Origin of the sequence: Pseudomonas sp. P116, from assembly GCF_020149425.1 — a bacterium.
Lineage (GTDB): Bacteria > Pseudomonadota > Gammaproteobacteria > Pseudomonadales > Pseudomonadaceae > Aquipseudomonas > Aquipseudomonas anatoliensis.
The window spans coordinates 230,687-461,372 of the sequence record NZ_JACVHB010000005.1 but is presented as its reverse complement, the minus strand read 5'-3'; the positions used below and the strand labels follow the sequence as shown (position 1 = coordinate 461,372).

Annotated in this window: 193 protein-coding genes, 2 tRNA genes, 7 pseudogenes and 1 riboswitch (2 of these 203 cut by a window edge); of the genes and pseudogenes, 100 read left to right on the top strand and 102 right to left on the bottom strand. The window is 59.7% G+C overall.

What is annotated here, in order from left to right:
* Positions 1–1,242, bottom strand: partial view of a TonB-dependent receptor gene (locus ICA15_RS19435; protein WP_210554363.1) — the 5' portion only. 852 nt of this gene lie to the left of the window's left edge; the window shows 1,242 of its 2,094 coding nt (coding positions 1–1,242); it begins with the start codon at positions 1,240–1,242; its stop codon lies off the left edge, out of view.
* 254 nt (positions 1,243–1,496) lie between these two features.
* Here ICA15_RS19435 and ICA15_RS19430 point away from each other — a divergent pair, with 254 nt between their 5' ends.
* The 6 genes from ICA15_RS19430 (at position 1,497) to ICA15_RS19405 (ending at position 6,194) form a co-directional block, all read left to right on the top strand.
* The gene (locus tag ICA15_RS19430; RefSeq protein ID WP_210554362.1) at positions 1,497–2,165 is read left to right on the top strand and encodes a DsbA family protein; all 669 of its coding nucleotides are present in this window, start codon (positions 1,497–1,499) and stop codon (positions 2,163–2,165) included.
* 297 nt (positions 2,166–2,462) lie between these two features.
* Positions 2,463–3,749 carry an OprD family porin gene (locus ICA15_RS19425; protein ID WP_150604055.1) on the top strand — a complete coding sequence of 429 codons (1,287 nt, stop codon included), beginning with the start codon at positions 2,463–2,465 and terminating at the stop codon, positions 3,747–3,749.
* 232 nt (positions 3,750–3,981) lie between these two features.
* Positions 3,982–4,728: a 2OG-Fe dioxygenase family protein gene (locus ICA15_RS19420; protein ID WP_150604054.1), complete on the top strand. Its 747-nt coding sequence runs from the start codon at positions 3,982–3,984 to the stop codon at positions 4,726–4,728.
* A 79-nt stretch (positions 4,729–4,807) separates the two neighbouring features.
* Complete coding sequence (locus ICA15_RS19415) at positions 4,808–5,185, top strand: GNAT family N-acetyltransferase (protein ID WP_210554452.1); 378 nt, start codon at positions 4,808–4,810, stop codon at positions 5,183–5,185.
* Positions 5,182–5,898 carry an AzlC family ABC transporter permease gene (locus tag ICA15_RS19410; RefSeq protein ID WP_150604053.1) on the top strand — a complete coding sequence of 239 codons (717 nt, stop codon included), beginning with the start codon at positions 5,182–5,184 and terminating at the stop codon, positions 5,896–5,898. The genes ICA15_RS19415 and ICA15_RS19410 overlap by 4 nt, the downstream gene beginning before the upstream one ends.
* Positions 5,877–6,194 carry an AzlD domain-containing protein gene (locus ICA15_RS19405; protein WP_150596790.1) on the top strand — a complete coding sequence of 106 codons (318 nt, stop codon included), beginning with the start codon at positions 5,877–5,879 and terminating at the stop codon, positions 6,192–6,194. Before ICA15_RS19410 ends, ICA15_RS19405 begins: the two co-directional genes overlap by 22 nt.
* Here the strand turns inward: ICA15_RS19405 and ICA15_RS19400 are convergent.
* Positions 6,111–7,037 carry a LysR family transcriptional regulator gene (locus ICA15_RS19400; RefSeq protein WP_115146028.1) on the bottom strand — a complete coding sequence of 309 codons (927 nt, stop codon included), beginning with the start codon at positions 7,035–7,037 and terminating at the stop codon, positions 6,111–6,113. The two genes, ICA15_RS19405 and ICA15_RS19400, sit on opposite strands and share 84 nt — an antisense overlap.
* 332 nt (positions 7,038–7,369) lie before the next feature.
* Here ICA15_RS19400 and ICA15_RS19395 point away from each other — a divergent pair, with 332 nt between their 5' ends.
* Together ICA15_RS19395 and ICA15_RS19390 are read left to right on the top strand one after the other, a co-directional pair.
* Positions 7,370–7,780, top strand: a complete 411-nt coding sequence (locus tag ICA15_RS19395) for an MbcA/ParS/Xre antitoxin family protein (RefSeq protein ID WP_150617438.1) — start codon at positions 7,370–7,372, stop codon at positions 7,778–7,780.
* A complete protein-coding gene (locus ICA15_RS19390; RefSeq protein ID WP_210554361.1) occupies positions 7,777–8,457 on the top strand; it encodes an RES family NAD+ phosphorylase in 681 nt (226 codons plus the stop codon). The genes ICA15_RS19395 and ICA15_RS19390 overlap by 4 nt, the downstream gene beginning before the upstream one ends.
* Positions 8,458–8,501: 44 nt before the next feature.
* Here ICA15_RS19390 and ICA15_RS19385 read toward each other — a convergent pair.
* The 7 genes and pseudogenes from ICA15_RS19385 to ICA15_RS19355 form a co-directional block, all read right to left on the bottom strand.
* A pseudogene (locus tag ICA15_RS19385) lies at positions 8,502–8,627 on the bottom strand (DUF3077 domain-containing protein); the annotation flags it as partial.
* A 102-nt stretch (positions 8,628–8,729) separates the two neighbouring features.
* A tRNA-Thr gene (locus ICA15_RS19380) sits at positions 8,730–8,805 on the bottom strand.
* Between the two features lie 417 nt (positions 8,806–9,222).
* Positions 9,223–10,458: a methyltransferase gene (locus ICA15_RS19375; protein WP_210554360.1), complete on the bottom strand. Its 1,236-nt coding sequence runs from the start codon at positions 10,456–10,458 to the stop codon at positions 9,223–9,225.
* Positions 10,439–11,128, bottom strand: a complete 690-nt coding sequence (locus ICA15_RS19370) for an ABC transporter permease (protein ID WP_047299330.1) — start codon at positions 11,126–11,128, stop codon at positions 10,439–10,441. The genes ICA15_RS19375 and ICA15_RS19370 overlap by 20 nt, the downstream gene beginning before the upstream one ends.
* Positions 11,125–11,820 carry an ABC transporter permease gene (locus tag ICA15_RS19365; RefSeq protein ID WP_047299331.1) on the bottom strand — a complete coding sequence of 232 codons (696 nt, stop codon included), beginning with the start codon at positions 11,818–11,820 and terminating at the stop codon, positions 11,125–11,127. The genes ICA15_RS19370 and ICA15_RS19365 overlap by 4 nt, the downstream gene beginning before the upstream one ends.
* Before the next feature lie 78 nt (positions 11,821–11,898).
* The gene (locus ICA15_RS19360; RefSeq protein WP_150593870.1) at positions 11,899–12,648 is read right to left on the bottom strand and encodes an ABC transporter substrate-binding protein; all 750 of its coding nucleotides are present in this window, start codon (positions 12,646–12,648) and stop codon (positions 11,899–11,901) included.
* A 13-nt stretch (positions 12,649–12,661) separates the two neighbouring features.
* Positions 12,662–13,435 (bottom strand): ABC transporter ATP-binding protein, encoded by a 774-nt coding sequence (locus tag ICA15_RS19355; protein ID WP_042557182.1) that lies wholly within the window; start codon positions 13,433–13,435, stop codon positions 12,662–12,664.
* Positions 13,436–13,989: 554 nt separating this feature from the next.
* Between ICA15_RS19355 and gabP the strand changes: the two genes are divergently transcribed.
* Complete coding sequence (gene gabP, locus ICA15_RS19350; protein WP_210554359.1) at positions 13,990–15,381, top strand: GABA permease; 1,392 nt, start codon at positions 13,990–13,992, stop codon at positions 15,379–15,381.
* A gap of 71 nt (positions 15,382–15,452) precedes the next feature.
* On the opposite strand, the gene ICA15_RS19345 is transcribed toward gabP, so the two are convergent.
* The 11 genes from ICA15_RS19345 to ICA15_RS19295 all read right to left on the bottom strand — a co-directional run bounded on the left by ICA15_RS19345 (position 15,453) and on the right by ICA15_RS19295 (position 26,012).
* The gene (locus tag ICA15_RS19345; RefSeq protein ID WP_210554358.1) at positions 15,453–15,905 is read right to left on the bottom strand and encodes a hypothetical protein; all 453 of its coding nucleotides are present in this window, start codon (positions 15,903–15,905) and stop codon (positions 15,453–15,455) included.
* A gap of 6 nt (positions 15,906–15,911) precedes the next feature.
* Positions 15,912–16,325, bottom strand: a complete 414-nt coding sequence (locus ICA15_RS19340) for a hypothetical protein (RefSeq protein WP_042557187.1) — start codon at positions 16,323–16,325, stop codon at positions 15,912–15,914.
* 29 nt (positions 16,326–16,354) lie between these two features.
* A complete protein-coding gene (locus ICA15_RS19335) occupies positions 16,355–17,329 on the bottom strand; it encodes an alpha/beta fold hydrolase (protein ID WP_210554357.1) in 975 nt (324 codons plus the stop codon).
* Between the two features lie 67 nt (positions 17,330–17,396).
* Complete coding sequence (locus ICA15_RS19330) at positions 17,397–18,455, bottom strand: YhcG family protein (protein ID WP_150617448.1); 1,059 nt, start codon at positions 18,453–18,455, stop codon at positions 17,397–17,399.
* A 244-nt stretch (positions 18,456–18,699) separates the two neighbouring features.
* Entirely contained in the window at positions 18,700–19,047 is a 348-nt protein-coding gene (locus tag ICA15_RS19325; RefSeq protein WP_210554356.1) for a hypothetical protein, read from the bottom strand.
* A 30-nt stretch (positions 19,048–19,077) separates the two neighbouring features.
* The gene (locus ICA15_RS19320; RefSeq protein ID WP_210554355.1) at positions 19,078–20,556 is read right to left on the bottom strand and encodes a PLP-dependent aminotransferase family protein; all 1,479 of its coding nucleotides are present in this window, start codon (positions 20,554–20,556) and stop codon (positions 19,078–19,080) included.
* A 27-nt stretch (positions 20,557–20,583) separates the two neighbouring features.
* Complete coding sequence (locus ICA15_RS19315; protein ID WP_210554354.1) at positions 20,584–22,008, bottom strand: L-lactate permease; 1,425 nt, start codon at positions 22,006–22,008, stop codon at positions 20,584–20,586.
* A gap of 266 nt (positions 22,009–22,274) precedes the next feature.
* Positions 22,275–22,350, bottom strand: a tRNA-Phe gene (locus ICA15_RS19310).
* A gap of 103 nt (positions 22,351–22,453) precedes the next feature.
* Positions 22,454–22,726 carry an oxidative damage protection protein gene (locus ICA15_RS19305; RefSeq protein ID WP_095190072.1) on the bottom strand — a complete coding sequence of 91 codons (273 nt, stop codon included), beginning with the start codon at positions 22,724–22,726 and terminating at the stop codon, positions 22,454–22,456.
* The gene (mutY, locus tag ICA15_RS19300) at positions 22,723–23,790 is read right to left on the bottom strand and encodes an A/G-specific adenine glycosylase (RefSeq protein ID WP_210554353.1); all 1,068 of its coding nucleotides are present in this window, start codon (positions 23,788–23,790) and stop codon (positions 22,723–22,725) included. The genes ICA15_RS19305 and mutY overlap by 4 nt, the downstream gene beginning before the upstream one ends.
* Complete coding sequence (locus ICA15_RS19295; protein WP_210554352.1) at positions 23,787–26,012, bottom strand: AsmA family protein; 2,226 nt, start codon at positions 26,010–26,012, stop codon at positions 23,787–23,789. The genes mutY and ICA15_RS19295 overlap by 4 nt, the downstream gene beginning before the upstream one ends.
* Positions 26,013–26,365: 353 nt before the next feature.
* On the opposite strand from ICA15_RS19295, the gene ICA15_RS19290 reads away from it, so the two are divergent.
* The 7 genes from ICA15_RS19290 to ICA15_RS19260 all read left to right on the top strand — a co-directional run bounded on the left by ICA15_RS19290 (position 26,366) and on the right by ICA15_RS19260 (position 32,174).
* On the top strand, positions 26,366–28,030 hold the full coding sequence (locus tag ICA15_RS19290; RefSeq protein ID WP_150604031.1) for an OFA family MFS transporter: 1,665 nt from the start codon (positions 26,366–26,368) through the stop codon (positions 28,028–28,030).
* Between the two features lie 262 nt (positions 28,031–28,292).
* Positions 28,293–28,886, top strand: coding sequence for an imidazoleglycerol-phosphate dehydratase HisB (gene hisB, locus ICA15_RS19285; RefSeq protein WP_042557195.1), 594 nt, complete (start codon positions 28,293–28,295; stop codon positions 28,884–28,886).
* Positions 28,886–29,524, top strand: coding sequence for an imidazole glycerol phosphate synthase subunit HisH (gene hisH / locus ICA15_RS19280; RefSeq protein ID WP_150604030.1), 639 nt, complete (start codon positions 28,886–28,888; stop codon positions 29,522–29,524). The genes hisB and hisH overlap by 1 nt, the downstream gene beginning before the upstream one ends.
* Positions 29,525–29,785, top strand: coding sequence for a DUF2164 domain-containing protein (locus ICA15_RS19275; protein ID WP_150593884.1), 261 nt, complete (start codon positions 29,525–29,527; stop codon positions 29,783–29,785).
* 42 nt (positions 29,786–29,827) lie between these two features.
* Positions 29,828–30,565, top strand: coding sequence for a 1-(5-phosphoribosyl)-5-[(5-phosphoribosylamino)methylideneamino]imidazole-4-carboxamide isomerase (gene hisA / locus ICA15_RS19270; RefSeq protein ID WP_014336098.1), 738 nt, complete (start codon positions 29,828–29,830; stop codon positions 30,563–30,565).
* Positions 30,566–30,574: 9 nt separating this feature from the next.
* Positions 30,575–31,345 (top strand): imidazole glycerol phosphate synthase subunit HisF, encoded by a 771-nt coding sequence (hisF, locus tag ICA15_RS19265; protein ID WP_084318197.1) that lies wholly within the window; start codon positions 30,575–30,577, stop codon positions 31,343–31,345.
* 73 nt (positions 31,346–31,418) lie between these two features.
* Positions 31,419–32,174, top strand: coding sequence for a substrate-binding periplasmic protein (locus ICA15_RS19260; protein WP_210554351.1), 756 nt, complete (start codon positions 31,419–31,421; stop codon positions 32,172–32,174).
* Here the strand turns inward: ICA15_RS19260 and ICA15_RS19255 are convergent.
* The 5 genes from ICA15_RS19255 to gpmI form a co-directional block, all read right to left on the bottom strand.
* Positions 32,155–33,579, bottom strand: a complete 1,425-nt coding sequence (locus tag ICA15_RS19255) for a Vps62-related protein (protein ID WP_210554350.1) — start codon at positions 33,577–33,579, stop codon at positions 32,155–32,157. The genes ICA15_RS19260 and ICA15_RS19255 overlap by 20 nt on opposite strands.
* Positions 33,580–33,698: 119 nt before the next feature.
* Positions 33,699–34,475: a divergent polysaccharide deacetylase family protein gene (locus ICA15_RS19250; RefSeq protein ID WP_210554349.1), complete on the bottom strand. Its 777-nt coding sequence runs from the start codon at positions 34,473–34,475 to the stop codon at positions 33,699–33,701.
* A gap of 2 nt (positions 34,476–34,477) precedes the next feature.
* Positions 34,478–35,797: a S41 family peptidase gene (locus ICA15_RS19245; RefSeq protein WP_150604025.1), complete on the bottom strand. Its 1,320-nt coding sequence runs from the start codon at positions 35,795–35,797 to the stop codon at positions 34,478–34,480.
* A gap of 34 nt (positions 35,798–35,831) precedes the next feature.
* A complete protein-coding gene (locus ICA15_RS19240) occupies positions 35,832–37,136 on the bottom strand; it encodes a murein hydrolase activator EnvC family protein (RefSeq protein WP_150604024.1) in 1,305 nt (434 codons plus the stop codon).
* A gap of 253 nt (positions 37,137–37,389) precedes the next feature.
* The gene (gene gpmI, locus ICA15_RS19235) at positions 37,390–38,919 is read right to left on the bottom strand and encodes a 2,3-bisphosphoglycerate-independent phosphoglycerate mutase (protein WP_150604023.1); all 1,530 of its coding nucleotides are present in this window, start codon (positions 38,917–38,919) and stop codon (positions 37,390–37,392) included.
* Positions 38,920–39,072: 153 nt separating this feature from the next.
* Between gpmI and ICA15_RS19230 the strand changes: the two genes are divergently transcribed.
* Genes ICA15_RS19230 through secB form a run of 3 tightly spaced genes read left to right on the top strand, consistent with a single transcriptional unit; the run spans position 39,073 to position 40,285 of the window.
* Positions 39,073–39,486: a rhodanese-like domain-containing protein gene (locus ICA15_RS19230; RefSeq protein ID WP_042557204.1), complete on the top strand. Its 414-nt coding sequence runs from the start codon at positions 39,073–39,075 to the stop codon at positions 39,484–39,486.
* Between the two features lies 1 nt (position 39,487).
* Complete coding sequence (grxC, locus tag ICA15_RS19225) at positions 39,488–39,742, top strand: glutaredoxin 3 (protein ID WP_007909231.1); 255 nt, start codon at positions 39,488–39,490, stop codon at positions 39,740–39,742.
* A gap of 57 nt (positions 39,743–39,799) precedes the next feature.
* On the top strand, positions 39,800–40,285 hold the full coding sequence (secB, locus tag ICA15_RS19220; RefSeq protein ID WP_042557206.1) for a protein-export chaperone SecB: 486 nt from the start codon (positions 39,800–39,802) through the stop codon (positions 40,283–40,285).
* Positions 40,286–40,467: 182 nt separating this feature from the next.
* On the opposite strand, the gene ICA15_RS19215 is transcribed toward secB, so the two are convergent.
* Positions 40,468–40,923, bottom strand: a complete 456-nt coding sequence (locus ICA15_RS19215; RefSeq protein ID WP_003220777.1) for a tRNA (cytidine(34)-2'-O)-methyltransferase — start codon at positions 40,921–40,923, stop codon at positions 40,468–40,470.
* Between ICA15_RS19215 and ICA15_RS19210 the strand changes: the two genes are divergently transcribed.
* On the top strand, positions 40,922–41,359 hold the full coding sequence (locus ICA15_RS19210; RefSeq protein ID WP_150604022.1) for a hypothetical protein: 438 nt from the start codon (positions 40,922–40,924) through the stop codon (positions 41,357–41,359). The two genes, ICA15_RS19215 and ICA15_RS19210, sit on opposite strands and share 2 nt — an antisense overlap.
* 548 nt (positions 41,360–41,907) lie before the next feature.
* On the opposite strand, the gene ntrC is transcribed toward ICA15_RS19210, so the two are convergent.
* The 6 genes from ntrC to glnA all read right to left on the bottom strand — a co-directional run bounded on the left by ntrC (position 41,908) and on the right by glnA (position 49,496).
* Entirely contained in the window at positions 41,908–43,344 is a 1,437-nt protein-coding gene (gene ntrC, locus ICA15_RS19205; RefSeq protein WP_150604021.1) for a nitrogen regulation protein NR(I), read from the bottom strand.
* On the bottom strand, positions 43,341–44,426 hold the full coding sequence (gene glnL, locus ICA15_RS19200) for a nitrogen regulation protein NR(II) (RefSeq protein WP_150604020.1): 1,086 nt from the start codon (positions 44,424–44,426) through the stop codon (positions 43,341–43,343). The genes ntrC and glnL overlap by 4 nt, the downstream gene beginning before the upstream one ends.
* 231 nt (positions 44,427–44,657) lie before the next feature.
* Positions 44,658–45,281 carry a DUF4124 domain-containing protein gene (locus ICA15_RS19195; protein ID WP_210554348.1) on the bottom strand — a complete coding sequence of 208 codons (624 nt, stop codon included), beginning with the start codon at positions 45,279–45,281 and terminating at the stop codon, positions 44,658–44,660.
* The gene (locus ICA15_RS19190; RefSeq protein ID WP_210554347.1) at positions 45,278–45,790 is read right to left on the bottom strand and encodes a DUF4124 domain-containing protein; all 513 of its coding nucleotides are present in this window, start codon (positions 45,788–45,790) and stop codon (positions 45,278–45,280) included. Before ICA15_RS19190 ends, ICA15_RS19195 begins: the two co-directional genes overlap by 4 nt.
* A gap of 110 nt (positions 45,791–45,900) precedes the next feature.
* On the bottom strand, positions 45,901–47,961 hold the full coding sequence (locus tag ICA15_RS19185) for a toxin-antitoxin system YwqK family antitoxin (protein ID WP_210554346.1): 2,061 nt from the start codon (positions 47,959–47,961) through the stop codon (positions 45,901–45,903).
* A 128-nt stretch (positions 47,962–48,089) separates the two neighbouring features.
* Positions 48,090–49,496 (bottom strand): glutamate--ammonia ligase, encoded by a 1,407-nt coding sequence (glnA, locus tag ICA15_RS19180; RefSeq protein WP_150604017.1) that lies wholly within the window; start codon positions 49,494–49,496, stop codon positions 48,090–48,092.
* Between the two features lie 327 nt (positions 49,497–49,823).
* Here glnA and thiI point away from each other — a divergent pair, with 327 nt between their 5' ends.
* Together thiI and typA are read left to right on the top strand one after the other, a co-directional pair.
* Positions 49,824–51,278, top strand: a complete 1,455-nt coding sequence (gene thiI, locus ICA15_RS19175) for a tRNA uracil 4-sulfurtransferase ThiI (RefSeq protein WP_150617461.1) — start codon at positions 49,824–49,826, stop codon at positions 51,276–51,278.
* A 139-nt stretch (positions 51,279–51,417) separates the two neighbouring features.
* Positions 51,418–53,238: a translational GTPase TypA gene (gene typA / locus ICA15_RS19170; protein WP_042557214.1), complete on the top strand. Its 1,821-nt coding sequence runs from the start codon at positions 51,418–51,420 to the stop codon at positions 53,236–53,238.
* A 161-nt stretch (positions 53,239–53,399) separates the two neighbouring features.
* Here typA and ICA15_RS19165 read toward each other — a convergent pair whose 3' ends face one another.
* Complete coding sequence (locus tag ICA15_RS19165; RefSeq protein WP_042557215.1) at positions 53,400–53,837, bottom strand: YkgJ family cysteine cluster protein; 438 nt, start codon at positions 53,835–53,837, stop codon at positions 53,400–53,402.
* Between the two features lie 258 nt (positions 53,838–54,095).
* Between ICA15_RS19165 and ICA15_RS19160 the strand changes: the two genes are divergently transcribed.
* The 5 genes from ICA15_RS19160 (at position 54,096) to ICA15_RS19140 (ending at position 63,590) form a co-directional block, all read left to right on the top strand.
* Complete coding sequence (locus ICA15_RS19160) at positions 54,096–56,546, top strand: glycogen/starch/alpha-glucan phosphorylase (RefSeq protein ID WP_210554345.1); 2,451 nt, start codon at positions 54,096–54,098, stop codon at positions 56,544–56,546.
* Positions 56,547–56,708: 162 nt separating this feature from the next.
* Positions 56,709–60,281 carry a DUF2339 domain-containing protein gene (locus tag ICA15_RS19155; RefSeq protein ID WP_210554344.1) on the top strand — a complete coding sequence of 1,191 codons (3,573 nt, stop codon included), beginning with the start codon at positions 56,709–56,711 and terminating at the stop codon, positions 60,279–60,281.
* Entirely contained in the window at positions 60,278–61,642 is a 1,365-nt protein-coding gene (locus ICA15_RS19150; protein ID WP_150617464.1) for a DUF3999 domain-containing protein, read from the top strand. The genes ICA15_RS19155 and ICA15_RS19150 overlap by 4 nt, the downstream gene beginning before the upstream one ends.
* Before the next feature lie 331 nt (positions 61,643–61,973).
* The gene (locus tag ICA15_RS19145) at positions 61,974–62,984 is read left to right on the top strand and encodes a class 1 fructose-bisphosphatase (protein ID WP_150617465.1); all 1,011 of its coding nucleotides are present in this window, start codon (positions 61,974–61,976) and stop codon (positions 62,982–62,984) included.
* Between the two features lie 3 nt (positions 62,985–62,987).
* Positions 62,988–63,590 (top strand): DUF924 family protein, encoded by a 603-nt coding sequence (locus tag ICA15_RS19140; RefSeq protein ID WP_210554343.1) that lies wholly within the window; start codon positions 62,988–62,990, stop codon positions 63,588–63,590.
* Between the two features lie 134 nt (positions 63,591–63,724).
* On the opposite strand, the gene ICA15_RS28705 is transcribed toward ICA15_RS19140, so the two are convergent.
* Both ICA15_RS28705 and ICA15_RS28700 read right to left on the bottom strand, forming a co-directional pair.
* Positions 63,725–64,489 (bottom strand): methyl-accepting chemotaxis protein, encoded by a 765-nt coding sequence (locus ICA15_RS28705; protein ID WP_411959663.1) that lies wholly within the window; start codon positions 64,487–64,489, stop codon positions 63,725–63,727.
* Between the two features lie 93 nt (positions 64,490–64,582).
* A pseudogene (locus ICA15_RS28700) lies at positions 64,583–65,605 on the bottom strand (sensor histidine kinase); the annotation flags it as partial.
* A 294-nt stretch (positions 65,606–65,899) separates the two neighbouring features.
* Between ICA15_RS28700 and ICA15_RS19130 the strand changes: the two are divergent.
* Both ICA15_RS19130 and ICA15_RS19125 read left to right on the top strand, forming a co-directional pair.
* Positions 65,900–66,154, top strand: coding sequence for an outer membrane protein assembly factor BamE (locus ICA15_RS19130; protein WP_150604007.1), 255 nt, complete (start codon positions 65,900–65,902; stop codon positions 66,152–66,154).
* Positions 66,155–66,184: 30 nt separating this feature from the next.
* Positions 66,185–66,754, top strand: a complete 570-nt coding sequence (locus ICA15_RS19125) for a lipocalin family protein (RefSeq protein WP_150604006.1) — start codon at positions 66,185–66,187, stop codon at positions 66,752–66,754.
* 90 nt (positions 66,755–66,844) lie between these two features.
* On the opposite strand, the gene ICA15_RS19120 is transcribed toward ICA15_RS19125, so the two are convergent.
* A complete protein-coding gene (locus tag ICA15_RS19120; protein ID WP_210554341.1) occupies positions 66,845–68,209 on the bottom strand; it encodes a formimidoylglutamate deiminase in 1,365 nt (454 codons plus the stop codon).
* Between the two features lie 145 nt (positions 68,210–68,354).
* Here ICA15_RS19120 and hutC point away from each other — a divergent pair, with 145 nt between their 5' ends.
* From hutC to ICA15_RS19030, 18 genes are all read left to right on the top strand, one after another.
* The gene (gene hutC, locus ICA15_RS19115; protein WP_181818442.1) at positions 68,355–69,065 is read left to right on the top strand and encodes a histidine utilization repressor; all 711 of its coding nucleotides are present in this window, start codon (positions 68,355–68,357) and stop codon (positions 69,063–69,065) included.
* Positions 69,062–69,634 (top strand): HutD family protein, encoded by a 573-nt coding sequence (locus tag ICA15_RS19110; RefSeq protein WP_210554340.1) that lies wholly within the window; start codon positions 69,062–69,064, stop codon positions 69,632–69,634. The genes hutC and ICA15_RS19110 overlap by 4 nt, the downstream gene beginning before the upstream one ends.
* 449 nt (positions 69,635–70,083) lie before the next feature.
* Positions 70,084–71,772, top strand: a complete 1,689-nt coding sequence (gene hutU / locus ICA15_RS19105; protein WP_150604003.1) for a urocanate hydratase — start codon at positions 70,084–70,086, stop codon at positions 71,770–71,772.
* 121 nt (positions 71,773–71,893) lie between these two features.
* The gene (locus ICA15_RS19100) at positions 71,894–73,366 is read left to right on the top strand and encodes a purine-cytosine permease family protein (protein ID WP_210554339.1); all 1,473 of its coding nucleotides are present in this window, start codon (positions 71,894–71,896) and stop codon (positions 73,364–73,366) included.
* Between the two features lie 70 nt (positions 73,367–73,436).
* The gene (locus tag ICA15_RS19095; protein ID WP_150604001.1) at positions 73,437–74,405 is read left to right on the top strand and encodes an ABC transporter substrate-binding protein; all 969 of its coding nucleotides are present in this window, start codon (positions 73,437–73,439) and stop codon (positions 74,403–74,405) included.
* A gap of 83 nt (positions 74,406–74,488) precedes the next feature.
* Positions 74,489–75,340, top strand: a complete 852-nt coding sequence (locus ICA15_RS19090; protein WP_210554338.1) for an ABC transporter permease — start codon at positions 74,489–74,491, stop codon at positions 75,338–75,340.
* A complete protein-coding gene (locus tag ICA15_RS19085) occupies positions 75,337–76,167 on the top strand; it encodes a glycine betaine/L-proline ABC transporter ATP-binding protein (RefSeq protein WP_150604000.1) in 831 nt (276 codons plus the stop codon). The genes ICA15_RS19090 and ICA15_RS19085 overlap by 4 nt, the downstream gene beginning before the upstream one ends.
* Before the next feature lie 185 nt (positions 76,168–76,352).
* Positions 76,353–77,876, top strand: a complete 1,524-nt coding sequence (gene hutH / locus ICA15_RS19080) for a histidine ammonia-lyase (protein WP_210554337.1) — start codon at positions 76,353–76,355, stop codon at positions 77,874–77,876.
* A gap of 117 nt (positions 77,877–77,993) precedes the next feature.
* Positions 77,994–79,526: a histidine ammonia-lyase gene (hutH, locus tag ICA15_RS19075; protein WP_150617473.1), complete on the top strand. Its 1,533-nt coding sequence runs from the start codon at positions 77,994–77,996 to the stop codon at positions 79,524–79,526.
* A gap of 101 nt (positions 79,527–79,627) precedes the next feature.
* On the top strand, positions 79,628–80,833 hold the full coding sequence (gene hutI / locus ICA15_RS19070) for an imidazolonepropionase (protein WP_210554336.1): 1,206 nt from the start codon (positions 79,628–79,630) through the stop codon (positions 80,831–80,833).
* Positions 80,834–80,843: 10 nt separating this feature from the next.
* Positions 80,844–81,644: an N-formylglutamate deformylase gene (hutG, locus tag ICA15_RS19065; RefSeq protein WP_210554335.1), complete on the top strand. Its 801-nt coding sequence runs from the start codon at positions 80,844–80,846 to the stop codon at positions 81,642–81,644.
* Positions 81,645–81,914: 270 nt separating this feature from the next.
* Positions 81,915–82,886, top strand: a complete 972-nt coding sequence (gene pip, locus ICA15_RS19060; protein WP_150603995.1) for a prolyl aminopeptidase — start codon at positions 81,915–81,917, stop codon at positions 82,884–82,886.
* Positions 82,883–83,320, top strand: a complete 438-nt coding sequence (gene dtd, locus ICA15_RS19055; protein WP_210554334.1) for a D-aminoacyl-tRNA deacylase — start codon at positions 82,883–82,885, stop codon at positions 83,318–83,320. The genes pip and dtd overlap by 4 nt, the downstream gene beginning before the upstream one ends.
* Before the next feature lie 304 nt (positions 83,321–83,624).
* Positions 83,625–85,409: a glucan biosynthesis protein G gene (locus tag ICA15_RS19050; RefSeq protein ID WP_215731436.1), complete on the top strand. Its 1,785-nt coding sequence runs from the start codon at positions 83,625–83,627 to the stop codon at positions 85,407–85,409.
* Positions 85,402–87,972, top strand: coding sequence for a glucans biosynthesis glucosyltransferase MdoH (gene mdoH / locus ICA15_RS19045; protein ID WP_210554332.1), 2,571 nt, complete (start codon positions 85,402–85,404; stop codon positions 87,970–87,972). The genes ICA15_RS19050 and mdoH overlap by 8 nt, the downstream gene beginning before the upstream one ends.
* A 188-nt stretch (positions 87,973–88,160) precedes the next feature.
* Complete coding sequence (locus tag ICA15_RS19040; protein ID WP_042561939.1) at positions 88,161–88,958, top strand: transporter substrate-binding domain-containing protein; 798 nt, start codon at positions 88,161–88,163, stop codon at positions 88,956–88,958.
* Positions 88,959–89,119: 161 nt separating this feature from the next.
* Complete coding sequence (locus tag ICA15_RS19035; protein ID WP_210554331.1) at positions 89,120–90,079, top strand: amino acid ABC transporter permease; 960 nt, start codon at positions 89,120–89,122, stop codon at positions 90,077–90,079.
* Positions 90,072–90,806, top strand: coding sequence for an amino acid ABC transporter ATP-binding protein (locus ICA15_RS19030; protein WP_150603990.1), 735 nt, complete (start codon positions 90,072–90,074; stop codon positions 90,804–90,806). Before ICA15_RS19035 ends, ICA15_RS19030 begins: the two co-directional genes overlap by 8 nt.
* A 159-nt stretch (positions 90,807–90,965) precedes the next feature.
* On the opposite strand, the gene ICA15_RS28695 is transcribed toward ICA15_RS19030, so the two are convergent.
* From ICA15_RS28695 to ubiE, 11 genes and pseudogenes are all read right to left on the bottom strand, one after another.
* Entirely contained in the window at positions 90,966–91,679 is a 714-nt protein-coding gene (locus ICA15_RS28695) for a methyl-accepting chemotaxis protein (RefSeq protein ID WP_371850961.1), read from the bottom strand.
* 141 nt (positions 91,680–91,820) lie between these two features.
* Positions 91,821–92,765: pseudogene (locus ICA15_RS28690) on the bottom strand (methyl-accepting chemotaxis protein); the annotation flags it as partial.
* A gap of 319 nt (positions 92,766–93,084) precedes the next feature.
* Positions 93,085–93,792, bottom strand: a complete 708-nt coding sequence (locus ICA15_RS19020) for a 16S rRNA (uracil(1498)-N(3))-methyltransferase (RefSeq protein WP_210554330.1) — start codon at positions 93,790–93,792, stop codon at positions 93,085–93,087.
* Positions 93,789–94,580, bottom strand: coding sequence for a twin-arginine translocase subunit TatC (gene tatC, locus ICA15_RS19015; RefSeq protein ID WP_150604819.1), 792 nt, complete (start codon positions 94,578–94,580; stop codon positions 93,789–93,791). The genes ICA15_RS19020 and tatC overlap by 4 nt, the downstream gene beginning before the upstream one ends.
* Positions 94,577–95,014 (bottom strand): Sec-independent protein translocase protein TatB, encoded by a 438-nt coding sequence (tatB, locus tag ICA15_RS19010; protein WP_210554329.1) that lies wholly within the window; start codon positions 95,012–95,014, stop codon positions 94,577–94,579. Before tatB ends, tatC begins: the two co-directional genes overlap by 4 nt.
* A 10-nt stretch (positions 95,015–95,024) precedes the next feature.
* The gene (locus ICA15_RS19005; RefSeq protein WP_042557245.1) at positions 95,025–95,306 is read right to left on the bottom strand and encodes a twin-arginine translocase TatA/TatE family subunit; all 282 of its coding nucleotides are present in this window, start codon (positions 95,304–95,306) and stop codon (positions 95,025–95,027) included.
* A gap of 25 nt (positions 95,307–95,331) precedes the next feature.
* The gene (locus tag ICA15_RS19000; RefSeq protein ID WP_003220849.1) at positions 95,332–95,664 is read right to left on the bottom strand and encodes a phosphoribosyl-ATP diphosphatase; all 333 of its coding nucleotides are present in this window, start codon (positions 95,662–95,664) and stop codon (positions 95,332–95,334) included.
* Positions 95,657–96,058: a phosphoribosyl-AMP cyclohydrolase gene (gene hisI, locus ICA15_RS18995; RefSeq protein WP_064117075.1), complete on the bottom strand. Its 402-nt coding sequence runs from the start codon at positions 96,056–96,058 to the stop codon at positions 95,657–95,659. The genes ICA15_RS19000 and hisI overlap by 8 nt, the downstream gene beginning before the upstream one ends.
* An 81-nt stretch (positions 96,059–96,139) precedes the next feature.
* On the bottom strand, positions 96,140–97,744 hold the full coding sequence (ubiB, locus tag ICA15_RS18990; protein WP_210554328.1) for a ubiquinone biosynthesis regulatory protein kinase UbiB: 1,605 nt from the start codon (positions 97,742–97,744) through the stop codon (positions 96,140–96,142).
* Entirely contained in the window at positions 97,741–98,364 is a 624-nt protein-coding gene (locus tag ICA15_RS18985; protein ID WP_150604822.1) for an SCP2 domain-containing protein, read from the bottom strand. Before ICA15_RS18985 ends, ubiB begins: the two co-directional genes overlap by 4 nt.
* Positions 98,364–99,134, bottom strand: coding sequence for a bifunctional demethylmenaquinone methyltransferase/2-methoxy-6-polyprenyl-1,4-benzoquinol methylase UbiE (gene ubiE / locus ICA15_RS18980; RefSeq protein WP_008080626.1), 771 nt, complete (start codon positions 99,132–99,134; stop codon positions 98,364–98,366). The genes ICA15_RS18985 and ubiE overlap by 1 nt, the downstream gene beginning before the upstream one ends.
* A gap of 166 nt (positions 99,135–99,300) precedes the next feature.
* Here ubiE and ICA15_RS18975 point away from each other — a divergent pair, with 166 nt between their 5' ends.
* From ICA15_RS18975 to ICA15_RS18965, 3 genes are all read left to right on the top strand, one after another.
* Positions 99,301–99,576, top strand: coding sequence for a polyhydroxyalkanoic acid system family protein (locus ICA15_RS18975; protein ID WP_042557248.1), 276 nt, complete (start codon positions 99,301–99,303; stop codon positions 99,574–99,576).
* Positions 99,577–99,780: 204 nt separating this feature from the next.
* A complete protein-coding gene (locus ICA15_RS18970; protein ID WP_042557249.1) occupies positions 99,781–100,203 on the top strand; it encodes a phasin family protein in 423 nt (140 codons plus the stop codon).
* Between the two features lie 10 nt (positions 100,204–100,213).
* On the top strand, positions 100,214–101,131 hold the full coding sequence (locus tag ICA15_RS18965) for a phasin family protein (RefSeq protein WP_210554327.1): 918 nt from the start codon (positions 100,214–100,216) through the stop codon (positions 101,129–101,131).
* A 145-nt stretch (positions 101,132–101,276) separates the two neighbouring features.
* On the opposite strand, the gene ICA15_RS18960 is transcribed toward ICA15_RS18965, so the two are convergent.
* From ICA15_RS18960 to ICA15_RS18915, 10 genes are all read right to left on the bottom strand, one after another.
* Entirely contained in the window at positions 101,277–101,897 is a 621-nt protein-coding gene (locus ICA15_RS18960; RefSeq protein WP_150604825.1) for a TetR/AcrR family transcriptional regulator, read from the bottom strand.
* Positions 101,898–101,927: 30 nt separating this feature from the next.
* The gene (gene phaC, locus ICA15_RS18955; protein WP_150617484.1) at positions 101,928–103,610 is read right to left on the bottom strand and encodes a class II poly(R)-hydroxyalkanoic acid synthase; all 1,683 of its coding nucleotides are present in this window, start codon (positions 103,608–103,610) and stop codon (positions 101,928–101,930) included.
* A 138-nt stretch (positions 103,611–103,748) separates the two neighbouring features.
* On the bottom strand, positions 103,749–104,603 hold the full coding sequence (phaZ, locus tag ICA15_RS18950) for a poly(3-hydroxyalkanoate) depolymerase (protein ID WP_150604827.1): 855 nt from the start codon (positions 104,601–104,603) through the stop codon (positions 103,749–103,751).
* 140 nt (positions 104,604–104,743) lie between these two features.
* Positions 104,744–106,423, bottom strand: a complete 1,680-nt coding sequence (gene phaC / locus ICA15_RS18945) for a class II poly(R)-hydroxyalkanoic acid synthase (protein ID WP_150604828.1) — start codon at positions 106,421–106,423, stop codon at positions 104,744–104,746.
* A gap of 258 nt (positions 106,424–106,681) precedes the next feature.
* A complete protein-coding gene (locus ICA15_RS18940) occupies positions 106,682–107,059 on the bottom strand; it encodes a gamma-butyrobetaine hydroxylase-like domain-containing protein (RefSeq protein WP_210554326.1) in 378 nt (125 codons plus the stop codon).
* Positions 107,060–107,185: 126 nt separating this feature from the next.
* The gene (gene hslU, locus ICA15_RS18935) at positions 107,186–108,523 is read right to left on the bottom strand and encodes an ATP-dependent protease ATPase subunit HslU (RefSeq protein WP_150604830.1); all 1,338 of its coding nucleotides are present in this window, start codon (positions 108,521–108,523) and stop codon (positions 107,186–107,188) included.
* 48 nt (positions 108,524–108,571) lie between these two features.
* On the bottom strand, positions 108,572–109,108 hold the full coding sequence (hslV, locus tag ICA15_RS18930; protein ID WP_003220875.1) for an ATP-dependent protease subunit HslV: 537 nt from the start codon (positions 109,106–109,108) through the stop codon (positions 108,572–108,574).
* 218 nt (positions 109,109–109,326) lie between these two features.
* Entirely contained in the window at positions 109,327–110,022 is a 696-nt protein-coding gene (locus tag ICA15_RS18925) for an SPOR domain-containing protein (protein ID WP_150593934.1), read from the bottom strand.
* A gap of 1 nt (position 110,023) precedes the next feature.
* On the bottom strand, positions 110,024–111,760 hold the full coding sequence (gene argS, locus ICA15_RS18920) for an arginine--tRNA ligase (protein WP_210554325.1): 1,737 nt from the start codon (positions 111,758–111,760) through the stop codon (positions 110,024–110,026).
* 213 nt (positions 111,761–111,973) lie between these two features.
* Positions 111,974–114,193 carry a primosomal protein N' gene (locus tag ICA15_RS18915; protein WP_210554324.1) on the bottom strand — a complete coding sequence of 740 codons (2,220 nt, stop codon included), beginning with the start codon at positions 114,191–114,193 and terminating at the stop codon, positions 111,974–111,976.
* A gap of 292 nt (positions 114,194–114,485) precedes the next feature.
* Between ICA15_RS18915 and rpmE the strand changes: the two genes are divergently transcribed.
* The 3 genes from rpmE to ICA15_RS18900 all read left to right on the top strand — a co-directional run bounded on the left by rpmE (position 114,486) and on the right by ICA15_RS18900 (position 116,981).
* Complete coding sequence (rpmE, locus tag ICA15_RS18910; protein ID WP_016984589.1) at positions 114,486–114,713, top strand: 50S ribosomal protein L31; 228 nt, start codon at positions 114,486–114,488, stop codon at positions 114,711–114,713.
* Positions 114,714–114,778: 65 nt separating this feature from the next.
* Positions 114,779–115,528, top strand: coding sequence for a thermonuclease family protein (locus ICA15_RS18905; protein WP_215731434.1), 750 nt, complete (start codon positions 114,779–114,781; stop codon positions 115,526–115,528).
* Positions 115,529–115,712: 184 nt separating this feature from the next.
* Positions 115,713–116,981, top strand: coding sequence for a malic enzyme-like NAD(P)-binding protein (locus ICA15_RS18900; protein WP_210554323.1), 1,269 nt, complete (start codon positions 115,713–115,715; stop codon positions 116,979–116,981).
* Between the two features lie 267 nt (positions 116,982–117,248).
* Here the strand turns inward: ICA15_RS18900 and ICA15_RS18895 are convergent, their stop codons facing one another.
* Positions 117,249–119,693, bottom strand: coding sequence for a penicillin-binding protein 1A (locus tag ICA15_RS18895; protein WP_411959662.1), 2,445 nt, complete (start codon positions 119,691–119,693; stop codon positions 117,249–117,251).
* A 219-nt stretch (positions 119,694–119,912) separates the two neighbouring features.
* On the opposite strand from ICA15_RS18895, the gene ICA15_RS18890 reads away from it, so the two are divergent.
* The 10 genes from ICA15_RS18890 to ICA15_RS18845 all read left to right on the top strand — a co-directional run bounded on the left by ICA15_RS18890 (position 119,913) and on the right by ICA15_RS18845 (position 134,410).
* Positions 119,913–120,977 carry a pilus assembly protein PilM gene (locus ICA15_RS18890; protein ID WP_210554321.1) on the top strand — a complete coding sequence of 355 codons (1,065 nt, stop codon included), beginning with the start codon at positions 119,913–119,915 and terminating at the stop codon, positions 120,975–120,977.
* Positions 120,977–121,543: a PilN domain-containing protein gene (locus tag ICA15_RS18885; RefSeq protein WP_210554320.1), complete on the top strand. Its 567-nt coding sequence runs from the start codon at positions 120,977–120,979 to the stop codon at positions 121,541–121,543. Before ICA15_RS18890 ends, ICA15_RS18885 begins: the two co-directional genes overlap by 1 nt.
* Positions 121,540–122,163: a type 4a pilus biogenesis protein PilO gene (gene pilO, locus ICA15_RS18880; RefSeq protein WP_150604838.1), complete on the top strand. Its 624-nt coding sequence runs from the start codon at positions 121,540–121,542 to the stop codon at positions 122,161–122,163. Before ICA15_RS18885 ends, pilO begins: the two co-directional genes overlap by 4 nt.
* Positions 122,160–122,687 carry a pilus assembly protein PilP gene (locus tag ICA15_RS18875; RefSeq protein WP_210554319.1) on the top strand — a complete coding sequence of 176 codons (528 nt, stop codon included), beginning with the start codon at positions 122,160–122,162 and terminating at the stop codon, positions 122,685–122,687. Before pilO ends, ICA15_RS18875 begins: the two co-directional genes overlap by 4 nt.
* A gap of 13 nt (positions 122,688–122,700) precedes the next feature.
* On the top strand, positions 122,701–124,779 hold the full coding sequence (gene pilQ, locus ICA15_RS18870; RefSeq protein ID WP_210554318.1) for a type IV pilus secretin PilQ: 2,079 nt from the start codon (positions 122,701–122,703) through the stop codon (positions 124,777–124,779).
* A 4-nt stretch (positions 124,780–124,783) separates the two neighbouring features.
* On the top strand, positions 124,784–125,302 hold the full coding sequence (gene aroK / locus ICA15_RS18865; RefSeq protein WP_210554317.1) for a shikimate kinase AroK: 519 nt from the start codon (positions 124,784–124,786) through the stop codon (positions 125,300–125,302).
* A gap of 151 nt (positions 125,303–125,453) precedes the next feature.
* Positions 125,454–126,554: a 3-dehydroquinate synthase gene (gene aroB, locus ICA15_RS18860; RefSeq protein ID WP_150604841.1), complete on the top strand. Its 1,101-nt coding sequence runs from the start codon at positions 125,454–125,456 to the stop codon at positions 126,552–126,554.
* A 10-nt stretch (positions 126,555–126,564) separates the two neighbouring features.
* Complete coding sequence (locus ICA15_RS18855; RefSeq protein WP_210554316.1) at positions 126,565–128,163, top strand: AAA family ATPase; 1,599 nt, start codon at positions 126,565–126,567, stop codon at positions 128,161–128,163.
* Between the two features lie 349 nt (positions 128,164–128,512).
* Positions 128,513–132,958 (top strand): glutamate synthase large subunit, encoded by a 4,446-nt coding sequence (gene gltB, locus ICA15_RS18850; protein ID WP_150617495.1) that lies wholly within the window; start codon positions 128,513–128,515, stop codon positions 132,956–132,958.
* 33 nt (positions 132,959–132,991) lie between these two features.
* Positions 132,992–134,410, top strand: a complete 1,419-nt coding sequence (locus tag ICA15_RS18845) for an FAD-dependent oxidoreductase (protein WP_150617496.1) — start codon at positions 132,992–132,994, stop codon at positions 134,408–134,410.
* 182 nt (positions 134,411–134,592) lie between these two features.
* On the opposite strand, the gene ICA15_RS18840 is transcribed toward ICA15_RS18845, so the two are convergent.
* Entirely contained in the window at positions 134,593–135,489 is an 897-nt protein-coding gene (locus ICA15_RS18840; RefSeq protein WP_210554315.1) for a trypsin-like serine peptidase, read from the bottom strand.
* Between the two features lie 199 nt (positions 135,490–135,688).
* Between ICA15_RS18840 and ICA15_RS18835 the strand changes: the two are divergent.
* Together ICA15_RS18835 and hemE are read left to right on the top strand one after the other, a co-directional pair.
* Positions 135,689–135,854 (top strand): annotated as a pseudogene (locus ICA15_RS18835) (glutamate synthase small subunit); the annotation flags it as partial.
* 151 nt (positions 135,855–136,005) lie between these two features.
* Positions 136,006–137,073, top strand: a complete 1,068-nt coding sequence (gene hemE / locus ICA15_RS18830) for a uroporphyrinogen decarboxylase (RefSeq protein ID WP_007909440.1) — start codon at positions 136,006–136,008, stop codon at positions 137,071–137,073.
* Between the two features lie 129 nt (positions 137,074–137,202).
* Here hemE and ICA15_RS18825 read toward each other — a convergent pair whose 3' ends face one another.
* On the bottom strand, positions 137,203–138,477 hold the full coding sequence (locus ICA15_RS18825; RefSeq protein WP_210554314.1) for an MFS transporter: 1,275 nt from the start codon (positions 138,475–138,477) through the stop codon (positions 137,203–137,205).
* 118 nt (positions 138,478–138,595) lie between these two features.
* On the opposite strand from ICA15_RS18825, the gene ICA15_RS18820 reads away from it, so the two are divergent.
* The gene (locus ICA15_RS18820; RefSeq protein WP_150604847.1) at positions 138,596–139,498 is read left to right on the top strand and encodes a LysR family transcriptional regulator; all 903 of its coding nucleotides are present in this window, start codon (positions 138,596–138,598) and stop codon (positions 139,496–139,498) included.
* 93 nt (positions 139,499–139,591) lie between these two features.
* Here ICA15_RS18820 and ICA15_RS18815 read toward each other — a convergent pair whose 3' ends face one another.
* The 23 genes from ICA15_RS18815 to ICA15_RS18705 form a co-directional block, all read right to left on the bottom strand.
* Positions 139,592–140,029 (bottom strand): excinuclease, encoded by a 438-nt coding sequence (locus ICA15_RS18815; protein ID WP_210554313.1) that lies wholly within the window; start codon positions 140,027–140,029, stop codon positions 139,592–139,594.
* A 313-nt stretch (positions 140,030–140,342) separates the two neighbouring features.
* On the bottom strand, positions 140,343–141,932 hold the full coding sequence (locus ICA15_RS18810; protein ID WP_210554312.1) for a hypothetical protein: 1,590 nt from the start codon (positions 141,930–141,932) through the stop codon (positions 140,343–140,345).
* Between the two features lie 224 nt (positions 141,933–142,156).
* Positions 142,157–142,600, bottom strand: coding sequence for an excinuclease (locus ICA15_RS18805; RefSeq protein WP_150604850.1), 444 nt, complete (start codon positions 142,598–142,600; stop codon positions 142,157–142,159).
* Between the two features lie 20 nt (positions 142,601–142,620).
* Positions 142,621–143,856: a beta-ketoacyl-ACP synthase gene (locus tag ICA15_RS18800; RefSeq protein ID WP_150617501.1), complete on the bottom strand. Its 1,236-nt coding sequence runs from the start codon at positions 143,854–143,856 to the stop codon at positions 142,621–142,623.
* On the bottom strand, positions 143,856–144,584 hold the full coding sequence (gene fabG / locus ICA15_RS18795; RefSeq protein WP_150604852.1) for a 3-oxoacyl-ACP reductase FabG: 729 nt from the start codon (positions 144,582–144,584) through the stop codon (positions 143,856–143,858). Before fabG ends, ICA15_RS18800 begins: the two co-directional genes overlap by 1 nt.
* Entirely contained in the window at positions 144,577–145,041 is a 465-nt protein-coding gene (locus ICA15_RS18790; protein WP_210554311.1) for a hotdog family protein, read from the bottom strand. The genes fabG and ICA15_RS18790 overlap by 8 nt, the downstream gene beginning before the upstream one ends.
* Positions 145,038–146,234, bottom strand: a complete 1,197-nt coding sequence (locus ICA15_RS18785; protein WP_210554310.1) for a beta-ketoacyl-[acyl-carrier-protein] synthase family protein — start codon at positions 146,232–146,234, stop codon at positions 145,038–145,040. Before ICA15_RS18785 ends, ICA15_RS18790 begins: the two co-directional genes overlap by 4 nt.
* Entirely contained in the window at positions 146,231–146,821 is a 591-nt protein-coding gene (locus tag ICA15_RS18780; protein ID WP_210554309.1) for a hypothetical protein, read from the bottom strand. Before ICA15_RS18780 ends, ICA15_RS18785 begins: the two co-directional genes overlap by 4 nt.
* The gene (locus tag ICA15_RS18775) at positions 146,821–147,546 is read right to left on the bottom strand and encodes a class I SAM-dependent methyltransferase (RefSeq protein ID WP_150617504.1); all 726 of its coding nucleotides are present in this window, start codon (positions 147,544–147,546) and stop codon (positions 146,821–146,823) included. The genes ICA15_RS18780 and ICA15_RS18775 overlap by 1 nt, the downstream gene beginning before the upstream one ends.
* The gene (locus tag ICA15_RS18770) at positions 147,543–148,790 is read right to left on the bottom strand and encodes an NAD(P)/FAD-dependent oxidoreductase (RefSeq protein ID WP_150604857.1); all 1,248 of its coding nucleotides are present in this window, start codon (positions 148,788–148,790) and stop codon (positions 147,543–147,545) included. Before ICA15_RS18770 ends, ICA15_RS18775 begins: the two co-directional genes overlap by 4 nt.
* Positions 148,777–149,940, bottom strand: coding sequence for a sodium:proton antiporter (locus ICA15_RS18765; protein WP_210554308.1), 1,164 nt, complete (start codon positions 149,938–149,940; stop codon positions 148,777–148,779). Before ICA15_RS18765 ends, ICA15_RS18770 begins: the two co-directional genes overlap by 14 nt.
* Positions 149,937–152,276: an MMPL family transporter gene (locus tag ICA15_RS18760; protein ID WP_210554307.1), complete on the bottom strand. Its 2,340-nt coding sequence runs from the start codon at positions 152,274–152,276 to the stop codon at positions 149,937–149,939. Before ICA15_RS18760 ends, ICA15_RS18765 begins: the two co-directional genes overlap by 4 nt.
* The gene (locus ICA15_RS18755; protein ID WP_210554306.1) at positions 152,260–152,862 is read right to left on the bottom strand and encodes an outer membrane lipoprotein carrier protein LolA; all 603 of its coding nucleotides are present in this window, start codon (positions 152,860–152,862) and stop codon (positions 152,260–152,262) included. The genes ICA15_RS18760 and ICA15_RS18755 overlap by 17 nt, the downstream gene beginning before the upstream one ends.
* Positions 152,859–153,284 (bottom strand): acyl-CoA thioesterase, encoded by a 426-nt coding sequence (locus ICA15_RS18750; RefSeq protein ID WP_210554305.1) that lies wholly within the window; start codon positions 153,282–153,284, stop codon positions 152,859–152,861. Before ICA15_RS18750 ends, ICA15_RS18755 begins: the two co-directional genes overlap by 4 nt.
* Complete coding sequence (hutH, locus tag ICA15_RS18745) at positions 153,277–154,821, bottom strand: histidine ammonia-lyase (protein ID WP_210554304.1); 1,545 nt, start codon at positions 154,819–154,821, stop codon at positions 153,277–153,279. Before hutH (ICA15_RS18745) ends, ICA15_RS18750 begins: the two co-directional genes overlap by 8 nt.
* Positions 154,802–155,749: a glycosyl transferase gene (locus ICA15_RS18740; RefSeq protein ID WP_210554303.1), complete on the bottom strand. Its 948-nt coding sequence runs from the start codon at positions 155,747–155,749 to the stop codon at positions 154,802–154,804. The genes hutH (ICA15_RS18745) and ICA15_RS18740 overlap by 20 nt, the downstream gene beginning before the upstream one ends.
* Positions 155,746–156,480: a glycosyltransferase family 2 protein gene (locus ICA15_RS18735; protein WP_210554302.1), complete on the bottom strand. Its 735-nt coding sequence runs from the start codon at positions 156,478–156,480 to the stop codon at positions 155,746–155,748. The genes ICA15_RS18740 and ICA15_RS18735 overlap by 4 nt, the downstream gene beginning before the upstream one ends.
* 77 nt (positions 156,481–156,557) lie before the next feature.
* A complete protein-coding gene (locus ICA15_RS18730; RefSeq protein WP_210554301.1) occupies positions 156,558–158,237 on the bottom strand; it encodes an acyl-CoA synthetase family protein in 1,680 nt (559 codons plus the stop codon).
* Positions 158,234–158,779 (bottom strand): hypothetical protein, encoded by a 546-nt coding sequence (locus ICA15_RS18725; RefSeq protein WP_150617512.1) that lies wholly within the window; start codon positions 158,777–158,779, stop codon positions 158,234–158,236. Before ICA15_RS18725 ends, ICA15_RS18730 begins: the two co-directional genes overlap by 4 nt.
* Positions 158,776–159,030, bottom strand: coding sequence for an acyl carrier protein (locus ICA15_RS18720; protein ID WP_150604867.1), 255 nt, complete (start codon positions 159,028–159,030; stop codon positions 158,776–158,778). Before ICA15_RS18720 ends, ICA15_RS18725 begins: the two co-directional genes overlap by 4 nt.
* Positions 159,031–159,039: 9 nt before the next feature.
* Positions 159,040–159,300 (bottom strand): phosphopantetheine-binding protein, encoded by a 261-nt coding sequence (locus ICA15_RS18715; protein ID WP_047299425.1) that lies wholly within the window; start codon positions 159,298–159,300, stop codon positions 159,040–159,042.
* Positions 159,281–160,090, bottom strand: coding sequence for a lysophospholipid acyltransferase family protein (locus ICA15_RS18710; protein ID WP_150617513.1), 810 nt, complete (start codon positions 160,088–160,090; stop codon positions 159,281–159,283). The genes ICA15_RS18715 and ICA15_RS18710 overlap by 20 nt, the downstream gene beginning before the upstream one ends.
* The gene (locus tag ICA15_RS18705; RefSeq protein WP_210554300.1) at positions 160,066–160,791 is read right to left on the bottom strand and encodes a beta-ketoacyl synthase chain length factor; all 726 of its coding nucleotides are present in this window, start codon (positions 160,789–160,791) and stop codon (positions 160,066–160,068) included. Before ICA15_RS18705 ends, ICA15_RS18710 begins: the two co-directional genes overlap by 25 nt.
* A 356-nt stretch (positions 160,792–161,147) precedes the next feature.
* On the opposite strand from ICA15_RS18705, the gene ICA15_RS18700 reads away from it, so the two are divergent.
* Positions 161,148–161,918: a ParA family protein gene (locus ICA15_RS18700; protein WP_150604870.1), complete on the top strand. Its 771-nt coding sequence runs from the start codon at positions 161,148–161,150 to the stop codon at positions 161,916–161,918.
* A 128-nt stretch (positions 161,919–162,046) separates the two neighbouring features.
* Here the strand turns inward: ICA15_RS18700 and trxC are convergent, their stop codons facing one another.
* Positions 162,047–162,481, bottom strand: a complete 435-nt coding sequence (trxC, locus tag ICA15_RS18695) for a thioredoxin TrxC (RefSeq protein WP_210554299.1) — start codon at positions 162,479–162,481, stop codon at positions 162,047–162,049.
* A gap of 235 nt (positions 162,482–162,716) precedes the next feature.
* Between trxC and ICA15_RS18690 the strand changes: the two genes are divergently transcribed.
* Both ICA15_RS18690 and ICA15_RS18685 read left to right on the top strand, forming a co-directional pair.
* Positions 162,717–162,986, top strand: coding sequence for an AbrB/MazE/SpoVT family DNA-binding domain-containing protein (locus ICA15_RS18690; protein ID WP_150617515.1), 270 nt, complete (start codon positions 162,717–162,719; stop codon positions 162,984–162,986).
* Complete coding sequence (locus ICA15_RS18685; protein ID WP_150617516.1) at positions 162,986–163,348, top strand: type II toxin-antitoxin system PemK/MazF family toxin; 363 nt, start codon at positions 162,986–162,988, stop codon at positions 163,346–163,348. The genes ICA15_RS18690 and ICA15_RS18685 overlap by 1 nt, the downstream gene beginning before the upstream one ends.
* A gap of 6 nt (positions 163,349–163,354) precedes the next feature.
* On the opposite strand, the gene selO is transcribed toward ICA15_RS18685, so the two are convergent.
* The 5 genes and pseudogenes from selO to ICA15_RS28680 form a co-directional block, all read right to left on the bottom strand.
* Positions 163,355–164,818, bottom strand: coding sequence for a protein adenylyltransferase SelO (gene selO, locus ICA15_RS18680; protein ID WP_210554298.1), 1,464 nt, complete (start codon positions 164,816–164,818; stop codon positions 163,355–163,357).
* Positions 164,819–164,866: 48 nt separating this feature from the next.
* Positions 164,867–168,244, bottom strand: coding sequence for a mechanosensitive channel MscK (gene mscK / locus ICA15_RS18675; protein ID WP_150617518.1), 3,378 nt, complete (start codon positions 168,242–168,244; stop codon positions 164,867–164,869).
* 34 nt (positions 168,245–168,278) lie between these two features.
* Positions 168,279–170,021 carry a potassium/proton antiporter gene (locus ICA15_RS18670; RefSeq protein WP_150604876.1) on the bottom strand — a complete coding sequence of 581 codons (1,743 nt, stop codon included), beginning with the start codon at positions 170,019–170,021 and terminating at the stop codon, positions 168,279–168,281.
* Positions 170,022–170,219: 198 nt separating this feature from the next.
* A pseudogene (locus ICA15_RS28685) lies at positions 170,220–170,819 on the bottom strand (methyl-accepting chemotaxis protein); the annotation flags it as partial.
* Positions 170,820–171,122: 303 nt separating this feature from the next.
* Positions 171,123–171,779, bottom strand: a pseudogene (locus ICA15_RS28680) (MCP four helix bundle domain-containing protein); the annotation flags it as partial.
* Positions 171,780–172,121: 342 nt separating this feature from the next.
* Between ICA15_RS28680 and ICA15_RS18660 the strand changes: the two are divergent.
* From ICA15_RS18660 to ICA15_RS28670, 4 genes and pseudogenes are all read left to right on the top strand, one after another.
* Positions 172,122–172,352, top strand: coding sequence for a hypothetical protein (locus ICA15_RS18660; RefSeq protein ID WP_042557307.1), 231 nt, complete (start codon positions 172,122–172,124; stop codon positions 172,350–172,352).
* Complete coding sequence (locus ICA15_RS18655; protein WP_150604878.1) at positions 172,349–172,651, top strand: cell division protein ZapA; 303 nt, start codon at positions 172,349–172,351, stop codon at positions 172,649–172,651. Before ICA15_RS18660 ends, ICA15_RS18655 begins: the two co-directional genes overlap by 4 nt.
* A 99-nt stretch (positions 172,652–172,750) precedes the next feature.
* Positions 172,751–173,824 (top strand): annotated as a pseudogene (locus tag ICA15_RS28675) (cache domain-containing protein); the annotation flags it as partial.
* Positions 173,825–173,842: 18 nt separating this feature from the next.
* Positions 173,843–174,688, top strand: a complete 846-nt coding sequence (locus ICA15_RS28670; RefSeq protein WP_411959661.1) for a methyl-accepting chemotaxis protein — start codon at positions 173,843–173,845, stop codon at positions 174,686–174,688.
* Between the two features lie 142 nt (positions 174,689–174,830).
* On the opposite strand, the gene ICA15_RS18645 is transcribed toward ICA15_RS28670, so the two are convergent.
* Positions 174,831–176,633, bottom strand: coding sequence for an acyl-CoA dehydrogenase (locus tag ICA15_RS18645; protein WP_210554296.1), 1,803 nt, complete (start codon positions 176,631–176,633; stop codon positions 174,831–174,833).
* Positions 176,634–176,881: 248 nt separating this feature from the next.
* Entirely contained in the window at positions 176,882–180,835 is a 3,954-nt protein-coding gene (putA, locus tag ICA15_RS18640; protein WP_210554295.1) for a trifunctional transcriptional regulator/proline dehydrogenase/L-glutamate gamma-semialdehyde dehydrogenase, read from the bottom strand.
* Between the two features lie 457 nt (positions 180,836–181,292).
* On the opposite strand from putA, the gene putP reads away from it, so the two are divergent.
* From putP to ICA15_RS18615, 5 genes are all read left to right on the top strand, one after another.
* Positions 181,293–182,777 (top strand): sodium/proline symporter PutP, encoded by a 1,485-nt coding sequence (gene putP / locus ICA15_RS18635; protein ID WP_150617522.1) that lies wholly within the window; start codon positions 181,293–181,295, stop codon positions 182,775–182,777.
* Positions 182,778–183,130: 353 nt separating this feature from the next.
* Entirely contained in the window at positions 183,131–185,146 is a 2,016-nt protein-coding gene (locus ICA15_RS18630) for a type VI secretion system tip protein VgrG (protein WP_224450892.1), read from the top strand.
* Positions 185,136–185,843, top strand: a complete 708-nt coding sequence (locus ICA15_RS18625) for a DUF4123 domain-containing protein (RefSeq protein WP_210554292.1) — start codon at positions 185,136–185,138, stop codon at positions 185,841–185,843. The genes ICA15_RS18630 and ICA15_RS18625 overlap by 11 nt, the downstream gene beginning before the upstream one ends.
* A gap of 13 nt (positions 185,844–185,856) precedes the next feature.
* On the top strand, positions 185,857–186,021 hold the full coding sequence (locus tag ICA15_RS18620) for a hypothetical protein (RefSeq protein ID WP_210554456.1): 165 nt from the start codon (positions 185,857–185,859) through the stop codon (positions 186,019–186,021).
* Between the two features lie 203 nt (positions 186,022–186,224).
* A complete protein-coding gene (locus ICA15_RS18615; RefSeq protein ID WP_047299449.1) occupies positions 186,225–187,064 on the top strand; it encodes a 23S rRNA (adenine(2030)-N(6))-methyltransferase RlmJ in 840 nt (279 codons plus the stop codon).
* Between the two features lie 127 nt (positions 187,065–187,191).
* Here ICA15_RS18615 and msrA read toward each other — a convergent pair whose 3' ends face one another.
* From msrA to aceE, 5 genes are all read right to left on the bottom strand, one after another.
* Entirely contained in the window at positions 187,192–187,857 is a 666-nt protein-coding gene (gene msrA, locus ICA15_RS18610) for a peptide-methionine (S)-S-oxide reductase MsrA (protein ID WP_150604885.1), read from the bottom strand.
* Positions 187,858–188,040: 183 nt separating this feature from the next.
* Positions 188,041–190,737 carry a putative bifunctional diguanylate cyclase/phosphodiesterase gene (locus tag ICA15_RS18605; RefSeq protein WP_150617528.1) on the bottom strand — a complete coding sequence of 899 codons (2,697 nt, stop codon included), beginning with the start codon at positions 190,735–190,737 and terminating at the stop codon, positions 188,041–188,043.
* Between the two features lie 254 nt (positions 190,738–190,991).
* On the bottom strand, positions 190,992–192,386 hold the full coding sequence (locus ICA15_RS18600; RefSeq protein ID WP_210554291.1) for an alkaline phosphatase D family protein: 1,395 nt from the start codon (positions 192,384–192,386) through the stop codon (positions 190,992–190,994).
* A gap of 275 nt (positions 192,387–192,661) precedes the next feature.
* Positions 192,662–194,626 carry a dihydrolipoyllysine-residue acetyltransferase gene (gene aceF / locus ICA15_RS18595; protein WP_042557321.1) on the bottom strand — a complete coding sequence of 655 codons (1,965 nt, stop codon included), beginning with the start codon at positions 194,624–194,626 and terminating at the stop codon, positions 192,662–192,664.
* Positions 194,627–194,637: 11 nt separating this feature from the next.
* Positions 194,638–197,283: a pyruvate dehydrogenase (acetyl-transferring), homodimeric type gene (gene aceE / locus ICA15_RS18590; RefSeq protein ID WP_150602689.1), complete on the bottom strand. Its 2,646-nt coding sequence runs from the start codon at positions 197,281–197,283 to the stop codon at positions 194,638–194,640.
* Positions 197,284–197,473: 190 nt separating this feature from the next.
* Between aceE and ICA15_RS18585 the strand changes: the two genes are divergently transcribed.
* From ICA15_RS18585 to ICA15_RS18530, 12 genes are all read left to right on the top strand, one after another.
* Positions 197,474–197,671 (top strand): hypothetical protein, encoded by a 198-nt coding sequence (locus ICA15_RS18585; RefSeq protein WP_191627707.1) that lies wholly within the window; start codon positions 197,474–197,476, stop codon positions 197,669–197,671.
* Positions 197,668–200,607 carry a bifunctional [glutamate--ammonia ligase]-adenylyl-L-tyrosine phosphorylase/[glutamate--ammonia-ligase] adenylyltransferase gene (gene glnE / locus ICA15_RS18580; RefSeq protein ID WP_210554290.1) on the top strand — a complete coding sequence of 980 codons (2,940 nt, stop codon included), beginning with the start codon at positions 197,668–197,670 and terminating at the stop codon, positions 200,605–200,607. The genes ICA15_RS18585 and glnE overlap by 4 nt, the downstream gene beginning before the upstream one ends.
* 464 nt (positions 200,608–201,071) lie before the next feature.
* Positions 201,072–202,106, top strand: a complete 1,035-nt coding sequence (waaF, locus tag ICA15_RS18575; RefSeq protein ID WP_210554289.1) for a lipopolysaccharide heptosyltransferase II — start codon at positions 201,072–201,074, stop codon at positions 202,104–202,106.
* 1 nt (position 202,107) lies between these two features.
* The gene (waaC, locus tag ICA15_RS18570) at positions 202,108–203,169 is read left to right on the top strand and encodes a lipopolysaccharide heptosyltransferase I (RefSeq protein ID WP_047299457.1); all 1,062 of its coding nucleotides are present in this window, start codon (positions 202,108–202,110) and stop codon (positions 203,167–203,169) included.
* Positions 203,169–204,290, top strand: coding sequence for a glycosyltransferase family 4 protein (locus ICA15_RS18565; protein WP_210554288.1), 1,122 nt, complete (start codon positions 203,169–203,171; stop codon positions 204,288–204,290). Before waaC ends, ICA15_RS18565 begins: the two co-directional genes overlap by 1 nt.
* Complete coding sequence (gene rfaP / locus ICA15_RS18560; RefSeq protein ID WP_150617535.1) at positions 204,291–205,097, top strand: lipopolysaccharide core heptose(I) kinase RfaP; 807 nt, start codon at positions 204,291–204,293, stop codon at positions 205,095–205,097.
* Positions 205,097–205,831, top strand: coding sequence for a lipopolysaccharide kinase InaA family protein (locus ICA15_RS18555; protein WP_150617536.1), 735 nt, complete (start codon positions 205,097–205,099; stop codon positions 205,829–205,831). The genes rfaP and ICA15_RS18555 overlap by 1 nt, the downstream gene beginning before the upstream one ends.
* Positions 205,828–206,580, top strand: a complete 753-nt coding sequence (locus tag ICA15_RS18550) for a lipopolysaccharide kinase InaA family protein (RefSeq protein ID WP_150617537.1) — start codon at positions 205,828–205,830, stop codon at positions 206,578–206,580. Before ICA15_RS18555 ends, ICA15_RS18550 begins: the two co-directional genes overlap by 4 nt.
* Complete coding sequence (locus ICA15_RS18545) at positions 206,580–208,031, top strand: lipopolysaccharide kinase InaA family protein (protein WP_210554287.1); 1,452 nt, start codon at positions 206,580–206,582, stop codon at positions 208,029–208,031. The genes ICA15_RS18550 and ICA15_RS18545 overlap by 1 nt, the downstream gene beginning before the upstream one ends.
* Before the next feature lie 349 nt (positions 208,032–208,380).
* A complete protein-coding gene (locus ICA15_RS18540; protein WP_047299460.1) occupies positions 208,381–210,135 on the top strand; it encodes a carbamoyltransferase in 1,755 nt (584 codons plus the stop codon).
* Entirely contained in the window at positions 210,128–211,036 is a 909-nt protein-coding gene (locus tag ICA15_RS18535; protein ID WP_210554286.1) for a glycosyltransferase family 2 protein, read from the top strand. Before ICA15_RS18540 ends, ICA15_RS18535 begins: the two co-directional genes overlap by 8 nt.
* Before the next feature lie 137 nt (positions 211,037–211,173).
* On the top strand, positions 211,174–212,550 hold the full coding sequence (locus tag ICA15_RS18530) for a hypothetical protein (RefSeq protein ID WP_224450891.1): 1,377 nt from the start codon (positions 211,174–211,176) through the stop codon (positions 212,548–212,550).
* Positions 212,551–212,553: 3 nt separating this feature from the next.
* Here ICA15_RS18530 and ICA15_RS18525 read toward each other — a convergent pair whose 3' ends face one another.
* Positions 212,554–213,207, bottom strand: coding sequence for a lipopolysaccharide kinase InaA family protein (locus ICA15_RS18525; protein ID WP_210554284.1), 654 nt, complete (start codon positions 213,205–213,207; stop codon positions 212,554–212,556).
* A 124-nt stretch (positions 213,208–213,331) separates the two neighbouring features.
* Here ICA15_RS18525 and msbA point away from each other — a divergent pair, with 124 nt between their 5' ends.
* The 7 genes from msbA to ICA15_RS18490 all read left to right on the top strand — a co-directional run bounded on the left by msbA (position 213,332) and on the right by ICA15_RS18490 (position 221,578).
* The gene (msbA, locus tag ICA15_RS18520) at positions 213,332–215,152 is read left to right on the top strand and encodes a lipid A export permease/ATP-binding protein MsbA (protein ID WP_150602677.1); all 1,821 of its coding nucleotides are present in this window, start codon (positions 213,332–213,334) and stop codon (positions 215,150–215,152) included.
* Positions 215,146–216,042: a GNAT family N-acetyltransferase gene (locus ICA15_RS18515; RefSeq protein ID WP_210554283.1), complete on the top strand. Its 897-nt coding sequence runs from the start codon at positions 215,146–215,148 to the stop codon at positions 216,040–216,042. The genes msbA and ICA15_RS18515 overlap by 7 nt, the downstream gene beginning before the upstream one ends.
* A 4-nt stretch (positions 216,043–216,046) precedes the next feature.
* Positions 216,047–217,447: a PIG-L deacetylase family protein gene (locus ICA15_RS18510; protein WP_210554282.1), complete on the top strand. Its 1,401-nt coding sequence runs from the start codon at positions 216,047–216,049 to the stop codon at positions 217,445–217,447.
* A gap of 64 nt (positions 217,448–217,511) precedes the next feature.
* Complete coding sequence (gene hldE / locus ICA15_RS18505; protein WP_210554281.1) at positions 217,512–218,933, top strand: bifunctional D-glycero-beta-D-manno-heptose-7-phosphate kinase/D-glycero-beta-D-manno-heptose 1-phosphate adenylyltransferase HldE; 1,422 nt, start codon at positions 217,512–217,514, stop codon at positions 218,931–218,933.
* A 130-nt stretch (positions 218,934–219,063) separates the two neighbouring features.
* Positions 219,064–220,038 (top strand): glycosyltransferase, encoded by a 975-nt coding sequence (locus ICA15_RS18500; RefSeq protein ID WP_150617545.1) that lies wholly within the window; start codon positions 219,064–219,066, stop codon positions 220,036–220,038.
* Positions 220,039–220,725 (top strand): hypothetical protein, encoded by a 687-nt coding sequence (locus ICA15_RS18495; protein ID WP_210554280.1) that lies wholly within the window; start codon positions 220,039–220,041, stop codon positions 220,723–220,725.
* A 52-nt stretch (positions 220,726–220,777) separates the two neighbouring features.
* Positions 220,778–221,578 carry a hypothetical protein gene (locus ICA15_RS18490; protein WP_210554279.1) on the top strand — a complete coding sequence of 267 codons (801 nt, stop codon included), beginning with the start codon at positions 220,778–220,780 and terminating at the stop codon, positions 221,576–221,578.
* 7 nt (positions 221,579–221,585) lie between these two features.
* Here the strand turns inward: ICA15_RS18490 and ICA15_RS18485 are convergent, their stop codons facing one another.
* The 4 genes from ICA15_RS18485 to ICA15_RS18470 all read right to left on the bottom strand — a co-directional run bounded on the left by ICA15_RS18485 (position 221,586) and on the right by ICA15_RS18470 (position 225,022).
* Positions 221,586–222,548, bottom strand: a complete 963-nt coding sequence (locus ICA15_RS18485; RefSeq protein WP_150602671.1) for a metal ABC transporter ATPase — start codon at positions 222,546–222,548, stop codon at positions 221,586–221,588.
* Positions 222,549–222,579: 31 nt separating this feature from the next.
* Positions 222,580–223,392, bottom strand: coding sequence for an aldo/keto reductase (locus ICA15_RS18480; protein ID WP_210554278.1), 813 nt, complete (start codon positions 223,390–223,392; stop codon positions 222,580–222,582).
* Entirely contained in the window at positions 223,389–224,564 is a 1,176-nt protein-coding gene (locus tag ICA15_RS18475) for an NAD(P)/FAD-dependent oxidoreductase (RefSeq protein ID WP_210554277.1), read from the bottom strand. Before ICA15_RS18475 ends, ICA15_RS18480 begins: the two co-directional genes overlap by 4 nt.
* A 125-nt stretch (positions 224,565–224,689) precedes the next feature.
* Positions 224,690–225,022 carry a DMT family transporter gene (locus ICA15_RS18470; RefSeq protein WP_150602668.1) on the bottom strand — a complete coding sequence of 111 codons (333 nt, stop codon included), beginning with the start codon at positions 225,020–225,022 and terminating at the stop codon, positions 224,690–224,692.
* Positions 225,023–225,124: 102 nt separating this feature from the next.
* Here ICA15_RS18470 and ICA15_RS18465 point away from each other — a divergent pair, with 102 nt between their 5' ends.
* On the top strand, positions 225,125–226,027 hold the full coding sequence (locus ICA15_RS18465; RefSeq protein ID WP_210554276.1) for a LysR family transcriptional regulator: 903 nt from the start codon (positions 225,125–225,127) through the stop codon (positions 226,025–226,027).
* A gap of 11 nt (positions 226,028–226,038) precedes the next feature.
* Positions 226,039–227,313, top strand: a complete 1,275-nt coding sequence (gene waaA / locus ICA15_RS18460; protein ID WP_210554275.1) for a lipid IV(A) 3-deoxy-D-manno-octulosonic acid transferase — start codon at positions 226,039–226,041, stop codon at positions 227,311–227,313.
* 186 nt (positions 227,314–227,499) lie between these two features.
* On the opposite strand, the gene ICA15_RS18455 is transcribed toward waaA, so the two are convergent.
* Positions 227,500–228,933, bottom strand: coding sequence for a TolC family outer membrane protein (locus ICA15_RS18455; RefSeq protein WP_150602665.1), 1,434 nt, complete (start codon positions 228,931–228,933; stop codon positions 227,500–227,502).
* A gap of 196 nt (positions 228,934–229,129) precedes the next feature.
* Positions 229,130–229,235, top strand: a riboswitch (TPP riboswitch).
* Between the two features lie 168 nt (positions 229,236–229,403).
* Here ICA15_RS18455 and thiC point away from each other — a divergent pair.
* Positions 229,404–230,686 carry the 5' portion of a phosphomethylpyrimidine synthase ThiC gene (thiC, locus tag ICA15_RS18450; protein WP_210554274.1) on the top strand. 607 nt of this gene lie beyond the right edge of the window, so the window shows 1,283 of its 1,890 coding nt (coding positions 1–1,283); the start codon lies at positions 229,404–229,406; its stop codon lies off the right edge, out of view.

Below are 230,686 nucleotides of genomic sequence, written 5' to 3'. Positions count from 1 at the left end.
GCGGCTTTCGACTTCGGTGTGGCTGCTACTGGAGACCTGCATGGCGCCGGTGTGACGCAGATCGCGATTCGGGTTGAACAGGTCAAGCGACGGTACCGGCTGCGCGCCTGGCGTTCTGCCGGTGGCGGCGTTGTACAAGGTCGGGTCGCGGCGCTGGCTGCCGATTTCGATACCGGTGAGCAAACGATGCTCAAGGCCAAACGTATCGAAACCACCTTCGAGTTCGACGTTGTTGTAGACGTTGCGAGTGGTCAGATCCTGCTGCCAGTGCTGGCGCGTAACCTTGTTGGTCGCGGGCGTGTAACCGGTGAGGTAGGTGTTGTCGAAATCGCTGTCGAGCTTGAATACGCCGAGGGTCTGGCGAAGTTGCCAGTTGTCGTTGATTTCGTAAGTGAGTCTGGAGCGTAGCGATTGCGACTTGTCGTCGATGAAGTCGTGATCGTTGCCGTAGGTGGTCTCGCGACCGACATCGGCCGGCCGCCCATTCACGCCCGGAATCCCGCGATCAGGGGTGCGGTTGTAGCGGCTGTATTCGTATTGCACCAGCCAGTTCAGGTCGGGCGTCAGTTGCCAGCTCATCGACGGTGCGAACAGTTGGCGGTTACCGCTGACGCCATCGCGAAAGCTGTTTTCATCCATGTTGCCCATGTTCAGGCGCAGGCTGATGTTGTCACTCGGGTCGGTGCTGAGGTCGGCGTACAGGCTGCGCAGATCTTCGCTGCCGCCCTGGGCTTCAATGGTCGAGCGGCGGCCGGCCTCTGGCGCTTTGCTCACGCGGTTGACGATCCCGCCCTGACTGCCGCGGCCGTACAACACGGCCGCCGGGCCTTTGAGCACTTCGACGCGTTCGATGTTGTGCAAGTCGCGCTTGTATTGGCTGTCGTCGCGAATGCCGTCCAGATAGAAGTCGTTGCTGGCGTCGAAGCCGCGGATCCGCAAACTGTCGAAGCGGGTGTCGGCGCTGCTGCTGACGTTGGGCATGCCGCTCAGGGCATCGCCGATATCGTTGGTGCCGTAATTGGCAACGTTCGACGTTTTGATCGAATCAATGGCCTGCGGCACATAACGCACCGGAGTCGAGGTACGGGTCGCGGTGTTGCTGACTTTTACCCGCGGATCATCGGCTTGCGCTTCAGCGCTGATGGCGGTGGCGGGTAATTCGGTCGCGGAGTAGGCAAAACCGCTGGACAGAAAAGCAGAAAGCCCAAGGGTGACGGGCGTAAGACGGAACGGGGCAGGCATTGAAAAGCGCATCCGAAAGGTTGGAAGAATCAAGCGCGCGAATGGTAATGCTTTGCATTTGCTTCCGTTAATTATTCCTGAGAAGTTCCCTTATGTGATTGTTTCAATTTGTGTCGAACTCGATACAACCTGACCGTTCGGACAATTCGCCCGATTCACGAAACAGTCTGAGAGCCATTCCGGCGTTTTTCCGCATTGGCTTGAGGACTAGTCTGCCTGCATCAACTTTCCCACGTTTATGCCGGAGTTTTCTGATGATCCTTCACTACATTTACGACCCATTGTGCGGTTGGTGCTATGGCGCCAAACCGTTGGTGGAAGCGGCGCAGTCAGTGCTGCCGGTGAGCGCTCATGCGGGCGGGATGATGAGCGGCGCCAACCGCCAAAGCGTTTCGCCGCAGTTGCGCAATTACGTCATGCCCCACGATCGGCGCATTGCCGAATACACCGGCCAGCCTTTTGGCGAAGCGTATTTCGACGGCTTGCTGCGCGATCACACGGCCGTCTTTGACTCGACACCACCGATCGCTGCCGTTTTGGCAGCAGAGGCAATCGACGGCCGTGGTCTGGAGGTGCTCGGGCGTTTGCAGGCTGCGCATTACGTGGAAGGGCGGCGGATTGCCGATGAATCTGTACTTCTGGAGCTCGCAATTGACCTGGGCTACGTCGAGGAAATCTTTCAGGCCGCGTTTAAATCCGTGGATACCGAGCAACACATAAAAGCCAGTCGCGCACTGCTTGCTCAGTTGGGCGGGCAGGGATTCCCGACGCTCGCGTTGGAACAAGACGGCCAATACACGCTTATCGATATCAGCCCTTGGCTGGGCAAGCCGCAAGCCTTTGCCGATTGGTTAGGGCAGGCGATTGGCAGCGACGATACTGGCGAGTCTTCCGCGTTTTGTGGTCTTGACGGTTGTGCTTGATAGGCGCTGGATTCACTGGCTTAACGCATTTCCGTGCAAGGAGTGAGCGTTAAATTTACGTTTCTTAGACGATTTTCGCCTATTTAAAGACGATTCTTGAAATTGACACAATGTTAAGGGCGCGGCTACGATTCGGCCCAACGCCTGTGGCCAACCGCCATGACTCAAAAATAATAAGAAGGCCCGCCACGACTTTGTCGTGGGCGGGCCTTTTTGTTTCGGGGTGAAAAAAGAGCGCAATAGCGCCGTTTCAGCCGTTCGACACAGCGCGTTTCAACCCGAAATAAGGAAAATAAAATGTTGAACAAGCGAATCAGCCTGATCGCTCTGGGGATGTTGAGCGCTACACAGGCCATGGCTAACGACCAGGCCGAGTCCAAGGGTTTTCAAGAAGACAGCAGCCTCAAAGTGCTGCTGCGCAACGCCTACATCAATCGTGATTACAAAGACGGTAACGACGACAAAGCCGAGTGGGGCCAAGCGGCCATCGGCACGTTCTCGTCCGGTTTCACTCAAGGCACCATCGGTGTCGGTGTGGACGCCTTCGGTCTGTACGCACTGCGTCTGGATGGCGGCAAAGGCCGTAGCGGCGCCGGTGGTATCGATTTCTTCAAGCAAGAAAATGACGGTCGCGCGAACCATGACATCGCGAAGGGCGGTGCAGCGGTCAAGTTCCGCTTCTCCAACACCGTGCTGACCTACGGCGATCAGATGCCGGCCCTGCCGGTGCTGAACTACGACAACTCGCGCCTGCTGCCGGAAAGCTACACCGGCACCTTGATCACTTCCAGAGAGATCAAAGGCCTGGAACTGAACGCCGGTCGTTTCACCGCCGAATCGCGCAAGAGCGATGAAGGCCGTGACAGCGGTGGTCTGAAGTCGATCAACGTACTGGGCGGTAGCTACCAGTTCACTGAACGTTTCAAAGGTGCGCTTTACGCCTCCGACGTTGAAGACGTATTGAAGAAACAATACGTGAACGCCAACTACGTCTTGCCGTTCAACAAGGATCAGTCGCTGACCCTGGACTTCAATGGCTATCGCACCAAACTGGACAACTCCTATGTCCGCGAAAACGGTGTAACTGGCGACGACAACAAGATCTGGAGCCTGGCAGCAACTTTCGCTACTGGTCCGCACTCGTTCACCGTGGCGCACCAGCGCTCCACCGGCGACAGCAACCTGGGCTACGCCTACGGCGGCTATCAGAAAGATCAAAATCGTGTCGGCGACGGTGGCAACACCATCTACCTGGCCAACTCTTACTGGTCCGACTTCAACGCTGAAGACGAACGCAGCTGGCAGTTGGGCTATGGCCTGGACTTCGGCGCATTCGGTGTACCGGGTCTGAGCTACAACTTCGCTTACGTGCGTGGCGACAACATCACCACGTCCACCAGCGAAGGCGGCACCGAGCGCGAAATCTTCAACCAGTTCAAGTACGTCGTGCAAAGTGGCCCGGCCAAAGACCTGAGCGTGAAACTGCGCAGCTCGATCCTGCGTGTTTCGCAGAAATCCAGCGAGTACAACGTCAGCGGCAACGAGCTGCGTGTATTTGTGGACTACCCGATCAACATCTTCTGATGAACGATCAGGTGTAACAAGTTTGAGAAAAACCCCGACTGTTTCGGGGTTTTTTTTCGACGTATTTTTATAAAAAACCGGAAAAAACCCGTGTTTTTGTCATGTAAAAGTTGTTTTTCAGTCGCTTCAAACCCCGTTTCAAACAGCGCTTTAAATGCCTGAAATTCTTTCTCATGGACGCAAATTCTGCACCTAATAGATTAGGCCGCTCAATGCAGCGGAGAATTTGGTAATGATCGTTTTGAACAGAGAAGTGGGCGAATCGCTACGGCGCGACAAATACGTCAACGTCCAGGGTGGTGACTTCAATCTCTACGGTCATTTCGCCGACTTCGTCAGACTGACCAAAAGTTGGGAAAACATGGAACCTGACAGTTACTACGGTCAGGCCGAAGCCGGCATGCGTTTCCGTCGTTACAGCGATTTTGAATACAACCCCAAGACTCGCGAACTGACTCAGCTCGAACATCGCGCGTACGTGCAGTCCAAGGAAAACAACGCCTATGTCGGCGGTCTGGTCCGGCACTTCCAGGACTTTTCCGATGAAGTGATTTCATCGCCAGTGATGCGCAGCCTGATCGACACCGATTTCGAAGTGTACAAAAGCGTATTGCCGGAAGAGCTGCACGACGAGATCTGGCAGTGCCAGATCCATCAGATCCGCATCGAGATCAAACCCGGCAAACAGCTGGAAATCACCCCCGAAGGGATTCATTGCGACGGTTATCCGTTCAGCGGTGTGCACTTCTGGGGCCGCAACAATGTCGAGGGTGCAGAGAGTCGTTTGTACGACATCCACGAGCATCAACTGGCGTCGACCACTTACCAGGAAATTCTCGATACCACCTACTTCCTCGACCGCGACATGCGCCACTACGTGACCCCGGCGCGCAACTCGCACACCCATGCCATGGCGTACCGGCAGATTCTGGCGATTTCCTTCTCGCGGCCCGGGACCGCTTTCGACATTGTTCGCTAATCAGATCACCCCAATCGACGGCGTCGAATGCTCGACGCCGGTGCTGCTGCGGCGCGCCACGGCCAAGGATGCGCAGCGCATGGAGCGCTTCTTCCGCCAGTTCGACGAGGTGTCCTTCTGCGAATGGCAGGACGCCAAGTGCCTGCGCGGAGTATTAATCCAGAAAACCACCACGGCCTTTCTGGCCTTCGACGTGGCCGGCGAGATCGTCGGCGCGGTGCTGGGCGGGATGCTCGGCAGTCGCGGCACCATCAATCATCTGGCTGTCAGTCCGCTGTATCGCAGCCAGGGCGTCGGTCAACGCTTGGTTGAAGCGGCGTCGTCCGACATGAAACGTGTCGGCGTGTTGCGGATGTTTCTGTTCGTCGACGATGCTAACCTCGCGGGCAAGCGTTTTTGGACTGCCCAGGGTTTTTGCGAGCCTCACGGCGAACGGACATTTGAGAGGGATCTATGAATGAAACGTCCGGCAGTGCGCCGCTGATGGTCAACCATCAGCCGTCGCGTACGTTTGCCGAAGCCAGCCCGGTGGTCGCCGGGTATTTCACGGTGGCGTTCGTATTCGGCTTGATGGCCGTCAACGCGGGGCTGCCAATGTGGCTGCCCGTGGCGATGTGTTTATTCGTTTATGCCGGCGCTTCGCAATTTGCCGCGTTGGCGCTGATCTCCAGCGGTGCTTCGCTGACCACCATTGTGCTGACCACTTTCCTGATCAATGCGCGGCACATGCTGATGTCGGTGTACATGGCAAAAGCCCTGCGTGCGTTAGGGCTCAGTCGCATGGAGCGATGGTGCTACGCCGGTGGCCTGACCGACGAATCCTTTGCTTTCCACAGCGTAAAACTCGGCACCGGCGCGCCGGTCAACGTGCGTTATCTGATCGGCTTCAACCTGTTCTGCCACACCTCGTGGGTGCTCGGTGGCTTGCTCGGCGCGGTCTGCGCCCAGTACGCGGCGCACTTGATCAAATATCAGCTCGACTACGCACTGACGGCGATGATGCTCTATGTGCTGGTGTCGCTGTGCAACACCCGCAACAAACTCATCGCCGCCGCGGCCGCTGTGGTTTGCATGGGCGCACTGAGCTTGGTCGGCAGCTCGCCGTTTAATGTGTTTATCGCCACGTTTGTGGGCTGCGGAGTGGGTGTATGCCTGACCAAACGTTCCTGATTCTGGTGGTTGCGCTGATGATGGCCGTGACCTTTCTGCCACGGGCATTGCCCTTGCAGATCAACACCGAGCACTGGCCGCCGTTTATCGCGCGCGCGCTGGAATACCTGCCAGTGGCGATCGTCGCTGCGATCAGCCTGACTCCCTTGTTGATCAAGGATCAGCACATACAGCTCGATCGCCCGGAATTCTATGCTGCGATTCCGACGTTGTTATGTGCGTATTTCAGCAAAAACCTCTTTCTCAGTGTGGCGGTTGGGACGGCTGCGTACATTGCGCTCGGCTCGTTCATGTAGCGGCAGATCGACCACGTCGCTCAACGCCTGGTTCGACAGGTCCGGGTTATTGATCGCCAGCCGCACCTCAAGGAAATCCTCGAAACCGGGGAAGATCGTCAGGCCGTTCTTCTGCGCGGCCTCGCGGGAAACCATGCCAACGGCATCCATCTGCGTTATCAGCGATAACGTAAGGGTCTCGCTGCAGGAGTAGACCATGCGTTGACCGTTCTCGTGATTGCCCAGCCCGGCGTCGAGAAAACGCAAGAAGCTGTGGGAATACGGACAATCTTCCGCAGGACGCACCTGAAACTTGTTGCCCAGCAACGTCAGCGGATCGTTCTCCTGCCCACAATGCGCGCCGACCACCTGCACCTGCACATCCGGCAGGACAATGCTCGGCAAACCCGGACGCTGCGGGCCGATCAGCACCGCGAGGTCAAAGTCTTCGTTTTTCAGCTTGCTGAGGTTTTCCATCGACTCGGCGTAGCTGAATTCCATCTGATAATCGGGAAACACCTCAATCAGGCGTCCGATCATTCGCCGATTGAAGTCAGGCGACAACGTGTTGTTTAACGCAACCTTCAACGTGCGTTGCCCCGGCACTTTGAGCGCCTCGACTTTTTCTTCCATCTGTCGCGTGGCAATCAGCACTCTGTCCATATAAGGCGTCAGCTCGGTGCCTTGAGGCGTCAGCGTCAGCCCTTTGTTGGAACGACGAAACAAGCGGAAACCGAACTGCTCTTCGACCTTGTTCAACTGCGCGGCCAATGCCTGCACGGTCAGGCACGAATGCTCGGCTGCGGCCGACAACGAGCCGGTCTGCACGATGCGCATGAGGTTGCGTAAGGTTCTGCTATCCATGGGTAATGCCCTCTGAAGTGGGCTGGGTATTGTTGTTTACGAGACGACCGGTCCGGCGCCATATGCCGGCTATATTCCTGCACCTGAGCATAGTTGTCGCGGGTTTAGTAGCGAATTGATGTCCCCGCCGATGGCTGGAGGCTGACACAGGATCGGGGTTTTTGATGACTCGGGGGTGATTGGGGTCAAAAAATACTCACGTGAAATGATAAAACATGGCTTTTCAACGACTTCATCTGGATAACGATCTGATTCATTAGCGGATAAAAATAAAACAAGCATTCGTATCTGTACTAGGCTTCATGGCACGTCACCTACTAATGGAGGAGACCATGTCTACCTCAATCCCAGCCCTCACCCCACGCGAACAACTTGACGCCCCCGAAGCGGGTCGCGTCGCGCTGAAGTTTTTCTTCAACCTCATGGAGCGGTGGGGCTGCAACGCCGAGCAGCAACGCACATTGCTCGGCGGTGTCGGCAACACCACGTTCTACAAGTACAAACACCTGCCGCCAAACGTGCGCCTACCCCACGACACCCTTGAGCGCATCTCCTACCTGATGGGCATTCACAAGGCGTTGAGCATCATCTTCAGCAACAGCCGCGAGCGCGCTTATACGTGGGTCAGCAGCCCGAACACTGCTGCGCCGTTTAATGGGCAAACCGCTCTGGACTACATGCTGGCAGGACGCGTGGTCGATATCGCCGATGTACGACGCTACCTCGACGGAGTGCGCGGTTGAGCACGCCAGCGCTGGCCGATCCGCATTGGCCGCGCGCCTACCGGATCGTTAACAGCAGCTTCCCGCCAATTGCGCTGTTCGAAGACGTGCTCGACCCCGAAGACCTGGAAATTGCCTACGCCCTCGAAGCGCTGACCAACGATCGTCTGATCGCTCAGGCGGGCGTCCTTGACCGGGTGCGCCCGGAAGATCGGCTCTCAGGCCCCGGGTCGACCCCGGTGATGGCTGCGTTCACCCACATCGGCAAAAGCAGCCGCTTCACCGACGGCACCTTCGGCGTTTACTACGCCGCCAGCAGCCAGGCCGCGGCTATCGCCGAAACCTGCTATCACCAGGAACGCTTTCTCGCAGCCACCAACGAAGCAGACCTCGAATTGACCATGCGCACCTACGTCAACCGAGTCGTCAAACCGCTGCACGACATTCGCCACGACTATCCGAACCTGCACAACCCTGATCCTGATGCCTACGGCCCTTCTCAGGCATTCGCCCGGCAGCTACGTGAAGCCCAATCCTGGGGTTTGCTTTACAACAGCGTTCGCTTGGCCGGGCACGAATGCGTCGCCGCGTTCCGGCCACCGGCAGTTTCGATTCCCAAGCAGGGCAAACATCTGAGATATGTGTGGAGTGCGAGCCAGGGCAGGATGTCGTTTGTGTTGGAGATCAGTCAGGTCTGAAATGCAAAAAGCCCTCGTATCAACGAGGGCTTCACGAGGGCGATTTACATCAACGGCTTACCTGGCGGCGCGTCCATTACTTTCAACACATCATCGATTAGCGCCTTGCTCAATTCTTGCGAATATTGCGAGGCACAAGCGTGAGGGTTTGGATCGCGAGAGACTGAAGAGTCCGCAGTGAGGGTCTATTGTTACTGAAGACGGTGCGCCAAAAATATAAACACGCCAGAAACAACAAAGCCCCTGCATTTCTGCAGGGGCTTTGTTTTGTATGGTGCCGGCACCAGGAGTCGAACCCGGGACCTACTGATTACAAGTCAGTTGCTCTACCAACTGAGCTATACCGGCGTGTGGGCGACGATTATAGCGATTGGGTTAAATCTGTAAACCCCTGAATTCAGACTATTTTTATGCAGGTGCAGGAGCAGGCTCAACGAAGGCGTTATCTCTGGGTCTCCACCCTTGAAAACAGGCACTTTCGAGGTTTGAACTTCTCGCCTGAGACGGCGACTTTTTTGTCAGATCTGCTTCGTATCAGCTGATTTATGTCGTTTTGAATGGAAGCTTATGCACAACTGATCGGCAGGATCGCGTTCAAGTGTGAGTATTTGTGGACGCATTCTCATTTTGTTCGCAAATCCCTGTTTTACCGGTTATTTATTCATATGAACAAAAAATGACCAGTAGTGTTAAAGCCACGAAACAGGCGTGGATATTGGATCCACAAGAATTTCATCAACAGAGTTATCCACAGGCTGGAGTGTTTTAAGCGCGTTCGGCGAGCAGGAGGAAATTACGCGGTGTGAGTGGCGTATCGCAGAAGGTGCCAAGGCGCACGACGTATCCCTGATCGGCGAGGAAAAGTGCTCGATCCAGATTTAGCCAAAGCTCCAGTGGTCGTCGGAATAATCCGCGAAGTAATTCCAGGTTGCGAACTTCGGCTAACCGCTGCCAACCGGCAGCTTCCAGAGCTGGCCAATCCTGCGGGCCGATTGTGGATAACTCTTTGAGCGCTGCCAGATCGCGGCAGTAATCGGCGAATGGTTTTTCCAGCCAGGCGCTGGGTAGCGAAGGGGTTGGCAGGTATTGGTCGATGTCGCTCAGTTGCCGTTGCAGCAAGTCAAAGGCAAGGCGTCGTGCCATCGAGGTGTCGCGTTGGCGTCGGACTCGTGCACCGGCGGTGACGGTTTCGCTCATCGGTAGTGCCAGATCTTCTAGCGAGAGCTGTAGGAGCGATCCCGCGCCGGCCAGGGATAACGCCTGATATTCCGTGCGATTGATCCGGTTGTAGCAGCACGGGGCGATTGCCATTTGTCGGCAACCGGCGGCGCTGGCCAGTTGCATCAGTCGCACATGCAGATCACCGCAGGCGTGGAGGGCAACCGGCGTGTGAAGTGCGTTCAATACGGCTGAAGCATCTGCCGCCAGAACATCCTGTTCAACATGCCGCGCGTGTAAATGATGACGCTGGCTAAGCGCCTGACCACTGGCAACCAGCGCCGGATCGTATTCAACGCAAGTCAGTTGTTGCCCGGTGCTCAGCAGACGCCGCCCCAAGTGCCCCTTGCCCGAGCACCAGTCCAGCCAATGCGTCGGTTGCGATGCGAAGGACAGTCGACTGCCGAACGCCTCGATCTGCTGCCATTTACGCCCCGGTACATCAACATTCAATCGATGGCCCGCAGTTTCCAGCGCATGTCCGGGTAACTCTCCGACCGCACTCAGTTCGGCCGACAACGCTGCCAATGAAGCGAACGGCTCCGGCGCATCGGCAAGATTGGCAGGGTGGTTGTGAGCATTTTCCGCATCTTGCAGCGACCGGCCGCGTAGCCATGAGGCCAGCTCCGGGTAGGACGCTTCCCAGGGAAGCTGCAGATGAGTGAACGGTCGAGGTTTCCACAACGCCTGATGAGCTGTCAGAAAAGTATCCAGTGCCGTGAAACGGACGAGTAGGTCCTCGCCCGTCAGCACGTGGGAAGTTTCAGCGCCCTTGGCAGGCATCGACGCGCAGCCAGCGCTCCAGCAGCTTGAAGCCGCGCACCAGCACGTAAGCCATCACCAGATAGAACACGCCAGCGGCGAAGAAGATTTCCACCGGCAGGTAGGTGCGAGCAATGATCGTGCGGGCCATGCCGGTCAATTCAAGCAGGGTGACGGTGCTGGCCAGGGCGCTGGCCTTGAGCATCAATATCACTTCGTTGCTGTAGGCCGGCAGGCCGATGCGGGCTGCCCGCGGCAGGATGATGTAGAACATCGCTTTGGGCTTGGACATGCCCAGGGCACGCGCCGCTTCGATCTCACCCGGTGGGATGGCCTGAATTGCGCCGCGCAGGATCTCGGCGATGTACGCCGCGGTGTGCAGGGTCATGGTTACCGTTGCGCACCAGAACGGATCGCGCAGGTACGGCCACATTGGGCTGTTACGCACAGCGTCGAACTGCGCCAGGCCGTAATAGACCAGGAACAGCTGAACCAGCAACGGTGTCCCGCGGAAAAAGAAGATGTAGGCGTAGGGCAAAGCACGCACGTACCACAGCTTCGAAGAGCGGGCGATGCCCAGCGGAATCGCCAGCAACAGGCCGGCGATCACGGCGATGGCCACCAGTTCCAGGGTCAGGGTCGCGCCCTGCGCCAGTTTTGGCAGCCATTTGATGATGACTTCCCAGTTCATTGAGCGCTCCTCGCGAAGCCGCGGGCGGCGCGTTTTTCCAGGAAGTGCATGCCGGTCATTGCCACCACCGTCAGGCCGAGATACATGAGCGCGGCAACCATATAGAAGGTGAACGGCTGTTTCGACATGGTCACGCCGATCTGCGCATGACGCATGATTTCTTCCAGGCCGATCACCGACACCAGCGCGGTGTCTTTCATCAGGATCATGAACAGGTTGCCCAGGCCCGGGAGGGCGATGCGCCACATCTGCGGCATGATCAGCTTGGTGAAGATCCGCCATTTCGACAGGCCCAGGGCCACGCCGGCCTCACGGTGACCTTTGGGAATGGCGAGGATTGCGCCACGAAACACTTCCGTGGCGTAGGCGCCGAAACACAGTCCGAGCGCGATGACACCGGCGGCAAAGGCGCTGAGTGCCAGATCGGGATTGCCGAAAAATTCGCCGAGCGCGCGCATCAGGTTGACCGTACCGAAGTAGATCAACAGCACCCAGAGCAATTCCGGGACGCCGCGCACCAGGGTTGAATAAAAGCCGCCAAGCCATTGCAGCGGCTTGTACGGGGAAGTCTTGGCCAAGGCGCCGAGCAGACCGAGCACCAGACCCAGGCACAGGGCCGAGAGAGCCAGTTTGACGGTCATCAGCGCGCCAGCGGCGAGCGCCGGGCCGAATCCGTAAAGGTCGATAATCATGGATTTCTTTTCAAATCGCTGCAGGCAAGGTCGGGAGCCGGCGCCGTTGCATCACGGCGCCGGTTCCGCAGGTCAGGATCAGTAGATGCTGAACGGGAAGTACTTGTCGTTGATCTTCTTGTAGGTACCGTCAGCGACGATTTCCTTCAGTGCAGCGTTCAGCTTCTCGCGCAGTGGATCGCCCTTGCGCACAGCAATGCCGATCTTGTCGCTTTCCACGACCGGGTCGCCTTTGAACTCGTAGTTCTTGCCGGCTTCGCTTTTCAGCCAGTCATAGTTGGCGTACTTGTCGGCGAGGATGGCGTCGACGCGGCCGGAGGTCAGGTCGAGGTAGGCGTTTTCCTGGGTGTCATAGAGGCTGACCTTGATGTCATCCGCATAGGTATCTTCCAGCCAGGTGCCGGCCAGCGTGGCACGCTGCGTACCGATGGTTTTGCCTTTGAGCGAGTCCTTGTCGGTTTTGAAGTCGACGTTCTTCGGTGCGATGAATTGCAGCTTGTTCGAGTAGTACGGGTCGGTGAAGTCCACCGCGCCTTTGCGCTCTTCGGTGATCGACAAAGACGAGATCAGGAAGTCGAATTTCTTCGCGTTCAGCGACGGGATGATGCCGTCCCAATCGGAGGTGACTACGGTGCACTCGACTTTCATCTTGGCGCACAGGGCGTCGCCGATGTCTTTGTCGAAGCCGACCACGTTGCCGCTGGCGTCTTTATTGTTGAACGGCGGGTAAGCCGCTTCGATGCCCATCTTCAGGGTTTCGGCCATGGCACCGGCGCTGAACGCGAGGGTGACGGCGGCGGCCAGGAAGACCTTTTTATAGTTCTGCATGCATGTTGCTCCGTTAGCGGTTGCTGGACATGAATTGTTTGCAGCGCGCCGAAAGCGGGTTTTCGAACACCTGCTGTGGCGATCCTTGCTCTTCTATCAGGCCCTGATGAAGGAACACCACTTCGCTGGAGACCTGACGGGCGAAGCCCATTTCGTGGGTCACGAGCAGCATGGTGCGGCCTTCTTCGGCCAATGCGCGGATGACACTAAGTACTTCCTGAACCATTTCCGGGTCAAGGGCGGAGGTGGGTTCGTCGAACAGGATCACCTTCGGCTGCATCGCCAGCGTGCGCGCGATGGCCGCGCGTTGCTGCTGGCCACCGGACAGTTGCGCCGGGTAGGCGTGGCGCTTGTCAGCGATGCCGACCTTGGCCAGCAGTGCTTCCGCGACTTCAATGGCTTCGGCCTTGCTCTGGCCGAGCACGCGGCGCGGGGCTTCGATGATGTTGTCGAGGACGCTCATGTGCGGCCACAGATTAAAGTTTTGAAACACAAAACCAATCTCGGAACGCAGGCGGTTGATCTGTTTGCCGTCGGCGGCAACCAGTTCGCCATTCTTGGCGGCCTTGAGCTTGAGTTCTTCACCGGCCACCAGGATCTGGCCCTGGTGCGGGTTTTCCAACAGATTGATGCAACGCAGGAACGTGGACTTGCCGGAACCGGAGGAACCCAGGATCGAGATCACGTCGCCGTCGCGTGCGGTCAGCGAGATGCCTTTGAGCACCTCAAGCTGTCCGTAGCGTTTGTGCAAGTTGCGGATTTCAAGCGCGGGCGTGGCCTCAGCCATGTGCGTTCCTCATATATGTTGCGCTCCTGCTGTTTGATGGCCTTCCTGGCGAGGCGGCCAAGCTAGCATAGCGTTTCAATGGCAGCCAACAGCGCTACGAGCGGTAAACGGGTGGCATGTGGCGGGTTGTCGCATCAGCACAGCAGACTGTCGCCCCATCAACAACCGAACGGGTGTTTGAACGTGCAATCGCGTGGGTGTCGCGTAAAAAAAGGCGCGATGTTGCCAGCTTTGGCGGGGTGTTGGAAGCGCTATCCGGCCGAACGTTCCCGATTCGCCCTTTTATTGTGCATCCCACACTTTTTCAGTGTGTTTCTGGTGCGCGGATTCGTCTTTAAAAGTGAGTCGCAGGGTAACGCTCTGGCAGATTGCCATTAAATCCAATGACTTGCGATGACTGTCCGGTCGCGCGCAAAGCCCCGGCCCGAAAGAGTTTGAAATATTTTGGCGCAATTATTGCGTGCAGAATAAGGAACGCCCCGTTGGTTTCTTTTTACGAGAAGGAAATTTCGGACGGGCCGGACGCAATCGCTTTCCTTGCAAAGGTAGTTTCGATGAGCAGTACCCCAAGCTCCAATGGCCTCGAACAGGGGCTCAAACCGCGTCATGTGACCATGTTGTCGATCGCCGGTGTAATCGGCGCCGGTCTGTTCGTTGGCTCCGGCCACGCCATCGCCGCCGCAGGTCCTGCAGTGCTGCTGGCCTATGCAGCCGCCGGTACCCTGGTGGTGCTGGTGATGCGGATGCTCGGCGAAATGGCGGTTGCTTCGCCCGACACCGGCTCTTTCTCGACGTATGCCGACCGTGCCATCGGGCACTGGGCCGGCTTCACCATCGGATGGTTGTATTGGTGGTTCTGGGTGTTGGTGATTCCGCTGGAAGCCAACGCCGCCGCGACCATCCTGCACGCGTGGTTCCCCGACGTAGGCATCTGGGCGTTTGCGCTGGTCATCACCCTGCTGTTGACCGTGACCAACCTGTTCAGCGTGAAAAACTACGGCGAGTTCGAATTCTGGTTTGCGCTGGTTAAAGTGCTGGCGATCATCGGGTTCATCGGGCTCGGCCTTGCGGCAATTTTCGGCTACCTGCCGAACAGCCAGGTCAGCGGCGTTTCGCACTTGTTCGACAGCGGCGGCTTCCTGCCTAACGGCATGGGCGCGGTGTTGGGCGCGATTCTGACCACCATGTTCTCGTTCATGGGGACCGAGATCGTGACCATCGCGGCCGCGGAATCGAAAGACCCGGGCAAACAGATTTCCAAGGCCACCAACTCGGTGATCTGGCGGATCGGTTTGTTCTACCTCGTGTCGATCTTCATCGTCGTGGCGCTGGTGCCATGGAACGATCCTATGTTGGCGAACCTCGGTTCTTACCAGACCGTACTGGAACGCATGGGCATCCCGAACGCGAAAATGATCGTCGACATCGTGGTTCTGGTCGCCGTAACCAGCTGCCTGAACTCGGCGCTCTATACCTCGTCGCGCATGCTGTTCTCCCTCGGCAAGCGCGGTGACGCACCGGCCATGTCGACTCGCACCAACAAAAGCGGTACGCCTTACTGGGCGGTGATGTTGTCCACTGGCGCCGCGTTCCTCTGCACATTCGCCAACTACGTGGCGCCGGCCGCCGTGTTCGAATTCCTGCTGGCCAGCTCCGGTGCGATCGCACTGCTGGTGTACCTGGTGATCGCGTTCTCGCAACTGCGGATGCGCAAACAGCGCATGGCCCGTGGCGAGAAAATCGAATTCAGCATGTGGCTGTTCCCGGGCCTGACCTACGCGGTGATCATCTTCATCGTCGCGGCCCTGACCATCATGTTGTTCCAGGAAGCGCACCGCGTGGAAATCCTCGCCACCGGCCTGCTGAGCCTGATGGTGGTGGCAACCGGTCTGCTGGTGTCTCGCCGTCGCAAGCAGGAAAAACGTGGTGCGGTGGTGTTGAACTGATCCGCAACGCGTAATGCAAAACGGCCGCTGTCAGTGATGACTAGCGGCCGTTTTTGTTTGTGAGCGCGGATTTACTCGCTCTTTTCTTCCTGCGATTCCACCGACTTGCCATAAGCATCCAGCGCAATCCCGAAGTCGGTGATGAACTGCGGCTCGCTCAGCCAGGCCTGTGCGGCTTCGATCGTCATGCCGTCGGCCCACATGCGGTAGTCGATCAACATGTCGGCGGCCAGGTGGGTGGCGGCCATGCCTTCGTTGTCGGCGTTTTCCATGTCCAGCAGATCAGGATGATCGATGATGATGAACGCCAGTTCGCGCAGTAGCGTCAGCAGCATGTCGTTGCGGCTGATGGCTTCGGCGTCGCGCATTTTGCTGAACATCGCCAGGGTGTATTCCGGAATCGGCTCGGCGAGGTGGCCGAGGTCTTCGTCCTGATCCAGCGGCTTGCGGCCGACCATACGGATTTGCTTGGCTTTGGCCTTGGCGCGTTTGGCGCGTTTTTGTTGCTTGTTCAGGGATGCCATGGGAACTCAGTTCTTCTGTTGGGTTTGTGCAGCGATGGCGTCGGACGCCGCCACATAGTCGGCCTGGAACGCCGGGGATTCGATCCACGCCAGCGCGCCGGCCTCGTCGGTTTCCTGCGACCACTGGCGATACTCGATCAGCGCTGCGAGGATGAAATCCATGGAGCCTTCTTCGCCTTCCTGTTCGTAGACCAGTTCCAGCAGCGGGTCTTCGAGGAATGCGGTGCACATCGCTTGCTGACTGATCTTCTCGGCGTCGATCATTTTCTTGAACAGCTCGGTCAGGTCCACCGACTCGAAGTCGATACGGTCATCGTTCGGATCCAGCTCGACCGGCGCTTCGGCGCGTTTGGTGCGGTTCTGCTTGGCCTTGGTTTTGGCCCGGGCGGCGCGTTTTTGCTGCTTGTTGGCGGAGGCCATGATGTGTTCCGTCGTGCGTTGAATGAGGCTCAGCTGCGCGGTACTTGCCGCCCCGGTGTGTCGGGGGCCAGTTCGCCGGTTTGCAGCCAGTTCAGAGCGATGGGCCATAGTGTGGCTTGGTATGCGCTGCGAAAAAAGGCGAAATGTCCGACTTGTTGCTCGCCGATGTCCTGCGGGTCGATGCGCAGATGGGTTTTTGGCGCATGGCTGAAGTAGTTGAGCAGGCGCTCGATGGCTGCAATCGTGCCATAAGGGTCATCGCTGATGCTGATCGCCAGGGTTTGCGCGCGGACATTGGCAAAGGGCAGGCGGCCTGTTCTCGCCAACATCGCTCGCCCGCTTGGGCGACGCTCGTAACGCGCGGTGGGCGTGCTCCAGTCGCGCACTACGCCTGCCGGCGTGTCTTCCAGCCAGCCGAGGCGTTTACCGGGGAAGTAGCCGCAGAACAGTGTTAATAGGGGCATCAGCAGATGCCATTTACCGAACATCCGCCAGCGATGTTCAGGCGCGTAATCGCGCCAGTAGGCGAACTGCGCGCCGACGGTGACCAGCCGTCGGATGACCTGCCCGGACTCACCGAGGCCAGCCGCGCAGCCACCAAAACTGTGGCCGACAACATCGATGGGCTGCCCGGTAAATTCCCGCTGCGCGCGCCGCAGCATCGCCTCGAAGTCCAGCGCGCCCCAATCTGTCCATGAGGCGTTGAGGCCTTTGATTGAGCCAGGTCGCGACTCACCGATGCCCCGGTAGTCGTAGGTGATGACGTCGAAGCCATTGGCGAACAGGTAATCAGCGAAACGCGAGTAATGACGGCAGCGCACCGAAGTGGCGGCGTTGAGGATTACAACCGGGCGTTGGATATCGGGCAGGGCATGACGCCAGGTGAAACCGCCAAGGACAAAACCGTCGGCGGCTGTTTCCTTGAACGGATCACCTTGAAGCTCGGCAGCCAATGGCGGCTTGCGCTGCGCAGCTTGCAATGGGGGCGTGTCCTGACAGCTCATGGTGCTCGACCTTTGCGAGACGCTGCCCACGATAGTCGCAGTACCTTAAAGGGACAATCTGCAGCGTTTATTCGGTGGATTCAGAGAGCATGCGTTCCTCGATCAATGCTTGTTCTCTTTGCAGCTCCGCTCGCAACTCTTCCACGCTGGGCAGTACTGTTTTGTAACTGCTGGCGAACAGTTGCTCATTGCCTTTGAGGATCGAGTAACGCGCGACCGCCTCGTTATCCTGCGCGCACAAAATGATCCCGACGGTCGGTTTGTCACCCTCACTGCGCTTGAGCTCGTCGTACATGCGCACATACATATCCATCTGCCCGACATCGCGTGCGCTGAGTTGGCCACGTTTGAGGTCAATGATCACGAAGCATTTGAGCAGGTAGTTGTAAAACACTAGATCGATGTACAGATCCGAACCGCCGGCGCTTATGCGTTGTTGTCGAGCCACAAAAGAGAAGCCCTTGCCCAGCTCCAGCAGGAAGCTCTGCAGATGATCGATGAGCGCTTGCTCAAGCCCCGTTTCATTCACCTTGCCCGGAGATGGCAGGCCGAGAAATTCGAGAATGACGGGGTCGCGGATGAACTCGCGTGGATTGCAGTTCAGTGCGGCGATGTTGGTGGTAGCTTCCTCGATCACGCCTGCCTTGTCCCGACTCATTAGCAGGCGCTCGTAGTACAGCGTATTGATCTGGCGATCCAAGGCGCGGCTCGACCAGTTGAGGGTGGCGCATTCGTCCATATACCACTGGCGAGCCTTTTCACTTTCGACCCTGAGCAGCCTGCGATAGTGGGTCCAGCTCAATTCGGAACGCACTGCGTTCCAAATAGGGAAAAGCTGATAAAAGCTGCGCATGTAGCGCAGATTTCGCTCATCAAAGCCTTTGCCGAACTGCGCCTTCAGTTCGTGCGCTAACAGGGCCAACAGTTGCTTGCCGTATCCCGCTCGTTTGGTTCCTTCCTGTTCAAACTCAACAATATGCCGGCCAATCTGCCAGCAGGTTTGCACCTGAATCGTATCTACAACGCGCAGCACTTTTTGCCGTGCCTGGCGGATCAGCTCGCCAAGTTCGCCCAGCAGTGAATCGATTTTCGGATCTTGCATGTCAGCAGGTTTCAGCTGGCTCATCGAATCTTCCGCATCATTGAAAACAGAAGTGCCAGCATGCCGAGAGTCGCTTGCGAAAGATGTCGGCCCAGCCTGCGAAGTCGGCAGGAAGAAGGGATGGGTGTTGCAGGAAGTTGCTGGCTCTTGACGCATTAAGTGGCGACGGTCTGTAGTCCATTTCGTACGCGCTCCAGATTCAACCGTTCTGGAGCGCGACCGGCCCGCGTTCAATCAAGCAAGCATGATTGTCGCAGGACGGGATTATTTATCGCCGAGTGCGCTTGCCTTTCGGCTTCTTCACAGGCTCCTGCACTTTGCGATAAATCCACAATCCGAACACCCCGATAAATAGCAGGAACACGGTACCTATGCTTTGCGACACGAACTCGATCCAGAACCGCCGGGGTTGCAGGGTCAGGGTGTAGGTGTCTTTCGGGCCGCGATTGGTTGTGGTGATGGAGCCGCTGGTCCAGCTGTCGAACAGCATCCAGATGGATGCGCCGCAAGCGAAGGTAATCAGAACGCCAACGAGTACGGTCAGCCAGAAGGTCGCCCGGCTTTGGCGATACGGCGGCGGATGGGGCAGGGGGATGCGGGTTCTTTTCTGGTTCATCAGGTGGCTCTGCGAAAGTCCTTTTCGCGGTCAGGAAACCGCTGTTTCTTGAAGTTGTGCAGTCAGCATCTGCCGCACGTCTGATGGTCGCCCGGCGAGGTGCGCGCACTCGGCAATCACCTTCAGAATTGCGATCACATCCGGGGTCAGCGCTGTGCCAAGGCAGATACGCACGCCCGTGGTTGCATGCCCGTCGGCGAAAAAAATCCCGCTCCCGGCCACGTGGCAACCGCGCTCGCTGGCCAGCCGATCCAGCGCCAACATGTCCGTGTGTGCTGGCAACTCGATCCAATGAATGAACCCCCCGCGTGGTGGCACATACACGGTTCCCGCAGGGAAATCCGTGCGCACCAGCGCTTCGACAAAGCTTGCATGCGAAGACAGTTGCGACCTGAGCCTGGCGCAGTGCTCTTCCATGTAGCCGCGCCCGATAAATTCGTTGAGGACATTTTGCGCCAGGCTGGAAACCGCCAGGTTGCGGGAAAACATCTGCGCCAGAATGGCATTGCGGTACTTGCCGGCCAGACACCAGCCAACGCGATAGCCGGGCGCGATGGTCTTGGAGAATGACGAACAGTAAATCGTCTGTCCGCTGCTGTCGTAGCTCTTGATCGCGCGCGGGCGTTCGCCTTCGGGCACCAGGTCGAAGAAGATATCGTCCTCGATAATCGGCACATCCGCGTCGCGAGCGATCTGTGACAGCCGTGCGCGGGTTTCCTCGGGCATGATGAAGCCACGGGGATTCTGCAGGGTCGGGTTGAGAAAAATCACCGCGACCTTTTTCAGTTTCAACGCCTCTTCGAGGTGATCGACGTCGAGGCCCAGTTTGCCGTGCGTACGGATCGGCAGGGCGCGCATGCCCAGGCGTTCGATGGTCTGCAGGATGCCGTAATAGGTCGGGGTTTCGATGGCGACGGTGGCGCCTCGCGGCGCGACGGCTTCCAGTGCCAGCTCCAAGGCGATCGTGTCGCCCGATGTCATCAGAATATCGTCTGGCCCGCAAACCACGCCACGGGTCAGCATCAGTCCGGCAATCCGACGGCGCAGCGCTGGCAGGCCGGGCGGTGCGACCAGCCCGGTCAGCGAGTTGTCAGCTTTGCCGGCCAGCACCGAAAGGCACTTGTTGAGGAGCACGTTCGGCGTGAGGTCGCCGTGCAACACGGCCGAGTTCAATGACGCGGTAGTGCGCGAAGCCGCTTGGGAGAGCATCGCGACCACCGCATGATTGACGTTGACCGGAACACTGGAGAAATCAAAATCACTGGCCGGTTTGCCCCGTCCTGAAGCCGAGACAAAATAGCCGACACGGGGGACCGTCGAAACATAGGCATCGGCTTCCAGATCCGCCAGCGCGCGCTGAACGGTGGTGATGCTGGTTTCAAACATTCGGGTCAGGGCGCGGATCGAGGGCAGCTTCGTATCGGCCGGCCATTCCCCGCTGTCGATCTGACGAATGATCCAATCCTTGACTATCCGCCAGCGCTTGTCCGGCAAATCAAACCTGTCCATAAGTTCTCTGTTGTGTCGCGAAACAATTCAGAGAAAGTAGAGTAAAACGCCCCCCGTTGCAGCAACTATGACGATGTTGAGCGCAACCAGGCCGAAGGCGAATCGGATCAGACTGTGCTCTTCATGCCGGTTGGCGCCGGCCAGCCCGGTGATCAGCGACAGAATTGATAGCGACCCCAGCGCGCCATGCCCGGCGGCACTGTTGACCATCGCGGCCAGCCACGCGCCGTGCTCACTGGTCAGTGCGGCGATGGACGGCATGACGAGTGTGTTGCCGCCGACGTTGGAGCCAGTGACATAACCGGCAATCCCTGCCAGCAACGCGATGGTCGGTGCCAGGGAAATCCCTGACAACGATTGCAGCGTGCGCTGCGCCTCGACCAGGAACCCGGCATTGACCATCACTTGCGAGAGCAGCAAAAACAGGAAAATCGTCGTGACCGGAAACTTCGCCCGATTAAACAGCGCGCGCCACGGGAAGCCCGCCGCAGCGCTTTGCCGAATCGCCATCCACAAGCTGACGATCATCAATGCCAGCCCGGGGGACGCCAATGGCTTCCACGAAACGTGTTCGCCTTTGACCATCCACAGCGCATCCCAACCCGACAGAACAAACAATCCTCGCGACGCAACGATCACCCCCAGCAAGGCCAGATAGGGCCACGCCGCGTTCGGCCAGCGCACCCGTTTTCTGCGTTGTACGAACGAAATGCCCAAGCCAACGCAGGCCACGGCCAGACCGGCCAGCACACCGGAGACTTCCGGCCCGATCCACAGGTTGATGGAAAACAGCACTGCGACAAACAGCGCCGTCACCACGATCAGCCCCAGCCACGGCGAGACGCTGCGGATGCCGCCCTGCCACATGGCAATCGCGGCCAGGCAGAGGAACACCGGCGCACTGATCAGCGCCGAATGACTGCCGAGGGTTTGCGCCGGCAAGTGCGCGAGCAACGCGCCAATCACCGTCGCCAGCCCCAAAGTGCCCCACGGCATGATGACCATCCCTGCCAGCGCGATTTTCATCCCCGACTGTCGCGTAAACAGGCCTATCAACAGCGGCACCGTAGCGATCAGCGAGACGCCGAACCCCGTCATCGCTTCAAGCAACGGCGCCAGGCCCAGCACGATGAAGATGATCTGCGCCGGCGGTGTCCAGCCGAGCTCTTTGACCCAGGCACCGATGGCCTGAGGCGCACCACCGCGCTCGACCAGAATGACAAAGGCCAGCCCCGGTACGATCACGCAAGCGGTGCTGAGGAACAGAATTGTGGTGTCCTGAAAGATTGCAGAAGTGATCGCGACGGATACGGCCCCGGCAGCGCCTGACAACCACAGTACGAGCACCAGTGCCACGCCCGCCAGCGCAGCTTGTACCGGTGGGCGGCGGACGATCAGGATTAATGCGATGACCAGAACGATGGGGGACATTTGCAACAAAAGAGAGCTCATGCACAGGTTTCCAGAAAACAGGTAATGCGCTCTGTCGACTTGAAAGGTCCAGAGTGTTTGCGGGGCGCGAGGTGTGGCCAGGCGCGGGATCGCCAAGGCGTGTAGAAATACTGGCGAGTTTTTCTGTACGGGGAGAGATACAGATTTCGGGTTTTTTCCAATACACCCGAGGGCGATGGATACCGAGAGAAGCGGGGTGAGGAGGAGGGGATCAAATCGCGGGCATAAAAAAACCCTGAATCTTGCGATTCAGGGTTTTCGGTATTTGGTGCCCAGAGACGGAATCGAACCGCCGACACGGGGATTTTCAATCCCCTGCTCTACCGACTGAGCTATCTGGGCAACGGGGCGCATTAAAAGGGTTTTTCGGATTCTCGTCAACGACTTTTTTAAAATTTCTTAAATTAATTCCGTCGCTTACGATCCGACCCCCGATTTTGTGGGCTTACTGCGCAGGCGGAACGTAGCCTTCAGCCTGGGCGTATTCCTCGCCGGAGAAGTACTTGTCCATTTCGCCCTGCAGAAATTTGCGATCTTCGGCGTTCATCATGTTCAGGCGTTTTTCGTTGATCAGCAGAGTCTGGTGTTTCTGCCAGTCGGCCCAGGCCTTGGCCGAGACGTTGTCAAAAATGTCCTGCCCTTTGGCGCCCGGGTACGGTGGGCGTTCCAGGCCTTCGAGTTGTTCTTTGTACTTGCGGCACATTACGGTGCGGGTCATGGCGACTCTCCTGCATTCAAGACGGCGGCCGCGCGTTCGAGCAAGGTTTTGACCGGGGCGGCGAGGCCCAGGCGCGGCGGGGTGGCGAGGTTATACCAGAGCCAGTCGGCCTCGGCCACGTGATGGCTGGCCTCCTGCACCTGAACCAGCCAGGGTTCGATGGCCAACTGGAAATGGCTGAACGTGTGGACGAGGCTCGGCAGCGCCTGCTGCTCGCCCAGTGCCAGCGAGTGCTGATCGGCGAGATGTTGCAGGTCGTCGAGGTCGTCGAGTTCCGGCAGGCTCCACAGACCGCCCCACAAACCGGTCGATGGGCGGCGATAAAGCAGAATCGCGCCCTTGCCATTGGCCAGCATCGGCATCAGCGTGCGTTTCTGCGGGATGGCTTTGCGCGGCTTGGGAATCGGATAGCGCGTCTCCAGGCCGAGCATGTGGGCTTCGCAGCCACGCTCTAGCGGACACAGCAGGCAGCTTGGCTTGCTGCGGGTGCACAGCGTGGCGCCGAGATCCATCATTGCCTGGGTGTAGGCGTTGACCCGATCGTGCGGCGTAAAGCGCTCGGCATTGGCCCACAGCTGTTTGGCGACCTTCGGCTCGCCGGGGTAGCCCTCCTGCGCGGTAAAGCGCGCCAGAACGCGTTTGACGTTGCCATCGAGGATCGGCGCGCGCAGGCCCATGCTGATACTGGCGATAGCGCCAGCGGTGGACAGGCCTATGCCCGGCAACTCGACCAGCTTCTCGACATCGCGCGGAAATTCGCCAGCGTACTGGCTGACGACGATCTTCGCGGTTTTCTGCAGATTGCGTGCGCGGGTGTAGTAACCCAGGCCAGTCCACAGGTGCAGCACTTCGTCTTCCGGCGCTTCGGCCAAGGCTTCGACCGTTGGCAGCGCGGCCATGAAGCGGTCGAAGTAGTTGAGCACAGTGCTGACCTGAGTCTGCTGCAACATGATTTCCGACACCCAGACCCGATACGGGTTGATGTCCTGCTGCCAAGGCAAATCGTGGCGGCCATGGCGGTCGAACCAATCCAGCACCGCCTCTGAAAACTGCTCCGCTCTCATCGCTTGAACAGCCCCTTCAATGCGTTTTTCAATTCCGGGCTGACCTTGTCGCCAAGTTTCTCGTCGATCTTCTCGCTGAGTTTGTCGCCGGCCAGTTTGCTCGCGACCTGGCCCATGCGTTCGTTATCCAGGCGGCACGCCTTGGCGCCCAGTTCCAGCGGGCCACGGCAGCGCAGTGGCCACTCGATGCCGACGAATTTGTCGCCAACCTGACAGGCCGGATCCGGCATGGCGCTGGTGTCGCCTTCGACGATGATGCCGACGCGGTAGTCCATGCCCAGCACCCGCAGATCGATGTCGCCGTCACCGTTGACGGTCATGCCCGGAATACGAACCTTAAGGTCCGGGTTGCTGGCGATGCCGTTACGGAAAGTCAGGTTGCCCTTGAGTTCCTGGAACGGAGTGTCCTTGCCCCGTGGCTCGCCGCTGAGTGACTTGCGATTGAGGGTGGCGATGCCTTTGCACAGTTGCTGCTCAAGGTTGGCGTTGAGCAGCACGCCGTTGTTGATGACGAAACTGGCGTTGCCGTTGAGGCTGTCGATCAGCGCCTGTTGGCTGTTGCCGCTGCCGGTGAGGTTGCTGGTCAGTGTTACCAGGCCTGTGACGGGCGGTTTTTTGCCTTGGCTTTCGAGGATTTTTTCCGCTGGCACGCGGTTGATTTTGGTCTGCAGGTTGAGCACCGGGGCGCTCGGGCGCACGTCGAGGGTGCCCTTGGCTTCAAACCCGCCGTTGTACAGCTCGCCGCTGAGGTTGCCGAGGGTCAGCAGACCGCCCTGGCCAGTGGCTTTGAGCGCGGCATTCTGCATCGGCAGTTTGTCGAGGGTCAGTTGGCCGAAGGTCAGGTCGGCGTCCACGTCGAGTTTGGCCAGGCGTTCAACCGGCAGCAGGCGCTCGGTGCTCCAGGCGGTTTTGCTCGGTTTGTCTGGCAGCGGTGTAGAACCCGCACCGGCGATGGCATTGGCTTCGGTGCTGGCGACTTCGGCCTGACGGGTTTGCGTGGCGCTGTTGGCCTTTTCCGATTTCGGCGGCAGGTAACGGTCGACGTTGAAGGTGTCTGCCTTGAGGATCGCGCGCAACGATTGCTTGGCGAAGTCTTCGACGGCGATGCGCCCGCTGAAGCTGCTGTCGTCGAGTTTCAGGTTGATGTTGTCGAACGCGACGCTGCTCGGTGTGGCCGCAATGCGGCTGACCAGTTCGACTTTGCTCAGGCTGCCTTCGGCCATGGCCGGCAGTTTTTGACCGATGCTGTCGACGAATTTCGCCAGATCGAACTGGGCGATCGAGATACCGCCAGTGATCTGTGGGGTCTTGTCGAGGTCGTTGGCTTTCAGTTCACCCAAGGCGCGCAATTGGTTGGCGGAGATCTTGATCCCGGTCCATTCGGCGACGTTCGCCGCTTTATCCAGCAGCAGTTGCCCTTGGGCGGAGAAGGTCATGGTCTTGCCTTGCAGCGGATCGCCCGCCACTTCGCCGGAGAGCTTCATGTCTTCGAACTTGTAGCGTTGCAGGGCGCGCTCGAAGCGCAACTCGCCATTGAGCTCGGTGCGCACGCGCAGCACCGGCTGATTAGTGCCGAGAAATGCCGTGGCCTTGATCGGGATGTTGGTCGAGTCGTGCACCGGGCCGGTGCTCAACTGGATGCTCTCGGCGCTGAACTGCTTGCCGCTCAGTTCATCGTTGTACTCAACGCGGGCGTTGTTGACGGTCAGGCTGTCGATGTCGAGGCGGATCGGTTGCGCCGGTTTCTCCACGGCGACCGGGGCGTCGCTGGCGGGTTGGCCGGGAGCAGAGGCAGGCGGCGTTGCACCAGGCGCGACCGGCACCTTGCCGATATCTTCCCAGTTGCCATGGCCGTTCTTGTCACGGTTCAGGCGCAGGTTGAGGCCTTCGACGCGCACATCGCTCATCTGCACTTCGCGGCGCAACAGCGGCAGCACGCGCACGGACAGGCCAAGCATCTGCAAATCGGCAAACGGTTCGGCGGGTTTGGCCAGGGTGGCGACGCTGGCTTCGTGCAATTCCAGGCCGAGCCACGGGAACAGGCTCCAGCCGATATCGCCATTGAGCGTCAGCTCGATGTGGGCCTTGTCGCGGGCTATCTGGCGGATCTCGTCTTTATAGTCGTTGGGATCGAAGAGGTGGGTCAGGGCAAAGCCTGCCGCCACAATGATCAGCAACAGCCCGAGGAGTACCAGACCCAGGATTTTGCCGAACGCTTTCATGGGCGAGTCCTTGTAATTAGTCGAATTCGTAATTTAGCCGGGGAGTATAGCGCTGCATCAGTCTTCACTGCTGAGGCGTCCTGCCTTGGTCGTTGACTCGCCGCTTGTAGCGCTTCGACAACGGATGCGATGGGGGTTCACCGCAGAGATAAGATCAGGTAACAGAAAAAAGGTGATATCAGTTTGGTTTTTCTGTCACGTGCAAATGGTAACCTTCGCCGGTTCGTCCGTCCTTCTGCGACTTAACGTCGCGCCTTCAAGGAGCTTCACTCAAAAAAACGGTCATGCCTGCGTGCATAAGGCCGGGGGTGAACAGTGGCTGGCGAACCATACTAATAATTGGGGGATACACAATGAGCACGAGCATCACGGCGGACGGCTTCAAAGCCGATCAGCCCGCGTTCCTGTCCAAGGAACGCATCATCGCCAAGCCCGGTTTCAACCGTTGGCTGGTTCCACCGGCCGCTCTGGCCATTCACCTGTGCATCGGCATGGCCTACGGCTTTTCGGTGTTCTGGTTGCCGTTGTCCAAGGCGCTGGGCGTTACTGCACCGGTGGCTTGCGCGCCGGACATGAGCTTCATCGCACAAGTCTTCTCGTCGCAATGCGACTGGCCGATCTCGATGCTCGGCTGGATCTACACCCTGTTCTTCATCTTCCTCGGCTGCTCGGCAGCGATCTGGGGTGGCTGGCTGGAACACGCCGGTCCGCGTAAGGCTGGTGTGGTTTCGGCACTGTGCTGGTGCGGTGGTCTGCTGATTTCGGCGCTGGGGATTTATACCCACCAGATCTGGCTGATGTGGATCGGCTCCGGCGTGATCGGTGGTATCGGTCTGGGCCTGGGCTATATCTCGCCGGTGTCGACCCTGATCAAGTGGTTCCCGGACAAGCGCGGCATGGCGACCGGCATGGCGATCATGGGCTTCGGCGGTGGCGCGATGGTCGGTGCACCGTTGGCGACCGCGCTGATGAGCCACTTCGGCTCGGCTGAAGGCGTTGGCGTCTGGCAGAGCTTCGTGGCCATGGCGGCGATCTACTTCGTGTTCATGATCGGTGGCGCCCTCGCTTACCGCGTGCCTCCAACCGGCTGGAAACCTGAAGGCTGGACCGCTCCAGCGAAAAAAGCATCCAACTCGATGATCACGCACCGTCACGTGCACGTGAATGTGGCGTGGAAAACCCCGCAATTCCGTCTGGTCTGGCTGGTGCTGTGCCTGAACGTGTCTGCCGGTATCGGCATTCTCGGCATGGCTTCGCCACTGCTGCAGGAAGTGTTCGGCGGCAAGCTGCTGGGTGTTGATGTGCCGTTTGGCCAGCTTGACGCCGGGCAACTGGCTTCGATTGCCGCGATTGCTGCCGGTTTCACCGGTCTGCTCAGCCTGTTCAACATTGGTGGCCGCTTCTTCTGGGCATCGTTCTCGGACTACCTGGGCCGCAAAAACACCTACTTCGTGTTCTTCGCACTGGGTTTTGCCCTGTACGCGCTGATCCCGAATCTGGGCCACCTGGGCAACGTTGCGCTGTTCGTGGCGGCGTTCTGCATCATCCTGTCGATGTATGGCGGTGGTTTTGCGACGGTTCCGGCGTATCTGGCCGACCTGTTCGGGACGCAGATGGTTGGCGCGATCCACGGTCGTCTGTTGACCGCTTGGGCGGCGGCCGGTGTGCTTGGTCCGGTGCTGGTGAACTACCTGCGTGAGTATCAACTGAGCATCGGCGTTGAACGCGCTGCCGCTTACGACATCACGCTGTATATCCTCGCCGGTTTGCTGGTGCTGGGCTTCCTGTGCAACCTGCTGGTGCGCCCGGTGGCTGACAAGTACTTCATGACCGATGCCGAACTGGCTGCCGAACAGGCGCTGGGCCATGACAAAGGTGCCGATGCGACCACCGTTCTGGAATGGAAAGCGGCACCGGGCAGCAAGCCGTTGGCGATTGCCGCTTGGCTGGCAGTGGGTATTCCGTTGGCGTGGGGTGTGTGGGTGACTCTGCAGAAAACGGCGGTATTGTTTAACTAAGTAAAAAGCAGTACCCCTGTAGGAGTGAGCCTGCTCGCGATAGCGGTCTGACAGTCACAGAAATGTTGATTGCAAGGTCCTCATCGCGAGCAGGCTCACTCCTACAGTTGTTTTTGGGCGCCTGTAATGGCTTGTATGCACATGTCTACCCGCGACACCCCCGTATTCACTCCGTCAGCCATATCCCTTCTCGTGTTTCTGTTTCGCGTTCGCGTGCCTATAATGGCTGCCTTTTTCGCCCAATGATTTTGCGGAGCTGGTGATGGCCGAACGTAAGGCTTCTGTCGAGCGCGACACTCTGGAAACCCAGATCAAAGCCTCGATCAACCTTGATGGCACCGGAAAGGCCCGATTCGATATCGGTGTTCCTTTTCTTGAGCACATGCTGGATCAGATCGCCCGTCACGGGTTGATCGACCTGGATATCGAATGCAAGGGCGATCTGCATATCGACGACCACCACACGGTGGAAGACGTCGGTATCACTCTCGGCCAGGCCTTCGCCAAAGCCATCGGCGACAAAAAAGGCATCCGTCGTTACGGCCACGCCTACGTGCCGCTCGATGAAGCGCTGTCGCGCGTGGTGATCGATTTCTCCGGTCGTCCGGGCCTGCAAATGCACGTGCCGTACACCCGCGCTACCGTTGGCGGCTTCGACGTTGACCTGTTCCAGGAATTCTTCCAGGGCTTCGTCAACCACGCGCTGGTCAGCATGCACATCGATAACCTGCGTGGCACCAACACCCACCACCAGATCGAAACCGTGTTCAAGGCTTTCGGCCGCGCGCTGCGCATGGCTGTCGAACTCGACGAGCGCATGGCCGGGCAGATGCCATCGACCAAAGGCGTTCTGTAATGCAGACGGTTGCAGTTATCGATTACGGCATGGGTAACCTGCACTCGGTGGCCAAGGCCCTCGAACACGTCGGCGCCGGTAAAGTGTTGATCACCAGCGATGCGGCCGTGATCCGCGAAGCCGACCGTGTGGTGTTCCCGGGTGTCGGCGCGATTCGCGATTGCATGGCGGAGATCCGTCGCCTCGAGTTTGATTCGCTGGTGCGTGAAGTCAGCCAGGATCGTCCGTTCCTCGGCATCTGCGTCGGCATGCAAGCCTTGCTCGATACCAGCGAAGAGAACAACGGCGTCGACTGCATCGGCCTGTTCCCGGGCGCGGTGAAGTTCTTCGGCAAAGACCTGCATGAAGACGGCGAGCACCTGAAAGTCCCGCACATGGGCTGGAACGAGGTGAAGCAGAAGGTCAGTCACCCGCTGTGGCACGACATTCCGGACATGGCGCGTTTCTATTTCGTGCACAGCTACTACATTGCCGCTGCCAACGCGCGGCAGGTGGTGGGCGGCGGTCATTACGGTGTCGATTTCGCTGCAGCGCTGGCCGATGGCTCGCGTTTCGCCGTGCAGTTCCACCCGGAGAAGAGCCATACCCATGGCCTGCAATTGCTGCAGAACTTCGCTGCGTGGGACGGTCGCTGGTAAATGGCTGCCAAGAAATCCAGACCGCCGATCCTGACCCTCACTCCCGAACAGGAGAACGAGGCCAATCACAAGATCAAGCGGTTCATGGAGGATCGTTTCGAACTGGACCTGGGTTCGTTCGAAGCGGCAGAAATTCTTGAGCTGTTTACCCGCGAAATTGCTCCGCACTACTACAACAGGGCGATTTTCGATGTGCAGACCCACCTCAAGGAACGGTTTGAGAGCATCGAAAGCGACCTGTGGGCGCTCGAGAAAAACTGATTTCCGAGCCAAGCTGAACATTCAAATTTGAAGGTTTGCCAGATGCTGATTATCCCCGCTATCGATCTTAAAGACGGTGCCTGCGTACGTCTGCGCCAGGGCCGCATGGAAGATTCCACGGTGTTCTCCGATGACCCGGTGAGCATGGCTGCCAAGTGGGTGGAGGGCGGCTGCCGTCGTCTGCATCTTGTCGACCTGAACGGCGCCTTCGAAGGCCAGCCGGTCAACGGCGAAGTGGTTACCGCCATCGCCAAGCGCTATCCGAACCTGCCGATCCAGATCGGCGGCGGCATTCGCTCGCTGGAAACCATCGAGCACTACGTCAAGGCTGGCGTGAGCTACGTGATCATCGGCACCAAAGCCGTGAAAGATCCGGCCTTCGTCGCCGAAGCGTGCCGCGCGTTCCCAGGCAAAATCATCGTCGGCCTCGACGCCAAGGACGGTTTTGTCGCCACTGACGGCTGGGCTGAAATCAGCACCGTGCAGGTCATCGATCTGGCCAAGCAGTTTGAAGCCGATGGCGTGTCTTCGATCGTTTATACCGACATCGCCAAAGACGGCATGATGCAGGGCTGCAACGTACCGTTCACCGCTGCGCTGGCTGCTGCAACCAAGATCCCGGTGATCGCTTCCGGCGGTATTCACAACCTCGGTGACATCAAGTCGCTGCTCGACGCCAAGGCGCCGGGCATCATCGGTGCGATCACGGGCCGGGCGATCTACGAAGGCACCCTCGACGTCGCTGAAGCGCAAGCTTTCTGCGATTCGTACAAAGGCTGAGGACTGACCATGGCGCTGGCCAAACGCATCATCCCTTGCCTGGACGTGGACAACGGCCGGGTCGTCAAAGGTGTGAAGTTCGAGAACATCCGCGACGCCGGTGACCCGGTGGAAATTGCCCGTCGTTATGACGAGCAGGGTGCTGACGAGATTACCTTTCTCGACATCACTGCCAGCGTCGATGGCCGCGATACCACGCTGCACACCGTCGAGCGCATGGCCAGCCAGGTGTTCATTCCGCTGACCGTTGGCGGTGGTGTACGCACCGTGCAAGACATCCGCAATCTGCTCAATGCCGGCGCGGACAAGGTTTCGATCAACACCGCAGCCGTGTTCAACCCTGAATTCGTTGGCGAAGCCGCGCAGCATTTCGGCTCGCAGTGCATCGTCGTCGCCATCGATGCGAAGAAGGTGTCGGGCCCGGGCGAAATCCCGCGCTGGGAAATCTTCACCCACGGTGGGCGCAAGCCGACCGGTCTCGATGCAGTCGAATGGGCGAAGAAGATGGAAGGCCTCGGTGCCGGTGAGATCCTGCTGACCAGCATGGATCAGGACGGCATGAAAAACGGTTTCGATCTCGGCGTGACCCGCGCCATCAGCGATGCGCTGGGCATTCCGGTGATCGCTTCCGGCGGTGTCGGCAACTTGCAGCATCTGGCTGACGGCATTCTCGAAGGCCACGCCAGCGCGGTGCTGGCGGCGAGTATTTTCCACTTCGGCGAATACACCGTGCAGGAAGCCAAGGCCTATATGGCCCATCGCGGGATTGTGATGCGTTAAACGGTACAGGCCAGTGGACAGCATGGCGTGCCCAAGGCACTCTTGGGCACGCCATGGATTTCGGTAGCCCGACATGATCAAACGCCTGCTTCTTGTTCTCGCCAGTGCTTCTTTGTTGCTCATCAACAGTGTCAGGGCCGAAAACAATCCCGACACCGATCTGGTGCTCCTCACCGAAAACTTCCCGCCGTACAACATGGCGAAGAACGGCAAGAACTTCGCTCAAGGCGAGAACATCAACGGTATCGCCACCGATATCGTGCGCGAGATGTTCCAGCGTGCCGGCCTCACTTACAGCCTGACCCTGCGCTTCCCTTGGGAGCGGGTGTACAAACTGGCGCTGGAAAATCCCGGATACGGCGCCTTTGTGATGGCGCGTCTGCCCGATCGCGAAAAACTCTTCAAGTGGGTCGGCCCGATCGGCCCCGACGACTGGATCCTGTTGGCCAAGGCTGACAGCAAGATCACCCTCGAAACCCTCAATGATGCGCGCAAGTACAAAATCGGCGCCTATAAAGGCGACGCGATTGCCGAGACGCTGACCAAGCAAGGCTTGAAGCCAGTAGTTGTGCTGCGCGATCAGGACAATGCGAAAAAGCTGATCAACGGCCAGATCGACCTGTGGGCCACGGGCGATCCTGCCGGCCGTTATCTGGCGCGGCAGGATGGAGTGACCGGACTCAAAACCGTGCTGCGCTTCAACAGCGCCGAGTTATACCTGGCGCTGAACAAGGACGTCTCCGATGAGATCGTCACCAGGTTGCAGACGGCTCTGGATCAACTGCGCAAAGAAGGTGTCGTTGACGACATCATGGCGCGCTATCTGTAACCACCGGAACCACCGGCAATTCGGGCGCCGGTTCAACGGTCATATCGACGTTGACTGTTGCGGCCTGCGCTGAAGAGGTCATATCGACATTGATTGTTGGGGCCTGTGTCGAGGAGGTCTTAAGCGGTAGTGGACAATGCTGTGCCACTTCTTCCAGCTGCGCAGGGAATTCAGTCATATAAAGGCTGCTGTTGTCGGCGTAATGAGTGTCGAACGCCATCTTGGTGCCATCGGCACGCAGCAACTCGTACAAGCTGTGCATTCGATACACCGCAACCGATTTACCCTTGGCTGCCATGGCGATAACTACTACAGGGTGTGGATTGCCCCATTCAGTCGAGGTTGTTTCTGTGTGGCTGAATGATTTGGGCAGGAGCGCCGAGAATCGGGTCATGCGAATGTCGCTAAGCACTTGGGCTGGCCAGTGTTTTGCGATTTTAAGGGCCGACTCGCCGCTGTAGCTCAATATTTCGTCCCGGTCGTGATCGGGGCGCGCCAGCCATTTGACCGACTGAGCTTGATCCGTGTCATTGCGGGCGGATCCGACGAGCATGTACTGGTCCGTGCGCCTTAGCTCATAAATAGGTGATTGCTGAAATTGCTCGATCGGTGGAAGTTGTTCTCTCACGGCGAACCAGGGCAGGCGAACGACATGCGTGACCTTCTCCGCTCCTGCCGATAGGGGCGACAGGTTTGTGGTCAACATCGGTGCCTCTGCAGGCGATGAGACTTCAACCGCAATCGGTATCCGTAGAGCATAAGCGGCATAGTGCCTGGCCGGTTCTATATAGCTTTTTACGCCAATAAAAGTACCGGGTGCGAAGTGGATTTCACCCTCTGCGGCAGTCCGCGGGGTAACACTCCAGGCACTGAAATTGTTCTTGGCGCCACTGCTTTTGTCGTTCCAGATCTGATTGCCGATATTTGCGCCGACCACGAGGTCTTCCCTGACGCAACGGACAGAATTGAGAGAAGGTTTGTCGTGGTCGCTGGTGCAGACAGTGCCCAGCGCGACATAGCCTTCGGGCGGTATCGGCCGCCACATAGCCAGACGCATGACAGAGCCCGAGCCTGTATCCCTCCAGATCTGTTCGAAATCGGTGGGCCGAGTCAGCGCATTTGTCTTGGATTTCCCCTCTCCCGGAGATTCGCCCTCGCGGACAACGGCCGTAATGAGTAGGCCATTCGGGTTGTTTCGGTTGTGCAGGGCGATGTCGCCTAGCGGGAAGTATCCTGGTAGCAGGTCTGGGTCGGGCATCGGGCGCCAGAAGCTTGCGGATTGGGAGCGTAGACCTGCTGTGTCCTGGATCCGCTGAAACTCCGTCGTGAAGTTGATCAACAGGTTGTCGACTTTGATGGATTCCATTTGCCTGGCGGGCAATACGGCATTGTCTTGAGCAGTCATCGTTATTCCTGATAGTAGAAAAGCGACTCAGGGGGAGTCGCGACCTGTTGCAGGTCTCACTATCTGCAAGTGCGCCAGGCACCTGGTGGTAACTATGTATTGGATAACGTGACAGGGTGTTACCGGTACACGCCGTCCTTGCCATGCCCGGCCATGGCGCGATTGCTGCGCAAACTGATCATCTGCTTGATGTCGATCCACTCGATGCCCTGGGCTTTGAGTTTGGGCAGCTCGCGTTCCAGCACTGCCAGGGTCTGTGGGTATGGATGGCCGATCATTACGGCTGAACCTTGTTTGCGCGCCAGACTGATTGCCGTCTGCAACTGCGTGAAGATCGCAGCTTCAGTGCGCTCGTCATCAAGAAAAACATCCCGCGAAACACTCGCCAGATCAATTTTCTGCGCCTGCTGGGCGGCCACGGTCTGTGCACTGGTGCGGCTGTCGACGAAGAACTTGTGACGGCGCTGCAACTCGCCCATCAACCACGCCATGGCCACGGGTTGCGCGGTCATGCGGCTGCCCATGTGGTTATTGATGCCAGCGGTGTAGGGGACCCTTTTGAAAGCGGCGTTGAGGCGTTTTTCGAGTTCTTCGATCGGCAGTTCGGGATGCCAGGCGTAAGGTCCGGTAGCCGGATCCATCGGCATGTGCAGGATGACGATCTTGCCGGCGCTGTGGGCTTCGCGGGCAAACTCGGTGGCGTGCGGGGTGTCGGGCATGATCGCGGCGGTCACCGGCCCGGGCAGGGCCAGCACACGGCGATCCCGGGGCAGGTTTTGCCCCAGGTCGTCGATGATCAGCGTCAGGTAGGCTTTGTGAGGCGTTGAGCTGGCGGGTTGTGCGTTAGCAGCACCCGCCAGACAGCACAACAGAACGAAGACGAAACGCAAAGACATCCTCAACGGCCGGACGTAATGCTCAGGCCTTTGAGCAGGCTCAGGGCCTGGGCCAGTTGGTAATCGTCATCCTGCGGCATGGCCTTGGCCTTGCCTGCGGAACCGCTTGGTTTGTCGGCGCCGCCGTTGCCGTTGCCCAAGTGGCCTTGCAGATCGGCTTCCTTGAAGTATTCGCTGTCCGCCTCGCTGGTGATCTTGGCCTTGCGCACTTCGATGTCCGGGACGATGCCCTGAGCCTGGATCGAACGGCCATTCGGTGTGTAGTACAACGCGGTGGTGATCTTCAGTGCGCGGTCGTTGTTCAGCGGCAGCACGGTTTGTACCGAGCCTTTGCCGAAACTGGTGGTGCCCATGACCACCGCACGTTTCTGATCCTGCAGGGCACCGGCGACGATTTCCGACGCCGAGGCGCTGCCGCCGTTGATCAGCACGACCATCGGCACCGCTTCGCTTTCATCTTTGCCGGTGGCAGAGAAGCGCAGCTCGGAGTTGGCGATCCGGCCTTTGGTGTAGACGATCAGGCCTTTGGTGATGAAGTGGTCGACCACTTCCACCGCTGCCTGCAACACGCCGCCCGGGTTGTTACGCAGGTCGAGAATGATGCCGTTGAGCTTTTTGCCGTTGTCTTTGCGCATCTTCGCCAGGGCCTTGGAGACCTCATCACCGGTCTTGACCTGGAACTGAGTGATGCGGATGTAGCCGTAGCCCGACTCCAACAGCTGCGCCTTGACGCTTTTCACCTGAATAACGGCGCGCGCCAGGGTTACGTCGAATGGCGTGCCACCGTCGCGCACCAGAGTCAGGGTGATTTTCTGGCCGATCTTGCCGCGCATCTTGTCCACGGCTTCGGTCATGGTCTGGCCGCGAGTCGGCTGACCGTTGATCTTGACGATGAAGTCGCCAGCCTGAATGCCGGCCTTCGACGCTGGCGTGTCATCAATAGGCGAGACGACTTTGATAAAGCCGTCTTCGGCGCCGACTTCAATGCCCAGACCGCCGAACTCACCGCTGGTGCTTTCCTGCAACTCGGTGAAGTCTTCAGGGCCGAGGTAGGCCGAGTGCGGATCAAGGTTGCTGAGCATGCCCTTGATCGCGTTTTCCAGCAGGGTCTTGTCGTCCACCGGCTCGACGTACGCGGCTTTGATCCGGTCCATGACCTCGGCAAAAGTGCGCAACTCTTCCAGCGGCAGCGGGGCCTTGGAGGTCGCAGCTGTGCCTGCCGGAGCGACGGCCGGAGCCGGTTGAGCGGCGAACGCCAGAGGCGCGCCGATCACCAGGGCGATCGTCAGGGCCAGCGAGGTAAGGCGGGACAAATGCAGCATGTCGAACGAACTCCTAATGTTGGTGACTCAACGCCTATCCTTGCGCGCGGCACCATTGCGCCGGATCACTCGGGTGACCCTGCTGACGAATTGCGAAATACAGCGCTGATGTGTCCTGGCCGCCACTGTTACCGACAGTGGAGATGGACTCACCGGCTTTAACCACGTCACCCGCCGACTTGAGCAGTGTCTGGTTGTGACCGTAAAGACTCAGAAAACCATTGCCGTGATCGAGGATCACCAGCAACCCGGCGCCGCGCAGCCAATCGGCAAACACCACGCGCCCACCATGGACGGCATGCACCTGGCTGCCGGCGGAGGCGCTGATCATCACGCCATCCCACTTGGTGCGGGCGTCGTCGCCACGGCTTTCACCGAAGCGTGCCAGCAGTCGACCATCAACCGGCCATGGAAGTTTTCCCCGGGTTGCCGCAAAAGCTCCACCAAAGGTTTCGCCACTGCTGGAAACCAGCGCGCCGGGAGACGATTTGACAGGCTTTCGTGGGGCGTCGCTGGTGTCCGATTCTGTATCCGCGTGGGCTTGCGCCTCACGCAAACGCTTTTTTTCCGCTTCCTGCTGGGCGATCAGCGCTTTCTGTCGCGCTTCTTCTGCCTCACGGGCCTGACGGGCCAGGGTTTCTTCAATGGTTTTGAGGACTTTAGACAGGTCTGCCTGATCCTGCTCGCGCGCGGCGAGTTTCTGGTCGCGGGCCTTCACGTCGTCATTGAGCTTGGCGAGGGCTTGCTGGCGCTCCTTGCGAACCTTGTCGAGCTCGTCGCGGCGGGTGTCGAGGTCGCTTTTCTGGACCAGCAACTGCGCCTGCTGCAAGCCGATGTCTTTTTCGACATTGGCTAATTGGCGCAGGGTTTCGTTGAAGTTTTTCAGCTGCTCCAGGCGGGCCTGGCTCAGGTAATCGTAATAGGTGAGGGTGCGGGCAAACTTCTCGGGATTCTGCTGGTTGAGCAGCAGTTTGAGGTACTCCTGACGGCCGTTCTGATAGGCCGCACGGGCCTGGATGGCGATCAGTCGTTGTTGTTCAGTGCGCGCGCTCTGGAGTTTTTTTTTCTCTGCATCGAGTCGCTGTAGCTCGGATTCGCTTTTCTGCAGTTCTTTCTGCAGCGCATCGACCTGCTTCTGCAGCTTGCCCAGCTCGGTCTCGGTGCCCTTGAGCTCTTTCTGTACGCCGGACTTTTCTTCCTGAACCTTGCTCAGCAGCTTTTTCAGCTCGGCAATGTCCTGACGCGTGGCGTCCAACTGTTGTTGGGTTTGCGCGCGCTCGTCAGCGAAGGCCGGTTGGAGCAGGCAAGTCAGAGCGAGGGCAATCAGGACGCGAAGCATAGGGGCGGGCGGCACCAGGGTAATGGACGGCCTAGTATGCCCGCCCGAGGCCGCAAAAAAAACGCCCAATTGGGGCTGTGTGATAACTGGCCGGAGATACAGCTGCAAATAATCTTTGAAACCACCCTAGACCAATGTGGGAGCTGGCTTGCCAGCGATGGCGTCTGAACATTCAACATAGCTGTTGGCTGTCAGATTGCTATCGCTGGCAAGCCAGCTCCCACAGGGTTTTGCGGTGTTTTGGCGAGTCGGGTCAGACCAGAATCGAAGTCCCGGTCATTTCCGCCGGTTTTTCCAGACCCAGCAGCTTGAGCATGGTCGGCGCCACATCCGCCAGTACGCCGCCTTCACGGACCTTGAGATCGCGTTTGCCCACATAAATGAACGGCACCGGCTCGGTGGTGTGTGCGGTGTGCGCCTGGTGAGTTTCTTCATCAGCCATTTTTTCGACGTTGCCGTGGTCAGCGGTGATCAGCGCTTCGCCACCCACCTTGTCCAGTGCTTCGACGATGCGCCCGACGCAAGTGTCCAGGCATTCAACCGCTTTCACTGCCGCGTCAAACACGCCGCTGTGGCCGACCATGTCGCCGTTGGCGTAGTTGACCACGATCACGTCGTAGCGTTGGTTTTCAATGGCGTCGACGATGCGGTCGGTCACTTCCGGCGCGCTCATCTCCGGCTGCAAGTCGTAAGTGGCGACTTTTGGCGACGGGATCAGGATGCGTTCTTCGCCCGGGAACGGTTCTTCACGGCCGCCGGAGAAGAAGAAAGTGACGTGGGCATATTTCTCGGTTTCAGCGATGCGCAGCTGGGTTTTGCCATTTTTCGCCAGATAGTCGCCCAGCACGTTTTCCAGGCTGCCCGCAGCGAATGCCGACGGCGCAGGAATGCTCGCGGCGTATTGAGTCAGCATGACGAAACCGGCCAGTTTTGGCTGGCGCGCGCGCTCGAAGTCCTTGAAATCGTCTTCGACGAAAACGCGAGTCAGCTCGCGGGCGCGGTCGGCGCGGAAGTTCATGAACACCACGGCGTCACCGTCTTCGACTTTGACCGGTTCACCGATGGTGGTGGCTTTGACGAATTCGTCGCTCTCGCCACGGGCATAAGCGGCGTCCAGGCCTTCCTGAGCGGTGGCAGCGTTGAATTCGCCGTTGCCGTCGACGATCAGGTTGTACGCCTGGGCCACGCGATCCCAGCGGTTGTCACGGTCCATGGCGAAGTAGCGGCCGACGATGCTGGCGATGCGGCCCTTGCCGAGTGCCTGGAACGTCGCATCGAGCAGTTCGATCGACGAAGCGGCGCTTTTGGGCGGCGTGTCGCGGCCGTCGAGGAAAGCGTGCAGGTAGATTTTTTCGGCGCCGCGCTTGAAGGCCAGTTCGGCCATGGCAATCAGGTGATCCTGATGGCTATGCACGCCGCCCTCCGACAGCAGGCCCATGAAGTGCACGGCTTTGCCGGCAGCCACGGCTTTATCCACAGCGGCGCAGATGGTCGGGTTCTCGAAGAACTCGCCGTCGCGGATCGATTTGGTCACGCGGGTGAAGTCCTGATACACCACACGACCGGCGCCGAGGTTCATGTGGCCGACTTCGGAGTTGCCCATCTGGCCGTCCGGCAGACCGACGTCCATGCCGCTGCCCGAGATCAAGCCGTTCGGCTGGTTGGCCGTCAGGCGATCCAGCACAGGCTTCTTCGCCGCAAAAACGGCATTGGATTCGGGGCTGTCGCTGTGACCGAAGCCGTCGAGAATGATCAGGACCAAAGGTTTAGGCGTGGTAGTCATGGAATCCACTCGTGGCTGATAAAGAAGAGGGCGATGGAAAAGGGAGTTGGAGTTTAAAGCGAAGTTCCGACCGCGTCACCGCCGGACGGGGTTTGGCCCACCATAGTGGCTGTGTATACTGGCCGACATTTTAACGCCCTGGAACCTCCTTCGATGGTTGCTCACCTGATTGAATTTGCCACTAACCACTACATTCTTGTCGGTATCTTCGTCGTACTGCTGGCTCTGCTGCTGGCGCACACGATGCAGGGCGGCGGTAAAAGCCTGAGCACCGGTGAGCTGACCGCGCTGGTCAACAAAGATGCAGGCGTGGTGGTAGACATTCGTACAGCCAAGGATTTCGCTGCCGGCCACATCGTTGGCGCGGTGAATATTCCCCAGGACAAACTGGCCGCACGCGTCGCCGAGCTGGAAAAGCACAAGGCCAAGACCATCATTCTGGTCGATGCCCTGGGCCAGACCGCCGGCACCCACGCCCGCGAACTGATGAAATCCGGCTTTACCGCCGCCAAGCTGTCCGGCGGGATCTCCAGCTGGAAAGGCGACAACCTGCCGCTGGTGAAGTGATATGAGCGAAGTCATCGTCTACTCCAGCGATTACTGCCCTTACTGCTCGCGAGCCAAGTACCTGCTCGAGAACAAAGGCGTGGCCTTCAAAGAGATCAAGGTCGATGGCAAGCCGCAGGTGCGTGCCGAAATGGCCCAGAAAGCCGGACGCACGTCTGTGCCGCAGATCTGGATCGGCAGCAAGCACATCGGCGGCTGTGACGATTTATTCGCCCTGGAACGCGCCGGCAAGCTCGACGCGTTGCTCAAGGCCTGAACGGCTGCACCCACGTACAGCACTCCCTAAAAGACCCAAGATCAGAAAGGATCTGAGATGACTGACCAACAGAACACTGCAGCCAGCGAAGAAGAAACCGCACCGCAATTCTCCTTGCAGCGCATCTACGTACGCGACCTGTCCTTCGAAGCCCCGAAAAGCCCGGCGATCTTTCGCCAGCAGTGGGACCCGGCGGTCGGTCTGGATCTGAACACCCGTCAGAAAGAACTGGAAGGTGATTTCTACGAAGTCGTACTGACCCTGTCCGTTACCGTGAAAAACGGTGAAGAAGTCGCCTTCATCGCTGAAGTGCAACAGGCCGGTATCTTCCTGATCAAGAACCTGGACGCGGCTTCGATGAGCCACACCCTGGGTGCGTTCTGCCCGAACATCCTCTTCCCGTACGCTCGCGAAACCCTGGACAGCCTGGTAACCCGCGGTTCGTTCCCGGCGCTGATGCTGGCTCCGGTGAACTTCGACGCCCTGTACGCGCAAGAGCTGCAGCGCATGCAGGAAAGCGGCGAGACGCCAACCGTTCAGTAAACGGTGAGTAACGCCCCATGAAAAAAGCGCCTTCAAACGGCGCTTTTTTCATGGGGCAAACGAAACCTTCGTGTAGGAGCTGCCGAAGGCTGCGATCTTTTGATCTTGATCCCCGAAAAACAAGATCAAAAGATCGCAGCCTTCGGCAGCTTCTACAGAGGATTGATAGATCCGCTGCGGTGTTATTTAAAGTCGTTCTGCCGCCACGCTTCGTACACGGCCACTGCCACGGTGTTGGACAGGTTCAGGCTGCGGCAGCCTTCACGCATCGGCAGGCGCAGGCGCTGTTCGGCCGGCAGGGCGTCGAGCACTTCTGGTGGCAAGCCTCGGCTTTCCGGGCCGAAGATGAACGCATCGCCCGGGACGAACGCGGCATCATGAAACGGCCGCGAACCCTTGGTGGTGAACGCGAACAGGCGTGGATTGCCTAAACTTTCCAGGCAGCTGGCGAGGTCGGCGTGGCGTTGCAGCGTGGCGTATTCGTGGTAGTCGAGACCGGCCCGGCGCAGGCGCTTGTCGTCCATCTCGAAGCCCAGCGGTTCGATCAAATGCAGGTGGCAGCCGCTGTTGGCGCACAGCCTGATAACGTTGCCGGTATTCGGCGGAATTTCTGGTTGAAAAAGGATGACGTGAAACATGCACGGCTCCGAAGGTAAAGATGACGCGCATTCTACGCCGCAAGCGGACTCGCGTTCGAAACTATTCCCGCGGGTGATCGGTTCGCTGGCGATTGTCGGTTTGATGATCGGTTTGATGATCGGTCGCCTGACCACGCCGGATCCAACCGTTTTGCAGCAGGTCGAGGTGATCGACGGTGGGCTGGTGGTGTGGTTCAACAACGAACCGAAACTGCACGGCGAGATCATCGACGGCACGGTGGCGCTGTTGTTTCAGGCGGATGGGCGGGCGCAGAAAGGCCAGTTCAAGCTCAATGGCAAGGATGTGAATTGGCGTACGCGAATGAGTGACGGCGGATTGTTGCTGACGGTGCTGGCGGCGCGGCCGCTGCAGGGAGATTGGGCCGGCAGCGAGGTCGATGACCGCTGGCGGCTGCAGATCCATCTGCGCGAGTAATAAAAGCGGGAATCCCTGACCTGCCTGTATCAGGGTTCCCAAAAGGCTGGACTTCGCTCAAAGCGTCAGTCCGGTGTAAAGAGGGAACCCCCGGCCTGCCTGTACCAAGGATCCCAAAAGGGTGAGCTCGCCGCGTTGCGGTGTGAGCCCGATGTAAAGAGGGGAATCCCCGGCCTGCCTGTACCAAGGTCCCCGAAACGGGTGGTGAAACGAATCACCTGTGAGAGGTATTGCAGGGGACGTGCCAGGTTTTCGCATTTTGAAACAGGAAATATCTACGGATATACAAAACCCCCGTTTTCCGGAGGTTTGAAGGGTTTTGACGCTGGACTTTCGGTTAGTTCAGACGGGATTTTGAAACGCCTGCCGTGCCCGGTTGCGGGTCATCGTGCATTGATGCGGTGCATGTAGACTCAAAAAGCATCGCCAGCAGGCTCACTCCTACAGAGATTTGAGGTGTTCACATGATTGTGAACCCCACACAGTCAACTGTAGGAGTGAGCCTGCTCGCGATTGGATGTCTCTGTCAGCGAAGACCCAAAGGCTGATTAACCCTCATCCCCCTCATCATCATCCCCACCATCGACCTTCATCCCCAATTCCTTGATCTTGCGCGTCAGGGTATTTCGCCCCCAGCCCAACAGCACCGCGGCATCACGTCGGCGCCCGGCGGTGTGCTTCAGCGCCGTCTCGATCATGATCCGCTCGAACGCCGGCACCGCGCTGTCGAGCAGGCTCGACTGGCCACGCGCCAACGCCTGATCGGCCCACTGGCGCAGCGCTTGCTCCCAGTTGGTCACTGGCGCCGAGTCCTGCGGCAGGTTGAGCAACTCTGGCGGCAAGTCGCTGATGTGCACTTCGCGCCCGGACGCCATGACCGTGATCCAGCGGCAGGTGTTCTCCAGCTGGCGCACGTTGCCGCCCCACGGCAGGTTCTTCAGATATTCCTCAGTCTCGCTTTTCAGCAACTTCGGCTCCACCGCCAGTTCCTGCGCAGCGCGGCTGAGGAAGTGTCGGGCCAGCGTCGGGATGTCTTCGCGACGATCCGACAGGCGCGGAATGTGGATGCGGATCACGTTGAGGCGGTGGAACAAGTCCTCACGGAATTTCCCGGCATGCACCAGGGTTTCCAGATTCTGGTGAGTCGCGGCGATGATCCGCACGTCAACCTTGACCGGCACATGACCGCCAACGCGATAGAACTCGCCATCGGCCAGCACCCGTAGCAAACGAGTTTGGGTGTCGGCTGGCATGTCGCCGATTTCATCGAGGAACAGCGTGCCGCCATCGGCCTGTTCAAAGCGTCCGCGACGCAGGTTGGCCGCTCCGGTGAACGCGCCTTTCTCGTGGCCGAACAGCTCTGATTCCATCAGATCCTTGGGGATCGCCGCCATGTTCAGCGCAATGAACGGCGAGGCCGCACGCGGGCTGTGACGGTGCAGGGCGTGGGCCACCAGTTCTTTACCGGTACCCGATTCGCCGTTGATCAGCACGGTGATGTTGGAGTGACTCAAGCGGCCGATGGCGCGAAACACTTCCTGCATCGCCGGCGCTTCGCCGATGATTTCCGGGGTGCGGGTCAGCGCTGGCACGACCTGCAGGCCTTGCTGTTCTTGCGCATGCTGATTGGCGCGCTTGACCAGCGAGACAGCCTCATCAACGTCAAACGGCTTTGGCAGGTACTCGAATGCACCGCCCTGATAGGAGGCAACAGCGCTGTCCAGATCGGAGTGAGCGGTCATGATGATGACCGGCAGCCGTGGGTGCTGCTCACGAATCCGCGCCAACAGGTCCAGACCGCTGGCACCCGGCATGCGGATGTCGGAGATGATCACGTCCGGCTGTTGACGGGCCAGGCGACTCATCACGCCATCGGCGCTGTCGAAGCTCTGGGTGGTCATGCCTTCCTGCTGCAGGGCCTTTTCCAGAACCCAACGGATAGAACGGTCGTCATCGACGATCCACACGGTTTCACTACGGCTCATGTCGATGTGGCTCCTTGTTCCAGTGGCAGAAAGATCGAGAACGTGGTGTGGCCTGGATGGCTGTCACATTCGATCAGACCCTGGTGCTGGCTGATGATGTTCTGGGTGATGGCCAGGCCCAGCCCGGTACCGTCCGGGCGGCCGCTGACCATGGGAAAGAAAATGGTTTCCTGCAGTTCCGCAGGAATGCCCGGGCCGTTGTCGATGATCTCGATCTTGGTCACCAGACGATGGCGGACGTGGCCGATGGTGAACTGGCGCATGGTCCGGGTACGCAGGCTGATGCGGCCCAGACGCAGCTCGTTCTGACTGCTTATCGCCTGCATCGCATTGCGCACGATATTCAGCACGGCCTGGATCATTTGCTCGCGATCGATCAACACGTCGGGAATGCTTGGGTCGTAATCGCGCACCAGCGTGATGCAGCCCTGGCTTTCGGCTTCGACCAGATGGCAGACGCGCTCGAGCACTTCGTGAACGTTGCACATGGCCAGCGACGGCAGCTTGTTCGAACCCAGCATGCGGTCGACCAGATTGCGCAGGCGATCAGCCTCTTCAATGATCACGTTGGTGTAATCGCGCAGGCTTTCTTCCGGCAGCTCGCGGGCCAGCAATTGCGCGGCGCCACGGATGCCGCCGAGCGGGTTCTTGATCTCATGGGCGAGGCCGCGCACCAGCATCTTGCTGGTTTCCTGCTTCGACAGCTGCGCCTCTTCCTTGGTGATCCGCAGCAGGCGGTCACGCGGGTGGACCTCCAGCAGGAGCAGGGTCGCGCCGTTGCTGAGGATCGGCGTCACCGCGTAATCCACCGTCAATGTCTGACCGGTGAGGGCGGTGAGCATGGCTTCGCGCTTGGTGAACGGGTGCGCCTGTTCCACGGCCTGGCGCAACGAATTGAGCGCCTCGGCAGACTCGGTGAACAGCTCACTGATGAACTGCCCATGGCTGCGCTGACCGCTGATGGCCAGCAGCATCTCCGCTGCCGGGTTCATGTACTCGAGGCGCAATTCGGCATCAAGCAAGATTGTGGCAGTGGTCAGGTTGTCGAGCAGCAAGCGTGGGATTGCGTCGCTAATAGTCATCAAGGCCTCTTTTGGGGGCGGAGCGTGCGCAAGAAACAAGCGTGTGTAGATGGAAAATGCAAAAACCAAACCAAGGCTCCGAAAAGAAGCGTTCAACCCCTGAAACGGGCGTTTGACGCTCGTTTGCGTGGCGTTCTGCCAGCTTGATCGGGAAGTTTCGAACCAAAATGGGATGGAATGTGAGTACGGTGCAACCTATTGCACCAATATAGTGCGCAAAGCTGAATGGCGTTAGAAGAAACGCAGGAAAGGATTTTTCGGCTCTTCGGGTTTGTCTTTCAGCGGACACTCGGGGCGCACGCCGTAGTCCTCTGTGGTGCAGGGCTTGACCTGGCGTTTTTGCGCGAGCGAGATGCGCAGCATGTGGAAGGGTTGGTTGGCGGTGCGCTCGACGGTGCGGCCCTGAGCATCAAGGATTTCCACCGAGAGGCTATGGCTGCCACGGTCGATATTGCTCAACGGAAAAACCGGACTGACGCCGGGCTCGCCCGTGGCCTTGCCGTCCAGCAGCAAGCGATAAAAATGGCCCTTTTGCAGGCGAGGTTCACTGGTGATGCTGACAATCAGCTCACCGGCACTGCTGCGAATGGTCGCGTCAGGCTCGGGCACCAGAACGCGCAGCATGTCGTAATGAAACGGTGGTTGTTCCGGGGATTTTTTCGCGGTGGTCATCGGCGCAGTAGCCGTTGGGTTAGCCGGCATGCGATTGCTGGTGGCCAGCGGCACACGCTTGGCGTTGCCGCGTGGTTGATCGGTGTAGACACGATTGCCTTGCGCGTCGATATAAGTGAACACCTCGGCCGAGGCGTGCAGTGCCGTCATGGCCAGCACGGCGATCAGCCATGCGCGGATCATGGCTTGTGCACCCGTTGAACGGTGAAGACTACTGGCGGGCTCTGTTGGACGATCGTTTCGCCATCGATCACCTGCACCGCCAGACGATGTTCGCCGCGATCGATATTCACCAGTTGCAGGATCGGCACGTTGCTCGGCTGCCCGTAAGGCTCGTCGTCCAAAACCAGCCTTAATTGATGCGGCGTTTGCAGGCGCGGCTTGATCAGCACATTGACGGTGAAGGTGCCGTTGTTGGCGCGCAGGGCTTCTTCAGTGGGCAGGCCGGTCAGTTCCAGCACTTCATACGCATTGGGCTCAGGCTGGGGGTTGTCCGTCTCGACGGGTGGCGGCGTGCTCGGCGTTTGCGATTCGACACGGTTGAGCGGCGGCAACTCCACCGGCTGCGCGTCGACGCCGTCCGGCGAATGATCGCTGTACACCGTGTGGCCGTTGGCGTCGGTGTATTTGTAGATCTGCGCGTGGGCGGGCAGAGCGATTGCCAGCAGCAGGAATAGAAAACCACGACCCATGGAATCGACCGATCAACAATGAGATTGGCTTGCAGCATAGGCCAGGGTCGGCGGTAAGCCTAACGGAGACAACATCCGCTCACACAAACCATCCCGGTTTTGCCTGTTGCTCAACTGCTGAAGTTGAGCATGCGTTTCTGCTTTCCGACGGGCGCTACGGGGCTGGGGCAGCCTTCAGGGCCGGGGTAGGTTTGTTTTCCGGTATCGTCGTACTGGATCGCACAACCGACCGGCCCCTTGTCGTAAAACGCCCGGCTTTTGACCACGCCGTTGCGGTAATAGCAAAGCTGTTCACCGGCCAGATCACCGCCGTATTCGTAGCTTTTGACTTGTTGTTGGTTGACGGTCATCCAGCTGAAGCCCACCGAGTTTTTCTGGCATTCGATCTGGCCGTTTTCGTAATACGTGCGCACGGTGATCTGGTCGTTTTCACCGATGATCTTTTCGCGGGTCTTATTGCCGGTTTTGTAGTCGTAACTGACTTCGGCCTGGCTGCTGCCAAACAAAAAATCCGTTTCATTGGTCAGTTTGCCGTGGGTGAACGTACGAAATTTTCCACAGCGATCAATGGTCGGGCCGTTCTTGTCGAAGCGGCACCAATTGGATTCCTCATAGATCACTTCATTTTCGTCGTAGCGTTTCATCAGGCCGATAAAGCGCCCCGCTTCAAAGCGTCCAACTGTGGCAGGTGTGCCGTCGTGCAGAAAGGTCAGATAGGGACCTTCGCGCTCTCCGTTATGCCAGGAAATATCGTTCATCAGCACTTGGCCGTCGTCGCTGTAACCCAGCGATCGGCCTTCGAGTTTGCCGTTTTCGTAGGACTGCAAGTAGAGCCGTTTACCGCTTGGGCTGTAGCCCTCGCGAGTGCCAGTTAGTACGCCAGCCGTGTAATGCTCGATCAACGTCACGACACCGCTGGCATCGGTGTCGCGTAACTCGCCATCCTTTTTGCCGGCAACGAAGTTCACTGTCTGGCTGTGGCCTTTATCAGCCTTGAGCGTCCACAGACCGCTTTGCACGCCATTGTGGTAAAAACCGGTGCCGGCTTCGGTCACCCAAGGGCCTTCGCGCTGATCGTTGATAAAATTGCCACGCACGGTAATAGTGCCAGTGATTTCTTCACTCGGGCCATCGAGTACGCCACGCCTGTATGTCTGGAACCCAGTCGTCGTGTTATCGGGATCGCCATCGTCGAGGATCGTCCAGCGCCCCTCGCGTTCACCGTCAACGTACTGGCCGGTCAAGGTCTTCGAATATTCGGTTTCGACCCATTCACCCTGTCGCTTGCCCGCCACATAGTGACCGCTGGCCGAGTATTTAGACTCCTTGGCGAAATACCAGACACCCACGCGCACGCCTTTTTCGTATGAGCCTTGGCCGCTGATTTCGCCGAAATTGAAGGAAACCGAATCGCCATCCTCGCTACCGCTGAAAGTAGCGGGTGCGGTTTCCCAGGCTATGCGGCTGACCTGGTAGTTGTAGAGCATGCGATTGCCGTCGTTAAGGGACGTATTGATGCCGCGCCAAAACGTGACGGTGAGAAAACGCCCGTTTTTTTCCTGATAGGTTTTTTTGAAATAGTACTGACCAGTACCGGGCGTGTTGATGTCGAGTGGTTTGGTCTGTTCATCGAAATAACCGACCAGCGCTCCTACGGTGAGATCGAGTTGGTCAAACTCGGGAATGCCCGATTGCTCGTAGTGGAAGCGATAGTTGATCGGCGTGAGCTGCGCCACTGCTTTCTTGATTGTGAGGGCGTCGAGCCGCTTCCGGCTTTCGGCGATTCGGTCGAGGGCTTTTTGCAGTCCTGTGACGCGTGTGTAGAAATGGCTGCTGGCGTCGTATTTGTAGGCGTAAATCCGGTATTTCGTTTGCTGCTTGAAGAGCACTAGGCGGATGGGATCTTCGCTGTCGAGTTGCGTCAGGAACACGGATTCGATCGAGGCCTGGCCGAAGTCATCCAGCCGTTGTGGGCTAGCCTCTGGCTTGTCGCATACGCAGTAATAGCCTTTGACACCGCCGGCTTCTTTGATAAATGCCAGAGTGGCCGAGCTCTCCTGCAAACCCTGAATCAGCGGATGAGCCAGCGTTTTGTTTTCATAAAACTCGGCCGCGTTAACAGTCTGGCTGGCGAGGCTGGCCATCAGGGTCAGAGCCCATAACCACTTCATGCGAATCCCTTCGTCAAGGCGCCAGTCGCGGCGCAGAGGCGGCGGATTATCCATGGATGAGCGCGCACAAAAAAGGCCTCCCGAAGGAGGCCTCTTTTTGTCACGCCGCGTAGCGCGGCGCTACCGGATCAGCAGCTGTAGTACAGCTCATATTCCAGTGGGTGTACGAAGGTGCGGACCTTGATTTCTTCTTCGGATTTCAGCGCGATGTACGCGTCGATGAAGTCGTCGGAGAACACGCCGCCCTTGGTCAGGAACGCACGGCCCTTGTCCAGCTCTTCCAGGGCTTCTTTCAGGCTGCCGCAAACTTGTGGGATCTCTTTCGCCTCTTCAGGCGGCAGGTCGTACAGGTTTTTGTCGGCAGCATCGCCTGGGTGGATCTTGTTCTGGATACCGTCCAGGCCGGCCATCAGCAGTGCTGCGAAAGCCAGGTACGGGTTGGCAGCCGGGTCCGGGAAACGTGCTTCGATACGACGGCCTTTAGGGCTGTTGACGTAAGGAATACGGATCGAGGCGGAACGGTTGCGAGCCGAGTAGGCCAGCATTACCGGCGCTTCGAAGCCTGGCACCAGACGCTTGTAGGAGTTGGTGGCCGGGTTGGTGAAGCCGTTCAGTGCCTTACCGTGCTTGATGATACCGCCGATGAAGTACAGAGCGGTTTCGGACAGGCCGGCATAGCCTTCGCCAGCGAAGGTGTTCTTGCCATCTTTGGAGATGGACATGTGTACGTGCATACCCGAACCGTTGTCGCCGTACAGCGGCTTCGGCATGAAGGTAGCGGTGCGGCCGTAAGCGTCGGCAACGTTGTGTACAACGTATTTCAGAGTCTGAACTTCGTCAGCTTTCTTCACCAGGGTGTTGAACTTGACACCGATTTCGTTCTGACCGGCAGTCGCCACTTCGTGGTGGTGAACTTCAACGGTCTGGCCCATTTCTTCCAGTGCGTTGCACATGGCAGTACGGATTTCGTGGTCGTGGTCGAACGGCGGAACCGGGAAGTAGCCGCCTTTGACGCCTGGACGGTGACCCTTGTTGCCGCCTTCGATGTCCTGGTCGGACATCCACGAACCTTGTTCGGAGTAGATCTTGAACATCGAGCCGGAGATGTCCGACTTGAATTTCACTTCGTCGAAGATGAAGAATTCTGGCTCTGGGCCGGCGAAGACGGTGTCACCGATACCGGTGGTCTTCAGGTATTCCTCGGCGCGGTGAGCAATGGCGCGCGGGTCGCGATCGTAACCTTGCATGGTCGACGGTTCGATGATGTCGCACACCAGGATCAGGGTGGCGTCTTCGGTGAACGGGTCGAGCACGGCAGTTTCGTCGTCCGGCAGCAGGATCATGTCGGAGGCTTCGATGCCTTTCCAGCCAGCGATGGAGGAACCGTCGAACATCTTGCCGACTTCGAAGAAGTCGTCTTCCAGCGCATCGCGAGCCGGCATGGTCACGTGGTGCTGAGTGCCTTTGGTGTCCGTGAAGCGCAGATCAATCCACTTGACGTCATGATCTTTGATGAGTTGAACCGACTTCGACATAGTGTCCTCCGGGTGAATTAGGGCGGGTAGTGGATGCCCTTAATAGTGGTGATGCCGGCGCGAATACTCTGCCAAGGCAACCTGCCTCACAAGGGAGCAAATTGCATGCCAGTGCCCCAGCATGGGTTTTTTGCCCCAAATTCACGCTTATTAAAGTGCAAAGCGCCCTGATGCAGAAATTATCGCCCTCTAATGTAGCGTCTTAATCTCAAAATGACCCGTTTTGGTGCGTGCGAAACCTTCTGCATATTAACTGGTTAAACCTTGAGCAATTTCCGCTATAATCCGCGCCCCCCTTTTTCGGCTGGCCCTGCGCGCGCTGTTTTCATGAAACTAATCGTAAAAGTCTTCCCCGAGATCACCATCAAGAGTCGACCTGTCCGGACGAAATTTATCCGCCAGTTGGCCAAAAACATCCGCGCCGTGCTCCGCGATCTGGACCCGGCTGTGGTGGTGAACGGTGTGTGGGACAACCTCGAGCTGGAAACCCGCGTTACCGACGCCAAAGCCCTGAAAGAGATGGGCGAACGCCTGATGTGCATGCCGGGCATCGCGCACTTTTTGCAGATCGACGAGTACCCGCTGGGCGACTTCGACGACATCACCGAAAAGTGCAAGGAACACTACGGCGCGGCCTTGGCCGGGAAGATTTTCTCGGTGCGCTGCAAGCGTGCGGGCAAGCACGCGTTCAGCTCGATGGACGTCGAAAAATACGTCGGCAGCAAGTTGCGTCGTGAGTGCGGCGCCGCCGGAATCGACCTGAAAAAGCCGGAAATCGAAGTCCGTATCGAAGTTCGCGACAAACGGTTGTTTGTCATTCACAGCCAGCACAACGGCATCGGCGGTTACCCGCTCGGCGCTTTGGAGCAGACGCTGGTATTGATGTCCGGCGGCTTTGACTCCACCGTTGCGGCCTACCAGATCATGCGCCGCGGCCTGATGGCGCACTTCTGCTTCTTCAATCTGGGCGGTCGTGCCCACGAATTGGGCGTGATGGAAGTCGCGCACTTCATCTGGAAGAAGTACGGCAGCTCGCAACGCGTGCTATTTGTCAGTGTGCCGTTCGAAGAAGTGTTGGGCGAAATTCTCGGCAAAGTCGATAACAGTCATATGGGCGTCGTATTGAAGCGTATGATGTTGCGCGCGTCCTCTGTCATCGCCGACCGCCTGAGCATCGATGCGCTGGTTACCGGCGAAGCGATCTCCCAGGTATCGAGCCAGACGCTGCCGAACCTGTCGGTGATCGACTGCGTGACCGACAAGCTGGTCCTGCGCCCGCTGATCGTCGCGCACAAACAGGACATCATCGACACGGCCAACGAAATCGGCACTGCCGATTTTGCCCGGCACATGCCGGAGTACTGCGGGGTCATCTCGGTCAATCCGAAGACCGCCGCCAAGCGTGGCCGCGTTGAACACGAAGAGAAAGAATTCGACATGGCGGTGCTCGAGCGTGCGCTCGCCAACGCCAAACTGGTCGCCATTGATCGAGTGATCGATGAATTGGGCCAGGATTTGCAAATTGAAGAAGTCGGCGAAGCACTGGCCGGTCAGATCGTCATCGACATCCGTCACCCGGATGCCGCTGAAGACGAACCGCTGGAGCTTGCCGGCATAGAGGTACAGACGATGCCGTTCTATGCAGTGAACGCACGTTTCAAGGAACTGGACCCTACTCGCCAGTACCTGCTGTATTGCGACAAAGGCGTGATGAGTCGCCTGCATGCCCACCATTTGCTCAGTGAGGGGCATGCCAATGTGCGCGTTTATCGACCGAGCTAAGTGCCCGGGGCTGTTTGCCTGTGGCCTGCGTCACCGGCCCCCCGACACCGCCGTCAAGCTGTAACGGCCATGCCGGACACTACTGCTAATCGCTGCCAAGACTTGTCAGCAAACCGAATCCTCTGATCGAGATACACAAGTGATCGAAAATCTACGCAACATCGCCATCATTGCCCACGTTGACCATGGTAAAACCACCCTGGTAGACAAACTCCTGCGTCAATCCGGCACTCTGGAGCGCAACGAGCTCAACGACGAGCGCGTGATGGACTCCAACGACCAGGAAAAAGAGCGCGGTATTACCATTCTGGCGAAAAACACCGCCATCAACTGGAACGGCTACCACATCAACATCGTGGACACCCCGGGCCACGCCGACTTCGGCGGCGAAGTTGAACGTGTAATGTCGATGGTTGACTCCGTTCTGCTGCTGGTTGACGCTCAAGACGGCCCTATGCCGCAAACCCGTTTCGTGACCAAGAAGGCTTTCGAAGCCGGCCTGCGTCCGATCGTGGTCATCAACAAGGTTGACCGTCCAGGCGCGCGTCCGGACTGGGTTCTGGACCAGATCTTCGACCTGTTCGACAACCTCGGTGCTACCGAAGAACAACTGGACTTCCAGGTTGTTTACGCCTCGGCCCTGAACGGCATTGCCGGTCTGGATCACACCGACATGGCTGAAGACATGACCCCGCTGTACCAAGCGGTTGTCGATCACGTTCCGGCTCCTAAAGTCGACCGTGAAGGTCCGTTCCAGATGCAAATCTCGGCACTGGACTACAACAGCTTCCTGGGTGTTATCGGCGTTGGCCGTATCGCTCGTGGTAGCGTCAAGCCGAACACTCCGGTTGTTGCTATCGGTGCCGACGGCAAGAAGCGTAACGGTCGTATCCTGAAGCTGATGGGTCACCACGGTCTGCACCGTATCGACGTTGAAGAAGCTTTCGCAGGCGACATCGTTTGCGTCAGCGGTATGGACTCGCTGTTCATCTCCGACACCCTGTGCCACCCGGACACTGTCGAGGCGATGAAGCCTCTGACCGTTGACGAGCCAACCGTTTCGATGACCTTCCAGGTAAACGACTCGCCATTCTGCGGTAAAGAAGGCAAGTTCGTGACGTCCCGTAACATCAAGGACCGTCTGGACAAAGAGCTGCTGTACAACGTTGCTCTGCGCGTTGAAGAAGGCGACACCGCTGACAAGTTCAAGGTTTCCGGCCGTGGTGAGCTGCACCTCTCGGTACTGATCGAAACCATGCGTCGCGAAGGCTTCGAACTGGCCCTGGGCCGTCCTGAAGTGATCATTCGTGAAGTAGACGGCGTCAAGCAAGAGCCGTTCGAAAACGTGACCATCGACATCCCTGAAGAAGCTCAGGGCAAAGTGATGGAAGAGATGGGCCTGCGTAAGGGCGACCTGAGCAACATGGTGCCGGATGGCAAAGGCCGTGTGCGTCTGGAATACAACATCCCTGCTCGTGGTCTGATTGGTTTCCGTAACCAGTTCCTGACCCTGACCAACGGTGCTGGCATCCTGACCTCGATCTTCGATCGCTACGACACCGTCAAGTCGGGCCACATGTCCGGCCGTCAGAACGGCGTTCTGGTTTCGGTTGAAACCGGTAAGGCTCTGACCTACTCCCTGGAAACTCTGCAGGCGCGTGGCAAGCTGTTCGTTGAACACGGTCAGGAGATCTACACCGGTCAAATCGTCGGCCAGAACAGCCGCGACAACGACCTGGGTATCAACCCAACCAAAGGCAAGAAGCTCGACAACATGCGTGCTTCGGGTAAAGACGAAACCATCGCTCTGGTTCCACCAGTGAAGTTCACTCTGGAACAGGCTCTGGAATACATCCAGGAAGACGAGCTGTGCGAAGTTACTCCTAAGTCCATCCGTCTTCGCAAGAAGATCCTGGACGAAAGCGAGCGTACCCGCGCTGCCAAGAAAGCCAAGATCTAAGTAATTAGTTCAGGCTGAATGAAAACGCCCCCGGTCGAGAGACCGGGGGCGTTTTTGTTTGTCTGGAGTGTAAAAAGCAAAAAAGATCGCAACCTGCGGCAGCTCCTACATTGGAACGCATTTCCCTGTAGGAGCTGCCGCAGGCTGCGATCTTTTGATTTTTAGAACTTCTCGATCGCCCGAAAATTCTGCTCGCGCACCACTTCCTTCGGCTTGTACGCGCAATACCCCGGCCGTGGGCCGATTTTCGGGTGATTGCGGCAAGTGTCCGGGCGCTTGTCATAAATGGTGCACAGGCGGCTCTTACGATCCAGGTAGTAGCAATCGTTGTTGCTCATGCGCTGGAGGGTGAAGATGCCCGACTTCTGATTGAAGCGCTCGACCAGGCCTTCCTTTTGCAAACGCTTGGCGATGTTCTTCGGCGGATCGCCCAGTTCGAACTCGTCGACCACGCCGATGCGCACCAGATCCTTGATCTTGACCTCGACCGGCAGCGTGCAGCAGCTGGAGATACAAGAGCCACACATCGGGGCCGTATATTTGGCCCACGTATCGAGACGATCGATCTCGGCGGCGGCAATCAGGTTGGGCTTCATCATCGGGAGTTACCAGGCGTGTGCATCAGGGCGCGCGATCATACCGGGACTGGTGGATTTTTGAACAACCTTTCGCCAGATTTTTTCTGCGTGCAGGCATTTTGCCGAGCAATTCGGCACGGCCCCTGCATTCATTAGCTCATTCGCCAAGGTAATGCCGGGGCATCTCACCGTCTCCGGAAATACTGCCGAACCAGAGCCGCCGCCGTCGGTCAGACCGTCTAGGCTCAGACAATTCCCCGCTCGCCCGAGGTCGTATCGATGACTCAAGAACCACTAGTTCGCGAAGCAGAGGTGGCCGCATTCCGCGACGCCGTCTTGACCAAACTCACCTACGCGGTGGGCAAAGACCCTGATCACGCCTTCGACCATGACTGGTTCGAAGCCATTGCGTTGGCAGCGCGTGATCACATGGTCGAGCACTGGATGGACCACACCCGGCAGATCTACCGCAAAGGTCAGAAGCGGGTGTATTACCTCTCGCTGGAATTCCTCATCGGCCGTTTGCTCTACGACAGCCTGAGCAACCTCGGCCTGCTCGATGTGGCGCGTGAAGCCCTGACCGAACTCGGTGTCGATCTGGAGCGCATTCGCCTGCTGGAGCCCGACGCGGCGCTCGGCAACGGTGGCCTCGGCAGACTGGCGGCGTGCTTCATGGAAAGCATGTCGACCCTCGGCATTGCTGGCCACGGTTACGGTATTCGTTATGAACACGGTTTGTTCCGCCAGGCCATCGTCGATGGCTGGCAGCAGGAGCAGACCGAGCACTGGCTGGACTTCGGCAACCCGTGGGAGTTCGAACGTCCGGAAGTCGTTTACCCCATCGGCTTCGGTGGCAGTGTGGAAACCGTCACCGACGCCAGCGGCCAATCCAGGCAAGTCTGGTCACCCGCCGAGACCGTCCGCGCAATTGCCTACGACACACCTGTAGTCGGTTGGCGTGGGGCGAGCGTCAATACCTTGCGCCTGTGGCGTGCGCGGGCGATGGAAGATTTGCACCTGGAGCGTTTCAACGCGGGTGACCACCTGGGCGCTGTCGCCGAAGTGGCTCGTGCCGAAAGCATTTCCCGCGTGCTCTATCCGGCGGACAGTACCGAGGCCGGGCAGGAACTGCGCCTGCGTCAGGAATACTTCTTTGTCGCCGCCTCGCTGCAGGATTTGCTGCGTCGCCATCGCAACATGCACACGTCGGTGCTGACCTTGGGCGATCACGCCGCCATCCAGCTCAACGACACGCACCCCTCGATTGCCGTCGCCGAACTGATGCGCCAATTGGTCGACGTCTACGACGTGGCATGGGATGCGGCGTGGCAAGTGACGGTCGATACGCTGTCGTACACCAACCACACGTTGCTGCCCGAAGCGCTGGAAACCTGGCCGGTCGGTTTGATGGAACGCATGCTGCCCCGGCACATGCAGATCATTTACCTGATCAACGCCCAGCACATCGATTCGCTGCGCGCCAAGGGCATTCACGACTTCGACGTGCTGCGCGCGGTGTCGCTGATCGAAGAGGACAACGGTCGTCGGGTGCGCATGGGTAACCTTGCGTTCCTCGGTTCGCACAGCGTCAACGGCGTGTCCGGGTTGCACACGCAACTGATGCGCAAAACCGTGTTCTCCGAGTTGCACAAGCTTTACCCGGAGCGGATCAACAACAAAACCAACGGCATCACCTTCCGCCGCTGGCTGTACCAGGCCAACTCCGAGCTGACCTCGATGCTGGTTGATGCCCTCGGCCCGGATCTGCTCGATAACCCTGAAGAACGCCTGCTGGATCTGGAGCCATTCGCCGAGAAACCCGCGTTCCGCAAAGCTTTTGCCGAACAACGTCTGCACAGCAAAAAAGCGCTGGCTTATCTGATTCATGAACGGCTGGGGATCGCAGTGAACCCGGCGGCGATGTTCGACGTGCAGGTCAAGCGGATCCACGAATACAAACGCCAGTTGCTCAACCTGTTGCACACCGTGGCGCTGTATCAGGCCATTCGCGCAGAGCCGGAAATCGACTGGGTACCGCGCGTGAAGATCTTCGCCGGCAAGGCTGCGGCGAGTTATCACCAGGCCAAGTTGATCATCAAGCTGACCAACGACATCGCCCGGGTGGTGAACAATGATCCGACCGTGCGTGGACTGTTGAAAGTGGTGTTCCTGCCCAACTACAACGTCAGCCTCGCGGAGAGCATTATTCCGGCGGCGGACCTTTCGGAGCAGATTTCCACTGCCGGTTTCGAGGCGTCGGGCACCAGTAACATGAAGTTCGGCCTCAACGGTGCGTTGACCATCGGCACCCTCGATGGCGCCAACGTGGAGATGTGCGAGCGTATTGGCGCCGAGCACATGTTCATCTTTGGCCTCAGCGCGCAGCAGGTCGAAGCGCGCAAACAGAACCACGAGTTCAGCGCTGCGCCGGACATTGCGGAGTCCCATCGCCTCAACGATGTGTTGCAAGCGATCCGCAGCGGCGTGTTCTCGCCGGATGACACTTCACGCTATACCGGTTTGATCGATTCGCTGGTGGACTACGACCGCTTCCTGGTCTGCGCCGACTTCGACTCCTACTGGGAAGCACAGAAACGCGTCGAAGCGCATTGGCATGACGCTGATAACTGGTGGCGTTCGGCGGTGTTGAATACATCGCGGATGGGCTGGTTCTCGTCCGACCGGACGATCCGCGAATACGCCACGGATATCTGGAAGGCGCTGGAGTAACTTTCCGCTCGGCTCGATATACTGCGCGCCGGAAATGATCGCAGCCTCGGCAGCTCCTACAGGGGTTTACATAACCTGTAGGAGCTGCCGCAGGCTGCGATCTTTTTCGATCAGGCTGCGCTAATCTTCCCGGATTGGCCTTCGCGCTTAGGGATATCGACCATGCAATGGATGTTCATGTTGATCGGGCTGGTGCTCGGCTGGCTGCTCGACGAATCGCTCAGTGATGCGCTGTTGGGTGCGCTGCTGGGGCTGGCGATTGGTCAGACGATCCGCATCGTGCGGCTTGGCTCGCAGATGGCGGAGCAACAGCACCAACTTGAACAGGTGAGGGAGGCCTTGCAAGGCGTCGCCCAGCGTCTGTTCCTGCTGGAAGGCTCGCCATCTCATGCGGCGACAACGCCAGGCGCTGAACCTGTGAGCGAGCCTGTTGACGTCGTCGCAGAGGCCCCGACACCCGAACTGGTCTGGGAATTGCCGCCCGAACTTGAGCCAATTTCCGCCGTCGCCAGCGAAACCAGCCAACCATTGCCGGACGATGTCTGGCGTCTGGACGCCGTCACCCCTGAACCACAACAACCCGCCGAACCCCGAGGCCCGAACCTTATCGAGCGTGGCATCAGCGCTGCACGCAACTGGCTGTTCGGCGGCAACACCGTACTGCGGGTCGGCGTGGTGCTGTTGTTCTTCGGTCTGGCGTTTCTGCTGCGTTACGCCACCGAAGGCATGGTGGTGCCAATCGAATTGCGTTACGCCGGGGTCGCGGCAGCGGCGTTGGGGCTGTTGGCGCTGGGCTGGTGGCTGCGGCAGCGCAACAGCAATTATGCGTTGATGCTGCAAGGCACCGGGATTGCGGTGCTGTACCTGACGGTGTTTGCGGCGATGCGTTTGCATCCGCTGCTTGATCCGTCCGCCGCGCTGGGTTTGCTGGTGGCCGTGACGGTGTTCTCGGCGATCCTCGCCATCACGCAAGATGCGTTGGGCCTGGCCGCAGCGGCCGCGCTGGGCGGTTTCGCCGCACCGATCCTGACCTCGACCGGCGCCGGTAACCATGTCGCACTGTTCAGTTATTTCGCATTGCTCAATGCCGGCATTCTCGCCATCGCGTGGTTCAAGGCCTGGCGCTTGCTCAACCTGATCGGCTTCGTCGGCACCTTCGGTATCGGTTTCGCCTGGGGCTTGCGCTCGTATGCGCCGGAACTGCTGTGGAGCACCGAGCCATTCCTGATTCTGTTCTTCCTGATGTACCTAGGCATCGGCCTGCTGTTTGCCCGACGTAAATTGCTCGATATGCCCGACGCTCCTGCGGACGGTGATCGCGAGGCGTTGCTGCACTGGTCGGCGCGCAAGGGCGATTACGTTGACGGGACGATGCTGTTCGGCCCACCCATCGTGGGCTTTGGTTTGCAGTTTGCGCTGGTCCAGCACCTGGAGTTCGCCGCCGCATTCAGTGCCCTGGCGCTGGGCATGATTTATATGGGGCTGGCCAAGGTGTTGATGGGCGGGCGCGCGGTACTGCTGGGCGAAACCTGTCTGGCGCTGGGGGTGATTTTCGCCAGTCTGGCGATTCCGCTGGGCCTGGATGCACGCTGGACGTCGGCGGCATGGGCGGTGGAAGGTGCGGGGATTTTCTGGCTGGGTTTGCGTCAGCATCGACCACTCGCCCGGGCCTTTGCGTTGTTGCTGCAATTCGGTTCAGCGCTGGCGTTTCTCAGCCAATTGAATGTCAGCGAAAGCAGCCTGCTCGATGGTGCTCCACTGGGCGCGCTGATGCTTGGCGCTGCGCTGCTGTTTAGCTTCTATCAACTGCGCAAAGCCACGCCGGAACAGGCTTCGCCTTGGGAACGCCAAGGGCTGCCGGTATTGGCGTGCCTGGGCCTGACGTTCCTTTATCTATTGGCGCCGTTGTTCTTCTTCATTCAGGGCACGGCGATCAGTTGGGCACTGGCCGGTCTGGCGACCTTGTTTGTAGGTTTGCGGCTGCAATCGCGCACGTTCCTGTTCACCGCGTTCGGCGTGCAATTGCTGGGTGGTGCCTTGTTCCTGCTGCGGCTGCAAGGCGCTGGCGAAGATTCGGCGGCAGTCTTCAGCGCCGGCTGGAGCGGTCTGCTCAGTGCGTCGTTGATTGGCCTGGCGCTGATCGCCGGCATGCTTTTGGCCGCTCGCGACGAGATGGTGCGCGGCGACGTACGCCTGTTGCGCGGTTTGTCGGTGGTGTTGCTGGCCGGTCTGGTGCTGATCAATCTGGCGGTGTTGTTTGTCCTGCCGTGGCAAACGGCGAGTGCGGTGTGGGCCGCCAGCGGTTTGCTGATTATCTGGCTGAGCCTGTACCTCCAGCAGCGCGTGAGTTTTGTCTTCGGACTGTTGTTGCAAGTGATCGGTGGCGCGGCGTTTTTGCTGGCCGGCCCCGAGCTCCTCGGGCCGCTGTCCGACGAGGGTCTGAAACCGCTGGCCCATGGCGGATTCTGGACGCCGCTGGTGCTGGGGCTGGCGGCGATGATCGGTGCCTGGCGCCTGCAACTGGGCAATCACGCTTCGGCGTTTGATGCACTGAGTTTGCAGCGCTTGTCCGAAGTCTTGCTGGTGTGGGGCGCTGGTTGGTGGGCGTTGGCGTGGGTCAGTGAGGTGCTGCGTTTTGCACCGGTGAATCTGCAAGGGACGTTGTTGCTGTTGGTGGCGGCGTTGAGTGTTCTGTTGTGGACGCTGCTGTCGCTGCGCTTGAAGTGGCCGGCGCTGGCCTTGCTTTGCACGCTGCTGATTCCAGCGGCAGGCTTGGTATTGCTGGCGGCTTGGCACTCGCGTTATCACCCGGCGGCAGACTTCGGCTGGGTGGCGTGGACATTGGTGTTCGCTGTGCACTTCTTCAGCTTGCGCCGTTTGGCGCCAATGCTGCCGGCACGCGCCTTGAGCACCGCCCATGTGCTCGGTTGCTGGCTGCTGATCGGCGTGCTCGCGCTGGAATTGCGCTACGGCTTGCTGCTGTTGTCCGAGCAATACAACGCCTGGCGCTGGTTGGGTTGGGCGCTTCTGCCGAGCCTGTATCTGTTGCTGGCGGCAGCGCCGCGAAACTGGCCGTGGCCGGTGGCGGCGTTCCCCCGCGAATATCGTCTGTATGCCGCCGCGCCTTTGGCAGTGTTGATGCTTGCGTGGTTCTGGCTGGCCAACGGGGTCAGCGATGGCAACGCTGCGCCATTGCCGTACGTGCCGCTGCTCAATCCGCTGGAGCTGGGTTTACTGTTCGCCTTGTTCGGCGTTTATGTCTGGTCACGCAGTGCGGTTTCGCAGCTGTCGATCCGTCAGGACTACGCCGATTACGCCACGCAACTGGTCGCCGGGGTTTCGCTGTTCGCTTTCTGCACCGCGTTGGTGACCCGCGCTGCGCACCATTGGGCGGGAATTCCATTCGAACTCGATCAACTGCTCGCCTCTATGCTGGTGCAGGCCGGGTTATCCATCGTCTGGACGCTGATGGCGCTGGGGCTGATGATCGGCGGACACCTGCGTCATCGTCGCGAGGTCTGGCTGATCGGTGCGGCGCTGATTGCGCTGGTGGTGGCCAAACTGATTTTTGTCGAATTGAGCAACCGTGGCGGCCTCGCCCGGATCGTCTCGTTTATCGGCGTCGGCGTGTTGCTGTTGGTGGTGGGCTACTTCGCGCCGCTGCCACCCAAACGCGTCGAAGCTGACCCGGAGGCAGGAAAACCAGCCCCGGAAACCGAAGGAGTTGCATCGTGAGTCGCATGCTGAATCTGGGGTGGTTGGCGTTGGGTGTGGTGATGGTCGCCGGCGCTCAGGAAAAACCGGCGGACTTCGCCACGCAGGTGCCGCTGTCGGTGACGGGCGATGGCCCGTGGTATCGCCTGGAGTTGCCGCTAAGCGCGCAATTGCAGGCGCGCCAGACCGATCTCAGCGACTTGCGCGTGTTCAACGCTGCCGGCGAACCACAGGCCTACGCCTTGGCCCGCGAATCGGCGCAAACCCGCGACGACGGCCAGTTGCACGAAGTGAAGTGGTTCCCGCTGTATAACGCCGCGGACGCCACGGAGCGCGCCCCCAACGTCCGGGTGCAATCCACCACCAACGGCACGCTGGTTGAGGTGCAGCCATCCAGTCAGTTGGAGGCGGGTGAGGAAGTGCTGCGCGGCTGGTTGCTCGACGCCAGTGCAATCAAGGCACCGTTGCAGCAGTTGATCCTCGACTGGACCAGCGAGCGCGACGGCTTCCAGCGTTTCAGCATCGAGGCCAGTGACGACTTGCAGCGTTGGCAGCCGTGGGGCGAGGGGCAGGTGGCGCGACTGACCTTTTCCGATGAGCGGATCGAGCAGCAGAACGTAGCCTTGCCGGGACAATCGGCGCGTTATCTGCGACTGCTCTGGGAGTCGCCCAACTCGGCGCCAATCCTGACCTCGGCGCAGCTGAAAAGCAGCGACCCACGTAACGTGCCGCTGCCGTTGGTCTGGTCGCAAGCGTTGGCGGGCAGTAGCAGCAGACCCGGTGAATACACCTGGCAGTTGCCGATGGGACTGAATGTCGAGCGGGTACAGGTTGAGCTGAAACAACCGAACAGTCTGGCGCCGGTAACCTTGGCCGGCCGGCGCGAGAGCAGCCTGCCGTGGCAGACGTTAAGCAGTGGTTTGCTCTATCGCCTGACGCAGAATGCCCAAGATGTGGTGCAAAACGAATTGCAGCTGTACGGGCAAACCGTGCAGCAATTGAAGCTGACGGTGGATGAACGCGGCGGCGGTTTGGGCGAGCAGGCGCCGAGCCTGAAATACGCGGTGCGGGCGACGCAGGTGATCTTCCTCGCTCGAGGGGAGGGCCCGTACAGTCTGGCGTTGGGTAATCCGAATGTGAAAACGGCGAATCTGCCGTTGACGACTCTTATTCCGGATTTCAAACCGGAGAAACTGGCGGCGTTGGGCAAGGCAACGGTTCAGGGGGACGCGGTTGCTACCCAGACATCGACCGCGACCACAGCAGCCGTGGCTGAGACCAATTGGAAGAAGCTCGGGCTGTGGGCGGTATTGTTGCTGAGTGTGGTGTTTCTTGGGGCGATGGCGTTCAGCCTGTTGCGCAAGCCTCCTTCTAAATCCTGAAAAAGGCGGGTGCTGCGCACCCGATCGCGAGCAGGCTCACTCCTACAGGGAGCGCATTTCTTCAGATGGAATGCGATCCCTGTAGGAGTGAGCCTGCTCGCGATAGCGGTCTACCAGCCAGCAAAAATCTTCGAACTGTTGGCGTCAGCCATGCACCACCGGTCTCGAACCGGTCTACGCTTAACCCGCGACCTGAACTCTCTGCACCCATTCACGTCTGATACAAGCAATTGCGCCCCGACGCACGTTACCGGGCGTCTTCGCTCGCTACGTTTTCAGACTCCCTGTAAACTGCGCGGGTTTTTAGCCCCCCATTCCACCGGAGCCGTCCATGTCCCGCGTTACCCTGAGTCGCTATTTGATTGAGCAGACCCGTAGCAACAACACTCCTGCCGATCTGCGTTTTCTGATCGAAGTGGTGGCGCGCGCCTGTAAAGAAATCAGCCACGCCGTGTCCAAAGGCGCCCTGGGTGGTGTTCTGGGCAGCATGGGCACTGAAAACGTGCAAGGCGAAGTGCAGAAGAAACTCGACGTGATCTCCAACGAGATCCTGCTCGAAGCCAACGAATGGGGCGGTCACCTGGCCGGCATGGCGTCCGAAGAAATGGACAATGCCTACCAGATCCCGGGCAAATACCCGAAAGGCGCGTACCTGCTGGTATTCGACCCGTTGGACGGTTCGTCGAACATCGACATCAACGCCCCGGTCGGCACGATCTTCTCGGTGCTGCGTTGCCCGAACGAATACCTGACCCAGAACGAGCCGCTGAACGAAAAAGCGTTCCTGCAGCCGGGCACTCAGCAAGTTGCCGCCGGCTACGCGATCTACGGCCCGCAGACCATGCTGGTGCTGACCTTGGGCGACGGCGTCAAAGGCTTCACCCTGGACCGCGAAATGGGCAGCTTCGTGCTGACCCACGAAGACATCACCATTCCTGAATCGACCCAGGAATTCGCCATCAACATGTCCAACCAGCGTCACTGGGAAGCCCCGGTACAACGTTATGTTGGCGAGTTGCTGGCCGGTGAAGAAGGTCCGCTGAAAAAGAATTACAACATGCGTTGGGTCGCGGCGATGGTTGCCGACGTGCACCGCATCCTGACCCGTGGCGGTCTGTTCATGTACCCGCGCGACAGCCGCGAGCCATCCAAGCCTGGCAAACTGCGTCTGATGTACGAAGCCAATCCGATGTCGTTCCTCGTGGAACAAGCGGGCGGCGCGTCCACCGACGGTCACCAGCGCATCCTCGACATTCAGCCGGACGGCCTGCACCAGCGTGTTGCGGTGTTCCTGGGCTCGAAAGAAGAAGTCGCCCGCGCTACGGCCTACCACAAGGAATAAACCATGAACGCGCCCTGGCAGCCGTTGCTCGATTGGTGGTTCGGAAATGCCGAATCACCGGATGAGATATCGGCTGACAAGGGCAAGTTGTGGTTCGGCAAGCGTGACAGCCAAGACCTCGAAGCGCAGACGCGTTTCGGGGTCTTTGTCGATCAGGCCCTGGCTGGCGAATTGACCGAGTGGACGCAATGTCCCGAAGGTTGGCTGGCGGTGGTGCTGCTGCTCGATCAACTGCCGCGAATGATCTTTCGCGACTCTCCCAAAGCTTTCTCCGGTGATCTGCGTGCGCAGAAGCTCGTTGCGCAAGGCATTGCTGCGGATTTCGATCGGCAGTTAAAACCCATTCAGAGAGTGTTCATTTATCTGGTGTTCGAACACTGCGAAAACCTCGCGGTGCAGAATGAGGCGGTTTCCAGATTTATCGAATTGGTGGCTGAACAGCCGGAAGCAGAGCGGGCAGTGTTTGCCGACAATCTGGACTATGCCGAGCGGCATCAGAAAGTGATCGCGCGGTTTGGAAGGTTTCCGCATCGCAATGCGGTGTTGGGGCGGGAGTCTACGGCTGAGGAGTTGGAGTTTCTTTCCGAGCCGGGATCCAGATTCTAAATTTTCAGAACGGCTGATGCCGCTTTCGCGGGCAAGCCCGCTCCCACAGTGTTTTGGGGTGGAGTACACATTGTGTGAACACCGAAGATCCCTGTGGGAGCGGGCTTGCCCGCGAAAGGGTCAGTTGCAGCATTTTAGATCCTGAAGCTGCCCACCAACTGCTTCAACCGCGCCGCCTGCTGCTCCAGATCTGAACAAGCCCGTAACGTCGCCTGCAAGTTCTCCACACCTTCCTGATTCAGCGTGTTGATCTCGTTGATATCAACGTTGATCGACTCAACCACAGCAGTCTGCTCTTCAGTCGCGGTGGCTACCGACTGGTTCATGCCGTCGATCTCGCCGATGCGTTGGGTCACGCTGCCCAGGCGTTCGCCGGCCTGATTGGCGATACCGACGCTGCTTTCGCTCTCGCGCTGACTCTCGGTCATGATGCTGACCGCCTGACGCGCGCCGACTTGCAGCTCTTCGATCATCTTCTGCACTTGTTGCGCGGAATCCTGGGTGCGGTGCGCGAGGTTGCGCACTTCGTCAGCGACCACGGCGAAACCACGACCGGCTTCGCCGGCACGCGCGGCTTCGATCGCGGCGTTCAGTGCCAGCAGGTTGGTTTGCTGGGAGATGCTGGTGATCACTTCCAGAATCTGGCCGATGTTCACGGTGTTGCTGTTCAGGGTTTCGATGTTGCCGCACGAATCGCTGATCTTCGCCGAGAGCTGTTGCATCGCGTGGATGGTTTTATCCACAACCTGCTGACCGTCGACCGCCAGGCTGCGCGCTTCGCTGGAATGCTGCGAGGCGAGGGCGGCGTTTTGGGCGATTTCCTGCGCCGCAGCGCCGAGCTGGTTGATCGCGGCGGCCACGCTGTTGGTGCGAGTGGCTTGTTGATCGGAGTTGTACATCGACGAATTCGAGGCCGCGACCACGCGCAGGGCGACTTCGTTGACTTGCCCGGTGGCTGAAGACACTTCGCGGATCGAGGTGTGGATACGCTCCACGAAACGGTTGAACGAGGTGCCCAGTGCGCCGAATTCGTCGTTGCCGTGGATGACCAGACGTTTGGTCAGGTCGCCTTCACCTTCGGCGATGTCGTGCATGGCGCGGCCCATGGTCAGCAGCGGCTGCATCAGCACGCGGATCAGCATGCCGAGCAGGAAGATGATGATCACCACGGCAATGACCATGGCGATCAGCGCCGAGGTGCGGAATTCGCTGAGCATCGAGAATGCGGTGTCTTTGTCCAGTACCAGCGCGACGTACCAGTCGGCCGACGGCACACCGTTGACGCGGGTGAAGGAGATAAATTGGGTCTTGCCGGCGAATTCGACTTCTTTCAGCCCCGGGCTGACTTTCGGTGCGCCGTTGGGGTAAGCCTCGGCGAGGGTCTTGAGCACCAGTTTGCTGTCCGGATGGATCAGGATTTTGCCATCGGCACTGACGATGAACGCGTGGCCGTGGCCGCCGAAGTTCAGCGAGTTGATGATCGCGCTGACGCTGGTCAGGTCGATGTCGGCACCGGCCACGCCGAGCATCTGGCCTTGGCGCTGCACCGGTGTGGCAACGGTGATTACCAGTTTTCCCGACGAGGCGGCAATGTACGGTTCGGTGACGATGGTCTGCTGCGCGCTGTTGGCCGCTTTGTACCAGCCACGGGCGCGCGGATCGTAATCCGGCGCGCGGTTGCCGGCGGGCACCGAGAACATCACGCCGTCAGTACCGCCGAAGTAGCTGAGCTGGAAATTGCCGGTGTAGGCGGGCAGGTCGATGATGCGTTTCAGGCTGGCGGGGGCGTTGCCGTCGATCGCGACCTGCTGGGACAGCGATTGCAGCAATTGAATGCGGCTTTCCAGCCAGGTCTGGATGTTGCTGGTGGTCAGGCTGCCGAGTTCCTGCATGGTCGACTCGGTGCTGCTGCTCAGCGCTTCGCGTTGACGATAGTCGTTGAAAAAGATGAAACAGGCGAACGCAACGGCCACCACGAGGGCGGCAGCCAACAAGATCTTGTGGCTGAATTTCATGTTTCTGGTCATCGAATGAGCTACCGCGAAGGGGCTGGTCAAGAAAGGGTGGCAATTTGCCGCACTCTAGGGCTTTGCGCTGCTTTTATGTCGACCGCTGCGCGTCAAAGATTAGGCTTCTTTTGCGAAATGCGACGAAGTGCTCAGAAGCGTTACAAAGTCTCTGATTTATCGGGAAAAGCCAGACGAGCGGAGCAATAAATAGCCAGTCCGGCAGGGAACCAGACAAGGGTTTTCTCTTCTAACCTTCTGGTTGGCACCATGCCATCCCCCCTTCGTTCCAGGAGTTACACCATGTCGCTGCGATCTCTCGCCCTGCTGTCGTTTTGCGTGCTGTTGGCCGCATGCAGCAAGGTCAATCAGGAAAATTACTCGAAGCTCTCGGCCGGCATGGCCAAGACCGAAGTGGAGACCCTGCTCGGCAAACCGACTGACTGCTCCGGCGCGCTCGGCATGTCCAGTTGCACCTGGGGCGACAAGAACAGCTTTATCAGCGTGCAGTACGCTGGTGACAAAGTGCTGATGTTTTCCGGCCAAGGCCTGAAGTAAACCGGGGCTTCGCGCCCACGGAGAAGAAAAATGAAGCGGTTATTGTTTGTCCTTTTTGCCGGCCTGGTACTGGCCGGCTGCGCCACTTCCGGCGTGGATCCGTTGGCGCCGAAAACCGTCGACAGCGTCAACCTCAAACGTTATCAGGGGACCTGGTACGAGCTGGCGCGTTTGCCGATGTACTTCCAGCGCCATTGCGCGCAATCCGAAGCCCGTTACACCCTCAAGCCTGACGGTAACGTTGCGGTGCTCAATCGCTGCCTGACCCCGGACTGGCAGTGGGAAGAAGCCAAGGGCACGGCTTATCCACAGGTGCCGGGCAAGACCGACAAGTTGTGGGTCGAATTCGATAACTGGTTCTCGCGACTGGTTCCGGGTGTGGCGAAGGGCGAATATTGGGTGCTGTACGTCAGCGACGACTACAAGACCGCCATCGTTGGCGACCCGAGTCGCAAGTACCTGTGGCTGCTGTCGCGCACGCCGACCGTCAACGGTGTGGTGCGCGAAGAATTGTTGAGCAAGGCCCGCCAGCAAGGTTACGACACCACGCGGTTGATCTGGCGAGCGTCGGATCGGCAGATGGCCAAGACCTCGAATTAATAGCGAAAAGATCGCAGCCTTCGGCAGCTCCTACAGGGGAATGATGTGTTCCCTGTAGGAGCTGCCGAAGGCTGCGATCTTTTGCTTTTCTTAACCTAATAGTTCGCGCAGGACTTGGGTAAACGCGCGAGCGCTTTGTTCTTCTGCCGCATGGCGTCCATCACGCACCACCCACTGGCCATTGACCAGCACATCGCGCACCTGACGATCGCCGCCAGCAAACAACCAGCGATTCAAAATCCCGTCCCCACTCGCCGTCGCCAGATACGGGTCGTTGCCATCGAGCACAATCCAGTCCGCACGTTTGCCGACTTCCAGCGCACCAATCGGTTGGCCCAACGCCTGAGCGCCGCCATCCAGCGCCGCGTCGTATAACGTGCGCCCGACCATCGGCTGATCCGCGCCATACAAACGGTTTCGCCGCTGATCACGCAGACGCTGGCCGTATTCCAGCCAACGCAATTCCTCTACCACGCTAAGCGACACATGGCTGTCAGAGCCGATACCCATGCGCCCGCCCTGAGCGAGGAAATCCACCGCCGGGAAAATCCCGTCGCCGAGGTTGGCTTCGGTGGTCAGGCACAAGCCGGCGATGGCGCGACTCTTGGCCATCAGCGTGACTTCTTCCGGGTTGGCGTGAGTGGCGTGGACCAGGCACCAGCGCTGATCGACTTCTGTGTTTTCGTACAGCCATTGCAGCGGGCGACGGCCGCTCCAGCTCAGGCAGTCGTCGACTTCCTTCTGCTGTTCGGCGATGTGGATGTGCACCGGGCAATGCTTGTCACTGGCCGCCAGTACTTCGCTGATCTGCTGCGGGGTCACCGCGCGCAACGAGTGGAAACACAGACCCAGGGATTGCGCCTTTTGCTGCGCCAACAAGGGCTGCAAACGCGATTGCAGATTCAGGTAGTTTTCGGTGTTGTTGATAAACCGGCGCTGGCCGTCGTTTGGCGTCTGGCCGCCGAAACCGGCGTGGCTGTAGAGCACCGGCAGCAGGGTCAAACCGATGCCGCTTTCGCTGGCAGCCTGACTGATGCGCAACGCCAGTTCAGCCGGATCGGCATAAGGCTGACCATTGCTGTCATGGTGAACATAGTGAAATTCAGCGACCGAGGTGTAACCGGCCTTGAGCATTTCGATGTACAGCTGACGGGCGATCACGCCGAGTTGATCCGGGCTGATTTTTCCGACGAGGCGATACATCAGGTCGCGCCAGGTCCAGAAACTGTCATTGGGATTGCCGGCCACTTCGGCCAATCCGGCCATTGCCCGCTGGAAGGCGTGGGAGTGCAGATTGGGCATTCCTGGCAGCAACGGACCGCTCAGCCGTTCGGCGCCATCTGCGGTGGAATCGGCCTGGATTTGGGTCAGCAGGCCATCGGCGCTGACCTCAAGACGTACATTATTGGCCCATCCGTTAGGCAGCAGCGCGCGTTCGGTAAAGAAGGCGGACATGGTTCAGCACCCCATCGTGTGTTATTTGTATATACATATACAGACGTTTGCCTGCCCGGTAAACTCCGGCAAGCTAGCAACCTCTACCGACGAACAAGGATCCACCGTGCCGACTCCGCCTCCAGTTTCCCCGTTGGCCGCGAACATGGGCGACAGTCCGGCGCCCTTGTACGCCCGCGTCAAACAGATGATCACCCAGCAGATCGACAGCGGAAACTGGCCGCCGCACTACCGCGTGCCGTCCGAAAGCGAACTGGTCAATCAGCTCGGTTTCAGCCGCATGACCATCAATCGCGCACTGCGCGAGATGACCGCCGATGGCCTGCTGGTGCGCATGCAAGGCGTCGGCACCTTCGTCGCTGAACCGAAGAGCCAGTCCGCGCTGTTTGAGGTGCACAACATCGCCGATGAGATCGCCTCCCGCGGTCATCGCCACACCTGTCAGGTCATCACCCTCGAAGAAGAGGCCGCCGGTTCCGAGCGCGCGCTGGCGCTGGATATGCGCGAAGGGCAAAAGGTTTTTCACTCGCTGATCGTGCATTACGAAAACGACATTCCGGTGCAAATCGAAGACCGTTTCGTCAACGCGCTGGTCGCCCCGGAATACCTCAAGCAGGACTTCACCCTGCAAACGCCTTACGCCTATCTGAACCAGGTCGCGCCGCTGACTGAGGGCGAGCATGTGGTCGAAGCAATCCTCGCTGAAGCGTCCGAGTGCAAGTTGCTGCAGATCGAAAAAGGCGAGCCATGCCTGCTGATCCGCCGCCGCACGTGGTCGGGGCGTCAGCCGGTGACCGCTGCGCGCCTGATTCACCCCGGTTCCCGTCATCGTCTGGAAGGACGGTTTCATAAATGAAATGCGAAGTTAAGGTTTTACGCGCCGAAGGCTATCCGCGCATGCCGTGGAAAAACGGCGGCGGCAGCACTGAAGAAATCACCCGTGACGCTGGCGCTGGCCTCGACGGTTTCGGCTGGCGCCTGTCGATTGCCGACATCGCCGAATCCGGCGGTTTCTCGAGCTTTGCCGGCTACCAGCGGGTGATCACCGTGTTGCAGGGTGACGGCATGACCCTGTGCGTCGACGGCGACGACACTCGGCCACTGTTACCGCTCGACCCGTTTGCATTCAGCGGCGAGAGTAAAGTGTCCTGCACCTTGCTCGGTGGGGCGATTCGCGATTTCAACCTGATCTACGCGCCGCAGCGTTACAGCGCGCGGTTGCAGTGGCTGGAGGGTGAGCAACGGTTTTTCAGCTCGGCCGGCACGGTGTTGGTGTTCAGTGTCAGTGAGTTGCTTGAAGTTGTGGTCGGTGAGAAGACTGCACAACTTGGCCGTCATGATTGCCTGCAATTGGACGGTAACAGCGGGCTGGTTGAAGTCGCCTTGAATGCCTCGTGCTGCGTGATCGAACTGACTGCGCGCTGATTCAAATAACGTCAAAAGATCGCAGCCTTCGGCAGCTCCAACAGGGTGTACATCAATCCCACTGTAGGAGCTGCCGAAGGCTGCGATCTTTTGCTTTTGGGGTGTTCCCAACCACGCACCAACTTGTTACCGAACGCCCCAGCGTGGCGCAAAACCCCACTTGCGTAACATCTCTCTACCTCCCCAAACCATCCCCTCGAAAAATTTCATCATCGCCAGAACCCTTGATTCAGGCGATCTCCAGCCGTGTCCGCGATTTTTCTTGAACACCCCACTGCCAAGTTGGCCGCTTGATTGCATATGCTTGTATGTACAAGTAAAGACGTATGCGTATGAGTCGTTAGAGATTCTCCGCAGCGTCCACTGATTCGCTTGTCGCGCATTGATGCGCACAGGCTGCTTGCCCACTGCCAGGGTTGGTTTGAATTGATCGCTGAGGAGTCTTTTTCGTGACTGACAATACCCAGAAACCTACAAAGCATCGTGACGTCGAAATCCGTGCCGCCCGCGGTAACAAGCTGACCGCCAAGAGCTGGCTGACCGAAGCGCCGCTGCGCATGCTGATGAACAACCTCGACCCGGAAGTCGCCGAGAACCCGAAGGAACTGGTGGTATATGGCGGTATCGGTCGCGCCGCCCGTAACTGGGAGTGCTACGACAAGATCGTTGAAAGCCTGACCAACCTGAATGACGACGAGACCCTGCTGGTGCAATCCGGCAAGCCGGTCGGCGTGTTCAAGACTCACAGTAACGCCCCGCGCGTACTGATCGCCAACTCCAACCTGGTGCCGCACTGGGCGAGCTGGGAGCACTTCAACGAACTCGACGCCAAAGGCCTGGCCATGTACGGCCAGATGACTGCCGGCAGCTGGATCTACATCGGTAGCCAAGGCATCGTTCAAGGCACCTACGAAACCTTCGTAGAGGCAGGTCGTCAGCACTACAACGACAATCTCACCGGCAAGTGGGTCCTGACCGCAGGTCTGGGCGGCATGGGCGGCGCTCAGCCGCTCGCGGCAACTTTGGCCGGCGCGTGCTCGCTGAACATTGAATGCCAGCAGGTCAGTATCGATTTCCGCCTGAAAAGCCGCTACGTCGACGAGCAAGCCACTGACCTCGACGACGCGCTGGCGCGCATCGCCAAATACACCAAAGAAGGCAAAGCGATCTCCATCGCCCTGCTGGGCAACGCGGCGGAAATTCTGCCGGAACTGGTCAAGCGCGGCGTGCGCCCGGACATGGTCACCGACCAGACCAGCGCCCACGATCCACTCAACGGTTACCTGCCGGCCGGCTGGACCTGGGACGAATATCGCGCCCGCGCCAAGACCGAACCTGCCGCTGTGATCAAAGCCGCCAAGCAGTCGATGGCTGTGCACGTCAAAGCGATGCTGGCGTTCCAGAAGCAAGGCATTCCGACCTTCGACTACGGCAACAACATCCGTCAGATGGCTCAGGAAGAGGGCGTTGAGAACGCATTCGACTTCCCGGGTTTCGTACCGGCTTACATCCGTCCGCTGTTCTGCCGTGGCATCGGCCCGTTCCGCTGGGCGGCGCTGTCGGGTGATCCGCAAGACATCTACAAAACCGACGCCAAGGTCAAAGAGCTGATCCCGGACGACGCCCACCTGCACAACTGGCTGGACATGGCCCGCGAGCGCATCAGCTTCCAGGGTCTGCCGGCCCGTATCTGCTGGGTTGGCCTGGGTCTGCGCGCCAAGCTCGGTCTGGCCTTCAACGAAATGGTCCGTAGCGGTGAATTGTCCGCCCCTATCGTGATCGGTCGCGACCACCTCGATTCCGGCTCGGTCGCCAGCCCGAACCGCGAAACCGAATCGATGCAGGACGGTTCCGACGCTGTGTCCGACTGGCCACTGCTCAACGCTCTGCTCAACACCGCGAGCGGCGCGACCTGGGTTTCCCTGCACCACGGCGGCGGCGTCGGCATGGGTTTCTCGCAGCACTCGGGCATGGTGATCGTCTGCGACGGTACCGACGAAGCGGCCGAGCGAATAGCCCGCGTGCTGCATAACGACCCGGCTACCGGTGTCATGCGTCACGCCGATGCCGGTTACCAGATCGCTATCGACTGCGCGAAGGAACAGGGCCTGAACCTGCCGATGATTACCGGTCAATAAACGCAAAACCCTGTAGGAGCTGCCGCAGGCTGCGATCTTTTGAGGTTGGTTTTTCAAGATCAAAAGATCGCAGCCTGCGGCAGCTCCTACAAGGAATCTAACAATCCACAGAGGTTGAATCATGGCTGTTAACACCGATCGTGCAGGCAACAAACCGTTGATCGAAAGGCGTTCGATCGACTACATCCCGGAAGCGGAAAGACACGGTCGTCTGTTCAGCCAATTCACCCTGTGGATGGGTGCCAACCTGCAAATCACCGCGATTGTCACCGGGGCCCTGGCCGTGGTGCTGGGCGGTGATGTGTTCTGGTCGTTGATCGGTCTGCTGATCGGTCAACTACTGGGCGGTGGCGTCATGGCGCTGCATGCTGCGCAAGGGCCAAAACTGGGCCTGCCGCAGATGATTTCCAGCCGCGTGCAGTTTGGTGTGTATGGCGCGGCCATCCCGATCGTGCTGGTGTGTTTGATGTACCTGGGTTTTACCGCCACCGGAACCGTGCTTTCCGGTCAGGCGCTGGGCCAGTTGTTTGGTGTCAGCGACAGCGTCGGCATCCTGATTTTCGCCAGTGTCATCGTGTTGGTCACGGTGCTCGGTTATCGAGTGATCCACTGGATTGGCCGTGTCGCCAGCGTCATCGGCGTGATCGCTTTTGTTTTCCTGTTCTGGCGTCTGATCAATCAGACCGACGTCGGCGCACTTATGCAAATCCGCCACTTCAGCTGGAGCAGTTTCTTGCTGGCGGTGTCGCTCGCCGCTTCCTGGCAGATCGCTTTCGGCCCGTACGTGGCTGACTATTCGCGCTACCTGCCGAGCAGCACTTGCTCGGTGAAAACCTTCTTCGCCGCGGGCGCCGGCTCGGTGATTGGCGCCCAAGTGGCGATGATCCTCGGCGTGTTCGCAGCAGCTTCGGCCAACGGTCAATTCGCCGGCCATGAGGTCGCCTACATCGTCGGTCTGGGCGGCACTGGCGCCACCGCGGCGTTGCTGTACTTCAGCATCGCCTTCGGCAAAGTCACCATCTCCACGCTGAACTCCTACGGCAGCTTCATGTGCATCGCGACCATCATCAGCGGTTTCCGTGGCCACCTGAAGGTGTCGCGTTTGCAGCGTCTGGTATTCGTGCTGTTCATCGTCGGTGCGGCAACCCTGATCGCATTGCTCGGACAGCATTCGTTCCTCGGCGCGTTCAAGTCTTTCATCCTGTTCCTGCTCGCCTTCTTCACGCCTTGGAGCGCGATCAACCTGGTCGACTACTACTGCATCACCCGTGAGCGCTATGACGTGCCGGCGCTGGCCGATCCGAATGGTCGCTATGGCCGTTGGAACATCCTCGGTATCAGCGTCTACGTGTTCGGTGTACTGGTGCAGTTGCCGTTTATCTCCACAAAGTTCTACACAGGTCCCTTGGTGGCGGCGCTGGGTGATGTGGATATCTCCTGGATCATCGGTCTGGTGGTGCCCGCCGCCGTGTATTACGTCTGTGCGAAAAAATGGCACAGCGCCGTACCTGATCAGCTGATTCTGCCGACCGAGCAGGACAGCGATGCACAACCTGAAAAAAGCGGGGCCAGCCGCGTTGCGGCGCAGGCCTGATTGGACGTGGACAGGGCTGGATGCCTCTTGACTGCCGTAAGCCCAATTCATGATTAGGAGCGTCACGACAATGAAATCGAACAAGACCCTGCTGACCACTCTGCTTTCCATGGGCCTGCTCGCCAGTGCCGGTGCCACCCAGGCCGCCGGTTGGTGCGAGTCAGGCAAACCGGTGAAGTTCGCCGGCCTGAACTGGGAAAGCGGCATGCTGCTGACCGACGTCATGCAAGTGGTGCTGGAAAAAGGCTACGACTGCAAGACCGACAGCTTGCCGGGCAACTCCATCACCATGGAAAACGCCCTGAGCAGCAACGACATCCAAGTGTTCGCCGAAGAGTGGGTCGGCCGCAGCGAAGTCTGGAACAAGGCCGAGAAGGCCGGCAAGGTCGTCGGTGTCGGCGCACCTGTCGTGGGCGCTATCGAAGGCTGGTACGTGCCGCGTTATGTGATCGAAGGCGACGCCAAGCGCAAGCTTGAACCGAAAGCGCCAGACCTGAAAAACATTGCCGATCTGGCCAAGTATTCCGCCGTGTTCAAAGACGCTGAAGAACCTGCCAAGGGCCGTTTCTACAACTGCCCGGCCGGCTGGACCTGCGAGCTGGACAACAGTGAAATGCTGAAAAGCTACGGCCTGGAAAACAGCTACACCAACTTCCGCCCAGGCACCGGCCCGGCGCTGGATGCGGCGGTGCTGTCGAGCTACAAACGTGGCGAGCCGATTCTCTTCTACTACTGGTCGCCAACCCCGCTGATGGGCCAGGTCGATCTGGTCAAACTGGAAGAAAAACCGGGCGTCGACAAGACCGTGACGATCAAGGTCGGCCTGTCCAAGACCTTCCACGAACAAGCCCCGGAACTGGTGGCGGTGCTGGAAAAGGTCAACCTGCCGATCGATTTGCTGAACCAGAATCTGGGACGCATGGCGAAGGAACGTATCGAGTCGCCAAAACTGGCGAAAATCTTCCTCAAGGAACATCCTGAGGTCTGGCACGCGTGGGTCAGTGAAGACGCCGCCAAGAAAATCGACGCGGCGCTGTAGGTCGCTACCTCCCGGTCAACCGTGAGGCTGGCCGGGAGATATGCCGTCATCGCTTGATTGAGATTTCTGATTGAGAGCCGCTTATGTTTCCCGAAAGCTTTACCTTTTCCATCGCCGACTGGGTCAACGGTTGGGTCGATTCGCTGGTCACCAACTACGGTGATGTGTTCCGCCAGATCTCGGACACCCTGCTGTGGGCCATCGTCAATCTCGAAGGCCTGCTGCGTGCTGCACCGTGGTGGCTGATGCTGGCGATCGTCGGTGTCGTCGCCTGGCATGCAACGAGCAAAGTCGTGACCACGGCGGTGATCGTCGGTCTGTTGTTTCTCGTAGGCGCTGTCGGCCTGTGGGACAAACTCATGCAGACGCTGGCGCTGATGATGGTGGCGACGATCATATCGGTGCTGATCGGCATTCCGCTGGGGATTCTCTCGGCGCGCAGCAATCGCCTGCGTTCGGTACTGATGCCGCTGCTCGACATCATGCAGACCATGCCGAGTTTCGTGTACCTGATTCCGGTGCTGATGCTGTTCGGTCTGGGCAAGGTTCCGGCGATTTTCGCCACCGTGATCTACGCCGCACCGCCGCTGATTCGCCTGACCGATCTGGGCATTCGCCAGGTCGACGGCGAAGTCATGGAAGCGATCAACGCATTCGGCGCCAACCGCTGGCAGCAACTGTTCGGCGTGCAACTGCCGCTGGCCCTGCCAAGCATCATGGCCGGGATCAACCAGACCACCATGATGGCCCTGTCGATGGTGGTGATCGCCTCGATGATCGGCGCCAGAGGCTTGGGTGAAGACGTGCTGGTGGGGATTCAGACCCTCAACGTCGGACGCGGGCTTGAGGCCGGTCTGGCGATCGTGATTCTCGCAGTGGTCATCGACCGCATTACTCAGGCGTACGGTCGGCCACGGCATGAGGTGAGCAAATGAGCAACGCAACCGTGAGCAAGATTGAAGTCAAAAACGTCTTCAAGATTTTCGGCAACCGCGCCAAGGACGCCCTGGCCATGGTTGGCCAGGGCAAGACCAAGGATCAGGTGCTGAGCGAAACCGGCTGCGTGGTCGGGGTCAACGACCTGTCGCTGAGCATCGGTACTGGCGAGATATTCGTGATCATGGGCCTGTCCGGTTCCGGCAAGTCGACGCTGGTGCGCCACTTCAATCGCCTGATCGACCCGACCAGCGGCGCGATCCTGGTGGACGGCGTGGACATCCTGCAATACGACATGCAAGCCCTGCGCGAATTTCGCCGGCACAAGATCAGCATGGTCTTCCAGAGCTTCGGCCTGCTGCCGCACAAGACCGTGCTCGACAACGTCGCCTACGGCCTCAAAGTGCGCGGCGAGAGCAAGCAACTGTGCGCCGAGCGGGCGTTGCACTGGATCAACACCGTGGGCCTCAAGGGCTACGAAAACAAATACCCGCACCAGCTCTCCGGCGGCATGCGTCAGCGTGTGGGCCTGGCCCGCGCCTTGGCGGCGGACACTGACATCATCCTGATGGACGAAGCGTTCAGTGCGCTGGATCCGCTGATCCGCGCCGAGATGCAGGACCAGTTGCTGGAGCTGCAAAAGACCCTGCACAAGACCATCGTCTTCATCACCCACGACCTCGACGAGGCGGTGCGTATCGGCAATCGCATTGCGATTCTCAAGGACGGCAAGCTGATTCAGGTCGGTACGCCACGCGAGATCCTGCATTCGCCGGCGGATGAGTATGTCGACCGGTTCGTGCAGCGGCGGGCTGCGGTTGTCTGAATCTGGACTGCCCCTGTGGCGAGGGGATTTATCCCCGATCGGCTGCGTAGCAGTCGTAAATTCAACCAATGCGGTCTGTCAGACAGACCTCTTCGGACGATTTTGGGGCGGCTTCGCCACCCATCGGGGATAAATCCCCTCGCCACAGGGTTTCTATAGTCAACAAAATTGGTATGAGGCTTCAGATGTCCCAGGCTGAAAAAATCGTGATCACCGGCGCCCATCTGCGCTGGCAAGACGTAGTCGCCGTTGCCCGTCACGGCGCGCCACTCGAGCTGTCGAGCGACACGTGGGCGCGCATCGAAAACGCGCAAGGCATCGTCCAGCGCATCGTCGCCAGCGGCGAGCGTGCTTATGGCGTCAACACCGGCCTGGGCGGGTTGTCCAACGTCTCGCTGAAAGACGAACAGCTCAGCCAGTTGTCGCGTAACACCCTGCTCAGCCATGCCTGCGGCGTCGGCCCGGTTTTGGCCGACGAACAAACGCGCGCGATCATCTGCGCCGCGATTCACAACTACAGCCACGGCAAATCCGGCATCCATCGCCGGGTGGTCGAAGGGCTGCTGGCGCTGCTCAATCGCGGCATCACGCCGCAGGTGCCGTCGCAAGGCTCGGTGGGTTATCTGACCCACATGGCGCACATCGGCATTGCACTGCTGGGCGTTGGTAATGTCAGCTATCGCGGGCAAATCACCTCTGCTCAACAAGCGCTGGCCGAGGAGGGCCTGCAACCGGTGCAACTCGGCGCGAAGGACGGTTTGTGTCTGGTCAACGGCACGCCGTGCATGACCGGCCTCAGCTGCCTGGCCATCGCCGACGCCACCCGTCTGCTGCAATGGGCCGACGTAATCGGCGCCATGAGTTTCGAAGCGCAGCGCGGGCAGATCGCCGCGTTCGATGCCGAAATCATCGCGCTGAAACCGCATCCGGGGATGCAGCAGGTTGGCGTCAATCTGCGTGCATTGCTCGACGGCAGTGAAGTGATCGCATCGAGCAAAGGCATTCGCACTCAGGACGCGCTGAGCATCCGTTCGATTCCGCAGGTGCACGGCGCCGCGCGCGATCAACTGGAGCACGCGATCAAACAGATCGAAACCGAGCTCAACGGCTGCACCGACAACCCGCTGCTGCTGGGCACACCGGACGAGTTCCGCGTCATGTCGCAAGCCAATCCACACGGTCAATCAGTAGCAATGGCGGCAGATTTGCTGGCAATTGCCATGGCTGAAATCGGCTCGATTGCCGAGCGTCGTCTCGATCGCCTGGTGAATCCGCACGTCAGCGGTCTGCCGGCATTTCTGGTGGCCAATCCGGGGGTGAACTCCGGGATGATGATCGTGCAATACGTCGCCGCGTCACTGTGTGCGGAAAACCGCCAATTGGCACAACCGGCTGTGCTCGACAACTACATCACTTCGGGTTTGCAGGAAGACCACTTGAGCATGGGCACCAACGCCGCACTCAAGCTGCATCGCGCCCTGGAAAACTGCACGCAAATCCTCGCCATCGAATATCTGCTGGCGGCGCAGGCGTTTGAATTCCTCAAGGAACAGCGTTTCGGCGCGGGCACCGATGTTGCGTGGCGACTGCTGCGCGAAAAGGTCCCGGCTTATGATCAGGATCGCTGGCTGGCGCCGGATATCGCTGCCGCTGCAAGCGTTCTGAAAGACTCGAATTTGCTGCACAACGTACTACCGAATCTGCACTGAAAATCTACCTACGCCAGCGTGCCAAGGCGCGGCTCCCCAAAAGGGCAGACGCGACGGACAACGGACATCTCCGGAGCGTCTGGCGAGTTAACAATAAACTCTCAAAAGGAGCACAAAATGACTGCGCTGAACCTGATTCCCGGCCAACTGAGCCTGGCCCAACTGCGTGACGTGTATCAGAACCCGGTCAAGCTGACCCTCGACGACAGCGCATCACAGCAGATCGAAGCCAGCGTCGCCTGTGTCGAGCAGATCCTCGCCGAAAACCGCACCGCCTACGGCATCAACACCGGTTTCGGCCTGCTGGCCTCGACCCGCATCGCCAGCGAAGACCTGGAAAACCTCCAGCGCTCGCTGGTGTTGTCCCACGCTGCCGGCGTCGGCGCGCCGATCAGCGATGCGCTGGTGCGGCTGGTGATGGTGCTCAAGGTCAACAGCCTCAGCCGTGGTTTTTCCGGGATCCGTCGCGTTGTGATCGATGCGCTGATTGCGCTGATCAATGCCGAGGTTTATCCGCACATTCCGTTGAAAGGTTCGGTCGGTGCTTCCGGCGATCTGGCTCCATTGGCGCACATGTCGCTGGTGCTGCTGGGCGAAGGCAAGGCGCGTTACAAGGGCGAGTGGATGGAAGCCACCGAAGCGCTGAAAGTCGCCGGCCTGACGCCGCTGACGCTGGCGGCTAAGGAAGGTCTGGCGCTGCTCAACGGCACTCAGGTTTCTACTGCTTTTGCGTTGCGTGGTTTGTTTGAAGGCGAAGATTTGTTCGCGGGCGCCATCGCACTGGGCGCTCTGACGGTTGAAGCCGTGCTCGGTTCGCGCTCGCCGTTCGATGCGCGCATCCACGCGGCTCGCGGGCAGAAAGGCCAGATCGATGCGGCCGCTGCTTACCGCGATTTGCTGGGTGAGCGCAGCGAAGTTTCCGACTCGCACCAGAATTGCGACAAGGTCCAGGATCCATACTCCCTGCGCTGCCAGCCACAAGTCATGGGCGCCTGTCTGACCCAGTTCCGTCAGGCTGCTGAAGTGCTGGCGGTTGAAGCCAACGCCGTCTCCGATAATCCGCTGGTGTTTGCCGCTGAAGGCGATGTGATTTCCGGCGGTAACTTCCACGCCGAACCCGTGGCCATGGCCGCTGACAACATGGCCCTGGCTATCGCTGAAATCGGCTCGCTGAGCGAACGCCGCATCTCGCTGATGATGGACAAGCACATGTCGCAACTGCCGCCGTTTCTCGTGGCCAATGGCGGCGTGAACTCCGGTTTCATGATCGCTCAGGTGACCGCTGCCGCACTGGCCAGTGAGAACAAGGCGTTGTCCCACCCGCATTCGGTGGACAGCCTGCCGACTTCGGCAAACCAGGAAGACCACGTTTCAATGGCACCTGCGGCCGGCAAGCGTCTGTGGGAAATGGCCGAGAACACTCGCGGGATTCTCGCCGTGGAATGGTTGGCGGCGGTGCAGGGGCTGGATCTGCGTAATGGCCTGAAGACCTCGGCGAAACTGGAACAGGCTCGGGCCATTCTGCGCAAGGAAGTGCCGTTTTATGAGAAGGACCGGTTCTTTGCGCCGGACATCAATGCTGCGAGTGAGTTGTTGGCTTCGCGGTGTTTGAACGAGTTGGTTGCGGCGAAGGTTCTGCCGAGCCTGTGATGGACTCATCGCCAGCAGGCTGGCTCTCACAGTTGGAATGCGTTTCCCTGTGGGAGCCAGCCTGCTGGCGATTCGATTTTGAATACTGTGGAGACTAAGGGATGAAAACCCTCTGGCAACACTGCCACGTCGCAACCATGGCACAAGGCGTCTACTCGATCATCGAGGATGCCGCCATCGTGACGTCCGGTGCGCTCATCGAGTGGATCGGCCCGCGCAATCTATTGCCGTCCGGCGAATACCCGGCGGTCAATGACCTGCAAGGCGCGTGGGTCACCCCCGGCCTGATCGACTGCCACACCCACACGGTGTTCGGCGGCAATCGCAGCGGCGAGTTCGAGAAACGTCTGCAAGGCGTCAGCTACGCGGAAATCGCAGCGGCCGGTGGCGGCATCGCCAGCACCGTGCGCGCCACGCGCGAGGCGTCGGAAGACGAGCTGTTCGCCAGCGCCGCCAAACGCCTGAAAAGCCTGATGCGCGACGGCGTGACCACGGTAGAGATGAAGTCTGGCTACGGGCTCGATCTGGCCAACGAACGGAAGATCCTGCGGGTCATCCGTCGTCTGGCCAAAGAGCTGCCGATCAGCGTGCGCAGTACCTGCCTCGCCGCTCACGCGTTGCCGCCCGAATACAAGGATCGCGCCGACGCTTACATCGATCACATCTGCGCCGAAATGCTTCCTGCGCTAGCCGCCGAAGGCCTGGTCGATGCGGTGGATGCGTTCTGTGAATACCTGGCGTTTTCCCCGGAACAGGTCGAGCGCGTGTTTATCACCGCTAAAGAATTAGGTCTGCCGGTGAAGTTGCACGCCGAACAACTGTCGTCGCTGCACGGCTCCAGCCTCGCCGCACGTTATAAAGCGTTGTCCGCCGATCACCTGGAGTTCATGGACGAAGCCGATGCCATCGCCATGGCCGCGTCCGACACCGTCGCGGTGCTGCTGCCGGGTGCGTTCTACTTCCTGCGCGAAACCCAGTTGCCGCCGATGGACGCCTTGCGCAAACACAAGGTGAAAATCGCCATCGCCAGCGATCTTAATCCGGGCACCTCGCCCGCGTTATCGCTGCGTTTGATGCTGAACATGGCCTGCACCTGTTTCCGCATGACCCCGGAAGAGGCTTTGGCTGGCGCGACCATCCATGCCGCGCAGGCACTGGGCATGGCCGACACACATGGCTCGCTGGAAGTCGGCAAAGTCGCGGATTTCGTCGTGTGGCAGATTGATCGCCCGGCGGATCTGGCTTACTGGCTCGGTGGCGATCTGGACAAACGCGTCGTGCGTCACGGCGTTGAATCAAGTCTGTAGGAGAGCGGTTGTGGATAAGGTTCTGAATTTCAAACAAGGTCGCGTGCCGCTGCTGATCAGCATGCCGCATGCCGGTTTACGTCTGACCCCGGTGGTCGAGGCCGGCCTGATCGGCGACGCGAAAAGCCTGCCGGACACTGACTGGCATATTCCGCAGCTGTACGACTTTGCCGAGGAGCTGGGCGCCAGCACTTTGGCTGCCGAATACTCGCGTTTCGTCATCGACCTGAACCGGCCGTCCGACGACAAACCGTTGTACGCCGGGGCGACCACCGGCCTGTATCCGGCAACGTTGTTCGATGGCATCCCGTTGTTCAAGGAAGGGCTGGAGCCGTCGAAAGAAGAGCGCGCGACGTATCTGGAACAAATCTGGACGCCGTATCACCGCACCTTGCAGCAAGAACTGGCGCGGCTGAAGGCCGAGTTCGGCTATGCGCTGCTGTTTGATGCGCACTCGATCCGGTCGAACATTCCGCATCTGTTCGACGGCAAGTTGCCCGACTTCAACCTCGGCACCTTCAACGGCGCCAGTTGCGATCCGCGGTTGGCCACGCAACTGGAGGCGATCTGCGCGCGACACAGCGATTACAGCCACGTGCTGAACGGGCGCTTCAAGGGCGGCCACATCACCCGGCATTACGGCAACCCGGCCGAGAATATTCACGCGGTGCAGCTGGAGTTGGGCCAGTGCACGTATATGGAAGAGTTCGAACCTTTCCGCTACCGCACCGATCTGGCCGAGCCGACGCGGGTGGTGCTCAAGGAATTGCTGCAGGGCTTCCTCGCCTGGGGCGAATCCCGCTACGCATGACGGTAGCCCTGTGGCGAGGGGATTTATCCCCGTTGGGTCGCGCAGCGGCCCTAAAACCGGCCACCACAGTTTCTCAGACATACCGCGTATATCGGTTTTACGACGGCTTCGCCGCCGGACGGGGATAAATCCCCTCGCCACAGGGGACATCGCTGAAAAATTGTGATTACGCGCGGGCATGCTCATTGACGTAAATCGGGTTTATGATGCCCAACGGCAGAATAATAGACGTCCCCCCAGGGATGACCTCGACCCCTTACGGAGCGCGCAATGCAGACTTTGTTTCCGCAGATCAAACCTCACGCCCGGCACGATCTGGCTGTCGATGACACCCATACGCTGTACGTCGACGAAAGCGGCTCACCGGAAGGCTTGCCGGTCGTGTTCATCCATGGTGGGCCAGGTGCCGGTTGCGACGCGCAGAGCCGTCGCTATTTCGATCCGAACCTTTACCGCATTGTCACCTTCGATCAGCGAGGTTGCGGACGCTCCACGCCGCACGCCAGCCTCGAAAACAACACCACCTGGGATCTGGTCGCCGACCTTGAGCGCATCCGCAAGCACTTGGGCATCGACAAATGGGTGCTGTTCGGCGGTTCGTGGGGTTCGACCCTGGCGCTGGCCTACGCGCAAACCCATCCGGAGCGTGTACACGGTCTGATCCTGCGTGGGATCTTTCTTTGCCGTCCGCAGGAAATCGAGTGGTTCTATCAGGCCGGCGCCAGCCGCCTGTTCCCCGATTACTGGCAGGACTACATCGCGCCGATCCCGCTGGACGAGCGCGATGACCTGCTTGGCGCTTTCCATAAACGCCTGACCGGTAACGACCAGATCGCCCAGATGCATGCTGCCAAGGCCTGGTCGACCTGGGAAGGGCGCACCGCGACGCTGCGGCCGAACCCGCTGGTGGTCGATCGCTTTTCCGAGCCGCAGCGTGCGCTGTCGATTGCGCGGATCGAATGCCACTATTTCACCAACAATGCCTTCCTTGAACCGAACCAGTTGATTCGTGACATGGGCAAGATCGCTCACCTGCCGGGCGTGATCATCCACGGGCGCTACGACGTGATCTGCCCGCTCGACAACGCCTGGGAATTGCACCAGGCCTGGCCGAACAGCGAATTGCAGGTGATCCGCGACGCCGGCCACGCCGCATCCGAACCGGGCATTACTGATGCACTGGTGCGCGCGGCGGGCAACATGGCGCGTCGTCTGCTCGATCTGCCGCCCGAAGAAGCATGAAGGGGCTTTTACAGCGCGTGCGCAGTGCGCGAGTGGAAGTGGCGGGCGAGGTGGTTGGCGCGGTCGATCAAGGTTTGCTGGTGCTGGTAGCGGTAGAACCCGACGACACGCGCGCCAGCGCCGACAAACTTCTGCATAAGCTGCTTAACTATCGGGTATTCAGCGACGACGAGGGCAAGATGAATTTGTCTCTCGCCGATGTTGGCGGTGGGTTGCTGCTGGTCTCTCAGTTCACCCTGGCTGCCGACACCAAAAGCGGGTTGCGCCCGAGCTTCTCGACCGCGGCCCCTCCGGCGTTGGGCGAGGAATTATTCGACTATCTATTAGGCAAAGCGAAAGAGATGCATGGCACTGTGGCATCAGGTAGATTCGGCGCGGATATGCAGGTGCATTTGGTCAACGACGGCCCTGTTACTTTTTTGTTACAAACCTGACAACACTTGAAACGCCTTTTTAGGAGATTTCGACGTTTTTAGGGCGTTTTCGCGATAAATACTTTGTTACCCCTGATGCGTTGTCATGCGGGCTACTAGATAATCGCGCGCTACGGTGATCAGCGTTCGTTGGTCCATTTTCACTTAGGTAGAGACTTGTCTGGATCCGATTGGGGAATCATTTTGCCCCAGCGGAGTCGGAACAATGCTCGCCAACCTGGCATATAGATAGCTGGCCGTTGGTTTATTGATCTGTTTTCGGCGAGGGTTGCTCGTGATTGTTAGTCCCTGTAATGCAGCAAAAATGTCTGCCAAACGCATGCGAAGTGCCCTGGTAGCGGGTTCGGCGCTCCTGTGCCTGCTCAGCGCCGGTCAGCTTTGGGCGTTCAATCTTGACGATGTGTCGGCCAAGGCCAAAGAGTTGGCCGGGCAGAAGTTCGAAGCCCCGCGCAGCAACCTGCCGAACGAATTCCGCGATATGAAGTTCGCGGACTATCAGAAAATCCGCTTCCTCACCGAAAAGGCTGAGTGGGCTGATAAGAAGACGCCGTTCAAGCTCTCCTTCTATCACCAGGGTATGCATTTCGATACACCGGTGAAAATCAACGAAATCACCGCGAACAGCGTCGATGAGATCAAATACGATCCGACTCGCTTCGATTTTGGCGACCTGAAGTTTGATCCCAAAGCCACCGAGCAACTGGGTTATGCCGGTTTCCGTGTGCTGTACCCGATCAACAAGGCCGACAAGCAAGACGAAATCATGACCATGCTGGGCGCGAGCTACTTCCGCGTCGTCGGCAAGGGTCACACCTACGGTCTGTCGGCCCGTGGCCTGGCGATCGATACCGCGTTGCCGTCGGGTGAAGAATTCCCGCGTTTTCGCGAGTTCTGGATTCAACAGCCGAAGCCGGGCGACAAGCATCTGGTGATCTTCGCCCTGCTTGATTCGCCGCGTGCTACCGGTGCCTACCGTCTGATCCTGCGCCCGGGCAGCGACACCGTTGTCGACGTCAAGGCGCAGATGTTCCTGCGTGACAAGGTTGGCAAACTGGGCATCGCACCGCTGACCAGCATGTTCCTGTTCGGCGCCAACCAGCCGTCGAAAGTCCTCAACTACCGTCGTGAACTGCACGACTCCAGCGGTCTGTCGATCCATGCCGGCAATGGCGAGTGGATCTGGCGTCCGCTGAACAACCCGAAACACCTCGCCGTGAGCAACTTCAGCGTCGAGAACCTGCGTGGTTTCGGTCTGCTGCAACGTGGCCGTGATTTCAGCCACTACGAAGACCTCGACGACCGCTACGACAAGCGCCCAAGCGCCTGGATCGAGCCGAAGGGCGACTGGGGCAAAGGCACCGTCGATCTGGTCGAGATTCCAACCGCCGACGAAACCAACGACAACATCGTTGCGTTCTGGAGCCCGGAAAAATTGCCGGAGCCAGGTCAGCCACTCGACTTCGCCTATCGCATGCACTGGACCATGGACGAAGCGGCGATTCACGCGCCTGACAGCGCCTGGGTTGCGCAGACTCTGCGCTCCACCGGTGACGTCAAGCAATCGAACCTGATCCGTCAGCCGGATGGCAGCGTTGCTTATCTGGTCGACTTCGAAGGTCCATCGCTGGCGGCTCTGGCCCCGGATGCAGACGTTCGCAGCCAGGTCAGCGTTGGCGACAATGCCGAGCTGGTCGAGAACACCGTGCGTTACAACCCTGAAACCAAGGGCTGGCGTTTGACCCTGCGCATGAAGATCAAGGACGCGAGCAAGGCGACCGAGATGCGTGCCGCTCTGGTGCAGCCAATCGTTACGGCGGATCTGGCCAAGTCTTCGGTGCCGGCGTCCAACTCGTCCGTTGCCAAGGCCGACAAGGTTGCCGCCAAGCAACAAGAGAAACTCGACAAGGAAGCCAAGGCAGCCGAGGCCAAACAGGCTGAAGCCAAGCCAGCCGCAGATGCCAAGGACAAGGCCAACAAAGACGCCAAGCAGCCAGTCGCTGCGGACGCGGCCACAGCCACACCGGAATCGGCACCGACTGAAGAAGTCCTGACCGAGACCTGGAGCTATCAGTTGCCTGCCGATGAGTAACTCTCAAGTACAGCCAGAGACTCTGTCCGAGTATCTGGCGCATCTGCCGATGACCGACCAGCAGCGCGCCGAACTCGCGGGCTGCCAGTCGTTCAGCGAGCTGCATGAACGCCTGTCGTCCTCGACGTTCGACGCCCCTGCCGAAGCCGCCCAGGCTTCGGTGGGCAAGCGCCTGACACTGAGCACCGCTGAAGAGCTTGAAGAAGCGGAAATGCTGGTGCTCGATGCCAGCGGTCGGGTCAGCCTCAAGGCAACGCCGCCGATCCGTCGGACCAAAGTCGTGCCGGAGCCGTGGCGCACCAATATTCTGGTGCGCGGCTGGCGCCGCATGACTGGCCGCACCAACCCGCCACAACCGCCCAAGGACGAGAACGTCCTGCCGGCGGCGCGCTGGCGCACGGTCGGTTCGATCCGTCGCTACATCTTGCTGGTGCTGATGCTCGGTCAGACCATCGTCGCCGGCTGGTACATGAAAGGCATCATGCCGTACCAGGGCTGGTCGTTCGTTGATCTGGACGAAGTCCTGCATCAGCCACTGCTGCAAACCGCCACGCAAGTGCTGCCGTATGCGCTGCAAACCAGCATCCTGATTCTGTTCGGGATTCTGTTCTGCTGGGTGTCGGCCGGTTTCTGGACCGCGCTGATGGGCTTCCTCGAGTTGCTCACCGGTCACGATAAATACCGCATCTCCGGTAAAAGTGCCGGCAACGAGCCGATTGCCAAAGAAGCGCGTACCGCACTGGTAATGCCGATCTGCAACGAAGACGTGCCGCGTGTATTCGCCGGTTTGCGTGCAACCTTCGAATCGGTCGCCGCTACCGGTGATCTGGATCGATTCGACTTCTTCGTGCTCAGCGACAGTAACGACTCCGACATCTGCGTGGCCGAACAACAGGCCTGGCTGGACGTCTGCCGCGAAGCCAAAGGCTTCGGCAAGATCTTCTACCGTCGCCGTCGTCGCCGTGTGAAACGCAAGAGCGGCAACCTCGACGACTTCTGTCGTCGTTGGGGCGGTGACTACAAGTACATGGTCGTCCTCGACGCTGACTCGGTCATGAGCGGCGAGTGTCTGACCAGTCTGGTGCGCTTGATGGAAGCCACGCCGGACGCCGGGATCATCCAGACCGCGCCGCGTGCGTCGGGCATGGACACTCTGTATGCGCGCATGCAGCAGTTCGCGACCCGCGTGTACGGCCCGCTGTTTACTGCCGGTCTGCACTTCTGGCAGCTGGGTGAATCCCACTACTGGGGTCACAACGCGATCATCCGCATGAAGCCGTTTATCGACCACTGCGCCCTGGCGCCGTTGCCGGGTAAAGGCGCGTTCTCCGGTGCGATCCTGTCTCACGACTTCGTTGAAGCCGCGCTGATGCGTCGTGCCGGTTGGGGTGTGTGGATTGCCTACGACTTGCCGGGCAGTTACGAAGAGTTGCCGCCCAACCTGCTCGACGAACTCAAGCGTGACCGTCGCTGGTGCCACGGCAACCTGATGAACTTCCGTCTGTTCCTGGTCAAAGGCATGCACCCGGTGCACCGTGCGGTATTCCTCACCGGCGTGATGTCGTACCTGTCGGCGCCGTTGTGGTTCTTCTTCCTGGTGTTGTCGACTGCGCTGCTGGCGGTGAACACCTTGATGGAGCCGCAGTATTTCCTTGAACCGCGTCAGCTTTATCCATTGTGGCCACAATGGCATCCGGAGAAGGCGATCGCGCTGTTCTCGACAACCATCGTGCTGCTGTTCCTGCCGAAACTGTTGAGCATCATCCTGATCTGGGCCAAGGGCGCGAAAGAGTTCGGTGGCAAGTTCAAGGTGACCCTGTCGATGCTGCTGGAGATGTTGTTCTCCATGCTGCTGGCGCCGGTGCGGATGATTTTCCACACCCGTTTCGTTCTGGCCGCGTTCCTCGGTTGGGCCGCGACCTGGAACTCGCCGCAGCGTGACGACGACTCCACGCCATGGAGCGAGGCGGTCAAACGCCACGGCCCGCAGACCCTGTTGGGCTTCTTCTGGGCACTGCTGGTGATCTGGCTGAACCCGAGCTTCCTGTGGTGGCTGGTGCCGATCGTCGGGTCGCTGATGCTGTCGATCCCGGTGTCGGTGATTTCCAGCCGTGTCGGTCTGGGCCTCAAGTCCCGTGACGAGAGCCTGTTCCTCATCCCTGAGGAATACAATCCGCCACAGGCGTTGCTGGCCACCGATCAGTACACCCACGAAAACCGCTGGCACGCACTGAACGACGGCTTCGTCCGCGCCGTGGTCGATCCGCAGCAGAACGCCTTGGCGTGCTCGCTGGCGACCTCCCGTCACGGTCAGGCCGAGCCGATTGAGTGGCTGCGTCAGGAGCGTGTGCGTCATGCGATCAAGGTCGGTCCTGCCGGGCTGAACAACCATGATCGCCTGCAACTGCTGAGCGACCCGGTTGCTCTGGCCCGCCTGCACGAGCAGGTCTGGGCCGAAGGTCACGCCGAGTGGCTGGACGCATGGCGGGCATCGGTGAAAGCCGATCCGCATGCGCCGTTGCTGCCGCTGCGACCGGTGAGCATGCAGGCTCAACCGGCCTGATGAAGAGACCCCGCTGATGTAGCGGGGTTTTTTTATGGCTGCCCTTGATTGTCAAACAAATCACCCATAAACCCTTGTGCAAAAGAACGAGTGCGTTAGCATCCGTCCCCGAATTGGCGCGCCCGGGCTTTTTTGCCCGTCACTGTTGGCTTTCGCGCCGCAAACGCAATGGTTTTGGGGACTTGAAGATGAAGAAGTATCTGTCGATGCTGCTGGTCGGCGTCACGGCACTGGTTGCAGTCAATGCGGCACACGCGGGCGCAATCGATGACGCGGTCAAACGCGGCACCTTGAAAGTCGGCATGGATCCGACCTACATGCCGTTCGAGATGACCAACAAGCGCGGTGAAATCATCGGCTTCGAAGTCGATATCCTCAAAGCCATGACCAAGGCCATGGGCGTCAAACTGGAACTGGTCTCCACCGGTTACGACGGCATCATCCCGGCGCTGATGACCGACAAGTTCGACATGATCGGCAGCGGCATGACCCTGACTCAGGAACGCAACCTGCGCCTGAACTTCAGCGAACCGTTCATCGTCGTTGGCCAGACCCTGCTGATCCGCAAGGAGCTGGAAGGCACTATCAAGTCCTATAAAGACCTGAATACCGCCGACTACCGCATCACCTCCAAGCTCGGCACCACCGGTGAGATGGTTGCCAAAAAGCTGATCTCCAAAGCCAAGTACCACGGCTACGACAACGAACAGGAAGCCGTGCTCGACGTGGTCAACGGCAAGGCCGACGCCTTCATCTACGACGCGCCGTACAACGTCGTGGCAGTGACCAAGGTCGGTGCCGGTAAACTGGTGTTCCTCGACAAGCCGTTCACCTACGAACCGCTGGCCTTCGGTCTGAAGAAGGGTGACTACGACAGTCTCAACTTCATCAACAACTTCCTGCACCAGATCCACGAAGACGGCACCTACGATCGCATCCATGACAAGTGGTTCAAGAGCACCGAGTGGCTCAAGGACATGGAATAAGCCCGGTCAGATAGACCGCGTCGCTCCAATCGCGGGCAAGCCCGCTCCCACAGGGTTCGCGTTGAACACATAATTTGTGCTCACCCTGGCTCACTGTGGGAGCGGGCTTGCCCGCGATGGCGGACTCTCAAGCGACACAGAATTCGGAACCTGCAAATCCAATGAAACATAAAAAAGCCCAATGGCCCTGGCACGTCCTCACCGTGCTGGTGCTGATCGGTCTGGCGGGTGCGTTGTATTACGCCACGTCGCTGATGTCCTACGAATGGCGCTGGAACCGTGTGCCGCAGTACTTCGCCTATCAGGCCGAAGAAACCCAGCGCGCCGCGGACATTTCCACCGTCACTGAACTGGTGCGCAAAGGCAGCAGCGCCGACGTCACTCTGCGCAACGACGCCGGTGATGAGCAGCACCTGACTGTCGACGAGAACAGCCTGCAATTCGCTCAGGGCGACGATGTGGCTGAAGGCGACGTCGTGGGTGTTACTCGGCATTGGGCGGCAGGGCCGCTGTTATGGGGGCTGTGGACCACGCTTTGGCTGTCGGTGGTGTCCGGCATTCTGGGGTTGGTGATCGGTCTGGTCACCGGGTTGTGCCGCTTGTCGAGCAACCCGACGCTGCGCGATCTGTCGAGTATCTACGTCGAACTGGTCCGCGGTACGCCGCTGCTGGTGCAGATTTTCATTTTCTACTTCTTCATCGGCACGGTGATGAACCTGTCCCGGGAGTTCGCCGGGATCGCCGCGTTGTCGCTGTTTACCGGCGCCTACGTGGCCGAGATCATCCGTTCCGGCGTGCAGTCGATTGCCCGGGGCCAGAACGAAGCCGCGCGTTCGCTCGGTCTGAGCTCAGGCCAGTCGATGCGCCACGTCGTGTTGCCGCAAGCGTTCAAACGCGTGCTGCCGCCGCTGGCCGGGCAGTTCATCAGTCTGGTCAAGGACACTTCGCTGGTGTCGGTGATCGCCATCACCGAGCTGCTGAAAAGCGGTCGTGAAGTCATCACCACGTCGTTTTCGCCGTTCGAGATTCTGTTCTGCGTCGCCGGCCTGTATTTGTTGATCAACCTGCCGCTGTCGAAAATCGCCAGCCGGCTTGAGCGGAGGCTCGCGCAAAGTGATTGAAGTCCGCGATCTGGTAAAAGTCTTCGACACCCGTGGGCAAGTGGTGCGCGCGGTGGATAACGTCAGCACCACGGTGGCCAAGGGCGAAGTGCTGGTGGTGATCGGCCCGTCGGGTTCCGGCAAGTCGACCTTCCTGCGTTGTCTCAATGGCCTGGAAGAGTTCGATTCCGGCTCGGTGAGCATCGACGGTCTGCAACTGGCCGACCCGAAAACCGACGTCAACGCCTACCGCCGCGAAGTCGGCATGGTGTTCCAGCATTTCAACCTGTTCCCGCACATGACCGTGCTGGAAAACCTCTGTCTGGCACAGAAAGTCGTGCGCAAGCGCGGCAAGAAAGAGCGCGAAGCCAAGGCTATGGCGTTGCTGGAAAAGGTCGGTATCGCGCAGAAGGCCAACGAGTTTCCGTCACGCCTGTCCGGTGGTCAGCAGCAGCGTGTGGCGATTGCCCGGGCGCTGGCGATGGAGCCGAAGGTGATGTTGTTCGATGAGCCGACATCGGCCCTCGACCCGGAAATGGTCGGCGAAGTGCTGGATGTGATGAAGAACCTGGCCGTGGAAGGCATGACCATGGTCTGCGTCACCCACGAAATGGGTTTTGCCCGGGAAGTAGCGGATCGGGTGTTGTTCTTCGATCACGGGAAATTGCTGGAGGATGCCGCGCCGGCGGAGTTCTTTGATGCACCGAAGGATCCGCGGGCGCAGGCCTTCTTGCGTCAGGTCCTCTAAAAGCGGCGGCCTTGGGGGCCGCTAATCGCGAGCAGGCTCACTCCTACAGTGGTTTTGTGTTGTTGCACAAAAAGTGTGAACACCGCAAAACCTGTAGGAGTGAGCCTGCTCGCGATAGCATCACCTCGGTCCACAGCGAACCAAGGCAACTGAATCACCTCAAACCTTGAACCGCCCCACCAGCATCTGCAGATGCGTCCCCAACCGCGCCAACTCAACGCTGGACGCCGCTGTCTCTTCACTTGCCGCCGATGTCTGATCCGACACATCGCGTACGTTCAGCACGCTACGGTTGATCTCTTCGGCCACCGCACTCTGCTGTTCAGCCGCCGCAGCAATCTGCTGGTTCATCGCCTGAATCGCCGACACGGTGCGCGTGATGCTTTCCAGCGAGCCGCCAGCACGACGGGTCAGCTCGACGCTGCTGTCGGTGAGGGTGCGGCTGTTGTCCATGATCGTCGCCACTTGCTGGGTGCCGTTTTGCAGGCCGACGATCAGCTCTTCGATCTCTTCGGTGGACTTCTGAGTGCGCTGCGCGAGGCTGCGCACTTCATCGGCGACCACCGCGAAACCACGTCCGGCTTCACCAGCACGCGCCGCTTCGATGGCCGCGTTGAGTGCCAGCAGGTTGGTTTGCTGAGCCACGGATTTGATCACGTCGAGCACGCTGCCAATCTTGTCGCTTTCGCGCTTGAGCTCGCCCATGGCTTCGGTCGAGTGGCCGACTTCAACGGCCAGACGCTCAATCTGCGCGATGGCTTCACCGACAACCTTGTCACCCTCACGGGCCTGCTGGTCGGCAGCCACGGCAGCTTCGGAAGCTTCCTCGGCGTTACGCGCGACTTCCTGCACGGTGGCGGCCATTTCGTTCATGGCGGTGGCGACCTGGTCGGTCTCGATCTTCTGATTGTTGACGCCGGCGCTGGTCTGCTCGGTCACCGCTGACAATTCCTCGGCGGCGCTGGCGATCTGGGTCACGCCCTCGCTGATCCCACCGATCAGCTCACGCAGACCTTGGGTCATGCTCTGCATCGAACGTTGCAATTGACCAAGTTCGTCACGGCGCAGGGAGACCAGGTTGTGGGTCAGGTCGCCGGCAGCGACGCGTTCGGCGACTTTCAGGGTCTGGTTCAGGGGAATGATGATCTGTCGGGTGATCGCCCACGCGGCCAGCAAGCCGAAGGCCAAGGCCAGCAGGGTGGCGATCAAAAGCATGTTCTTGGCGTGGGCGGCATCGGTGTCGCGCACGATAGTTTGCGAAGCCGTCAGCTTCTTGCTGAGATCGATCAGGATGTCGCCCTGAGCGGACATGCGCGCGAGCGACTTGGCATTGGTGACCTGCGAGTCGCGGAACTGCGCGACCGCCGCGCGATAGGCTTTGATCGAGTCGGTGGCCTGTTGCAGGTTGGCGATGTGTTGCTCCGGCAGTTTCGACGGCAGGCTTTCGAGGTTTTTCAGGGCGTTGTCGATGGCGGCCAGCGCTGGCTGTTCGGCTTCGGCCTTGCCGCTGTAGGTGTAGCCGCGCACTTGGTAGCGCGCCTGTTGCAGCAGTTTGCTCAGCTCGATCACGCTGTCGTATTGCGCGACGCTGTCACCTTGCAGCATGGATTTTTCGACTTCGGAGACTTTGGCTACAGCGTTGTCGGCGCTGGCGCCGAGTTTGCTGCGGGCATCTTCGCGCTGCACGGTAGCTTGAGTCATGTCGGCAAAGGCGCGTTTGTACTCGGCGACGGCGGCCAGTTGCTGATCGACCATGGCGGCGTCGGACGGCTGCTCGATCAGGCTGCGGGCGGTTTGCAGGCCGCTGTCGAGTTTATTCAGCAACTCGTTGACCGCGCCCGGGCCCTGTTCGCCACGGCGGGAGTCATATTCGAACCGCGCAATGCGCAAGTCCTTGGTCAGCTCATTGAGGCTGGAGATGAAGCCGAGCTTGTCGCCACGGCTGATGATGCCATTCATGCCGGTCCAGCCGGTGAAGGTGATCAACAACGTCAGCAACAGCACCAGGCCGAAACCGATGCCCAGTTTGCGTTTGACGCTGACGTTTCCAAGACTCTCGGCTAACCAACGGTACATGCGACGACTCCCTCGACCACTAATTGGACTTATGGGAGCTGTATCGGCTGGGTGATGGCATTCTGTAACACCATTTATCCGCCGGCCCTGCACGGGATCAATGTAGGAGCTGCCGAAGGCTGCGATCTTTTGATCTTGCTTCTAAAAACAACATCAAAAGATCGCAGCCTGCGGCAGCTCCTACAGGGGATCGGTGTTGCGCTTAGAAGAGGCGCGCGAGGAGGGCGGTCACGGCGGTTTCGACGCGCAGGATACGGTCGCCGAGTTGCACCGGTTGCAGGCCGGATTTGGCCAGCAAATCGATTTCGTAGGGAATCCAGCCACCCTCGGGGCCAATGGCCAGGGTTACCGGTTCGCTCAAGGCGCGAGGGCACGGCGGATAGTTGCCCGGATGACCAACCAGGCCGAGAGTGCCTTCGCTGATCGCCGGCAGTCGATCTTCGACAAAAGGCTTGAAGCGCTTTTCGATGACGATCTCTGGCAGCACCGTGTCGCGAGCCTGCTCGAGGCCGAGGATCAGTTGCTCACGGATCGCCTGCGGCTCAAGAAACGGCGTCTGCCAGAAGCTTTTCTCGACGCGGTAGCTATTGACCAGAATCACCTTCGACACGCCCATGGTCGCCACGGTCTGGAACACTCGTCGCAACATCTTCGGGCGCGGCAGGGCCAGCACCAATGTCAGTGGCAACTTGGCCGGTGGCGGCTGATCGAGGGTGACGCGCAGCTCCGCTTCACCCGCCTCCAGCCGCAACAGCTCAGCCGAACCCATCAGCCCATTGATCCGCCCGACGCGCAGGCTGTCACCGACTTCCGAACGATGGACTTCCTGCATATGCGTCAGGCGTCGATCGCGCAGCACCACACGGTCAGCCGCAATGAAGTCGGCCTCTTCGAGTAGCAGCAGGTTCATGCCTGGGTCGCTGGCGGCTGGTCGTTGTGATCGTCGGCCGGGGTTTCGTCCGGGCGTTCGCGTTTGCTGATCAGGCCACCGAACAGGATGCCGATCTCAAACAGCATCCACATCGGCACGGCTAGCAGGGTCTGCGAGAAGATGTCCGGCGGCGTCAGGATCATGCCGACCACGAAGCAGCCGATGATCACGTACGGGCGGATTTTCCTCAGGTAAGCGACGTCGACCACGCCGATCCACACCAGCAGCACCACGGCCACGGGGATTTCGAACGCCACGCCGAACGCAAAGAACAGCGTCATGACGAAATCGAGATAGCTGGCGATGTCGGTCATCATTTCCACGCCGGCCGGGGTGGCTGCAGCGAAGAACTTGAAGATCAGCGGGAACACGAAGTAATAGGCGAACGCCATGCCGGTGTAGAACAGCATGATGCTGGACACCAGAAGCGGCACCGCAATGCGCTTTTCATGCTTGTACAGGCCCGGCGCAATAAAGCCCCAGATCTGATGCAGGATCACCGGGATCGCCAGGAACAGCGAGACCATCATCGTCAGCTTCAGTGGTGTCAGGAACGGCGACGACACGTCGGTGGCGATCATCGTCGCGCCGACCGGCAAGTACTGGCGCAGCGGCGTCGAGACGAAGGTGTAGATCTGCTGGGTGAACGCGAACAGCCCGGCGAAGATGATAAAGATCGCCGCCACGCAACGCAGCAGGCGGGTGCGCAACTCGGTGAGGTGCGATACCAGCGGCATGTGCTGGTCGTTTTCGGGGAGATCGCTCATGGGGCTCGCGGCGGCAATGTTGGGTCGTGAGGGGCCGGCGCTATTGGCGCGGCTGCTGGAGCAGCAGGTTCAACCGGAGTCGGTGTCACGATCGGCGCAGGCTCGGTGGCCGCGACAACAGGGGTGGTTGTGGCAGGCGCATGAATCGTCTGCTGGCCCACGTGTTCAACCGGCGTCGGCTCTTGCTGAACCGGATTGAAAATCTTCCGCGCCTCCTGCTCCAGCGACAGAATATGTTCGTTGTGCAGTTGCCGACGAATCTCGTCGGCACCGATTTCACGTTCAACTTCCTGTTTGATCGCGTTGAAGCTGCGCTTCAGCCGGCCGACCCACAGGCCGGCGGTGCGCGCAGCACCCGGCAGACGCTCGGGGCCCAGCACCAGCAGGGCGACGAGGCCGACGAGCAGCAGTTCAGAGAAGCTGATACCAAACATTAGTCAGTGCTCACACGTCTTTGCGGATCGGCTCTTCGACTTTCTGCGCCTGCACGTCGATGGTGTGCGGCGGGTTGGCCTGAGCAGTGGCTTGCGGCTGTACCGGTGGTACCGGTTGCGCAGGCGTCACGGTCGGATCGACGTTTGGCTTCTCGTCGTCGTTCATGGCTTTGCGAAAGCCCTTGATCGACTCACCAACGTCGGTGCCGAGGTTTTTCAGTTTCTTGGTGCCGAACACCAGCACCACGACAACCAGAATGACGATCCAGTGTTTCCAGTCAAAAATGCCCATGTTGCTGTTCCTCTCTAAAAATTGTTCAGGCGGACGGACGCGAGGCTTTCTCGACGTGTCCGGACAGACCGAAGCGGCGATCCAGCTCATCGAGCACGGCCTGCGGATGCTGCCCCAGTTGGGCGAGCATGACCATGCTGTGGAACCACAGGTCGGCGGTCTCGTAGATCACATCGCTGCAGTCGCCACTGATAGCGGCGTCCTTGGCGGCAATAATGGTTTCGACCGACTCTTCGCCGACTTTCTCCAGAATCTTGTTCAGGCCCTTGTGATACAGGCTGGCCACATACGAGCTGTCAGCCGCTGCGCCTTTGCGCTCTTCGAGTACCTGAGCGAGTCGCGTCAGAGTGTCACTCATGTTTGTGTCCTGCGGAATAGATTGCGTGCGGGTCTTTCAGCACCGGGTCGACCGTTTTCCAGTCGCCGTTTTCGAAGACGCGGTAAAAGCAGCTTTGACGGCCGGTATGGCAAGCGATGTCGCCGATCTGTTCGACCATCAGGATGATCACGTCGGCGTCACAGTCCAGACGCATTTCATGCAAGGTCTGTACGTGGCCGGACTCTTCGCCCTTGCGCCACAGCTTGCCACGGGAACGTGACCAGTAGATTGCACGGTTTTCCGCGGCAGTCAGCTCGAGCGCTTCGCGGTTCATCCAGGCCATCATCAGCACGCGTCCGGTCTTGTGATCCTGGGCAATCGCCGGCACCAGGCCATCAGCGTCCCATTTGATCTCGTCCAGCCAGTTGTTCATTTTCGACTCCGACAGCGAACCCCACACTTCAATAGTCGGGTTCAGGCATTGAAACAGTGTGCCAGCCGATCACGAAACTGGCTATCGGCGAACGACCAGATACAAACCGACGGCCACCATGATTCCCGCAGGCCAATGCCCCAACTCGTTAAGCGGTCCACCGATGGCGAGAATCGCACCGCCCGCAAGATGGGCACAACCGAGCAGGCGCAGGAACCAGTCGTCCTTGCGTTTGTGCCACGGCGGCGGTGGGTCGTAGGCATGTGGTTGGGACATGCGCTCGAGCAGATCGCGCGCCATGTTGGCCAGGTGCGGCAATTGTTCGAACTGGCTCTGCACGTTGCCGAGCAAGGCTTTCGGGCTGACGCGCTCGCGCATCCAGCGCTCAAGGAACGGCTGCGCGGTGTTCCACAGATCCAGATCGGGATAGAGCTGACGGCCGAGACCTTCGATGTTCAGCAAGGTCTTCTGCAGCAAAACCAACTGCGGCTGCACTTCCATGTTGAAGCGCCGCGCCGTCTGGAACAGGCGCATCAGCACCTGGCCGAATGAAATATCTTTTAACGGTTTTTCGAAGATCGGTTCGCACACGGTACGGATCGCCGCTTCGAATTCGTTGAGCTTGGTTTCTGCCGGCACCCAGCCCGAATCAATGTGCAACTGCGCCACGCGGCGGTAGTCGCGCTTGAAGAAGGCGAACAGGTTGCGTGCCAGATAATCCTGGTCTTCCGGGGTCAGGCTGCCGACGATGCCGCAGTCGATCGCGATGTACTGCGGGCTCCAAGGGTTAACCGTGCTGACGAAAATGTTGCCCGGGTGCATGTCGGCGTGGAAGAAACTGTCGCGGAACACCTGGGTGAAGAAGATCTCGACGCCGCGCTCGGCGAGCATTTTCATGTCGGTGCGCTGATCGGCGAGGGTTGCCAGATCCGTCACCTGAATGCCGTAGATGCGTTCCATCACCAGCACTTTCGGCCGGCACCAGTCCCAATAGACTTGCGGCACGTAGAGCAGCGGCGAACCTTCGAAGTTGCGCTTCAACTGGCTGGCGTTGGCCGCCTCGCGCAGCAGGTCGAGTTCGTCGTAGATGGTTTTTTCGTAGTCCTGCACCACGTCCACCGGGTGCAACAGACGCGCGTCGGCCGAGAGTTTTTCGGCGGCGCGAGCGAGGATGAACAGCCACGCCAGATCCTGCGCGATGATTGGCTTCAAGCCCGGGCGGATCACCTTGACCACCACTTCTTCGCCGGTTTTCAGCTGCGCGGCATGTACCTGCGCCACCGAGGCCGAGGCCAGCGGCTCGACGTCGAAACGGCTGAACACTTCGCTGATCTTCTTGCCGAGCTGTTCTTCGATCAGCTTGATCGACAGCTGCGAGTCGAACGGCGGCACGCGATCCTGCAGCAGCATCAGCTCATCGGCGATGTCTTCGGGCAACAGGTCGCGGCGGGTCGAGAGAATCTGTCCGAACTTGATGAAAATCGGCCCCAGATCCTGCAACGCCAGACGCAATCGCGCGCCTCGGCTCAGCTCCAGCGTCTTGCGCGGGAGCCAGCGCCACGGCAGCACATAACGCAGCGCCAGGAGAAACCAGGGCAGCGGCAGATCGAACAGCAGGTCATCGAGGCGGTAGCGGATCACGACGGACTGGATGCGCAGCAGACGGCGGACGGCGAGCAGCTTCATGCGTTATCGCTTGGGTCGAGGGATCGGGAAAGGCGCTCGAAGCGCGCCTCGAGACGTTCCAGATCAAGTTTGATCCGGTCCAGTTCGCTGAACCGCGCTTCGGCTTCGCGCTGCCCGACGAGGGTGCGCGATTCTTCGGCGAGGTACTCGGCGAGGTTCTGGTTGAGGCTGGCAAATCCTTGTTGGTACCAGCGCGCGCGGCTGCGCAGATGACCGCCAACCAGTTGCGTGGCGACCGGGCCAAGCCAGCGCGAGAGTTCGTACTCCCAGTCCAGCTCAAGGTCCTGCAACACGCCGGCCAGCTCCAGCAGCACGCCGCTGTCGCCATCAAGCTCGACTTCCGGGGCGTGCAGCACCGCGGTCTTGTCTTTGCTCAGGGCCAGTTTCAGCAGGCTGGACGCCGGCGCGCGCAGGGTGCAATCGACGCCGGTTTCCCAGTGCGAGGCCAGCATCAGGCCTTCGTCGCTGGGCAAAATGAACAACTGCAATGCCGGGTTGCGGCAATCGACGGCAATCACCTTGCCGGTCAAATGCGCCAGCCGCGGCAGCGCCGTGCTGTCGAGACGCAGCACCCGGTTCAGGCCGAGTTCAACGCTGGCGAGCAGCCCGGTGAGCAGCATCAGGGCTTGATGCCGCGGTGCAGGGCGACGATGCCGGCGGTCATGTTGTGATAGGTCACGCGGTCGAAACCGGCGTCGACCATCATCGACTTCAGGGTTTCCTGATTCGGGTGCATGCGGATCGATTCGGCCAGGTAACGATAGCTTTCCGAGTCGTTGGTGATCAGCTTGCCCATCAGCGGCATGAAGGCGAACGAGTAAGCGTCGTAGGCTTTGGACATCAGCGCGTTGGTCGGCTTGGAAAACTCCAGCACCAGCAGACGACCGCCGGGCTTGAGCACACGCAGCATCGAGCGCAGGGCGTCTTCCTTGTGCGTGACGTTGCGCAGACCGAAGGCGATGGTCACGCAGTCGAAATGATTGTCCGGAAACGGCAGTTTTTCTGCGTCGGCCTGGACGAATTCGACGTTGCCCGCCACACCCAGATCCAGCAGGCGGTCACGGCCGACCTTGAGCATGGATTCGTTGATGTCGGCCAATACCACTTGGCCGGTCGGGCCAACGAGGTGCGAAAACTTTTTGGTCAGGTCGCCGGTGCCGCCGGCGATGTCGAGCACGCGATTACCGCTGCGCACGCCCGAGAGTTCGATCGCGAAACGCTTCCACAAACGGTGCATGCCGCCCGACAGAAGGTCGTTCATCAGGTCGTACTTGGCGGCTACGGAGTGGAACACCTCAGCGACTTTTTCCGCTTTCTGGCTTTCCGGAACGTTTTTGAAGCCGAAGTGAGTGGTGGGTTCGGCATCGCTGCCTTTGCGCTGATCAGTCATATCGCTGTCACCAAAAGAGAATGCGCGACATTCTAATCCCCAAGCCATGCTTTGTCTTGGAATGGCTAAAGGTAAGATGGGCAACCTTCGGGACGATTTGCCGCAGACGCGGTCAAGATTTACCGACAAGCATTCATAGCTGTATTCAAAAAGAAGGAGTCACCCAATGGCCAAAATCAGTGTTGAGCGTGCCCACAGCCTGGGCAAGGAAGCCGCCCGCGAGAAGGCCGACAAGCTGGCCAAAAAGCTAAATGAACAATACGGCCTGGAGCCGCAATGGTCGGGCGACGTATTGAATCTCAAGCGTTCGGGTGTGAAAGGCGCGGTGCATGTTGGCGATGACTCGATCCGCGTCGACGTGGAACTGGGCCTGATGATGTCGGCCATGAGCGGCATGATCAAAGCCGAGATCGAGAAGGCTTTGGATAAAGCGCTGGTCTGAAAGCCAAAAGATCGCAGCCTTCGGCAACTCCTACATTGAATTGTGACCCCCGTAGGAGCTGCAGAAGGCTGCGATCTTTTCATTCGGGCACCACCGATTCATGTCAGTTGTTAGGGTGCCGTTTCTAATTTTTCTACTTACTTTGTGCCTGAGCCCGACACTTTCGCGGGCAGTTCCTCAAACCTTCTGCGCGTGAGGTGCACCATGGCCAAAGTAATTTTGAAGAAAAAAATCGACGTTTCGACTTCTGCTCTGAGCGACGTCAAATCCTATGCCCGCAAGATCTGGCTGGCAGGCCTGGGCGCCTACGCCAAGGTTGGCCAAGAGGGCGGCGAGTACTTTCAAGAGTTGATCAAGGCTGGTCAAACTGTTGAAAAGAAAGGCAAAAAGGTAGTCACCGAAAAACTCGAAGCGGCCAATGCCGAAATCGACGAAGCCCGCGATGAAGTCAGTTCTTTCAAAGGTCGCGTCGAAGTTCAGCTCGACAAGGTCGAGAAGGCTTTCGACACCCGCGTAGCAAGCGCCTTGAATCGTATCGGCATTCCGTCTAAACATGACGTTGAGACACTCTCTGCTAAGCTCGATGAGCTGACGGCATTGCTCGAACGCGTCGCGCGTAAATCTTAAGGAGAACGGGATGGCTGGTAAAAAGAACACCGATAAAGAAGGCAGCTCGTGGATTGGGAAGGTCGAAGACTACTCCCGCAAAATCTGGCTGGCTGGTTTAGGCGTGTACTCGAAGATCGACACTGACGGCAGCAAGCTCTTCGATACATTGGTCAAAGACGGCGAGAAAGCCGAGAAGCTCACCAAGTCTGCAGTCGGCAAAAAAGTCGATGCCGCCAAGGATTCTGCTTCTTCTGCCAAGTCGCGCATCAGCGGCGTGAAAGATCGCGCACTGGGCAAGTGGGATGAGCTGGAAGGGGCTTTCGACAAGCGCCTGAACAGCGCGATTTCGCGCCTGGGCGTACCGAGCCGCAATGAGGTCAAGGCCCTGCACAGCAAGGTTGAAACCTTGACCAAGCAGATCGAAAAACTCACCGGCGAGAAGGCGCGTCCTGTAGCGGCGAAAACCGCTGCGGCAAAACCGGCAGCTAAAACTGCAGCGGCCAAGCCAGCGGCCAAAACCGCGGCCAAGCCATTGGTCAAAGCGGCTGCCAAACCTGCGGCGAAAGCCAAGGCTGCGGTTAAATCCGTAGCGAAAACGGCTGCCGCCAAACCTGCTGCAAAAGCAGCGGCCAAACCGGTTGCTGCCGCCAAGACCGCTGCCAAAGCCGCTGCCAAACCTGCAGCAAAAGCAGCAGCCAAGCCAGCCGCGAAAACCGCTGCCGCCAAACCTGCTACCAAGCCAGCGGCCAAACCGGCTGCAGCGAAGAAGCCAGCAGTGAAAAAACCGGCCGCGCCGAAAGCCGCTGCGCCAAAACAGGCCGCTCCAGCAGCCAAGCCTGCGACCCCGGCAACCCCGGCCAGCGCGTCGAACTCCGCCGCTGCACCGACCCCGGTTGCAACCCCGACTGCTGCATCGACCCCGTCGACGCCTACCAGTCAGTCCTGATTTTTCAGGGCAAAACAAAACGCCCGGCCTGTGAAGGTCGGGCGTTTTTGTTTGAAGATCAAAAGATCGCAGCCTTCGGCAGCTCCTACAGAGGTACACATTCCCCGGTAGGAGCTGCCGAAGGCTGCGATCTTTTGATTCCGGGCTACTCGTGGTCTTCAAGGTATTGCAAAGCCATCCGCTCCGTGGCGACCTTCACCGGCGGCAGCAAGTGCGGCGCCACCAGCATCATGATCTGATAAACCACCAACCTGACCTCACCCTCTCGATCCAGAATCCGCTGATAGTCCAGCGAAAACAGCAATGTCATGGTGATCTGCTCCACCAGTTGCCCCAGCGCCTGGGTATCACTGACCAACTGCCCCGAAGCCTTCAAGCGCGCCAATAACGACGCCAGCGTGCGCTTCAGCGCATTGAGCAAATGACGAATGCCCTTCGCCAGTTTCGGCAGTCTTCCGGCCAGGTTCGACAGGTCCTGAAACAGGAACCGGTACTGCGCCAGCCGCTCGACGATCAAATGCAAAAACAGCCAGTAATCCTCCGGCGCCAACTCTACGTCCGGCGGTGGATCCAGCAGCGGTGCCAGTTCATTCTGGAAGCGATCGAACAGCCCGAGTATCAGCGGTTCCTTGCCGTGAAAGTGGTAGTAGAGGTTGCCGGGGCTGATCCCCATTTCGTTGGCAACTTCCATGGTGGAAACGTTCGGCTCGCCCTTTTCGTTGAACAATTGCAGAGCACATTCGAGAATCCGGTCGCGGGTTTTCATCCAGTCTTCTTAGAAAAGGTCGGTTAAGCGTCAGCGCACACGCACGTAAGTACCGGGTGCTGCCTCCATCGGTGGATAGTTCGGGTTGCCGAGGGGCATCTGGGTTTCGTGCTGGGCGCCCGAGCGCTGCTGAATCCATTCCAGCCACTGCGGCCACCAGCTGCCGTCGACGTGTTTGCCGTCGTAATACCAGGCGCGTGGGTCGCTGCTCATCTTGCCGTTCTCGACATACGCGGCTTTCGGGTTGCTTGGCGGGTTGAGAATACTCTGCACATGGCCGCTGTTGGACAGCACGAAACGCCGTTCCCCACCCAGTAACAGGGTCGAGCGATACACCGCATCCCACGGCGTGATGTGGTCGTTCATGCCGGCGACGCTGAAGCTGTCGACCGTGACTTTCTGCAGGTCAATCGGCGTGCCGCACACTTCCAGCCCGCCCGGATGGGTCAGCGGGTTGTGCTTGAAGAAATCCAGCAAGTCGCCGTGAAAGGCGGCCGGCAGGCGAGTGTTGTCGTTGTTCCAGTAAAGAATGTCGAAGGCCGGCGGCTCTTTGCCCAGCAGGTAGTTATTGACGAAGTAGCTCCAGATCAAATCGTTGGGGCGCATCCAGGCGAAGATCCTGGCCATGTCGCGACCATCCAGCACGCCTTTTTGATAGGAGCGACGCTTGGCGGCTTCGAGGGTCTGCTCATCGGCAAACAGCGTGGCCGGGGTTTCGATCTGGCTGTCGAGCAGGCTGACCAGGTAGGTGGCGCTGGAGATGCGGCGCAACTGGCGCTTGGCTTGCAAGTGACCTTGCAGTGCGGCGATGGTCAGGCCGCCGGCACAGGCGCCCATCAGGTTGACCTCGCGGGCGCCGGTGATCGCCCGGCACACGTTCATCGCTTCTTCCACGGCCTCCACATACGTCGACAAGCCCCACTCGCGGTGGCGCACATCCGGGTTGCGCCAGCTGATCATGAAAGTCTGCAGGCCGTTCTTCAGGGCGTACTGCACGAAGCTGTTGTGCGGGCTGAGGTCGAAAATGTAGTACTTGTTGATTTGCGGCGGCACCACCAGCAGCGGCTTGGCGTACTGTTTTTCGCTCATCGGCTTGTACTGGATAAGCTCGAGCATCTCGTTGCGAAACACCACCGAGCCTGGCGTGGTGGCAACCGTCTTACCGACCTCGAAAGCCTGACGGGTCACCTGCCGTGGCAGGCCATCGTTGTGCAGCAGATCATCAAACAAATGACTGAGGCCACGCACCAGACTGTTGCCGCCGGAGTTGAACAGCTCCTTGATCGCCAGCGGGTTGAGCAGGGTGTTGGACGGCGCCACGGCGTCGTTGAGCAGGGTGAAGGCGAAGTGCGCGCGGGCGCGGTCGTCCGGGTTCATGTTGCTGTCGTCGATCCAGCTCTTGACCTGCTTCTGCCAGGCCAGATACGCCTGCAGACTGCGTCGATAGAACGGATTGAGGCTCCACGCCGGATCGGCAAAACGGCTGTCTTGCGGATTGGTGGGATGCAGGGTCTCGCCAAGCAAAACGCGACCAAGCTGGCCACCCAGTTTCAGAGCGTGCTTTGCGCTGTGGAGCGGGTTGCGCAGACCGTGCGCGGCGACACTGCGCAGCGTCGAGATCATATCCCGACCACGCAGGCCGGTGATCGCACTTTGTGCGTTGATGAAAACGGCTGGGCTGGGCACTACGCCCTTCGCTGGTTTGTCGCGCATGACTCAACACTCCTTCGTCTTCAGGCCAAAAACAAACTCACCGAACCAGAACACCATAGACGCTGTTATGGGTTGCTGCCTGCGCGGCGTCCTGCCGCGCACTCTGCATAAAGCCCTGCATAAAGCCTGCCGCAGCGATTAACCGCCCAGCGGTGTCGGGTGCGGGTGCATCACCGCTCGCTGACGTTCCTCCTGGAGGAATTTCATGATGATCGGTGCCACAGCTTCGGCGCGGGTAATCAGGAACAAATGGCCGTCGTCGATGATGTGCAACTGGGCGTTGGGAATTCGCCAGGCGAGCATGCGCATATTGATCAACGGGATCAGCGGATCGTCGTCGCCGGCCAGCACCAGCGTCGGTTGATGGATCTTGTGCAGCCAGTGAATGCTGGTCCAGCCAAGGCCGGCGAACAGTTGCCAGTAGTAACCGAGTTTGCCCGCCGAACGCACTTTCGCGGCATGGCTGGCAGCCAGCGTCGGGTCGCGGCGAAACGAGCCGCCGTAGATCAGCGGCGCGATGCGGATCACATGGGACGGCTGGATGTAGCGCCTGGGACTTGCCATCATCCACAGCACTTTCGGCTTGCCCGGCACCATCACGGCACCGGCAGCGGTCGCCGCCAGCACCAGTTTCTTGCAGCGCTCGGGGTAGTCGTAGGCGAATTGCTGCGCGAGCGCGCCGCCCCACGACACGCCGATCACGTTGACCTGACCGTAGTCCAGATAATCGAGCATCCGCGACGTCAGTTTGGCCAAGCCAGGAAAACGATAGGGCCGATTGGGCGTCGAGGAACCGCCGACACCGGGCACGTCGAAGGCGATTACTTCCAGATCCGGGTCCAGCGCCGCGACAAATGGAAACACCAGCTCCAGGTTGGCGCCGATGCCGTTGAAAATCAGCAAGGGCGTCAAGTGAGGCTTGCCGGGGCGTACCGCCGTGCGGAGGGTCTGGCCATCCAGCTCGACAGTACGGAATATGAACGGTTGCGGCATGCGTCAGGCCCTGTGGATTTAAATTCACCATCCCCCCGTGTAGGAGCTGCCGCAGGCTGCGATCTTTTGATCTTGATTGTAAAAAACAGAATCAAAAGATCGCAGCCTGCGGCAGCTCCTACAAGGACGGGTGGTGTCAGTTACCGCTCGTGTACGTAAGTGCCCGGCGACGCTTCGCCCGCCGGGTAAGCCTTGTTGCCCAGTTTGGTCGGGGCCTTTTTCAGGTTGCCCGCCCGTTCGGCCTGCCACGCCTGCCAGTGCAACCACCAGGAATCGGTGTGCTTGGTCGAGTTCTCTTGCCAGTCTTCGGCATTGGCGGCCATTTCTTCGCCGGTCATGTATCGGGACTTCGGGTTGCCCGGCGGGTTCAGAATGCTTTGGATATGGCCGCTGCTCGACAACACGAACTCCACTTTGCCACCGAACAATTGCGCCGACTTGTAGCAAGACTTCCACGGGGTGATGTGGTCGTTGGTGCCGGCCAGCGAAAAGATGTCGGCAGTGACCTGCTTGAGGTCGATCGGTGTGCCGCACACTTCCAGTGCATTGGGGCGAATCAGTGGGTTGTTTTTGAACATCTCGATCAGGTCGCCGTGGAACGCTGCCGGCAACCGTGTGGTGTCGTTGTTCCAGAACAGGATGTCGAACACCGGCGGCTCGTTGCCGAGCAGGTAATTATTGACCCAGTAGTTCCAGATCAGGTCGTTGGGGCGCATCCACGCGAAGACCTTGGCCATGTCTTTGCCCTCAAGCACACCGGCCTGATACGAATGGCGCTTGGCGGTCTCCAGGGTCTGTTCGTCGACGAACAGGGCGACGTCGCTGTCCAGCGTAGTGTCGAGCACGCTGACCAGCAGGGTCAGGGCGTTGACCTTGTTCTGGCCGAGCGCCGCATAGTGGCCGAGCAGGGCGGTGCAGGTGATGCCGCCGGAGCAGGCGCCGAGCATGTTGATGTCTTTGCTGCCGGTGATCGCGGTGACCACGTCGACCGCTTCTTTCAGCGCATCGATATACGTCGACAGGCCCCACTCGCGCTGCGCCTTGGTCGGGTTACGCCAGCTGACAATGAACGTTTGTACGTTGTTGCGCAGGCAGAAACGCGCCAGGCTCTTGTCCGGGCTCAGGTCGAATACGTAGAACTTGTTGATCTGTGGCGGCACCACCAACAGTGGTCGCTCGTGGACTTGCTCGGTGATCGGCCGGTACTGGATCAGCTCCAGCACATCGTTTCGAAACACCACGGCGCCTTCAGTCACGCCCAGGCTCTTGCCGACCTCGAACGCGCCCATGTTGACCTGGCTCGGCATGCCACCGTTGTGCACCAGATCCTTGGCCAGATGCGAGAGGCCGTCGAGCAGGCTTTTGCCACCGGTTTCGAAGAAGCGCTTGACCGCTGCAGGGTTGGCCGCGGTGTTGGTCGGGGCCATGGCCTCGGTCATCAGGTTGATGACGAAGTGGCCGCGCGCGATATCTTTGGGCGACAGGCTGCTGTCGTCGATCCAGGCATGGAGTTCCTTGCGCCACGCCAGATAGGTTTGCAGATAACGTTTGTAGAGCGGGTTCTGGCTCCACGCAGGATCAGCGAAACGACGGTCATCGCCTGCCGGTTGCAGTTCGGATTTACCAAACAGCACGTTCTTCAGTTCGAGGCCGAAATGGGTGACGTGCCTGACGCTATGGATCGGTTGTTTGATGGCCTGTTTCAGCACCATACGAGCAGAGGCCAGCAGATCCTTTCCGCGCAGCCCAACGACGGGATTAAGCCCCAGGGTGTTTTCCGAGGCTTGGTACTTCAGGTCATCGTTATTCTTGTTACTCATCTACGACGCTCCATTGTCCTGAGACGAGTACCCGGTTTTCTGCTGTGCAGTTCCACAGCGATTGCCAGGTACTACTGCTCGGGTGACCGTTAATTCTGCATAGCTGCTTTACAGTCGTAGAGCACTGCAGGGAACTTGCCAGCTCCATTGGTTACCCGAGTTTAATTTTTTTCGCAAGCGGGCCGATCCTCGACGCCGCAGCGGAGCATTCAAACAGATGAAGTTAGAAAATGCCCTCTAAAGAGCACGACCCTCGGACTAGAGCATCAGCTTGACGATCGACTCGTCCGGATCACGGGTTTTACCAGCGGCTTTGAGCTCGGCCAGATAATCGGCCCAGAGTGCGTCATGACGTCGCCCCAGCTCATAGAGATATTCCCAAGTGAACAAGCCGCTGTCGTGGCCGTCATCGAAGGTCAGTTTCAGTGCGTAGTGACCGGCCGGTTCCAGCTTGGTCAGACCGACATTGAGCTTGCCGAATTGCAGGATGGGTTTGCCGTGGCCCTGGACCTCGGCGGAGGGAGAGTGCACGCGCAGAAATTCCGCGGGCAGGGTGAACTCCTCGCCGGACGCGTAGGTGAGCGTCAGGGTTTTCGAGGCTTTGTGCAGCTTGATGTCGGTGGGGATAGTAGTCATTGCAGGTCATCCGACTGAGTGAAACACCCTGTAGGAGCTGCCGAAGGCTGCGATCTTTTGACTTTGCTCTTCAAAAAACACGATCAAAAATCGCAGCCTGCGGCAGCTCCTAAAGGGAGAAGTGACCTACAGGATATAACGGGACAGGTCTTCGTTCTGTGCCAATTCGCCGAGGTGGCTGTTGACGTATTCAGCGTCGATCAGGATCACCTTGTCATCGTGAGTGCTGGCCAGATCGCCGGCACTGAACGACACCTCTTCCAGCAGACGCTCAAGCAGCGTGTGCAGACGACGGGCACCGATGTTCTCGGTTTTCTCGTTGACCTGCCAGGCGATCTCGGCGATGCGCTTGATGCCTTCGGGCTGGAACTCGATGTTCAGGCCTTCGGTTTTCAGCAGCGCGCAATATTGCTCGGTGAGCGAGGCATGCGGTTCGCTGAGGATGCGTTCGAAGTCTTCCGGGCTCAGGGCCTTGAGTTCGACGCGGATCGGCAGACGACCTTGCAGTTCCGGCACCAGATCGCTCGGTTTGCTCAGGTGGAATGCGCCGGACGCGATGAACAGGATGTGGTCAGTCTTGACCATGCCCAGTTTGGTGTTGACGGTGCAGCCTTCAATCAGTGGCAGCAGGTCGCGCTGCACGCCTTCGCGGGACACGTCGACGCCGCCGGAGTTACCGCGCTTGGCCACTTTGTCGATCTCGTCGATAAACACGATGCCGTGCTGCTCGACCGCTTCGAGGGCCTTGGCCTTCAACTCTTCTTCGTTGACCAGACGCCCGGCTTCTTCGTCGCGCACCAGTTTCAGTGCTTCTTTGACCTTGAGCTTGCGCGACTTCTTCTTGCCCTTGCCCATGTTGGCAAACAGGCTTTGCAACTGGTTGGTCATCTCTTCCATGCCCGGCGGCGTGGCGATCTCGATGCCGGCCACTTCGGCGACTTCGATCTCGATTTCCTTGTCGTCCAGCTGACCTTCGCGCAGACGCTTGCGGAACAGCTGACGGGTGTTGGAATCCGAGCTTGGCGCGTCTTCGTTGCTGAAGCCCATGCGCGCCGGCGGCAGCAGCGCGTCGAGGATGCGGTCTTCGGCGGCGTCTTCGGCGCGGTGGCGAACGCGGGACATTTCCTGTTCGCGTAGCATCTTGATCGCGGCATCTGCCAGATCACGGATGATCGACTCGACGTCACGGCCGACATATCCGACTTCGGTGAACTTGGTCGCTTCGACCTTGATGAACGGCGCGTTGGCGAGTTTCGCCAGACGACGGGCGATTTCGGTTTTACCGACACCGGTCGGGCCGATCATCAGGATGTTCTTCGGGGTCACTTCAACGCGCAGCTCTTCAGGCAGCTGCATGCGGCGCCAGCGGTTGCGCAGGGCAATCGCGACGGCGCGCTTGGCATCGTCCTGGCCGATGATGTGGCGGTTGAGTTCGTGGACGATTTCGCGGGGAGTCATGGACATAATTTTTGGCGGTCCTCAAGCAGAAAAAAGCCGTGGCACGGGGCCGAGTCAGGCTTCTTCAGCGAGATCCTGCTCCTCAATGGTCTGAGTGTGGTTGGTGAATACACAGATGTCGGCGGCGATACCGAGTGCGGTTTCGACGATTTCGCGAGCCGACAGATCGGTCTTTTTCAGCAGCGCGCTGGCCGCAGCCTGGGCGTAACCGCCACCGGAGCCCATGGCGATCAGGCCGTTTTCCGGTTCGACCACGTCACCATTACCGGTGATGATCAAGGAGGCGTCTTTGTTGGCGACCGCGAGCATGGCTTCGAGGCGGCTGAGGGAGCGGTCGGTGCGCCATTCTTTGGCGAGTTCGACAGCGGCGCGGATCAGATGGCCCTGATGTTTCTCGAGCTGGCCTTCGAAGCGTTCGAACAAAGTGAAGGCGTCGGCGGTGGCACCGGCAAAACCGGCGATGACCTGGCCGTGGTACAGGCGACGGACTTTCTTTGCGTTGCCTTTCATCACGGTGTTGCCGAGAGAAACCTGGCCGTCGCCGCCCATGACGACTTTGCCGTGGCGGCGGACTGAAACGATGGTGGTCAAGGGAAGAGTCTCCACGCAGCGGGGCGAAAATGCCTATGCCCATTCATATGGGGGTGGTGGAGAGGATTTCAACCGGGGAGGGCGTGGAGGGACGAACGGCGACCCCCTGTAGGAGCTGCCGAAGGCTGCGATCTTTTGATCTTGATCTGAAACAAAATCAAAAGATCGCAGCCTTCGGCAGCTCCTACAGGGGATTTGTGGCGCCCGTGTGGGAGGAATCAGCGGCTCTGGCGTTGTTGTAACAACAGGTTGCTGAAACCGCTGCCGGCCAGTTGTTTCTGCGCCGTGGTCAGCTGTTCACGGTTGCTGAACGGGCCGACCAGTACGCGATACCAGGTTTCATCCTTCACCGTGCCCGACTCAACCGCCACCGCCTGGCCGAGCAAAATGATCTGCGCGCGAACCTTGTCCGCATCTGCCTCTTTGCGGAACGAACCGGCCTGGAGGAAGAATTTGGTCACCGGCGCTGCTTTCACCGGAGGTGCCGGCGGCGGGGTAATGCCCGCCAGTGCTGCCTGAGCCCGCGCTGTGTCGATTTTTGCTGCTTCCGCCGGGGTCACCGGTGTGGTCGGCACTTGCGGCGTCGGCAGGGTTTTCTCCGGTACGGCATCCGCCGGCACGATCACTTCCGATTCCGGCAGCAAGGTGTAGAAGTCGTACTTCGGCTTCACCGGTTGTGTCGGGCTCGGCGGGGTCTTGTTGGCCTCGGCGATTTTCGCTTTTTGCTGTTGCTCGACCTTCTCGCGCTTGACCGTGTCGCTGCCCTTGCCAGGCTCCAGCTTCATCAGGAACACGATGAACGCACCGACCGTCAGGCCGATGGCCATCCACAGCCAGCCCGGAATCGGCTGCTTCGCAGGCGCCTGATAACGGCTGGCGCCACGTTTGGGTGCAGGTTTTTTCTTGGCAGCCAACTTACATACGCTCCAGAGTTTCCAGACCCAACAGCTCCAGGCCTTGCTTGAGGGTGCGACCGGTCAGCGCGGCCAGACGCAGACGGCTCTGCATCTGGGCCGGGGTTTCGGCGGTGAGGATCGGGCAGTTCTCGTAGAAGCTCGAGAACAGGCCGGCGACGTCGTACAGGTAGGTGCAAAGAATGTGCGGCGTGCCTTTATCGGACACGTTGTTCAGCACTTCGCCGAACTGCGCCAGCTTCGCAGCCAGCTCATGTTCGTGCGCTGCTTCGAGGACAATCTGGCCGTCGACTTCGCTGAAGTCCTTGCCCAGTTTGCGGAACACACCGGCCACACGGGTGTAGGCGTACAGCAGATACGGCGCGGTGTTGCCTTCAAAGTTCAGCATCAAGTCGAAGTTGAAGCTGTAGTCGCTGGTGCGGTGTTTCGACAGATCGGCGTATTTCACTGCACCGATGCCGACGACCTTGGCGATGTTGCGCAGCTCGTCTTCGGCAAGCTCCGGGTTTTTCTCTTTGACCAGGTTGTAGGCGCGATCCTGAGCCTCGGTCAGCAGATCGATCAGCTTCACGGTGCCGCCGTCACGGGTCTTGAACGGACGGCCATCAGCGCCGTTCATGGTGCCGAAGCCCATGTGTTCCATTTCCATCGGATGGGTCACGAAACCGGCCTTGCGTGCCACGGCAAACACTTGCTGGAAGTGCAGGGCCTGACGTTGATCGACGAAGTACAGCGCGCGGTCGGCTTTCAGTTTGCCGCTGCGGTAGCGTACGGCCGCCAGGTCTGTGGTGGCGTAGAGATAACCGCCGTCAGCCTTGACGATGATCACCGGCAGCGGGTCGCCGTCGGCGTTCTTGAACTCGTCGAGGAACACGCACTGGGCGCCGTTGCTCTCGACCAGCATGCCGGCCGCTTTCAGATCGTTGACCACATTGATCAGGTCGTCGTTGTAGGCGCTTTCGCCCATCACGTCGGCCATGGTCAGTTTGACGTTGAGCAGCTCGTAGATCTTCTGGCAGTGCGACAGCGAGATGTCCTTGAACTTGGTCCACAGCGCCAGACACTCGGCGTCGCCGGCCTGCAACTTGACCACCAGACCACGGGCGCGGTCGGCGAATTCGGCGGACTCGTCGAAGCGCTGCTTCGCGGCGCGGTAGAAGTTTTCCAGGTCCGACAACTCGTCGCTGGTAATCGGGTTTTCCTGCAGATAGGCCATCAGCATGCCGAACTGGGTGCCCCAGTCGCCGACGTGGTTCTGACGGATCACTTCGTCGCCGAGAAACTCGAGCACGCGTGCCACACCATCGCCAATGATGGTCGAGCGCAAGTGGCCAACGTGCATCTCTTTGGCCAGGTTCGGCGCAGACAGGTCGACCACGGTGCGCTGCGCAGGACCTGCCTTGCGCACGCCGATATGGGCGTCGGCCAAGGCAGCGTCGAGTCGCGAAGCCAGCGCCTGAGTGTTCTGGAAGAAGTTGATGAAGCCCGGGCCGGCGATTTCGGCCTTGGTGACGTTCTCGTCAGCCGGTAGCGCAGCGATGATTTTTTCCGCCAGATCGCGCGGCTTCATGCCTGCAGGCTTGGCCAGCATCATCGCGATGTTGCTGGCGAAGTCGCCGTGAGTCTTGTCACGAGCGTTCTCCACCTGAATCGCCGGCGACAGGCCTTCAGGCAACACACCTTCGTTGACGAGTTGGGTGAGGGCTTGTTGGATCAGCTGGCGAATGGTGTCTTTCATGGTCTTCTCTTTCGACCGCAAGCGCGGCGGCGCATCGATGCGCGGGTGGAAAAACTGGGCATTATCCGTTGCGAAGACGGGCTTGCCAACCTTAGCAGGCAGCTTATGGATATGTGGTGACATTAAGATCAAAAGATCGCAGCCTGCGGCAGCTCCTACACAGGGAATCGCATTTCACTGTAGGAGCTGGCGCAGGCTGCGATCTCTTGATCTTCAATACAAGTCGACGGGATCAACGTCCAGCGACCATCGCACCGCCCGCCCGCTCGGCATCTGCTCCAGGACCAGCAACCAACTGGCCAGCAGCCGGTGCAGCGGTGCCCGCGCCGTCGCCTGCAACAGCAACTGCGCGCGATAACGCCCAGCGCGCCGCTCCATCGGCGCCGGCACCGGCCCAAGCAGTTCAATCCCGTTCAGCCCCTGCTCGACCAGTAAACGCTCGGCCTCGCTGCACGCCTCATCGAGAAAACCCTCGGCCTGCCCCGGTTTATGCGCTTCGGCACGCAACAGCGCCAAATGCGCGAATGGCGGCAGACCGGCGGCGCGGCGCTCGCTCAAGGCTTGTTCGGCAAAGGCGAAATAACCCTGTTCGGTCAGTTGCACCAATAAAGGATGGTCGGCGAGGTGGGTCTGAATGATCACCTTGCCCGGCTCTTCCGCCCGGCCGGCGCGTCCGGCGACCTGCACGATCAACTGCGCCATGCGCTCGCTGGCGCGGAAGTCGCCGGAGAACAAGCCACCGTCGGCATCGAGAATCGACACCAGCGTCACCCGCGGAAAATGGTGCCCCTTGGCCAACATCTGCGTGCCGACCAGAATGCATGGCTGGCCCTTCTGGATCGTCGCGAACAGCTGATTCATCGCGTCCTTGCGCGAAGTGCTGTCGCGGTCGACCCGCAGCACCGGGTAATCCGGGAACAGAATCGCCAGGCGTTCCTCTGCGCGCTCGGTACCGGCGCCGACCGGGCGCAGATCGACCTTGTTGCACTTCGGGCACTGGCGCGGCGTGCGCTCGACGTAGCCGCAGTGGTGGCAGCGCAGTTCGCCGTGGCGCTGGTGCACGGTCATCCGCGCATCGCAGCGCGAACATTCAGACATCCAGCCGCAATCGTGACAAAGCAGCGTTGGTGCAAAACCGCGACGGTTGAGAAATACCAGCACCTGTTGCCCATTTGCCAGGGTCTGGCCAATGGCTTGCTGCATCGGCCCGGAAATCCCGCTGTCGAGTGGGCGGCTTTTCACATCCAGACGCAGGAAGCGCGGTTGCTTGGCACCGCCGGCCCGCTCGTTCAGGCGTAGCAGGCCATAACGGCCGGTGTAGGCGTTGTGCAGGCTTTCCAGCGAAGGCGTGGCGGAGCCGAGGACGATCGGGATGTTTTCCTGTCGTGCGCGCACCAGCGCCAGATCACGGGCGTGGTAGCGCAAGCCTTCCTGCTGTTTATAGGAGCCGTCGTGTTCTTCGTCGATGATGATCAACCCCGGATTCTTCATCGGGGTGAACAGTGCCGAGCGGGTGCCGATAATAATGTCGGCCTCGCCGTCGCGGGCGGCGAGCCAGGCCTCGAGGCGCTCGCGATCGTTGACGGCCGAGTGGATCAGGGCGATCCGTGCGTTGAAACGTTGTTCGAAGCGCGCCAGCGTCTGCGGACCGAGGTTGATCTCCGGGATCAGCACCAGCGCCTGTTTGCCGGCCTCGAGGGTTTCGCGGATCAGTTGCAAATAGACTTCGGTTTTGCCGCTGCCGGTGACGCCAGCCAGCAGGAACGCGTGATAACTGTCGAAGCCTGCGCGAATCGCCTCATACGCGGCGCGCTGCTCGGTGTTGAGCGGCAACTCCGGTTGCGCCAGCCAATGTTCATGGCGTGCGCCGGGTGCATGGCGGCGGATTTCCACCTGTACCAGATTTTTCGCCAGCAGCAGATCGAGACTGTCCTTGCTCAGCATCAATTTGCTCAGCAATTGATGGGCGACGCCGTGAGGGTGTTGGGCCAGTGTGGTCAACGCTTCACGCTGCCGCGGTGCACGGGCGATGCGCGGATCATCGACGCTGGCGCCCGGCATGACCGACCAGAAGCGCTCCTGCCGGGCTTCGGCCAGTTCACCCTGACGCAGTAGCACCGGCAGCGCCCAGCTCAAGGTGTCGCCGAGGCTGTGCTGATAATACTGGGATGTCCACAGGCACAGCTTGAACAGCGCCGGTGGCAGCGGCGGAGTGGCATCGAGCAGGGCCAGCGCCGGTTTGAGTTTCTCCACCGGCACTTCGCTGGTGTCAGTCACCTCCACCAGAATCCCGATCATCTCGCGTCGGCCGAAAGGTACCCGCAGGCGCATACCTGGTTGCAACTGCTCGCGCAGCACGCCGGCCGGCGCTCGATAGTCGAACAGGCGGCGCAAAGGCGAAGGCAGGGCGAGGCGCAAAATGGCGTCGGGCACGCGGGGGGATCTCGATCAACAGGCGGTAAAAAGGGAACAGGCACATAACCCTGTAGGAGTGGGCCTGCTCGCGATAGCGGTGTGTCAGACGACATAAATGTCGGGTGGCCGACCGCTATCGCGAGCAGGCTCACTCCTACAAGGGGATCGCGTATTGGGTCGGGAGCCTAGCAGACGGTCGGTCTCAGTGACAGCTTGCGTGATTGCAAAGGTCTGGTAGAATCCGCGGCCTAATTACGTGCGGTATTCAACAATAGTGTTGGATGGCGGCACGCTAGCTGAGGAAGACACCATGAAAGCTGATATCCACCCGAATTACCCAGTCATCGCTGTTACCTGCAGCTGTGGCAACAAGTTTGAAACCCGTTCGACTTTCGGCAAAGCTCTGCCAATCGACGTTTGCAACGAATGCCACCCGTTCTACACCGGTAAGCAAAAGACTCTGGACACTGGCGGCCGCGTTCAGCGCTTCGCAGACCGTTTCGGTGCTTTCGGCAAGAAACCTGCTGCTGCAGAGTAAGGTTGAAGAGCCCGGTGGGCTTTTCCTCGCTGCTGAAAAAGGCGTCCCTTGCGGGCGCCTTTTTTATGCCTGCGATTTGGCTTTCCACCGCCCTTGCATACTGCCCGGCACCGGTCGGACTGACGCAAATCGCCGTGCAGCGCGTGGTCGATGGCGACACCTTGCGCCTGAGCGACGGCCGCAGCGTGCGGATGATCGGCCTCAATACGCCTGAACTCGGCAAGCAGGGTCGCAGCGACGAGCCATTCGCTGTTGCTGCACGTAAACGCCTGGAAACGCTGGTGGCCGACAGCGGCGGGCGTGTCGGTGTGCTTCCCGGCAAAGAGTCGAAAGACCATTACGGCCGCACGCTGGCTCATATCTACAGTGCCAGCGGCGCTAACCTCGAAGCGCAAATGCTCGCCGATGGCCTGGGTTTCCAGGTCGCGGTGGCGCCGAATGTCGATCTTGTTGCCTGTCAGCAAGCGGCCGAACGCGACGCGCGACAGGCGGGTCGAGGGCTCTGGCGGCAATCACCTGTACTGAAAGCGGAGCAGATCCAGCGCTCGGGTTTTGCCGTGGTCAGTGGTCGTGTGAGCAAAGTGCAACGCAATCGCGGTGGAATCTGGATCGAGTTGCAGGACTCGCTTGTATTGCGCGTTGCACCCAATCTGGTCGGACAATTCGACAATGCCCGCTTGCAAGCACTGAAGGGCAAGCAAATCGAGGCGCGCGGCTGGGTGGTTGATCGTTCTCGACGCGGCGGATTGAAACCGGGTCAACCGCGTTGGTTGCTGCCACTGACCGATCCTTCCATGCTGCAGAGCGCACGCTGAAGAAAAATTGTAGACATTTTTTCTGTCGATTGTGAACAGTCAAGCCCTTGTGCGCCGTGGCTCTTGGCCCAAAGTCGTAGGGCAGGCCGCTTGACAGGGGTGACCGCTCAGTCTTGTGGGGACTTTGCGAGGCGCGTATCCTCGCTGACCAGTCTGTCCAACAGTAAAAAAGCGGAATGCCAAAATGTCTGATCTGAAAACTGCCGCTCTCGAATACCATGCTCATCCTCGTCCAGGGAAGCTGAGTGTCGAGCTCACCAAGGCCACTGCTACCGCCCGCGACCTGTCGCTGGCCTACAGCCCCGGCGTAGCTGAACCAGTGCGCGAGATCGCTCGCGATCCTGAACTGGCCTACAGGTACACCGGCAAGGGCAACCTGGTTGCAGTCATTTCCGATGGCACCGCGATTCTCGGCCTGGGCAACCTCGGCCCATTGGCTTCCAAGCCAGTCATGGAAGGTAAAGGCGTGCTGTTCAAGCGCTTCGCCGGCATCGACGTTTTCGACATCGAAGTCGACTCCGAAAGCCCGCAAGCCTTCATCGACACCGTCAAGCGTATCTCCATCACCTTCGGTGGCATCAACCTGGAAGACATCAAGGCGCCTGAGTGCTTTGAGATCGAACGTGCTCTGATCGAGCAGTGCGACATTCCGGTATTCCACGATGACCAGCACGGCACCGCAATCGTGACCGCTGCGGGCATGATCAACGCCCTGGAAATCGCTGGCAAAACCCTGCCGGAAGCTAAAATCGTCTGCCTGGGCGCCGGCGCTGCCGCCATCTCCTGCATGAAGTTGCTGGTGAGCATGGGCGCAAGCATCGAAAACATCTTCATGGTTGACCGTACCGGCGTGATCCACTCTGGCCGTGACGACCTGAACCAGTACAAAGCCGTGTTCGCCCACGCTACTGAAAAACGCACCTTGGCTGATGCTCTGCAAGGCGCTGACGTATTCGTCGGCCTGTCCGGTCCGAACCTGCTGAGCGCTGAAGGCCTGCTGTCGATGGCAGCAAACCCGATCGTGTTCGCGTGCTCGAACCCGGATCCGGAAATCTCCCCGGAACTGGCTCACGCCACCCGTAACGACGTGATCATGGCGACCGGCCGTTCGGACTACCCGAACCAGGTCAACAACGTTCTGGGCTTCCCGTTCATCTTCCGCGGTGCCCTGGACGTTCGCGCCAAGCGCATCAACGAAGAAATGAAAGTGGCTGCCGCCAACGCCCTGCGCGAACTGGCCAAACTGCCAGTGCCTCAGGACGTGTGCGATGCCTACGGTGGTGCTCCGCTGGAATTCGGTCGTGAGTACATCATTCCGAAACCAATGGACAAGCGCCTGATCACCCTGATCTCCGACGCTGTGGCCAAAGCCGCAATCGAGACTGGTGTGGCAACCCTGCCGTATCCGAAGAACTACCCGCTGAAAAGCGTGGATGACGTGTTCAACGGCTAAGTCGTTGTAGCGCTTCAAGCAAAAGCCCCGGCTCGTTATGAGTCGGGGCTTTTTTGTGGCGGAGGTTTTTGTGGGGTTTGTGAGGACGCCATCGCGAGCAGGCTCACTCCTACAAGGTTTTGTGTTCTTCGCTCCATATATGCCTCACCTCGGCCCTTGTAGGAGTGAGCCTGCTCGCGATGAGGCGATACCTCCACTACAAATATGGCAGGCACAAAAAAGCCCCGCACTTCTCACAAAGGCGGGGCTTTTCATCAGGTCGCTGAATCAGAACAAATCAATCGGCGCCTGCTCATCCGCCGGCAGCGGACTGCCCGGCACTGAGCCATTCCCCAGCTCATTCACCGATGGTGGCGTGTCTTCCGCCTTGAACAGCTCGAAGTAGGCTCCCGGCGTGCTCGGCGTCGCCGCGCGACCACTGGCTGGATCCACCCGCAGGCTCAGCATACCTTCCGGCTCAGGCTGCACGTGTGGCGGCTTGTCCTTGAGGGCGGCCGCCATATAGTTCATCCAGATCGGCAGTGACACAGTGCCGCCGAACTCGCGGCGACCGAGGCTTTCCGGCTGATCGAAACCGGTCCAGACCGTGGTCACGTAATCGGCGTTGTAACCGGAGAACCACGCATCTTTCGATTCGTTGGTGGTACCGGTTTTGCCGGCGATGTCGCTGCGGCCCAGGGCTAGCGCACGACGCCCCGTGCCGCGCTTGATGACGTCTTGCAGCATGCTGTTGAGGATGTAAATGGTGCGCCCGTCGACGATGCGCTCAGCAACTGCCGGCGTTTGCGGCGCAGCAGCACTGCCCGGTGCTTCACCCGGAACCGGCGCGGCGTTGACCGTGAACGATTCAGTGGCCGGCGCCGCGAGGCCGTCAGTGGCCGCGGCACCTTGCGGAACGGTCGGCGGATTGGCGACGAACAGCGTGTCGCCATTGCGGCTTTCGATCTTGTCGATGATGAACGGCGTGACCTTGTAGCCGCCGTTGGCGAACGTGGCCCAACCGGTGGCGATCTCCATCGGCGTCAGCGTTGCGGTACCCAGCGCCAGCGACAGGTTCGGCGGCAAGTCCTGCTTGTTGAAGCCGAAACGGGTGATGTAGTCGATGGTCTTGCCTACGCCCATTGCTTGCAGCAAGCGGATCGAAACGAGGTTGCGCGACTTGTACAGCGCTTCACGCAAGCGGATCGGGCCGAGGAAGGTGTTGGTGTCGTTCTTCGGGCGCCAGACCTTGTCCAGGTACTCGTCGACGAACACGATAGGGGCGTCGTTGACCAGCGTCGCGGCGGTATAACCGTTGTCCAGTGCTGCGCTGTAGACGAACGGCTTGAAGCTCGAGCCGGGCTGACGCTTGGCCTGCATGGCGCGGTTGTAATTGCTCTGCTCGAAAGCAAAACCGCCGACCAGCGAGCGGATCGCGCCGTTCTGCGGATCCAGCGACACCAGCGCGCCTTGCGCCTGGGGAATCTGGCTGAACTTCAGCGAATTGTCTTTCTGGCGCTGCACGCGGACCAAATCACCGATCTGCGCAACATCCGAAGGCTGGCGCGGGTTGGCGCCCATGCTGTTGGTATTAAGGAACGGCCGCGCCCATTTCATGGTGTCCCACGCGACATGTTCTTCGCCGGTGCGGGTCAGCACTTGCAGGCCATTTTTGTCGACCTGAGTGACGATGGCCGGCTCAAGGCTGCTGATGGTGCGTTGTTTGGTCAGCTCGGTTGCCCAGGCCTCGCGGGTCTTGCCCGGCAGGCGCGATTCGGGGCCACGGTAGCCGTGACGCTGATCGTAGGTCATCAAGCCTTCATGCAGCGCGGTGTTGGCCATTTCCTGCAGGTTGCTCGGCACCGTGGTGGTGACCCGGAAACCCTCGGTGTAGGCGTCGCTGCCATAGCGGCCGACCATTTCGGCACGGGCCATTTCGGCAATGTACGGTGCGTTCACTTCCGGGGTTGGCACGTGATAGCTGGCGTTCAGCGGCTCGTTGATCGCAGCGGTGTATTCCGGCTCGGTAATCTTGCCGAGTTTGTACATGCGCCCCAGGATCCAGTCGCGGCGCTCTTTACTGCGCGCCGGGTTGGCCAGCGGATTGAAGCGCGAAGGGGCTTTCGGCAGGCCGGCGATCATCGCCATCTGCGCCAGGCTGACGTCGCGGATCGACTTGCCGTAATACACCTGCGCCGCTGCCTCGATGCCGTAGGCGCGGTTGCCCAGATAGATCTTGTTCACGTACAGCTCAAGGATCTCGTCCTTGGTCAGCTGCCGTTCGATCTGCAAGGCCAGAAGGATTTCAGTGGTTTTGCGCGAGAAGCTGCGTTCGCTGGAGAGGAAGAAGTTTTTCGCCACCTGCATGGTGATGGTGCTGCCGCCGGACTGAATGTGACCGCTCTTGACCAGTTGGGTAGCGGCACGCATCAGGCTGCTCGGATCGACGCCGTAGTGGTTGGCGAAATTGTCGTCTTCAGCACTTAGTAACGCATTAATGAAATTGGGGGGAATGTCGGCGAAACGGATCGGAGTACGGCGCATTTCGCCAAACTCTGCGATCAACTTGTCGTCGCTGCTGTAGACCCGCAGGGGAATCTGCAACTGAATGCTTCTCAGAGCCTCCACGGACGGCAAACCCGGACTAAGGTAAAGATACGCGCCGCTGAGAGCTAAAAGCAGTCCGCAGAAAACGGCGACGATGGACCAACCGAAAAATTTCAGCAAACGAATCAAGGCTTTTGGACATCCAGGGCAAAAAATGAATTTGGCGACGGGGTTCCGGCTACACACAGAACTGTCCGCGCAGGCAGTAAAAAGCGGAAAAAATCGCTGGGCATTATAAGCACTTTTCTGCTGGGGGCGTCATTTGCGCTTCTGTCAAGACGGGGTGAAGGAACGCAATGTGTATTACAGAGTCCGTAACTCACGGAAAGTCATAGGGAATTGGTAGTGCTGGGACTCTTCAATAAAAAGACCAATGCGTTACTGGGGATCGACATCAGCTCCACGTCGGTGAAGCTGCTGGAACTGAGTCGTCAGGGTGATCGCTACCGGGTCGAGGCTTATGCGGTGGAGCCGCTGCCGCCGAACGCCGTGGTCGAAAAAAATATCGCCGAGCTCGAAGGCGTGGGTCAGGCCCTGACCCGGGTGCTGGCCAAGGCGCGCACCGGGCTGAGAAGCGTGGCGGTGGCGGTGGCCGGTTCCGCGGTGATCACCAAGATCATCGAGATGGACGCGGGGCTTTCCGACGATGAACTGGAAAACCAGCTCAAGATTGAAGCCGACCAATACATTCCCTATCCGCTGGACGAAGTCGCCATCGACTTCGAGGTTCAGGGCGTGTCGCCGCGTAACCCCGAGCGGGTCAACGTATTGCTGGCGGCCTGTCGCAAGGAAAACGTCGAAGTCCGTGAAGCGGCACTGGCGCTGGCCGGGCTGACCGCGCGGGTGGTGGATGTCGAAGCGTATGCGCTGGAGCGCTCGTTCGGCTTGCTCGCGACGCAGCTGGCGGCTTCTCAAGAGCGTTTGACCGTGGCGGTGGTCGACATCGGCGCCACCATGACCACCCTCAGCGTCCTGCACAACGGAAAAATCATCTACACCCGCGAGCAGTTGTTCGGCGGCCGGCAACTGACCGAGGAGATCCAGCGTCGTTATGGTCTGACCGTCGAGCAGGCGGGGCTGGCGAAAAAACAGGGTGGTCTGCCCGACGACTACGTCAGCGAAGTGTTGCAGCCGTTTCGCGAGGCGCTGGTACAGCAGGTATCGCGTTCTTTGCAGTTTTTCTTCGCTTCCGGTCAGTACAACGCCGTCGATCATATTCTGCTCGCCGGCGGCACGGCGTCGGTGCCGGGGCTGGATCGGCTGATCGAACAGCGCCTGGATACACCGACCCAAGTGGCTAATCCGTTTTCCAATATGGCCCTGAGCAGCAAGGTCAACGCCGGGGCCCTGGCCAGTGACGCGCCGGCCTTGATGATCGCCTGCGGGCTCGCGCTCAGGAGTTTCGACTGATGGCGCGGATCAACCTTTTACCTTGGCGCGAGGAGCGCCGCGAAGAGCGGCGCAAACGCTTCCTGCTGGCGCTGACCGGCGTGGTGGTCGGTTCGATCGGTGCGGTGTTCATTGCCGATCAGATCATCAACGCGGCCATCGCCCGGCAAGTGGCGCGCAACGACTACATCGGCAAGCAGATTGCCGTGGTCGACGAACGGATCAAGCAGATCAGTGAACTCAAGGCTCATCGCCAGCAACTGGTCGAGCGCATGCGCATTATCCAGGACTTGCAAGGCAACCGGCAGGTCAGCGGCCGAATCTTCGATCAACTGGCGCGCACCTTGCCCGACGGCGTGTATTTCACTGACGTGAAGATGGTCGGTAAAACCTTGTCGATCAGCGGTGCGGCGGAGTCGAACAACCGCGTCTCCGAACTGATGCGCAATCTGGACGCGTCCGACTGGTTCGACGCGGCAAGCCTCACTGAAGTCAAAGCGACCAGTGCCGATCAGGTGGAGCAGACCAACGTCTTTCAACTGACCGTTCGTCAGACCCAGCCGAAGATTGTGGAGGACGCGCAATGAAGCCGTCCGAATGGCTGGAGAGTCTGCGCAACATCGACTTCAACGATCTGGACACCAGCAACATCGGGTCGTGGCCGGGCGCGGTCAAAGCTATCGCCGGGGCGCTGTTGATGGTGCTGGTATTGGCGTTTGGCTATAACTTTTTCATCAGTGACATGCAAAACCAGCTGGAGCTCAAGCGTGAAGAGGAGGCCACGCTCAAGCAACAGTTCGCCAGCAAGGCACACATTTCAGCCAATCTGGAGCTGTACACCCAGCAGATGAAGGAGATGGAAAACTCCTTCGGCGTGCTGCTGCGTCAATTGCCCAGCGACACCGAAGTGCCGGGCTTGCTCGAAGACATCACGCGTACGGGTTTGGGCAGTGGTCTTGAGTTCGAAGAAATCAAACTGCTGCCGGAGGTTACCCAGCAGTTTTACATCGAGCTACCGATCCAGATTACCGTCACCGGCGCCTACCACGACCTCGCGACGTTCGTCAGCGGCGTGGCCGGATTGCCGCGCATCGTTACCCTGCATGATTTCGAACTGGCCCCGGCCAGCAAAGAGGGTGGGTCGAAGTTGCGCATGAGCATCCTCGCCAAGACCTACCGCTATAACGACAAGGGGCTGCAGAAATGACCCTTGTTCGTTATTCCGCCGGCTTGATGGCCCTGCTGGCATTGAGCGGCTGTGGTGGCAGCAATGACTTCAACGACCTCGACGCCTATATGAACGAAGTGCGCTTGCGTCCGCCAGGCAAAATTGAACCAACCCCGACATTCCGGTCTTACCCAACATTCACTTACAGCGCCGCCAACCTGCGCAGTCCGTTCTCACGTCAGGTGCGCGTCGATCTGGCCGGGCAGCAGCGTGGTTCACGCAACGTCAAACCCGACCCGGGTCGGGTCAAGCAATACCTCGAAGGTTTCAACATCGAGCAGTTCGAGATGGTCGGCACGATTGCCAATGCTTCCGGTTCCTTCGCGCTGTTGCGTGGCGCCGGCGGCGTGCATCGCCTGAAGGTCGGCGATTACCTGGGGCGCAACGATGGCCGCATTGTCGCCATCAGCGCCACCCAGGTCGATGTGGTTGAAATCGTGCCCGACGGCGAAGGCGCCTGGCTGGAACGTCCGCGCACCATTCCTTTGAAAGAGCATTCATAGTGGAAGTCGAACAATGAACAGGATTTTCTCCACCCTCGGTTTTTCGCTATGGATAGCGCTGTTGTCACCGATGGTACAGGCGGCCAACTTGAAGGCGCTGGATGTGGCGGCGTTGCCGGGTGATCGCGTCGAACTGAAGCTGTCGTTCGACGGCCCGCCGCCGCAGCCCAAGGGTTACACCACCGAGTCACCGGCGCGAATTGCCCTGGACTTGCCCGGTGTGGCGAGTCAGTTGGCGAGCAAAAATCTCGATCTGGGCAGTGGCAATGCACGCACGGCCACGGTGGTTGAAGCCAAGGACCGCACGCGGCTGATTGTCAGCCTCACGCAGTTGGCGCCTTACGACACTCGGGTCGAGGGCAACAATCTGTTCGTGGTGGTCGGTCAGGGCGCGCCGGTCAAGGCGCCGCGACCGGCAGTGGTTGCACCGCGTGCGGCGACTGCTGCGGCGGCACCCGCCAAGGCGTTCGTACCGAAATCCCGCGCCATTCGCGGCGTGGATTTTCAGCGTGGCACAGCGGGCGAGGGCAATGTCGTTATCGATCTGTCCGACCCGACCATCGCCCCGGATATCCAGGAGCATGACGGCAAGATCATCCTCAGCTTCGCCCGTACGCAATTGCCGGAAAAGCTGCGAGTGCGTCTCGACGTCAAGGATTTCGCCACGCCGGTGCAATTCGTCAACGCCGGCGTAACCGGTGATCGCACGGTCATTACCGTCGAGCCCAGCGGCACCTTTGACTACTCCACGTTCCAGACCGACAACAAGCTGACCGTCAGCATTCGCCCGATGACCGTCGACGACCTGCAAAAACGCAACGCCGATCGTCAGGCCTATGTCGGTGAAAAGCTCTCGCTGAACTTCCAGGACATTGACGTGCGCTCGGTGCTGCAACTGATCGCCGACTTCACCAACCTCAATCTGGTGGCGAGCGACACGGTGCAGGGCGGCATCACCCTGCGTTTGCAAAACGTGCCGTGGGATCAGGCGCTGGATCTGGTGCTGAAAACCAAGGGCCTGGATAAACGCAAGATCGGTAATGTGCTGCTGGTGGCCCCGGCTGATGAAATCGCCGCGCGCGAACGTCAGGAGCTGGAGTCGCAGAAGCAGATCGCCGAACTGGCGCCGCTGCGCCGTGAGCTGTTGCAGGTGAACTACGCGAAGGCTGCCGACATCGCCAAGCTGTTCCAGTCGGTAACCAGCGCCGAGGCCAAGATCGACGAGCGTGGATCAATCACTGTCGACGATCGGACCAACAACATCATTGCCTACCAGACTCAGGATCGTCTCGACGAGCTGCGGCGGATCGTGGCACAACTGGATATTCCCGTGCGTCAGGTGATGATCGAGGCGCGCATCGTCGAGGCCAACGTCGATTACGACAAGAGTCTGGGGGTGCGCTGGGGCGGTTCGATCCAGAACAAGGGCAACTGGAATGCTTCCGGGGTCAACGGTTCATCAACCACCATCGGCACGCCGGGCAGCACCAGTACCAACTCGCCGTTCGTCGACATGGGGACCGTCGGCAACACTTCCGGGATCGGCATCGCATTCATTACCGACAACGTTTTGCTCGATCTGGAGCTGACGGCCATGGAGAAAACCGGCAACGGTGAAATCGTTTCGCAGCCCAAAGTGGTCACCTCCGACAAAGAGACCGCGAAGATCCTCAAAGGCACCGAGATTCCTTATCAGGAAGCCAGCTCCAGCGGCGCCACGTCGGTGTCGTTCAAGGAGGCTTCGCTGTCGCTGGAAGTGACCCCGCAGATCACTCCGGACAACCGCATCATCATGGAGGTCAAGGTCACCAAGGACGAGCCGGACTACCTGAACAAAGTGCAGGATGTGCCGCCGATCAAAAAGAACGAGGTCAACGCCAAAGTGCTGGTCAATGACGGCGAAACCATCGTGATTGGGGGTGTTTTCTCAAATACTCAAAGCAAGGTCGTAGATAAGGTGCCATTTCTTGGCGATGTGCCGTATCTTGGCCGCCTTTTCCGGCGTGATGTGGTTTCGGAGAAAAAATCCGAGCTGCTGGTATTTCTCACTCCGCGTATCATGAATAACCAGGCGATTGCTGTGAGTCGTTGATTCTGTGCGAAATTTGATTCTTGTAGGTCCGATGGGTGCTGGCAAAAGCACCATCGGCCGATTACTGGCCAAAGAGCTGCGCCTGCCGTTCAAAGATTCCGACAAGGAAATTGAACTGCGCACGGGCGCCAATATCCCGTGGATCTTCGACAAGGAAGGCGAGCCGGGCTTTCGTGACCGTGAGCAGGCGATGATCGCCGAGCTGTGCGAGTTCGACGGCGTGGTGTTGGCGACCGGTGGGGGCGCGGTCATGCGCGACGCCAATCGCAAGGCCCTGCATGACGGCGGGCGCGTGGTGTATCTGCACGCCTCCGTCGAACAGCAGGTCGGCCGCACTTCCCGCGATCGCAATCGACCGTTGCTGCGCACCGCCGATCCGGCGAAAACCCTGCGTGACCTGCTCGCCATCCGTGATCCGCTCTATCGGGAAATTGCCGATCTGGTGGTGGAAACCGACGAACGGCCGCCGCGCATGGTAGTGCTCGACATTCTCGACCGTCTGGCGCAGCTTCCTCCCCGTTAAAGCATCGCCCGAAATGCGCTATCCTCGGCGTCCTGTCACAGCCCGCCAAGGTTGTGGCGGATGGCGTGCCGGCGGCGTCATACCCGCTATAGGCCGCAGTAACCAATAATTCAGGGCAGGACGCCTGCTTCCATCTTCACTGTGGGGACACATGCAGACACTCAAGGTCGATCTAGGCGAGCGCAGCTACCCGATTCATATTGGCGAAGGTTTGTTGGATCAGCCCGAGTTGCTGGCTCCGCATATCCACGGGCGTCAGGTGGCAATCATCTCCAATGAGACCGTTGCGCCGCTCTATCTCGAGCGTCTGACGCGCAGCCTGGCGCAGTTCTCGGTAATTTCCGTGGTGTTGCCGGACGGCGAAGCCTTCAAGAACTGGGAAACCCTGCAACTGATTTTCGACGGTTTGCTGACCGCCCGTCATGACCGCCGTACCACCGTGATCGCCCTTGGCGGCGGTGTGATCGGCGACATGGCCGGTTTCGCCGCTGCCTGCTATCAACGCGGCGTCGATTTCATCCAGATCCCCACCACCTTGCTGTCCCAGGTCGATTCGTCGGTGGGCGGCAAAACCGGGATCAACCATCCGCTGGGCAAGAACATGGTCGGCGCGTTCTACCAGCCGAACGTGGTGCTGATCGATACGACGTCCCTGAAAACCCTTCCACCACGCGAGCTGTCGGCGGGTCTGGCTGAGGTCATCAAGTACGGTCTGATCTGCGACGAGCCGTTCCTCGGCTGGCTCGAAGACAACGTCGACGCCTTGCGCGCGCTGGATCAAACAGCCCTGACTTACGCCATCGAGCGCTCCTGCGCAGCCAAGGCTGCAGTAGTCGGCGCCGATGAGAAGGAAACCGGCGTACGCGCCACGCTCAACCTCGGCCACACCTTCGGCCACGCCATCGAGACCCACATGGGCTATGGTGTCTGGTTGCATGGTGAGGCGGTGGCGGCTGGCACCGTGATGGCGCTGGAGATGTCTGCGCGTCTGGGCTGGATCAGCGAGCAGGAGCGCGATCGCGGCATTCGTCTGTTTCAGCGGGCCGGCCTGCCAGTGATTCCGCCTTCTGAAATGAGCGAAGCCGATTTTCTTGAACACATGGCAATCGACAAAAAAGTGATCGACGGTCGTCTGCGCCTGGTGCTGCTGCGCCGGATGGGCGAAGCGGTAGTGACCGACGATTATCCGAAAGAGGTTCTACAGGCCACGCTGGGAGCGGATTACCGCGCCCTGGCTCAGCTTAAAGGTTAATAAGATTCCGATGACTAGTTTGCATGCCGACGAGGCGTTCCTCGGCCATTTCCAGTTAAGCCACGACCCCTTCGCGCCGCGCGTTCCGGGCTTCAAATTCTTTCCGGCCCAGCGCAAACCGGTGCTCGGCCAACTGCATCACCTGGCGCGTTACAGCCAGTTGCTGCTGGTGGTCACTGGCCCGCAGGGCAGCGGCAAGACGTTGCTGCGTCAGGCGCTGGTCGCCAGCACCAACAAGCAATCGGTACAGAGCGTTGTGGTTTCCGCGCGTGGTGCCGGCGATGCCGCTGGCGTACTGCGTCAGGTGGCGCAGGCGCTGAACGTGGCGCAGGCTGAAGTCGGCGCGATTCTGGATCAGGTGGTGCAGTTGGCACTCACCGGCCAGGAAGTCTATTTGCTGGTGGACGACGCCGAGCAGCTCGACGAATCCGCCCTCGAAGCGCTGATGGCGCTGGGTGCCGGCGCGCCGGAAGGTCGCCCGCATGTGTTCCTGTTCGGTGAGTCGTCGCTGATCGCTCAGCTTGAGGCTTTGCACCTCGAAGAAGAGCGTTTCCACGTCATCGAATTGCAGCCTTACACCGAAGAAGAGACCCGCGAATATCTCGACCAACGGCTCGAAGGTGCGGGCCGGGGTGTCGAACTTTTCACCGCGGATCAGATCTCTGATATTCACGAAAGCTCCGAGGGTTGGCCTGGCAACATCAACCAGGTCGCTCGCGATGCACTGATCGAAGTCATGATTGCCAGCCGCTCTGCGGTCAAGCGTCCAAGTATGGGGTTCAACATGCCGAAGAAACACGTATTGGCGATTTCCGCCGTCGTTGTGGTTGCGGTCGCCGCCGCCTGGCTGATGCCGGGTCGCAACAAGGCGCCAACCACCGGCGCACCCGCCAACGAACAGGCACAACTGCCATTGGGTCAGGGCGCAGCCAATGGCGGCGCGCCGAACGTCGAGTTCGCCGGTAATACCCAGCCGATGCCATTGCCGCTGGTTGGCAACTCGCAACCGGTCATGCGCGGCCCGCTGGCCGAAGCTGCTGGCGGTATCACCGAAGGCGACGACGGTGTACCACTGGAAGGCTCCAGCGACACGCCGCCAACCGTGACCACCTCCGCGCCTCCTGCGGGCGTTCCGGCCGGTCCTGCTCCAACACCGGCTCCGGTCCCAGCAGTCAAGCCGACGCCGACGCCGGCACCGACCCAGATCGCTACCGCCAAGCCTGCTCCGGCAGCGCCAGCGGCCAAACCTGCTCCAGCGCCAGCCAAGCCAGTTGCCGCCGCCAAACCAGCCGAGAAGCCGGTTACCGTGGCCAAAGCCGCCGGTGGCAGCTGGTACGCCGGGCAGCCAACGAGCAACTACGTGGTGCAGATCCTCGGCACCAGCTCCGAGACGGCTGCGCAAAGCTTCGTCAAGGAGCAGGGCGGCGAGTACCGTTATTTCAAGAAAGTCCTCAATGGCAAGCCGCTCTACGTGATCACCTACGGCAACTTTGCCAATCGTGATGCGGCTGTTTCTGCCATCAAGGCCTTGCCAGCGAAGGTTCAGGCTGGTAAACCTTGGCCTCGCACTGTCGCCAGCGTCCAACAGGAACTGGCAACAACTCGCTGAAGATTCGGCGGCCTTACCCAGGCCGCCTCTCCAAGCACCTCAAAATTTCTACATGTGCGCGCTTCCTTCCAGGTCGCGTGCCTTGTGGTGTCTGCGTCACAGTAGTCTTTGAGTCGTTGCAGTCAAAATTAAAAAAGTTTTGACTAGCACAGAAGATCGCTTTAAACCTTTCACAAATGCGACATGAATTTGCGACAGTTCGTCGTCAAATTTGTGAGCCTCTGTGTCGCTGTGTACAATGACCACCCTTTTGCCCCCGCCAAGCCGGCGTACGTTCGGCGCGGATCGCAAGTGGTTGAATTGAAAAGAAATTTGCCTCGAAAAGAGGCAGCCTGGTGAGAAAGTGTCTATGAAAGCAGGTCTGTACCAACCAGATGAATTCAAGGATAACTGCGGTTTCGGCCTGATAGCCCATATGCAGGGCGAGCCCAGTCATACCCTTTTGCAAACGGCCATCGAGGCCCTGACCTGCATGACCCACCGCGGTGGGATTAATGCCGACGGCAAGACCGGTGACGGTTGCGGTCTGCTGATTCAAAAGCCTGACGCCTTTCTGCGCGCTATCGCTCAGGAAACCTTCAGCGTCGAGTTGCCCAAGCAATATGCCGTGGGCATGGTCTTCTTCAATCAGGATTCGGCCAAGGCCGAAGCCGCTCGCGAGAACATGAACCGCGAGATCCTCGCCGAAGGCCTGCAACTGATCGGCTGGCGCAAAGTGCCAATCGACACCAGCGTCCTCGGCCGCCTGGCCCTTGAGCGCCTGCCGCAAATCGAGCAGGTGTACATCGGCGGCGAAGGCCTGAGCGATCAGGACATGGCGGTCAAACTGTTCAGCGCCCGTCGCCGTTCGTCGGTGACCAACGCTGTCGACAGCGATCACTACATCTGCAGCTTTTCGCACAAGACCATCATCTATAAAGGCCTGATGATGCCGGCCGATCTGGCCGCGTTTTATCCGGACCTGAGTGACGAGCGCCTGCAGACCGCGATCTGCGTGTTCCACCAGCGCTTCTCCACCAACACCCTGCCGAAATGGCCGCTGGCTCAGCCATTCCGCTTCCTCGCCCACAACGGCGAGATCAACACCATCACCGGTAACCGTAACTGGGCTCAGGCCCGTCGGACCAAGTTCACCAATGATCTGATGGATCTGGAAGAACTCGGCCCGCTGGTCAACCGCGTGGGTTCCGACTCCTCGAGCATGGACAACATGCTTGAGCTGATGGTCACCGGCGGCATCGACCTGTTTCGTGGCGTGCGGATGATCATTCCGCCTGCGTGGCAGAACGTCGAAACCATGGACCCGGATCTGCGTGCGTTCTACGAGTACAACTCGATGCACATGGAGCCGTGGGACGGCCCGGCCGGCGTGGTAATGACCGATGGTCGTTACGCGGTGTGCCTGCTCGACCGTAACGGTCTGCGCCCGGCGCGCTGGGTTACCACCACCAACGGTTTCATCACCGTTGCGTCGGAAATCGGCGTCTGGAACTACCAGCCAGAAGACGTGATCGCCAAGGGCCGTGTCGGCCCGGGCCAGATCCTTGCCGTGGATACCGAAACCGGGCAGATCCTCGACACCGATGCGATCGACAACCGTCTCAAATCCCGTCATCCGTACAAGCAATGGCTGCGCAAGAATGCCCTGCGCATTCAGGCGACCATGGAAGACAACGACCACGGTTCGGCTTTCTACGACGTCGATCAGCTCAAGCAATACATGAAGATGTATCAGGTCACGTTCGAAGAGCGCGATCAGGTACTGCGTCCGCTCGGCGAGCAAGGCTACGAAGCCGTTGGCTCGATGGGCGACGACACCCCGATGGCCGTGCTGTCCCAGCGCGTGCGCACGCCGTACGACTATTTCCGCCAGCAGTTCGCGCAGGTCACCAACCCGCCGATCGACCCGCTGCGTGAAGCGATCGTGATGTCGCTGGAAATCTGCCTCGGTGCCGAGCGCAACATTTTCCAGGAGTCGCCGGAACACGCCTCGCGCGTGATCCTCAGCTCGCCGGTCATTTCCCCGGCCAAGTGGCGTTCGCTGATGAACCTCGATCGCCCGGGTTTCGAGCGGCAGATCATCGACCTCAATTACGACGAAAGCGTCGGCCTCGAAGCGGCGATCCGCAACGTCGCCGATCAGGCTGAAGAAGCCGTGCGCGCCGGTCGTACCCAGATCGTTCTGAGCGACCGTCATATCGCGCCGGGCAAACTGCCAATCCACGCTTCGCTGGCGACCGGTGCGGTGCACCATCGTCTGACCGAAAAAGGCCTGCGTTGCGACTCCAACATCCTCGTTGAAACCGCTACCGCGCGTGATCCGCATCACTTCGCCGTGCTGATCGGTTTCGGTGCCTCGGCGGTCTATCCGTTCCTGGCGTACGAAGTGCTGGGCGACCTGATCCGTACCGGTGAAGTCCTGGGCGACCTCTATGAGGTGTTCAAGAACTACCGCAAAGGCATCACCAAAGGCCTGCTCAAGATTCTGTCGAAGATGGGCATCTCGACCATCGCTTCGTACCGTGGTGCGCAGTTGTTCGAGGCCATCGGTTTGTCTGAAGAGGTTTGCGACCTGAGCTTCCGTGGTGTGCCGAGCCGCATCAAGGGTGCGCGTTTCGTCGACATCGAAGCCGAGCAGAAAGCCCTCGCTGCCGAAGCCTGGAGCCCGCGCAAGCCGATCCAGCAGGGCGGGCTGCTGAAGTTCGTCCACGGTGGCGAATATCACGCGTACAACCCGGACGTGGTCAACACCCTGCAAGCCGCTGTGCAGCAGGGCGACTACAGCAAGTTCAAGGAATACACCGCGCTGGTGGACAACCGTCCGGTGTCGATGATTCGTGACCTGCTCAAGGTCAAGACCCTCGACACGCCGTTGGACATCAGTGAAATCGAGCCGCTGGAATCGGTGCTCAAGCGCTTCGACTCCGCCGGTATTTCGCTGGGCGCCCTGTCGCCGGAAGCTCACGAAGCCCTGGCCGAAGCCATGAACCGCCTCGGTGCGCGTTCCAACTCCGGCGAAGGCGGCGAAGATCCGGCGCGCTACGGCACCATCAAGAGCTCGAAAATCAAGCAGGTCGCAACTGGCCGTTTCGGCGTGACGCCGGAATACCTGGTCAATGCCGAAGTGCTGCAGATCAAGGTTGCCCAAGGCGCCAAGCCGGGCGAGGGTGGTCAACTGCCAGGTGGCAAGGTCAACGGGCTGATCGCCAAGCTGCGTTATGCAGTGCCGGGCGTGACCCTGATTTCGCCACCGCCGCACCACGACATTTATTCCATCGAAGACTTGTCGCAGCTGATTTTCGACCTGAAACAGGTCAATCCGAAGGCGCTGGTCTCGGTGAAACTGGTGGCTGAAGCAGGCGTCGGCACCATCGCTGCCGGTGTGGCCAAGGCCTACGCGGACTTGATCACCATTTCCGGCTACGACGGTGGTACCGGTGCTTCGCCGCTGACCTCGATCAAATACGCCGGCGCTCCATGGGAACTCGGCCTCGCCGAAACCCACCAGACTCTGCGCGGCAACGACCTGCGCGGCAAAGTCCGGGTGCAGACCGACGGTGGCCTGAAAACCGGCCTCGACGTGATCAAGGCAGCGATCCTTGGCGCCGAAAGCTTCGGCTTCGGCACCGCGCCAATGATCGCGCTGGGCTGCAAATACCTGCGCATCTGCCACCTGAACAACTGCGCCACTGGCGTTGCCACTCAGAACGAGAAGCTGCGCAAGGATCACTACATCGGCACCGTCGACATGGTGGTGAATTTCTTCACCTACGTCGCCGAAGAGACCCGTGAGTGGCTGGCCAAGCTCGGCGTGCGTTCCCTCGAAGAGCTGATCGGTCGCACCGATCTGCTGGAAATCCTCGAAGGTCAGACCGCCAAGCAACATCACCTGGATCTGACTCCGCTGCTGGGCAGCGATCACATCCCGGCGGACAAGCCGCAGTTCTGCCAGGTTGAGCGCAACCCGCCATTCGACCAAGGCCTGCTGGCCGAGAAAATGGTTGATTTGGCGACGTCGGCCATCAACGACCTCAGCGGTGCCGAGTTCGACCTGGACATCTGCAACTGCGACCGTTCGATCGGCGCGCGGATCTCCGGCGAAATCGCCCGCAAGCACGGCAACCAAGGCATGGCCAAAGCGCCGATCACCTTCCGCTTCAAAGGGACGGCCGGTCAGAGCTTCGGCGTGTGGAACGCCGGCGGTCTGAACATGTACCTGGAAGGCGACGCCAACGACTACGTCGGCAAAGGCATGACCGGTGGCAAGCTGACCATCGTGCCGCCCAAGGGCAGCGTTTATAAGACTCAGAACAGCGCCATCATCGGCAACACCTGCCTGTACGGCGCCACTGGCGGCAAGCTGTTCGCCGCTGGCACCGCAGGCGAGCGTTTCGCCGTGCGTAACTCCGGTGCCCACACGGTTGTGGAAGGCACTGGCGATCACTGCTGCGAGTACATGACCGGTGGTTTTGTCTGCGTGTTGGGCAAGACCGGTTACAACTTCGGCTCTGGCATGACTGGTGGTTTCGCCTATGTGCTTGACCAGGACAACAGCTTCGTTGACCGGGTCAACCACGAACTGGTGGAAATCCAGCGGATCAGTGGTGAGGCGATGGAATCCTATCGCAGCCACCTGCAAAACGTGCTGAACGAGTACGTCGCGGAAACCGACAGCGAGTGGGGTCGTGAACTCGCCGAAAACCTCGATGACTACCTGCGCCGTTTCTGGCTGGTCAAGCCTAAGGCTGCCAACCTGAAATCGTTGCTTTCCAGCACTCGTGCCAACCCGCAGTGATATGCGCCTGAAGAGTTTGATGAGGTTTTAACAATGGCTGAACGTCTGAATAACGACTTCCAGTTCATCGATGTCGGGCGCAAAGATCCGAAGAAGAAACTGTTGCGTCAACGCAAGAAAGAGTTTGTCGAGATCTACGAACCGTTCAAACCCCAGCAGTCGGCCGATCAGGCCCACCGCTGCCTGGGTTGCGGCAACCCGTATTGCGAGTGGAAGTGCCCGGTGCACAACTTCATTCCCAATTGGCTGAAGCTGGTGGCCGAAGGCAACATCCTTCAGGCTGCCGAGCTGTCGCACCAGACCAACACCCTGCCGGAAGTCTGCGGCCGGGTGTGCCCGCAGGATCGTCTGTGCGAGGGTGCCTGCACCCTCAACGACGGCTTCGGTGCGGTGACCATCGGTTCGGTCGAGAAGTACATCACCGACACCGCGTTCGCCATGGGCTGGCGCCCGGACATGTCCAAGGTCAAACCGACCGGCAAACGTGTCGCGATCATCGGTGCTGGCCCGGCAGGTCTGGGCTGTGCCGACGTGCTGGTGCGTGGCGGCGTGACCCCGGTGGTGTTCGACAAGAACCCGGAAATCGGTGGTCTACTGACCTTCGGTATCCCCGAGTTCAAGCTGGAAAAGAGCGTGCTGAGCAATCGTCGCGAAGTCTTCACCGGCATGGGCATCGAGTTCCGTCTCAACACCGAAGTCGGCACAGACGTGACCATGGAACAACTGCTCGCCGAATACGATGCCGTGTTCATGGGCATGGGTACTTACACCTACATGAAGGGCGGTTTTGCCGGTGAGGACCTGCCGGGCGTTTATGACGCGCTGGACTTCCTGATCGCCAACGTCAATCGCAACCTGGGCTTTGAAAAGTCGCCGGAAGATTTCGTCGACATGAAAGGCAAGAAGGTTGTGGTGCTCGGTGGTGGTGACACGGCGATGGACTGCAACCGCACCTCGATCCGCCAGGGTGCCAAGTCGGTAACCTGCGCTTATCGTCGTGACGAAGCGAACATGCCCGGCTCGCGCAAAGAGGTGAAGAACGCCAAGGAAGAAGGCGTGAAATTCCTCTACAACCGCCAGCCGATCGCCATCGTCGGCGAAGACCGGGTCGAAGGCGTAAAAGTGGTCGAGACCCGTCTCGGCGAACCGGACGCCCGTGGCCGTCGCAGCCCCGAGCCGATCCCGGGCTCCGAAGAGATCATCCCGGCTGACGCCGTGGTCATCGCCTTCGGTTTCCGTCCAAGCCCGGCGCCATGGTTCGAACAGTTCGAGATCCAGACCGACAGCCAGGGCCGCGTAGTTGCGCCTGAGCAAGGTCAGTACAAGCACCAGACCAGCAACCCGAAAATCTTTGCGGGTGGCGACATGGTGCGCGGCTCCGACCTGGTGGTGACGGCAATCTTCGAAGGCCGTAATGCGGCTGAAGGGATTCTGGATTACCTGGGCGTCTAAACCCCAGTCCGAAACTGCACCGCAACTCCTGTGGGAGCTGGCTTGCCAGCTCCCACAATGTTTTGTGGTGTTGTAAAAATACGAGCGCTAACGGAGCGGTTGTGCGCTGGTGATCGCTGCGCGACTTTCGAGTTGTGCGGCGATTCATTCACGCCATGTCAAAAGAGTTTTTGCCTGATTTGTTACTTGCACGGATTACTCTGGCTAACGGTCTGAAAAAGGTTCCAAAGCTCCATACCAAACACTGGAGAACTGAGATGGTTAGCTGATCCGCCATGGGTGGAACCCACGACCTGGTTCGTGTTCATGTCAACCCATGCTCCACCACTGGAACCTCCGAAGAGAAAGTTTGGAGTTATTTGGTGCATGCTGCCGTTTGGCATCATAAAACCATTGAAAGCTTTGAGCGATAGCCCTTGGTAACCAACCACCGTTACAGGTAGTTGGGAGGCGTTAATTCTTAATCCCATCCACCCCGTAATCGAATTGCTAACTCTTAAGAAAGCGTAGTCCAGTTGACCTCCTGGACTACCAACATAGGAAGAGGAGGTTGATGAACAACTGGGCAGGAAATAGTAAAGTTTACCTGTGCTTGGGAAGCTTTGTTCAAAGCGCAGGTTTTTATACCATTCTCCCGTTGTTTTATCTCTAACGCAGTGAGCGGCAGTAAGTACGACGTTCTGGTTTACAAATTGACCGCTGCATTTGGAGCGTCCTGAAGGGCCATCAAAATACAGTATGCCAAGCTGTGTGAAAGGGTGTCTGTCGCGGTTTGGACTGTAAAGATTTTTTGCCTCTCCTTGTTCCCTGATATCTGGATTGTAAGGTAGTTGCAAATCAACAGCGGGAGAGCTCTTTTGTACTAAGTCTGCGTTTTTTTCACGTTGCTGTTCTACGGGTTGGGCTTGCGGTTCGTAAATAGGCAAAGGCATTGGTGTAGCGGTTTTCATTTCCTCCTCAGTCCATGTATGTGTGGTATCGGGCTTGGCATGATCAAATTTTGAATCGCTGGCGTCTGCAGCAGATGCAACGGACATGTACATTAAAATTAGCGAAAAACCTGAGTATAATTTTTTCATCTTCTAATTCCTTTTATAGATTTCTTTCTCAGAGAGGGCTTAAATTTCATCCTAGTGTCGTTTTATATTGGTAACAACTGTAAAAGTTGACAGGTATAACGAGTTTTAAATAAGAACTAGAATGAAAGTTTTTCGTACTGCAGGCCCTAAACGTCATTTTTATCGTGTTCGATGCCGTGACATAAAAAGCTGTGGGAGTGGGGTTGTCTTGCACCCATCCAGATTCCATCAGTACAAGCAACAGAGCAGCCATATGAAAATCTTGCTGGGTGGCGACATGTTGCGCGGTAACCGATCTGGTGGTGACGGAGATCTTCGAAGGCTGCAATGCGGCTGAAGGGATTCTGGATTACCTGGGCGTCTAAACAAACAACGCAATGCCCTGTCGTTTCGGGGTGCTGCAAAATCTGTATTCCAACGCAATAAATTGACCCGATAGACAAAAGGCTGACCTGCATCCGTGCCTTTTCCCTCGCGCTCTGAGAAAATGCCCGCACTTTTTTTCCGGATGCCGACATGACTGCCCTGAAGAACGACCGTTTCCTCCGCGCCCTGCTCAAGCAACCCGTAGACGTCACCCCCGTGTGGATGATGCGTCAGGCCGGCCGCTACCTGCCGGAATACCGCGCCAGCCGTGCCCACGCCGGTGACTTCATGAGCCTGTGCATGAATCCGGAGTTCGCTTGCGAAGTCACCATGCAACCGCTCGACCGCTATCCACAACTGGACGCGGCGATCCTGTTTTCCGACATCCTCACCATCCCCGATGCCATGGGCCAGGGCCTGTACTTCGAGACCGGTGAAGGTCCGCGCTTCAAGAAAGTCGTCAGCACCCTGGCTGACATCGAAGCCCTGCCGATCCCTGATCCGCACAAAGACCTCGGCTACGTGATGGATGCGGTCAGCACCATCCGTCGCGAACTGAATGGTCGTGTGCCGTTGATCGGCTTCTCTGGCAGCCCCTGGACCCTGGCGACGTACATGGTTGAAGGCGGCTCGTCGAAAGACTTCCGCAAGACCAAAGCCATGCTCTACGACAATCCGCAAGCCATGCACCTGCTGCTGGATAAACTGGCGCAGTCGGTGACCTCGTACCTCAATGGCCAGATCATGGCCGGCGCGCAAGCGGTACAGATCTTCGACACGTGGGGTGGCAATCTGTCGGCGGCGGCGTATCAGGAATTCTCGCTGGCCTACATGAAGAAAATCGTCAGCGGTTTGATCCGCGAAAACGACGGTCGCAAGGTGCCGGTGATCCTGTTCACCAAGAACGGCGGCCTGTGGCTGGAAAGCATCGCCGAGGCTGGTGCCGATGCACTGGGCCTGGACTGGACCTGCGATATCGGCAACGCCCGCGCCCGTGTCGGCGACAAGGTTGCGCTGCAAGGCAACATGGATCCGACCGTGCTTTATGCAAAACCGGAAGCCATCCGCACTGAAGTCGGACGCATTCTGGCCAGCTACGGCAAGGGCAGCGGCCACGTGTTCAACCTCGGCCACGGCATCACCCCGGAAGTCGACCCGGAACACGCCGGCGCCTTCCTGCGCGCGGTGCATGAGCTATCGGCGCAGTATCACGAGTGATCGATACGCAATAAAAAACGACCGGCAAATGCCGGGCGTTTTTTAAATCAAAAGATCGCAGCCTGCGGCAGCTCCTGCATTGAATTTCGTTTTCCTGTAGGAGCTGCCGAAGGCTGCGATCTTTTGCTTTTAAGCTTTCACACCACCCAATGGCGGCAACTTCGCCAGCTTCAACGCTATTAACAGCGCCACCAGCAACAGCGCGCCAATAAACAGCCCAATCCCGTTCCACCCACCCAAATGCCAGAACACCCCGCCCGCTGTGCCGGCAATGCTTGACCCGGCGTAATAGCTGAACAGGTACAGCGACGACGCTTGCCCCTTGGCCTTGATCGCCCGACGGCCGATCCAACTGCTCGCCACCGAATGTGCGGCGAAGAAGCCGAAGGTGAAAATCAACATGCCGACGATCACCAGCAGCAGCGAGGTGAACATCGTCAGCGCGAGGCCGACGAACATCAGCGCGATAGTTGCCCACAACACTTTGCGTCGCCCCAGTTTGTCCGCCAGCGAGCCGATCTTCGCCGAGCTGTAAATACCCGACAGGTACACCACCGAGAGCAAACCGACGAACACCTGATCAAGGTTGTACGGTGCAGCCAGCAAGCGATAACCGATGTAGTTGAACAGCGTGACAAACGCGCCCATCAGTACGAACGCTTCAAGAAACAACAGCGGCAGACCGGCATCGCGAAAGTGCATGGTGAAACCGTCGAGCAAGCTGCGCGGATGCAGCGAGCGTGAGCGGAAGTTGCGCGACTCCGGCAGGATCTTCCAGAACACCGCTGCTGCAATCATCGCCAGACCGCCAATCACCAGCATCGCCGTGTGCCAACTGACGAAGTCGATCAACACGCCGGTAATCAGGCGTCCGCTCATCCCGCCAATCGCGTTGCCGCCGATGTACAAACCCATGGCCAGACCGATGTGCTGCGGATGAATTTCTTCACTGAGATAGGTCATCGCCACCGCCGCCAGACCGCTCAACGACAAACCGATCAGCGCGCGCATGATCAGCACGCCCTGCCAGCTCGGCATCATCGCACTGGCCATGGTGCACAGCGCTGCCGCGAACAGCGCGGCAACCATGACCGGTTTACGCCCGATCCGGTCGGAAATCGGCCCGGTGATCAGCAAGCCAATGGCGAGCATGCCGGTGGCCACCGATAGAATCAGGCTGCTCTGGGCCGCGTTGATCCCGTATTCATGAGACAGCAACGGCATCATCGGCTGCACGCAATACAGCAGCGCAAACGTCGCGAACCCGCCGCTGAACAGCGCCAGCACCGTGCGCATGAACATCGGTGTGCCTTTTTCGATGTAGATCTCTTGCAGTTCGGCGACGACATCGTCCGACGCTGCGGGCGGGACTTCATGGGCAAGGGGCGCGACAGCAGTTTTCACTTCAGACCTCGGAGAGCACGGCCAGGCAGGCAATGAAAAAATCATATAGCTGGCTAATGTTTCTATCCAATATATTGTTCGACCTGTTTGATAGCTTTAACGACCTAATGGGGTTTTCATGGAATTGCGTCACCTGCGCTACTTCATCGCCGTCGCCGAAGAACTGCATTTCGGCCGCGCCGCACAGGTGCTGGGCATCTCCCAGCCACCACTGAGCCAGCAGATTCAGGCGCTGGAGCAAGAGGTCGGCGCACGTCTGTTTGAACGGACCAATCGTCGGGTCGAGCTGAGTGAGGCCGGTAGATTGTTTCTGGAAGAGGCGCGGCTGGTGCTGGCGCAAGTCGACAAAGCAGCGGATGTCGCCCGGCGTGCGCAACTTGGTGAGCTCGGGGAACTGAAGATTGGCTTCACCTCGTCGGCGCCGTTCAACTCGACCATTCCGCAGGCGATCTTTTCATTTCGTCAGCGTTTTCCGGCGGTGCATCTGCATTTGCGTGAGATGAGCAGCACCCAAGTGGCCGAAGCGCTGGTCGACGAATCAATTGAAGTCGGCATCATGCGCCCGCTGGGTTTGCCGGATTCGTTGAGCGTGGTCGAGTTGATGCGTGAACCGCTGGTGGCCGTGCTAAGTTCCAAGCATCCGTTGGCGCAGGGCAGCGAGGACGGGTTGTTTCTCTCGGCGCTGGCGCTGGAGCCTTTCGTGTTCTTCCCGCGCAGTTATGGCAGTGGTCTCTACGCACAACTGCTCAGCCTGGCGCGCGACGCCGGCTTCAGCCCGCACTTCGCCCAAGAGGCTGGCGAAGCCATGACCATCATCGGTCTGGTGGCGGCGGGGTTGGGCGTGTCGGTGTTGCCGGCGTCCTACCAGCGGATGCGCATCGACGGCGTGGTCTACCGGCCGCTGCTCGATCCCGCAGCGGTATCGGCAGTGTGGCTGGTGCAGCGCAAGGATCAGAAATCACCGATGGCCAAGGCGTTCGTCGAACTGCTCACCAGTAAGGTCGAGCCTCTGAAAACCTGAAGTCAAAAGATCGCAGCCTCCGGCAGCTCCTACAGGGAAAAGGCATTCCAAATGTAGGAGCTGCCGAAGGCTGCGATCTTTTGATCTTGCCCTTCAAGGCAACCGCACCAGATCCCCCTTCAACGCCACCCGTGTCACAAAAATCCCCGCTCGACACTCGTAAGTATTCAAATCCTTGCGCACACGCTGGTCGTAATAACTGACGATATTGGTCACCGCATTTGCCCCGACCCGCTTGGCCTCGGCCTGCAACTTGATCAGGTTCGACTGCAACACCCACTCGCATGAGAACTGATCACTCTTGTTGAACCCGTTGGTGCTCAGATCACTGACCACGCCCCGTCTTAGCAACTGTTGAGTCCCCAGCGGTCCATTGCCAACCAGATAAAACTTCACACTGCCATCCAGCCGCCCGGCGCGAAGTGCGTCCGACAACACCGTCTCGAATGGCATGTACATCAGATTGGTCGCGTGGCTGGCACTGGGCAGCAGGCAGAAGAGCGTGGCGGCGATCAGGGCTTTCACTTGCATGGTCATCTCCTTGACGGTGGAAGAGAGCAGCGAGTGTTTGATCGATTGGGGCTCGCCGTTCTGGCAGGCGCGATGTGTCAGCCTGCCGGGACGAGTGTAGATGCTGAAAATGCGAAGGGCGCCGAATGACCCTCGCCACGATGCTTGTCAGACTCGATGAGCGTTCAGGACTATACATCTCAGAGGCATTGCCTACAGACGTGAAATTGTTCCTCGCAAACGAAACAAACGCCTTGGACAAGCCAGAGCGTTTGTCGCGCTGTCCAATGGGTTTCACGCCCTGGGTTCTTCATCGACTTCCTGTCTTGCGCCTTCAGATCTCAGGCGCATCCACGCGCACGATAATTACCGAGTCCGGGCGATTCGGGGCGATATTGGTCACGCCTTTCAACCAGACCAGGTTGTTTGCTGAGCGGGCGGTTTCAATCGCGTGCAGGGCCTCTGGGCCAATTGATTGTTCGGTAAACGCTTTGATGTTGTGGTGGATTTGATGACGTGTGCCTAGGGATCGATGCAGGTTCATGCAGAACACAAACTCATGTCCTTTGCGTTGGAACACCAGTGCTGGATAAATGTTGGTTCCGGTTGGTTTGAAGACGGTGTATCCATTGCGCGTCAACAGCATGTACATGGCGTGCTTGAGATCAACGGCTGTCTGAGTTGATGAAAAAAAACGCCAATATTGCGGGAGATCTTCCGCATCAAACTCCAGTCTCTCTAACGGCGCCTGTTTGTCGAGAAAGTCCAACTTCAATACGCGTTTATACTTTGATCCGGGCTCCAGATGCGTTATCGGAAGCATGAGAAGTGGATCCATCATCTCCGGTCGTGGCGCCGGCCGTGAGGTTTTCCAGTCATTGAATGTTTGTCGCAGAGTTGTCAGCCCGGCGCCGGTCGCGATATCCCCGTCGTTGGCGAGGTCAAACTGTTTCCTGGCAACCTTACGCACGGAGGAAGTTGTCAGGTGCCGGAAGTAAGTGGCGACATAGTCCGTAAGCGGGCCGTTAAAAGGAAGTGTCGGATCGATCTCCCAGCGCTGCGTCGACGGAATCTGAATGGCGCCTCGAGGTTGTTGCTGGATGTGGTCCGACAGGATTTTATTCAGTGAGTCAAAGTCGTAACTCAAATGTGCAGGGTTTTTGACATAAACAATCGGCGCAGGCGGAAATTCACCATGGGGCAGGATTTCGTAGCGTAGACCGTCAACGGTTATATGGTTCAGGGAGAAACGTTCAGGACTGAGTTTCCAGCTTTTCCAAGGCATGGCAATGGATGTATCCGGAACCGGTGGCGCAGGATTCTCAGTTGTGCTTTCTTCATCGATCCCGCGCATGCGTTTGGCTGGGACGGCATCATCAGGCTCTTTATCGGGTAGTTCGCGGCGCGAAACAATCAGTTCTGAATTCCCGGCCTCAGCGTCGTCGGTCGGGAGCCGGCGCCATGCGAGAGAGTCTTCCACGCGTTCCAGTCGCGCCCCGAGGGTCAGCACCGACGGCAGACGCGCCCTTAAATTGCCTTGTGCATCCGTATCCACGCGTACCGTCCAGCCGTCGACGAGATCGACATATTGGCGCCCTCTGTCAGTTGTTCGAATCGCACTTACCGGATCCGGATCGGGTAAACGTTCTGCCAGACTTGGCGGCAGATAATAATCGCTGAGTGGACGCTCGACAGTGGTTTGGCTGATGGTTGTGTCAGCAGGGAGTTCGAAGACCTGAATGGTGGATAGTTGGGAGTCAAGCGAGGATGGAGGCTGCGCAGTCATCTGTCGCAGTTCGATATTACTGGTGTCGAGCAAACTGCGTAGAGTCAGCGTGCCATCGTCGGTAGGGCTGTAACGAGTGGGTTGGTCAGTTTCCGGCCTGTCGGAAGTTATCACTTTTTTCAGCGGCTTCTTGCCCATGTTATTGCTCCATTGATCAGCTCGAGTTATTGGGTATACCTGAGCGAATGGAACGCTCAGGGAGCTTTGAGTTTTCCTCATATCAATGGTTGCTGGGCGGTAACTATGTATCGCTGGTTATTGCCCCGACGGGAATGCGACGCAGCTTGTCTTATTGACCCTGAGAAGGGCACTGCTGCGCATTCCATCGGGGATAAATCCCCTCACCACAATGCAAAGACGTCTTACTGCACCTTCGCCAGATCACCCTTCAACGCAACGCCCGCCATGATCGCGCCGGCGTGGCATTCGTAGGTCTGCGGGTCCTTGCGCTCGTTGCTCTTGTAGAAGCTGACGATGTTGGTCACGGCGTTGGCGCCGGCGCTTTTCGCGGCCTGGTGCAGGCTGATGATGGCCGATTGTGCGACCCACTCGCAGGCGACTTCGTCGGACTTGTTGAAGGCGTTGGTTTTCTTGTTGGTCACGGCGCCAGGGCTGACGACGGTGACTTTGCCGGCCGGTGTGTTGCCTGCCAGGTAAAACTTCACGCTGCCATCGATTTTGCCTGAGCGGGTCGCTTCGGCGACGGCTTTGTCGAACGGCAGGTAAACCGCCGTGTCACGGGCCTGGCTGACGGCCGGCAGAGCGCAGAGCATAAAGGTGAACGCAGCGAGTTTCTTGAAGTGCATGGAGGTCTCCTTGACCTGGATTAATTCGGTTGCGGCCAGCGGCGGAAAATCAACGAGGTGTTGACGCCACCAAAAGCGAAATTGTTGTTCATCACGTATTCGTTGCTCATCTGGCGGAATTCGCCGCGCAGGTAGTCGAGCTTGCCGCAGTGCGGATCGACTTCATCGAGGTTGAACGTGTGCACGTACAGGTCGCGGTTGAGCATTTCGATGCTGAACCACGACTCCAGCGCGCCGCAGGCCCCGAGCGTATGGCCGAGGAAACTCTTCTGCGAGCTGATCGGCATGCGTTCACCGAACAGGCTGCTGGTCGCCAGTGTTTCGGCAATATCGCCTTGTTCTGTAGCGGTGCCGTGGCCATTGACGTAACCGATCGCATCCGGTGTGAGCCCAGCGTCTTCCAGCGCCAGTTCCATCGCACGGCGCATGGTGGTTTGTTCCGGCCGTGTGGTGTGCTGGCCGTCGGCGTTGCTGCCGAAACCAACGAGCTCGGCGTGGATATGTGCACCGCGGGCGAGGGCGTGTTCCAGCTCTTCGAGCACCAGCATGCCACCACCTTCACCGATCACCAGACCATCGCGGCCCTTGTCGTACGGGCGTGGGCTGGTCTGTGGCGCGTCGTTTTTCAGGCTGGTGGCGTAGAGCGCGTCGAACACCATCGCTTCGGTCGGGCAGAGTTCTTCGGCGCCGCCAGCGAGCATCAACGGCAGGCGTCCGAACTTGATTGCCTCGTAGGCATAACCGATGCCCTGACTGCCGCTGGTGCAGGCACTGGACGTCGGAATCAAACGCCCGGTGAGGCCGAAGAAGATGCTGATATTCGCCGCTGTGGTGTGCGGCATCATCCGCACGTAGGAATTGGCGTTCAGACCCTCGGCTACCGAGTTGAGCAGCATGTTGCCGAACGCCTTGATCTCGTCGGTGCTGCCGGTGGACGACCCGCAGGCCACGCCCATGCGCCCATCCTTGATCGACGGATCGCCGAGCAGGCCAGCGTCGGCCAGGGCTTTTTCCGCCGCGCCGACAGCCAGACGCGAAACCCGGCCCATACTGCGCAACTGTTTGCGGGTCCAGTGCGCCGGGACGACGAAATCATCGATTGGGCCGGCGAGACGCGTATTGAGTTCGCTGAAGCGATCCCACTCGTCCATTCGGCGGATGCCGCTGCGATTGGCTGCGAAGTTGCCGGCGATGGTTTGCCAGTCGCTACCCAGCGAGGTGATGCCGGCCATGCCGGTGACGACGACGCGCTTCATCAGCACAAGCCTCCGTTGACCGCCAGGACCTGGCGGGTGATGTACGAGGCTTCCGCCGACATCAGGAAATTCACCGCACTGGCCACCTCTTCTGGGGTGCCCATGCGTTGTGCGGGGATCATTTTCATCAATTCTTCCACCGGCACGTTTTCATCGAGCATCGCTGTGTCGATCAGGCCCGGCGCGACGCAGTTAACGGTGATTTTGCGCTTGCCCAGTTCAATCGCCAATGCTTTCGCAGCACCAATCACGCCAGCCTTGGAGGCGCTGTAGTTGACCTGGCCGCGGTTGCCGATCAGCCCGGAGACGGAGGTGATGCAAACAATGCGACCGGCGGCGCGGCGGCGGATCATCGGCATCATCACCGGGTGCAGGACGTTGTAGAAACCGTCGAGGTTGGTACGCAGCACCACGTCCCAATCGTCGTCGCTCAGGGCTGGGAAGGCGCCGTCGCGGGTCAGCCCGGCGTTGAGCACCACGCCGTAATAGGCGCCGTGGGTTTCGACGTCGGCTTCGAGAATGGTTTTGCAGGTTTCACGGTCGGCGACGTCGAACTGCAGGATGCGTGCGTTGCGGCCTAGCGCTTCAATCTCAGCTTGCACTGCCTGGGCTTCGGCGACGCCGCTGCGGCAATGCAGGACGATGTCGTGCCCGGCCTGCGCCAGACGCAAGGCAATGGCTCGGCCGATACCACGGCTGGAGCCGGTGACCAGTACGGATTCAGTCATCGTTCGACTCCTGTGTCTGTTGCAGATATTGGGACGGTTGCGGCGGGCGGAACACGTTCAGTCGAGCGCTGGCCTGGATGCCGGGCGCAGTGATGTGGCATTCGAACACGCCCATGCCGTTGTCATCTTCCAGCGAGCGGATGCCATGGACGGTCAACTCGCTGCCGGCCGGAAACGTTTCGACGTTGCACTCGAACTTGCGTGTGCCGAGCAGGAAACCCAGTTCCACCGGATTGCCTTTGCGCCGGGCATGACAACCGGCGAACGCGGCGACGCTTTGTGCCATCAGCTCGACGCCGACCCATGCCGGCAGGCTGCCGTCGGGCAGGTTGAACAGGCCGTCAGGCTTGACCGTGAGGCAGGTGTAAATCTGTTCATCGTCGAAGCGCGTGATCTTGTCGATCAGGATCATGTCGCCTGCGTGAGGCAGCAGTTCGGCGAGCGGCCAGTCAGTCATGGGGCGTCTCCGATAATCAGGCTGACGTTGTTGCCCCCGAAGGCAAACGAGTTGCTCATCAGGTAGCGGGGTGCAATGGACGTCAGGGCTTCACTTGCGGTCACCCATTTGAGCGCTGGCAAGTCCGGATCGGGGTCGCCATCCCAGACGTGCGGCGGTAGCGCGTGGCCTGGGTTGTCAGCGCTCAGGCTCAGCCAGCAGAACGCCGCTTCCAGCGCGCCGGCAGCACCGAGCGTGTGACCGGTCATCGGTTTGGTTGACGAGCATGCAACGCCGTCGGGGAACAGCGCGGCGACCGCCAGGCTTTCCATGGCGTCGTTGTGTTGGGTCGCGGTGCCGTGCAGGTTCAGATAGTTGATTTGCCCGGGCTGCAATTGCGCGCGACTCAAGGCTTTTTGCATCGCTTGCAGCGCGCCGCGCCCGCTCGGTTCCGGCGCCGAGATATGGTGCGCGTCGGAACTGGCGCCAGCGCCGAGCAGGGCGATGGCCGGGCCGTCGTTACGTTGCTTGCTCATCACGAACAGCACCGCGGCTTCGCCGATGTTGATGCCGTTGCGGTTGGCCGAGAACGGATTGCAGCGCTCATCGGACACCGCTTCCAGCGACGAAAAACCATTGAGGGTCAGCTTGCACAGGCTATCGACGCCGCCGCACAGCACCGCATCGCAGAGGCCCAGATCGAGCAGGCGCTGCGCGCTCATCAGCGCACGTGCGCTGGAGGTGCACGCGGTGGAAATCACGTAGGCCGGGCCGCTCAGTTGCAGCCAGTCGGCAAGAAAATTCGCCGGGGCGCCGAGTTCCTGTTGCCGATAGTCGTACTCGACCGGGAATTGTTGTTCTTGAAGGAAATGCGCCAGCCCCCGACTGGCTTCGTCGATGCCCGAGGTACTGGTGCCGAGCACCACGCCGATGCGCTCGCGGCCGTAAGTCTCAATGGCTCGATCGATGTCGTCGCGGATCTGCAACGCAGCTTCCAGCAAAAGCTGATTATTGCGGCTGCGCTGGTCGGCCAACTCCGGCGGAATCGCTGCCAGCTCACCGTGCACGGCGGCCACTGGCAACTCACGCTCCGGCACCCAGCCGGATTCGCGACGCATGCCGGAGCAGTCGCCAGCGAACAGGTTGTGCGCGACTTGTTGCTTGTCTCGACCCAGCGCGCAAATCACGCCCAGGGCATTCAAGTAGGCAGTCATGGCGTCGGTTCACCGAGTGGGGAAACGCGGTAGTGCGGGCCTTGAGGCAGTTTCAATTCGAAGCTCAACGGTTGTGAATAGCGGATGTCCCAACGCGCTGGCAGGGAGCGTTGCTCGCCCTGTTGCTGCGCGGCGGGGTAGTTGCGCAGCAATTCGCCGGACGGGGTCAGGGCGAACAGCAGGGCGGCGAACAACTCCCGGGCTTCCGGGTTTGGCGGCAGCAAGCCATCGGCCTGCCAGCGCCCGTCGATCAGTTGCTGACGGGCCTGAGGTATGCCCAGAGGGTCCATCATCGACCAGCGAATGCCGGGACCTTCACGCTGAATCACCAGCAGCCAGTCCTGGCGTTGTTCGGCTTGCTGGCGTTCGATGTGCAGTTGCAATGGCAGGGGCAGCGTCGGGTTGCCAGCCGGCAGCGGTGCCTGAGTGGCGCAACCACTGAGCAGCGCAAATATCCCCCATACCAGCCACACCACAAACCTTGTAGGAGTGAGCCTGCTCGCGATCGCGGTTGCACATTCAAAAAACATGTTGGCTGATCCACCGCTATCGCGAGCAGGCTCACTCCTACAAGTTGTGTGTCGCATCACAAGGCACCCGCAAGTGGTTTGCGCGCAACCACATTCACCAGCGTCTCTTCCCGCTGCCCGAACGGTTTGGGCTTGCGCAATCCAAAGCGCTCCAGCAAACCGAAATCCTTCGACCGGCTCCACCACAAATACGGGTACGAAACATTGCGCTCGGAAAACTCGAAACCCTGCTCGCGAATCATCCCCAGATACTGCGCGGCGCTTTTCTGCACGTGCATTGGATGGCGGAACAGCCAGCGAATCACCCAGGTATCGATGTAAGCCTCGGTCGATTCGGCAAACAGCAGATAACCGCCAGGCTTGAGCACCCGATAAAACTCGGCCAAGGCCTTTTCCTGCTCGACCAGATGATGAAAGGTCTGGTGGCAGAACAGCAGATCGACACTGGCGTCCGGCACGTTGAGCGTTGCGCAATCGCTGCCGATCAGCTCGACTTCCAGTCCCTGACGCGCCGCTTCTTCAGCGCTCAATTCAAGGCTGTGCGGATCGGCATCGATACCGATCAAACGCTGTGGTGCAAAGGTCTGGCGCAAATGGCCGAACGACTTGCCCTGACCGCAACCGGCATCGAGCAGCACCGGGTTTGCCGGCAGTGCATCGCTGAACAACCCGCGCAGATCGTTGATTGCCACACGCAACACGTGATGCTGCCAGGTGTGGCTGCGCAGAAACCAGAAACCGAAGCGGGTTTCCTCGACGTAGCTGTCGCTCAGGTAATTCATGGGGCGTCCTTTGCACAAAGTTCGGAAATCATCTTCAACCGGCGCCGAGCTTCGCTGACGAACGGGTTGCGTTCATCCCAGGCATAACCGGCGAGGATCGAGCAGATCATCCGGCGAATATCTGCCTGACTGTCTTCATAGAAAATCACGTCCTGGAAGGTCCCGGCGTACCAGCCCTCGACATAGCAGCGGAAGGTGTCGACGCCGCGTTTCAGTGGCTGGGCAAACTCGCTTTGCCAATCGACCGTTTCGCCCTGCAACTGACGATGCAGCACAGCCGCGGCCATGCTCGCCGAACGCATGGCGATGGTCACGCCGGAGGAGAACACCGGATCGAGAAATTCCGCCGCGTTGCCCAGTAACGCAAAGCCCGGACCGTGCAGGGTTTTGACGTTGGCTGCGTAGCCGCCGAGGGTGCGCGCCGGGGTATCCCACACGGCGTTGTTGAGTACGCCGGCGAGGCTTGGCGTTTCAGCGATGAAGCCGCGCAGACAAGCGTCAAGATCGGTATCGCGACCTTCGAAGTGTTCGGCAGCGGCGACCACGCCCACCGAGCAGCGACCGTTGCTGAACGGGATGGTCCAGAACCAGATATCGCGATGCTGCGGGTGCGTGGTGACGAGGATTTTTTCGCGGTCGAACGCCGGGTTGTCGATGTGATCTTCGACGTGAGTGAACACTGCCTGACGCACCGGGAAATTCGACGGCGCCTCCAGATCCAGTAAGCGTGAAAGCACGCGACCGTAACCGCTGGCATCGAGCACGAAATCCGCTTCGACGCGGTATTCGCTGCCGTCTTCGCGGCGCACATCCAGCTGCGGTTTTGCCCGGTCGAAATCGACGCTGACGATGGCATCGCCATAGCGAATCTCGGCGCCTTGCAGCGCGGCTTGATCGGCCAGCAGTTTGTCGAAGTCGGCACGCTGCACCTGGAACGTGGTCGGCTTGCCGTTGGTGAAAGTGTCGCCAAAATCAAACGCGCTGTAGCGCTCGCCCCAGGCAAACGCAGCGCCGGTCTTGCGCTGAAACCCGGCAGCGTTGACGGCGTCGAGCATGCCGGCTTCTTCGACGAAATCCAGGCAATGGCTGAGCAGGCTTTCGCCGATGGAAAACCTTGGGAAGTGCTGACGCTCGATCACCAGCACGTCGTGGCCCTTGCGCTTGAGCAGGGCGGCGGCGATGGCGCCTGAGGGACCTGCGCCGATGATCACGACCTGACGGGATTCCATTTCAACGATTGGCACGTGAGCTCCGGGGCAAAGGGTGGTTCAAATTCAGTGGGGCGCGATGCAGGCCGATCAGGGCTGGCAGCAACGTCGCGATCAGGCCCATCAGCATCAGCGCGAAGTACAGCGCCGGCGTGATGAGTTGTTGTTGCAATAACAGGTTGAGAAAGACGATTTCGCTCAGGCCGCGAATGTTCAGCAGCACGCTTTCACGCCAGCGACTGGCGCCCTCGAACGAGGCACCGGCCCAGCCGAGGCCAAGCCAGTTGCCGAGCAGTTTACTGGCAATCGGCACCAGCAGCAGCGCTGCCCATTGCAGCGCCCCAAGGCTGGCGAGGGCGCTGTGGACGTCGATCTGCACAATGCCGAACGTGAGGATCAACGGGATCGCGATCCACGTCTGCAAACGGCTCATCCAGCGCGCCGGCAACGGCAGCACCAGCGGTATTTTCAGCGTGGCCATGCACACCAGGTAACCGATGCCGAAAATCAGCGCATTGAGTTTGTAATGCTCGGCCAGGACCAATAACGCAAAGAATCCAAGGCTGTAAGTCAGCGGCCGCTGCACACCGAACAGGCGCAGCAGCAAGGGAACGCACGCCAACCCCAGCGGCAGCAACAGACTGCTCAGGTGCAAACTGCCCTGGGCGAGGCCGAACAGAGTCCAGCAGGTCAGGTCGATCAGGATCGCGGTTTGCACCAGCCGCCGCGTGGCGTCAGGCGGGTAATCGATGTGGCGCAGATACAGATACAGCACCGGAATGGCGGTGATGGCGAACACCAGACCGATGGCCAATGAGTTGAGCCACGGTTGCGCCGGCAGCAGCCAATAGGCGGTCGCGAGACCACAGGCGAAGGGTACGGCGAAACTCGGTACGGCAATTTTCACGCTCTGGCGGTCCAGACGCAGGTCGATCACATCGCTGAGGATGTGCCCGAGCAACAGTGCAAAACTCAGGCTGTAGAGGTCTTTCAGCCACGTCGGCGCAATCAGTTCGGCGCCGCTGAGCTGCCAGCCCGGTTCGATCCAGAAATACATCAGCAGCGGCAAGCCGAAACTCGCCAACAGCAGCTGGCTGACAATCGGGATCAGGCCGAAATGGCGACCGACGCGGGTCGCGACAAAGAACAAGGCCATGGCCAGCAGCCAGAATCCGACGATCATCATGCTGCCGGCTCCGCGACTGTTGCGGTGTGAGGATGACACCCGGCCCACGGTGCAAGCATGAAGCTGAAGGCCAGACCGAGGCTGACCGATAAACCGAAATTGCTCACTGCTGGCGTGCTCGACACTGCCAGCAAACCGAATGACAGCCACGTCGTCACGGCCGCCAGCAACGTGCCCAGCAGGCTGACTGCCGCACCGCCGACTTGCTCACGCATGAGAATCGCGTAATCGACGCTGATCGCTGTCACCAGCAGCAGGCCGAACAGGCTGAACAGTGTCAGCGGCTGTCCGAGCCAACCGAGGCTGGCCAGGCTGCACAGCGCTGCCAGCAACGGCAGCGTGACGATGCGCACGGCGCCGCCGAGACCAAACGGCAGGATCAACACCAGCACGATCAACACGCAGGAAGCGAGTTTCAGTTCCGCCGCGCTGATCTGCGTGGCGGCGAAAACACTGTTCAATTCACCGAGGCGATCCACCAGCACTACCCCCGGCAGATCCAGCGCCTGCACCCGCAGCAGCGAAGGATTGTTCAGGCCTTGCAGACTGGTTATCGCCGCCACGCCCTCTTCGGTCGGGCCGAGCCACAGTGTGCGGTAGGGCTCGCCGAGCGGACCGGCCAGCGCGGCGTCGATGTCCTCAAGAGGTAATGTTTGCAACTGCTGCAACTCGGTTTGCAGGGCCGTCACCGGCACGCCGAGATCGAGCAGTGGCTGCCAGAACTGTGGAAGTTTGTTCAGCGCTTCGCGCACTTGCTGTTGCTGACTCGGTGGGCTGACCAGTTGATCAAGCGCCAGATACCCTTGCAGCTTGTCGAGGTTGACCAGTTGCTGCAAACGTTCGCTCAGTGCCGCTTGGCGTTCCAGCAGTTCTTGCTGATTGGCTGCGCGCACCAGGAAGAACTGGCTGGTCGGCTGATACCCGGTAATGCGCGCGATGGTCTGCGCTTCGTCGGTCAGTTGCTGCGGCGCGCCGACCCATTGGCGGATGTCGTTTTTGCTTTGCAGTTGCACGAGACCGCCCACACAGAAGGCGATCAACAGCGCCAGCAACACCGGCGTGCGCACGTATTCGAGCAATTTTTCCCGCAGGTTCACCAGCCGTTGGGCCAGATGCAGTGGCCACTGCGCCGGGCGCAGTTCGACATTCTTCAACAGCGCTGGCAGCAGACACACTGCCGACAGATAGGCGCCGAGCAACCCGGCAGCGGAGAACACGGCGATTTGCGTCAGCGCCGGGAAGGGCGTCCACGCCAGCGCCAGATAACCGATGGCACTGGTGATCAGACTCAGTGTCAGCCCGGGCAGGGTCAGGCGCAAGGCGGGCCAACTGCGCCAAGGTTTCAGGCTCCAGCTCTTCGACAGATAGTGCAGCGGGTAATCCACCGCCACGCCGATCAGGCTGGAACCGAGCACCAAGGTCATCACGTGCATATGGCCGAACAGCGCCACACACGCCACGGCACCGAACAACATACCGACCAGCACCGGCACAAACGCCAGCAACACGCGCCAACGGCGGAACGCCAGCAGCAATAACAGCAGAATCCCGACTGTGGCGCCGCCGCCCACCCAGGTCATCTCGCGAGTGGCCTGTTGCTGACCGCTGGCGGCGTACAGCAGACCGCTGGCGGCCAGAAGCTGCACGTCGGATTTCGCTGCCTGATCACGACTGCGTTGGAGCAGATCGGCCACTTGCAGCGGCAGGTTCATGTCGAAGGCATTGCCGGTGGTGCGTGCGCGCAACAGCACCCAGCTCTTGCCGTCGGCATCGGCGACCAGCGCACCGCTGCCGATGTCCAGTTGCACCGCACCGTGTTGCGGCTGGCTGTTCTGAATGCGCGTGGTCAGGCCGAGCCAGTCGTCCTGGCTCGGCACCAGACTGAAACCGCTGAACGGGTCGAACAGTGCCTGTACCCGTTGCTGAATGAAGGCGTCGGGATGTTCGCTCAGCAATTGCCGGTCGTCCGCCGAGAGCATCGCCAGTCGCCCTTGCAGCAATTGCGTGCGCAGGGCCGGCAAGTCCGCTTGCAGGTTCCACTGCACTTTTTCGAACAGGCCGCTGGCTTGCCATTGTTCGCCCAGCGTCTGCGCCATGGCCACTGCTTGCTGGCGATCAGTGTGGTCGACCAGCACCAGCATTTCGCGGTTGAGCGGTTCCTGCATGCGTTGTTCGGCGCGCAGTTCGAGGGCGTCCGGATCGGTGCCCGGCACCAGTTCCATCAGGTTGGCGGACAACGGCGCACCGTCGCGCCATTGCCAGCTGGCCAGCGCGACAACCGCCAGCAGCAGAATCAGGAACAGCCAGGGCAGCTTGCGTTCACTCGGCAAAGTCATGTTGCTCCGCATCGCTCAACGGTTGGCCGGCGCTGCTGTCCTGCATGCGCAGCACGGTGCTGTCGCCCTGGGTTTCCAGCAGTTCGATGGTTTGCACCAGTTCGCCGCCGTCGATGTTGATCTGGTTGAACACTTGCTTGAGCAGCAGCGAACGTGGGGTCAGGGTGAGTTTCCACTGCTGCGCGTCGCCACTGAGCGCCAGCTCGAAATCCCGTTGCAAGCCACTGCTGTCGCCTTGCAATACGGCGAGGAACAAGCGGTTCTGCTCGGCCCCGGCGCTCTTGTTCGGTAGCAACTGCCAGCCGTTGCCGTCACGCCGGGCAATGCCTTTGGCGCTGATGCGGTAATCCTGCTGCAGCGGGGTTTTCAGTAGCCAGAGCAGGCCGTGATTCTTCGCGAGGACGAAGCTGCCCTTGCTGATCAGCGGCTGGGGCAGCGCGCGCAGGTGTTTTTCCTGGATGAACTGGCCGTGGATCACGTCCGGTTTCGCCAGTTGCTGGCTGAGTTGTTGCAGGTCGAAAGCGTTGGCCAGTGACGACACGGCCAGCAGCCCCAGCGCGCCAAGGCTTCTAAAAAACAGGTTCATCGCAGCATCCTTTCCACGGCATCAGTGAAGACTTTTGGTGACGCCAGTTGCATCTCGCGGCTGCTCACTTCGACTGCCACTTGCACGGAGCTTGCGCGAGTCAGGCGTTCGCCGCTTTGCAGGTCGGTGATCAGATAGTTGATCTTCAGACGGTTTTCCCACTCGACCAGGCTGGCGCGCACGTTCAACTTCTGGCCGAACACCGCTCCACGCACGTAGCGCAGTTGCAGATCGATGATCGGCCAGGCGTAACCGGACTCGACCATGTGCGTGTAGTTGTGGCCGATCTTGTCGAGCAACGCACAGCGCGCTATTTCAAGGTATTTGACGTAATGGCCGTGCCAGACCACGTGCATGGTGTCGACGTCGAAGAACGGGACGAGGATTTCCGTATCGGCATGCAGTACTCCGGCGCTACGCATGCAGCCTCCAGTGTTGCGCGGCGATGCGTTGCAGGCACAGGCGCAGTTCGCCTTCCAGTGCGCGGTCTTCGATGACCGGCGGGAAATCCTTGGCGAGTTCTTCGTGCATGGCGGCCAGCGCAGGCGGCAGCGCTCGGGCGTCTTCGACCTGAGCGCGCAGCCACACGCCCTGGTTGGCGGCGAGGAGCGTGGCGGCGGCGACCTGTTCGGTCAGCTCCAGCACGCGGATCGCATCACGGGCGGCGATGGTGCCCATGCTCACCTTGTCCTGGTTGTGGCACTCGGTGGAGCGCGAGAAAACGCTGGCCGGCATGGTGTTTTTCAAGGCTTCGGCGGTCCAGGCGCTGGTGCCGATCTGCACAGCCTTGAAGCCGTGGTTGAGCATCGCGCGATCCGCCGTGGCGCCGGACAGATTGCTCGGCAAACCGTGGTTGTAACGTTCATCGACCAGCAGCGCGAGTTGACGGTCGAGCAGGTCGGCGACGTTGGCCACGAGGTTTTTCAGGCTGTCCATGGCGAACGCGATGTGCCCGCCGTAGAAGTGCCCGCCGTGCAGCACACGCTCGGCTTCGGCGTCGATGATCGGGTTGTCGTTGGCGCTGTTGAGTTCGATCTCGATAAACGAACGCAGCCAGTTCAGGCTGTCGGCCAATACGCCGAGGACATGCGGGGCGCAGCGCAGCGAGTAGCGATCCTGCAAACGGTGCAGCGGAGCGGTCGGCGCGTCGATTGCCAGATCCTTGCGCAGCCATGCGGCCACTTGCATCTGCCCCGGATGCGGCTTGGCGGCGAACAGGCGTTCGTCGAAATGCTCCGGATTGCCTTGCAGCGCCACGACGTTCAGCGCGGTGATCCGCGTGGCCAGTTGCAACAGGTAATCGGCGCGGGCGTAGGCGAGGCAGGCGAGGCCGGTCATCACGGCGGTGCCGTTCATCAGTGCCAGCGCTTCTTTGGGGCGCAGCACCAACGGCGTCCAGCCCAGTTCACGATGGACGTCGGCCGCTTGACGGCGCTCGCCACGGAACATCACTTCACGCTCACCAGACAGGGTTGCGGCAACGTAGGACAGCGGCGTCAGATCGCCGCTGGCGCCAACCGAGCCTTCTTCGGGAATCAGCGGCAGGATGTCGTGTTCGAGAAAAGCGTGCAGCCGCTCGAGCAGTTCAATCCGCACCCCGGACACACCGTGGCACAGCGACTGTAAACGCGCCGCGAGCACTGCGCGAGTGGCCTGGGCGTCGAGCAGTTTGCCCAAACCGCAACCGTGGAAAGTGTAGAGATGACGCGGCAGCGCCTCGACGTGATGCAGTGGCACCGCGACCACGCAGGAATCGCCGTAACCGGTGGTCACGCCGTAGATCACGCCTTCCTTGTCCAGCAGCGAATCGAGAAACCGCGCGCCCTTGGCGATGCGTTCGCGGTAATCGGCGTCGCTCTGCAACTGCGCGGGCGCCTGACGGTTGGCCAAGGCCAGCACGTCTTCGATGCGCAGAGGGCGTTCGCCGAAGGTTACCGGCTCATGAGTTGGCGTCGTCATCGGTCTTCCAGAAAGGGTAAAAGTTGAACCATTGCTGCGGGGCTTCAAGGCAATAGTGACTCAGGCGCTGCGCGTAGCGGGTGGCCCACTGATGAATGACCTGCTCGCGCTCGCTGCGCTTCCACACTACGGCGTCGGCGAAGGGTTCGAGGGTCAGGCGATAATGGCCGTCGTGTTGCTTGAGGCACATCAGCAGATTGACCGGGCACTTGAGCAGACCGGCCAGCAACCAAGGGCCTTGCGGGAATGGCGCCGGATGGCCGAGGAAATCTACGGTCACGCTACGACCGCCGTGCAGCGGCACACGGTCGCCGGCAATCGCCAGCCACTCGCCGCGCTCCAGGCGTTCGTGCAGTTGCAGCATGATCACCGGGTCGAGTTCGCTGACCTGAATCAGGCGCAGATTGGTCGCCCCGGCTTCACCCAGCAAGCGGTTGAATTGCTCGGCGTGCTTGGTGTGCACCAGCACATTCATGGTGACCTTTTCGCCGATTTCCGCCAGCGCCCGGCACACTTCGAGATTGCCCAGGTGTGCGCCGACCAGCAGTTGCCCGCGACTGCCGCGCAGTTGAGTGCGCAGCAGCGCCGGGTCGATGATTTCGATTTGCTCGATGCGCAGCTTGCCGTTCCACACGTCGAGCTTGTCGAGTAGCGAATCGGCGAACGCCATGAACTGACCGAATACTCGCCAATGACTTGGGCGCAAGTCTTCGCGTTGGCTCCAGTCGGCCAGGCGTTGCTGATACTGCCAAGCGCTGTTGCGTGCCGTGCGGCCGAACAGGAAAAAGTACAGGACGATGCCGTACAACAACGGGCTCAGCAGGCGGCGACCAAGTACCTTGGCGGCGAGCGCGGTGAATTTCATCAGCAGGAAACTGCCGCGCTCCTCGCGGTCGGCCCAGTGCTTTTTATCGGTCTCGACGGTCATGTCCGCCACCGTCGCCAGAGGATTATCGGAAAGCGCAGCAACATGCCGAAGAACAGCCGCGTGTGCATGCTCGAAATCAGCGCGTTGTCATGGAACAGCCGGAAGTGCGAGACGCCATCCAGCGGGTAATGCACGCTGGTTTGCAGCCAGCGCATCGGTTGATTGCGCCACGCCAGACGCACCAGAATGTCCGAGTCGAAATCCATGCGTTTGCCGACCTTGGCCGAGTCGATCACCGCCAGCGTCGGTGCCAGTGGATAGACGCGGAAGCCGCACATCGAATCGCGAATCTGCAATGACAGTGTGTTGATCCAGACCATCACGTGAGTCAGGTAGCGCGCGTACAAACGGCCCTTGGGCACGCTGTCGTCGAACAGCGGATAACCGCAGATCAATGCTTGCGGATGTGCGCGGGATTCCTCAACGAAGCGGGCAACATCGTGCAGATCGTGCTGGCCGTCGGCATCTACCTGCAACGCATGGCTGAAGCCCAGGCGCGAGGCTTCGCGCAGGCCGGTCATCACCGCGCCGCCCTTGCCTTGATTGATGGTGAGCCGCACCAGATGCACGTTGTCGCGCTCGGCCAGCCCGTCCAGCACCCGCGCGCAGGACTGCGTGCTGGCGTCGTCCACCAGCAGGCACGGCAGACCTTGGGCGAGCAGGGCATCGACCACGGTGGTGATCGCGGTTTCGTGGTTGTAGACCGGGATCACGGCGCAGGGGTTATGCATACCGCTTCTCCACTGGAAAACTGCGATCCCTGCAGGAGTGAGCCTGCTCGCGATTGAGTGCGCAGCACTCACCAAGGTCAATCATGCTCTACACCCAAAAGAATCCGGCCACTGGAGCAGGTCGCCGTGTCATTGCGGTAGGCAAAATACAATTTGCCGCGCTCGGGATCGAAGCGCAGGTGCAGCTGGATTTCATCGCCGGGGCGCACCAGTTGCTGGAATTTCAGCACTTCCATGCCAGCGAATGCACCGCTCAGGTTGAGCAGTTGGCGACCGAGGTTCAGTGCCCATTCCACTTGCACCACGCCGGGTAACACGGGGGCTTTGGGGAAGTGGCCGCTGAAGTACGCCAGATCCGGCGGTACGCTCAGTTGCAGGCTCCATTCGCCGTCCGTTTCGGTTTGCTCCAGCACCTCGGGGGCTTTCGGCCGAGGGCCGAGCAGCAGCGCCTCGATATCCGCCTGCGGCAGTTTGCCCTGACTGTTGAGCGGCATTTGCCGCAGCAATCGCCAGCGACGTGGCAGGGCCAGGGCTTCGCAGTGCTCTTTCAAGTGCTGGCGCAGGGCTTCGGTCAGGCTACGTCGACCGTGTTCGCGCAGAGCAAACAGGCCGGACTCGCTGAGCACCAGCAAGGCGCCGAGGGACGCACGATTTTCCTGAACAACGCCCAATCGCGCTTCGGCAACCCAGTCGTGGGCGACCAAGGCTTGCTCAAGCATCGGCAAGGAAATGCGTTTTTCTTCGAGTTTGACGATTCGGTCCAGTCGACCCAGCAGTTCGAAACGGCCATCGGCGGCAATGCGTGCTGCATCGGCGGTGTGTTCAACGTGCCCGGCAGGCAGGTACGGTGAGGCGATCAGCAGCGCTCCGTCGTTGTCCTGACTCAATTCGACACCGGCGAATGGCTGCCACAGTTGCTCGCCCTGACGCCAGGCGATGCCGCCAGTTTCCGAGCTGCCGAGGATTTCCGTCGGCCACTGTTGCAGGCGTTGATGCAGGCTCTGCGCGGCTTCGGCCGGCAGCGCGCCGCCCGATGAAAACACTCTGCGCACGGCGCTCAGGGCCGGCCAGTCGAGGTTGTCGCCCATGCGCTTGAGCAGCGCCGGGCTGGCAACCCAGACGAAGGCTGGATGCTCGCGGCTGGCGCGTTGCAGGTCTTCGGGGAATGCCAGTTGCTTGCGCACGAAGGTTCGCCCGGCGCACAGCGGCCACAACACGCGAAACAGCAAGCCGTAGATGTGTTGGGTGGCGACGCTGCCGATGACGCACGCCTCAGCGAGATCCGCGCCCCACAGCTGCTCGAGTGCTTCGACTTCATTGGCTAGTTGGCGCAAAGTCTTGTCGATGCGCTTGGGCTCACCGCTGGAGCCGGAAGTGCACAGGCTCAAGCGGCACTGATCCAGATCCAGCTCGGCGCCGGGCAGTGGCGGCTGATGAAATTCGGCTAAACCACTGTCGCCAGTTTGATCGGTCAGCCACAGATCCACTTCGCCAGACCAGCGCTGGCGGGTTTGCGCTTGCAAGTCCGAGGGCAGCAATACGCTGACGCCAGCGCGCCAGGCACCGAGCAGGGCGATGGCCAGGTCGGCGGCATCTTCCAGATGTACGGCCAAACGCTGCACGCCTCGGGCTTGCAGGCCGGCAGCCACGCTCAATGCCTGTTCGCACAACTGCGCGTGATCCAATGCCGGGGCGTGGCTGATTGCCCGCGCCGGCAACGCCTTGAGCAACAGTTGCTCAAGTTTTATCCAATTCATGTACGGCCTCTTACCCGTTGTCGTATCAGCCATTCAATGGCAAACATCAGGCCGATCAATCCGTAGGAGATCAGGCCGGTGTACAACATCCACCAACTCAGCGGCGCCCACAGGGTCAGGAGCGCGGCGCACAAACCGTTGCAGAAGAAAAAAATGCTCCAGGCCACCGTGACCTTGCGCGTGTAGGCAATTGCGTTGGCCGGCAACTGCGGTTCACGCAGCCGCGCCAGGCGTTCGACCATCGGCGGGCCGTATTTCAGGCTCAGGCTGAACAGCACCAGCATGAAGCCGCTGATCAGCACCGGGTACCAGCGCAGCAACAGTGGGCTGTCGAACAGCGCCAGCAACAGGCAAAACATCATCGCCACGCAGGCCATCCACAGACTGCCGGGTTTGCGTTCGCCGGTCAGTGCTCGCGCCAGCCACAGGCTGCCCAGCAGCAGGCCGAACTGCCACGGAGCAAAGTGCTCCATGCCGAAATACACCGCAAAGGGATACAGCAGACCGGCCAGCAGCAGGCCGAGGCCGATCAATCGACTCATGCGGTCGGTTGAACCAGACGGTAGACCGCCTCGACCACGTCACCGACAGTGCGCACCGTTTTGAATTCTTCGGCGGCGATCTTTTTGCCGGTCTGGCGCTTGATGTGGTCGATCAGATCGACTGCGTCAATGCTGTCGATCTCCAGATCCTGATACAGGTTGGAGTCCAGGCTTACACGGGAGGGATCCAGTTCGAACAGCTCGACCAGGGCATCACGCAGGGTGTTGAAAATGTCGTCACGAGTTTGCATGGTCCGGTCTCAAGCTGCCTGTTTTGCCATGACGAAGGCCGCAAGGCTCGCCACGTTGGAGAAATGGTTACGGGTGTCTTTGGCGTCGGCGTCGATCTTGATGCCGTACTTTTTCTGGATCGCCAGACCCAGTTCCAGCGCGTCGACAGAATCCAGGCCCAGGCCTTCGCCGAACAGTGTTTGATCGTCGCCGATGTCGTCGACGCTGATGTCTTCGAGGCCGAGGGCGTCGATGATCAGCAATTTAATCTCACGGTGTAGATCGCTCATCTTCGGCGAGCTCCTTGATGAAGTATGAATGCAAATAGTCGTTGAGCTTGCGCGAGGCCTGCGGTGCCGGGCCTTGTGCGGCGAATGTCTGTGGATCTATATCGGCCCCGATGCGAAAACTGAAGTGCACGCGGCGGCTGGGTATCCGATACCAGGGCTCGGCTTTGGTCAAAGTGGTCGGGTTGACCTTGATGACCACCGGCGTAAGGATTTTCGCACCCCGCAGGGCAATCGCTGCGGCCCCCCGATGAAAGGCCGGTGCCTGGCCCGGTTGAGTACGCGTGCCTTCAGGAAAAATGATCAGGGTCTGGCCGTTTTGCAGGGACTCGGCGGCGGCATCAAGCATGTCCATGCTGCCGTCGTTACTGATGTATTCAGTGCTGCGCAGCGGGCCACGGGTGAAGGGGTTTTCCCACAGGCTTTTCTTCACCACGCAGTTGGCCTGGCGTACCAGACCGATCAGGAACACCACATCGATCAGCGAGGGATGATTGGCGATGATCATCTGTCCGGGACGACCGAGGCGTTCAGCGCCCTGAATGTCGTAGGTCAATACGCCGGTGCGAGCCATGAATCGGACAAAAAACCAGAACAACCGACTGACGGTCTGCCGTGCACGCTGACGGTGCTTCAGCGCATCACCGGGCAGACAGCCGAGCACCGGGAAAACCAGCACACGCAGGCACAGCCCGCCCAGCCCGAACAGCGCGAAACTTGCCGCGGTGGCCAGCAGGCGCCAGTAGTAGGCGTCGCGGTTCTTCTCGGTCACGGGTTGCGTTGCCAGGTCCATACACGATTTTTCCAGGCATGTTGGCAAAAGGTCTGCTGGCCGAGCAGGGTGCGCAGCAAATTGAGCGCGTGGGGCCAGTGCGCTTTGGACAGTGCTTCTGTGGTGCTGTTCAGGGTCAGCCGCCAGTCGGTACCGGGAGTGAGCAACAGACCCAGCGCGTAAGGAAACGGCACATCGTCGATCCACGCCGAATAGGCTGCGGGCGGCTGTTCTTCGGTAATCACCAGCAGCACTGCCGGAGCGCCCTCATTGAGCAGGGAGGCTGCTTCGAGCATGCCGTGTTCGAGACCGTCGCCAGCGGCGGCGAGGGCGGTCATTTCGCTGGTTTCGCCGCGCATGATCGACCACAGGCCGATGATTGCGTTGTGTACCGACAGGCTGAATTGCGTCGGCGACAGCGGTTCGTCTTTGGCAAGGTCACTGAGGATCTCGTAAGTGCGCGGGGTCTCGCCGTGTCGCGAGACGAACACCAGAGGCAGGTTCTCCCGTCCGTCGGCCAGTGGCCAGCCAACACTGAAAGCCATTCTGGCCAGTCGGCTGAGCCGGCGGCGTTGCATGGCCGGCAAGAACGACACATCGGGCGCGGCGTCACTGCTCTGAAGCACGACCGGTTGTCGGCTCCAGGCTTGCCATGCGTCCACGCTATCGAGCCCCGGGGCCCACGCGCGCCATTGGGCGATGTTGAAGTTGATCACGGGCATTCATCCCGCCCCTGCGGGCTTTTTGTTGAGGCGTGAGTCGCCAAAGCCGCAGCAGGCTTGACGTGGCGCTTGGCGCCGGGTGGCGCGCATTATCCCGGTGACACGGGTGTGTAGCAAATGCTGGTTACATTTTGTGCAGTGAAATGTACCGAATGGTTCGCGATAAAACTGTCACTTGGCCATTATCCAGATTGTCAGAGGCTTGTCTGTCGGCTATCTCGGCGATTGATGAGGGTTTTTACTCGTCCTGCACGCTGAAATTTGCACCTGACCTTGTAGTCCATGTCCGTGAAGGTAGCGAAGCGAGGCGGCGCGCATCTACACTCGGTCATTCTTTGATACACGGAGGTTTTGTCATGCGGCGCGTGGTGTTCAATCAGAAAGGTGGCGTAGGCAAATCCAGCATTGCCTGCAATCTGGCAGCGGTCAGTGCCAGTGAGGGTTATCGCACACTGTTGGTCGATCTCGATGCTCAGGCCAACTCCACTCAATATCTGACGGGGCTCACCGGCAACGACATCCCGATGGGCATTGCCGATTTCTTCAAGCAAACGCTGTCTTCAGGGCCGTTTTCGAAAAAGAATCAGGCGGATATCTACGAAACCCCGTTCGACAACCTGCACATCATTACCGCTACCGCCGAGCTGGCAGATCTTCAGCCGAAGCTTGAGGCGAAGCACAAGATCAACAAGCTGCGTAAATTGCTCGATGAGTTGTCCGAAGATTACGACCGGATTTATCTCGATACACCGCCGGCGCTGAATTTTTATGCGGTATCAGCGCTGATTGCGGCTGATCGCGTGCTGATTCCCTTCGATTGCGACAGCTTCTCGCGTCAGGCCTTGTACGGGTTGATGGCGGAAATCGCAGAATTGAAGGAAGACCACAACGAAGGCCTGGAAGTCGAAGGCATCGTGGTCAACCAGTTCCAGGCGCGCGCCAGCCTGCCGCAGCAGATTCTCGATGAACTGATTGCCGAAGGTTTGCCGGTATTGCCGGTGTATCTGACCAGTTCAGTGCGCATGCGCGAGTCGCATCAGGCGAGCATCCCGCTGATCCACCTCGATCCGCGGCACAAGCTGACCCAGCAGTTTGTCGAGTTGCACAACCTGCTCGAAGACGCGTGATCTCTCGAAGCTCCCACAAAACCTGTGGGAGCGGGCTTGCCCGCGATGAGGCCGGCACATTCAGCATCTGAAGTGCCTGATCCAGTGTCATCGCTGGCAAGCCAGCTCCCACAGGGTCTCTAGGTGTATCAGATACCCTGACTACGCAGCCACGCCATCAACTGTGGCAACGGAAACGCCCCACTCTGCCGTGCCACTTCCCGGCCGTTCTTGAACAGAATCAGGCTCGGAATCGAGCGAATCCCCAACTGCGCCGACAGCTGCTGATTCGCCTCGCTATCAAGCTTGGCCAACCGGCACTTGCCGACCAACTGCGCAGCCGCCTGCTCGAACACCGGTGCAAACGACTTGCACGGCCCGCACCAGTCCGCCCATACGTCCACCAACAACGGCAGATCACCCTTGATCTGGCTGGCGTAATCGCCTTGCTTGAGTTCGAAGGGTTTGTCCAGCAGCACCGTAGATTTGCAGCGACCGCACTTCGGCTGGTCAGCGAGGCGCTCGGCAGAAATGCGGTTGAGGCCGTTGCAGGCGGGGCAGGGGATGAGCAGTGGGTCGGTCATGATGGTCTCTTGATTAGACAGTCTGTGAGACTTATGGAGGCGGTACGCCAGTTTATCAATGTCTCACCTGCTCACATTTTTTCGAGCCCCAACTTCTCATCACTGGCTAGCCTGAAGGCCAATTCAGCTTTTTAACGCTTGTCGTGAGGAGATCGCTTTGTCTGTATTTGCGTGCTACTTTTGTTGCACTTATCTCGAGGTCGATGACCTGCATGTATCGAATCGGAGCGACATAATGTCCGTAACATCCAAAATTCGCCGTCAGGGTGGCGCTGCCGTCATCACGATTCCGCCGACGCTGCTGAAGCTTTTGCATCTGGAAGTAGGGGCGCAACTCGAACTGAATGTGGTCGACGGTGAGTTGATCGCTCGCCCAGCGGTACCTCCTGCGCGTAGGCGATATAGCTTGTCCGAGCTACTTGAAGGTGCCGAGGAGCTAAAGAAACTGAACGTCCAGACTGCTGAGGCTCGCGAAGGTGATCCCGTTGGCAGGGAGTTGGGCTGATGGTGCGTCGGCAACCCCCACAGCGGGGAGACGTTTACTGGATTGATCCGAATCCCGTAGCTGGGCGAGAAATGATGAACCGGCACCGTTTTGTAGTGATTACGCCTCGGGAGATCAATGCATTGGGCGTCAGCATGACCGTACCCGTCACCAGCGGCGGCAATTTCAGCAGAAATTCAGGATTGGCCGTGAACATCACGGGCCACGAAACCAATGGTGTAGCGGTGTGTAATCAGGTTCGTAGCTTTGATATTGAACAGCGCGTAAGAGAGGGGACAGCCAGATTTATCGAACGATTGGATGACGTGACAATGGCGGATATTGTCGCTCGAGTTGTCAGCGCTATCGATCCTCTGGCTTGAGACGCCTTACGACGAACAACTGATCTCCAAATGCTTGCCCCACTCGGGCGGGCGCTCGGCATAGCTGTCCATCCCCGGTTGTTCCTCGAACGGCTTGCTCAACACCGCGTACAACCGGCGAACCTCTGAGTAGTCCCCTTGTTCAGCCGCATCAATCGCTTTTTGCGCCAGATAATTACGCAGGATGTACAGCGGATTGACCGCGTGCATGCGCGTGCGGCGTTGCTCTTGATCGAGCGCGCCATCACGGGCAACCCGCGCCACATAGCGTTCGCCCCAGGCGTCGAAGCCTTTGATGTCGACGAAGTCGTCACGCAACTGAGCAACGGCCAGGTCTGCGGACTGCTCACCCAAGCGGCGGAAGAATAGCGTGTAGTCGACGCCGCTGTTCTGCATCAGTTGCAGCAGGTTTTCCAGCAGCAATTGATCGTCGTCTTCAGCCGTGGTGAAACCGAAACGACGGCGCATCAGATCGAGGTAGTGCGCCTGGAACAATGGCAAATACAAGCCGAGCGTTTCGCGCAGGGCTTCAACGCTGATGAACGGCGTCAACGCCTGAGCCAGAGCGCTGAGGTTCCACTGGCCGATGGGCACTTGATTGCTGAAGGAGTAGCGGCCCTGATCGTCCGAGTGGTTGCAGATGAAGTTGGCGTCGAAGTCATCAAGAAAGGCGAACGGGCCGAAGTCGAAGGTGATGCCCAGGATCGACATGTTGTCGGTGTTCATCACGCCGTGGCAGAACCCGTAGGCCTGCCATTTGGCGATCAGCTCGGCGTTGCGCTCGACGATCTCGCGGAACATCGCCAGATACGGTTCGGGTTGCTCCAGGCATTGCGGAAAATGCATCGCCAGCACATGCTCGCCGAGCAACTTCTGCTGCTCGGGACGCTTGGTGTAGTAGAAATATTCGAAGTGGCCAAAGCGGATATGGCTCGGCGCCAGACGCAGCACCATCGCGGCGCGTTCCTGCTTTTCGCGCCAGACCGGGGTGTCGGAGCCGATCACGCAGGCGGCGCGCGAGGAAGGAATGTTCAGCGCGTGCAGCGCTTCGGAAGCGAGGAATTCACGGATCGACGAACGCAGCACGGCGCGACCATCGCCCATGCGCGAAAACGGCGTCTGCCCGGCGCCCTTGAGGTGCAAGTCCCAGTGCTCGCCGGCCGCGTTGTAGACCTCGCCGAGCAATAAGCCGCGACCATCACCCAGTTGCGGTGTGTAGCCACCGAACTGATGCCCGGAGTAAACCATCGCTCGCGGCTCGGCATCGGCCCACAGTTTGTGGCCGCCGAACAGTTCGGCAAACTCTTGGGTTTCGGCGGTGGCCGGCTCCAGATCCAGCAGGGCGAGCGCTGCGGGACTTGCGACGACCAGACGCGGGTTGTCGATCGGCTCGGGCAGCACATGGGCTGAGAACGCATCGCCGAGGCGGGCGAAACGATTGTCGAAGGTCAGTTCGTCGAGGGCTTTCAAGGGCCGGCTCCAGCAGAATGTCCGAGCATTCTGCTGGGATTAACCGGGTTAGTCGAGTTTGGTCGGTGGCGGCTCTTGCAATGGCTCTTGTGGCGAATCTTGCAGCGGTTTTTGCTCGGCGCCAACCGGCACGATGGTTTTGGTTTCCGCTTCGATGGGCACCAACTTGTATTCCTGGCCATGCAGGTTCTTCAGGTAAACCTCCATCTGGCGGAACGAGATGTTGATGTGCTGCTTCTTGAACTCGCGGTTGATGAAGCGGTTGACCTCATCAAGCACCGGGTTGCGGTCACCCAGATCGCGTACGTGCATGCGCAGTTCGTGGTCGAGGGTGCTTTCGCCGAAGTTGAGGAAGTACACAAGCGGCTCCGGTTCCTTGAGCACGCGCGGGTTTTCCCGGGCGGCCTTGAGCAGCAGCTCCTTGACCAGATCCAGATCGGAACCGTAATCGACGCCCAGTTTGAGCGTGACTCGGGTGACGGTGTCGGTCAGCGACCAGTTGATCAGTTGCCCGGTGATGAACGTCTTGTTCGGGACAATGATGTCTTTGCGGTCGAAGTCGGTAATGGTCGTGGCGCGGATGCGGATCTTGCTCACCGTGCCCGACAGGTTGCCGATGGTGATGGTGTCACCGATCCGCACCGGGCGTTCGAACAGGATCATGATGCCGGAGATGAAGTTGGCGAAGATCTCCTGCATACCGAAACCGAGGCCGACCGACAGCGCCGCCACCAGCCATTGCAACTTGTCCCAACTCACGCCGAGGGTCGACAGGGTCGTGACGAAGCCGATGCCGGCGATCACGTAGGACAGCAGCGTCGTGGTCGCGTAAGCGCTGCCCTGCGCCAGATTGAGTTTCGACAGCACGAACACTTCGAGCAGGCCGGGCAAGTTGCGCGCCAGGGCAAAGGTGATGCCGATGATGATCAGCGCACCCAGCATGTCGCCGATGCTGATCGGCACCATGCTCATGTTGGCGCCGGTGCCGCTGGTGTATTCGTAAAGGGTGATGTTGTCGAGGTACGAGAACACCGAGATCAGGTCCGACCAGACCCAGTACAGCGCCGCGATGAAACCCCCGAGCAAGGCCAGACGAATCAGGCGCAGGGACTGTTCGTTGACCTTTTCGATGTCCAGCGTCGGCTCTTCAATGACCGCTTCGCCGTCGCCGGCCTCCTTCGCTGCCTGGCGTTTGGCCAAGGCGCGCTGGTAGGCCAGACGCCGCGCGGCAACGCTGAGGCCGCGAACGAAGGTGGCTTCGATCACCAGCCAGAACATCAGCAGATAGAGCGTGTTGATCAAGCGATCGCTGAGTTTCAGCGCGGTGTAGTAGTAACCAAAGCAAACGGCTACGAACAACGCGATTGGCAGCAGAGTAAACATCACGCCCAGCGCCTTGCGGAACAGCGAGGCGTTTTGGTGGGTAGGGCTGCTGATCAGCAGGCGGCTGAGCAGCCATGCCATCAACGCGTAGCAGGTCAGCACTACCGGCATGCCGAGAACGTCGTCGGCCAGCGCCGCCGGCTGCAATTCGGCGACCGCGACCACAGCCACCAGTGCCATGACCACCAGGCCGAGTCGACGCACCCAGCCTTGCAGGAATTCGACCTGGGGTTTTTCCCAGCGGAAGTGCAATTCGGCCACGCCGCCCGGCGCCAGAATCCGGTAGGCGGTGTAGAACACCAGCCATGCCTGACCCATTTGCAGCAGCGCCGCGCCCATGTTGGCGTTCTGCCCGCGGGCGTCGATCTGCAAGGCCAGACCGCACAGGCCCAGCCCCAGCGCCACCGGCATCGCCAGCAGAATATTGATCAGGATCGCCTGCGGCGTGTGCCACTGGCTGTCGCGTTTGAAGTGGCCGATGTCCTGGTGAACCTTGTTCAGGCGCCCATACAGACTCTTGCGCCGCCACAGCAACGCGCCGATCAGCAGCGCCAGCGGCAGGAACAGCAACGGGCGCTGGATCAGACCATCGGTCAACTCGCTCAGGCTGGAAGCCCACGGCAACGTATCGACCTGACGCTTGAGGCGATCCGGCACGCCGCGCATCCACTCCAGGTCCAGCGGCTTGTTGCTGGGAATCCAGAACATCTGCTCGTCGAGGGTCGCGCGCAGGCTTTGCGCTGTACTCAACAGTTGCTTCTGGTTGAGTTGCAGGGTGATCGATTCGTTGAGCATCGCGCTCAATTCGCGGTTCAGCCGCTCCAGCAGGTCGGCGCGCGTGTTGGCCAGCTCCAGCAGGCTTTTGCGCAGCTGCGGCGTGATCTGTTCCGGCGGCTGGGTCGTCAGCAGGTTCTCGACATAGGCCGCCGGATTGCTCAGCAGCTCACGCTGCTGGCTGACATCAAACTGATACAGGCGGATGTCGGCGATCTGATCCGCCAGATCACGGTCGACCTTCAGGCGTGGCAGAGCCTGTTTCTGTTTGTAGAGAATCTTCGACAGCAACAGGCTGCCCTTGAGCACTGCGATCTGCTCGTCGAGGGCGGAGTCGCTCTGGGTCAGGGTGTCGAGTTGCTGTTTGGTTTGCAGGTTCTGCTGAGTGACCTCGTTGAGACGGTCGGTACTCTTGAGCAGGTAGTCCGAGAGTTTGAGGTTGGCGGCGCTTTCAGTGGCGAGCAGGCTGCTGCTGCCGGCCTTCTGAGCCTCGATAGATTGCTGAGTGACGGTTTCCTGAGACTGCGCCAGACGTTTCTGGTTGATCAGGGTCTGCAGCTCCTGGATCTCGCGGTCGAGGCGGTCGGTTTTTTCCGAAAGCAGGTCATGTTGAGCGTTGCCCAGATCCTGCAACTGGTTATTGCCGGCCAGTTCCTGACGGCGCAACGGAATCAGCGCGTTCAGCGCCGCCAGCTCGGCATTCAACTGGTCGCGCTGCTCGGCGCTGACGGTCTTGCCCGCGTCCTTGCCGGACTTGAGGATGTTGTTGATCTGCTGAATGCGCGTCTGGCTGGCGGAGATTTCTGCCTGAGCCCGCTCGGGGCGAGTCTGCGCGGTGATGATCAGGCTGTTGGCCTCGGCCAGCGCTTTTTGCAGATCACTTTGCTGGGTCGAGCGATCCGTCAGGATTTGCTCCAGCTGCTGGATCGACTCCTTGGGGAAACGCTGCGTCACCGGCACCACCGCAGTGGCCTTGAGACGCGTCAGTTCGCGTGTGCTCTCGATGGTCTGCCGGGGCGCGGAGGCCAGTTGCTGCTTGAGGTCGATCAGCTTCTGTTCGTAATCACGCTGATTGTTCAGATGATTGAGCGTGCTCTGCAGGACAGTTTGCAGGGTCTTTTTATCGGCATCCGGCAGTTTACTGTCGGCGAGCTTGTCGAGGCTGGCCTGCACGGATTGGCTCGACGGTGGTTCGGCGGCGTACAGCGGGCCGACAGTAAGACTCAGGCCCAGAAGGGCCGCAACGAAAAAGGAGCGCAGGGTAGGCATAGAGACCGGTCAAGCAAGTGATAGTGGACGCAGTTTAGAGGAAGAGCCCGGGGCCCGGGCGACTTCCTTCGGGGAATCTGACGCCCACTTTGGCAATCTTGTTCCCGTCCATGACCGCCACCGTCCAATGGGTGTTGTTCCACTCCACCTGATCACCCACGATCGGCGCCCCCCCGACCTTGTGGGCAATGAAGGTGCCCAGGGTCATGTCCGGATCGATGCCTTCGGCCGGCAAGCCATAAAGCGCTGCAACCGCTTTAAGCTGGGCGTCTCCTTCGAGTACAAAGTCGCCGAAGAAACGCAGGTCGAGGCCACGTTGCGGTGCCTGGCTGAACAGTTTTCCGAGCGCTGGCAAGTTGTGTTCATGGCCGATAACACACAGCAAATCATCGACTTCCAGCACCGTACTACCCGACGGATGGAGCAGTTGCTGGCCACGAAACAGCGCGGCGATGCGCGTGCCTTCGGGCATTTTCAGCTCGCGCAGGGGCGAACCGATGCACCATTTCTCCGCGCCGAGCTTATAAACGAACAGCTCCCACTCGCTGGTGATGTGCACTTCCAGTGCGGATCGGGAAATCGGTGCCGGCTCCGGCGGTACGGTGACCTTCAGCAGTTTGGCTACCCACGGCAGGCTCGTGCCCTGCACCAACAGCGACACCAATACGATGAAGAAGGCGAGGTTGAAGTACAGCTGCGCATTCGGCAGCCCGGCCATCAGCGGGAACACCGCAAGAATGATTGGTACCGCGCCGCGTAGGCCAACCCAGGAAATAAAGACTTTCTCGCGGCCATGGAACGCCTTGAACGGCAGCAGGCCGACCATCACCGACAACGGCCGCGCAAACAGAATCATCCACAGCGCCAGGCCGAGGGCGGGCAGGGCGATGGGCAGCAAATCATGCGGTGTGACCAGCAGCCCCAGCACCAGGAACATGCCGATCTGCGCCAGCCACGCCATGCCATCAAGCATGTGCAGGATGCCGTGACGGCTGCGCACCGGGCGGTTGCCGATCACCAGTCCACACAGGTACACCGCGAGAAAGCCGCTGCCGTGCAGGGCGTTGGTCAGCGCGAACACCACCAGACCACCAGCGATCACCAGAATCGGATACAGGCCGGCGGCGAGGTTGATGCGGTTGACCATTTGCAACATCAACCAGCCGCCGCCCAGCCCGACCACGCCACCGATGCCGAACTCGCGGATCAGGTGGGTCAGCAGGCTCCAGTGCAAACCGGTCTGGCCGCTGGCGAGCATGTCGATCAGGGTCACGGTGAGGAACACCGCCATCGGGTCGTTGCTGCCGGATTCGATTTCCAGGCTGGCGCTCACCCGTTCGTTCAGGCCCTTGCCGCCGAGGAGCGAGAACACCGCCGCGGCGTCGGTGGAGCCGACAATCGCGCCGATCAGCAGGCCCTGGATCAGGTTCAGGTCGAACAGCCACGCCGCTGCCATGCCGGTCAGCCCGGTGGTGATCAACACGCCGACCGTCGCCAGCGACAGCGCCGGCCACAACGCCACGCGGAAACTTGATACCCGCGTACGCAAACCGCCGTCGAGCAGGATCACTGCCAGCGCGAGGTTGCCGACCAGATAGGCCGTGGGGTAATTGTCGAAAATGATCCCGCCGCCATCGACCCCGGCGGCCATGCCGACCGCGAGAATAATGACCAGAATGGGAATGCCGAGCCGGGAGGACAGTGAGCTGACAAGAATGCTTGCGCCTACCAGCAACGCGCCGATCAAGAACAGGCTGTTGATGGTCGTCGCATTCAAAGGCAGTACTCCAGAAGCGTAAAGACGGGCACAAACTGACCATGCAGTCTGCGTGCCAGCGATTCTAACCTGTTGAAATGTGGTGATGTCAAAAAGGTTTTTGGTAGATCAAAAGATCGCAGCCTGCGGCAGCTCCTACAGGGTGTACATCAATCCCATGTAGGAGCTGCCGCAGGCTGCGATCTTTGCTCTTGGCGATTAAAGGCTGAACCGCCCAACCATATTGTTCAGATCCAGCGCCAGTCGCGACAGCTCGTTACTCGCCGCGCTGGTCTGATTCGCCCCGGTCGCCGATTGCACCGACAGATCGCGGATGTTCACCAGATTGCGATCCACTTCCCGCGCCACCTGCGCCTGCTCTTCAGCAGCGCTGGCGATCACCAGATTGCGCTCGTTGATCTCGACGATGGCGGTGTTGATGGTGTCCAGCGACATCCCGGCACCACGGGCGATGTTCAGCGTCGATTCAGCACGCTCAGTGCTGTTGCGCATCGAATCCACCGCGTGTTCGGTGCCGCTCTGAATGCTGCCGATCATGCGCTCGATTTCGCTGGTCGACTGCTGCGTGCGATGGGCCAAGGCACGCACTTCGTCCGCCACCACCGCAAAACCACGACCGGCCTCACCGGCACGCGCGGCTTCAATTGCGGCGTTCAGCGCCAGCAGGTTGGTCTGATCAGCCAGACCACGAATCACGTCCAGCACCTTGCCGATGTCACGGGATTCATTGGCCAGATCGCCGATCAGGCTCGCCGTGCTCTGCACGTCGGCGCTCATGCGTTCGATGGCGCTGACCGTTTCCTGCACCAGATCACGACCGTCACCGGCAGATGTGGTGGCGTTCTTCGAGGCTTCCGAGGTGCTTACCGCGTTACGTGCGACTTCTTCCACCGCGCTGGTCATTTCGTTGACCGCCGTAGCCGCTTGTTCGATTTCGTTGTTCTGCTGCGTCAGGCCGCGGGCGCTTTCGTCGGTGACGCTGTTCAGTTCTTCAGCGGCCGAGGCCAGCTGCGTGGCCGAGCCGGAAATCCGCTGCAAGGTGTCGCGCAGTTTCGATTGCATCTTGGCCATTGCCGCCAGCAGGCGTCCGGCTTCGTCTTCACCGTCAACGTGGATCGGCTGAGTCAGGTTGCCTTCAGCGATGGTCTCTGCCGCTTCCAGTGCTTTGGAGATTGGCTTGGTGATGCTGTTGGTCAGCAACCAGGCGAACAGCAAAGTCAGGCCGCTGGCAATGATCAGCAGAGTGACCACCAGGTTGAATGACAGGGAGTACTGGTCAGACGCACCTTTATCCGTTTCGGCGATTTGCTGGGTGTTGATTTCCAGCAAGCGCGCCAACGCCGTATTAACGGCTTCCGAATTGCTCAGCAAATCGCTGTTGAGCATCTGCCGCAGTTCATCGACCTGATTGTTGCGCGACAGGGTTTTCATCCGGTCTTCCAACTGGCGGTACTGCGCGAGCAATTGCACGTACTGGTCGTACGCCGCACGTTCCTGCGGGCCATCGATCAGTGGTTCGTAAGCGCGCTGGGCGTCAGCGATCTGCTTGTTGCGCAGTTCGAACAGTTCAACGGTTTTTTGTTGAACGTCCGGCTCACGGTTGATCAGCAAGCGATACGACAGCACGCGCAGACGCAGGGTCAGTTGAGTGAATTCGTCGAGGGCCTTGATCGATGGCACGCTCGCGGTGGCGATGTCTTCGCCTGCCGCGCGGATTTTGCTCATCTGGTTCAGGGCGAACACGCCGAGAATCAGCATCAGGCCGCCGATCAGGGCAAAACCGGTGAACGCCCGGGGGGCGATATTCATATTGCGGAGGGACATGGGCGGGTACCGAGAAGGGCCGCATCCATGCGGGCTGAGACTGCTATTGCATGACTTATCGGTCAGGCAAATGAACTCTTTAGTTCGTGTGCGTATTTGTCGCACCCCGCTTTGAGCGACGAAGTGCAGGAACCAGATCGGCAGATCACAGTCTTTTAAACTCGCGAGAACGGTCGGCCGTCAGGAAAATCAAGGCTTTGCGCCGGTTTAAACCTAGCGTCCACGACGACTTTTCTTTATCGTACGCGCCCTTTGAAAAACGCTTGGAAGATCAAAATGTTGGAAGCATCCCTCAGCCAGTTGGAACAGCTCGTCAGCGACCTGGTGCAACAGAACCAGACCCTTTCGCAAACCAACCAGACCCTGTCCACGGAACTGGCCCAGGCCAAGGATGAAAACGAAAGCCTGCAACTGAACCTGATGGAACAGGAAGAAAAACACGGCGCCACCGCCGCACGCATTCAGGCTCTGGTTGATCGCGTCAACGCAGGTCCTGTCAGCGCATGAACCACAACTCAGCAGGGGTAAAAGTCGTCTCCATTATGGGGGAGGACTATTCGATCAAGGCACCGGCCGGGGAAGAACAGACCCTGCTGGACGCGGCGCTCATGCTCAAGGCCGCGCTGGACGACACCAAAAGGAAATACCCGACGTTGATCGGCGATCGCTTGCTGGTACTGGCGGCGATGAATCTGTGCTCGCAGCAGATCGAAATGAAGAAGCAGCACCAGCAAGAACTCGACCGTTACCAAGAGCAAGTCAGCGCCACGGTCGACACCATCGCCAAGACCATCAATCAGGGTTGATGGGGTTGCGCACAACCAAAGAATAGATTGTCGATTGAGTTGTATACAATCGGCACGGCTGTTGCATTGTTTCGGCCACTTATTCTTTGGGGGTGCTCCATGCATTTGTGGCGACGCAGTATTCAATGGCAGCTGATTCTCAGCATGGGCACCGCCCTGCTGGTCAGCATCCTGATCGTGGTTGGCATTTATACCCTGGTGGTCAACCGCCTCGCCCAGAGCTATCTGGTCGAACAAGCGCTGCCGTCGAGCATTGAAGCGACGCGCAACGATATCGAACGCATCCTCATTCAGCCGCTGACCGCCGCGAAAGACATCGCCAGCAATTCGATGGTGCGCGACTGGTTGGCCGCCGGTGAAGACAGCAGCAAAACGGCAGGCTTCGCGCAGTATCTGGAAGGCATCCGCGCCGAACACAAAGCATTTACTGCTTTGATCATCGGCACTGAATCCAATCACTACATCAGCGAAAAAGGCCTGGATCGCACCCTCAGCCGTGCCAAACCGGCCGACGCCTGGTTCTATTCCTTCCTCGACAGCGATCAGCCGCGCACCCTCAATATCGACAACGACGTGGCGACGGGAGAGCTGGCGCTGTTCATCGATTTGAAGGTCGAACAGGCCGGCAAAGTCGTTGGTGTGGCGGGCCTTGGGTTGAGCATGAAAGAACTGTCGGAGCTGATCCACAATTTCAGCTTTGGTGAGCGCGGCAAGGTCTATCTCGTGCGTTCCGACGGTTTGATCCAGGTCCATCCTGAAGCGCAGTTCAGCGGTAAACGCACCTTGAGCGAGCAAATCGGCGCCGAAGCGGCGCAAGCGGTCATGGGCCAGAAAGTTGCGACCAACCGCTCATTTCAGCGCGACGGCGAGGATTTCCTCGCTTTCAGCCTGCCGTTACGCGATCTCGGCTGGACCTTGGTGGCCGAAGTGCCGCAATCGCAGATCTACGCCGAAGCCCGCAAGGCGATGTGGATGAGCGGCGCAATCGGTCTGGCAGTGGCGCTGGTATGCCTGCTGCTGGTGGTGTGGCTGGCGCAAGGGCTGGTGCGGCCGATCCGTCAGGTAACAGCCGCGTTGGTGGCAATCGGTAGCGGTGGGGGAGATTTGACCCATCGGTTAGATTCTAGCCGTGCCGACGAGTTGGGTGACCTGGCGCGCGGCTTCAATCGCTTCCTCGACAGTCAGCGAGAAATGATTGGCGAAGTCCTGACCACCAGCGAGCGCCTGCGCACGGCAGTGGGGCAAGTGGCGAAAGTGGTGGAGAACACTGCCGAGCGTTCCGGTCGCCAGCAGGAAATGACCGACATGGTCGCCACGGCTGTCCACGAAATGGGTCTGACCGTGCAGGAAATCGCGCAGAACGCCGGCAACGCCGCACTCGCTTCGCAAAACGCGCGGGATGAAGCCATGCAAGCGCGGGAAGTGGTGGGCGGCTCGATTCGGCACATTGAAAGCATGTCCGATGAAATCGGCCTGGCGGCCGGTGCGGTGGGTGAACTGGCGCAGCAAGTGGCGTCAATTGACTCGGTGCTGGCGGTGATTCGCGGCGTCTCTGAACAGACCAATTTGCTCGCCCTTAACGCGGCTATCGAGGCTGCCCGGGCGGGTGACATGGGGCGTGGTTTTGCGGTGGTAGCAGACGAAGTTCGTACCTTGGCGCGTCGGACTCAGGCGTCCACTGACGAGATCCAGCAGATGATCGGCAGCCTCAAGCAGGGCGCGGAAAATGCCGTGTCATCGATGCGCACCGGGCAAGCGGCGACGGGCACTGGGGTCGAGTCGAGCCAGCGTACCGGGGCATCGCTGACGGCGATTACCGGGCAGGTCGAGCGCATCAGCGACATGAACCATCAGGTGGCGACCGCGACCGAAGAACAGTCAGCGGTGACTGAAGAGATCAACCGTAACGTACAGGGTATTTCCGATCTGGCCCGGGCGACGGCGGGGGAGGTTCGGGCGTGTCGCGAGGATTGTCAGATGTTGCAGCGCTTGGCGGATGATCTGGCGCGGCAGATGGGTGGGTTCAGGTTGAGCTGATGTCCTGTCAGTTCCGGCCCCTTCGCGGGCAAGCCCGCTCCCACAGGTATTGCGGCGTGTTCACATGGTGCGTGAACACCACAGAACCCTGTGGGAGCGTGCTTGCCCGCGAAGACGGTATCAGCCGCACGCATAATCCAGATCAGAACCAAGCATCCTGCATCCCCAGACACGTATCATCCCGCGCCTCCAGCAACGCCAGCTCATGGTGGCAACCCGGCACTTCCCACGTCAGGAAATACCGCGCCGCCTGCAACTTGCCCTTGTAGAAGTCGGCGTCTGCCGCGTTGCCCTTGGCCAACCCTTCTTCGGCGCGAATCGCCTGCTCCAGCCAGCGCCAGCCAATCACCGTGTGGCCAAATACTTTCAGATACAGCGCCGAATTCGCCAGGCTGCTGTTGACCTTGCCCTGAGCAAGATCGGTCAGCAAACCGATGGTCACCACTTGCAGGCGCGCGACCAGTTTTTCCAACGGCTCACGCAGTGCGGTTAACGATTCGTACGCAACAGCGCGTTCGGCGGTGTCGGCGATCAGCCGCACCAGTTGTTTCAAGCCTGCTCCACCGTTCTGCGCCAGTTTGCGCCCGAGCAAGTCGAGCGACTGAATGCCGTGGGTGCCTTCGTGGATCGGGTTCAAACGGTTGTCGCGGTAATACTGCTCAACCGGGTATTCGCGGGTGTAACCGTGGCCGCCGAGAATCTGGATCGCCAGTTCATTCGCCTTCAGGCAGAACTCAGATGGCCAGGATTTGACGATGGGTGTCAGCAAATCCAGCAGCTCATGGGCGTGCTTGCGCTCCGCTTCGGTCTCAAGCGTGGTGGTGTCATCGAACAAACGGGCGGCGTAGAGCCCGAGGTCAAAGGCACCTTCGACGTAGGACTTTTGTGTCAGCAGCATGCGTCTGACGTCGGCGTGCTGAATGATCGCCACGGGCGCGGTGCTCGGGTCCTTGCTGTCCGGCACCCGGCCTTGCGGACGTTCGCGAGCGTATTCCAGCGAATACAGGTAACCGGCGTAACCGAGCATCACCGCGCCCATGCCAACACCGATCCGCGCCTCGTTCATCATCTGGAACATGTAGCTCAAACCGCGATGCGCTTCACCGACCAGATAGCCGACACATTCACCGTTATCGCCGAAATTCAGCGCGGTCGACGTCGTGCCGCGCCAGCCCATCTTGTGGAATAGCCCGGCCAGCAGTACGTCATTGCGTTGGCCGAGGGTGCCGTCATCGTTGACCAGAAACTTCGGCACGATGAACAGCGAAATGCCTTTCACCCCAGGCGGCGCGTCCGGCAGCTTTGCCAGCACCATGTGCACGATGTTTTCCGAGAGCGGATGATCACCGCCGGAAATAAAGATCTTGTTGCCCTTGAGGCGATAGGTGCCGTCGGCCGCAGGCTCGGCGCGGGTGCGAATATCCGACAGCGAGGAGCCCGCGTGCGGCTCGGTCAAGGCCATGGTGCCGAAGAAACGGCCATCGATCATCGGTTGCAGGAAGCGCTGTTTCTGCTCGTCGGTGCCGAAGCTTTCGATCAGGTTGGCCGCGCCCATGGTCAGGAACGGGTACGAAGTCGAAGCAGCATTGGCCGATTGGAAATGCGCGAAGCAGGCTTGCGACAGCAGTGTAGGAAGTTGCATACCGCCGGCGTCGAAACTTCTCGCAGCGTTGAGGAATCCGGCTTCGAGGAAGGCATCCACCGCCGGTTTCACCTCGGGAATCAGAATCGCCTGACCGTTCTCGTAGCGCGGCTCGTTCTCGTCGCCCTTGCGGTTGTGCGGCGCGAAGTATTTCTCGGCAATGTTGCGGGCCGTGCCGATGGCGGCATCGAAGGTCTCGCGGTTGTGCTCGGCAAAGCGCTCACGCCGGGTCAGGCCCTCGGCATCAAGGACTTCATACAGCTCGAAAGCCAGATTGCGGGAACTGAGCAGCGTCTCGGACATGGCGGCCTACCTGAAATTGGGGGTGGACCGAGTCTAGGCTTGCTGATAAAGGCTGAACAGGATGATTGATGGGCGTGATACAGAAGCAAAAGATCGCAGCCTTCGGCAGCTCCTACATGGGGCGGTGTAGGAGCTGCCGAAGGCTGCGATCTTTTGATCTTCTGCAGGAGTGAGCCTGCTCGCGATAGCGGTTTCTACAGGGGATCTCATTCCAGGCGACCATTGCGGTCGCCTGGATTTGCAGCGGTTTAACCGATGGTCATCAAACTCGCATTACCACCCGCCGCAGCGGTGTTAACGCTCAACGCTCGCTCAATCACCAGACGCTCCAGCGCAATGTTGGTCTCGCCCTGAGACAAGCCCTGAACCCCAACGATCGCGCCGGCACGCTTGGCAATCTGCTGGCAAACGCCGCGCAACTGGTCCGAATGGCCGTGATGCAGAACGGCATCAAACACCACGTCGTCCTTGTTCCAGTCGGCTACCAGTTTGATCCGCGCCTGAATTTCCTTCGGCAGGCGTGCGAACAATGCCTTGCTGATGTCGGACTCTGGCCATACCGCCGAACCGCCTACTGCCAGTACCGCCGCCAGTTGGGTCAGCAGATCGCCTTCAACGTCCGCCAGGCACAACACGTGTTCACGCGGCAGGATCGCGTAGCTGTTCTTCTCACCGGTCGGGCCGGCCAGCACGCGGGTAATGCCGCTTTGCGATTGCGCCGCGTACTGCACACACAGGGTGCTCAGATCAGCGAACTTGTTGCTGTCAGCCCAGGCTTTCAGGGCGGTCAACGGCTTGCTCATGGCGTCACGCAGGCGAACGTCCGGGGCTACGGCAGCATCACCGCGAGCGAAGGACTGTTCGATAGCATCGGTAGGACGCGTCGACAGCAAGCGATACAGGTACAGCGGGCCACCGGCTTTCGGGCCAGTACCCGACAAGCCTTCACCGCCGAACGGCTGCACGCCGACCACGGCACCGACAATGTTGCGGTTGACGTAGACGTTACCGGCGTTGACGTTGTCGATCACCTTGGCGATGGTCTCGTCGATACGGGTGTGCACGCCGAGGGTCAGGCCATAACCGGAAGCGTTGATCTGGCCGATCAACTGGTCGATCTCTTTGCGCTTGTAGCGAACCACGTGCAGCACCGGCCCGAAGATCTCGCGTTGCAGCTCGTCGAAGCTTTCCAGCTCGATCAGGGTCGGCATGACGAAGGTGCCGCGTTTGACTTCTTCGGTGTCAGCGATAGCCACCTGGTACACGTTGCGACCTTTATCGCGCATGCCCTGGATGTGCTTGTCGATGCCGGCCTTGGCTTCGGCGTCGATCACCGGGCCAATGTCCACGGACAGACGCTCAGGGTTGCCGAGACGGGATTCCGCCATGGCACCTTTAAGCATTTCAATGACGCGGTCTGCCGAATCTTCCTGCAAGCACAGTACGCGCAGGGCCGAGCAACGCTGACCAGCGCTGTCGAACGCCGAGGACACTACGTCGATCACGACTTGTTCGGTCAGAGCAGACGAGTCGACGATCATCGCGTTCTGGCCACCGGTTTCGGCGATCAGCGGAATCGGACGACCCTGGTTGTCGAGGCGGCCAGCGATGTTGCGTTGCAGCAGACGCGCCACTTCGGTGGAGCCAGTGAACATCACGCCTTTGACGCGATCATCACCGACCAGACCGGCACCGACGGTTTCACCGCGACCCGGCAGCAGTTGCAGCACGCCTTCCGGAATCCCGGCTTCGAGCATCAGGCGCACAGCCTGAGCCGCAACCAGCGGGGTTTGTTCGGCCGGTTTGGCCAATACCGGGTTACCGGCAGCCAATGCGGCGGCGACTTGGCCGCTGAAGATCGCCAGCGGGAAGTTCCACGGGCTGATACACACCACTGGGCCCAGTGGGCGGTGGGCGTCATTGCTGAAGTCGTTGCGTGCTTGCACCGCGTAATAACGCAGGAAGTCGACGGCTTCGCGGACTTCGGCAATGGCGTTGGCGAACGTCTTGCCGGCTTCGCGAGCCAGCAGGCCCATCAGCGGCTGGATCTCGCCTTCCATCAAATCAGCGGCACGCTCCAGAATCGCGGCACGTTCAGCGGGCGGGGTGGCCTGCCAGATCGGCGCAGCGTTCAGGGCGCATTGAATAGCGTTGTCGACGTCTTCAACCGTAGCTTCCTGCACGTGGCCGACCACATCACGGTGATCCGCAGGGTTCAGCACTGGCGCAGGCGTTTCGGTGCTGGAAGTGCAACCAAGCATCGGCGCGGCTTTCCAGTCGTTGTGTGCGGTGGCGAGCAACGCGCAGGACAACGACGCCAAACGGTGTTCGTTGGCCATGTCGATGCCGCTGGAGTTGGCGCGCTCGGAGCCATAAAGGTCACGCGGCAGCGGGATACGCGGGTGCGGCAGGCCGAAGCCACCTTCCACGGTCGCCATCTGCTCGATCTGGGCAACCGGATCGGCCACCAGCTCCTGAATCGAAATCGATTGGTCGGCGATGCGGTTGACGAACGAGGTGTTCGCGCCGTTTTCCAACAGACGACGCACGAGGTACGCCAGCAGGGTTTCATGAGTGCCGACCGGTGCGTACACGCGGCACGGACGGTTCAGCTTGCCTTCGGAAACTTTGCCTACAACCTGCTCGTAGAGCGGTTCGCCCATGCCGTGCAGGCACTGGAATTCGTACTGGCCGGGGTAATAGTTCTGACCGGCAATGTGGTAAATGGCCGACAGGGTGTGGGCGTTGTGCGTGGCGAACTGCGGGTAGATGACTTCCGGCACCGACAGCAGTTTGCGTGCGCAAGCGATGTAGGAAACGTCGGTGTACACCTTGCGGGTGTATACCGGGTAGCCTTCCAGGCCTTCGACCTGGGCGCGCTTGATTTCGCTGTCCCAGTACGCGCCTTTCACCAGACGGATCATCAGGCGATGACGGCTACGGCGAGCCAGGTCAATCACGTAGTCGATCACATACGGGCAGCGCTTCTGGTAAGCCTGGATGACGAAACCGATGCCGTTCCAGCCAGTCAATTGCGGTTCGAAGCACAGGCGTTCGAGCAGATCCAGTGACAGCTCGAGACGGTCAGCTTCTTCAGCGTCGATGTTCAGGCCGATGTCGTACTGCTTGGCCAGCAAGGTCAGCGACAACAGGCGCGGGTACAGCTCTTCCATCACGCGCTCGTACTGCGCACGGCTGTAACGCGGGTGCAGTGCCGACAGCTTGATCGAGATGCCCGGGCCTTCATAAATCCCACGACCGTGAGAGGCTTTGCCGATCGAGTGGATCGCTTGTTCGTACGACGCCAGGTACTTTTGCGCGTCGTGTTCGGTCAGCGCTGCTTCACCGAGCATGTCGTAGGAATAGCGGAAGCCCTTGGCTTCGAACTTGCTCGCGTTGGCCAGTGCTTCAGCGATGGTCTCGCCGGTCACGAACTGCTCGCCCATCAGGCGCATGGCCATGTCGACGCCCTTGCGGATCATCGGCTCGCCGCTCTTGCCGATGATGCGGCTCAAGGACGAAGTCAGGCCGGCTTCGTTGTGCGTCGACACCAGTTTGCCGGTCAGCAGCAGACCCCAGGTGGCGGCGTTGACGAACAGCGACGGGCTGTTGCCCAAGTGCGGGTGCCAGTTGCCGGTGCTGATCTTGTCGCGGATCAGCGCATCGCGAGTGCCCTTGTCCGGGATACGCAGCAGCGCTTCGGCCAGGCACATCAGCGCCACGCCTTCCTGGGACGACAGGGAAAATTCCTGCAACAGACCTTGAACAATGCCTGCACGACCGCCGGCACTTTTCTGGTTGCGCAGTTTTTCTGCGATGGACGCAGCGAGTTTGTTGGTGGCTTCGGCCATGGTTACCGGCAGGCGAGCCTGCTCGATCAGCATCGGTACCACTTCCGGCTCAGGGCGACGGTAGGCGGCGGTGATGGAGGCGCGCAGCACCGATTGCGGCAGAATGCTTTCTGCGAATTCAAGGAAGCACTGGTGGGCGTGATCGTTGTGGACTTCACCCGAGTCGTCGGCGTCCTTGGCGGTCAAGCCGTTCAGCTCGGTCAGGGTTGCACCACCCTCGAGTTTTTCCAGGTAATTGAAAATTGCCTGCTTGATCAGCCAGTGCGGCGTACGATCAATCGAGGTTGCGGCGGCCTTCAGGCGCTCGCGGGTCGGGTCATCGAGTTTGACCCCAAGGGTGGTGGTAGCCATATTTTTATCCTCATGGTTGCCACAGTTGCGTGGCATCAGCTGGCCGCAAGATTAGCCGCGCACCGAAAGAGGTGCAACCGGGTGCAACCCTTTTTTTGTCGGAATTATAGGCAGCTCGTCAGGAAATAATTTCTGGTACGAAAGTGCTGCTCCTGTTTGGTGCTTTTGCTTCTAGCAAAAGGCCATAACTGTTACAAAAGGGAGCAAAAACGGGGTCGTCGTCGATAAATCCGACTAGGTGCAACTTATTCTGGCGAAACTGGTTGCACCTTATTTGATTTGTTGCATAGCATTCGCGCCCAAGGTGCAACCGGAATACCCGATGCACCCGGCTGATGGCTTTCCTGGGGAAACATCAGTCCTAAATGCGCGGGATCCCGGATCGTCTGCCAAACGTCGTCGTTTGCGAGCGGTTCACCACCGCCGCTACATAAAAACAAAGCCAGGGCGTAACTCAATGAGCGTAAGTAATCCAACCCTGATCACATTCGTGATCTACATCGCAGCAATGGTGCTGATCGGTCTCATGGCCTATCGCTCCACCAACAACCTTTCTGACTACATTCTGGGCGGCCGTAGCCTGGGCAGCGTCGTGACCGCACTGTCTGCCGGTGCCTCCGACATGAGTGGCTGGTTGTTGATGGGCCTGCCGGGCGCCATCTATATGTCCGGTCTTTCCGAAAGCTGGATCGCCATCGGTCTGATCATCGGTGCCTACCTGAACTGGCTGTTCGTTGCCGGCCGTCTGCGCGTGCAGACCGAGCACAACGGCGACGCACTGACCCTGCCGGACTACTTCTCCAGCCGTTTCGAAGACAAAAGCGGCCTGCTGCGGATTATCTCGGCTGTTGTGATTCTGGTGTTCTTCACCATTTACTGCGCATCCGGCATCGTCGCTGGCGCCCGTCTGTTCGAAAGCACTTTCGGCATGACCTACGAGACTGCGCTGTGGGCCGGTGCTGCGGCGACGATTGCCTACACCTTCGTCGGTGGTTTCCTCGCGGTGAGCTGGACTGACACCGTACAAGCCACGCTGATGATCTTCGCTCTGATCCTGACGCCGATCATCGTGCTGCTGGCCACCGGCGGCGTCGATACCACGTTCCTGGCGATCGAAGCACAAGATCCAAGCAACTTCGACATGCTCAAAGGCACGTCCTTCATCGGCATCATCTCGTTGCTGGGCTGGGGTCTGGGCTACTTTGGCCAGCCGCACATTCTCGCGCGTTTCATGGCCGCTGATTCGGTCAAATCGATTGCCAAGGCGCGTCGCATTTCCATGGCCTGGATGATCCTGTGCCTGGGCGGCACCGTGGCCGTGGGCTTCTTCGGTATCGCTTACTTCTCGGCGCACCCGGAAGTAGCGGGTCCTGTTACCGAGAACAACGAGCGCGTGTTCATCGAACTGGCCAAACTGCTGTTCAACCCATGGGTTGCCGGTGTGCTGCTGTCGGCCATTCTGGCTGCCGTCATGAGCACCCTGAGCTGCCAGTTGCTGGTGTGCTCGAGCGCCCTGACCGAAGACTTCTACAAAGCGTTCATTCGCAAGACCGCTTCGCAGAAAGAGCTGGTATGGGTCGGTCGCGCCATGGTGTTGCTGGTTGCACTGGTCGCCATCGCATTGGCAGCTAACCCGAAAAACCAGGTGCTGGGTCTGGTCAGCTACGCTTGGGCCGGTTTCGGTGCTGCATTCGGTCCGGTTGTGTTGATCTCGGTAATCTGGAAAGGCATGACCCGTGACGGCGCACTGGCCGGTATTCTGGTCGGCGCGATCACCGTGGTCGCCTGGAAGCAGCTTGACGTGATGGGTCTGTACGAAATCATCCCGGGCTTCATCCTCGCCAGCCTGGTCATCGTCATCGTCAGCAAGCTCGGTAAGCCGACGGCTGGCATGGTGCAGCGTTTCGAAGCGGCAGAAAAAGATTACAACCTGAACAAGTGATTGTTCCGAGCTGAGGCTCACTAAAAACGGCCCGTCTCCCATAAGGAGGCGGGCCGTTTTTTTGTGCCTGTGTTTTCTATAGAACACTGGAGAACCCTGTGGGAGCTGGCTTGCCAGCGATGGCGGTTTATCAGTCACTGCAACTGTTGAATGTGCTGGCCCCTTCGCTGGCAAGCCAGCTCCCACAGGGTTCGGTGCAGGGTTCGAGGGATCTGTCTGTAGTTGGATGCGGCAATTTAAGTAGGGCATTTAGACAGTTAAGGTAGGGCAAATCTGATTTTTCCGTCACCCACCCAGCCCCCCTTGCCTCTCATGCAGAATCGCCCGCCCTTCATTCTGCAGAGAGACATCGGATGTTCGCGCCTGCCAATCAACCGCGTTTCACGTTGACCCTCGAAGGCGCCCCGCACGACCTCAAAGTCCTTGAGTTCACGGGCACGGAAGCCATCAGCCAACCCTTTCGTTTCGAGCTGGAACTGGTCAGCGAGCGGCCGGACCTGGACCTCGAAAGCCTGCTGCACTGTCAGGCGTTTCTGAGTTTTGATGCGGACGGTTCCGGCGTTCACGGTCAGATCTATCAGGTCGGGCAGGGCGACTCCGGGAAACGTCTTACTCGTTATCACCTAAGCCTTGTCCCGCGTCTGACGTACCTCGGTCAGCGCATCAATCAGCGGATTTTCCAGCATCGGAGCGTGCCGCAAATCGTAGAGCAGGTCCTCAAGGACCACGCGATCCTGCGCGATGCCTTCGAGTTTCGTCTCGGCAGCGAATACCCGGTGCGCGAATATTGCGTGCAGTACGGGGAAAGTGATCTCGCGTTTATCCAGCGCCTGTGCGCCGAAGTCGGCATTCACTTCCATTTTCAGCACAGTCCCGAAGGCCATCTGTTGGTGTTCGGCGACGATCAAACGGTGTTCCCGCGCCTGGCCGAGCCGACCCTTTATTTGCCGGGCAGCGGCATGGCTGGCGGGGCGCCGGCGATTCAGCGCTTCAATGTTCGCGTGGAAACCCGTACCAGCGTAGTCGCCCGGCGCGACTACAACTTCGCCAAGCCGCGTTTGCAACTGGAAAGCCGCATCGACGGTGAACAACGTCCGGTGCTGGAGGATTACCACTTTCCCGGCCAATTCAACGACCGTGAAACCGGCAAGCACCTCGCCCAGCGCGCACTTGAGCGACATGTCGCCGATTACCGTCAGGCCGAAGGCATCAGCGATGAATCTGCGCTGGTTTGTGGACATTTCCTGCAACTGGCGGAGCACCCGCGCCAGGAATGGAATGATCTGTGGCTGCTCACCGCCATCGAACACCGTGGCCGGCAGCCGCAAGTGCTGGAGGAATCGGTGACCAGCGATGGGGAAGAATTCCGCGGTTACCGTAATACCTTTCTCGCGACACCGTGGGAGGTGTTCTTTCGTCCAGCCCTGGGGCCGGAAAAGCCAAGGATGCTCGGCTATCAACCGGCCGTTGTCACCGGGCCACAGGACAGCGAAATCCACTGCGACGAGTACGGTCGGGTCAAGGTGCAACTGGCCTGGGATCGCGACGGCGAACTCAACGATCACGCCAGTTGCTGGCTGCGAGTTGCCACTGGCTGGGCTCACGATCGCTATGGCAGCGTGTTGATCCCGCGCGTGGGCATGGAAGTGCTGGTCGGTTTCATCGATGCCGATGCTGACAAGCCGCTGGTGATGGGTTGCCTGCCAAACGCGGCGACCCCGGTGCCACTGGACTTGCCCGCGGACAAGACCCGCAGCGTCTTCCGCAGTCAGAGCAGCCCCGGTGGTGGCGGGTACAACGAGCTGCGCATAGAAGACAAAAAAGGCGCCGAGGAAATCTATCTGCGCGCCCAGCGCAACTGGACTCAGCATGTGTTGAATGATCAACAAGTGCAGGTCGACAACCAGCGCAGCATCGTCGTCACCGGCACCGCCAAACATGAATTGAAGGCTGACGAACAACGCATCACACACGGCCAACGCCAGACCGAAGTCAGGCAGGACGATCATCTGACGGTTGTTGGCGATCGGCATATCAGCGTGAGCAGTCAGGCGACCAGCGCCAGTGCGCAATTCCACGTCAGCGCCGGTCAGCAAGTGGTCATCGATGGTGGCGCGAGCGCGACGATTCAGGCGGGCGGGCAGTGGATCAACATCGGCCCCGGCGGAATTTTCAGCAGCGTGCCGATTGTGGTGGGTGGCGCGCCGATGGCGGCGATGAGCGCGGCGCCGAGTGTGCCGGGGTTGCCGGAGAATTTGGTGGCGGCCCCGGCAGCGATGCTGACGGCCGCGCAGATCATGAGTTTCAAAGGTGACGCGCCATTCTGCGAAGAGTGTGAGCGTTGCAAGGAAGGTGTTTGTGCAGCCTGAATGTCTTGAGCCGCGTGCATGGCTGGCGCGTGAGCCGCTGAAACCGTCGGAGCAGTTGTTCGCCATCTTCAGCAATGCCAGCGCTGCCAAGCCGCCAATGCAGTTGGCGCCTGGCCCAGTTTGGGCGGACACGATCTACGCCGAGTGGGATGCGGTGATGCCCTTCGTGGGAATTGTCTCGGCGGAAAGTGAGTTTCTGGATTGGGTGGCGACTACCGAGTCCCGCGACTGGGGATGGTTGGCGGTGTCTTCGGCGAGTCTTGAGGTGGTGGTCGAGCATTTTCGCAGCCTGACGCAAGTGTTGATGCCGGACGGGAAAGCCGTGTTTTTCCGCTTCTGGGATGGACGGTTCTTGTTGCCGATCCTGCGGTCTGCTGATGTGGATTCGGCGCAGCTGTTGCCGGTGATCTCGCGCGGACTCATCAATGGTCAGGCTGTTGATATCGGGGGCAGGGCGCAGGTTTCGGGGCAGGTGTTTCCTTGGTGGAAGGTGCCTGACTCGGTATTGGCTGCGAGCGGTGATGAGGTTCAGGTCAGCAATGCTGTGCAGTGGCTGAGCGAGGAACATCCGGCGTTGTACGAGGCATTTCCCGAGGCTGTTCTGCGCTGCAAGGTCAGGCAGTTTTTTCGGGTTGCAGCGTCGGAAGAATCGTCGCAATCGGCGTTTTTGGAGTTTTTGCTGGCAGAGTCGGTGTGAGATTTCCGGGCGCATGCGCGCCGTGATCCAGGTCCTGGAAAACATGTGCATGCGCGGCTCGGTCGAATGCGACTCCGTCATCCTCAGCGACTTCGCCCAGCTCTGCGTGATACCGCTGCGCGATGGGTGTGATGTGCTGGATGTGATCGGCAAACGATTGAGCGCGATGCCTTCCTGAATTTTCAGGAGCCAGATCAAAAGATCGCAGCCTTCGGCAGCTCCTACGGGGTTCAGTGTCGTTCACAAATGCGTGGACGATCGCGGAACCCCTGTAGGAGCTGCCGAAGGCTGCGATCTTTTGACGTTTAGGCCCGCTCGGCTACCAACCCCTGACTTGCTGCCCGGTAAAAGGTAAACTTCGCGGCCTTCGCAGGAGCAATCATGAATTATCGTCACGCCTTCCATGCCGGCAATCACGCCGATGTGTTCAAACACCTGACCTTGACCCGCCTCATCGCTCTGATGTCGCGCAAGGAGCAGCCGTTTGCCTATCTCGACAGCCACGCCGGCATCGGTCTGTATGACTTGCAGGGCGATCAGGCCAACCGTACCGGCGAGTACCTGGAAGGCATCGCGCGTTTGTGGGATCAGCCGGACCTGCCGGCGCTGACCGCCGACTACATGAAAGTCCTGCACGAGATGAACCCGGATGGCCAGTTGCGCTACTACCCGGGTTCGCCGGAGCTGGCGCGGCGTCTGACTCGGCCGCAGGATCGGGTGATGCTCAACGAGAAGCACCCTGAAGACGGCGTGCTGCTCAAAGACAACATGGCCGGCGATCGTCGGGTGAAAGTGCATCTGGGCGAGGGCTGGCATGTTGCGCGGGCGATGTTGCCGGTGCAGGAGAAGCGCGCGGTGATGTTGATTGATCCGCCGTTCGAGCAGCTCGATGAAATGCAGCGTTGTGCGGCGTCGATGAAAGAGGCCATTGGCCGGATGCGTCAAACCGTGACGGCGATCTGGTACCCGGTGAAGGATCAGCGTGCGTTGCGCCGTTTCTATCAGGACCTGGCCGGCACTGGTGCGCCGAAATTGTTACGCGTGGAGTTGTTGGTGCATCCATTGGATACGCCGAACAGCCTGAACGGCTCGGGAATGGCGATTGCCAATCCGCCGTGGGGGCTGGAGGAAGAGTTGCGTGAGCTGCTGCCGTGGTTGTCGAAGAAATTGGGCCAGACCCAGGGCGGGTGGCAGATGGATTGGTTGATTGCCGAGAGCTGATCAACGGCAAGATCAAAAGATCGCAGCCTGCGGTAGCTCCTACAGGGCTCGGTGAACGCTCACACATTTGTGGACGATCTCGATCCCTCCAGGAGCTGCCGAAGGCTGCGATCTTTTGCTTTAAGGCTTAATTACCGGCCAGACTCGGTGGCATGCACACGCCAGTGCCGCCAATCCCGCAGTAGCCTTCCGGGTTTTTCGCCAGGTATTGCTGGTGATAAGTTTCGGCAAAGTACACGGTCGGTGCCTGTTCGATCTCGGTGCTGATTTCACCCAGGCCCGCTTTCGACAGTTCAGCCTGATAGGTCGCCTTACTCTCCAGCGCAGCATCCAGTTGCTCTGGCGAGGTCGCGTAGATCACCGAGCGGTACTGGGTGCCGATGTCGTTGCCCTGACGCATGCCCTGAGTCGGGTTGTGCAGCTCCCAGAACATCGCCAGCAATTCTTCGTAGCTGACTTGCGCCTTGTCATACACCACCAGCACCACTTCGGCGTGGCCGGTCAGGCCTGAGCAGACTTCTTCGTAAGTCGGGTTTGGCGTGAAACCACCGGCATAACCAACCACCGTGCTGACCACGCCTTCGCGCTGCCAGAAGCGACGTTCGGCACCCCAGAAACAGCCCAGACCGAAGATTGCGAAATCGACGTCCTGGAAAAACGGGCCGAGCAGCGGGGTTTCGTCGAAGACGAAGTGCTTTTCAGGCAGGGTCATCGCGGTTTCGCGGCCGGGCAGAGCTTGTTCTTTAGTCGGGAGCACGTTTTTGTTCACCAGAATTTCCGAGCGCAGAACCATGATCGTTCCTCTCAGTCAGGATGGGATGTAAAAAAAGTAGACCGCCAGTGTGCCCAATGATGCCCGATTTCGCACTATTCAATGTAGGAGCTGCCGCAGGCTGCAATCTTTTGATCTTGTCTTTAAAAAACAGGATCAAAAGATCGCAGCCTGCGGCAGCTCCTACATGAGGGAGCGGCGAGATCAGAGGCAGAGCGGGCCGCGCGGGTAGCGTTTGAGGGCCTGGATCAGATCGGCGCCGGGGATCGGCCGGTCGAACAGGTAGCCTTGGCCGACATCGCAACGATGGCGACGCAGGAACGCCAGTTGCTCGGCGGTTTCGATGCCTTCGGCCACGACTTTGAGTTTCAGGTTGTGGGCCATGGCGATCACCGCTGAGGTGATTTCCATGTCGTCCTGATTGTCGGGGATTTCGTGGATGAAGCTGCGATCGATCTTGATGACGTCGATCGGGAATTTTTTCAGGTAGCTGAGCGACGAGTAGCCGGTGCCGAAGTCATCCATGGCCAGGGTCAGGCCCAAGCGCTTGAGTTGATCAAGTTGCAAGTGCGTGTCTTCGGTGGCTTCCAGCAGCAGGCCTTCGGTCAGCTCCAGCTCCAGCAGATTGGCCGGCAGCGCTTCTTCCTTGAGGATGTTGGCGATGGACGCGACCAGGTCCGGATCGGAGAACTGCTTGGGCGACAGATTGATCGCCACTTGCAGATTACCCAGACCGGCAGCGGTCAGCGCTTTGCTCATGCGGCAGGCCTGACGGGCGATCCATTTGCCGATCGGAATGATCAGGCCGGTTTCTTCGGCGACGCTGATGAACTGATCCGGACGAATCATGCCGCGCTCCGGATGATTCCAGCGCAACAGCGCTTCCATCCCCAGCAGGCGACCACTGCGCAGGCAGAGCTTGGGCTGGTAAAACACGTCCAGCTCGTTCTGGGTCAGGGCGCGCCGCAAATTGTTCTCGACGAACAGCTTGTAGCTGGCCTCGGCGTTTAGCGCTTCGGTGAAGACTTGTACCTGATGTTTACCGTTGGCCTTGGCCTTGTGCAGGGCCAAACCGGCGTTACGCATCAGGGTTTGTGGGTCGCGGCCGTGCAGGGGCGCGCAGGCAAGGCCCACGGAACCGGTGACGCTGATCAACTGGTTGTCGACGAACATCGGTTTGTCGAGGGTCATCAGCAACTGGCTGGCGATCTGCTGGCCGACCTCAAGGTCGGTGTCGTCGAGCAGCACCGCGAATTCGTTACTGGCGAACCGGGCGAGGCTGCCGCTCGAGCTCAGGCTGTTGCGCAAACGCCGCGCCAGACTGATCAGCAGTTTGTCGCCGGTCTGGTGGCCAAGGCTGTCGTTGATGCGCTTGAAGTTGTCGATGTCCACCAGCAGCAGGCTGATCGGAGTATCGGTATCGCGGGCGAAGCGTTCGTCGAGGTTGCGGATGAACGCCGGGCGGTTACCGAGGTTGGTCAGGTTGTCGGTGTACGCCAGACGTTCGATGCGCTGCTGCGCCAGTTTGGTCTGGGTGATGTCTTCGTAGATGCCGATGTAATGGGTCAGCTCTCGGTTGTCGCCGTAAACCTTGGAGATCGACAACTGCCCCCAGTACGGTTCGAGGTTTTTCCGGCGGCTCTTGAATTCGCCCTGCCAGCTGTTGCTCTTGGCCAGCGCCGAGGGCGCGTCGAACAGCAGCTCGCTGAGGTTTTCCAGGGCCGGCAGTTCCGACAGGCGCTGGCCGTGGACTTCCTCGGTGGTGTACTGGGTGATCGCGGTGAAGCTCGGGTTGACGTACTCGACCACGCCGTCGCAATTGACCAGCAAAAAGGCATTGGCGCTTTGCTCGACCGCACGCTGGAACAGGTGCAGGGCGCTGGTGGCGGTGCGCCGGTTGTGGTTGTTGATCACTTGGGCGAACTGGTCGGCCAGTTCGCCGGCAAAGGCGATTTCATCGGACTGCCAGGCGCGGGTGACGCCGGTCTGCTCCAGGCACAGCACACCGACCACGTGGCCGTCGACGCGGATGCTGGCGTCGAGCATGGCGTTGACGTCGCGCGGGCGAAGCGCTTCGGCCATCTCGCGGGTGCGCGGGTCACGCATGGCATTGTGTGCGTCGATGGCGCGGCTGCTGTGCAGGGCGTCCATGTAATCAGGGAAGCCGCTGATGTCGATCGCGTCCGGGAGAATGTAGTCCTGGGTCGCGCGGTGGTAAGCCGAGATCGGCAGCAGTTGCTGGCCTTCGAGGTTCCACAGGCTGGCACAGTCGATTTCATAGATATCGCAGGCGCAGCGGGTGATCAGTTCGGCGGCTTCTTGCAGCGAGTTGTGCGTGCTGTAGCGCTGGCGGGCGAGTAGCAGAATCAGATCCTGCTGGGCGCGCACTCGATCCAGATGCTGCAGTTGTTCCTGCTGGGCACGCTGATTGAGTTCGAGGGCGATCTGCAAGCGCGAGTTCTGGGTTTCGAGATCGACGCAAGGCAGCAGCGGCGCTTCGTCGAATACGGTATCGACCGCCAGCAGATAGCCGCGCAGCAAGTGACGATTGTGCTGCTTATAGGCTTCGCCGAGTTCCAGAATGGACAGCGCGCCGGCAGGGGTGTGCAGCGTGTAACGCACCAGATAATGCGGGCTGGCACTGAGTTGCAATTGGATCGTGTCGTGCAACTGATAGCGTGCTTCCGGCTCCATCAGGCTGGCGTATGGTGAGCCGACCAGAGCACACAACTCAACGGCCGGTTGACCGAATTGACGTTCGCAATTGGGATCAAGGAACAGCATTGCCCAGCTGGCTTCATTCAAGCGCTCGAAACGCAGCATGCCGAGCCGCGAGGGCACCGGCAATTGCGTCACTACCTCGGCCACCATACGGCTGGCGGCATCGGGTTGGCTCTTCATGGAGGGAAACTCGCTTGGAAATATGCTGAACGCTCTGGGCTCTCGCCCTCTTTACTGTTGCCTGCGGCAAGGTTGCATCATTGCGGCACTGACTGACAAGAGTGATGAAGGCCAAGTGCTATAAGAATGTGTCGGCCGCGCGGGGCATTTCTCCAGTGTCTGTCAGAAAAGAACGATTGATCGCAGCTTGCGACAGTTCCAACAGGGGCATTTGACCTTTGCAGGAGCTGCCGAAGGCTGCGATCTTTCAGGGCTTAACGCAGTTTTATGGCGATCGACTGTAGCTTCTTGCCATCCCGGTCATGGTAATTGACCAGAATCTGATCGGCTTCGACCACCACATGGGCAAAGTTGTCTTTACTGACCACCGTGCTGGTCAACTCATGCTGATAGTCGCCCGTCGCCGTACGCACCAGCGGTTGGTCGAGTATAAAAGTGGAAGCCTTGGCGTACGGCAGCAGCATGCTGTTGCACAGGGGCGAGGAAACGATGGTGTGGACTTCAAAGTCCGGATCGTCGCTGTGGGTCAGGCGCGCGGTCAGCGAACCGTGCACGTCGCCCGAGACGAACACCACGTTTTTGATCCCTTGGATGCGGATGGTTTCCAGAAGGCGCAGGCGCTGTTCCGGGAAGGCTTTCCACGCATCGTCGCCGAATTGTTTGCGATCCGGGTAGAACATCACGCTGGTCACTACGAACTTCACCCGCGCCGGACTGCTGATCAGCCACTCCAGCAACGCGTGCTCCTGAGCCTCATCGAGAATGCGTCGATCATCGACTGACAAGTTACGTCGAGTGCGGCTGTCGGTCACGAACCATTCAATGTCACCGTCACTGAACTGATACCAATAGTGCTGAAGTACCGAACGATCAATCTGGCCGTTAGTTGTCAGCGGATGTACCGGGCTGTGACTGGCTTGATACAACTCATAGGCGGCCATGGCATTGCGATATAACGCGCCGTCGGACTTGCTGGCATTGGCCGGCCAGTTATCTTCTATTTCATGGTCGTCGAGAATCATGTAAGTCGAAGTGCTGGACATCAATCGCTTTATATTGGGTTGCGAGAACGCCGCGCGGTATTTACTGAGTATGTCCTTGTATTCGCGATCCGGTGCGATCAGGTTCATGTCGTCGACATAAATTTGATCGCCGGTCATCAGCGTGGCACTGATAGGGGGTTGTGCGCCCTCGATCAATTGATTGATGGACGCAAAGATCCGGTCGCCCAACTGGGGCAGTGAAGCAATGCCGGCGGTCATGCGCAAGTACCGGCAAGAGCCGACAATGTAGGCCCTTGCGCGCATTGCTGTTGAGCGGGTGCGCAAACGGTAGATCTCCCGAGGCCATTGCAGCGGCAGTTCTGCCACCGAGTCCTGGGTATGAACCGGATTCATCGGGCTGAACCAGCCTGCTTGAAATTCGTATTCCGTATCGCTGCTCAAGTGGTTGAGTGCGAAAACTTCCGACATATCTCGCAGATCGCTCAGTTTGGCAAAAATACCGTTAGACCATTGTTGTGTGTCGGCGATGCGATAACGTATCCCGGCAAACACGGTGTTGTTGTCCTGTCGGTCGCCGCGGATAAATATGCGTGCATGATGAGTTGTTACATGGCCGATAATTGGGCCTATAGTTGGTTTTAGCATTTTCGAATCCATTCGAATGAATTACTTGATAAGTTTTGGCGTCAAGTTTGGTTAATAAACTTGCTGCGCCAAGGTTAGTTGCATGTCGAATGGATAAGTCGGTGCAAAGTTGACTGGAGTCGTGGCCGATGTCAGCGCAACTTGTAGGAAAAATACGAGACCTGGTTTATTTCAGGCAAAAAAAGCCCCGCCAATTGGCGGGGTTGAGGTACGAGCGTGTGGCGCTCGAAAACGTGGAGCACAAGCGGCCCTCCGTCGCCGGAGGGCCGTCTGGATTACAGCAGGATGGTGCGGATGTCCGCCAGCAGGCTGCCCAAACGCTGGGTGAAGCGTGCGGCAGCGGCGCCGTTGATCACACGGTGATCGTAGGACAGCGACAGCGGCAGCATCAGTTTCGGCTGGAAGGCTTTGCCGTCCCAGACTGGCTGGATGGTTGCCTTGGAAACACCGAGGATCGCCACTTCCGGCGCGTTGACGATCGGCGTGAAGCCGGTGCCGCCAATGTGGCCGAGGCTGGAAATGGTGAAGCAGGCGCCTTGCATGTCGTCAGCGGTAAGCTTCTTGTCGCGGGCTTTGGCGGCCAGCGCAGCGGCTTCGGCTGCCAGTTGCAACAGACTCTTCTGGTCGACGTTCTTGATGACCGGTACCAGCAGGCCATCCGGGGTGTCGACGGCAAAGCCGATGTTCACGTATTTCTTGCGGATGATCGCCTTGCCGCTTGGTGCCAGCGAACTGTTGAAGTCCGGCAGCTCCTTGAGCATGTGCGCGCACGACTTGAGCAGCAGCGGCAGGATGGTCAGCTTGACGCCGGCCTTCTCTGCAACGGCTTTCTGTGCGACGCGGAACGCTTCCAGCTCAGTGATATCAGCCGAATCGAACTGAGTCACGTGCGGGATGTTCAGCCAGCTGCGGTGCAGGCTCGACGCGCCGATCTGCATCAGGCGAGTCATCGGCACTTCTTCGATTTCGCCGAAACGGCTGAAGTCGACGACCGGAATCGGCGGGATGCCCGCACCACCGGTAGCGCCGGCAGCTGCGGCCGGTGCTTCCTTGGCCTTCTGCATCATCGCTTTGACGTAAACCTGCACGTCTTCTTTCAGAATGCGACCGTGCGGACCGCTGGCGCCGACTGCGTTCAGCTCAACGCCGAACTCGCGGGCCAGTTGACGCACGGCAGGGCCGGCGTGAACTTTCGCGCCCGGCTTGGCCGGGGCGGCGGCTGGTGCGGCTGCAGCAGGTGCAGGTGCAGCGGCAGCCGGGGCAGCAGCGGCAGGTGCCGGAGCACTTGCAGCGGCAGCTGGAGCCGGAGCAGCAGCAGGCGCCGCGCCTTTGACTTTCAGCTTCAGAATCAGGTCGCCAGTGCCGACTTCGTCATCCAGCTTGATGGAAACGCTTTCGACCACGCCAGCGGCAGGCGACGGGATTTCCATGCTCGCCTTATCGGATTCCAGAGTGATCAGCGATTGATCGGCTTCGACGGTGTCGCCAGCCTTGACCAACACTTCGATGATCTTGGCCTTGCCGGCCGAACCGATGTCCGGCACGTGGATGTCCTGAACGCTGTCGGCCACCGGTGCAGCTGGCGCGGCTGCCGGAGCAGGCGCAGCAGCAGCGGCTGGTGCAGCAGCCTGAGCCGGAGCGGCAGCAGCAGGGGCCGCAGCACCCGCCACTTCCAGATCCAGAATCAGGTCGCCGGTGCCAACTTCGTCGTTGAGCTTGACGCTGATGGCCTTGACCACGCCAGCGGCAGGCGACGGGATTTCCATGCTCGCCTTGTCGGATTCAAGGGTGATCAGCGATTGATCAGCTTCGACGGTGTCGCCGACCTTGACCTGGATCTCGATGATCTGCGCTTTGCCCGACGAGCCGATGTCCGGCACGTGCACTTGCTGAACCGAAGCGGCAGCAGGGGCAGCGGCTGGCGCGGCAGCAGCAGGAGCCGCAGCCGGTTTGGCTTCAGCTTTTGCAGCAGGAGCAGCGGCAGGCGCCGGGGCCGCTTCAGCGGCGCCCTCGACTTCCAGCTCCAGCAGTTCGTCGCCTTCTTTCAGGCGGTCGCCCAGCTTCACTTTCAGGCTTTTGATGACGCCGGCTTTCGGGGCCGGCACTTCCATGCTGGCCTTGTCCGATTCCAGGGTCAGGATGCTCTGGTCGGCTTCGATACGGTCGCCGACCTTCACAAACAGTTCAATTACTTCACCTTCACCGCTGCCGATGTCAGGTACGCGAATGAGTTCGCTCACAAAATGTCTCCTCAGCAGTCCAGTGGGTTGCGTTTTTCCGGGTCGATGCCGAACCTGGTGATGGCTTCAGCCACAACCTTAGGTTCGATATCACCACGGTCAGCCAGTGCTTCCAGGGCTGCCAACACCACGAAATGACGGTCGACTTCGAAGAAATGACGCAGTTTCTTGCGGCTGTCGCTGCGGCCGAAACCGTCGGTGCCCAGGACTTTGAATTCCTTGGACGGTACCCACTGACGGATCTGCTCGGCGAACAGCTTCATGTAGTCGGTAGAGGCAATGACCGGACCTTTACGGCCGCTCAGGCACTCTTCAACGTAGCTCTTCTGAGGCTTCTGGCCAGGCTTGAGACGGTTACTGCGCTCTACGGCCAGGCCGTCGCGACGCAGTTCGTTGAAGCTGGTGACGCTCCACACGTCGGCGCCGACGTTGAACTCTTCACGCAGAATCTTCGCCGCTTCACGCACTTCGCGCAGGATGGTGCCGGAGCCCATCAGCTGTACGTGGTGTGCTGCTTCGCGGGTGTCTTCTTCGAGCAGGTACATGCCCTTGATGATGCCTTCCTCTGCACCGGCCGGCATGGCGGGTTGCTGGTAGGACTCGTTCATCACGGTGATGTAGTAGAAAACGTCCTGCTGCTCTTCGGTCATCTTCTTCATGCCGTCCTGAATGATCACCGCCAGCTCGTAGCCGTAGGTTGGATCAAAGGTGCGGCAGTTCGGGATGGTCGCGGCCAGGATGTGGCTGTGGCCGTCTTCGTGTTGCAGGCCTTCTCCGTTCAGGGTAGTCCGGCCAGCGGTGCCGCCGATCAGGAAGCCACGGGTACGGCTGTCGCCTGCTGCCCAAGCCAGGTCGCCAATACGCTGGAAGCCGAACATCGAGTAGAAGATGTAGAACGGCAGCATTGGCTGGTTGTGGCTGGAGTACGAAGTACCGGCAGCGATGAAGGAGCTCATGGCGCCCGCTTCGTTGATGCCTTCTTCGAGGATCTGGCCCTTTTTGTCTTCCTTGTAGAACATCACCTGGTCTTTATCGACTGGCTCGTAGAGCTGGCCGACGGACGAGTAGATGCCCAACTGACGGAACATGCCTTCCATACCGAAGGTACGGGCTTCGTCCGGGATGATCGGCACGATACGCGAGCCGATTTCCTTGTCCTTGACCAGTTGCGCGAGGATCCGCACGAAAGCCATGGTGGTGGAGATTTCACGGTCGCCCGAGCCGTCGAGGATAGCCTTGAGGGTATCGAGTGGCGGTGTAGGAATGTCGAAAGACTTGGCGCGGCGCTGTGGCACGAAACCGCCCAGTGCAGTGCGGCGCTCGCTCAGGTAGCGGGCTTCGGCGCTGTTTGCCTCTGGCTTGAAGAACGGCAGGTTCTCCAGCTCTTCGTCCTTGACCGGGATGTCGAAGCGATCGCGGAACAACTTCAGGCTGTCGACATCGACTTTCTTGGTGTTGTGCGCAGTGTTTTTCGCTTCGCCGGCACCGGTGCCATAACCTTTGATGGTCTTGGCCAGGATGACGGTTGGTTGTTCTTTGTGGTTGACCGCTTCGTGGTACGCCGCGTAGACCTTGTACGGGTCGTGGCCGCCACGGTTGAGTTTCCAGATCTCGTCGTCGGACAGATCGGCAACCATCGCCTTGAGTTCAGGCGTGTTGAAGAAGTGTTCACGTACGAACGCGCCGTCTTTGGCTTTGTAGTTCTGGTACTCGCCGTCGATGACTTCGTCCATGCGACGTTGCAGGATACCGTCGACGTCCTTGGCCAGCAGTGGGTCCCAGAAACGGCCCCAGATGACTTTGGTCACGTTCCACTGAGCACCGCGGAACACGCCTTCGAGTTCCTGGATGATCTTGCCGTTACCGCGAACCGGGCCGTCGAGGCGCTGCAGGTTGCAGTTGATGACGAAGATCAGGTTGTCGAGCTTCTCGCGGCCAGCCAGCGAGATGGCGCCCAGGGATTCTGGTTCGTCGCACTCGCCGTCGCCCAGGAAACACCAGACTTTTTGCTTGCCTTCCGGGATGAAGCCACGAGCTTCCAGGTACTTCATGAAACGTGCCTGGTAGATCGCCTGGATCGGACCCAGACCCATCGATACGGTCGGGAACTGCCAGAAGTCAGGCATCAGCCAAGGGTGCGGGTAGGACGACAGGCCCTGACCGTCCACTTCCTGGCGGAAGTTGTTCATCTGGTCTTCGGTGATGCGGCCTTCCATGAATGCACGGGCGTAAACGCCTGGCGAGGTGTGGCCCTGGAAGTAGATCAGGTCGCCGCCGTGTTCGTCGGTCGGGGCCTGGAAGAAGTAGTTGAAGCCGATGTCATACAGGGTCGCACTGGAAGCGAAGCTGGAGATGTGACCACCCAGGTCAGAATCTTTCAGGTTCGTACGCATTACCATGGCCATCGCGTTCCAGCGTACCAACGAGCGAATGCGGCGTTCCATGAACAGGTCGCCAGGCATGCGTGCTTCGTGGGTGACGGGGATGGTGTTGCGGTAAGGCGTGGTGATGGCGTAAGGGAGCTGCGAGCCGCTGCGGGTCGCGAGTTCGCCCATACGGGTCATCAGATAGTGAGCACGGTCTTCGCCTTCTTTGTCGAGAACCGATTCCAGGGCGTCCAGCCATTCCTGGGTTTCGACGGGATCGAGGTCTTGCATGGCTTGCTCCAGGGCGGAAAGGCTTCCAGAATCGGTTGCCTGAGTTTGCGACTGGCCTTGTGGGCAGACGATTTAAAATTCTTGGATTGCCGACAGGTTGTTCCGGCGGCGTGTAGTTTTACTACAAATCTTCCGGCATTTCAGCCTTTCGAATGTATAGACGAGTAGTAAAACTACAGATGAAAGGCTTGTGGCCTCCGACTACGTTGTGAGAATAATCGTTAAGGTTGGTCGATTGCCATCCGAAAAAGGTGAAAGTTTGATGCTGGCTGCCAAAGAAAAAGAAATTTCAGCTATTTCTAACTTTTGTTCGACAGTCCTTCAGGTAGCGGGTTTTCACCGTTCACTACAAGCGGCCATTTACACGCCGATCAAGGATAGACCATGACCCTGCCCGTGCTTGCCGAACTGCCCGCCATTCTCCTGCCGTTGGTCACTCGATCCGAGCAGTCGTTCCGTACGGCCGTCGCCGCGCTTGAAGACGATCATGGCTTCTCGAACTGGACATCCGAACGCTGGGCGCAATTTGCCCGCGTCACCGGCGCCAGCGAGTTCGTCATTGAACAGAGCGTTCGTGACCCTTTGATGTTACTGACGCTGGTGCAGTCCGGTGAGCTCGACCGGCCGTTTGCGCACGGTGAGTTGTGCGCGCAAATAGCCGCTGCAGTGGATGCCGCCCAGACTGAAGATGAACTCGGCCGCGTCCTGCGCCGTCAGCGCGCACGCCATCAGGTGCGGATCATCTGGCGTGATCTGACCCGCCAGGCAGATCTGGTGCAGACCTGCCGTGATCTGTCGGACATGGCCGACGCCTCCATCGATCAAGCTTATCAATGGTTGTACAGCCGCCATTGTCAGCAGTTCGGCACGCCAACCGGGCGTCGCAGCGGTTTGCCGCAGCAGATGGTCATTCTTGGCATGGGCAAGCTCGGCGCGGTTGAGTTGAACCTGTCCTCGGACATCGACCTGATCTTCGCCTATCCCGAGGGCGGCGAAACCGTTGGCGTGAAGCGCGCACTGGATAATCAGGAATTCTTCATCCGCCTCGGCCAGCGCCTGATCAAGGCGCTGGACCCGATGACCGTCGATGGCTTCGTGTTCCGTGTCGACATGCGTCTGCGTCCGTACGGTTCATCGGGCGCGCTGGTGCTGAGCTTCAATGCGCTGGAGCAGTATTACCAGGATCAGGGTCGCGACTGGGAACGCTACGCGATGATCAAGGCGCGCGTGGTGGCCGGCGATCAAGTGGCCGGCGCACAGTTGCTCGACATGCTGCGGCCGTTCGTTTACCGGCGTTATCTGGACTTCTCGGCAATCGAAGCGCTGCGCACCATGAAGCAGCTGATTCAGCAGGAAGTCCGGCGCAAAGGTATGGCCGACAACATCAAGCTCGGATCGGGCGGGATCCGCGAGGTCGAGTTCATCGCACAGGCTTTTCAGCTGATCCACGGCGGGCGCGATCTGAGTCTGCAACAGCGTCCTCTATTAAAGGTGTTGAGCACGCTGGAAGGTCAGGGTTATCTGCCACCCGCGGTGATCAGCGAGTTGCGCGAGGGGTATGAGTTTCTGCGTTACACCGAGCACGCGATCCAGGCGATTGCCGACCGCCAGACCCAGATGCTGCCGGACGGCGCTCAGGATCAGACGCGTATCGCGTTCATGCTCGGGTTTGCCGACTGGGAGGCCTTCCATGAAAAACTGATGTTCTGGCGCGGCCGGGTGGCCTGGCACTTTGCACAGGTGATCGCTGATCCTGATGAGGAAGAGGGCACCGAAAGCGAAGTGGTGGTTGGCGGTGAATGGCTGCCGCTGTGGGAAGAGGCGCAGGACGAAGAGGCTGCCTGCCGTCAGTTGGAGGAGGGCGGCTTCAGCGATGCGCCGAAAGCGCTGAAGGCCTTGGCCGGGCTGCGCGGCAGTCCGCAACTGCGGGCGATGCAGCGTCTGGGACGCGAACGTCTGGATTTATTCATCCCGCGCCTGATCGCCCAAGCGGTTGAGCATGACAACCCCGATCTGGTGCTTGAGCGTGTGCTGCCACTGGTTGAAGCGGTGGCGCGGCGCTCGGCGTACCTGGTGTTGCTGACGGAAAACCCTGGTGCGCTGCGTCGTTTGTTGACGTTGTGTGCAGCGAGCCCGTGGATTGCCGAGCAGATCACCCGCTTCCCGCTGTTGCTCGATGAATTGCTCAACGAAGGGCGCTTGTTCAAACCGCCATTGGCGCCGGAACTCGCTGCTGAATTGCGCGAGCGCCTGACGCGGATTCCCGAAGACGACCTCGAACAACAGATGGAAGCCCTGCGCCATTTCAAACTGGCGCACCGCTTGCGCGTCGCCGCATCGGAAATCGCCGGCAGTTTGCCGCTGATGAAGGTCAGCGACTATCTGACCTGGCTGGCCGAGGCGATTCTTGCGCAAGTGCTGGCGCTGGCCTGGCGCCAGACCGTGGCCAAGTACGGCACGCCGTTGCGTACCGACGGTACGTTGTGCGATCCCGGGTTCATCATTGTCGGTTACGGCAAAGTCGGCGGCCTGGAACTGGGGCATGGTTCGGACCTCGATCTGGTGTTCATTCACGACGGCGATCCGCAGGCCGAAACCGATGGCCCGAAACCGATTGATGGCGCGCAATTCTTCACGCGGCTGGGGCAGCGGATCATCCACTTGCTGACGGCGCAGACCAACTCCGGTCAGCTTTATGAAGTGGATATGCGCTTGCGGCCGTCCGGTGCATCGGGGTTGCTGGTCAGTTCGCTCGGCGCTTTTGCCCGCTATCAGGAAAACGAAGCCTGGACGTGGGAGCATCAGGCGCTGGTGCGGGCGCGGGTGCTGGTTGGCAGTCAGGATGTCGGGCAGGCCTTCGAGAAGGTCCGCGCCCAGGTACTGGGTAAAACCCGGGACCTGGCCAAGCTGCAACAGGAAGTCAGCGAGATGCGCGCGAAGATGCGCGACAACCTCGGCAGCAAGAGCACCGCAGCCGGCACAGCGGCAAACGCCTTCGAGGCCACGGCGCCGTTCGACCTCAAGCAGGACGCCGGAGGTATCGTCGATATTGAATTTATGGTGCAATACGCGGCTCTGGCGTGGTCGCAAAGCCACCCGCCATTGCTGCGCTGGACCGATAACATCCGCATCTTGGAAGAGCTGGAACACGAAGGGCTGATGCCTGCCGAAGATGCCAGTCTGTTGCGTGAGGCCTATAAAGCCTACCGCTCCGCCGCCCACCGGCAGGCCTTGCAGAAGGACGCCGGGGTGATTGCCGGCGACCAGTTTGCCGAAGAGCGTCGGCAGGTATTGCGGATATGGAAAGAGATGGGGCTAAGCTGAGTCGCAAATGTGTGAATGAATGCAAAACCCTGTAGGAGCGAGCCTGCTCGCGATAGCGGAGTGTCAGACAACATCGATGTTGAATGTTATGGCCCCATCGCGAGCAGGCTCACTCCTACAATAGATCTGCGTTGAGTCGCAGATATGTGAACGGATGCAAAACCCTGTGGGAGCTGGCTTGCCAGCGATAGCGGAGTATCAGACGACAATAATGTTGAATGTGACGACCCCATCGCGAGCAGGCTTGCTCCCACAGTAGATCTGCGGTGAATCGCAGATATGTGAATGAATGCGAAACCCTGTGGGAGCTGGCTTGCCAGCGATAGCGGAGTATCAGACGACAATAATGTTGAATGTGACGACCCCGTCGCGAGCAGGCTCGCTCCCACAGTAGATCTACAGTGTTTGTAGAATTCTCGAGGCGGGGAGGCGTAATGCCTCCCCGGTTCGTTTTTGGAAACCACATGAATATTCTGATCGTTGGGCCCAGTTGGGTCGGTGACATGGTGATGGCGCAGACACTGTTTCAGTGTCTCAAGCAGCGCCACCCGCAATGCGAAATCGACGTGCTGGCCCCCGAGTGGAGCCGGCCGATCCTTGAGCGCATGCCCGAAGTGCGCAAGGCCTTGAGCTTTCCGCTCGGCCATGGCGCGCTTGAATTGGCGACCCGTCGGCGGATCGGCAAGTCCCTGCGCGGCCAGTACGATCAGGCGATCCTGCTGCCCAACTCATTGAAGTCGGCGCTGGTGCCGTTCTTTGCCGGCATCCCGAAACGCACCGGCTGGCGCGGCGAGTTCCGCTATGGCCTGCTCAATGACGTGCGCACCCTCGATAAAGAGCGTTATCCGCTGATGATCGAGCGTTTCATGGCCTTGGCCTATGAACCGAACGCCGAACTGCCGAAACCGTATCCACGGCCAAGTCTGCAAATTGACCCGGTCACCCGCGAAGCGGCGCTGGCCAAGTTTGGCTTGAGCCTCGACCGCCCGGTGTTGGCCCTGTGTCCAGGCGCCGAGTTCGGCGAATCAAAACGTTGGCCATCCGAGCATTACGCCAAAGTCGCCGAAGCGCGAATTCGCGAAGGCTGGCAGGTGTGGCTGTTCGGCTCGAAAAACGATCACGCGGTCGGCGAAGACATCCGCGCGCGGCTGATTCCTGGCCTGCGTGAAGATGCGGTGAATCTCAGCGGTGGCACCTCGTTGGCCGAAGCCATCGACCTGCTGTCCTGCGCCGACTCGGTAGTCTCCAACGACTCCGGCCTGATGCACGTCGCCGCCGCGCTGAACCGCCCGTTGGTGGCCGTTTATGGTTCGACCTCCCCGGGCTTTACGCCGCCGCTGGCCGAGCACGTCGAAATCGTCCGTTTGGGCCTCGATTGCAGCCCGTGCTTCGACCGAACCTGCCGTTTCGGCCATTACAACTGCCTGCGCCAGCTGATGCCGGACGCGGTCAACGATGCCTTGCAGAAGTTGCAGGGCTCAGTGGTCGAGGTTCATTAAGTTGCGGGTATTGCTGATCAAGACTTCTTCGCTGGGTGACGTGATTCACGCGTTGCCGGCGCTGACCGACGCGGCCCGGGCCATCCCCGGAATCAAGTTCGACTGGGTGGTGGAAGAAGGCTTCGCCGAGATTCCGACCTGGCACCCGGCCGTTGACAAAGTGATTCCGGTGGCGATCCGTCGCTGGCGCAAAAGTCTTTGGAAAACCATCACCAGCGGCGAGTGGAAACGCTTCAAGCAGAGCGTGCGCGCGAACAAATACGATTTGGTGATCGACGCACAGGGCTTGCTGAAAAGCGCCTGGCTGACCCGTTACGTCAAAGCTCCGGTGGCCGGTCTCGATAAAGGCTCGGCCCGGGAACCGATGGCTGCGCGATTCTATGATCGCAAACTGGCCGTGGCCCGTGGTCAACATGCCGTCGAGCGTGTGCGTCAGTTGTTCGCCATCGCCCTCGGATATGACCTGCCCAAAGGCTTGGGCGATTATGGTCTCAACGTCGAGCGTCTGGTCGAGCTGCCGCGCAAGAACGCCTTCGTGGTGTTCCTCCACGGTACGACGTGGGACACCAAACATTGGCCGGAAGCTTACTGGCGCGAGCTGACCGAGCGTGTCGGTTATCTCGGCGTCGGCGTGAAACTGCCATGGGGCAACCCACTGGAAAAGGCTCGTGCCGAACGCATCGCCGCCGGTTTCAAACACGCCGAAGTCCTGCCGAAGCTGAATCTGGCCGGTGTCGGCAAAGTCCTTGCCGGCGCACAAGCCTGTGTGGCGGTGGACACCGGTCTCGGCCACTTGGCGGCGGCGCTGGACGTGCCGACCATCTCGCTGTTCGGCCCGACCAACCCGGGCCTGACCGGCGCCTACGGCAAGTTGCAGATTCACATGGCCAGCGACTTTCCGTGCGCGCCGTGCCTGCAGAAAAAATGCACTTATCAACCGACCGAGCAGGATGCCCGTCAGTTTGACCTGAAGCGTGAACAGCCTCTGTGCTTCACGCGTCTGAACCCCGAGCGTGTCGCCAGCCGACTGAGCACGTTGTTAATGGCTGAGGAGCTGCGCTGATGCAATTGGCATTCGTCCTGTACAAATATTTCCCGTTCGGTGGCTTGCAGCGCGATTTCATGCGCATCGCCCTCGAATGCCAGAAACGCGGCCACCAGATCCGCGTCTACACGCTGATCTGGGAGGGCGACGTGCCGCCCGGTTTCGAAGTGCTGGTGGCGCCGGTCAAGGCGTTTTTCAATCACCGTCGCAACGAAAAACTCACGGCATGGATGGAAGCGGACTTGGCCAAGCGCCCGGTGGATCGCCTGATCGGCTTCAACAAAATGCCAGGCCTGGACGTGTATTACGCCGCCGACGGTTGCTTCGAAGACAAGGCGCAGAACCTGCGCAATTCGCTGTACCGTCGCTGGGGCCGCTATCGCCACTTCGCCGAGTACGAGCGCGCGGTGTTTGCCAAAGAGGCGAAAACTGAAGTGCTGATGATTTCCGAAGTGCAGCAGCCGCTGTTTATCAAACACTACGACACGCCACTCGAGCGCTTCCATTTGCTGCCGCCGGGCATTGCCCAGGATCGTCGCCGTCCCGCGGATGCCGATGCGATTCGCGCCGGTTTCCGTGCCGAATTCAAGCTCAAGGACGACGACCTGCTACTGGTGCAAATCGGCTCCGGGTTCAAGACCAAAGGCGTCGATCGCAGCCTCAAAGCCCTGGCCGCATTGCCCGCCGAACTGAAGAAACGCACCCGGCTGTTTGTAATCGGCCAGGATGACCCCAAATTGTTCCAGATGCAGAGCGCCACTTTGGGCCTGGGCGACAACGTGACGTTCCTCAAGGGCCGCAGCGATATCCCGCGGTTCCTGCTCGGCGCCGATCTGTTGATCCACCCGGCGTACAACGAAAATACCGGTACAGTGCTGCTCGAAGCGCTGGTCGCAGGCCTGCCTGTGCTGGTCAGCGCGGTGTGCGGTTACGCCCACTACATTGCCGAGGCGGATGCCGGGCGAGTGCTGGACGAACCGTTCGATCAGGCGCAACTGACGCGATACCTGACCGATATGTTGAACGACGACGCTGCACGCGCGGCCTGGAGCCGCAATGGTCTGGCGTTCGCCGAAACGGCCGACCTTTACAGCATGCCGCAACACGCGGCGGATGTGATTCTGGCGGAGCACGCTTAAATGAAGTTGATGCTGGCTGAACCGTTCAAAAGCCTCTGGGCTGGACGCGATCCGTTCGCCGAAGTCGAGGGCTTGCAGGGCGAGGTGTATCGCGAGCTCGAAGCGCGCCGGACGCTGCGTACCGAAGTCGACGGCCATGGATTTTTTGTGAAGATCCATCGCGGCATCGGCTGGGGTGAGATCTTCAAGAACCTGCTGACCGCCAAGCTGCCGGTACTCGGCGCGGGTCAGGAATGGAAAGCCATCCAGCGCTTGCAGGAAGTCGGCGTGCCGACCATGACTGCCGTGGCGTATGGCGAAAAGGGCAGCAACCCGGCCGACCAGCATTCGTTCATCGTTACCGAAGAACTGGCGCCGACCATCAGCCTCGAAGACTTCAGCATCGACTGGGTCAAGCAGCCGCCGCAGCCAAAGCTCAAACGCGCGCTGATCGCCGAAGTGGCGCGCATGACTGGCATGATGCACCGCGCGGGCGTCAATCACCGCGACTGCTACATCTGCCACTTCCTGCTGCACACCGACAAACCGGTGACGGCGGATGATTTCAAGCTGTCGGTGATCGACCTGCACCGCGCCCAGACCCGCCCGAGAATCACGCAACGCTGGCGCAACAAGGATCTGGCGGCGCTGTACTTTTCCGCGCTGGATATTGGCCTGACCCGTCGCGACAAGTTGCGATTCCTCAAGGGCTATTTCCAGCAGCCGCTGCGGCAGATTCTGGCTGAAGAAGCGCCGCTGCTGAACTGGCTGGAAGGCAAAGCCAACAAGCTCTACGCGCGTAAACAGCGTTACGGGGATGCGCTCTGATGGCGGGTTGGACTCTTGAACCGCCGTACAGCGATCTGGCCGAAGATTTCGGCAGTCTGGAAGCCGTGTTTGCCCTGCAAGGCGAGCGGCTGACGCGCGATCCGCTGTCCGAAGTGGTTCGCGTGCAGCGCAACGGCATCAACTATTACGTCAAGCGCTACGTCGGCGCGGGCAAAGGCCTGCGCCGTTACCTCGGCAAACCGCGCGTCAAGATGGAGTGGCAGAACCTCAAGCGGTTTGCCAAGTGGGGTATTCCCACCGCTGAAGTGGTGGCGTGGGGGCTGGAGCGACGCGGCGCGGCTTACGACCGTGGCGCGATGATCACCCGCGAGCTGCCCAATACCGAAGACCTCGCCGCACTCGCCGAGCGCAAGGATCCCAAGCTCAAGGATCGCGCCTGGGTCGACGCCGTCAGCCAACAGTTGGCCGGTTATACGCGCACGATGCATGATCACCGTTTTACCCATAACGATTTGAAATGGCGCAATCTGTTGATCGACGACCAGTCGCGCATATTTCTTATTGATTGCCCCAATGGCGAGTTCTGGCGCGGCTTCTGGCTCAAGTATCGGATCACCAAAGATCTGGCCTGTCTCGACAAGCTCGCCAAATATCACCTGTCCAATACCCAACGCCTGCGCTTTTATATGCAATACCGCCAGTGCGATCGGCTGAACGCTGCCGACAAGAAACGGATTCGGCACGTGGTGAGATTTTTCGAGGGACGTGAATGACTGATTTTCTCGCCGATGAAGACCGTGCTTTGCTTGAACGCCACGGCCTGGGCACATTTGACGCCCTGTGGGCCAAACAACTTGAAGCGGTGGACGAGCCCAATACCGCGCGTGGCGGCTGGAGCAGCGTGTTCCGTCTGGATCTCGAAGGTCAGGGTTTCTACCTCAAGCGCCAGAGCAACTACCTGACCCGCACCTTGCATGCGCCGTTCGGTGAGCCAAGCTTTGCTCGCGAATTTCGTAATATCAGCCGCTACCGTAAGCTCGGTATTCCGGCGCTGCAAGCGGCATTTTTCGGTGAGCGCAAGGTCGCTGGCGAAGTCCGCGCGATTCTGTTGACGCGAGCGCTGGATGGCTGGAGCGACCTGGAGTCGCTGCTTGCGCGCTGGTCGCAGCTCAGCACCGCGCAACAGTCGGCCATCCTCAAGGCCTGCGGGTTGCTGGCGCGGCAGCTGCACGGGGTGCGTCAGGTGCATGGCTGTTTCTACCCCAAACATATTTTTCTTCAGGCCAGCGGCGACGGGTATCAGGCGCAATTGATCGATCTGGAGAAAACCCGGCCGCTGTTGTTCGGCATGCGTGACCGAATCAAGGATCTGGAGCCGCTGCAGCGCCGCGCACCACAGTGGAGCGAGGCGCAACTGCGCGAGTTGCTGGCGGCTTATCTCGATCAGCCGATCGACAGTTCGCTGCTCGACAGCTGGCTCGCCCGGCTGACCGCGCGCCGTAGTCACAAGGAGACTCGCTGATGCAGTTGTCTGAGCTGGCCGCTGTCGGGCGTACCCCGCAACTGCCGCTGACCGTCACACTGGCCGATGCGGCCGGTGCCGCGGATTTGCAGTTGCTGAGCCTGCTGCGCGTGTTGCCGGGGCAGCGTTACGTCGGTGCCGGCGTTTGGCGTGGTCGTCCGGTATTGGCCAAATTGCTGGTCGGCAGCAAGGCTGCTCGACATTTTCAGCGTGAGCTGGAAGGCGTGCGCTTGCTGGCTGCACAAGGCCTGACGACCCCGCTGCTGCTGGCCGACGGCCTGAAAAACGGTGAGGGTGGCTGGCTGCTGTTCGACTTCCTCGAAGGCGCGCAAAGCCTTGGCGATGCCTGGGCGCAAGTCGAGGCGCTGCCGCCGCTGGCGGAGGAACAAACCGCGGTGCTGGCCGAGGCGCTTGCCGCCATTGGCCAGTTGCACGGCAAAGGGCTGTGGCAGGAAGACCTGCACCTGGACAATCTGCTGCGTCACGGCGGTAAGTTGTACCTGATCGACGGTGCCGGCATTTGCGTGGAAACCGCGGGTCAGCCGTTGTCGCGGCAAAAAGTCCTGGAAAATCTCGGCGTGTTTTTCGCCCAGTTGCCCAAGGCGTTGGAGCCGTTCACCGAAGAGCTGCTGGTGTATTACCTGTTGAGCAACAGCGAGCACGCTTTGCCGCTGGAAGCGTTACAGAAGCAGATCGACAAGGTGCGCCGCTGGCGCCTGAAGGATTACCTGATCAAGGTCGGGCGCGAATGCACGCTGTTCAGCGTCCGCCGTGGGGCGTTTGGTCTGCAAGCGATCCGGCGCGAGGAAGAAGCGGCCATGGTTCCGGTGCTTGAGCAGGCGGATGCCCTGCTTGATCGCGGCCATCTCTACAAGACCGGCGGCGCGGCAAGTGTCGGCAAGGTCGAAGTGGGGGCGCGCCAATTGGTGATCAAGCGCTACAACATCAAGGGCTTCGCGCATTGGCTCAAGCGGTTCTGGCGTCCGAGTCGTGCCTGGCACTCGTGGCGTGAAGGCAATCGCCTGATGTTTCTCGGGATTGCCACGCCCAAGCCGCTGGCGGTGCTGGAAAAGCGCTTCCTGTGGTTGCGCAGCCGCGCCTATCTGGTGACCGAGTTCCTGCCGGGACCGGACATCATCGAGCGCTTTGCGCCATACGTTGAAAGTGGCGAAGCACCGGAATCGGAGCTGCAGGCACTGGACCGGTTATTCGCTCGATTGATTGCCGAGCGCATCAGTCATGGCGATTTCAAGGGCCACAACCTGTTCTGGCACAACGATCGCTGGGCGCTGATCGATCTTGACTCGATGTGTCAGCACGGCTCGCCGGGAAGTTTTGCCCCGGCCTATGCGCGGGACCGGGCTCGATTCATGCGTAACTGGCCCGAGAGCAGTGCGCTGTATCAGATAATCGATCAGCGTTTGCCCAAACATATCTCGAGTGTTGTCTGAGTCGGGCGAGAGCGAAAGGGGCTTCTGAAATGTCTTACATTTTCTTCAGAAGCCATGAGCTGTGCCCTCACCGGCCTCGGTGCTGATTTTAAGAGATTGTCGTCATTAGACCGGGACGAAAAATCGTACAACGCAGCACGACCGCGTCGGATATTTCGACGCATGGGCGGTTATTGAGTCAGCGGACAAGGAATATGCAAACCATTCACCCCGGGGCAATTCGCACAGGGTAATTCCCGTCACGTTTACGCTATAATCCCGCCCTTTAGCTGCCACTCGCCATTTGCGAGGGCGCATCAATTTTCAAGGCGCATCGCGCCTGCACGCAGACTAAAGAGGCTAGACCCCTGTGGCATTGACGATTCTTGGCCTGTCCGGCGCCCTTAGCCACGATCCTTCAGCAGCCTTGTACATCGACGGCAAGCTGGTGGCGGCGGCTGAAGAAGAGCGCTTCGTACGCGATAAGCATGCAAAGAACCGCATGCCCTACGAGTCGGCGAAGTTCTGTCTTGAACAGGCCGGCATCAAGCCGTCCGACGTCGACGTAGTCGCAATCCCTTTCGCACCGATCAGCCTGTTCGGCAAGGCCCGCTGGCACTATGCCAAGCGCTACTGGTACGCCCCGGACCGCGCGCTTGATGCGATCCTGATGGGTAACCGTCGCTACAAGCGCTATCGCAACAAGATCGTCTGGTGCCTTGAGCAGCTCGGTTTTGATCCGAAAAAGATCAAGATCGAACCGGTCGAGCACCATTTGGCCCACGCCTCCAGCGCTTACCACTGCTCCGGTTTCAAAGAGAAAACCGCGATCCTCGGTATCGACGGCAAGGGTGAATACGCGACGACCTTCTTCGGTTACGGCGAAAACGGCAAGATCCACAAGATCAAGGAATTCTTTGACCCGGACTCCCTCGGCGGCCTGTACGGCGCAATCACCGAGTTCCTCGGTTTCGAGATGCTCGACGGTGAGTTCAAGGTCATGGGCATGGCGCCCTATGGTGACGCCAGCAAATACGATTTCTCGCGTCTGGCCTCGTTCGAAAATGGCGAGTTGGTGATCAACACCGACTACGCCAACGTCATCGGCCTGCGTCGCTACAAAGAGAAGGGCAAGGGCTTCTACTTCTCGCCGAAGCTGATTGAGTGGCTGGGCCCGAAACGCGAAGGCGACATCGCTGACGAACCGTACATCCACTACGCCGCGAGCATGCAAGCGCTGTTCGAAAAACTGGCGTTGCAGATGATCGACCACTACCTGGGCGACGTGCTCAAGGAAACCGGCAAACTGGCTTTCGCCGGCGGCTGTGCGTTGAACGTCAAGCTGAACCAGAAAATCATCGCCCGCGATGACATCAAGGAACTGTTCGTGCAACCGGCGTCCGGCGATGCTGGCACCGCGGTCGGCGCAGCAGCCTATGTGTCCCACGCTCGCGGCGTACCGGTCGAGAAGATGGAACACGTCTACCTTGGCCCGTCGTACAGCAACGAAGACGTGATCGCCGCGTGTGCCCGGCATGAGAGCAAGCCTGTCTGGCGCAAGCTCGACAACATGCCGGAGCAGATCGCCAAAATCATGGTCGAGGGCAATCCGGTGGCCTGGTTCCAGGGGCGCATGGAGTTCGGTCCGCGCGCACTGGGCGGTCGTTCGATCATTGGCTGCCCGAGCGTGGCCGGCGTGGCCGACCGGATCAACCACCAGATCAAGTTCCGCGAGCGCTGGAGGCCTTTCTGCCCGTCGATGCTCGACACCGTCGCCCCACAGATGATCAAGATCGATCACCCGGCGCCGTTCATGACGTTCACCTTCGAAGTTTCTGAAGAGTGGAAGACCCGTGTGCCGGAAGTTGTCCACGAAGATGGCACCTCTCGCGCCCAGGTGCTCAAGCGCGAATACAATCCGCGCTACTATGACATGATGAAAGCGCTGGAAAACCTGACTGGCAACGGCGTGTCGCTGAACACTTCGCTCAACCGTCGTGGCGAGCCGATGATCTGCTCGCCGACTGATGCGCTGAACATGTTTTTCGGCTCCGATCTGGAGTACCTGATCATGGAAGATATTCTGGTCGTCAAAGAGGGTGTAAAAGGATACGCAATTGACTGAAACACTGATCAGCGTCGTGATCCCCGTTTACAACTACGCGCGAACCCTGCCCCGCGCAGTGGAGTCGGTGTTGGCGCAGTTGGATGAAACGACGGCGGATTTGCTGGTCATCGACGATGGGTCGACGGACGAGACGCCTGAGGTAGTGGAATCGCTATTGCTCAAGCATGGCGGGCGTTTTCGCGCGCTGCGCAAAAGCAATGGCGGGTTGTCTACGGTGCGCAATCGGGGACTTGAAGAAACGACCGGGAAATATCTGGTCTTTCTCGATTCCGACGACGAAATGGCACCCGGTGCACTGGCCGCGCTTTCGCAGCATATTGCCAGCAACCCGCAAACCCGGATGGTCATTGGCGCGCATTGGTCGGTATTTGCCGACGGCAGGCGCAGCTTGCAGACCGCCAAGCCTTTGCCGTTGACACCGCGGCAGCGTTTGCAGGGTTACCTGCTGGACAAGACCGTATCGATATCCAACGGCGCCTGCGCAATGCATCGCGATGTATTCGTTCCGGGCAATTACCCGGAACATTTGCGCAACGTTGAGGATCTGCCAGTGTTTGCCCAAGTGCTGGCGCGCTTCCCCTGCACCGTCCTGGACAAGCCTCTGGCACTTATCTACAAGCACGCCGACAGCATGCGCCATGATTTGCGCCAAAGTCTTGCTGCCGGTACGGAGCAGGTCGTAAGTGAGGTGTTTTCAAGTCGACGCATGCCAAAGGAGATGCACGACCTGCGTCAGGCCTTTCTGGCACAGCGCTGCTTGTCGCTGTTTCGCGATTGTTACTCACATGGCGAGTACAGCCTAGCCAAGGGCTTCTATTTTCAGGCGCTGCGTGCAGACTGGCGCACGTTTTCGCGCTGGTCCTACACTCGCAAGGCTTTGCGTCTGCTGTTTCGATAAATGGTCCGCCGTGACTGCGCGTACCTTGTGATGAGTGTTGGTGAGGTGGCTGGGTGAAAGGCAGGAGCGGGAAAGTGGGTACTCAGGTCGCCAGGATCATCGACGAATACCCGGTATGGCTGACATTTTTTGGCAGTTTGCTGTTGTCGCTGATAGCGGTCATGGGTACTGCGACAGTAGGGCGTGATGCCGCGCTTTACATCGATATCGCACAACAAGTCACCGAGCAGGGCCCCGATGTCGCCTGGGCCACTTTCGACTGGCCGTGGTTTTCCCTTCTGCTTGCCGCTACCCATTCCATCCTGCGGTTGCCATTGGAGCTGAGCGCCTACCTCTGGTGTGGCCTCTTCTTTGCTGGCATCAGCGCGTTGATGGTGGACTGCGTCCGTCAGCGTTCACCCGACATCACCCGGTGGGCCTGTCTTGTCATGCTGGCAATGCCTGCGGTCAATGCCTTTCGAAATGACATCATCCGTGAGTGCGGCTTCTGGTTTTTTTGCACGCTGGCGCTGTGGCTCGCGTTGCGCTGGCAGGCTCGTGGAGGCTGGTTGCGTGCGGCATTTATTCATATGGCAATTGTCGCGGCCGCCTTGTTTCGGCTGGAGGCGTTGTTGTTGATACCGGCGTTGGCGCTGTGGCAATTGCCCAACCTGTGGTCGTCGAGCCGACGCCTGTCGTTCATTCAGTTTTCATTGTTGCCGGTTATCGGGTTGCTGGTCGTCTCGGTGACAGGCGTGCTCTTGTCGGCGCGCGTGGTTCTTTATCTGGACATGATTGAGCCTCGCAGTGTGTTCGCCTCGTTCCAGATGCTCTGCGATCAGTTCGCTAATTCACTCATCAACAAGTATTCCCAGGATGAGGCGGGTCGGATCATTTTCTTCGGCATCCTTGCGACCATGACGATTACTTTCGTCAAGTTGATGGGGCCGTTCGCCGTCCCGTTCATTCTGCGGCGCAACTGGGGCGTGCTGGGTATCTACTGGCGCGACTATCGTCCCTTCGCCTGGGTAGCGATGCTCTACCTGGTGGTACTGGTACTGTTTTTTATCAAGCAACAGTTCATGAATGCGCGCTACATGAGTTTTCTGAACCTGATGTTTGTGCCTGTGCTGGCGATGGGGCTGGCAGCGTTTGTTCGCCAATTTCCGCGATTGGGCAAGGGGTTGGTGGTACTGGCGCTGCTGGTGATGCTATCGAACGTCATCTCCACCGGGGCCGGAAAAACCCACTATGTCGAGGCCGGCCGCTGGATGTCCTCCCATGTTGAATCGGACGCGCCGACTTACTTCACCGATGGGCGGATCAGCTATTACGCGGGGCGCGGCTACGTGTTGCCAATCCTGACGCAGGAAGAGGCAATATCGCCAGCGCATGCTGGCGACTACCGTTATTTCGTGATCGAGGCGAAAGGTGACGAGCCATGGCTGAACGAGTGGCTGGCAGCACACAAGCTGCGCATCCTTGAGCATTTCGCCAATCGCAAAGGCGCGACCGTTGTGGTGATTGGTCGCTAGGGTTCAAGCAAGCAGTGGGCGCAGGCGCGAGATCAGCGGCGCTTGCCGGTTGCTCGGCAGGGCCTGTCGGTAACCTTCGATAAAGGTGTCGCCGGCGTCCTTGCCCAGCAACCATTGCCGATCTTCCTTGTAGCGCAGCAGGTGAGCGAAATTGCGCAGGCGTTTGCTGTCGCTGAGCGAGCGCTTCTGGCAGCGCAGGTCGGCGATGTCGATCAGGCCCAGATGGCCGTCGGGGGTCAGCACCACGTTGCCGAAGTGCAGCGATCGAAAATACACACCTTTCTCGTGCAATTGAGCAAAGTATGCGCCCAGCTGGAATCTCAGAGACTCAGTCTCTTCGCTGGTGCCTTGCAATTGGCGTACGGTATTGCCCGCCAGCGGACTGTAATACACACAGTCACGCTCGATGCTCGGGATGCGGTACACCGCGATGACTTTGGGGCAGAGGATGCCGCGTTGTTCAAGCGCCCGGGTGTTGTCGGCAAAACGTTGCGCGTAGGGGTAGAACAGCGCAGAACTGAGCAGCCGTTTGCGACGGAACAGTTTGAGCATGCGTCCATCGGCCAATCTGAGCACCTTGTCGCCGGAGCCGTCGGCTTCCAGTACGTGTGCACCTTCGCGCAGTGCCTCGTAAGTGCTGTGATCAATCGATTGCATATCTGGCTCCCATCATTAGCGGCGTATCTTAACCGACTTGCTCAAAGGCTGGCGTGAAGTCATGTTTATCGGGGGAAAAACGCGTGTGATATCATCCGCGCCTCACTGAATTGTGCGGATCACCATGAGCAGTCCTGAACCGAAAGCCCAGTCAACGCTGGCGATCTATTTCCGCCTTTTGGCTTACGTGCGGCCTTATGCCGGTCTCTTCCTTCTCAGCATCGTCGGGTTTCTGCTTTTCGCATCGACCCAGCCGATGCTCGCTTACATCCTCAAGTACTTTGTCGACGGCCTGGCCAATCCTGAAGCCAGTCTGTTTCCGGGCAACCCTTATCTGGGCAAGTTGCAGTTGCTCGAAACCGTGCCGCTGATGATTGTTTTCATCGCCGTGTTGCAGGGTGTGGGTTCGTATCTCGGCAACTTCTTTCTGGCGCGGGTTTCTCTGGGCCTGGTGCATGACTTGCGGGTCGTGCTGTTCAACAAGTTGCTGGATTTGCCCAACCGTTTCTTCGACAAGAACAACTCCGGTCATCTGATTTCCCGGATCACCTTCAACGTGACGATGGTCACGGGGGCGGCGACTGACGCGATCAAAGTGGTCATCCGTGAAGGCATGACGGTGATTTTCCTGTTCTGCACCCTGTTGTGGATGAACTGGAAACTCACCCTGGTGATGGTCGCTATCCTGCCGGTGATCGGCATTATGGTGAACAGCACCAGCAAGAAATTCCGCAAGCAAAGCAAAAAGATCCAGGTGTCCATGGGCAACGTCACGCACGTCGCCTCCGAGACCATTCATGGTTATCGCGTGGTGCGCAGTTTCGGCGGCGAAGTCTATGAAAAAGACCGCTTTCGCGACGCCAGCCAAAGCAACACCGACAAGCAGCTGACGATGACCAAGACCGGCGCGGTCTACACGCCGATGCTGCAACTGGTGACGTACAGCGCCATGGCCGTGGTCATGTTCCTCGTGCTTTATCTTCGCGGTGACGCGTCGCCGGGCGATCTGGTGGCTTACATCACCATGGCCGGTCTGTTGCCCAAGCCTATTCGTCAGCTCTCTGAAGTCAGCTCTACCATCCAGAAAGGCGTGGCCGGTGCCGAGAGTATTTTCGAGCAACTGGATGAGCCGGCGGAAGTGGATCAGGGCACGGTCGAGCGCGATCGTCTTGAAGGTCGTCTGGAAGTGCGCAATCTCAGCTTCCAGTACCCGGACACCGACAAAAAGGTGCTCAACGACATCAGCTTTGTCGTCGAGCCTGGGCAGATGGTGGCTTTGGTCGGGCGTTCGGGTAGCGGCAAGTCGACGCTGGCCGGGTTGATTCCGCGCTTCTACCAGCATGAGCAGGGTCAGATTCTGCTCGATGGTGTAGAGGTTCAGGATTTCACCTTGCGCAGCCTGCGTCGCCAGATCGCTCTGGTGACCCAGGCGGTCACGCTGTTCAACGATACGGTGACCAACAACATCGCTTATGGCGATCTGGCTGGCGCGCCTTTCGAAGAGGTCAAACGCGCGGCTACCGAGGCTTATGCCGACGAGTTCATCGTCAAGATGCCGCAGGGTTACGAGACCATGGTCGGCGAAAACGGCGTATTGCTGTCCGGCGGCCAGCGCCAGCGCATCGCCATCGCCCGGGCCCTGCTCAAGGATGCGCCGTTGCTGATTCTCGACGAGGCCACATCGGCTCTCGATACGGAGTCGGAACGGCACATTCAGGCAGCACTGGATCATGTGGTGCAGAACCGCACGACGCTGGTGATTGCTCACCGCTTGAGCACCATCGAGAAGGCCGACCTGATTCTGGTCATGGATGAAGGCCGCATCGTTGAGCGCGGCAGTCACGCGCAACTGCTGGAGCAGAACGGCTATTACTCACGTCTGCATGCCAAAGAGTTTGAAGAAGGTGACGAACCTCAGCCGGCCCACGTGACCAACGTATGCTGACAATGTTTCGCAGCTTTCGTGAGCGCGGCTGGAGTGAAATCGACCGGGATGCGTACGCGGGTGCCTGGCAGCGTTTCGGTGGTAGTTTTGCGACGCATCCCGAGGTGGTTGAGCGGCTGTCGACCTTCGTCGGTATCGAACTGCGTTATCTGGGCTGGATCGTTGGCGGTGAGGTGCTTGCCGCCATTCCCTGCTGGGGGCGCCACGTCGCCTTGTCCAAGGAAGTGCTCAAGCGCGAGGGCAAGCGCGGCTTGCTGGACATGGGCAATGCGGAAATCATCCTGCCGATCGCGCCCGATATCGTCGTGCCGGTCCGCCAGCGCATGGCCTATGTTTCCCAGCTGAATGCCGAGCAGATCAGCACCTTGAAAGCGCAGCCGGAGGGCCTTGCCCTGGCCCGGTTGCCGGAAGAGTATTCGAAGAAATTTCGCTACAACCAGCGTCGCGAGCAGCGCTTGCTGGAAGAGGCGGGTGGCTCGCTGGTACCGATGTCCGACTTTACCCCGCAAGAGCAGGCCGCCGCTTACGGCGATCTGTTTCAGCGTCGCTGGGGCTTTGAAGTACCGGGCAAGGCCGGGCTGGTCGAGGTCTTCACGCTGTTGCGCGAATTCATGACCGGCTCGGTGGCCATGCTCGAATCGGCCCCCGTGGCCATTCAGGTTTTGTATCGAGTCGAGGCGCCCGAGTGGGTGTCGCTTGAATACGTCAATGGTGGCGTCGACCCGCAGAGCCGCGAGTTCAGCCCCGGCAGCGTTCTGAGCTTCGTCAACACCCAGCAGGCCTGGGCAGACGCGCGGGCGCTGGGCAAGCCTCTGCGTTATTCATTCGGTCGTGCCGACCGTGAGTACAAGGATCGCTGGTGCCACACGGTGCCGGTCTACAAGGTCTGAATCCATGAGCGCTCGCAAGCAACAGCTTCTCAAGGCCCATCGACGTAACAAGCGCATGTTCCTCGTGGCCTTTCTGGTCGCGCTGCTTGTGATCGGGTTACTCATCGCGTGGTGGCTGGTGCCGCTGTTGCTGGTGCTGGCCTGGATCGCCCACGAGGGGTGGTTTGCCGATCATTTGTTCTACCGGCCCTCTGACGATTATCAATACGCGTTTCCTACCGACACGGCGCGGCAGGCGGTGAGCCTGAGCGGTGGTGTTGTGCGTCTGAGCGAACCGTTGGCTGCAGGCGAAACGCTTATTCTCGAACTTGAATTGAAGGCTGGCTGGCTAGGGCGCTGGCTCGATCCTTACGTTCAGGTCGGCGATGATCGCCAGGATTTCGAGCGCGGGGTCAGCGGGCGGCGTTTTCTGAATCTGTCCGGTCAAGCCGAGGCATTACAGCAGGGCTCACTGAACCTGCGCGGCCGGTATTGCGCGGCAGGCGCCGTCGGTACTTTGTGGGTCATGGCCAGCCCTGACTACAGCCGCCGGCGCGTGATGGTCATCGCGCCCCATGCCGACGATGCCGAGTTGGCAGCGTTTGGCCTGTATAGCCGCTGCGAGGACGTCAGCATCGTCACTCTGACCCAAGGCGAGATTGAGGCTGAAGATTTCCAGCGTCTGGGTCTGGATCAAGCTGCGGCTGCCCGGTTGAAGGGGCGTTTGCGCAGTTGGGACAGTCTGGCGATTCCGCAGTGGGGCGGGGTGCCCGCCGAGCGTTGCGTGCAACTGGGTTACTACTGCCTGCAATTGCCTGCGATGGCTGCAGAACCGGGCAAAGCGTTCGGCTCCCGAGAGTCGCAGGAAAGCGATGTGCGCAGTGTGCGCCGGCACAATCCGCTGACCCTGCCCGGTGATGTCGATGGTCAGCCGATCTGGCCTAATCTGGTCGGCGATCTGGCGAAACTGCTGGAGCACTACCGTCCCGAGGTGCTGGTCACGCCGCATCCTGAACTCGATCCCCATAGCGATCACGTCGCCAGCACTCAAGCCCTGCTTGAAGCCATTGCCCTGAGCAACTGGAAGCCGACGACCCTGCTGATGTACGCCAATCACCTGCATGACAACGACCGCTGGCCGATGGGGCCTGCCGGTGCCGGTATCGCCTTGCCGCCTGCGATCGAGCCGTTGCCGGCTGACCGCTTGTGGAGCCCGCTGCTGTCGGCGGATACGCAACTGGACAAGGCCATGGCACTGGCGATGGAGCATGACCTGCAGGGTGGGCAAGCGTTCAAGCGCCAATTGCGCCGCTGGATCCAGCAGGCTCTGGCCGGGCGCCGCTGGCCTGTCACGGGCAGTAACGAATTTTTCCGCAAAGCTGTCCGGCGCCACGAATTGTTCTGGGTGCGCGACCTTTCAGATTGAGGCGGACGGCGCTTTTCCCTGTGTTAATATCGCGCCCCTGTTCATTTTGTATGTGGGTTGCTCCATGAAGTTGTCCATGCCGCGTTTCGATCAAGCCCCGGTCTTGGTAGTCGGCGATGTCATGCTCGACCGTTACTGGCATGGCGGAACCTCACGGATTTCCCCTGAGGCCCCGGTGCCGGTCGTTAAAGTCGAGCAAATCGAAGATCGTCCGGGCGGTGCCGCGAACGTTGCCTTGAACATTGCCGCGCTGGGTGCGCCGGCGTCCCTGGTCGGTGTGACCGGGGACGACGAAGCTGCCGACAGCCTGAGCAACAGTCTCAAGGGCGCGGGCGTACGTGCCTTGTTCCAGCGCATTGCGCACCAGCCAACCATCGTCAAGCTGCGGGTCATGAGCCGGCACCAGCAATTGCTGCGTATCGACTTCGAAGAACCGTTTGCTACCGATGCCCTGGCCCTGGCCTCGCAGGTCGATGATCTGCTCGAAGGCATCAAGGTGCTGGTGTTGTCCGACTACGGTAAAGGCGCACTGAAAAACCATCAGGCGCTGATTCAGGCTGCCCGGGCCAGGAATATCCCGGTGCTGGCCGACCCGAAGGGCAAGGATTTCTCGATCTACCGTGGCGCCAGCCTGATCACCCCCAACCTCAGTGAATTCGAAGCCATCGTCGGCGGTTGCGCCGATGAGCATGAGCTGGTGAGCAAGGGCGCCGCGCTGATGCACGACCTTGAGCTCGGTGCGCTGCTGGTGACCCGTGGCGAGCACGGCATGACCCTCCTGCGTCCTGATCATCCGGCGCTGCACCTGCCGGCCCGTGCGCGAGAAGTGTTTGACGTTACCGGTGCCGGTGACACGGTGATCTCGACGCTGGCTGCTGCCATCGCCGCCGGTGAAGAGCTGCCCCACGCCGTGGCGCTGGCCAATCTGGCCGCCGGCATTGTGGTCGGCAAACTCGGTACGGCGGCCATCAGTGCTCCGGAACTGCGTCGCGCCATTCAGCGTGAAGAGGGCTCCGAGCGCGGTGTGCTGGGCCTGGAGCAGTTGATTCTAGCGGTGGCCGATGCTCGCGCGCATAACGAAAAGATTGTATTCACCAATGGCTGCTTCGACATTCTGCACGCCGGCCACGTGTCCTATCTGGAACAGGCGCGGGCGCAAGGCGATCGTCTGATTGTTGCGGTCAATGACGATGCTTCGGTCAGTCGCTTGAAGGGGCCGGGTCGTCCGATCAACAGTGTTGACCGGCGCATGGCGGTTCTGGCGGGGCTTGGCGCGGTGGACTGGGTCATCAGTTTCCCTGAAGGCACCCCGGAAAACCTGCTGCGTGAGGTCAAGCCGGATGTGTTGGTCAAGGGCGGCGATTACGGGATCGACCAAGTGGTTGGTGCGGACATCGTGACGTCTTATGGCGGCACCGTGAAAGTGCTGGGGCTTGTGGAAAACAGCTCGACGACCGCAATTGTCGAAAAAATCCGCAGTCGCTGATCAGATGAATTTTTACCGTTGTGTACTGCGTGTGAACGGATTTTGCCTTGGGGATCTAGCCGTTTCCGTTGATGTCGGCAGGTTTGAATCCGATGCGCTTGCCTGCCTACGTCGCGTGGTCAATTAATCTATGAAAGTCATGCTACTGGTGATGGACGAGCAGCGGGTCATTCTCGACCGGCTCTACGACATCGTGCAGCAGAACTGTGATGAATGTGTCATCTACCGTCTGAGCAAGCAGCAACAGCTAAACCTCGGACGGTTTCTGGCCTCGGTCGACTATCAGACGTTCGACCGCGTGGTGATCTTCTCCCGGGTCAAGCGCCTGGCCACGCAACTGCGGGTGCTCAAGTGCATTCCCGGGCTGGTTTTCCTCGAACACGACGCCTACCAGAACTACATGCCCGCCAGTAAATACCGTGGCGTGTATTCGCGTCTCTACAGTCGTCTGCCGAGCTGCCGCGCGCTGGTGTCTGGCGCCGTGGTTGCCCGCAAAATGCTCGCTGAAGGCATCGACACCGTCTTCGTTTCCAAGGGTTACGACGAGCAGATGCTGCGCAACACCGGCGCCGAGCGGGATATCCCCATCGGTTTTCTTGGTAGCCTGAAAAGTACCGAGTACGCCGAGCGCAAGGCAATGCTGGAGTCGCTCGCGCAACGTACCGGCATGCTGGTGACCCGCACGAAGTCGGGTTCGGAATACCTCGAAACACTCAACCGCATCAAGATCTTCGTCAGTGCCGACATCGGCATGAACGAGTTCATGATCAAGAATTTTGAAGCCATGGCCTGTGGCTGCGTGCTGCTGGCCTGGAGCCAAGGCGAAGAAGATCAGTTGCTCGGCTTCGAAGACATGCACAACACTGTGTTTTATCGCAGCGAAGACGAGGCCGTTGCAAAGATCAAACTGCTGCAGGACGACCCGGAGCTGGCGCAACGTATCGCCATGAAGGGGCAGGAATTTGCGCAAAGTCGCTATTCCTTCGCCCGTGTTGGTCAGGCCCTGGCCACGGAAATCCAGCGCGAGATGCGCCCATGGCAGCCGCCTTCGGCGTTCACGCAGTTCTGGGTCAAGTTACGCCACGGGATGAAGGTGCCGACCTGAATGAAGGACGAACACATGGCGCTGGATGCGCTGCCTGGCGGTGACCAGTCTGTTCTGGGGGCGCTGCCCGAGCCATTGCAGGCGTGCCTGAGCCGTGCGGCTCGGGTCGTATTGATTGCCAACAATCCGGCCATTACGGTGGCGGATTTTCAGGCGTTGAACATTGGCGTCGATGACGTCGTGGTCAGCTTCAATACCTGCATCAAGGCGCCACTGCTCGACTCGCGCAGCGTGAACGTCGTCGTGCATGGCTATAACGCGCAGGACGCGTATTTTTTTGGCCTGCCCTTTGGGCCGGACGTGCAGCGGCTGTGTGATCAGGCGGGTGAGCGCTTTTTCACCATGCTGGTCGGCTGTGCCGCACCGATGTGTCCGCTGCCTCGTGTGGCCATGTACTGGGATCGCATTCCGCTGCCACCGCTCTGGAACTATCCGGTCGACCGGCCGGGCGGCAAGCGCTACGTTGGCCCCTCCACCGGTTTCAACACGCTGGTGCTGTTCGACTGGTTGCGCGGTCATGCCGGGTACACCTATCAGCTCATGACCCTGGGTTTTTCCAACGAAGCTGGAAAACTATGGGGTGGGCATGCCTGGGATTACGAGCGCGACTGGCTGCAGAAATCGGACGTCATCGTCGTGCCGCTGCAACCCCGCCGCTGGTGGCAAAAGTTGTTTCGCCGCAAATAAGCGAGTCCGCGGTGTCGGCCGGCCCGTACAACTTTCGAAAAGGTGCTGTTGAGTGTTGAAAATTGCCGTGGCTTTTTTTGGTATCCCGAGAAACTCGCCGATTTGTTTTCCTTCCATCGAACAGAACGTACTGGCGCAGTTACCTGCGGGCAGCGACGTGAAGTGCTTTTATCACCTGTACAAAATCGATGAAGTGCAGAACGCGCGCTCAGGCGAGAAAGGCGAGCTGGCGGCGGACAACTACCAGCCATTCGAGTCGATGATCGGGACGCTGACCTCAACCGAAGGCGTGCTGGAGCGTTGGGATTTCGAGCAGGTCAAGACACAGGGCGATACCTGGGCGGATGATTTTGCATCGTTGCGCAACCTGATCTATCAGCTCAACTCGCTGCACACCGTCACCAGCATGATTGAATCCTTCAATCCCGATTTCGTGGTGTTCGTGCGTCCGGACAATTTCTTCCACAACCCGCTACCGGCCTATGTGTTCAATCATCCAGAGGCGCGGCAGCACAATGCCTACATTCCCGATTGGCAGTGGTGGGGAGGGTTGAACGACCGCTTTGCCATTTGCGGTCGCGATACTTACGTCGCGTATGGCAAACGAGTCGAGCGCATCTTCGAGTTCTGCAAGGCGACGGGGAGGAAGCTGCATTCCGAACGCTTGCTAAAATACGTATTGCAGCAGGCCGACGCCAAGGTTTGCACGCTGAAGACCCAGGCTTCGCGGGTGCGTATTACCGGCGCGTTTGCCGAGGAGTCGTTCTCGCCCAAGCGCGGCATGGGCAAACGCGAGAATCGTTACTTCCACTTCTTCGCCACGTTGCGTACGTGGCTGGATCGTCGGCGCTAACCGGCAGTCAGTTCGCGCGCTTCTTGCCCAGACCAACGAGGCGCAACGCCTTGAGACTTAGCTGCTTGAGGCCCGCACGAGGGGGCTTTGCCGGTTGCAGGCCCTGTTGCACGAGCCAGTCTTTCCAGCGAATCCGCTCTTCGCGCACCACCCAGCCTTCTTGATTCGCAAAGCTCTCGGCCAGATAAAGTCCGCGCGTGCTGGCCGGTAGCAGTTTGTCGCGCTTGAGGGTGTACAGCTCGGCCACTGGCGCGCCGTCCTTGAGTGGCATCAAGTACAGATCGGGTCGCTTGCGGTCGAGCCGCGCCACCAGTTGATCGCCTTCCAGACGCTCATCGACGTGGAACAGGCTCAGGGATTTGGCTTCCTTGGGCACGTCCAGGCGCAAGTCGTAGATCAATTGCAGCGACGCTGTCGGCAAATGCACATAAGCGCGCGGCCGCTCCAGCAATTGCAGATTGGCGCTACGAATGGGCCGCGCTGAACCGGACAGTGGCGTCAACCGAAACGGCAAAGCCTCGCGATAGTGCAGGGCGGACGAGTAGGGCGCCGGCAGCCAAGTGTCGTTGAAACGCCCGCCGAGCCAGCCTTCGGGGGTTTCAAGCAAACACTCTTCGGCGATCTCTTGAATGGCTGTGTGCAGCGGAATATTCAGTTCGTGAGCCGGTACGTAACCGGAAATCAACTTCAGCACCACATCGCCGCGATCCTGCCGACGCTGGCGCACCAGCACCCAGTAGTCGCGATTCTGCCAATGCAGGGTCAGGCGTACCGAGACGCCCAGATTCGCCAGTTCCAGCGAGAAGCGTTCGGTGTCCGTCACACTGACCGGTTTGCGTCGCTGCAAGGTCTGCGTGAAATTCAGCGGCATGCCGACGCTCTGATACGTCAGGCCTTCGGGCGTTGCTTCGACGAACAGCGGCAGAGTCTTGAAGTTGCTCGGGTTCTTTCTGATGAGCGTGCGCGGCATATCGGCTCCTGCTTAAGGCCGCGGGGCGGCGTCAGTGACCACGAAGGACTTGGGCAACGGTCGCAACGTTGTGGGCGAGGTGCAGCGGATTGATCGTCCCGACGATAGCACTGGCCACGCCAGGTTGCGCGAAAAGCAACTCGAAGCTGGCGCGTACCGGATCCACGCCCGGGCTCAGGCAAACGTGACCGCTGGCCAGGGCCTTCTTCACCAGAATGGCTTTGCCGTGCGCAGCAGCATAGTCAATGACAGCCTTCTCGTTTTGTTCGTTCAGATTGTAGGTGACCATCGCGCAGTCGCCTTGCTCCAATGCTTTGAGGCCACCTTCGACGGTCTTGCCGGAAAAGCCGAAGCCGCGAATCTTGCCCTCGGCCTTGAGCGCGGCGAGTGTGGCATAAACGTCTTCGTGCTCGAGAATGGCCAGGTCGTTGCCATCGGAGTGCACCAGTACCAGATCGATAAAGTCCGTTTCCAGACGTTGCAGGCTGCGTTCGACCGACAGGCGCGTGTGCGCCGCGCTGAAATCGTGTCGCGAGAGGCCGTCGGCAAACTCTTCGCCGACTTTGCTGACGATCACCCAGTCCTGACGCTGGCCGCGCAACAGTGGGCCGAGGCGCTCTTCGCTGCGACCGTAGGCCGGGGCCGTGTCGATCAGGTTGATACCTAGCTCGCGTGCTTGCCTGAGTAACATCCGTGCTTCGTCGTCATCGGGAATCTGAAAGCCGTTGGGGTATTTCACCCCTTGATCGCGGCCAAGTTTGACCGTGCCCAGGCCCAGCGGCGAGACCATCAGGCCGGTACTGCCCAGCGGGCGGTGAAAGTCATGCAGGGTGGCAATGCTCATGGCAACAGTTGCTCCCAGGCCGGAACGCCCATCGGTGGTTTTGGCAGCGACGGCAACGGTTCGCCGGCTTGCGGCTGGATACCGTCGCGCTGCAAGGAGGTAATCACTCGGTCAGCAAAGTCCGGCGCCAGCGCCAGTTTGGTCGGCCAGCCGACCAGCAAGCGACCCTCTTCGGCGAGGAATGCGTTGTCCGGGCGCGTCAGGCCGGTTTGCAGCGGCTCGGCACGGTCGACGCGCAACGTCGCCCATTGCGCCGTGCTGAGATCGATCCACGGCAACAACTGGGCGATTTCTTTTTGCGCGGTAGCGATCTGTTCGGCGGGTTCGCGGTTCACGCCTTCGCTTTCGGCAATGTCGCCACCCATGTACCAGACCCACTGACCATCAGCCGCCGGATGCGTGGTGACGGTAATGCGCGGTTTGGTGCCGCCGCCCAGGCAGTGGGCGTACAGCGGTTTCAGGCCGGGGCCTTTGGCGAGGATCATGTGCAATGGCCGGCGCTGCATGGCCGGATGAGTCAGGCCCAGATTCTCGAGCAGTTGGGCGGTACCGGCGCCGGCACTGAGGACGATGCGCTGGGCGCGGATCTCGCGATCGTCGACCTTGAGCCCCACCAGCACGCCTGCTTCCAGCATGGGCTCGATGGTCTGCCCGGCGAGCAGACCGTCACCGGCCAGATCGGCCAGACGCTGGATCAGGCTCGGCACATCGACCACCAGTTCGGCGAGGCGATAGACCTTGCCCTTGAAGCGCTTGTCTTGCAGGGCTGGCGGCAGTTGCTCGCCCTTGACCTGATCGACGCGGCCGCGCACGGCTTTACTGGCGAAGAAACTGGTGAGGTTGCCGGCGAGGGTGCCCGGCGACCACAGGTAATGGGCTTCGGAGAGCAGGCGCACGCCGCTCAGATCCAGCTCGCCGTTGCCGGCCAGCGCTTCACGCCAGCGTCGCGGCATGTCGGCGATGGCTTCCGACGCACCGGTCAACGCGCCGTGCAGCGCGTACTTGGCGCCGCCGTGAATGATGCCTTGGGATTTCACACTTTGCCCGCCGCCGAGGCTGGCACTTTCCACCAGCACGGTCGAAAAACCCTGACGGCGCAGGCGCGCATTCAGCCAGAGGCCGGCGACACCAGCGCCGACAATCAGAACGTCGGTGGAAATAACGGATGGCATGCAGCGACCTCAGTGTTCAAGACGAGGGGCGCAGTATACAGGCGAAAAAAGATCGCAGCCTTCGGCAGCTCCTACAGGGTCATGCGTACACCTGTAGGAGCTGCCGAAGGCTGCGATCTTTTTCTTTAGTGCCCCGCAGTTTTCGAGAACAGTTGAATCACCACAACGCCAAGAACAATCAACCCCATCCCCAACATCGCCGGCACATCCAGCTTCTGCCCGTAGATAAACAGCGCCGCGACACTGACCATCACAATGCCCATCCCGGCCCACACCGCGTAGGCAACGCCCACCGGCACCGTGCGCACCACCAGGATCAGCATCCAGAACGCGATTGCGTAACCGACGATCACCACCAGCAGTGGCAGCGGCGTGCTGAAGCCTTTGACCGCTTTCATCGAAACGGTGGCCATGACTTCGGCGCAGATGGCGATGGCAAGGTAGGCGTAGGCGTTCATGTGTAATCCTCGTGTGCAGCGTTACTTTCTGAGGTCGGCATTTTAGAGGTTGTTCAGATGCGGTAAAGTCATTACCTATCTGTTTTGGAGATGGGTTGTGTGATGAGCATGCAGTGGAATCTAGATCAGTTACGCGTGTTTATCGCGGTCGCCGAGCAGCGTTCGTTCTCCGCCGTGGCCCGGCAGCAGCGCAAGGCGCAGTCGGCGATCAGCAGTGCCATCGCCATGCTCGAGGACGATTTGGGCGTGAGCCTGTTTGAGCGTAGCAGCGGTCGTCAGCCCAGGCTCACCGAAGCGGGGGAGGCGCTGCTCGAGGAGGCGCGGGAAGTCTTGCGCCAGTGTGAGCGCCTCAATGGCCGGGCCATGGCGATGATGCGCGGCCAGGAAGCGCAACTGCGCGTGGCGCAGGATGAGGCGATGCCTTATCAGGCACTGGTGGAAAGTTTCGGCGCGCTGGCCGAACAATTTCCCAGCCTGGAAGTACAACTCACCAGCGCTGCTCAAGGCGAAGTCGCACGCAAACTCGTCGAGCGCCGCGCCGATCTCGGCTTGCTGTTCTATCACGATGAAATCCCCGAGGCGCTGGAACGACGAGTGCTGGGCAGCGTGGAAATGGTCACGGTCTGTGGGATCAATCATCCGTTGGCGACGCAGCCCTACGTCACCTGCCAGCAACTGGCGCAACACCGGCAACTGTTGATGTCGACGCAAACCAGCGTCTACCCCGGCAGCGAGCCGGCCAGTCCACAGGTGTGGCGGGCCGACAGTTTCTACGTCATGGCCGAATGGTTGGTGCGCGATCTTGGCTGGGCGTGGCTGCCCCGGCACGTGGTGCAGTACTCGGCGTATCAGGGTTTGATGGTCGAGCTCGCCAGCGAATGGACGCCGCCAGCGCTGGTGGTGGAGCTGGTCTGGCGGCGCGACGAGCCGCTCGGCCCTGCGGCGCGTTGGCTGGCCGAGCGTTTTGCCGTGCACTTGCGCGCGATCGACGGAAAAAGTCGATAAACTCCGCCGCCATGAATAGAACTCTGTACACCGCGCTGTTTTACCTGGGGCTGCCATTGGTGGCGATTCGGCTGTGGCTGCGGGCGCGCAAGGCGCCGGCGTATGCCAAGCGCATTGGCGAACGTTTCTCTTACGCAATGCCGGCGCTGCAACCCGGTGGCATCTGGGTGCACGCGGTGTCGGTGGGCGAAAGCATCGCCGCGGCGCCGATGATCCGCGCCTTGCTGCAACGTTATCCGCAGCTGCCGATTACCGTGACTTGCATGACGCCGACCGGTTCGGAGCGAATTCAGGCACTGTTCGCCAACGAGCCGCGCATCCAGCACTGCTATCTGCCCTATGACTTGCCGTGCGCAGCGGCGCGTTTTCTCGATCGCGTCCAGCCGAAACTGGCGGTGATCATGGAAACCGAACTGTGGCCCAACCATATTCATCAGTGCGCCAAACGCGGCATCCCGGTGGCGCTGGCCAACGGGCGCTTGTCCGAACGGTCGGCCAAGGGGTATGGCCGCTTCAGCAAACTGACCGCGCCGATGCTCGCCGAGATGAGTTTTTTTGCCGTGCAGACCGAGGCCGAGGCTCAGCGCTTCCGCGATCTGGGTGCGCGTCCGGAGACGGTCGAGGTCACTGGTTCGATCAAATTCGACCTGACCATCGACCCGCAACTGCTGCAACGCGCCGCCCAATTGCGTGGCCAGTGGCAGGCGCTGGAGCGACCGGTGTGGATCGCCGCCAGCACCCATGACGGCGAGGATGAAGTGGTGTTGAACGCCCACCGGCGTTTGTTGGCCAATCATCCGGATGCGTTGCTGATTCTGGTGCCGCGTCACCCGGAGCGCTTCAACTCGGTGTTTGAACTGTGTCAGCGCGAAGGTTTTGCCACGCTGCGTCGTTCGACCGGGGCCAATGTCGATGCGCAAACTTCGGTGCTGCTCGGCGACACCATGGGTGAGCTGCTGTTTCTCTACGCCTTGGCCGACAGCGCCTTTGTCGGTGGCAGCCTGGTGCCGAATGGCGGGCACAATTTACTGGAGCCCGCCGCACTGGCAAAACCGGTGATCAGCGGCCCGCACCTGTTCAACTTTCTCGACATCGCCGCGCAGTTGCGCGAGGCCGGCGCGTTGGTTGAAGTGGATGATGCCGAAGGGCTGGCGGTGCAAGTGCAGCGCCTGTTCGAGTTGCCGCGCGATGCGCAGCGCATGGCCGACGCCGGGCTGGCGGTGATGCGCCGCAATCAGGGCGCGTTGCAGCGATTGCTCGATGGCCTGGGCAGACTCATCAAGTAGCCTGGCGCCACAGTATTTTCAGGTGACATGAATTTGTGGCGAGGGGATTTATCCCCGATCGGCTGCGCAGCAGTCGTCAATACGGCTAGCCAAGTCTGACGGAATCACCGCGGTGAATGGTTTTGGGGCCGCTTCGCAGCCCATCGGGGATAAATCCCCTCGCCACAGGGAATTTATTCACGTTGTTTACGGCCGAGCCCTGAGCTGCGCCTCGGCAGCCTTGGCCAGATCCGGCGGCAGGAAGTCCTTGTCGGGGTTGTAATCGGCCTTCAGGTAACGGCGCAGATCCTCCAGATCACCCGGGTTCAACGTCCCCGCGGCCTGCTTCAAGCGCAGGTTGTCGAGGATGTAGTCGTACCGCGTGTTGTTGTAATTGCGCACCGAGCTATACAGCTGGCGCTGGGCATCAAGCACGTCGACGATGTTGCGCGTGCCCACCTGATAACCGATTTCCGTGGCTTCCACCGCGCTCTGGTTGGAGATGATCGACTGGCGGCGCGCCTGCACCTGCTCGACGTCGGTATTCACCGCGCGGTGCAGGTTGCGAGTGTTTTCGACGACTTGCCGGCGCAGGGCTTCGCGCTGCTGCTCGGTTTGGTCAAGCCGCGAGTAGGACTCACGCACCTGGGAGCTGGTCAGCCCGCCGCTGTAGATCGGGATGTTCAACTGCAAACCCAGCGTGCTTTGTTCAACATTGCCACCGTACGGCGCGCCGAATGAGTTCGGGTTGGCGAAACCGAGGGCGTCGTTGTCACCTTTTTCGTATTTGGCCACGGCGTCGAGGGTCGGCAAGTGGCCGGCCTTGCGCTGTTTCAGGGTCTGTTCGGCGGAGCTGACGGCGTAGTTGCTGGCGAGCAGATTGAGGTTCTGTCTGGCGGCGGTGTCGACCCACGACTTGGCGTCATTCGGCGCTGGCGGCAGGATCGGCAGCGTATGGACAATGCCTTGAATCGAGTTGTACTGACGGTTGGTCAGGGTGATCAGCGCTTCAAATGCATCATCGACCTGACGCTGCGCGACGATCCGGTTGGCCCGCGCGGTGTCGTAGCTGGCTTGCGATTGCAGCACGTCGGTCTTGTCCGACAGGCCGACGTCGAAGCGTTCGTTGGACTGATCGAGCTGGCGCTTGAACGCGGCTTCTTCAGCCTTGGTCGAGGCCAGGTTGTCCTGGCTGCGCAACACGTTGAAGTAGCTCTCGGCCGATTGCAGAATCAGGTTCTGCTCGGTGGCCGACAGTTGCAGCGCGGCTTGTTCGTTGACGTCTTTGGCAGCCTGGTACTGGAACCATCGATCGGCGCGGAACAGTGGCTGAGCCAGAGTCGCCTGATACGAGTGAGCGCTGCGGTTGGCGATGGCTGAAGGCTGATCGATAGACGTGCGTACATCCGCCACTTCGGCGCCACCGGACAGATTCGGCAGCAATCCGGCGCGAGCCTGCGGTACCACCTCTTTCTGTGCACCGTACTGGGCGCGGGCGGCGGCCAGGTCGGCGTTGTTGTCGACCGCTTCCTGATAGACGCTGACCAGATCGGTTTTGGTCGACAAGGGCGCTTCTGCTGCCCAGGCCATTGCGTTGGACGCACAAGACACGGCAAGAGCCAGTGAAAGTTTGCGCAGCATGAGGCGATCCCTAGCATGAATATTATGGAAGTAATCCGGGCGCCAAAGGTAAGGCGCGGCCCCTGTAGCGTCAAGGCTCGGCGGGGCAGAGCGAGTGTAGTTGCGCCTGCGCTCGGCAACAATCCGTTAATTGCGCCATTCATCATGGGGTTTGCCGCGGTGTTGGCGTTCTTTGCCGGTTGTGTCTAGACTGGCCGGGTTCTTGTCGGGGTGCCTTGCTATGAGGCTGAGATCGAATAATTTCGGATCCCGTTGAACCTGATCAGGTTAGCGCCTGCGTAGGGAACAAGATTTCTCGTCACCCGGCGAGTCCTCTTGTGCTTCGTCCGGGATGTTGTTCGACAATCGAACAGCCCTCGAGCACTGAGCACAGCACCAACAGCAAAGTCATCGCTGATTGGTCGCGTCCATTCGTTACAGGTTCGCTCCGACAAAAATCCACTGCCTGGATGCTGTCTGGAGAGCCCGTGATGACGATAAAACTAAAAAATACGACGAACCTGAGTGATTCGGCCCAAGTCGATCAACAGTCGGTTCAACCCTTTACCCGCTCGCAAAAAGTCTACGTTCAGGGTTCCCGCCCGGACATCCTCGTGCCGATGCGCGAAATCAGCCTCGACGTGACACCGACCGACTTCGGCGGCGAGATCAACGCGCCGGTCGTCGTGTACGACACCTCGGGCCCGTACACCGATCCCAACGTCATCATCGATGTGCGCAAAGGCCTGGGCGATGTGCGTTCGGCGTGGATCGAATCCCGTGGCGATACCGAGCGTCTGTCGGGTCTGAGTTCCAATTTTGGCCAGGAACGCCTAGCCGACGCCGAGCTGACCAAACTGCGCTTTGCCCACGTGAACAACCCGCGCCGCGCCAAGGCCGGGGCCAACGTCAGCCAGATGCACTATGCGCGCAAAGGCATCATTACCGCCGAGATGGAATACGTCGCCATCCGCGAAAACATGAAGCTTGAAGTGGCTCGCGCCGCCGGGCTGCTGGATCAGCAACACGCCGGGCACAGCTTCGGCGCCAGCGTGCCGAAAATCATCACTCCTGAATTTGTCCGTGAAGAAATTGCCCGTGGTCGCGCGATCATTCCGGCCAACATCAACCACACCGAACTGGAACCGATGATCATCGGCCGTAACTTCCTGGTGAAGATCAACGGCAACATCGGCAACAGCGCTTTGGGTTCTTCGATCGAAGAAGAAGTGGCGAAACTTACCTGGGGCATTCGCTGGGGTTCAGACACGGTCATGGACCTGTCCACCGGCAAGCACATTCACGAAACCCGCGAGTGGATCATCCGCAACTCGCCAGTGCCGATCGGCACCGTGCCGATCTACCAGGCGTTGGAAAAAGTCGGTGGCGCCGCTGAAGACCTGACCTGGGAGCTGTTCCGCGACACGCTGATTGAGCAAGCCGAGCAGGGCGTCGACTACTTCACCATCCACGCCGGCGTGTTGCTGCGCTATGTGCCGCTGACCGCCAAGCGCGTGACCGGCATCGTTTCCCGTGGCGGTTCGATCATGGCCAAGTGGTGCCTGGCGCACCACAAAGAGAACTTCCTCTACACCCATTTCGACGAAATCTGCGAAATCATGAAGGCCTACGACGTCAGCTTCTCGCTGGGCGACGGCCTGCGTCCGGGCTCGATTGCCGACGCCAACGACGAAGCGCAATTCGGCGAGCTGGAAACCCTCGGCGAGCTGACCAAGATCGCCTGGAAGCACGACGTGCAGTGCATGATCGAAGG

Coding starts and splice junctions, on each gene's coding strand:
- ICA15_RS19430 (WP_210554362.1), top strand. CDS start 1,497: ATGATCCTTCACTACATTTACGACCCATTGTGCGGTTGGTGCTATGGC.
- ICA15_RS19425 (WP_150604055.1), top strand. CDS start 2,463: ATGTTGAACAAGCGAATCAGCCTGATCGCTCTGGGGATGTTGAGCGCT.
- ICA15_RS19420 (WP_150604054.1), top strand. CDS start 3,982: ATGATCGTTTTGAACAGAGAAGTGGGCGAATCGCTACGGCGCGACAAA.
- ICA15_RS19415 (WP_210554452.1), top strand. CDS start 4,808: ATGGAGCGCTTCTTCCGCCAGTTCGACGAGGTGTCCTTCTGCGAATGG.
- ICA15_RS19410 (WP_150604053.1), top strand. CDS start 5,182: ATGAATGAAACGTCCGGCAGTGCGCCGCTGATGGTCAACCATCAGCCG.
- ICA15_RS19405 (WP_150596790.1), top strand. CDS start 5,877: ATGCCTGACCAAACGTTCCTGATTCTGGTGGTTGCGCTGATGATGGCC.
- ICA15_RS19400 (WP_115146028.1), bottom strand. CDS start 7,037: ATGGATAGCAGAACCTTACGCAACCTCATGCGCATCGTGCAGACCGGC.
- ICA15_RS19395 (WP_150617438.1), top strand. CDS start 7,370: ATGTCTACCTCAATCCCAGCCCTCACCCCACGCGAACAACTTGACGCC.
- ICA15_RS19375 (WP_210554360.1), bottom strand. CDS start 10,458: ATGCCTGCCAAGGGCGCTGAAACTTCCCACGTGCTGACGGGCGAGGAC.
- ICA15_RS19370 (WP_047299330.1), bottom strand. CDS start 11,128: ATGAACTGGGAAGTCATCATCAAATGGCTGCCAAAACTGGCGCAGGGC.
- ICA15_RS19365 (WP_047299331.1), bottom strand. CDS start 11,820: ATGATTATCGACCTTTACGGATTCGGCCCGGCGCTCGCCGCTGGCGCG.
- ICA15_RS19360 (WP_150593870.1), bottom strand. CDS start 12,648: ATGCAGAACTATAAAAAGGTCTTCCTGGCCGCCGCCGTCACCCTCGCG.
- ICA15_RS19355 (WP_042557182.1), bottom strand. CDS start 13,435: ATGGCTGAGGCCACGCCCGCGCTTGAAATCCGCAACTTGCACAAACGC.
- gabP (WP_210554359.1), top strand. CDS start 13,990: ATGAGCAGTACCCCAAGCTCCAATGGCCTCGAACAGGGGCTCAAACCG.
- ICA15_RS19345 (WP_210554358.1), bottom strand. CDS start 15,905: ATGGCATCCCTGAACAAGCAACAAAAACGCGCCAAACGCGCCAAGGCC.
- ICA15_RS19340 (WP_042557187.1), bottom strand. CDS start 16,325: ATGGCCTCCGCCAACAAGCAGCAAAAACGCGCCGCCCGGGCCAAAACC.
- ICA15_RS19335 (WP_210554357.1), bottom strand. CDS start 17,329: ATGAGCTGTCAGGACACGCCCCCATTGCAAGCTGCGCAGCGCAAGCCG.
- ICA15_RS19330 (WP_150617448.1), bottom strand. CDS start 18,455: ATGAGCCAGCTGAAACCTGCTGACATGCAAGATCCGAAAATCGATTCA.
- ICA15_RS19325 (WP_210554356.1), bottom strand. CDS start 19,047: ATGAACCAGAAAAGAACCCGCATCCCCCTGCCCCATCCGCCGCCGTAT.
- ICA15_RS19320 (WP_210554355.1), bottom strand. CDS start 20,556: ATGGACAGGTTTGATTTGCCGGACAAGCGCTGGCGGATAGTCAAGGAT.
- ICA15_RS19315 (WP_210554354.1), bottom strand. CDS start 22,008: ATGAGCTCTCTTTTGTTGCAAATGTCCCCCATCGTTCTGGTCATCGCA.
- ICA15_RS19305 (WP_095190072.1), bottom strand. CDS start 22,726: ATGACCCGCACCGTAATGTGCCGCAAGTACAAAGAACAACTCGAAGGC.
- mutY (WP_210554353.1), bottom strand. CDS start 23,790: ATGAGAGCGGAGCAGTTTTCAGAGGCGGTGCTGGATTGGTTCGACCGC.
- ICA15_RS19295 (WP_210554352.1), bottom strand. CDS start 26,012: ATGAAAGCGTTCGGCAAAATCCTGGGTCTGGTACTCCTCGGGCTGTTG.
- ICA15_RS19290 (WP_150604031.1), top strand. CDS start 26,366: ATGAGCACGAGCATCACGGCGGACGGCTTCAAAGCCGATCAGCCCGCG.
- hisB (WP_042557195.1), top strand. CDS start 28,293: ATGGCCGAACGTAAGGCTTCTGTCGAGCGCGACACTCTGGAAACCCAG.
- hisH (WP_150604030.1), top strand. CDS start 28,886: ATGCAGACGGTTGCAGTTATCGATTACGGCATGGGTAACCTGCACTCG.
- ICA15_RS19275 (WP_150593884.1), top strand. CDS start 29,525: ATGGCTGCCAAGAAATCCAGACCGCCGATCCTGACCCTCACTCCCGAA.
- hisA (WP_014336098.1), top strand. CDS start 29,828: ATGCTGATTATCCCCGCTATCGATCTTAAAGACGGTGCCTGCGTACGT.
- hisF (WP_084318197.1), top strand. CDS start 30,575: ATGGCGCTGGCCAAACGCATCATCCCTTGCCTGGACGTGGACAACGGC.
- ICA15_RS19260 (WP_210554351.1), top strand. CDS start 31,419: ATGATCAAACGCCTGCTTCTTGTTCTCGCCAGTGCTTCTTTGTTGCTC.
- ICA15_RS19255 (WP_210554350.1), bottom strand. CDS start 33,579: ATGACTGCTCAAGACAATGCCGTATTGCCCGCCAGGCAAATGGAATCC.
- ICA15_RS19250 (WP_210554349.1), bottom strand. CDS start 34,475: ATGTCTTTGCGTTTCGTCTTCGTTCTGTTGTGCTGTCTGGCGGGTGCT.
- ICA15_RS19245 (WP_150604025.1), bottom strand. CDS start 35,797: ATGCTGCATTTGTCCCGCCTTACCTCGCTGGCCCTGACGATCGCCCTG.
- ICA15_RS19240 (WP_150604024.1), bottom strand. CDS start 37,136: ATGCTTCGCGTCCTGATTGCCCTCGCTCTGACTTGCCTGCTCCAACCG.
- gpmI (WP_150604023.1), bottom strand. CDS start 38,919: ATGACTACCACGCCTAAACCTTTGGTCCTGATCATTCTCGACGGCTTC.
- ICA15_RS19230 (WP_042557204.1), top strand. CDS start 39,073: ATGGTTGCTCACCTGATTGAATTTGCCACTAACCACTACATTCTTGTC.
- grxC (WP_007909231.1), top strand. CDS start 39,488: ATGAGCGAAGTCATCGTCTACTCCAGCGATTACTGCCCTTACTGCTCG.
- secB (WP_042557206.1), top strand. CDS start 39,800: ATGACTGACCAACAGAACACTGCAGCCAGCGAAGAAGAAACCGCACCG.
- ICA15_RS19210 (WP_150604022.1), top strand. CDS start 40,922: ATGCACGGCTCCGAAGGTAAAGATGACGCGCATTCTACGCCGCAAGCG.
- ICA15_RS19215 (WP_003220777.1), bottom strand. CDS start 40,923: ATGTTTCACGTCATCCTTTTTCAACCAGAAATTCCGCCGAATACCGGC.
- ntrC (WP_150604021.1), bottom strand. CDS start 43,344: ATGAGCCGTAGTGAAACCGTGTGGATCGTCGATGACGACCGTTCTATC.
- glnL (WP_150604020.1), bottom strand. CDS start 44,426: ATGACTATTAGCGACGCAATCCCACGCTTGCTGCTCGACAACCTGACC.
- ICA15_RS19195 (WP_210554348.1), bottom strand. CDS start 45,281: ATGATCCGCGCATGGCTGATCGCCGTGCTGGCCATGACGGCACTGCAC.
- ICA15_RS19190 (WP_210554347.1), bottom strand. CDS start 45,790: ATGGGTCGTGGTTTTCTATTCCTGCTGCTGGCAATCGCTCTGCCCGCC.
- ICA15_RS19185 (WP_210554346.1), bottom strand. CDS start 47,961: ATGAAGTGGTTATGGGCTCTGACCCTGATGGCCAGCCTCGCCAGCCAG.
- glnA (WP_150604017.1), bottom strand. CDS start 49,496: ATGTCGAAGTCGGTTCAACTCATCAAAGATCATGACGTCAAGTGGATT.
- thiI (WP_150617461.1), top strand. CDS start 49,824: ATGAAACTAATCGTAAAAGTCTTCCCCGAGATCACCATCAAGAGTCGA.
- ICA15_RS19165 (WP_042557215.1), bottom strand. CDS start 53,837: ATGATGAAGCCCAACCTGATTGCCGCCGCCGAGATCGATCGTCTCGAT.
- ICA15_RS19160 (WP_210554345.1), top strand. CDS start 54,096: ATGACTCAAGAACCACTAGTTCGCGAAGCAGAGGTGGCCGCATTCCGC.
- ICA15_RS19155 (WP_210554344.1), top strand. CDS start 56,709: ATGCAATGGATGTTCATGTTGATCGGGCTGGTGCTCGGCTGGCTGCTC.
- ICA15_RS19145 (WP_150617465.1), top strand. CDS start 61,974: ATGTCCCGCGTTACCCTGAGTCGCTATTTGATTGAGCAGACCCGTAGC.
- ICA15_RS19140 (WP_210554343.1), top strand. CDS start 62,988: ATGAACGCGCCCTGGCAGCCGTTGCTCGATTGGTGGTTCGGAAATGCC.
- ICA15_RS28705 (WP_411959663.1), bottom strand. CDS start 64,489: ATGTACAACTCCGATCAACAAGCCACTCGCACCAACAGCGTGGCCGCC.
- ICA15_RS19130 (WP_150604007.1), top strand. CDS start 65,900: ATGTCGCTGCGATCTCTCGCCCTGCTGTCGTTTTGCGTGCTGTTGGCC.
- ICA15_RS19125 (WP_150604006.1), top strand. CDS start 66,185: ATGAAGCGGTTATTGTTTGTCCTTTTTGCCGGCCTGGTACTGGCCGGC.
- ICA15_RS19120 (WP_210554341.1), bottom strand. CDS start 68,209: ATGTCCGCCTTCTTTACCGAACGCGCGCTGCTGCCTAACGGATGGGCC.
- hutC (WP_181818442.1), top strand. CDS start 68,355: ATGGGCGACAGTCCGGCGCCCTTGTACGCCCGCGTCAAACAGATGATC.
- ICA15_RS19110 (WP_210554340.1), top strand. CDS start 69,062: ATGAAATGCGAAGTTAAGGTTTTACGCGCCGAAGGCTATCCGCGCATG.
- ICA15_RS19100 (WP_210554339.1), top strand. CDS start 71,894: ATGGCTGTTAACACCGATCGTGCAGGCAACAAACCGTTGATCGAAAGG.
- ICA15_RS19095 (WP_150604001.1), top strand. CDS start 73,437: ATGAAATCGAACAAGACCCTGCTGACCACTCTGCTTTCCATGGGCCTG.
- ICA15_RS19090 (WP_210554338.1), top strand. CDS start 74,489: ATGTTTCCCGAAAGCTTTACCTTTTCCATCGCCGACTGGGTCAACGGT.
- ICA15_RS19085 (WP_150604000.1), top strand. CDS start 75,337: ATGAGCAACGCAACCGTGAGCAAGATTGAAGTCAAAAACGTCTTCAAG.
- hutH (WP_210554337.1), top strand. CDS start 76,353: ATGTCCCAGGCTGAAAAAATCGTGATCACCGGCGCCCATCTGCGCTGG.
- hutH (WP_150617473.1), top strand. CDS start 77,994: ATGACTGCGCTGAACCTGATTCCCGGCCAACTGAGCCTGGCCCAACTG.
- hutI (WP_210554336.1), top strand. CDS start 79,628: ATGAAAACCCTCTGGCAACACTGCCACGTCGCAACCATGGCACAAGGC.
- pip (WP_150603995.1), top strand. CDS start 81,915: ATGCAGACTTTGTTTCCGCAGATCAAACCTCACGCCCGGCACGATCTG.
- dtd (WP_210554334.1), top strand. CDS start 82,883: ATGAAGGGGCTTTTACAGCGCGTGCGCAGTGCGCGAGTGGAAGTGGCG.
- ICA15_RS19050 (WP_215731436.1), top strand. CDS start 83,625: ATGTCTGCCAAACGCATGCGAAGTGCCCTGGTAGCGGGTTCGGCGCTC.
- mdoH (WP_210554332.1), top strand. CDS start 85,402: ATGAGTAACTCTCAAGTACAGCCAGAGACTCTGTCCGAGTATCTGGCG.
- ICA15_RS19040 (WP_042561939.1), top strand. CDS start 88,161: ATGAAGAAGTATCTGTCGATGCTGCTGGTCGGCGTCACGGCACTGGTT.
- ICA15_RS19035 (WP_210554331.1), top strand. CDS start 89,120: ATGAAACATAAAAAAGCCCAATGGCCCTGGCACGTCCTCACCGTGCTG.
- ICA15_RS28695 (WP_371850961.1), bottom strand. CDS start 91,679: ATGAACGAAATGGCCGCCACCGTGCAGGAAGTCGCGCGTAACGCCGAG.
- ICA15_RS19020 (WP_210554330.1), bottom strand. CDS start 93,792: ATGAACCTGCTGCTACTCGAAGAGGCCGACTTCATTGCGGCTGACCGT.
- tatC (WP_150604819.1), bottom strand. CDS start 94,580: ATGAGCGATCTCCCCGAAAACGACCAGCACATGCCGCTGGTATCGCAC.
- tatB (WP_210554329.1), bottom strand. CDS start 95,014: ATGTTTGGTATCAGCTTCTCTGAACTGCTGCTCGTCGGCCTCGTCGCC.
- ICA15_RS19005 (WP_042557245.1), bottom strand. CDS start 95,306: ATGGGCATTTTTGACTGGAAACACTGGATCGTCATTCTGGTTGTCGTG.
- ICA15_RS19000 (WP_003220849.1), bottom strand. CDS start 95,664: ATGAGTGACACTCTGACGCGACTCGCTCAGGTACTCGAAGAGCGCAAA.
- hisI (WP_064117075.1), bottom strand. CDS start 96,058: ATGAACAACTGGCTGGACGAGATCAAATGGGACGCTGATGGCCTGGTG.
- ubiB (WP_210554328.1), bottom strand. CDS start 97,744: ATGAAGCTGCTCGCCGTCCGCCGTCTGCTGCGCATCCAGTCCGTCGTG.
- ICA15_RS18985 (WP_150604822.1), bottom strand. CDS start 98,364: ATGCTGCTCACCGGGCTGCTCGCCAGCGTTGAACTCGGCCTGAACCGG.
- ubiE (WP_008080626.1), bottom strand. CDS start 99,134: ATGACTGATCAGCGCAAAGGCAGCGATGCCGAACCCACCACTCACTTC.
- ICA15_RS18975 (WP_042557248.1), top strand. CDS start 99,301: ATGGCCAAAATCAGTGTTGAGCGTGCCCACAGCCTGGGCAAGGAAGCC.
- ICA15_RS18970 (WP_042557249.1), top strand. CDS start 99,781: ATGGCCAAAGTAATTTTGAAGAAAAAAATCGACGTTTCGACTTCTGCT.
- ICA15_RS18965 (WP_210554327.1), top strand. CDS start 100,214: ATGGCTGGTAAAAAGAACACCGATAAAGAAGGCAGCTCGTGGATTGGG.
- ICA15_RS18960 (WP_150604825.1), bottom strand. CDS start 101,897: ATGAAAACCCGCGACCGGATTCTCGAATGTGCTCTGCAATTGTTCAAC.
- phaC (WP_150617484.1), bottom strand. CDS start 103,610: ATGCGCGACAAACCAGCGAAGGGCGTAGTGCCCAGCCCAGCCGTTTTC.
- phaZ (WP_150604827.1), bottom strand. CDS start 104,603: ATGCCGCAACCGTTCATATTCCGTACTGTCGAGCTGGATGGCCAGACC.
- phaC (WP_150604828.1), bottom strand. CDS start 106,423: ATGAGTAACAAGAATAACGATGACCTGAAGTACCAAGCCTCGGAAAAC.
- ICA15_RS18940 (WP_210554326.1), bottom strand. CDS start 107,059: ATGACTACTATCCCCACCGACATCAAGCTGCACAAAGCCTCGAAAACC.
- hslU (WP_150604830.1), bottom strand. CDS start 108,523: ATGTCCATGACTCCCCGCGAAATCGTCCACGAACTCAACCGCCACATC.
- argS (WP_210554325.1), bottom strand. CDS start 111,760: ATGAAAGACACCATTCGCCAGCTGATCCAACAAGCCCTCACCCAACTC.
- rpmE (WP_016984589.1), top strand. CDS start 114,486: ATGAAAGCTGATATCCACCCGAATTACCCAGTCATCGCTGTTACCTGC.
- ICA15_RS18905 (WP_215731434.1), top strand. CDS start 114,779: ATGCCTGCGATTTGGCTTTCCACCGCCCTTGCATACTGCCCGGCACCG.
- ICA15_RS18900 (WP_210554323.1), top strand. CDS start 115,713: ATGTCTGATCTGAAAACTGCCGCTCTCGAATACCATGCTCATCCTCGT.
- ICA15_RS18885 (WP_210554320.1), top strand. CDS start 120,977: ATGGCGCGGATCAACCTTTTACCTTGGCGCGAGGAGCGCCGCGAAGAG.
- pilO (WP_150604838.1), top strand. CDS start 121,540: ATGAAGCCGTCCGAATGGCTGGAGAGTCTGCGCAACATCGACTTCAAC.
- ICA15_RS18875 (WP_210554319.1), top strand. CDS start 122,160: ATGACCCTTGTTCGTTATTCCGCCGGCTTGATGGCCCTGCTGGCATTG.
- pilQ (WP_210554318.1), top strand. CDS start 122,701: ATGAACAGGATTTTCTCCACCCTCGGTTTTTCGCTATGGATAGCGCTG.
- aroB (WP_150604841.1), top strand. CDS start 125,454: ATGCAGACACTCAAGGTCGATCTAGGCGAGCGCAGCTACCCGATTCAT.
- ICA15_RS18855 (WP_210554316.1), top strand. CDS start 126,565: ATGACTAGTTTGCATGCCGACGAGGCGTTCCTCGGCCATTTCCAGTTA.
- gltB (WP_150617495.1), top strand. CDS start 128,513: ATGAAAGCAGGTCTGTACCAACCAGATGAATTCAAGGATAACTGCGGT.
- ICA15_RS18845 (WP_150617496.1), top strand. CDS start 132,992: ATGGCTGAACGTCTGAATAACGACTTCCAGTTCATCGATGTCGGGCGC.
- ICA15_RS18840 (WP_210554315.1), bottom strand. CDS start 135,489: ATGAAAAAATTATACTCAGGTTTTTCGCTAATTTTAATGTACATGTCC.
- hemE (WP_007909440.1), top strand. CDS start 136,006: ATGACTGCCCTGAAGAACGACCGTTTCCTCCGCGCCCTGCTCAAGCAA.
- ICA15_RS18820 (WP_150604847.1), top strand. CDS start 138,596: ATGGAATTGCGTCACCTGCGCTACTTCATCGCCGTCGCCGAAGAACTG.
- ICA15_RS18815 (WP_210554313.1), bottom strand. CDS start 140,029: ATGCAAGTGAAAGCCCTGATCGCCGCCACGCTCTTCTGCCTGCTGCCC.
- ICA15_RS18810 (WP_210554312.1), bottom strand. CDS start 141,932: ATGGGCAAGAAGCCGCTGAAAAAAGTGATAACTTCCGACAGGCCGGAA.
- ICA15_RS18805 (WP_150604850.1), bottom strand. CDS start 142,600: ATGCACTTCAAGAAACTCGCTGCGTTCACCTTTATGCTCTGCGCTCTG.
- ICA15_RS18800 (WP_150617501.1), bottom strand. CDS start 143,856: ATGAAGCGCGTCGTCGTCACCGGCATGGCCGGCATCACCTCGCTGGGT.
- fabG (WP_150604852.1), bottom strand. CDS start 144,584: ATGACTGAATCCGTACTGGTCACCGGCTCCAGCCGTGGTATCGGCCGA.
- ICA15_RS18790 (WP_210554311.1), bottom strand. CDS start 145,041: ATGACTGACTGGCCGCTCGCCGAACTGCTGCCTCACGCAGGCGACATG.
- ICA15_RS18785 (WP_210554310.1), bottom strand. CDS start 146,234: ATGACTGCCTACTTGAATGCCCTGGGCGTGATTTGCGCGCTGGGTCGA.
- ICA15_RS18780 (WP_210554309.1), bottom strand. CDS start 146,821: ATGCGACACACAACTTGTAGGAGTGAGCCTGCTCGCGATAGCGGTGGA.
- ICA15_RS18775 (WP_150617504.1), bottom strand. CDS start 147,546: ATGAATTACCTGAGCGACAGCTACGTCGAGGAAACCCGCTTCGGTTTC.
- ICA15_RS18765 (WP_210554308.1), bottom strand. CDS start 149,940: ATGATGATCGTCGGATTCTGGCTGCTGGCCATGGCCTTGTTCTTTGTC.
- ICA15_RS18760 (WP_210554307.1), bottom strand. CDS start 152,276: ATGACTTTGCCGAGTGAACGCAAGCTGCCCTGGCTGTTCCTGATTCTG.
- ICA15_RS18755 (WP_210554306.1), bottom strand. CDS start 152,862: ATGAACCTGTTTTTTAGAAGCCTTGGCGCGCTGGGGCTGCTGGCCGTG.
- ICA15_RS18750 (WP_210554305.1), bottom strand. CDS start 153,284: ATGCGTAGCGCCGGAGTACTGCATGCCGATACGGAAATCCTCGTCCCG.
- hutH (WP_210554304.1), bottom strand. CDS start 154,821: ATGACGACGCCAACTCATGAGCCGGTAACCTTCGGCGAACGCCCTCTG.
- ICA15_RS18740 (WP_210554303.1), bottom strand. CDS start 155,749: ATGACCGTCGAGACCGATAAAAAGCACTGGGCCGACCGCGAGGAGCGC.
- ICA15_RS18735 (WP_210554302.1), bottom strand. CDS start 156,480: ATGCATAACCCCTGCGCCGTGATCCCGGTCTACAACCACGAAACCGCG.
- ICA15_RS18730 (WP_210554301.1), bottom strand. CDS start 158,237: ATGAATTGGATAAAACTTGAGCAACTGTTGCTCAAGGCGTTGCCGGCG.
- ICA15_RS18725 (WP_150617512.1), bottom strand. CDS start 158,779: ATGAGTCGATTGATCGGCCTCGGCCTGCTGCTGGCCGGTCTGCTGTAT.
- ICA15_RS18720 (WP_150604867.1), bottom strand. CDS start 159,030: ATGCAAACTCGTGACGACATTTTCAACACCCTGCGTGATGCCCTGGTC.
- ICA15_RS18715 (WP_047299425.1), bottom strand. CDS start 159,300: ATGAGCGATCTACACCGTGAGATTAAATTGCTGATCATCGACGCCCTC.
- ICA15_RS18710 (WP_150617513.1), bottom strand. CDS start 160,090: ATGGACCTGGCAACGCAACCCGTGACCGAGAAGAACCGCGACGCCTAC.
- ICA15_RS18705 (WP_210554300.1), bottom strand. CDS start 160,791: ATGCCCGTGATCAACTTCAACATCGCCCAATGGCGCGCGTGGGCCCCG.
- ICA15_RS18700 (WP_150604870.1), top strand. CDS start 161,148: ATGCGGCGCGTGGTGTTCAATCAGAAAGGTGGCGTAGGCAAATCCAGC.
- trxC (WP_210554299.1), bottom strand. CDS start 162,481: ATGACCGACCCACTGCTCATCCCCTGCCCCGCCTGCAACGGCCTCAAC.
- ICA15_RS18690 (WP_150617515.1), top strand. CDS start 162,717: ATGTCCGTAACATCCAAAATTCGCCGTCAGGGTGGCGCTGCCGTCATC.
- ICA15_RS18685 (WP_150617516.1), top strand. CDS start 162,986: ATGGTGCGTCGGCAACCCCCACAGCGGGGAGACGTTTACTGGATTGAT.
- mscK (WP_150617518.1), bottom strand. CDS start 168,244: ATGCCTACCCTGCGCTCCTTTTTCGTTGCGGCCCTTCTGGGCCTGAGT.
- ICA15_RS18660 (WP_042557307.1), top strand. CDS start 172,122: ATGTTGGAAGCATCCCTCAGCCAGTTGGAACAGCTCGTCAGCGACCTG.
- ICA15_RS18655 (WP_150604878.1), top strand. CDS start 172,349: ATGAACCACAACTCAGCAGGGGTAAAAGTCGTCTCCATTATGGGGGAG.
- ICA15_RS28670 (WP_411959661.1), top strand. CDS start 173,843: ATGATTGGCGAAGTCCTGACCACCAGCGAGCGCCTGCGCACGGCAGTG.
- ICA15_RS18645 (WP_210554296.1), bottom strand. CDS start 176,633: ATGTCCGAGACGCTGCTCAGTTCCCGCAATCTGGCTTTCGAGCTGTAT.
- putA (WP_210554295.1), bottom strand. CDS start 180,835: ATGGCTACCACCACCCTTGGGGTCAAACTCGATGACCCGACCCGCGAG.
- putP (WP_150617522.1), top strand. CDS start 181,293: ATGAGCGTAAGTAATCCAACCCTGATCACATTCGTGATCTACATCGCA.
- ICA15_RS18630 (WP_224450892.1), top strand. CDS start 183,131: ATGTTCGCGCCTGCCAATCAACCGCGTTTCACGTTGACCCTCGAAGGC.
- ICA15_RS18620 (WP_210554456.1), top strand. CDS start 185,857: ATGCGCGCCGTGATCCAGGTCCTGGAAAACATGTGCATGCGCGGCTCG.
- ICA15_RS18615 (WP_047299449.1), top strand. CDS start 186,225: ATGAATTATCGTCACGCCTTCCATGCCGGCAATCACGCCGATGTGTTC.
- msrA (WP_150604885.1), bottom strand. CDS start 187,857: ATGGTTCTGCGCTCGGAAATTCTGGTGAACAAAAACGTGCTCCCGACT.
- ICA15_RS18605 (WP_150617528.1), bottom strand. CDS start 190,737: ATGAAGAGCCAACCCGATGCCGCCAGCCGTATGGTGGCCGAGGTAGTG.
- ICA15_RS18600 (WP_210554291.1), bottom strand. CDS start 192,386: ATGCTAAAACCAACTATAGGCCCAATTATCGGCCATGTAACAACTCAT.
- aceE (WP_150602689.1), bottom strand. CDS start 197,283: ATGCAAGACCTCGATCCCGTCGAAACCCAGGAATGGCTGGACGCCCTG.
- glnE (WP_210554290.1), top strand. CDS start 197,668: ATGACCCTGCCCGTGCTTGCCGAACTGCCCGCCATTCTCCTGCCGTTG.
- waaF (WP_210554289.1), top strand. CDS start 201,072: ATGAATATTCTGATCGTTGGGCCCAGTTGGGTCGGTGACATGGTGATG.
- ICA15_RS18565 (WP_210554288.1), top strand. CDS start 203,169: ATGCAATTGGCATTCGTCCTGTACAAATATTTCCCGTTCGGTGGCTTG.
- rfaP (WP_150617535.1), top strand. CDS start 204,291: ATGAAGTTGATGCTGGCTGAACCGTTCAAAAGCCTCTGGGCTGGACGC.
- ICA15_RS18555 (WP_150617536.1), top strand. CDS start 205,097: ATGGCGGGTTGGACTCTTGAACCGCCGTACAGCGATCTGGCCGAAGAT.
- ICA15_RS18550 (WP_150617537.1), top strand. CDS start 205,828: ATGACTGATTTTCTCGCCGATGAAGACCGTGCTTTGCTTGAACGCCAC.
- ICA15_RS18545 (WP_210554287.1), top strand. CDS start 206,580: ATGCAGTTGTCTGAGCTGGCCGCTGTCGGGCGTACCCCGCAACTGCCG.
- ICA15_RS18525 (WP_210554284.1), bottom strand. CDS start 213,207: ATGCAATCGATTGATCACAGCACTTACGAGGCACTGCGCGAAGGTGCA.
- msbA (WP_150602677.1), top strand. CDS start 213,332: ATGAGCAGTCCTGAACCGAAAGCCCAGTCAACGCTGGCGATCTATTTC.
- ICA15_RS18515 (WP_210554283.1), top strand. CDS start 215,146: ATGCTGACAATGTTTCGCAGCTTTCGTGAGCGCGGCTGGAGTGAAATC.
- ICA15_RS18510 (WP_210554282.1), top strand. CDS start 216,047: ATGAGCGCTCGCAAGCAACAGCTTCTCAAGGCCCATCGACGTAACAAG.
- hldE (WP_210554281.1), top strand. CDS start 217,512: ATGAAGTTGTCCATGCCGCGTTTCGATCAAGCCCCGGTCTTGGTAGTC.
- ICA15_RS18500 (WP_150617545.1), top strand. CDS start 219,064: ATGAAAGTCATGCTACTGGTGATGGACGAGCAGCGGGTCATTCTCGAC.
- ICA15_RS18495 (WP_210554280.1), top strand. CDS start 220,039: ATGAAGGACGAACACATGGCGCTGGATGCGCTGCCTGGCGGTGACCAG.
- ICA15_RS18485 (WP_150602671.1), bottom strand. CDS start 222,548: ATGCCGCGCACGCTCATCAGAAAGAACCCGAGCAACTTCAAGACTCTG.
- ICA15_RS18480 (WP_210554278.1), bottom strand. CDS start 223,392: ATGAGCATTGCCACCCTGCATGACTTTCACCGCCCGCTGGGCAGTACC.
- ICA15_RS18475 (WP_210554277.1), bottom strand. CDS start 224,564: ATGCCATCCGTTATTTCCACCGACGTTCTGATTGTCGGCGCTGGTGTC.
- ICA15_RS18470 (WP_150602668.1), bottom strand. CDS start 225,022: ATGAACGCCTACGCCTACCTTGCCATCGCCATCTGCGCCGAAGTCATG.
- ICA15_RS18465 (WP_210554276.1), top strand. CDS start 225,125: ATGAGCATGCAGTGGAATCTAGATCAGTTACGCGTGTTTATCGCGGTC.
- waaA (WP_210554275.1), top strand. CDS start 226,039: ATGAATAGAACTCTGTACACCGCGCTGTTTTACCTGGGGCTGCCATTG.
- ICA15_RS18455 (WP_150602665.1), bottom strand. CDS start 228,933: ATGCTGCGCAAACTTTCACTGGCTCTTGCCGTGTCTTGTGCGTCCAAC.